Source organism: bacterium, assembly GCA_016708315.1.
GTDB lineage: Bacteria > Zixibacteria > MSB-5A5 > CAIYYT01 > CAIYYT01 > JADJGC01.
Window position 1 is genome coordinate 115,343 of sequence record JADJGC010000004.1, and the last position, 167,504, is coordinate 282,846.

The 167,504-nt window shown below is 51.2% G+C and carries 142 protein-coding genes, 1 tRNA gene and 2 pseudogenes (1 of these 145 cut by a window edge); 78 read left to right on the plus strand and 67 right to left on the minus strand.

Translation table 11 applies throughout. The features are described from left to right. Together IPH59_05805 and IPH59_05810 are read left to right on the plus strand one after the other, a co-directional pair. On the plus strand, nucleotides 1-234 hold the end of the coding sequence (locus IPH59_05805; protein MBK7091222.1) for a hypothetical protein. Its footprint begins 681 nt before the window's first position; only the last 234 of its 915 coding nucleotides appear in the window; its start codon lies off the left edge, out of view; it ends in the stop codon at nucleotides 232-234. Nucleotides 235-427: 193 nt separating this feature from the next. Further along, nucleotides 428-1,651: a hypothetical protein gene (locus IPH59_05810; protein ID MBK7091223.1), complete on the plus strand. Its 1,224-nt coding sequence runs from the start codon at nucleotides 428-430 to the stop codon at nucleotides 1,649-1,651. Between the two features lie 78 nt (nucleotides 1,652-1,729). On the opposite strand, the gene IPH59_05815 is transcribed toward IPH59_05810, so the two are convergent. The 9 genes and pseudogenes from IPH59_05815 to mnmG form a co-directional block, all read right to left on the minus strand. Continuing rightward, nucleotides 1,730-2,314, minus strand: coding sequence for a hypothetical protein (locus IPH59_05815; protein MBK7091224.1), 585 nt, complete (start codon nucleotides 2,312-2,314; stop codon nucleotides 1,730-1,732). A gap of 181 nt (nucleotides 2,315-2,495) precedes the next feature. Next, on the minus strand, nucleotides 2,496-3,503 hold the full coding sequence (locus IPH59_05820; protein MBK7091225.1) for a MoxR family ATPase: 1,008 nt from the start codon (nucleotides 3,501-3,503) through the stop codon (nucleotides 2,496-2,498). A 158-nt stretch (nucleotides 3,504-3,661) separates the two neighbouring features. Further along, nucleotides 3,662-4,366, minus strand: coding sequence for a hypothetical protein (locus IPH59_05825; GenBank protein ID MBK7091226.1), 705 nt, complete (start codon nucleotides 4,364-4,366; stop codon nucleotides 3,662-3,664). 167 nt (nucleotides 4,367-4,533) lie between these two features. Then, on the minus strand, nucleotides 4,534-4,914 hold the full coding sequence (locus IPH59_05830; protein MBK7091227.1) for a polymer-forming cytoskeletal protein: 381 nt from the start codon (nucleotides 4,912-4,914) through the stop codon (nucleotides 4,534-4,536). A 13-nt stretch (nucleotides 4,915-4,927) separates the two neighbouring features. After that, a complete protein-coding gene (locus IPH59_05835) occupies nucleotides 4,928-5,752 on the minus strand; it encodes a M23 family metallopeptidase (GenBank protein ID MBK7091228.1) in 825 nt (274 codons plus the stop codon). After that, nucleotides 5,753-6,637, minus strand: coding sequence for a ParB/RepB/Spo0J family partition protein (locus tag IPH59_05840; protein MBK7091229.1), 885 nt, complete (start codon nucleotides 6,635-6,637; stop codon nucleotides 5,753-5,755). Continuing rightward, nucleotides 6,634-7,392 (minus strand): ParA family protein, encoded by a 759-nt coding sequence (locus tag IPH59_05845; protein MBK7091230.1) that lies wholly within the window; start codon nucleotides 7,390-7,392, stop codon nucleotides 6,634-6,636. Before IPH59_05845 ends, IPH59_05840 begins: the two co-directional genes overlap by 4 nt. A 93-nt stretch (nucleotides 7,393-7,485) precedes the next feature. After that, a complete protein-coding gene (rsmG, locus tag IPH59_05850; GenBank protein MBK7091231.1) occupies nucleotides 7,486-8,106 on the minus strand; it encodes a 16S rRNA (guanine(527)-N(7))-methyltransferase RsmG in 621 nt (206 codons plus the stop codon). Beyond that, a pseudogene (gene mnmG / locus IPH59_05855) lies at nucleotides 8,106-9,966 on the minus strand (tRNA uridine-5-carboxymethylaminomethyl(34) synthesis enzyme MnmG). The gene rsmG and the pseudogene mnmG overlap by 1 nt, the downstream one beginning before the upstream one ends. 414 nt (nucleotides 9,967-10,380) lie before the next feature. Between mnmG and IPH59_05860 the strand changes: the two are divergent. After that, nucleotides 10,381-12,243, plus strand: a complete 1,863-nt coding sequence (locus tag IPH59_05860; GenBank protein ID MBK7091232.1) for a carboxypeptidase regulatory-like domain-containing protein — start codon at nucleotides 10,381-10,383, stop codon at nucleotides 12,241-12,243. Nucleotides 12,244-12,285: 42 nt separating this feature from the next. Here IPH59_05860 and mnmE read toward each other — a convergent pair whose 3' ends face one another. The 7 genes from mnmE to IPH59_05895 all read right to left on the minus strand — a co-directional run bounded on the left by mnmE (nucleotide 12,286) and on the right by IPH59_05895 (nucleotide 17,683). Further along, the gene (mnmE, locus tag IPH59_05865) at nucleotides 12,286-13,677 is read right to left on the minus strand and encodes a tRNA uridine-5-carboxymethylaminomethyl(34) synthesis GTPase MnmE (protein ID MBK7091233.1); all 1,392 of its coding nucleotides are present in this window, start codon (nucleotides 13,675-13,677) and stop codon (nucleotides 12,286-12,288) included. Next, complete coding sequence (yidC, locus tag IPH59_05870; protein ID MBK7091234.1) at nucleotides 13,674-15,335, minus strand: membrane protein insertase YidC; 1,662 nt, start codon at nucleotides 15,333-15,335, stop codon at nucleotides 13,674-13,676. Before yidC ends, mnmE begins: the two co-directional genes overlap by 4 nt. Nucleotides 15,336-15,342: 7 nt before the next feature. Next, on the minus strand, nucleotides 15,343-15,564 hold the full coding sequence (yidD, locus tag IPH59_05875) for a membrane protein insertion efficiency factor YidD (protein MBK7091235.1): 222 nt from the start codon (nucleotides 15,562-15,564) through the stop codon (nucleotides 15,343-15,345). Then, complete coding sequence (rnpA, locus tag IPH59_05880; protein ID MBK7091236.1) at nucleotides 15,557-15,850, minus strand: ribonuclease P protein component; 294 nt, start codon at nucleotides 15,848-15,850, stop codon at nucleotides 15,557-15,559. Before rnpA ends, yidD begins: the two co-directional genes overlap by 8 nt. Before the next feature lie 31 nt (nucleotides 15,851-15,881). Next, nucleotides 15,882-16,031, minus strand: coding sequence for a 50S ribosomal protein L34 (gene rpmH / locus IPH59_05885; protein MBK7091237.1), 150 nt, complete (start codon nucleotides 16,029-16,031; stop codon nucleotides 15,882-15,884). A gap of 236 nt (nucleotides 16,032-16,267) precedes the next feature. Continuing rightward, nucleotides 16,268-16,813: an NUDIX hydrolase gene (locus IPH59_05890; protein ID MBK7091238.1), complete on the minus strand. Its 546-nt coding sequence runs from the start codon at nucleotides 16,811-16,813 to the stop codon at nucleotides 16,268-16,270. Nucleotides 16,814-16,864: 51 nt separating this feature from the next. Beyond that, nucleotides 16,865-17,683, minus strand: a complete 819-nt coding sequence (locus tag IPH59_05895; GenBank protein MBK7091239.1) for a ZIP family metal transporter — start codon at nucleotides 17,681-17,683, stop codon at nucleotides 16,865-16,867. A 135-nt stretch (nucleotides 17,684-17,818) separates the two neighbouring features. Between IPH59_05895 and IPH59_05900 the strand changes: the two genes are divergently transcribed. After that, nucleotides 17,819-19,507, plus strand: a complete 1,689-nt coding sequence (locus IPH59_05900; protein MBK7091240.1) for a serine hydrolase — start codon at nucleotides 17,819-17,821, stop codon at nucleotides 19,505-19,507. 58 nt (nucleotides 19,508-19,565) lie between these two features. Here the strand turns inward: IPH59_05900 and IPH59_05905 are convergent, their stop codons facing one another. Both IPH59_05905 and IPH59_05910 read right to left on the minus strand, forming a co-directional pair. Beyond that, the gene (locus IPH59_05905) at nucleotides 19,566-20,348 is read right to left on the minus strand and encodes an enoyl-CoA hydratase/isomerase family protein (protein ID MBK7091241.1); all 783 of its coding nucleotides are present in this window, start codon (nucleotides 20,346-20,348) and stop codon (nucleotides 19,566-19,568) included. 9 nt (nucleotides 20,349-20,357) lie between these two features. Next, on the minus strand, nucleotides 20,358-21,215 hold the full coding sequence (locus tag IPH59_05910) for a 3-hydroxybutyryl-CoA dehydrogenase (GenBank protein ID MBK7091242.1): 858 nt from the start codon (nucleotides 21,213-21,215) through the stop codon (nucleotides 20,358-20,360). A 173-nt stretch (nucleotides 21,216-21,388) separates the two neighbouring features. On the opposite strand from IPH59_05910, the gene IPH59_05915 reads away from it, so the two are divergent. Together IPH59_05915 and IPH59_05920 are read left to right on the plus strand one after the other, a co-directional pair. After that, on the plus strand, nucleotides 21,389-22,357 hold the full coding sequence (locus IPH59_05915; GenBank protein ID MBK7091243.1) for a phosphate butyryltransferase: 969 nt from the start codon (nucleotides 21,389-21,391) through the stop codon (nucleotides 22,355-22,357). Beyond that, nucleotides 22,354-23,262, plus strand: a complete 909-nt coding sequence (locus IPH59_05920; protein ID MBK7091244.1) for a hypothetical protein — start codon at nucleotides 22,354-22,356, stop codon at nucleotides 23,260-23,262. The genes IPH59_05915 and IPH59_05920 overlap by 4 nt, the downstream gene beginning before the upstream one ends. A 12-nt stretch (nucleotides 23,263-23,274) precedes the next feature. Here IPH59_05920 and dnaN read toward each other — a convergent pair whose 3' ends face one another. The 5 genes from dnaN to IPH59_05945 all read right to left on the minus strand — a co-directional run bounded on the left by dnaN (nucleotide 23,275) and on the right by IPH59_05945 (nucleotide 29,194). After that, nucleotides 23,275-24,384, minus strand: coding sequence for a DNA polymerase III subunit beta (dnaN, locus tag IPH59_05925; protein ID MBK7091245.1), 1,110 nt, complete (start codon nucleotides 24,382-24,384; stop codon nucleotides 23,275-23,277). Between the two features lie 236 nt (nucleotides 24,385-24,620). Further along, nucleotides 24,621-26,000, minus strand: coding sequence for a chromosomal replication initiator protein DnaA (dnaA, locus tag IPH59_05930; GenBank protein ID MBK7091246.1), 1,380 nt, complete (start codon nucleotides 25,998-26,000; stop codon nucleotides 24,621-24,623). 573 nt (nucleotides 26,001-26,573) lie between these two features. Continuing rightward, nucleotides 26,574-27,161 carry a NifU family protein gene (locus IPH59_05935; GenBank protein ID MBK7091247.1) on the minus strand — a complete coding sequence of 196 codons (588 nt, stop codon included), beginning with the start codon at nucleotides 27,159-27,161 and terminating at the stop codon, nucleotides 26,574-26,576. 131 nt (nucleotides 27,162-27,292) lie between these two features. Next, nucleotides 27,293-28,435: a P-loop NTPase gene (locus tag IPH59_05940; protein ID MBK7091248.1), complete on the minus strand. Its 1,143-nt coding sequence runs from the start codon at nucleotides 28,433-28,435 to the stop codon at nucleotides 27,293-27,295. A gap of 105 nt (nucleotides 28,436-28,540) precedes the next feature. Beyond that, nucleotides 28,541-29,194, minus strand: a complete 654-nt coding sequence (locus IPH59_05945) for a hypothetical protein (GenBank protein MBK7091249.1) — start codon at nucleotides 29,192-29,194, stop codon at nucleotides 28,541-28,543. A 176-nt stretch (nucleotides 29,195-29,370) separates the two neighbouring features. On the opposite strand from IPH59_05945, the gene IPH59_05950 reads away from it, so the two are divergent. The 15 genes from IPH59_05950 to IPH59_06020 all read left to right on the plus strand — a co-directional run bounded on the left by IPH59_05950 (nucleotide 29,371) and on the right by IPH59_06020 (nucleotide 46,147). Then, the gene (locus IPH59_05950) at nucleotides 29,371-29,712 is read left to right on the plus strand and encodes an FHA domain-containing protein (protein MBK7091250.1); all 342 of its coding nucleotides are present in this window, start codon (nucleotides 29,371-29,373) and stop codon (nucleotides 29,710-29,712) included. A gap of 103 nt (nucleotides 29,713-29,815) precedes the next feature. Next, a complete protein-coding gene (locus IPH59_05955) occupies nucleotides 29,816-30,850 on the plus strand; it encodes a protein kinase (protein ID MBK7091251.1) in 1,035 nt (344 codons plus the stop codon). Between the two features lie 204 nt (nucleotides 30,851-31,054). Beyond that, nucleotides 31,055-32,476 (plus strand): ATP-dependent Clp protease ATP-binding subunit, encoded by a 1,422-nt coding sequence (locus IPH59_05960; GenBank protein MBK7091252.1) that lies wholly within the window; start codon nucleotides 31,055-31,057, stop codon nucleotides 32,474-32,476. A gap of 81 nt (nucleotides 32,477-32,557) precedes the next feature. After that, nucleotides 32,558-33,631 (plus strand): AAA family ATPase, encoded by a 1,074-nt coding sequence (locus IPH59_05965; GenBank protein MBK7091253.1) that lies wholly within the window; start codon nucleotides 32,558-32,560, stop codon nucleotides 33,629-33,631. 20 nt (nucleotides 33,632-33,651) lie between these two features. Next, on the plus strand, nucleotides 33,652-34,107 hold the full coding sequence (locus IPH59_05970) for a type VI secretion system contractile sheath small subunit (GenBank protein ID MBK7091254.1): 456 nt from the start codon (nucleotides 33,652-33,654) through the stop codon (nucleotides 34,105-34,107). A gap of 17 nt (nucleotides 34,108-34,124) precedes the next feature. Continuing rightward, nucleotides 34,125-35,531: a hypothetical protein gene (locus IPH59_05975; GenBank protein MBK7091255.1), complete on the plus strand. Its 1,407-nt coding sequence runs from the start codon at nucleotides 34,125-34,127 to the stop codon at nucleotides 35,529-35,531. 104 nt (nucleotides 35,532-35,635) lie between these two features. Beyond that, entirely contained in the window at nucleotides 35,636-36,049 is a 414-nt protein-coding gene (locus tag IPH59_05980) for a hypothetical protein (GenBank protein MBK7091256.1), read from the plus strand. A 161-nt stretch (nucleotides 36,050-36,210) separates the two neighbouring features. Next, nucleotides 36,211-37,980 (plus strand): hypothetical protein, encoded by a 1,770-nt coding sequence (locus IPH59_05985; GenBank protein MBK7091257.1) that lies wholly within the window; start codon nucleotides 36,211-36,213, stop codon nucleotides 37,978-37,980. A gap of 12 nt (nucleotides 37,981-37,992) precedes the next feature. After that, nucleotides 37,993-38,337, plus strand: coding sequence for a hypothetical protein (locus tag IPH59_05990; GenBank protein ID MBK7091258.1), 345 nt, complete (start codon nucleotides 37,993-37,995; stop codon nucleotides 38,335-38,337). Nucleotides 38,338-38,343: 6 nt separating this feature from the next. Further along, nucleotides 38,344-40,095 carry a hypothetical protein gene (locus IPH59_05995; GenBank protein MBK7091259.1) on the plus strand — a complete coding sequence of 584 codons (1,752 nt, stop codon included), beginning with the start codon at nucleotides 38,344-38,346 and terminating at the stop codon, nucleotides 40,093-40,095. Then, entirely contained in the window at nucleotides 40,095-41,012 is a 918-nt protein-coding gene (locus IPH59_06000) for a type VI secretion system baseplate subunit TssG (GenBank protein ID MBK7091260.1), read from the plus strand. The genes IPH59_05995 and IPH59_06000 overlap by 1 nt, the downstream gene beginning before the upstream one ends. Nucleotides 41,013-41,054: 42 nt before the next feature. After that, complete coding sequence (locus tag IPH59_06005) at nucleotides 41,055-42,527, plus strand: hypothetical protein (GenBank protein MBK7091261.1); 1,473 nt, start codon at nucleotides 41,055-41,057, stop codon at nucleotides 42,525-42,527. Between the two features lie 6 nt (nucleotides 42,528-42,533). Then, nucleotides 42,534-43,445 (plus strand): hypothetical protein, encoded by a 912-nt coding sequence (locus IPH59_06010; GenBank protein ID MBK7091262.1) that lies wholly within the window; start codon nucleotides 42,534-42,536, stop codon nucleotides 43,443-43,445. Further along, nucleotides 43,442-45,331: a GTPase domain-containing protein gene (locus IPH59_06015; protein MBK7091263.1), complete on the plus strand. Its 1,890-nt coding sequence runs from the start codon at nucleotides 43,442-43,444 to the stop codon at nucleotides 45,329-45,331. Before IPH59_06010 ends, IPH59_06015 begins: the two co-directional genes overlap by 4 nt. Continuing rightward, entirely contained in the window at nucleotides 45,332-46,147 is an 816-nt protein-coding gene (locus IPH59_06020; protein MBK7091264.1) for a hypothetical protein, read from the plus strand. A 73-nt stretch (nucleotides 46,148-46,220) separates the two neighbouring features. Here IPH59_06020 and IPH59_06025 read toward each other — a convergent pair whose 3' ends face one another. Then, on the minus strand, nucleotides 46,221-46,751 hold the full coding sequence (locus IPH59_06025) for a hypothetical protein (protein ID MBK7091265.1): 531 nt from the start codon (nucleotides 46,749-46,751) through the stop codon (nucleotides 46,221-46,223). Between the two features lie 173 nt (nucleotides 46,752-46,924). On the opposite strand from IPH59_06025, the gene ychF reads away from it, so the two are divergent. After that, nucleotides 46,925-48,010, plus strand: a complete 1,086-nt coding sequence (gene ychF / locus IPH59_06030; GenBank protein ID MBK7091266.1) for a redox-regulated ATPase YchF — start codon at nucleotides 46,925-46,927, stop codon at nucleotides 48,008-48,010. Continuing rightward, nucleotides 47,982-50,018, plus strand: a complete 2,037-nt coding sequence (locus IPH59_06035) for a tetratricopeptide repeat protein (GenBank protein MBK7091267.1) — start codon at nucleotides 47,982-47,984, stop codon at nucleotides 50,016-50,018. The genes ychF and IPH59_06035 overlap by 29 nt, the downstream gene beginning before the upstream one ends. A gap of 4 nt (nucleotides 50,019-50,022) precedes the next feature. Here the strand turns inward: IPH59_06035 and IPH59_06040 are convergent, their stop codons facing one another. Beyond that, nucleotides 50,023-52,062, minus strand: coding sequence for a GWxTD domain-containing protein (locus IPH59_06040; protein ID MBK7091268.1), 2,040 nt, complete (start codon nucleotides 52,060-52,062; stop codon nucleotides 50,023-50,025). A gap of 176 nt (nucleotides 52,063-52,238) precedes the next feature. Between IPH59_06040 and IPH59_06045 the strand changes: the two genes are divergently transcribed. The 4 genes from IPH59_06045 to IPH59_06060 all read left to right on the plus strand — a co-directional run bounded on the left by IPH59_06045 (nucleotide 52,239) and on the right by IPH59_06060 (nucleotide 58,483). After that, nucleotides 52,239-54,473 (plus strand): hypothetical protein, encoded by a 2,235-nt coding sequence (locus IPH59_06045; protein ID MBK7091269.1) that lies wholly within the window; start codon nucleotides 52,239-52,241, stop codon nucleotides 54,471-54,473. 199 nt (nucleotides 54,474-54,672) lie between these two features. Beyond that, the gene (locus IPH59_06050; protein ID MBK7091270.1) at nucleotides 54,673-55,446 is read left to right on the plus strand and encodes an ABC transporter ATP-binding protein; all 774 of its coding nucleotides are present in this window, start codon (nucleotides 54,673-54,675) and stop codon (nucleotides 55,444-55,446) included. Then, nucleotides 55,439-57,100, plus strand: coding sequence for a hypothetical protein (locus tag IPH59_06055; protein ID MBK7091271.1), 1,662 nt, complete (start codon nucleotides 55,439-55,441; stop codon nucleotides 57,098-57,100). Before IPH59_06050 ends, IPH59_06055 begins: the two co-directional genes overlap by 8 nt. 249 nt (nucleotides 57,101-57,349) lie before the next feature. Next, a complete protein-coding gene (locus IPH59_06060; protein ID MBK7091272.1) occupies nucleotides 57,350-58,483 on the plus strand; it encodes a hypothetical protein in 1,134 nt (377 codons plus the stop codon). A gap of 170 nt (nucleotides 58,484-58,653) precedes the next feature. On the opposite strand, the gene uvrA is transcribed toward IPH59_06060, so the two are convergent. Further along, nucleotides 58,654-61,521, minus strand: coding sequence for an excinuclease ABC subunit UvrA (uvrA, locus tag IPH59_06065; GenBank protein MBK7091273.1), 2,868 nt, complete (start codon nucleotides 61,519-61,521; stop codon nucleotides 58,654-58,656). A gap of 342 nt (nucleotides 61,522-61,863) precedes the next feature. Here uvrA and sufC point away from each other — a divergent pair, with 342 nt between their 5' ends. The 8 genes from sufC (at nucleotide 61,864) to IPH59_06105 (ending at nucleotide 78,442) form a co-directional block, all read left to right on the plus strand. Beyond that, nucleotides 61,864-62,643 (plus strand): Fe-S cluster assembly ATPase SufC, encoded by a 780-nt coding sequence (sufC, locus tag IPH59_06070; protein MBK7091274.1) that lies wholly within the window; start codon nucleotides 61,864-61,866, stop codon nucleotides 62,641-62,643. A gap of 1 nt (nucleotide 62,644) precedes the next feature. After that, a complete protein-coding gene (gene sufB / locus IPH59_06075) occupies nucleotides 62,645-64,060 on the plus strand; it encodes a Fe-S cluster assembly protein SufB (GenBank protein ID MBK7091275.1) in 1,416 nt (471 codons plus the stop codon). After that, the gene (locus tag IPH59_06080) at nucleotides 64,060-65,397 is read left to right on the plus strand and encodes a SufD family Fe-S cluster assembly protein (GenBank protein MBK7091276.1); all 1,338 of its coding nucleotides are present in this window, start codon (nucleotides 64,060-64,062) and stop codon (nucleotides 65,395-65,397) included. Before sufB ends, IPH59_06080 begins: the two co-directional genes overlap by 1 nt. 55 nt (nucleotides 65,398-65,452) lie before the next feature. Beyond that, complete coding sequence (locus tag IPH59_06085; GenBank protein ID MBK7091277.1) at nucleotides 65,453-66,694, plus strand: cysteine desulfurase; 1,242 nt, start codon at nucleotides 65,453-65,455, stop codon at nucleotides 66,692-66,694. Then, entirely contained in the window at nucleotides 66,681-67,112 is a 432-nt protein-coding gene (locus IPH59_06090; protein MBK7091278.1) for an SUF system NifU family Fe-S cluster assembly protein, read from the plus strand. The genes IPH59_06085 and IPH59_06090 overlap by 14 nt, the downstream gene beginning before the upstream one ends. A gap of 175 nt (nucleotides 67,113-67,287) precedes the next feature. Next, nucleotides 67,288-70,539, plus strand: coding sequence for a right-handed parallel beta-helix repeat-containing protein (locus IPH59_06095; GenBank protein MBK7091279.1), 3,252 nt, complete (start codon nucleotides 67,288-67,290; stop codon nucleotides 70,537-70,539). 250 nt (nucleotides 70,540-70,789) lie between these two features. Next, nucleotides 70,790-73,039: a right-handed parallel beta-helix repeat-containing protein gene (locus tag IPH59_06100; protein ID MBK7091280.1), complete on the plus strand. Its 2,250-nt coding sequence runs from the start codon at nucleotides 70,790-70,792 to the stop codon at nucleotides 73,037-73,039. Nucleotides 73,040-73,375: 336 nt separating this feature from the next. Then, the gene (locus IPH59_06105) at nucleotides 73,376-78,442 is read left to right on the plus strand and encodes an HYR domain-containing protein (GenBank protein ID MBK7091281.1); all 5,067 of its coding nucleotides are present in this window, start codon (nucleotides 73,376-73,378) and stop codon (nucleotides 78,440-78,442) included. 117 nt (nucleotides 78,443-78,559) lie between these two features. Here IPH59_06105 and IPH59_06110 read toward each other — a convergent pair whose 3' ends face one another. Next, the gene (locus IPH59_06110) at nucleotides 78,560-78,952 is read right to left on the minus strand and encodes a PilZ domain-containing protein (protein MBK7091282.1); all 393 of its coding nucleotides are present in this window, start codon (nucleotides 78,950-78,952) and stop codon (nucleotides 78,560-78,562) included. A 119-nt stretch (nucleotides 78,953-79,071) separates the two neighbouring features. Further along, nucleotides 79,072-79,401, minus strand: a complete 330-nt coding sequence (locus IPH59_06115) for a DHCW motif cupin fold protein (protein MBK7091283.1) — start codon at nucleotides 79,399-79,401, stop codon at nucleotides 79,072-79,074. Between the two features lie 145 nt (nucleotides 79,402-79,546). Between IPH59_06115 and gatC the strand changes: the two genes are divergently transcribed. The 8 genes and pseudogenes from gatC (at nucleotide 79,547) to IPH59_06155 (ending at nucleotide 85,592) form a co-directional block, all read left to right on the plus strand. Beyond that, nucleotides 79,547-79,834, plus strand: a complete 288-nt coding sequence (gene gatC / locus IPH59_06120; GenBank protein MBK7091284.1) for an Asp-tRNA(Asn)/Glu-tRNA(Gln) amidotransferase subunit GatC — start codon at nucleotides 79,547-79,549, stop codon at nucleotides 79,832-79,834. After that, nucleotides 79,831-80,562 carry a 3-deoxy-manno-octulosonate cytidylyltransferase gene (gene kdsB, locus IPH59_06125; GenBank protein MBK7091285.1) on the plus strand — a complete coding sequence of 244 codons (732 nt, stop codon included), beginning with the start codon at nucleotides 79,831-79,833 and terminating at the stop codon, nucleotides 80,560-80,562. The genes gatC and kdsB overlap by 4 nt, the downstream gene beginning before the upstream one ends. Then, entirely contained in the window at nucleotides 80,562-82,253 is a 1,692-nt protein-coding gene (locus tag IPH59_06130) for a CTP synthase (protein MBK7091286.1), read from the plus strand. Before kdsB ends, IPH59_06130 begins: the two co-directional genes overlap by 1 nt. Further along, complete coding sequence (kdsA, locus tag IPH59_06135; protein ID MBK7091287.1) at nucleotides 82,250-83,056, plus strand: 3-deoxy-8-phosphooctulonate synthase; 807 nt, start codon at nucleotides 82,250-82,252, stop codon at nucleotides 83,054-83,056. The genes IPH59_06130 and kdsA overlap by 4 nt, the downstream gene beginning before the upstream one ends. Further along, nucleotides 83,037-83,588, plus strand: a complete 552-nt coding sequence (locus IPH59_06140) for an HAD hydrolase family protein (GenBank protein MBK7091288.1) — start codon at nucleotides 83,037-83,039, stop codon at nucleotides 83,586-83,588. The genes kdsA and IPH59_06140 overlap by 20 nt, the downstream gene beginning before the upstream one ends. Further along, a pseudogene (locus tag IPH59_06145) lies at nucleotides 83,572-84,527 on the plus strand (KpsF/GutQ family sugar-phosphate isomerase). The gene IPH59_06140 and the pseudogene IPH59_06145 overlap by 17 nt, the downstream one beginning before the upstream one ends. Before the next feature lie 30 nt (nucleotides 84,528-84,557). Continuing rightward, nucleotides 84,558-85,154 carry a hypothetical protein gene (locus IPH59_06150; GenBank protein MBK7091289.1) on the plus strand — a complete coding sequence of 199 codons (597 nt, stop codon included), beginning with the start codon at nucleotides 84,558-84,560 and terminating at the stop codon, nucleotides 85,152-85,154. Between the two features lie 102 nt (nucleotides 85,155-85,256). Beyond that, entirely contained in the window at nucleotides 85,257-85,592 is a 336-nt protein-coding gene (locus tag IPH59_06155; GenBank protein ID MBK7091290.1) for an MGMT family protein, read from the plus strand. A 196-nt stretch (nucleotides 85,593-85,788) separates the two neighbouring features. Here the strand turns inward: IPH59_06155 and IPH59_06160 are convergent, their stop codons facing one another. The 4 genes from IPH59_06160 to IPH59_06175 form a co-directional block, all read right to left on the minus strand. Then, nucleotides 85,789-86,208, minus strand: a complete 420-nt coding sequence (locus IPH59_06160; GenBank protein ID MBK7091291.1) for a hypothetical protein — start codon at nucleotides 86,206-86,208, stop codon at nucleotides 85,789-85,791. Then, nucleotides 86,189-87,355, minus strand: coding sequence for a hypothetical protein (locus IPH59_06165; GenBank protein MBK7091292.1), 1,167 nt, complete (start codon nucleotides 87,353-87,355; stop codon nucleotides 86,189-86,191). Before IPH59_06165 ends, IPH59_06160 begins: the two co-directional genes overlap by 20 nt. Before the next feature lie 137 nt (nucleotides 87,356-87,492). Continuing rightward, nucleotides 87,493-88,599 (minus strand): hypothetical protein, encoded by a 1,107-nt coding sequence (locus IPH59_06170; protein ID MBK7091293.1) that lies wholly within the window; start codon nucleotides 88,597-88,599, stop codon nucleotides 87,493-87,495. A 73-nt stretch (nucleotides 88,600-88,672) separates the two neighbouring features. Beyond that, nucleotides 88,673-89,866, minus strand: a complete 1,194-nt coding sequence (locus IPH59_06175) for a pyridoxal phosphate-dependent aminotransferase family protein (protein ID MBK7091294.1) — start codon at nucleotides 89,864-89,866, stop codon at nucleotides 88,673-88,675. A gap of 74 nt (nucleotides 89,867-89,940) precedes the next feature. Between IPH59_06175 and IPH59_06180 the strand changes: the two genes are divergently transcribed. The 6 genes from IPH59_06180 to IPH59_06205 all read left to right on the plus strand — a co-directional run bounded on the left by IPH59_06180 (nucleotide 89,941) and on the right by IPH59_06205 (nucleotide 94,055). Continuing rightward, nucleotides 89,941-90,969, plus strand: coding sequence for an NAD(P)-dependent oxidoreductase (locus IPH59_06180; protein ID MBK7091295.1), 1,029 nt, complete (start codon nucleotides 89,941-89,943; stop codon nucleotides 90,967-90,969). A gap of 100 nt (nucleotides 90,970-91,069) precedes the next feature. Then, nucleotides 91,070-91,471, plus strand: coding sequence for a hypothetical protein (locus tag IPH59_06185; protein ID MBK7091296.1), 402 nt, complete (start codon nucleotides 91,070-91,072; stop codon nucleotides 91,469-91,471). 11 nt (nucleotides 91,472-91,482) lie between these two features. Next, nucleotides 91,483-92,373: an aminotransferase class V-fold PLP-dependent enzyme gene (locus IPH59_06190; GenBank protein MBK7091297.1), complete on the plus strand. Its 891-nt coding sequence runs from the start codon at nucleotides 91,483-91,485 to the stop codon at nucleotides 92,371-92,373. Between the two features lie 11 nt (nucleotides 92,374-92,384). Beyond that, nucleotides 92,385-92,651: a hypothetical protein gene (locus IPH59_06195; protein MBK7091298.1), complete on the plus strand. Its 267-nt coding sequence runs from the start codon at nucleotides 92,385-92,387 to the stop codon at nucleotides 92,649-92,651. A 38-nt stretch (nucleotides 92,652-92,689) separates the two neighbouring features. After that, a complete protein-coding gene (locus tag IPH59_06200; protein MBK7091299.1) occupies nucleotides 92,690-93,208 on the plus strand; it encodes an inorganic diphosphatase in 519 nt (172 codons plus the stop codon). A 226-nt stretch (nucleotides 93,209-93,434) separates the two neighbouring features. Further along, entirely contained in the window at nucleotides 93,435-94,055 is a 621-nt protein-coding gene (locus tag IPH59_06205; GenBank protein MBK7091300.1) for a hypothetical protein, read from the plus strand. Between the two features lie 2 nt (nucleotides 94,056-94,057). Here IPH59_06205 and IPH59_06210 read toward each other — a convergent pair whose 3' ends face one another. Together IPH59_06210 and IPH59_06215 are read right to left on the minus strand one after the other, a co-directional pair. Continuing rightward, nucleotides 94,058-94,921, minus strand: a complete 864-nt coding sequence (locus IPH59_06210) for a DMT family transporter (protein ID MBK7091301.1) — start codon at nucleotides 94,919-94,921, stop codon at nucleotides 94,058-94,060. Nucleotides 94,922-94,968: 47 nt separating this feature from the next. Continuing rightward, complete coding sequence (locus IPH59_06215) at nucleotides 94,969-95,730, minus strand: DUF1211 domain-containing protein (GenBank protein ID MBK7091302.1); 762 nt, start codon at nucleotides 95,728-95,730, stop codon at nucleotides 94,969-94,971. Between the two features lie 133 nt (nucleotides 95,731-95,863). On the opposite strand from IPH59_06215, the gene IPH59_06220 reads away from it, so the two are divergent. Then, the gene (locus tag IPH59_06220; GenBank protein MBK7091303.1) at nucleotides 95,864-96,781 is read left to right on the plus strand and encodes a TIGR01777 family protein; all 918 of its coding nucleotides are present in this window, start codon (nucleotides 95,864-95,866) and stop codon (nucleotides 96,779-96,781) included. A 30-nt stretch (nucleotides 96,782-96,811) separates the two neighbouring features. On the opposite strand, the gene IPH59_06225 is transcribed toward IPH59_06220, so the two are convergent. The 4 genes from IPH59_06225 to IPH59_06240 all read right to left on the minus strand — a co-directional run bounded on the left by IPH59_06225 (nucleotide 96,812) and on the right by IPH59_06240 (nucleotide 100,564). Then, a complete protein-coding gene (locus IPH59_06225; protein ID MBK7091304.1) occupies nucleotides 96,812-97,681 on the minus strand; it encodes a hypothetical protein in 870 nt (289 codons plus the stop codon). Between the two features lie 87 nt (nucleotides 97,682-97,768). Further along, nucleotides 97,769-98,902 carry a hypothetical protein gene (locus IPH59_06230; GenBank protein ID MBK7091305.1) on the minus strand — a complete coding sequence of 378 codons (1,134 nt, stop codon included), beginning with the start codon at nucleotides 98,900-98,902 and terminating at the stop codon, nucleotides 97,769-97,771. Nucleotides 98,903-98,914: 12 nt separating this feature from the next. Beyond that, a complete protein-coding gene (locus IPH59_06235) occupies nucleotides 98,915-99,988 on the minus strand; it encodes a DUF4097 family beta strand repeat protein (protein ID MBK7091306.1) in 1,074 nt (357 codons plus the stop codon). Nucleotides 99,989-99,997: 9 nt separating this feature from the next. Next, entirely contained in the window at nucleotides 99,998-100,564 is a 567-nt protein-coding gene (locus IPH59_06240; protein MBK7091307.1) for a sigma-70 family RNA polymerase sigma factor, read from the minus strand. 509 nt (nucleotides 100,565-101,073) lie between these two features. On the opposite strand from IPH59_06240, the gene IPH59_06245 reads away from it, so the two are divergent. The 3 genes from IPH59_06245 (at nucleotide 101,074) to IPH59_06255 (ending at nucleotide 103,364) form a co-directional block, all read left to right on the plus strand. Next, the gene (locus IPH59_06245; protein MBK7091308.1) at nucleotides 101,074-101,214 is read left to right on the plus strand and encodes a hypothetical protein; all 141 of its coding nucleotides are present in this window, start codon (nucleotides 101,074-101,076) and stop codon (nucleotides 101,212-101,214) included. A gap of 247 nt (nucleotides 101,215-101,461) precedes the next feature. Next, nucleotides 101,462-102,367 carry a M23 family metallopeptidase gene (locus IPH59_06250; protein MBK7091309.1) on the plus strand — a complete coding sequence of 302 codons (906 nt, stop codon included), beginning with the start codon at nucleotides 101,462-101,464 and terminating at the stop codon, nucleotides 102,365-102,367. Nucleotides 102,368-102,674: 307 nt separating this feature from the next. After that, on the plus strand, nucleotides 102,675-103,364 hold the full coding sequence (locus tag IPH59_06255; protein ID MBK7091310.1) for a sigma-70 family RNA polymerase sigma factor: 690 nt from the start codon (nucleotides 102,675-102,677) through the stop codon (nucleotides 103,362-103,364). Between the two features lie 75 nt (nucleotides 103,365-103,439). On the opposite strand, the gene IPH59_06260 is transcribed toward IPH59_06255, so the two are convergent. After that, the gene (locus IPH59_06260; GenBank protein ID MBK7091311.1) at nucleotides 103,440-104,051 is read right to left on the minus strand and encodes a TetR/AcrR family transcriptional regulator; all 612 of its coding nucleotides are present in this window, start codon (nucleotides 104,049-104,051) and stop codon (nucleotides 103,440-103,442) included. A gap of 238 nt (nucleotides 104,052-104,289) precedes the next feature. On the opposite strand from IPH59_06260, the gene IPH59_06265 reads away from it, so the two are divergent. The 6 genes from IPH59_06265 to IPH59_06290 all read left to right on the plus strand — a co-directional run bounded on the left by IPH59_06265 (nucleotide 104,290) and on the right by IPH59_06290 (nucleotide 112,078). Beyond that, on the plus strand, nucleotides 104,290-105,384 hold the full coding sequence (locus IPH59_06265) for a methyltransferase domain-containing protein (GenBank protein MBK7091312.1): 1,095 nt from the start codon (nucleotides 104,290-104,292) through the stop codon (nucleotides 105,382-105,384). 218 nt (nucleotides 105,385-105,602) lie between these two features. Then, nucleotides 105,603-106,559 carry a tetratricopeptide repeat protein gene (locus IPH59_06270; GenBank protein ID MBK7091313.1) on the plus strand — a complete coding sequence of 319 codons (957 nt, stop codon included), beginning with the start codon at nucleotides 105,603-105,605 and terminating at the stop codon, nucleotides 106,557-106,559. Between the two features lie 433 nt (nucleotides 106,560-106,992). Then, on the plus strand, nucleotides 106,993-108,591 hold the full coding sequence (locus tag IPH59_06275) for a hypothetical protein (protein ID MBK7091314.1): 1,599 nt from the start codon (nucleotides 106,993-106,995) through the stop codon (nucleotides 108,589-108,591). Between the two features lie 372 nt (nucleotides 108,592-108,963). After that, a complete protein-coding gene (locus IPH59_06280) occupies nucleotides 108,964-110,193 on the plus strand; it encodes a hypothetical protein (protein MBK7091315.1) in 1,230 nt (409 codons plus the stop codon). A gap of 587 nt (nucleotides 110,194-110,780) precedes the next feature. Next, entirely contained in the window at nucleotides 110,781-111,728 is a 948-nt protein-coding gene (locus IPH59_06285) for a hypothetical protein (protein MBK7091316.1), read from the plus strand. A 173-nt stretch (nucleotides 111,729-111,901) separates the two neighbouring features. Then, nucleotides 111,902-112,078 (plus strand): hypothetical protein, encoded by a 177-nt coding sequence (locus tag IPH59_06290; protein MBK7091317.1) that lies wholly within the window; start codon nucleotides 111,902-111,904, stop codon nucleotides 112,076-112,078. A 111-nt stretch (nucleotides 112,079-112,189) separates the two neighbouring features. On the opposite strand, the gene glmS is transcribed toward IPH59_06290, so the two are convergent. Then, the gene (gene glmS, locus IPH59_06295) at nucleotides 112,190-114,016 is read right to left on the minus strand and encodes a glutamine--fructose-6-phosphate transaminase (isomerizing) (GenBank protein MBK7091318.1); all 1,827 of its coding nucleotides are present in this window, start codon (nucleotides 114,014-114,016) and stop codon (nucleotides 112,190-112,192) included. A 339-nt stretch (nucleotides 114,017-114,355) separates the two neighbouring features. Between glmS and IPH59_06300 the strand changes: the two genes are divergently transcribed. The 5 genes from IPH59_06300 (at nucleotide 114,356) to IPH59_06320 (ending at nucleotide 120,719) form a co-directional block, all read left to right on the plus strand. Further along, complete coding sequence (locus IPH59_06300) at nucleotides 114,356-114,811, plus strand: hypothetical protein (protein MBK7091319.1); 456 nt, start codon at nucleotides 114,356-114,358, stop codon at nucleotides 114,809-114,811. A gap of 354 nt (nucleotides 114,812-115,165) precedes the next feature. After that, nucleotides 115,166-115,816 (plus strand): redox-sensing transcriptional repressor Rex, encoded by a 651-nt coding sequence (locus IPH59_06305; protein MBK7091320.1) that lies wholly within the window; start codon nucleotides 115,166-115,168, stop codon nucleotides 115,814-115,816. Between the two features lie 68 nt (nucleotides 115,817-115,884). Further along, nucleotides 115,885-116,304, plus strand: a complete 420-nt coding sequence (locus IPH59_06310; protein ID MBK7091321.1) for a hypothetical protein — start codon at nucleotides 115,885-115,887, stop codon at nucleotides 116,302-116,304. 133 nt (nucleotides 116,305-116,437) lie between these two features. Beyond that, nucleotides 116,438-120,139 carry a hypothetical protein gene (locus tag IPH59_06315; protein MBK7091322.1) on the plus strand — a complete coding sequence of 1,234 codons (3,702 nt, stop codon included), beginning with the start codon at nucleotides 116,438-116,440 and terminating at the stop codon, nucleotides 120,137-120,139. Between the two features lies 1 nt (nucleotide 120,140). Further along, entirely contained in the window at nucleotides 120,141-120,719 is a 579-nt protein-coding gene (locus IPH59_06320; protein MBK7091323.1) for a dockerin type I repeat-containing protein, read from the plus strand. Between the two features lie 82 nt (nucleotides 120,720-120,801). Here IPH59_06320 and IPH59_06325 read toward each other — a convergent pair whose 3' ends face one another. The 9 genes from IPH59_06325 to IPH59_06365 all read right to left on the minus strand — a co-directional run bounded on the left by IPH59_06325 (nucleotide 120,802) and on the right by IPH59_06365 (nucleotide 129,546). Further along, complete coding sequence (locus IPH59_06325; protein MBK7091324.1) at nucleotides 120,802-122,706, minus strand: redoxin domain-containing protein; 1,905 nt, start codon at nucleotides 122,704-122,706, stop codon at nucleotides 120,802-120,804. Between the two features lie 76 nt (nucleotides 122,707-122,782). After that, on the minus strand, nucleotides 122,783-124,084 hold the full coding sequence (locus IPH59_06330; GenBank protein ID MBK7091325.1) for an MATE family efflux transporter: 1,302 nt from the start codon (nucleotides 124,082-124,084) through the stop codon (nucleotides 122,783-122,785). A 171-nt stretch (nucleotides 124,085-124,255) separates the two neighbouring features. Next, entirely contained in the window at nucleotides 124,256-124,744 is a 489-nt protein-coding gene (locus IPH59_06335; protein ID MBK7091326.1) for an ABC transporter ATPase, read from the minus strand. A gap of 170 nt (nucleotides 124,745-124,914) precedes the next feature. After that, nucleotides 124,915-125,328 carry a BrxA/BrxB family bacilliredoxin gene (locus IPH59_06340; GenBank protein ID MBK7091327.1) on the minus strand — a complete coding sequence of 138 codons (414 nt, stop codon included), beginning with the start codon at nucleotides 125,326-125,328 and terminating at the stop codon, nucleotides 124,915-124,917. 327 nt (nucleotides 125,329-125,655) lie between these two features. After that, on the minus strand, nucleotides 125,656-125,871 hold the full coding sequence (locus tag IPH59_06345; protein MBK7091328.1) for a hypothetical protein: 216 nt from the start codon (nucleotides 125,869-125,871) through the stop codon (nucleotides 125,656-125,658). After that, nucleotides 125,864-126,037, minus strand: coding sequence for a hypothetical protein (locus IPH59_06350; protein ID MBK7091329.1), 174 nt, complete (start codon nucleotides 126,035-126,037; stop codon nucleotides 125,864-125,866). The genes IPH59_06345 and IPH59_06350 overlap by 8 nt, the downstream gene beginning before the upstream one ends. Nucleotides 126,038-126,122: 85 nt before the next feature. Then, nucleotides 126,123-126,896 carry a succinate dehydrogenase/fumarate reductase iron-sulfur subunit gene (locus tag IPH59_06355; protein MBK7091330.1) on the minus strand — a complete coding sequence of 258 codons (774 nt, stop codon included), beginning with the start codon at nucleotides 126,894-126,896 and terminating at the stop codon, nucleotides 126,123-126,125. Then, a complete protein-coding gene (locus tag IPH59_06360) occupies nucleotides 126,896-128,809 on the minus strand; it encodes a fumarate reductase/succinate dehydrogenase flavoprotein subunit (GenBank protein ID MBK7091331.1) in 1,914 nt (637 codons plus the stop codon). The genes IPH59_06355 and IPH59_06360 overlap by 1 nt, the downstream gene beginning before the upstream one ends. Beyond that, nucleotides 128,809-129,546, minus strand: coding sequence for a succinate dehydrogenase cytochrome b subunit (locus IPH59_06365; protein MBK7091332.1), 738 nt, complete (start codon nucleotides 129,544-129,546; stop codon nucleotides 128,809-128,811). Before IPH59_06365 ends, IPH59_06360 begins: the two co-directional genes overlap by 1 nt. A gap of 284 nt (nucleotides 129,547-129,830) precedes the next feature. Here IPH59_06365 and IPH59_06370 point away from each other — a divergent pair, with 284 nt between their 5' ends. From IPH59_06370 to IPH59_06380, 3 genes are all read left to right on the plus strand, one after another. After that, a complete protein-coding gene (locus tag IPH59_06370) occupies nucleotides 129,831-130,793 on the plus strand; it encodes a hypothetical protein (protein MBK7091333.1) in 963 nt (320 codons plus the stop codon). A gap of 426 nt (nucleotides 130,794-131,219) precedes the next feature. Continuing rightward, a tRNA-Asn gene (locus IPH59_06375) sits at nucleotides 131,220-131,292 on the plus strand. A gap of 256 nt (nucleotides 131,293-131,548) precedes the next feature. After that, the gene (locus IPH59_06380) at nucleotides 131,549-132,193 is read left to right on the plus strand and encodes a hypothetical protein (GenBank protein MBK7091334.1); all 645 of its coding nucleotides are present in this window, start codon (nucleotides 131,549-131,551) and stop codon (nucleotides 132,191-132,193) included. A gap of 710 nt (nucleotides 132,194-132,903) precedes the next feature. On the opposite strand, the gene IPH59_06385 is transcribed toward IPH59_06380, so the two are convergent. The 16 genes from IPH59_06385 to alr form a co-directional block, all read right to left on the minus strand. Beyond that, nucleotides 132,904-133,497, minus strand: a complete 594-nt coding sequence (locus tag IPH59_06385) for a DoxX family membrane protein (GenBank protein MBK7091335.1) — start codon at nucleotides 133,495-133,497, stop codon at nucleotides 132,904-132,906. A 2-nt stretch (nucleotides 133,498-133,499) separates the two neighbouring features. After that, nucleotides 133,500-134,021: a rhodanese-like domain-containing protein gene (locus IPH59_06390; protein MBK7091336.1), complete on the minus strand. Its 522-nt coding sequence runs from the start codon at nucleotides 134,019-134,021 to the stop codon at nucleotides 133,500-133,502. Between the two features lie 62 nt (nucleotides 134,022-134,083). Then, nucleotides 134,084-134,779: an FAD-binding oxidoreductase gene (locus IPH59_06395; GenBank protein ID MBK7091337.1), complete on the minus strand. Its 696-nt coding sequence runs from the start codon at nucleotides 134,777-134,779 to the stop codon at nucleotides 134,084-134,086. Nucleotides 134,780-134,836: 57 nt separating this feature from the next. Further along, a complete protein-coding gene (locus tag IPH59_06400) occupies nucleotides 134,837-135,262 on the minus strand; it encodes a hypothetical protein (protein MBK7091338.1) in 426 nt (141 codons plus the stop codon). A gap of 373 nt (nucleotides 135,263-135,635) precedes the next feature. Continuing rightward, complete coding sequence (locus IPH59_06405) at nucleotides 135,636-136,685, minus strand: NAD(P)H-hydrate dehydratase (GenBank protein ID MBK7091339.1); 1,050 nt, start codon at nucleotides 136,683-136,685, stop codon at nucleotides 135,636-135,638. Beyond that, nucleotides 136,682-137,266 (minus strand): hypothetical protein, encoded by a 585-nt coding sequence (locus IPH59_06410; protein MBK7091340.1) that lies wholly within the window; start codon nucleotides 137,264-137,266, stop codon nucleotides 136,682-136,684. The genes IPH59_06405 and IPH59_06410 overlap by 4 nt, the downstream gene beginning before the upstream one ends. A 217-nt stretch (nucleotides 137,267-137,483) precedes the next feature. Next, on the minus strand, nucleotides 137,484-139,853 hold the full coding sequence (lon, locus tag IPH59_06415) for an endopeptidase La (protein MBK7091341.1): 2,370 nt from the start codon (nucleotides 139,851-139,853) through the stop codon (nucleotides 137,484-137,486). Between the two features lie 229 nt (nucleotides 139,854-140,082). Beyond that, a complete protein-coding gene (locus IPH59_06420) occupies nucleotides 140,083-140,784 on the minus strand; it encodes a hypothetical protein (protein MBK7091342.1) in 702 nt (233 codons plus the stop codon). Beyond that, nucleotides 140,781-143,027: a PD40 domain-containing protein gene (locus IPH59_06425; GenBank protein MBK7091343.1), complete on the minus strand. Its 2,247-nt coding sequence runs from the start codon at nucleotides 143,025-143,027 to the stop codon at nucleotides 140,781-140,783. The genes IPH59_06420 and IPH59_06425 overlap by 4 nt, the downstream gene beginning before the upstream one ends. A gap of 356 nt (nucleotides 143,028-143,383) precedes the next feature. After that, entirely contained in the window at nucleotides 143,384-144,097 is a 714-nt protein-coding gene (locus IPH59_06430) for a hypothetical protein (protein MBK7091344.1), read from the minus strand. Between the two features lie 29 nt (nucleotides 144,098-144,126). Beyond that, a complete protein-coding gene (locus tag IPH59_06435) occupies nucleotides 144,127-144,417 on the minus strand; it encodes a hypothetical protein (GenBank protein ID MBK7091345.1) in 291 nt (96 codons plus the stop codon). 971 nt (nucleotides 144,418-145,388) lie between these two features. Continuing rightward, entirely contained in the window at nucleotides 145,389-146,585 is a 1,197-nt protein-coding gene (locus IPH59_06440) for a hypothetical protein (GenBank protein ID MBK7091346.1), read from the minus strand. Nucleotides 146,586-146,595: 10 nt separating this feature from the next. Beyond that, complete coding sequence (locus IPH59_06445) at nucleotides 146,596-146,835, minus strand: hypothetical protein (GenBank protein ID MBK7091347.1); 240 nt, start codon at nucleotides 146,833-146,835, stop codon at nucleotides 146,596-146,598. Beyond that, nucleotides 146,832-147,869 (minus strand): biotin--[acetyl-CoA-carboxylase] ligase, encoded by a 1,038-nt coding sequence (locus tag IPH59_06450; GenBank protein MBK7091348.1) that lies wholly within the window; start codon nucleotides 147,867-147,869, stop codon nucleotides 146,832-146,834. Before IPH59_06450 ends, IPH59_06445 begins: the two co-directional genes overlap by 4 nt. 34 nt (nucleotides 147,870-147,903) lie before the next feature. Further along, the gene (locus IPH59_06455) at nucleotides 147,904-148,680 is read right to left on the minus strand and encodes an alpha/beta hydrolase (GenBank protein ID MBK7091349.1); all 777 of its coding nucleotides are present in this window, start codon (nucleotides 148,678-148,680) and stop codon (nucleotides 147,904-147,906) included. A gap of 9 nt (nucleotides 148,681-148,689) precedes the next feature. Further along, a complete protein-coding gene (gene alr / locus IPH59_06460) occupies nucleotides 148,690-149,835 on the minus strand; it encodes an alanine racemase (GenBank protein MBK7091350.1) in 1,146 nt (381 codons plus the stop codon). A 118-nt stretch (nucleotides 149,836-149,953) separates the two neighbouring features. On the opposite strand from alr, the gene nadC reads away from it, so the two are divergent. Genes nadC through IPH59_06475 form a run of 3 tightly spaced genes read left to right on the plus strand, consistent with a single transcriptional unit; the run spans nucleotide 149,954 to nucleotide 151,755 of the window. After that, a complete protein-coding gene (nadC, locus tag IPH59_06465; GenBank protein MBK7091351.1) occupies nucleotides 149,954-150,811 on the plus strand; it encodes a carboxylating nicotinate-nucleotide diphosphorylase in 858 nt (285 codons plus the stop codon). Nucleotides 150,812-150,852: 41 nt separating this feature from the next. Continuing rightward, the gene (locus IPH59_06470) at nucleotides 150,853-151,374 is read left to right on the plus strand and encodes a DinB family protein (GenBank protein MBK7091352.1); all 522 of its coding nucleotides are present in this window, start codon (nucleotides 150,853-150,855) and stop codon (nucleotides 151,372-151,374) included. An 18-nt stretch (nucleotides 151,375-151,392) separates the two neighbouring features. Next, complete coding sequence (locus IPH59_06475) at nucleotides 151,393-151,755, plus strand: VOC family protein (protein MBK7091353.1); 363 nt, start codon at nucleotides 151,393-151,395, stop codon at nucleotides 151,753-151,755. A 2-nt stretch (nucleotides 151,756-151,757) separates the two neighbouring features. On the opposite strand, the gene IPH59_06480 is transcribed toward IPH59_06475, so the two are convergent. Continuing rightward, nucleotides 151,758-152,429: a class I SAM-dependent methyltransferase gene (locus IPH59_06480; GenBank protein ID MBK7091354.1), complete on the minus strand. Its 672-nt coding sequence runs from the start codon at nucleotides 152,427-152,429 to the stop codon at nucleotides 151,758-151,760. Nucleotides 152,430-152,627: 198 nt separating this feature from the next. Here IPH59_06480 and IPH59_06485 point away from each other — a divergent pair, with 198 nt between their 5' ends. Then, nucleotides 152,628-153,326 carry a PHP domain-containing protein gene (locus IPH59_06485; protein ID MBK7091355.1) on the plus strand — a complete coding sequence of 233 codons (699 nt, stop codon included), beginning with the start codon at nucleotides 152,628-152,630 and terminating at the stop codon, nucleotides 153,324-153,326. Here IPH59_06485 and IPH59_06490 read toward each other — a convergent pair. Then, nucleotides 153,307-153,711 carry a hypothetical protein gene (locus IPH59_06490; protein MBK7091356.1) on the minus strand — a complete coding sequence of 135 codons (405 nt, stop codon included), beginning with the start codon at nucleotides 153,709-153,711 and terminating at the stop codon, nucleotides 153,307-153,309. The genes IPH59_06485 and IPH59_06490 overlap by 20 nt on opposite strands. A gap of 302 nt (nucleotides 153,712-154,013) precedes the next feature. Between IPH59_06490 and IPH59_06495 the strand changes: the two genes are divergently transcribed. The 7 genes from IPH59_06495 to lon (IPH59_06525) form a co-directional block, all read left to right on the plus strand. Continuing rightward, nucleotides 154,014-154,226: a hypothetical protein gene (locus IPH59_06495; GenBank protein MBK7091357.1), complete on the plus strand. Its 213-nt coding sequence runs from the start codon at nucleotides 154,014-154,016 to the stop codon at nucleotides 154,224-154,226. A 36-nt stretch (nucleotides 154,227-154,262) separates the two neighbouring features. After that, nucleotides 154,263-154,502 (plus strand): hypothetical protein, encoded by a 240-nt coding sequence (locus IPH59_06500; protein ID MBK7091358.1) that lies wholly within the window; start codon nucleotides 154,263-154,265, stop codon nucleotides 154,500-154,502. Nucleotides 154,503-154,522: 20 nt separating this feature from the next. Beyond that, nucleotides 154,523-155,149, plus strand: coding sequence for a ribosome small subunit-dependent GTPase A (rsgA, locus tag IPH59_06505; GenBank protein ID MBK7091359.1), 627 nt, complete (start codon nucleotides 154,523-154,525; stop codon nucleotides 155,147-155,149). Nucleotides 155,150-155,304: 155 nt separating this feature from the next. Continuing rightward, a complete protein-coding gene (locus IPH59_06510; GenBank protein MBK7091360.1) occupies nucleotides 155,305-156,138 on the plus strand; it encodes a hypothetical protein in 834 nt (277 codons plus the stop codon). 178 nt (nucleotides 156,139-156,316) lie between these two features. Beyond that, the gene (locus IPH59_06515) at nucleotides 156,317-163,948 is read left to right on the plus strand and encodes a hypothetical protein (protein MBK7091361.1); all 7,632 of its coding nucleotides are present in this window, start codon (nucleotides 156,317-156,319) and stop codon (nucleotides 163,946-163,948) included. 91 nt (nucleotides 163,949-164,039) lie between these two features. Beyond that, a complete protein-coding gene (locus IPH59_06520) occupies nucleotides 164,040-164,942 on the plus strand; it encodes a PorV/PorQ family protein (GenBank protein MBK7091362.1) in 903 nt (300 codons plus the stop codon). Nucleotides 164,943-165,099: 157 nt separating this feature from the next. Further along, the coding region (gene lon / locus IPH59_06525; protein ID MBK7091363.1) for an endopeptidase La at nucleotides 165,100-167,504 on the plus strand (2,405 nt) is incomplete at its 3' end.

Sequence of the window (167,504 nt, forward strand, 5' to 3'; positions counted from 1 at the left end):
CTGAACTCTCGCGTTGGAATCTCGACTGCTACCGAGACTCTCTTGGGCAAAGAGGGACGTGTTGATCAATGGCTCATGGAGGGGCAGTACCAATCTTTGGTTGGCCTCCACCCGACTCTCGGAACAATCTTTTGTGCCCAAAACGGCAGCACCTTGGCGGCAGTGAGCGGCTATTCCGATTTAAAGAACGCCAAGTCTCTGGTGGAGCGTTTCTTCCAGAGCTTTACCGAATAATTACGCATGGCCGATATCCCGTGAGTAGGGATATCGGCCAGTACTTCCAATTGTAACAAATGCCGACGCGACCGTGCCAATGGTCGGCGCAATTCCCATTTGCTAATTCTTCGGCGTGAGGTTTTAATCGGTTGCTAAAAGCTGGCAATTGCTTAGATTACCTAAGACCCTACTGGCCGATAGGGAGAGACATTTGTTTTTTCGTACGTTGCTGTTGATCGCATCGGCGGTGGGGATTCTATCCCCTTCACTATTTGCGCGGGTGCTTCAAGTCCCCGCTACCTACCCGTCAATTCAGGGCGCAATTAATGTGTCCATTGCCGGTGATACTGTCATTGTGTCCCCGGGAATCTATTTCGAGAATATCGATTTTCGCGGCAAATCGATTATGGTCGCATCACAATTCCTGCTGACTGCCAACCCGGCAATCATTAATCAGACAATTATAGACGGCAGCCAACCCGGCGATTCTGACTCTGGTTCCGTCGTCAGATTCATATCCCAGGAAGATACGCTCGCGGCGCTGGTTGGATTCACTATTCGCAACGGTGTCGGTACACTGATTCCTGGCAGCTTTGCCGGCGGCGGCATACTTGTGAGCAATTCAAGCGGCCCAAAAATTCGATATAATATAATCCGAAACAACAGCGCTTTAGTGGGCGCTGGAATTGCCGTCAGAAGTTCATATCCGACAATTGAACACAATGCCTTTACTCAAAATGCATCACGTGATGGGGGCGGTCTGTGGCTTCAAGGCTCCTGGATCAGGGTCAATCACAATGTCATCCACGCCAATATTGCCGAGAGAAATGGCGGTGCGATTTGTATCCAAAATTCGTATGGGCTGTTTACAAACAATAGCATCACGAACAATTCGTCGCCGATCTGCGGCGGAATCTTCTGCAGCGGCGGTCTGTGGGAGATCAGCAACTCCAATTTCTACCAAAATCAAGTTGCGAACTTCATCGGGTGTGGTGATGCCACTCTCGGCGATAACAGCAAGTCACGCAACTACAACCTCGATTCTGCAGACATTTTCGATAACATCTTGGTCAATCCGCAATATGCCGACGCGGCTGCTTTTGACTTTCAGATTCGTTGTGACTCGCGTCTTGTCGATGCCGGTACTGATCTTCCCAAGACGTATCCGTTGGGCGGTTCAAGGGAAGACATCGGAATGTTTGAGTATCAGTATCGCGTTGGAGATCCAACCTTGGACGGCAAAGTTAACATCGCGGATGCCGCTGCCTTAGTTAATGCCATTTTCCTCGGTACGCCGCTTGAATGCCCGACGTACGTGTACGATTGCGATTGCAGCCGGCGTGTCAATGTCAGCGATTTGGTAGCTTTGATTAACTTCTGGGCGGGCTTCAGTTCAGTTCCATCTTGTCTGTTTACACCAGCACCAATAGACTAACCTAAAAAACAAATGCCCCCGGTGGCTCTCGCTCGACTGGGGGCTAAGTTGTTAGCGTCTTATCAATTACAAATTCAATTATCGACGCTGAAATAGTCCTGCCAACTGGTTGATCGTTCCACCCAAGACAACCATCCACTTGTCACCCGACTTGCGCGCTGAAACGACGTCAGTGGAAGCTTCCGCATCAGTGGCCTGCAACTTCATGTGAAACACATGGTGCCGCAATTCTTTACCCTCGTCAACCGACCCTACAAATTGTACTTCTGCACCGGCGATCATCATCGAAATCTGAGGAGCCAGGCTGGTAATCCAATTCATCGTGCTTGAGTAGAACTCCAGCGAGTCCTTTGAAGTAATTCCATCCCAATCGGTCGCACCAGCAAAGAACGGCAGAAGCGGATCCGCCGGATTGCCTGCGTTCTTGATGTTGGTAAGCAACGGCACCAGCGTACCCTTGAACTTGCCCAGCTCCGCCGGATGAACCGTGAGCCCACAGGCTTTCCAGTCGCCAGCACGAGCTGCGTCAAAGTACTGTTTCACGATTTGTTCGGAATTGTCGCTCGCCGTTTGACCGCAAGCGATGCCGGCGACCAATCCAAATACTAACAGTGCGCCGAGCAGTCTCTTACCCCAAGACCGATGAGCTTTGTTGAATGTCACGTTTACTCCTTATTTGATTGAATAGCATGCTTTAGGGGAGGGAATATATAAATTATTCTTGCCAGAGTAACTGAAATCTGCCCAAAACTGAATTTCCTGAGCCCACGTCCGATTGTCGAAGGCGCTGACGACTCAGGATTCCGGCAACTGGCACGCTCTTGGAATGGCTCGCGGTTAGTGGCTATTTCTCTTTTACGTCGACCAACAGCTTGTCAATAATCTGCAATGCATCGACGCCATCAGCCTCCGCATTGAACGACGTCACAATTCGGTGGCGCAGGACCGGTTTGGCAACGTATTGGACATCCTCAATTGACGGCGTGTATCGGCCGCTCAAAATGGCGTTGGTCTTGGCGCCCAAGATCAGGTACTGCGAAGCACGTGGGCCAGCACCCCAGGTTACCCAATTCGCGATGTAATCGCGGACTTGGCCTTCGGTGCGGCGTGTGGCACGAACTAACTTTATCGCATAATCAATGACATGATCCGATACCGGCACTTTGCGCACTAATTGCTGAAGTTGCTGAATTTCGCTCCCGCTCATGATCTTGCCGACATCCTGACGCATCACCGCAGTTGTCGATTTAACTATGGCGTGCTCTTCCTCGTACGAAGGATAGTCAACGTGGATATTGAACATGAAGCGGTCAAGCTGTGCTTCCGGCAGCGGATAAGTACCTTCTTGCTCGATCGGATTCTGCGTTGCCAACACAAAGAACGGCTCATCCAACTTAAATGTATGGCCCGATGCTGTCACTTCGTGCTCTTGCATTGCCTGAAGCAACGCCGCCTGTGTTTTGGGAGGCGTACGGTTTATCTCGTCAGCAAGAACGATGTTGGCGAAAACCGGCCCTTTCACAAACTTAAATTCGCGCTGACCGGTCGACTTGTTTTCTTCCAATATTTCAGTGCCGGTTATGTCGGATGGCATTAGGTCAGGCGTGAACTGGATACGCGAGAACTTCAGATCAAGCACGCGAGCAAGAGTTGAAATCAGGAGTGTTTTTGCCAGTCCCGGAACTCCCACTAAGAGGCAATGCCCGTTGGAAAGCAAGGCGATCAATAGCTCATCAACGACACGATCCTGTCCGATAATGACCTTGCCGATCTCCGCCTTGATTCTCGTCCGCGCGTCCTTGAGCTTTTCTACCGCCTGTAAATCTGCGGACTCTTTGATCTGATCTGCCATTTATTCCTCCGAACAATACCGTCTAATTGTGGGACTTGGAACGTTCTGTGGAATCCCGTTGGAGCAATGAAGAAGCTGGGGGAAACCAACTGCGCAAGTCGCAAGCGTCATAACCGCTTATACGGACAAATGACGCGCCTGACCAAATTTGTTTTCAGCTATTTAGAATAATTCACTGCCGTGGTTTTGTCAACCAGGCGCGATGTGAGAACTGCGTCGCGAGATATCTGCAACGAGTAACTGAAATTGCCGTCGGTGACGATCGGCTGAGAGAAGCGAAGATCCAGCATCCCGGGAAAGGTCGACCCGATAGCGTTCACCAGCCAGATGAACCCTGACTGTCCGCCGTTGAGTTCGTGATTTGGAAGTCTGGTCAGAGTCAAAACGGTATCGTCCGGCCCGTGGAGATAGTATATGCCATTCATTCGATAACAGTCCACCAATCCGAGTACCTGGCAGACCTTCTTCCAGCGAACGACTTCGACTCCAATAGCAATGCTGTCCGCTGTGAACGGCACCATTTCCGAGGTTTCCAGACTATTCTGATCGGTTGATTTTACCACCATGCGCGGCTGCTTGAATTCTTCATAGATGAATCCAATGTTTGCCATGGGAGGATTTTCGCCGAAAGGTGTGAAGCGACTGACTTCGGCGTTGAACCAATAGCAGCCCTGAGCTACAACTATCAAGAGAATTCCGGCGGCGGAGAGAATCCACGGTCGTGCTGAGCGCTTGCTGCGGAAGTAAACGGACGTGGTGATATTGTCTTTGAGTCGGCGAGCTATCGAAACAAACACAAATAGTAGGCATGCCAGCCCACTGAAGAACAAAACTGTCCCAGCTACAAGGAAGAATGTGCCCAAAGTGAGTCCGCCTTATTAAATACTAAACAATCTCAAATCAAGCTCTTGTGGATAACCCTTAAATCGTCCTGTTAAGTCCAGACTACATCACGTTGCTCATCAATGCGTTACGGCAATTTCCACATTGTTGTTTAAGTTATCCACAAAGGCGTACTGTTACAACTCGGTTAGAGCTGTGGCTTCTTATCTACCATTTTATTATCGGGTTTTTGTTCGAATTCTTTTAGGCCTTTCATCTGACAGGAGCCATGAAATATCGCGCCTTGCTCGATTACGATGCTTTTTGTCACTAAGTCGCCAACTACCTTGGCTTTAGCCTGCATTTCGGTTTTTTCTGATGAATGGATGTTTCCGACAACGGTACCGGCAACAACGACAACTTTGGCTTCAATGTCTGCCTCAACCTCGCCGGTGGCGCCAATCGAGACTGTTTCATCCGATACTACCTTGCCTTTTAACTTGCCATCGACGCGAAGTGTGCCCTTGACTTCCAATGTGCCTGTGAAAACACTATCTTTTCCGATGATGGTGCTCAGATTTTCTGCCATCGCATCTTCTCCTTTAATGAGATTGGGAATTATTGTTTTTACCATAATATTCTTCCGGATCCACCGGTAAACCGTCAACTCGCACTTCATAGTGGACGTGCGGCGCCGTGCTGACTCCAGTACTGCCCGACAATGCAATCGTCTGGCCGTATCGCACTTGTTGACCGGTTGCTACCAGTAATGTGTCGTTGTGTCCATACATTGTTTCGACACTATTTTGATGTTTCAATACTACCTTCCAGCCGAAAGCGTCGTCCCATCCGGCAAAAGCGACTTCGCCATCTGCAGTTGCCATTACGCGAGTTCCGCGTTTGACCGCTAAGTCAATACCGAGGTGTCGCGTCTTAGGATTGTCCGCCGTGGGCCGAAACGTACGCGAGACAAAACCCTGTACTGGCAATCCCTTCGGCGTGCCGACAGGTCCTTGGAAAGTATCTACTGGATCCGTAATCAGAGTCGGTTCCTGAACCATGGTGGTTGAATCAGTGATAATGGCCCCAACTTCCGGTGCCTCCATGCCATACTGTGCCAAATCGATTCCTGCCAAAGTCGCAACTTGCCCAAGCATATTGCGATAAACTTGCAGATTGCTTTCCAGCAAGACGATCTTTGAATTCAGCCGGCGCAATTCTTCATTCTCCCGCACCAGCTCCTCGCGTTCATTGGAATGGATGATCAGCCTCGCATAAGTAAACGTTCCTATTATCGAGACAACAACCAGCAATCCGACAACACCCAATACTATGTAATAGAGAAGTCGGGTAAACTTGATCGTTACCGGTTGTTTGCCGGTCTCGAATATCAACATCAATGTAATTTGTTGTCCAAGACTTGACATTTATAGTTCTACCCCTAACAACTCAAGAATGCGCGTTAAATCCGAATCTCCGTAAAATTGTATCGATATTTTTCCGCGCTTGAGCCCGCGCTGTATTGTCACCGCTGTTCCCAATCTCCGTTTAAGCGCAGTTTCAGCCTGCGAAATCTCAATGGGGCGCGTCTTAAGCTTCAAGCTTCTGCCGCGTTTCTTGCGCTGGCCGCCATAGATGATTTCCTCGATTGCGCGTACCGTGAGATCCTCTTCTATGATCTTACGAGCCAACTCCAGCTGCTCTTTTTCATCTTCCAGTGCCAGAATCGCTCGAGCGTGCCCTTCTTTCAACTGTCCTGCAGCAATCTTCTCTTTGACTTCAGGCGGCAGATTTAGAAGCCGCAGGGTATTGGCAACTGATGATCGGTCCTTACCGACGCGAGTTGACAACTCCGATTGCGTCAGGTTGAATTCATTGACCAGTCGTTGATAACCTTCCGCCAATTCCAGCGGATTCAAGTCATCTCGCTGGAGATTCTCTACGATCGAGATTTCCAGCATATCGCGGTCGCTCAATTCCTCAACAATGCGCGCCGGTACCTCGGCCAATCCCAGTCGTTCAGCAGCACGGAAGCGTCGCTCACCGGCAACGATCTGGTATTTTCCTCCGACCGGACGGACAAGAATCGGCTGGAGTACGCCTTTCTGCGCTATCGAATCTGCCAGCTGACTCAGCTTCTCTTCAGCAAAGAATTTTCGCGGCTGATTCGGATTTGCCACCAGCTGATCCAACGAAATCATCTGAAATCTATCGCCATGCTCCGGTTCAACTGCGACCGGGGTCGCGATTGGAACGGCCGGAGCCGTTGGGATCAGTGCCGACAGGCCTTTTCCCAGCGCCGGTTTTTTCATATCCGTAAGACCTCCTCCGTCAGCGAGATGTAGTTCTCTGCACCGGTCGAACCAATATCGTATAGGATAATCGGTTTTCCGAATGAAGGTGCCTCGCCCAGGCGGACATTGCGGTTAATTATCGTAGTAAAGACTTTGTCTTTGAAATGATTACGCGTTTCTTCCATCACTTGTCGAGCCAGGTTGAGGCGCGGATCGAACATCGTGATCAAGATTCCACCAATCGTCAGTTTCTGATTCAGGTTCTGCTGCACCAATCCGATTGTGTTGATCAACTGGCTCAGCCCCTCGAGTGCATAATACTCCGCCTGAATCGGAATCAACAAATGGTCGGCCGCCACCAATGCATTTAATGTTAGGAGTCCTAATGATGGTGGGCAGTCAATTACAATATAGTCGTAATAGTCCCTGATTGCGGATAGCTTGTCGCGCAGAATCGTCTCGCGATTGTTGCGCTCCACCATCTCCAGCTCTGCGGCCACCAGATTGATGTTCGCAGGGATGATGTCGAGATACTTGATGTTGGTCTTGAGCACGACCTCTTCAACACTCTTGTTGTCGCTAAGTAGATCATAGACTGAGACCGCCAGATTCTTCTTGTCGATACCCATTCCCGAAGTCGCATTGGATTGCGGGTCAAGATCGACAAGCAGAGTCGACTTTTCGGCAATGGCAATACAAGCAGAAAGATTGATGGCTGTGGTCGTTTTGCCCACTCCACCTTTTTGATTGACAACTGCGAAGATCTTGGCCAGAAATCCCTCCTGAGTACGCGAATCCGTTCGAAAGGCTAATCTATGATTCTACCGCAATTTCGCAATAGAAACTTCTGGATTTGATCGATTAAATCAGATTTTCTTGAGAGTGATGAGGTTTGAAATGCGCCCAGAAGACGAACTCTGATATTCCTGGGAGTTCTCGATTTTAAATCCAGCGTACTCGGAGCTTGCGGCTTCGCCCGCGATGCGAGGAAGGATGAGCTTACCTGAAGGCTTGATATGTGGCAATGCCAGCGCGCAGATCAGTTCCAGCGAGCCAAAGGCCTTGGCAATTGCAAAATCGCATCCAATTGGAGCTACCTCCTCAACCCGTTTCCAAAGGAACTGACAGTCAGTGAATCCGAGTCTGCGAGCGGCGCTCTTCTGGAATTCGATTTTTCGCTGGTTGGAATCAACAGTCACGATCCGTAGGTCGGGACGGACGATTTTGTGAATGATCCAAGGGAATCCGGCGCCTGAGCCGATGTCGAGCAACAATGCTCCTTCGGGATACTCGATCAGTGGCAGCATTGCCAGTGAATCATAGATGAGATCCCCAATGACGAACTCGGTCTTATTTCTGGAGACTAAATTGACGTGCTGGTTGACTTCGATGAGGTAGTCTCGGAAAATCACAATCTGCGACTCGACTGCCGCATTCCCGAGTGAGAGTAGCTTCAGAAGGTCAGAGTATGCGTGGCGGGGGCTCATCAATTTGTTTCACGTGAAACACTGCCGGCATAGTGACGCTTTAAGTGAATCATCAACACGGTGATATCGGAGAATGTAATGCCGTTTAAACGCGATGCCTGCCCCAAGTTTATTGGCCGATACTGCTTCAAAACTGCGATTGCCTCCTTTTTCAAGCCTGAAAGCGCCTCAAGATTGAAATCATCTGGAATCTTCCGCGATTCAAGCTGGCGGAAACGGTCAATCTCTCGCTGTTGTTTTTCCATGTAGCCGGCGTATTTTATGAATATCTCGAGCCGTTCTCCAAGTCGTACCGGAAACGCTCCGCACTCCTCATCAACTTTGGCGAGATCGGAATAATTCACATTCGGACGCTTCAGCAAAATCCCCATCGGCAGTTTGTCGCCGTTGGCGTCGGGATCTACAAGGGAAGCCGAAATCGACGTCTTGTGCAGCCGTTTGTGCTCCAGATCAAGCATGTCACGATCGCCAAGATAGCGCTCCATCATAGCGTCAGTGACCAAGCCAAAGCTCCGTCCAATTGAAATCAAACGGTCGTACGCATTGTCTTCCCGCAACGCCAACCTGTATTCAGCTCTTGAAGTGAACATCCGGTATGGTTCCATGGTACACTCTTGTAACCAGATCATCAATCATCACTCCAATATAGGCTTGCGCGCGATCTATAATGACCTGAGGATGGTTTCTCAACTTCGCAACAGAGTTGATTCCGGCAATTAGGCCCTGTGCTGCGGCCTCTTCATATCCCGAAGTCCCATTGATCTGGCCGCAGAAGTACAGATTCTCCAGCACCCGCGTTTCCAACGTTGGCTTTATTTGAAATGCCGGGAAGAAATCGTACTCGATAGCATAGCCCGGACGCTTCATAATCACATTCTCAAGGCCCGGAATCGAATGAAGTATCTCCAACTGGACATCTGCCGGCAGGGAGGTTGACAGCCCATTGATGTATATCTCTGAAGTGTCAAGTCCTTCCGGTTCAATAAACAACTGATGTCGATCCTTGTCTCGGAATCGATGAATCTTGTCCTCAATCGAAGGGCAGTATCTTGGTCCAATGCCCTGAATATTACCGGAAAACATCGCCGACCGATGGATATTGGCTTCCACGATCTTGTGAGTCTCTGCAGTTGTGTAGGTAATGTGGCATTTTACTCGGTTTTGTACCGCTCCTATAGTCCGCAACGAAAACGGCAAGAATTGGTCATCGCCCGGTTGTGGTTCCATCTTCGAGTAGTCGATCGTATTGCCTTCGAGTCGAGGGGGGGTGCCGGTCTTAAGCCGACCCGGTTTGAATCCCAAACTCTGCAGCGATTCTGACAGGTGGAGCGAAGGCGCCTCGTTGACTCGCCCGGCAGCGGTTTGCTCTTCGCCGATGTGGATGAGTCCGTTTAGGAATGTGCCGGAGGCAAGAACGCACGCGGTCCCGGAAATCTCTCTTCCGTCGTTTAATATTACATGACTGAACTTGTTGCCTTCATTGCCAATACCGACAACCATTCCGCCAACAAGAGTCAGATTCTCAATCTCTAAGAGCACTTCCTGGGCAAACTCACGATACAATTTCCTGTCGCATTGAGCCCGTGATGACCATACTGCTGGTCCCTTGCTCTTGTTGAGAGTTCGGAAATGAATCCCTGTTCGATCTGTGATATAGCCCATCAGTCCGCCAAGGGCGTCGATCTCGCGCACAAGTTGGCCCTTGCCGACTCCGCCGATTGCCGGATTGCACGACATCTCGCCGATTTTGGCCAGATCACCGCTGATCAGTGCCGTGGAAGCGCCCATTCGGGCTGCAGCTGCAGCAGCTTCAATTCCGGCGTGTCCGCCGCCAATAACTATGACTTCGAAATCCCTCATGGTAGTTGGAGATAATACGCGGTAAACACACCAAAATCAAGCGGGAACGTCGCAGGCAGTTTCACGTGAAACTACCAAGCTTCCGAGGTATCATATCAAATCTTCGCCACATCACAGAATTTGTCAATGCATACAACCATATAATTTGTCAGGACTTACGCGTCCAAGTCTTGTTTGCGGTCTTTTTCAAGAACGACATAAGTTGGAAGCTACTCCCATAATAGCGAGAGTCACCCACTGAATCTACTGGTATGCTTCCGGTCGAACTGTCGTTGCTAATTGACAAAAGAGGAGTTTCTGCTTATAATGGATATTCTACTACATTATCATTGGTGTCGACTGGTTTAGTTGCTCTGGTTTGCACGAAAACTGATCGCGCAAGCCACTGCAGAATAACAAATGGAGTTTCATACTGTGAAATACTCAAGACCGTTTGCATTGACCGTTGCGACTATAGTGAACTGCATAGTGATTTGCTCTGCATCTGCAATCGCCGGTATCTTTACTGGCCACGTCTATGATGCCGCCACCGGTTGGCCGATCCCTTGTGCCGAGTTAATCGTTGGAAACAACTTCATTTCAAATGCAATCACTGTTACTACTGATTCTGCAGGCTATTATGTAACACCAACCATCGCTGATCTGACCGACTACACCGTGCTCGCTTCGGCTCCAGGATATGAGTCTACAACTTTGCTGATGCAGACTCCACATGCCGGAACCAACGTCTTCTTGAACAGGCCTGATTCTGGATTTCTTGCGGAGACACTGAATCAAGGATTGGTGCACTACCAACTTAATGATGGCGCAAGTCACCGCGTTGGCAGTGATGTGACCGAATTTGATTTTCCCAACATTGACGCCGACAATGCGCTGATTGACTCACTGCTCGCTTCAATCGGCACCGATTCCGCGCCTACAGAAGTCGATTCCGTAATCTGGATGAAATGCTCGCTTGTCTGGGAGTGGTTACAGACGAATGCCCGATACATTAACTCCTACCCGGGCGATCCGGTGGTGCAAGCGGCATGGAATTACATGATGAGTTACGATGACGGCTATCCATCAATCGAAGCTATTGCCGCCACCTATATCGAGTACGGGTTCATCGTCTGGGGAACATGCATGAGTCGCGCCCACATTCTTACGACGATGCTCTACAAAGTCGGACTCTCGCGTGACCGCGTTGCTATCGCCGAAACTCGCTGGCAATTGCGCTACAGTCAACACATGTACTCAGTAGTTTGGCTGGCAAACCGGTGGCTTTATTTTGATCCTTCATCTATTGGAGCGACATTCCCGCCGTTCAGCGAGTTTCGTTCGGTCCCGACAGGAGCTTCCGGATACATGGACTACTGTCATCCCTATGAGTTGATGCTAATTCCCGGTTCAAGCATTTCGGCCGTTCCTGACATTATGAACCGCCAACACAACTCAGACAATGCGGTTATCGCCGCGCCTCCGCAAGGTACTCACGTGATTACCGAAAACGTGATTGTTACCGGCGTTTCCGGAAATCCTATTATCATAGAGGTCACTCTCAACGGAGCAGTTATACCCGTGACCGACGGTTCATTCACCGCTGTTGTCCCCCTGTCAATTGGTACTAATCTGGTTGTGGCCACGGTCAAGGATAACGGCGTTCCGTTTTCCGACACGATAATCGTTGTCAGGACGAAGCCTGATTGTGATAGTGATGGAACTGTCGATCTTGATGATAACTGCCCAACAATCGCAAACCCGGATCAGCCGGACGAAAACGGTGACGGTGTCGGCGATCACTGTGACGGCAAAATTCACTGCTATCAGAATGCTCCGCCAGCCGGTTACCGGGGTGTGCCATACTCTTACAAGATGACTTCGGTGGGTGGAACCCCACCATTAAGTTGGACTCACACAAGCGGCAATCTTCCACCCGGCTGCAAGTTTAATGGTGGCTCACTCGGAACAATCACCGGCATTCCCAGCCAATCCGGGGAGTACAGTTTCGCTATTGCAGTCTTCGATTCACACATTCCAGCCAAATCCGACACGGTAAGCCTGACCATTCAAATCAACAACCCGCCGTTTGTTTGCGGCGATGCCGATGGCTCAAGCATCGTCACCATTTCCGACGCAGTCTATTTGATCAGCTACATCTTTGCGGGTGGATCCGCTCCCGATCCACTGTTGTCGGGTGATGCAGATTGCAGCGATGCCATTACAATCTCAGATGCTGTGTACTTGATTAATTACATTTTCGGTGGTGGTACGGCGCCGTGTTCGGCGTGTCCATAGAATGGATAGTTATTCAGACGAAGAAACCAAGGATACTGGCGACTATTTTCCGATACAGAATCGACTGAAGATCTCTGATAGCAGGTCATCATTAGTGACCTTGCCGAGAATCTCTTCCAGTGCTTCCACTGACTGATGCAAATCAAAAGCCAGCAATTCGAAACTCTCTTCTTGTTCAAGCTTCTGCCGCACACTGCGAAGTGAGTCGATAGCGAGAAGGATCGCACGGTAATGCCGTTGATTTGTAATGATGTTGTCACCGCTTGTGATAGCAGACGATGAGGAAGCAATGACATCGCCTACTCTCTTCAAGAGAATATCGATGCCTTTCAGTTCTTTAGCAGAGACAACGATAGGGTCGGCACTGTCTAGTTCAGACTGCAGGTCAGCAATCTGAAATCCGGTCAAGAGATCGATCTTGTTGAGAACGAGAACGATTTGGCGCTCCGGAAGCTTGGAAAGAAATTCGCGAATTTCCGTGACTGTCGCCTTGGTGGCATCAAAGACGGCAACTACGATGCCCGCCGCTTCAATCTCCCGTTTTGACCGCTCAACTCCCGCCGCTTCAATGTGATCGTCAGTCTCGCGCATTCCTGCGGTATCAACAAAACGAACTACAATGCCATTGATGTCGATTTTCTCAGCAATTGTGTCGCGCGTCGTTCCGGGTGTCTCGGTTACTATTGCGCGTTCTTCGGCAAGTATGGCATTGAACAGCGACGACTTCCCGGCATTGGGCGGTCCGACAATCGGAACCTGCATTCCCGAACGTAAAACCTCGCCATGCTGGAAACTGTCCGCCAAGCGCGACAATTTTCCGGCAATGCCATCGATCTTGTTAAGCAATTCAGATTTCTCTTCGCGAGGAATATCTTCGTCTGGGAAGTCAGTGTAGGCTTCAAAAAGTGCGCCGATTTCGACCAGCTCATTGCGGAGATTGCCGATGTACTCCGAGAGCCTCCCCGAAAGTTGATAGACCGCAGCCTGCTGAAATGCCGTTCCCTCCGCTGCAATCAGATCCGCCACGGCTTCTGCCTGAAGCAAGTCTATCCGGCCAGTCTGGAATGCCCGCAGTGTAAACTCACCGGGCGTAGCCTGGCGCGCGCCGGCATTGACCGCCATCTCGACAATTTGCTTGAGGATTTGCGGGTTTCCGTGTGCTGAAATTTCGACGACGTTTTCACCCGTGTAGCTATTGGGCGCTATGAAGACTGCCAAAAGAACTTCGTCGGTGAAGGTCCGGCGGAGCGAGCCTTTGATGTAGCTGTGATGTATTGTATGTGACTTGACTTCGCGAAAATCACGCTGCTCGTTTACCAACTGATTGGCAATTTCGAACGCATGATTTCCCGAGATGCGAATGACTCCTATACCGCCATAGCCCGGAGGAGTCGAGATCGCGACGATTGTCTCGTCGCTGTCCGGGAGCCTCATTTTACCTGTGGATTAAGCGTCTGCAGGTCATTGCGCTTAATCAACAACTGCTCGCCGATCGAGAGTATCGAGTACATTGACCAGTACAATACCAATCCAACCGGAAGTCCCTTCATGAAGAAGAAGAACATCACCGGCATCAAGTACACCAGCATCTTCTGCTTGGGATCGGTGATCGACATCTTCTGTTGGAAGAACATCGCCAGAGTCATGATAATCGGCATGATATAGGGGAACGGATCCGGCTGTGATAGATCGGGCCACAGTCCGATGAAATACGCCTGACGGAATTCGATCGTCGAGCTAAAAACGGTATAAAAACCATAAAGCAGAGGCATCTGCGGCAAGAGCAGAAGGCATCCGCTGAACGGGTTCACGCCCTCTTCCTTGTAGAGCTTCATGATCGACTGATTTAGTTTCTGCGGATCACTCTTATACTTGGCCTTAAGCTCTTCCATCTTCGGCGCCAGATTCTTCATTGCCGCCATCGATTTCAGAGACTTGCGGGTCAGCGGGAATGTAACCAACTTGATAAGTATTGAGATGACGATAATCACGACACCATAGTTAGGAATGAACTTGTGCAGCTGAACCGTAAGCCAGAAGATTGCGTGCGAGAACGGCTTGATAATCTTCCATCCCCAGTTCATCAAGTCTTCGAGATTGGTATTGTAGTGCTTTAGCACATCGTATTCCAGCGGTCCAACGAACAACTTGAATTTGTTCTCGATACTGAGGTTCGCACCGGAAGGCATAATGATACCGGTTGAGATAACCCGTTCATTGTAACTGCCATCGACTCCCACTCTGGTTTTCTCGGTGCCGCGGAAGTAGGCGCCATTGCTGGTATGATTATCGGGGATTATTGCATAAGCAAAGTACTTCGAGCGGGAAGCAACCCACTCGGCATTGCCGGTGATATCGCGCACCATCTTGCCGTTTTCGAATGAATCATCGGTCTGCAGCTCGCCGGCCATATATGCCGCCGACTTGTAATTCGAGAAGTCATCGCTGATATTTTTCTCGGTGGCAGGAATTCCTGGCATCCAGCTCAACACATATTCCTTATCGAGGCCGAGTTGCTGCACACCATTGATTTTCAGTACCAAGTCAAAGTCGTATTTGTCCGCATAAAAAGTGAACTGCTTGACGATTTCGCCGCGATTTGGAATTTGCGCGGTAAACGTCACAATCTGGCTCCCGGTACCGCCGGCCAGATTGACATCTTGATCGTTGGAAGTAAACGAAATTGCGTGATCTGTGAATCCGCTGATAGCCGACATCACCGTAGGAACCGGCTGCGCGTCAACTGGAAGCATCTCCAAGAGTTTGCCGTCGGTGTATTTGTATTCCTTCAGGGTGAGCTTGCTTATACCTGCACCCTTGTTGGTCAAGACAGCTGAATAGTATTTCGTCTCGACGCTGATCAACTTTTCGGGAATCGAATCAAGCGAAACAACTGCGCTATCCATAACGGGCATCGATTCAGGCGCCGTCGCTGGTGCAACTGCTGAATTCTCGGGCATCGACTGCGCCAATGAATCGGCAGTGATCCCGGCAGGCTGAGGCGGTCTCGGTGCGGGCTGATTGAAAAATTGCCAACCGACAAAGATGAGAAATATCAGTACGATGGCGATGAGTGTATTGCGATCAAACATTTATCAATTACTCCACTGGGTCATACCCGCCTGGATGCAGCGGATGGCAACGGCCGATGCGCTTGAAGCTCAACATCGTGCCTTTTAGAAATCCGTAACGTTCAAGCGCCTCAAGCGAGTAAGCCGAACAGGACGGATAAAAACGACATACTTTGGGCAATAAGGGGGAAAGTACTATCTGATAGACTCGAACTAAGACCGCGACGATTTGCGCTAACAGCTTATTCATTTGTCAGCAACTGCTCCAACTGCGCGGATACCTGGTTAAACCCCAGATCAACAGCGGTCTGTTTTGCGGAAAGGACAATAGCGGAATCAACTGGCCACAGTTCCTTGTGTGTACGCACATACTCCCGCATCAGACGACGGACTCGATTGCGGGTTGGCGCATTACCAAGTCGCTTCGGAACACGAAAACACCAACGGCTTGATACCCCCGGTGTTGGAAAGCGATGCATTCCTATATGCTCGCCTTCGCGACGATCTCCTGAACGCAGTGCCTGTCGGATAAGCATGCCATCCGACAGACGACAGCTCTTGCCAAAACTATGATCTTTCGTCAGATACGGTAAGTTTATGTCTGCCTTTGCGGCGTCTTCTCGACAGAACGGCCCGGCCATCCTTGGTCTTCATTCTCTCACGAAAACCGTGATCGTTCTTCCGTTTCCGCTTCGAGGGCTGATATGTTCTCTTCATTTCTCTCCTAAGCTATTAACCCAATTAGCTGATTATTTTACATCTCCGGCAAGGCTATGTCAAGGGATTATTGCTTGCTTGGCTACCCGTTAGCCTCTGCCGGACTCTGATACCTGTGAATCCCCGCCTTTGCTTCCAAGGATACGGGAAATTCGGAAATCTTTGTATCTTTGAGCCAATAACAAATAAACTAAGCCGTTGATGTGAAATCGGTTACGGCTATGCATTTGCTCAGACTATTTGATTCTCTTTGGGGTCTTCCGCAACATCCGCAAGATCGATTCTTCCGATGTCCGCTCCAAAACCTCTGCCGCAGTTAGCCAACGCAGATCGTGCGATTCATCGCTGATTATCAGCGGGACCGTGTCGTCGGCTTCACAGATAAAACGGACATCATAATGAAAATGTTCCGGTACCCCTTTGTGCCCAGGAATTCGATGTATATCAAGATCATATATCTGATCTGACAGCGGTTCAACTCGATATATGCCCGATTCTTCCCGCGCCTCGCCAAGTGCGACCTCAAGGACACTCGGGTTGCCGTCGGCGTGACCGCCAAGCTGTAACCACAGCTCCAGCTTCTTGTGGAAGGTCAGAAGGAAACGATCGCGCGCGGGATTCACTATCCATGCTGATCCCGTGATGTGCCCAATTTCGAGAGAGCGTTCGAAGCAGTTCGGATTAGTCTTGATGAATTCTATGAATTGGTCGCGGCAGTTGCTATCGCGTGGATCGCGAGGAATGAAGTTTGCCAACTTATCCAAGATGTCTCGTCTGTGCATGATGGATTCTACACAGTCAAGGCGATCTATGCAAGAGCGATGCGCTTGGCGCTAACCCAAGGCTACGTCAAGAATCATCATAACTGTGAATCCAACCATGACCCCCATTGTTGCGACGTGAGAATGTCCCGAAGTCTGCGACTCCGGAACCAGTTCCTCAACGACCACGAATATCATCGCTCCCGCTGCAAACGAAAGTGCATACGGCAGAATCGGTTTGGCGGCAATTACCAGCGCCGCACCCAACATACCGGCAATCGGCTCGACGATTCCCGACAGTTGTCCGTACCAGAAGGCTTTGAATCGCGAAACTCCCACTCGCCGAAGTGGCATCGAGACTGCGAGCCCTTCCGGAAAATTCTGGATTCCGATGCCCAGCGCCAATGCGATCGCTCCCGCCAAGTTCGCCGACGGCAAGTCAGCCGCGACTGCGCCAAATGCCACTCCCACAGCCAGGCCCTCGGGGATGTTATGCAACGTAATCGCCAACACCAACAGCGTGCTTCGATGCCACGCGGTTCTGATACCTTCAGCGTGCAGTCCGCTTTCTGTCATATGTAAATGCGGAAGCACCAGGTCCAGACCGCGCAGAAAGGCAGCACCAAGGAGAAATCCGACTGCGGCAGGTACCCATGCCGGTACCGGACCGTTTTCCGACATGTCGATTGCCGGCGCCAACAGCGACCAGTAGCTGGCGGCTATCATCACTCCCGCTGCGAAGCCGAGCATCATGTCCAGCGCTCTTCGGCTGACCTCTTTGCTGAGGAAGACCCCGGCGGCACCGAGTGCCGTGAGCCCCCAGGTAAAGCAAGTCGCTAAGAGCGCCTGAATCACCGGGCTAAGATTGACAAACCACTCACCAAGAATCATAGGGCTGAATAGACATCAATGTAGATGTTAAGTGCAAGGCAAAACTATGGCGACAAAGACTTCGATTCTCACTTGACACCGGCGGGTACAATGTATCATCTAAGTCTGACAATTATTCGAGACTACCTGGAGGAAATGGTGATCAACAAATTGAAACTACGAAGCAGCCTGACATACGCATGTCTCTCATTAGCATTGATACTAATAGCAGCAAGTTCGTTAGCAAGCCCTGCTGGAACTGAGACACAGTATCGCCAATACCTAGAAGCGGCCGAAAAGGTTCAAAACTTCACCGGCGTCGCGATGGTCGCGCGCGAAGGCAACATCATCTGGGCGCAAGGTGTCGGACGGGCTGACTTTGAGTCGGACCGCGTCAATTTCGTAGATACCAAGCTCGCCATTGGTTCTGTCACCAAGCAGTTTACCGCAGCTGCAATCATGCGGCTCCATGAAGATGGGAAGCTCGGACTCGATGATCCGATCTCCAAGTACTTTCCCGACTATCCGGAAGAGGCCGCAAACAAGGTCACTATCCGGCACCTTTTGACGCACACTTCCGGCGTTGTCAATTTCACGAATCTGCCTGTCTATTTGCAGTGGAAAGAGAAGGATATTCCGCTGGATGTTCAGATCAATGCGATCTCCACACTGCCTCTCGAGTTCGAGCCCGGCACAAAATTCAGCTACAGCAATTCCGGATACAAGCTTCTTGAAGCAATCATTAACCAAGTGTCCGGCAAGCCGTGGCATGTTTATGTCGCAGAGAACATCCTTGCGCCTGCGGGTATGTCGAATTCTGGTTACGACCTGATGACTGTCGACGAGAAGGATCGCGCACTCGGCTACCTGTTCGACGACAACGGCAAACCCAAACGCACGGAGTTGCCGGTTGCAAGTACGCCGGGCGGCGCCGGCGCTCTCTACAGCACCGTCGGGGACCTAGCCAAGTGGGACGAAGCGCTGCGCGGCGAGAAGTTTCTCAAGCGCGCATCACTCGAGGCCATGTTCACTCCATTTGTCGATCACTATGGCTTCGGCTTCATGATCGACTCTGTGGCGGGATATCAACGCATTTGGCACGATGGCATGGTCGATGGTTTCCGCAGTATGTTCATTCGAATTCCGCATGAGAAGCTTTGTATTGCCGTACTCGCCAACAACCATACACTCGATGCCAGTCGGGTGGCAAATCACTTAATGGCAATAGCACTGGGACTGCCTTACGATGTGCCTGTTAATAAGACCCCAGCTCCTGTTGACACAGCCAGTTATCAGGATTATGTCGGCGCATACGATCTTGGCAACGGCCAGTATCGCATGATCACCTCCGAAAACGGCAAACTCTATTCACAACGATCTGGTGGAACGCAGTCTCAGATTTACCCCGAGTCTCCGGACAAGTTCTACTATGAACAAAACCACGCGACAACTGTCACGTTCGTTCGTGATGATGCCGGCAAGGTGGTCGCCCACTCAATCCATCAGGAAGGTACCGACTTGCGGCACGAAAAGATGACTGCGGGACAAACAGCAGCGATTCTTGCCAAAACCGCTGCCATCAAAGTTGACCCGGCAATCTTTGACCGATACGTCGGCGAGTATCAGTTATCGCCGGTTTTTTCCATTACGATCGAACGCAAAGAAGATCGCATCTTTGCGCAAGCCACGGGTCAGCAGCAATTCGAGATCTTCCCGAAATCAGAAACGCGGTACTTCCTCAAGGTTGTTGATGCTGATATTGAGTTTGTGATGGGTGCTGACGGCAAAGCGGAAAGCCTGATTCTTTTCCAGGCGGGCATGGAGCAAAAAGCGATCAAGAAGTAAAGAAAGAGCCCGTCGCACATTGTCGTGCGACGGGCTTCAATCTGCTATCCAAAGAGAATTACTTCCCTGTAAACTTCGCGTCGCGTTTTTCGAGAAACGCGCCAAGTCCTTCATTCTTATCGTCTGTCGCACACAGTGCGGCAAAAGCCTGAATTTCGAATGCATTCGCATTCGCAAGATCAACTTCGCCGCCGCGATTGATCAGCTCCTTGGCATACTGCACGCCAAGGGGGCTCTTCGACAGGATTGTATCAGCCAACTTGTTGGCCTCCGCAATCAGTTGGTCTGCAGGAAAGACGAACTCCACCAGCCCAATGCGCAATGCCTCGTCAGCTTTTATGATCCGTGCAGTGAATGTCAACTCCTTGGCGCGTCCCTTGCCAACCAAGCGAGTCAATCTCTGCGTCCCGCCGAATCCCGGTATGATACCGAGATTGACTTCCGGCTGACCCATCTTGGCAGTCTCTGAGGCAACACGAATATCGGTCGCCATGATGAACTCGCAGCCGCCGCCCAGCGCGAAGCCATTGACGGCACTGATCGAGACAATCTTGGAATTCTCGATTTGTGCGAAAACTGAATGACCGGTTTCGACAAACGTTTTGCCCGTTACGACATCGAGTGTCTTAAGCTCGCCAATGTCGGCGCCGGCAATAAACGCTTTCTCGCCCGCACCGGTGAAGATCACCACTCGGACCTCGCCGCCATTTTCCATTTCCGTGAACGCTTGCTTGACTTCCAGAAGCGTTTCGGTGTTTAGCGCGTTAAGCGCCTTGGGGCGATTGAGCGTAATTGTCGCTTTCGCACCTTGAACTTCAACAATGATATTATTGTAAGCCATCTTATCTCCTTACTTCTTTGCGTAATCGTAGAATCCGCGTCCCGATTTGCGGCCAAGATACCCCGCCTTGACCATACGCTTAAGCAGCGGCGGAGCGGCATAGTGCGGCTGGCGGAACTCTTCGAACATAATCTCGCCGATGTACATAATCGTATCCAACCCGATGAAGTCGGTCAACTCCAACGGTCCCATCGGATGCGCACAACCGAGCTTCATTGCGTTGTCAATTTCTTCTTTGGTCGCCAGTCCGTGTTCGTACCAGCGAATCGCATCGATCAGGTAGGGCACAAGCAGGAGATTGACGACGAATCCGCAAGAATCCTTGGCTCGGACGACGACTTTACCGACCGACTCAGCAAATGCAATAGCATCCTTGAATGTCGTCTCGTCCGTCATCACCGTGTGTACGACTTCGACCAGCTTCATCACCGGAACTGGATTGAAGAAGTGCAGTCCGACAAACTTGCTGCGTCTTGAAGTTTCAACCGCCATGTCGGTAATCGACAGGGACGACGTATTGGAAGCAAAGATCGTCTCCGGCTTGCAGGCTTTGTCCAGTGCCTTGAAGATCGGAATCTTCACTTCAAGATTCTCAGTAACCGCTTCGATTACCAAGTCACAGTCAGCCAGATCTTCCAACTTGGTTGTCGTCGAGATATTGCCAAGAATCTTCGCTTTGTCATCTGCCGTAGCTTTGCCTTTTTCGATGGCCTTATCGAGCAGCTTCTCGATTCCCTTCAGACCCTTCTGGAGCAGTTCTTCCTTTTCTTCGCGCGCAACGACCTTATAGCCGGCGGCAGCAGTAACCTGGGCAATGCCGGAGCCCATCTGCCCGAACCCCACGATTCCGATTTTCTTAAAACTCACGATTCCCTCCTGAACGGGATATATCAATTCTTAAATGCAAGTTAGCTCGATCCGACATTAAGTCGCCCGATGTATTCCAGAATAGATGACTACTTAATCCAAGTCAAGCCGCTCAAACGACATTTCCGGTCGATTTTGTGACTACCGCTTAGAAAAGTTGACTTGACAGCAGAATGTTGCTACATTCCCCCGCGATGACCTTAGACTATCAGGCAATCACATCGGCGGATGGAATCATCAATGCCGCCAAAGTCCTCGGATCAAAGTATGGCCCGTTCAAGGTCGCCGTTGCTGCTGCCGAGGACGACGATGTCCTCAAAGCTTGTGCCGAGGCTGCCGAGCTTGGATTCGCCTTCTTCACACTCTTTGGTTCTGAATCCAAACTGCGCGAAATCGGCGAGAAGCATAAGATTGACTTCTCCGGGTTCACGATAGTCAACACTAAGGACGCCAACGAGTCCGCCCATCTTGCCGCTGAGTCGGCTGACAAAGGCAAGGCTGATCTCATCCAGAAGGGCTTCCTTTCGACATCTGCGTTACTGAAGACTGTTTTGTCGCGCGACTTCTCATTGCGGGCGGCAGACACTCTGAATCATGTCGCTGTCTTGGGATTCCCCGGCTATCACAAGCTACTTGGACTTACCGATGGCGGTATGGTCGTGAAACCGACCTTTGATCAAAAAGTACAGATCATCAATAACTCGATAAAGCTGTTTCATTGTCTTGGATATGAAAAACCCAAAGTCGCCGTGTCGGCTGCGGTTGACTATATCCACCAGCGGTTGACAGCCACAACCGAGGCTGCCCAATTGACCGCAATGAATAAAGACGGCCTGATCCCCGACTGCGAAGTCTACGGACCGGTAACCTTCGATGCTGCCACATCGCGCTCAGTCGCGCTTAGCCGCGGCATTACTAACTACGTTGCCGGCGATGCTGATATCTTTTTGGTAGACTCGATCGAAGAATGCAACATCGTCTCCAAGACGCTGATCTTGCTTTCACCAGCGACTTTTGCGGGGGTTATCGTTGGTGCCCGGGTACCGGTCAGTCTGGTTTCGCGCACCGACACAGCTCGCAACAAACTGGCATCGATCTCCATCGCCTGCTTGTTCTCGCACTATCTCAAGGCGGCCAAGTGATGTTGAAGAATTTTGCCGAGATCGAAAAACAGGCTCGCGAGAAAGCGACCGATCCACTTCTTGTCGCGTTTGTCGAACCGCACGAACCAAAACTGATTCAAGCAATCGACCGGGCGATGAAGAACCGCCTCATCAAGCCCGTCATGATCGGCGATGAAGCTGCGATTGCCAAAGCCTCTAAGGAAATCGGTGTCGATACGCTCGGCTGGGAACTTGTGCGTTCGCCAGAGCCGAACTACTCAGCATATCAAGCGCTGGAGCTGATCCGCGACAACAAAGTCGGCGGTATCTGCAAAGGCGTTTTCGGCGTCAAAGATTTCCAGTCATTGTTGTTCGAACGCAAACTTGGGTTCCGGGTGTCGAAAAACCTCGCTTCCGGCCACCTTGTCTGCAAAAATGAACAGTTGGATCGATTGTTAATACTTTCCGATCCAATCGTGAATCCTGACCCGGAAATGATGGACCTGGTCGACATCCTCAACAATGCCGTCGCGCTGGCGCGCAAACTTGGCAATCCTCTGCCCAAGGTTGCCCTGCTTGCCGCGGTTGAAGTCATCTATCCGCAGATGCCGGTCACGATCGTCGAAGCCGTCATCTCCAAGATGGTCGACAAGGGCCAGATCAAAAACTGTCTCGTCGACGGTCCGCTCTCGATGGATGTTGCATTGATGGAAAGTGCTGCGAAAGAAAAAGGCGCCAAGGGTGAAGTTGCTGGTCACGCCGAGGTCCTCATCGGTCCCAGCCTTGCCACCAGCTACGGTGTTTACAAGGCTCTGACAATGTTCACGAAGAGCGAATCTGGCTTGATAATCACAGGCGGCAAAGTCCCGGCAGTGATCACATCCGGCAACGACACCGCCGACACGAAGTATAATTCGTTAGTTCTCGCCGTCGCGACGCGGTAGACGCGTTTCCCTCTAGTCCGCCAGCCTCAACGGCATCACCAGGCAAAGATAATCCGCGCCATCGTCAGCCGCAGTCACAACCGCGGCGGCTGTCGAAGACGACAACGCAAAACGTACTTCGTCGCCTTCAAGCTGCTTGAGGATGTCGAGAATATACTGTGCGTTGTAGCCGATCTCCAAATCATCGGAGTCGTACTGGCAAGGGATCTTCTCAATCGCTTCGCCGCCCAAATCGACATTTGTGGCAGAGAGCTCAAGCGTGTTCTTGGAGATGCTGAACTTCACTTGGCGCGTTAGTGAATTGGACAGGATCGAAACGCGGCGAAGTGTCTCGTTCAACAGCGTCTTGGGGACAATGAGATTCTTATCGTTATTCTTGGGGATCACTTGTTCCGTGTTCGGGTATGGACCTTCGATGATGCGAGTGCTGATTGTGTTGTTGCCGCAGATGAACACCAGCGTGCTGTCGCCAAATACGACACCGACTTCGCTGACACTTTCGCTCGCGAGTTTGCTGATCAAATTAAACGCTCTGGGCGGGACAATGACGTCGCCATGCAAACCTTGAAGCACAGTGTTGTCGGCTTCAGCGCGCGACAAACGGTGGCCATCAGTGGCGACCATGCGCATCCGTTCGCCATTGGTCTGCCAGAGAATTCCGTTAAGAGCCGGGCGAGTTTCATCGTTTGAAACTGAGAACGCTGTCTTGGCGATCAAGCTGCGAACAACATTGGCTGGAATGCGAATTTCTTTCTTGCTGTCGAACTCGGGAAGTTTCGGAAATTCATCGGCAGACATTCCGGAGATTTTGTAGTCACCGGTGCCAAAACGCATTTCGATGCGGTTGTTTGTGGATTCAATTTCAATTTCAGTTTGAGGAAGTGCGTTGATAATATCTGCGAAGGTCTTTGCCGGAATCGCAACTGAACCTTTTTTCGTAATCTTAGTTTCCAACGAAGTCGTAATCGAAATTTCGAGATCGGTTGCAGAGAGTTTTAGAAACTTGCCATCTGCTTCCATCAGGATGTTGCCAAGAATCGGCAATGTCGATTTGGTTGGAACTGCGCTCATCACAGCGCTCAATGCTGACTGAATCTTGTCAGTCGTCAGAGAGAATTTCATTTTCTTACTTCCTCAATATTCACAATTCGCACCGCACTCTTATTATAACTTAATTATAAATTTAAAAGTAATAGTCATAATAGTAGTGTGGAGAAGTCTCTTTGTAAAGTGATATTACTGTCGTTGAACAGCATACAGCCTTTAGTTACTGTGGACAAGTGCACTATTCCACATGGATAACTTTTCCGGATTGTGGATGAATTATTTTCCGTCAACTTTTCCACAGTACTTTGCACCTATTGATGACTACAAATCAGGTTGATGAGTTGATCAATCTGCAGCTTGAAATCCATCGAAGATTTCATATTGTCCTGCACCTGCTGACAAGCATGAATCACCGTAGAATGATCACGATTTCCGAAATTTATACCAATCAGTTTCAGTGATGAACTTGTCAATGTCCGACACAAATACATAGCCACTTGCCGAGCATTGACAATCTCCTGTGTCTTCTTCTTTGACTTCAGCATCTCTTCGGAAATCTTGAAATACGAAGCCACTTCCTTCTGTATCTGCTCGATGGTCACCGGCTTAGATTTTGAACGAATCGAGTCCTTAAGGACATCCTGCGCCAACGACATCGTCAGCTCTTTCTTGCGCAGCGAAGCATACGCCACAAGTCTCACTAATGCGCCTTCGAGTTCACGGACGTTCGACGTAATCGAGTCAGCGATATAGGTAAGAACATCGTTGGGTACTGTCACGCCATCACTTTCAGCTTTCTTCTGCAAGATCGCCACTCGCGTTTCGAGCGACGGCGGCTGGATATCGGCAACCAAACCCCAACTGAAGCGCGACAGAAGACGTTCTTCGAGTCCAAGAATGTCCTTTGGCGGGCGATCAGCGGTGAGGACAATCTGTTTCCCTTCTTGGTGAAGCGCATTAAACGTATGGAAGAACTGCTCCTGCGTTGATTCCTTGCCGGTGAAGAACTGAATGTCATCCAAGAGCAGAAGATCGGCAGTGCGATAGCGATTGGCGAATTCGTGGACCGATTTCGTTGACAGCGAGCGGATAAACTCGTTCGTGAAACTCTCGCTCGAAACATACATCACCCGCAGTTTGTTGTTTGACTGGCAAACTGCATTGCCGATCGCTTGCACCAAGTGAGTTTTACCCAGGCCGACGCCGCCGTAAATGAAGAGCGGATTGTAACGGTTCTCCCCCGGCGCTTCGGAGACAGCTTCGCAGGCAGCGTAGGCGAACTGATTGGAATCCCCAACAACGAAACTTTCAAAGAGATAGCGCGGGTTTAGCTTGGGAGCAGGATGCTCCTGATGTCCGTTGCCGTTTCCATTGCCATTGAGAACCGGCGTTGATCGGTCCTCCTCCGTGTCGGTCGAGAAAATCTCGACCTGCACCGGCATCTTTTGAACTTTGAAATCAAAATTCCACGGCTGTTCTGAAACTTCCGCAAGCGACTCGCTTATGGTGTGGCTGTATCGCTCGGAAATCCAATGCGCCGCAAAATTGTTTGGTACGAGTATGCTGAAACAGTTTCCTTCGACAAATTCAACTCGTGTAGGCTTGAACCACGTGAAAAATGAGGGCTTGTTCACGCGTTTGGACAGACTGGAGAGACATCTGTCCCAAAGTGCATTAACTTGTTCCTGCATGGTTACCCCGTAAATTGTGTAGTATAAGAAGCTTCACCAGTTTCGCGTCGAACGCGAAAATCCATAAGATTCTCAGTCATTTACTATTTTCCTTAATGTGAGATCAGAGTTACGCCCGAACACGCAAGCGACCCGACGACCACTACCCAGCCATTTCCTTTGCGGACATCGCTTGATTCGGTAACAGATTAGGAGCAAACTACGACGTGCTCCTACGCAATGGGAAGATGTCCTTTGTGTTTTCCACACGATGTTAACACCTTGTTAACATCTTATGAATCATTGACTTCCGGCTTTGAATATATCTTTTTGGCCGTCGGCAAGTCAAGGAATTCTTCAGAAAATTGCGGGAGTTGTAAACACATTGACAGACAGTAAGTTTAGAGTGGGCATCTATTCAAAACTGACTATATGATTCTTGGCTTTCAGAACCGCCTCTGTAAGGTCAAGTCAAATGCCGAGTTGCAAAAGACCATCTTTCAACATCGAGTTTCCTGGAAAAGAAACGGACAAACTTGCAGGTTTGTCCGTTATGGCTTCCACTTATTGGCGCGAAAAATAATCTCTACATGTTTAGTAGTACGGATTTACTCCAGCCGAATGATCTGTAACATCCACTACTTCACCAACTCCGGGAATGCGCTCACGAATTGAACGCTCGATTCCATATCTCAGAGTTTGTGATGAAGACGCGCAGCCCTGACAGCCGCCGGCGAGGCGAAGCATCACCTGGCCATCTTTGACCGCTACGCATTCGACGAATCCGCCGTGCGATGCGATCGCCGGATTGATTTCGTTTTCGAACATCTCATCAACAATCTTCTTGATCTCTTCATCAGAAGGCACCGGCTGCTTGAGATCTTCAGCCATCAAAGGTTTGCCCGAGTTAATCAACTCGCGGATGGTGCGGCCCACATCGCGCCCCAACACTTGCCACTCTTCGTCAGAGTCTTTGCTGATGGTAATGCTGTCGCCCGTGATGAAAATCTCCCGAATACCTTTGAGAGCAAAGAGGGCTTCCAGAAGCGGCGAACCGGTCGCTTGCTCAGCACTTTTACAATCGTACGCTCCGCCCGGAAACACCGGCCGATCGACTCGGAAGATACAGACATCCGGATCGGGAAATAGTTGTGCGGTGATTTTGATTTCTTGTTCAGCCATATATGAACATCCTTTCTATATCCAATATCCGAATCGCGCTTCTCTCAAGCCGCTTAGATTTATAACACAGCATTTTCTTCAGCGTGCCCAAATAATGAAGGCGAAGTCGTCTTGTATCGCCTTGACTTAGGTCAAACCTCGAAAGACCCGCTCGAATCAGCTTCTGGCAATGCCTGTAGCAGCTTAAATGCATACAGCCCAGTGCGATGACCATCGGAAAAGTGCAGTGCAACTGCGTAACGGCCAATCATCTCAAAGCTGTCTATCCTAATATCGAGCGGTATGCGCTTTGGATCAAGCGTTCTTCGCCCGGAATCTTCATCAATACAAGAAGCGCACGGGCAGTTTATCCGGAGCGAGTAGGCGTTGTAGTTGCTCACACGCGCATCGTGCCAAGTTACAACCAGATCGCCGTTCTTGCGCAGTTCGATTTGTTCCGGTTCATCTTCGCTGACAGTGGCGCTGACTCGCGCGACGATTGTCTGTAGATTCTTAGCGACACTTAGGAATGCCTTCGCCGCCGGGCTGTCAACGCCTGACTCAAGTACCGGGACTCCCGAATCGCCGCTCATCATAATCTCCGGATCAAGCGGAATTGCGCCAAGATACGGGACTTCCGTGTGTTTGGACAAAGCTTCACCACCACCGACCTTGAAGATGTCGGTCGTCTTGCCACAGTGTTTGCACACAAAACCGCTCATGTTCTCGATAACACCCAGAATCGGCACATTGACTTGCTCAAACATTTTCAGGCCCTTGGCAGCAACGCCGAGTGCTACTTGCTGAGGAGTCGTGACGATCACCGCACCCGTCAGCGATGCTTGTTGTGCCAGAGTCAACTGCACGTCGCCAGTGCCGGGAGGAAGGTCAATCAACAAATAGTCGAGCTTTCCCCATTCGACATTGCCGATGAACTGATGGATAATCTTCATTGCCATTGGCGCGCGCCAGATTACCGGTCCATCGTTGTCGATCAAGAGACCCATTGATACAAAACTGATTCCATATTTCTTCACCGGCTGAAGCATATCTCCGGCCACATCGGGTCGAGCTTCTCGCGCTCCCAACATTCCCGGTTGACTCGGACCGTAGATATCAGCGTCCATCAAACCGACTTTGGCGCCGGTCTGTGCAAGTGCTACCGCAAGATTGACAGAGAGTGTCGATTTACCCACGCCACCCTTCCCCGATGCAATTGCAATGATGTTCTTTACGCCGGAAAGACTCGCGTTCTGCGGCTGTGCGTGCTGATGCGGATGATTCGATTCTGGCATATCTCTCTTTCGATTGTGACTTCCCCGTAATTCGCCGCTTCTATGCGGTTTAGGATTATACGAAAGATAGCGGTCCCAGAAAAGCAGAATCAGTCGGGCAGTTGACTACACGTATGCGCGTCGTTTGCGGTCCATCCAATAATACAAGCCGACAAACAGCCATTGCGCGAGGCCGGCAACTGCAATCGTCTTTGTGTCTGGAGGCGGCGGACCGAAAACGCTGGCGAGGTATATCCCGACGAGAAGCAATGTGGTGCCCCACAAAAGGATGCTTCCCATTCGAAACCGAGAATGGGTAGAATTCCAGTAGATGAACAGACCGATGAAGAAAATCCCGAACTCCAGAATCAATGTTGCTGCCATAGAATCCCACAGCCCGAAACCGACATGGGCAGAGTCACTCGGGAGTAGCGGCAAATCAGGTCGATGTACTAAAACATCAAGCAGCCAATGACTTAGCACTAAGCCGCCAACTAATAGAGCCGCTCCCGTTGAACGTCTCCAGATGAAATAGATGACACCCAAGAGCAGCGCCCAGATGCCCACTGCAAGAAGGCTATGAGAAATAGGATAGTTCGTGAATTCCAACGGTACGACGAGGGTTATCCCAGGTTTTATCACGACCTCTTCTTTTCCTAAGAGAAGCAGAATCGGCCAGATCAAGTCAATCAACAGAGAAGCGAATACCAAGATTCCAAGTGATGTCTTGGGTGAGGCTTTCTTTGCGGCGAGGGCAAGTCCATAGTGTCCGAGAAACATACCGACCAAGGTAGTTTCAAAAACGCGTCACGCTAACAAAATAGCATCTGCCGTAATCAGCTCTTCGACAAAACGTTTCTCTCGACTACTTACCGTCGTTTCGAGATGTTGTCCGTATAAACCCTTGGAGAGAAATCGATTGATTTTGCCGTGGCAAACCAGTAATATCACATATTATGCCGTTGAAACCGCTTTTGGTAGTTGAAGAGGGTCCTGATAGAGGACGGCAGTTTTCGACCGACGCCGTCCAATTTCGAATTGGCAGGTCGAGTGAAAAGTGCGATTTCGTGCTGTCTGACGATGACTCGGCCATCAGCCGCGAGCATTTTGCTGTCATTCGCCGGGGAGACGCCTTTCTTTTCACGAATCTTTCGCGCAATGGCTCGACTATCAACGGTGTGAAAGCCGATCAGACTCTCCTTAAGAATAACGACTTGATTAAGGTCGGACTGCAGACTGTTATCCGTTTTGCTGTTATGGATAGCCGCGACATGGAAGCCAATCCCAGTTTCGGTTAGACTAAGTCGACAGTCACAATAATGAACCCAACCCGCGTCTTTGCCCCTGTGGGCAGATATGGGGTGTGGTGCAGCCAATTAAACTTGCTATCACAGGGGAGTGATGACGCACGATTATCATGGACGATATGCGGAGTTTGCGGTCATTGATGACCCTTCCCTGCCTGAGCGCTTCCAAAACTACAGCATCGACAAGAACAAGATCGGCGAAGGGCCGATCAGTCTTTGCTATCGCGCCCAGCGTATCGATACCAATGAAACCGTTCGTCTCAAAGTCTTCCGACGTCGATTATCCCAAAACCCGGAGATAGTTGAACTATTCCAGAAACAAAGTCGCCTTTATTCGGAATTCCGCGGCAGCCAGATCCAGTCATTTCGAGGTACAACAGCTCACAATGAGATGTTGATACTTGAGTATGGCTACGTCGACGGCGTGAGCCTGCGCAGTATCATCTCCGAGAATGCCCCGCTCCATCCCGATCTCGTTGGGCTAATCGCCCAAGGTATTTTGCAGGCGCTCAACCAGATCCATGGAGTCAGGCCATCGCCAGGTATGGGGAATCTGATCCCCTTACATAAGAATCTCAAACCCGAGAATGTCATTTTGACCACTGACGGCAGAATTATGCTGACCGATATTGATATGCTTCCCTTTTGCCACTTGGCTGACCGTCTGAAGTTGAGCCTGCCATACTCGCTCAATGTCTATGAGTCACCCGAGCAGCTACTCAAATCCGGTTATGCCGACCGCCGGTCGGACCTTTTCGCTCTTGGCTTGATGATGCTGGAGATGGCCACGGGTCGGTATCCCTATGGCGGTGCGAATGTCTTTGAAGTGAGGCAGAATATCAGGGAAGAATATCGCGAGAATGCGGACTCATTATATCCTTCATATAAGGAGCCGAGTGTACGTTCGCTCACCAAGTCGCTTTCACGCCTGATTGACAAGATGGTCGAGCACAATCCGGAAAAAAGAATGCAAACCCTGATGGACTTAGAGAGTAGTTTGGTCGACTATTTCAAAGACGCAAGCTATGACTACCCGCAAAAGACGCTAACCGACTTCCTGCGACTAAGGTCCTTTCAGACCGAACGTGCACGCAAGAAGGGATTTATTGATCGGTTGTTTGGCGGATGAACAAAACACTACGTTGGAGAGTAGAATCAGAGGATGATGGTAAAAGTCGGTCAATATTGCGGTCAAAGTTTGTAGACCCACTTATGCATATATCGCTTGCCTTGTTTAACATAAATCTTGACACTAAAAATGAGGGATTGTACCTTCAGTTTCTAAGCGCATTCAGACGCGAGACAATTTCGCACCCCTTACTGTGAAGAGGATATGGATTTAGGATCGTTTTCAGCGACCCTGCAGAACGGTATTCGCCGCGCGCAGGAATTGGCAAAAAGCTACTTTCATGCGGAAATCAAACCGCAACATCTGTTCCTGGTTCTGCTTCGCGATGAAGGCGGCGAGTTAGCCGCGCTTCTTAAACAGCTCGGCAAGAAACCTGACTATTTCGAAGCACTGCTGGCAGATGAACTCTCCAAGATGGGTAAATCAGCTTCCGATGAAGTCCGCCCGGTTGCTTCCCCTGCCCTGCAATCCTTGTTGGTTGCAGCCTCTAATAAAGCACAGCGCTTCTCAGAGTCGGAAACTCGGCCCGAACATATATTGATGGTCTTTGTTGGACCAGACTCGCCATTGAGTGAACAAGTTCGCCGTCGTCTTGACTTTGACGAAGGCAAGATCATTGACGCCAACGCCGAGATGAAAGTCGTCCAGTCAATCGCCGGCGGTCAAACCACGACCACTGATGGCGGTGAAGATGCCGTCGTCGGCGCCGAAGGAATCAAGTATTGCGTCGACATGTGCGAGAAGGCTCGCAAGGGCGACTATGACAAGTTCTTTGGACGTCAGGAAGACATCTTCAATATCTCCCGCGTCCTGATTCGCCGCCGCAAAAACAACCCAATCCTCGTTGGCCCTCCCGGTGTCGGCAAGTCCGCATTGGTCGAAGGTCTCGCCCTACAGATTATCAACAAGCAAACGACTCCGGAACTTTGGGATACAATACTGCTTCATCTCGACCTTGGCCAATTAGTCGCCGGAGCCAAGTACAAAGGCGAATTCGAAGAACGCTTCAATGCGTTGATTTCCCGACTTACCAAGGGCAAAGGCAATCTCGTGCTGTTCATGGATGAGATCCACACCCTCGTCGGTGCGGGTAATCCTTCCGGTGGAATGGATGCCGCCAACCTGATCAAGCCGGCGTTGGCACGCGGCGCATTCAAGGTCATCGGCGCGACAACTCTTGAAGAGTACCGCAAGTATATAGAGAAGGACAAGGCGCTGGATCGCCGCTTCCAGCGGGTCATGGTTGAAGAACCGACTTTCCAGGAATCGCAGGAAATCATGAGCGGTGTTCGCGATACTTATGGCAAACACCATAGTCTTGATATTCCCGATACCGTAGTGGATGAAGCAATCAAGCTATCACAGCGCTATATCGGCGACCGTTTCTTGCCGGATAAGGCAATTGACCTGCTCGACGAAGCTGCGGCATCATTCAGGCTCAATTGCACTCGCGCTAAGAACGGAATTGTTGACCTGCGCAAGGAAGCGGAAGAACTCAAGAAGACATTGGGCGTAAAATCTGCCGCTGACACTGATGAAGGTCTTGAAGATGAGACCCGCCAGAAATTGGAAGCATTTAATCAGAAGTTTGATGAGTTGTTTTCTCTCTGGACAGGACGAGTGTAACCTGGCACGTATTGGGTGTTAATAATGGATCAGGAGTTTGTAGCCTAGCCCCTTGTGGGCGTCAACTCTTTAAGGATGGAAATGAGCACAGAAAAAAGTCAAATAGCCCAGTTTCGCCAGAACCTCGAGAAGATCGACAAGCTCGAGAAATTCGTTACGGCTGAAAAGCAGACGTTGGGCGTCGAAGATGTCGCGTTTGTAATCTCTCGCTGGACGAAGATTCCAGTCAATCGGATGATGGAAGACGAGAAAGCTAAACTGCTTAATCTCGAAGCCCACCTTGGCGAACGAGTCGTCGATCAGGAAGACGCCATCAAGACTATCTGCGAAGCTGTTCGCCGCTCGCGCTCGGGCATCAAGCGTCATAACCGACCGATTGGCTCCTTCCTTTTCTTAGGCTCTACCGGAACCGGTAAGACGGAATTGGCAAAGACTCTCGCTGAATTCCTGTTCAATGATGAAAAGAACATGATTCGCTTCGACATGTCGGAATTTATGGAGAAGCACTCGGTTGCAAAACTGATCGGCGCTCCTCCCGGATATGTCGGCTACGAAGCCGGCGGTATGCTGACCGAAAAGGTCAAGCGCAACCCCTACTCCGTTGTGCTGTTTGACGAAGTCGAGAAAGCCGATCCTGATGTGTTCAACATCATGTTGCAATTGCTTGACGACGGCCGCCTCACGGACGGTCAGGGAAACACGATCGATTTCACTAACACAATCGTTATCCTGACTTCGAACTTTGGCTCGCACCATATCCTCGATTGCTACCGCGAGAAAAAACCGGTAGAACGCGACGATATGATGAATATCCTCAAGGCGAAGTTCCGTCCTGAGTTTCTGAATCGTCTGGAGTGGATTATCTTCCGCCCATTGACTGAGAAAGGCATTGGCGTCATCGTCGATATCCAACTCAAGGTCATCAACAAGATTCTTAAAGACCAGAAGATGACAATCGCCGTGACTCCAGAAGCCAAAAAAGCGCTGGCTGATCGCGGGTATAATTTTGAAATGGGTGCGCGTCCCCTTCAGAGAGTGTTGGAAAAGGAAGTCCTTAACCCACTCTCGATCGGGATTATCGATGGCCGGTTTCCGGAAGGATCGAAAGTCGAAGTGCGTTACAGTGGTGAAAATTTTGAAATCGCAAAAGTATAGATTCACAGTTAGGAGGTCGTATGGCGGACTCATTTAAGATTGCTGCCCCGCATATCGGCACAACAGAATACAAGGAGAAGAGCGATTCAATTCCTGTTGATCTGTTGCCGTCGAACAAGATGGTCTATTTGACCAAATTGAATTCCAAGGAAGAACAAGAGCCCGATTTGACCCGGTGCAAGAATCTCAAGGAAGTCTTCAGTACCTTCCGTCCCACCAACGAAGTCACGATCAACAAGCAGGACGGCTCCGAAGAATCCGTTGAACTCGAATTCAACGCGATGAAGGACTTTGGTTCGATGGAGATTATCCAGAAGAACGACTATCTGCAGGAGAAGTACAACGAGGTCGAGATTCTGCGCAATCTCAAGAACCTTCTGGAGAAACCCAACTCCAAACTCCGCAAGGATCTCGCTAATCCTCAGAAGAAGGAAGAGTTCCTCAACGTCCTTAAGTCCTATATCGCGAAACTGTAAACCGCCAAGAGGAAATCATGTCAGATCAGGAAAAAGATTTAGAACAGCAGGGTCAGGCTGAGACTAAAGTAAAAGAAAAGACTGACCTAAAAGACATCCTCGGTGCCGGTTTTGTCGGATACGAGGTTGTCAAGGACCACCTGTCGCATTTCAAGAGCCAGGACGGTCTCCATGTCGAGGGCGTCAAGTTCCTTGACCCCAAGAATGAGTCATTCAACAAATTCTTGAGTTCGGACGAGTTCAAAGATCGCCGCAAACAACTCAAGCAGAGATTGTCGATTTGGTCAAGCTTTATCGAAGGTAATGATCCTTCCGATGACGCTGCACTCGACAAGCTCGAAAACATGATCGCGGAAGCAGACAAGAATATCTCCGAGAACATGAAGAACATCCATGAGGCGATTCGCCCGCTGGAAACCGCTTACCGCGGCGTCGACCTGTTCTTCCAGAACGCCATGGCGCGTCCGGATGCCGAAGTCTATGTTTATTTTGCGAATGCGGGTATCAACGACCTCACCGATCCCAACGATCGCGAGAAGTTCGAGCATATCAATCGGCAGATTCACGATATCTACGGTCTTTATGACATCACCAACTGCTACTCGCTTTGCTGTATCCCCGGATACCTCGGCAGTGTGAAGGATATCGACACCATCGCCCGCGATATGGGCATGCCGAGCAAGTTGCAGATTTTCACCGATTTCAAGCACTTCAATACTTATGAAGAGCTTTCCGACGAGCTCGATGATCCGTCTTATGACGATCTGCGTGGCAACGCCGACTACAAGGCTTACGTCTCGGTCTTCGGCAACTATGTCAAAGCCGACAAGCCGGAGAGCCGTTTCGACAAGGATCCGCTTTGGATTCCGCCGTCGTCGCTGGTTGCCGGACTGGTCTACAAGAACGATAACGACATTGGTATTCAGGCACCGTCGGCCGGTAAGGTCAACGGTAAGCTAGCCGGTATTCAGTCAACGCGCATCAAATTGAACGAAGTGAAGAACACCAAGCTCAATGAGAAGGGCGTCAACTGCGTGATCAACTGGCAGGGTGATGTCGGTGATGTCGTCGCGATGGGTGCTGATACGCTCGCCAAAGACGCGCGCTTCCGCAACTACACGATCAAGCGCACCTATGACTACATCTATAAGGTCATGCGCAACTATCTGAATCAGCAGGTCTACAAAGGCTTCGACGATAAGCTCAAGAAGTCGATTGACGGCGATCTCAACAAGTTCCTGAGCCTGCTTCAGCGCAATAAGGTGATCAACGGATTCACCTGTAACGTTATCGCAACCAACGAAATGATTGAAAATCAGCAGATGTTGCTGGAAGTCGCCTTGAATACCAAGACGCCGATCAAGCAGTACGTCGTGAAGTTGGAAGCGATGGTTGACGATGCCGGGCAGGCGGCAGTAAAATAATTTCGAACCGCACTTGCCGCTTGGCGACAGTTAGGATGCAAGTGATTAGGTTTGAAAAAGAAATTAAAATAGAAACTAACTGAAGTAGTAGGAGGAAACACACAATGGCACAGGAAGTAGAACTGTTGATCGATGGCGAAAAGTTCGATAAGGTTCACTCAGTGAGCTACGAACTCTATACCCCGCACGATCAGGCAGACGGCAAGCCGAGTTCGGTCCCGACCGGTCTGAAGCTGAGAATCCGCCGCGAATCCGATGATAATGTCGGTATCGCCAAGTGGGCTTTCGATTCATCCCAGGTCAATCGTAAGACCGGCCAGATCACCTTCAAGGATCCGAATCTTAAGAAGGAACTCAAGGTTCTCAAGTGGGAAAATGGCTTCATCACCCACTATGAAGAGCACGTTCCTTCCACCGCCGCCAACCCGAACGAGCAGATGTACGAATATTTCGAAATCTCTGCCGAAATGGTTGATCTCAACGGCGCCGAATACAAGAAGGACTGGAAAGGCAAATGAGCCTGACCATATAAGGTCTATCGAGACGGGAAGGCGAGAATGTTCTCCCTTCCCGCTCTTTTAATAAGCTAACCAGAGTTTCGAGGATACGATGCCGATACAGATCGATGAAATAGACAATAGAGCCGGAAGACGACGGCGAAGATCAAATTCACGTCAGGATGACGACTGCGGTTGAACTCAAGATCGACGGCTCTACAGTAGATTGGAATATCGAAGACTTCGAACTCGACCAAATGGCTTTTGACCATCATGTACTAAAAATTACGCTTTCCAAGGATATAGCGACTGCCGATTTGGTAGAAAATCTCACAACTCTCAACTTCTTCCCGGCCAAAATGGGTGGAAGCTTGACGCTAATTTTCAAGCCCATCGAAACATACGCAGCTTCTATTAAGCCCAACGAGTTCTTTGGTGTTATTACTAATCTGCGGTTCTTTAATGACGGTATCCAGTCATCAAGAGTCACCATTGAAGCTAAGAGCCCGACTTGGAAGATGGATCAAGCGACGATGGTCAAGACCTTTGAAAAAATGACTCGCGACGAGATCGCAAATCAGATAATGGGAAACTACACCGTCGAACACTCTGTTTCAGGAGGCGGCGGTACCGAAGCCAAGCGAGACATGACGACGCAATGGATGCAATCCGACTGGGATTTTCTTATCACCACGGTTCTTGGTGAAACGGATCGCTGGGTTTACTACGACGGCAAGAAGCTCGTCGTCGACGCAGCAAGAAGCAAAGACACTATTTCGCTTGAGTTAACCAAGAATGTCGGTTCAGCCGAGGTGCGCCTCAACGCTGTCCAGACTCGGTATATCGAGAACGGTTGGTCTGAAAAAGAAAAACAAACAACGCAATCTGTTGTTGAATCCTCCCCGACCTCGTTCGGAGGAATGGCTAACGCGGCTTTTCGTGCCTCGCAGAGTCTGATTTCTTCAAAATCTATCGGTATCTCAGATCTCTCGACCGAAACCGCACAGGTTCGCTCGCGCGCCGACGCCATGCAAGGCAATGCTATCGGCAATCTTGTCGTATGCTACCTCCAGACCAACCAGCCATCAATCAAGGTCGGAAACACTATTGAATTGACCGGTATGGGACCCGTTTATAACGGAGTCTATTTTGTCAAGAGAGTCACTCACAACATGGACGGCAACGGTTATTACAACTTCGTGGAAGCACTTCCTCTTGAGAGCGCCAAACCGCCGATCATTGAATCAGACGCCCGTTCCTGGCGCGGTGACCCAATTTGCGCTTTAGTAATCGATAACAATGACCCTGAATCGCGCGGGAGAGTCAAAGTCAAGTTTCCATTCAATGGCTCAGACGGGAATCCGTGTGCATCCGACTGGATCCATGTGGCTGGACCGTATGCCGGCCGGGACCGCGGGTTCTATTTTCTCCCGGAAGTAGATGATGAAGTACTTGTTGGCTTTTTCCAGGGTGATATCGACCATCCCGTTGTTCTTGGATCGCTTTGGAACGGCACCGATAAACCTCCAAGTGGCGCGTTCAATGACAAAAACGATATTAAGATGATTTATACGCGGAGCGGACATCAACTGATTTTTGACGAAACAAGCGGCTCCGAGAAAATAAGCATCATTGATAAGACCGGAAGTAACTCAATTGTTATTGATTCGGCACAGAATACAATCACGGTTTCATCCGATAAGGATATTGTGTTCAAGGCGAGGGAAAATGTCACCTTCGATGTCGGCAAGGACTTCTCCGTTGAAGCCAAGGGCAAGGTCAGTTTGAAAGCGACAGGCGACCTTTCCGCCGAAGGAATGAATGCTACTATCAAAGCGCAGACCGCTGCGAAGATCGAGGGCACTGCCAGTCTCGATGCGAAGGGTGGTATGGTCAATGTAGAAGGATCGGGACCGACCACCGTCAAGGGCAATCCGATCATGCTGAATTAGTTATGATATAGAATGGCAAACGAAGCGCTTCGTGTACCAATAGAATTGCGGGACTGCCGGTTCGTGCGCTCGGGTGGAGCAATCGAATTCGCGCGGTTTCTGCTTGAAACCGAGTTAGGCAGTTATCGACCGGATCCGGAGTTCGGATGTCGGTCGCCGTATTTTGCGCCGGAGTTCTCGGAAGAACTCAAGGTCGAGGTCAGAAATCATGTCTTGCGCCAATTCCAGAAGTATATGGGGATTGTCGTCAATGTCATGATCTCGGAAAACGTAACGACTCCGACCGCAACTTTCGTTTGTCGGGTAACCGGCACAGCAGCCGGTAATCAGCGCTTCGATCTATCGTGGGAGATTTAGAGTTTAGTGGCCGAAAAATGGACCGATCGGGAAGAACGCGTCTATCAGGAAATGATAGACCGCCTTCGCTATTGGGGTTATCAAATCCCATCCGGCGAAAAACAAATGGACCCTGCCTTGCTGCTGATGCTCAAGGCTTTTGCGTTTCATACCACCAGCACCGAAGACAAGCTCAAGGACGCGGGCAATAACATCATCGACACATTTGTGTCGAACTTTTTCGTCACTGGTATTCGAAGACCTGTCCCGGCATTCACTATGATGTCGTGCCGCTGTCTCGACAAACGTGCGCGCATCGATAGCGATACGGAGTTTGTCTGTACTGTCGGCGGCGCTCAAACCCGCGACTACTCTTTCTACCCGCTGTATCCGCAAGAAATTCTCGATGTCTATGCCGACGTGACCTTGTTCACATCCGGCGAGTACCTGAGGGTTCTCAAAGCACTACCTGACGAAGCCGCCAAGTGGGAAGAGTCCCTTGACTCACCTTCCTACCGGAACATGAAGCGCAATCCGCCTCCGCCTTTGGGTGGTACTATCTGGATTGGGCTAAAAGTCGGACTGCCGCTCGAAGAAATTCCCGGAATCCCGATTTACACTGGTCCCGACTATGACAACGGCAAAATGCTCAACTGGATCGACTGGCAAGTTGTTTCCTCCGCAAAGACACCAACTTTCAAACCGGGACAATTTCAGGACCAGCTGGAGATTTTCGAACACCTTGACATTCGCGAGCTCGAGGTTGAGTCAAGTTTCCAAAGTCGTTTATACAGCTCGGACTTTCTGGTTTCCGGCAAACTCCTGTGGCACTTCAAGCACTACTTGGCGCCAGCGAAGAACTTCGTCCAAATTCCCGGCAAATACATAGAATCAGCCGAGAAGATGATTATTCCGCCCGCGGTCCAGAACAAGTTTTCGCATATGGACTTTGCAAAACTCACAACTCCGCGCGTGTGGCTCAAAGCTGAGCTCGCCAACGATGAGAAAGTCGGCGACTTGCGCAAGCTGGTCTTTTTTGATACCAACACGATGATACTGATTAACCGTCGCAAGACTCATCGCAACAAGTACACGATGGGCCAACCGGTTCTCGAAATCGACTTGTTCGAGTATAGCGGCGAAGCACAGAATGATCCCGCGAAGAAGCTGTTCTCAATCGAGCGCGTCTGGGATTCGCACGATCAGCAGTACGTCAGCCACCTCGACTTGACAGCATTCTCCAATCCGCATAAGTATATGATTGTTGAGGAAGATCAGGCGCTCAAGATTAAGTTCGATTTCAGCACTACCGCCAAAGAGCCGCCAGACTATGTCGTCGTCGAATTCTCACTCACCGAAGGCAGCGATGGCAACGGCATCGGCGCCGAAACGGAACTGCGTTTGGTTCGTGCTCATCCCCAACTGCATTCACCGCGAAATCTGGTTGCATCTACCGGCGGATCGGACGCCAAGACTGATGATGAAGTCAAGCGGATGACCGGTTTCTTCCTGCGCAACCACGGAGTTGCTCTTTCAGAGGGTGAAATCGAGTACCTTGCCAAGAATTTCGACAATCGCATTATCGAAGCCCACGCCAAACGCGGCGTTGCCCGCACTGCCGGTGGACTCGTGCCATCAGTTATGGTCGGCGTGAAGCTCAATCCCGATCTCAAAATCAGCGAAGAAGAACAGCGCTATTTGATCCAGCGACTCGGGCAATATCTGGATAGCTATACTCCGCTCAATCTACATCTCACTGCCAGCCTGGAGACGAATTGATGAAGACGGGATTCGTGACTGCCGAATACAAGGTTCGCGAACGCACCCGTTTAGCAGAATTCAGCTTGCTTCTAACCACATTGGGAATCGAGGCCTCGGAGTACTACTTCGTCAGCCTCGAGCAACAAGGCAACTTCTTCACCGATATCGAGACCATCCGGACTCTCACTTCTCGCGTCTCAAAACGCGATGAGCGTGTGATCTTTATCCACTTGCCGTCATTTAAGAACTACTTTCCACAAACTTACTTCGTTGAGCAACTGGAAGAATCAGACCACGACCCCGGCGTCATGGAAGACCGCTATCTCGAGTTTTGGAGCGCGTTTGACACCATCACTTATCGCCACTGGATTGCATTTTACATTCTGCGGCTCAAGATGCTATTTTGCATCGAAGACAACGAAACCGAGTTGCTTTTCTGGGATCGCACCGGCGGAGACTTGCCGACTGTCAGTCGGGAAGATCGCCGCTACCTGCTGCTGTTGCGGTTTTTTGCACCGTACTTTCGCGGTCGCCGTCTTCTCTATGAGAAGGTCCTGCCCGCATTTTTGAAGAAGCCGGTCTCGATCGATGAGAATGTACCGGGCGCCGAAGCAATTCCGGCCGAGTACCATATTGCCTTGGGCAAGAACAACAGCCTCCTTGGACGCGACTTCTATCCCGGGACAGAATTCGAAGAGAATTTCACGACTTTTCGCATCAACATAAACGGATTGGTCGCCGACGACATTTCCGAGTTTGCTCCTGAAGGCGCCAAGCGAGTTCTTATGAAAAACTTGCTCTACCTTTTTGCACCGGCGCATACGAAGAATGAAATTCGCTACAAATTCGAACCGGGTTTGCAGTTATTCTCTGTCGGGGACAATCCGAAGTCGGCATATCTTGGATTCTCAACTTACTTGCAAGAGACGTTTTAGCCTTTATATTGGGAACATTGATCAGTATGGGTATTGCATATTATGGATGATTTGAATGTCTGGGGAGTGAACTGGATCGATGGCATGCTGGTAACCAGCAAACATCTGAACCAGAGCGAAGACTTCGCACAAAACCTCAATCGCGCCTCGAATATGGCGCTTTCGCCCGGCTATGGACTGGCTAAGGCCGCTTCGGTCAAAGCCGAACCGCTTGAGCTGGGGCTGCGCCGCAGTGGCAACTCGCTGCTAATTACCGTACAAAAATGCACTGCCGTTCTTCCCAACGGAGGTCTGGTCAATGTTAACGAAGAATTTCTCAAGCATAAGGCCGTTGAGCTAAAGTACGATGTTTCCAAAGAGAAGCGTGAACGTATTCCGCTTTTCCTTTATGCGACGCCAAATGACAAGATTGCTTTTGGCGATCCGATTGCCGGCGAACAACTGAGCCGTCATCCCTATCAGGTAAACAAAATCGTCCTAAGTATCGGTCCCTCTTCTGACGTAAGTGCTACCGCCGGTCTTCAGATCGCCGAGATTAAACGCGACGGAGATGATTACAGCTTTGATGAAGCCTTCGTCCCCGCAATCATGTCTACGACTTGCGGCAAAGCCGCCGTGTCGCGCATGGAGCAGCTGCGCAAGCTGATGGACAATATCCACCGCGCCGCCGTCGCTGCTATCGCCGAAGTCCGCATGAAGACCAAAAGCAAGCCATCGGCTGCCGAAGAGGAAACCATCCGCGGTGTTTTCCTGCAGTCGGAAAACATGCTTCATAACATCGGCTTCAACTATAATCAGATCTTTGACAACCACGCAGGCGTTGACTCGCGCACTTTAATCAACTATTTCACCGGCCTAGTCGGCGGATTCCAGCAGGGATTCCTCATCTATCCGGAACTGCGCGAATATGTTCGCAATGCCCAGATACCGACCGACAAGGGCGAAGTCAATGGCGGCAACATTCTGCCGGAGCTGCGCGACTACCAGACTCGCTCCTATGGTTACGAAGACATGACGCAGTTCTTCGATGACAGCGGACGCATATTATCGTTCCTTGCGGCTATTCTTGGCTACTACGCCTCCGGCGCCGCCGGCAAGTCCGGCGATTCGATCGAACGCGATGGCCATCGCTTCCTTGTTCAACACCACGGAGCGGTCAAGTATTCCTATCGCAACAATCGCCACAATATCATCATCGACGGTGTCGACCCGCGCGGTACCGAGGATGTTATTATCAAACTGCACAAGAAAGTTCTGCCGATGCAGTACGCCGCAAATGTCATCATCTACCTTGGCGCGAACGAGGTTGATGATATTGCCGCCGCTTCAGTGGCACGCAAGCCGGTCGAGGATGTCGCCGATCCCGATTACTGGTTGATTCAGCCAAACGAATACTTCCCGCTTAAATCCAATCGACTTGACCGATTGAACATTATCATTGATGGTGATGTTGATCGCTCGGCGCTGGAAGCGGTTAAGATGAATCACGTGTCAATCTTCAGCAGGTCGCGATAGAGGATCATGTCGGAGAAACTCAAAGCTCTCATCAATTCGATCTTCGTTCAGCTTAATCGCTACGATCGTCAGCAGGAAGATTTCTCGTCCGATACGTTTCTGCGCGACTGCGAGTCCTATTTCACCGAACTCGACCGCCTCGACCTTTCCGGCGGCGACGGCATGGTCATCGACGAGCATCTCAAACAACGAATCAACACGGTCCCGCGCAATTCACAGCCGGTGACCTTGGTCATATCAAATCTGATGGCGCTCTACTTCTGGTATGTGCGTCGTCCTCCCCAGCAGTGTCAGAATGCCTTTTTAGCCGCGAAGAAACTACGCGGTATTACCGACGACAGCCAATTTGTCGAGCAGGCAATGGCACCGCTAATCTTTGGAGCGAAGATTCGCGGTTTCGGTAAGCGCGAGCGTGATTTCCGCACGATGCTGCTTCACCGCACGGCACAAATCGCCGCCAATTTCCGCGAGACTGATCAAGTCAGCGCTTCGGCGACTCGCATTGTTCGCACCGATACTTGGCAGAAGAAGATGCTCCATGTCGCATCGCTCAATCAAAAAGGCCGCAAGGAAGAGATCAAATCCTTTGCGCCTACCGATGAATTGCGCTCCATTTCGTCGCACAACGAGTTCGCCGCCTGGTATCTGCGCGTAAACGAAATCTACAAAGGTGAAAATGCTTTCCTGCGCTGGCTCAAAGGGTTCTTCGGAACACTCTTTGCCACGATCTTCTCAGTCTTCAACTGGCGCTTCGTGGTTCACATGTTCCGCGACCGCTGGCCGGTCTATATCGTCTATGTCGTGCTGTGTGTTGTCTTCATCTATGGTGCGCTGAACATTCGCAAACCGTGGGAGAAAGTACACAAGGCCCGTGCCGTCGAACTTCTTGGCGGTAAGACCGATGAGGTGAAGCCGTGAGCTTTAACCCACTCGGCATATTCAAGAAAGCCTTCGCGATTTTCAAGAAGCAATCCGCCGCAGCGACACCGGTCAAAGGCGCCGATGCTCCGTTTGAACATGATGACAATGTCGTTCTGGTCTTCGGCCATTCCAACGCCGGCAAGACTGTTTACTTCTCGGTGCTTTATGAATTGCTCAAAGGTAGTACCGATTACAAACTTTCACCGCTGAACAATGAAACTGCTGCTGCACTTATTGAGAATTTCAATCTCATGCGCGGCAAACAGCTTAAGATCAAAGACGGCCGCCAAGTCGAGGTCGAAGGTGAACGCAAGTTCCCGACGATGACTTCGGAGACGCGCATTCTCAAGTTTGCGCTCGACATGACTATGCGCAAAGGCATCAAGTTCTATACGGTCGACTACAAGGGCGAGACACTCTCGATTGCCGAGCCCGGTGGTTTGCGCAAGCAATTCGCCAAGTTCTTCCCCTTTGCGCGCGCCGCGTTGTTCTTTATCGATGCTTCCGTGCTCGATACAGATGTATTGTTGCGCGAGCAGATCGCCGCATTCCAGACCATCATCAACGACTTGCGCGACTGTGTTGACAAGAAGATCCCGATCGGCATCGTCATCACCAAAGCCGATTTCCTTGAGGGCTTCTCGCCGTCGAATCCCGTTGAGTTGATCCCGGCAAATGCCGCTATCCACAAGGGCAAAGGTCGAGATGCCTTCATCAAAGGACTCGCATCGATCAATGAACGCCGCTTCGGCGAGGTCTGGGCTAAGTCATGCGAAAAGGTCACTCGCACACTCGGAAATTTGATCGACTCGATGACTTCTTACAATGTCGATTTCCAGTTCTTCTTCGTGACCGCAACTGGTGGCCTCGAGAAAGTCCAGACTGGTGTTCAGCCGCCGCGCGAGATCACCCCTTCGGGCGTACCTGATCCGCTCATCTGGTCTTTCCAGCGCATCTTATTCAATAAGCGCAAGCAATTCTGGTGGCGCATGACTAAGTGGGTCATGGGACTTTCAATTCTTTGGATGGGATTGTTTAGTGCGGTGAATCTCTATCACTACGTCTTTGTCTATGACGGTAAATTGGCCCAGTGTGAAAAGAAGTACAACCAATACTTCTCCGCAGGTCCGTCGCCCATTGACCAAAAGACTGCCAACATCATCAACAGCAATTATGACGACTATCTCAAACTGTTCCCGGTTGCTGAATTCTTCGGCGCCAAACCGCTGATGGATTTCGCCCGTGAACGTCAGCGCTTTGTACGTACTCAAATTTCCGCCGATGTCGTCATCGCTGACGAGGCTGAAGTTCCGGAAGACTCTCCTTATAAAGAGGCCACCGAGGCCGCTCAGAAGGACTATACCAAACTCGCCGGCGATGTCGGCAAACTTCCTCCCGCAGAGCAGCAGGCGGCTTTCGACGCCAAGATGGCTGAGTTCTGGGCAAAGCATCCGGCAGAGACACTCGATCCCGCCTTCGTTAAGAAGCTTGAAGATGCGCAGGACAAATTCAAATCTGGCGGCGCCGAAGTTGCCGAACAAAAATTCGAACTGGAGTTGACAGTTCAGAACATTCGCGAAAAAGCGCAAGTCACAATCCAGATCGGAACCGATCCCGAAGTTGAATTCGGCAATCTTGGCGGCAGTTCTTCAACAGTTACTAACAAAGTCGATGGTACTGGCAATGCCTCAATTACATTCCGCTGGCTGGACTATTCCGACGCCAGTGCACCGCCTTTGGTACAAGTAGTAGAAAATCCAATCGAAGAGTTCTATCCAAAATTGAATTCGGGATTCAAAGTCGATTTCGGCAAAGACTATAACATCATCGTCAAACTCAAATCCGGGACACCGCCAAAACCTCCGTCCGTTCCACAACTGTAAATGAAATTCGAGCATCTCATTTACGGAACGTTTCCGGACCTGCCGGGATCGCAGCAAGTAGTCTATAAATCATCTGGAGTCACCCCCGAATTCGAGAGTTGGCTCATCCAGCAGTATGATCAGTTTGGAGACTGCAAAACCGAGGAGTTCCGCTCATCGCTTACACTGCAATGGTATCGGGAGAGCGAATCTCCTTTGGCCATTCTCACCAAAGTCACTCACGCTGGCCAGGATTTTTCGGGCCGCTGGGGTGCCTTGCTTCGCCACAGTGCGATTGTCACACTGGAACAATTCTTCGCGATGTTTGGTGATGTCGGTCCAATAGCCGAGAGATTAGTATCCAGTGGCACGTCTGAAGAACTATCGCAAAGCTCCGAGTTGGAAATCGAATCGATTCCAGACCAGAACGCGATTGTCGAGAGTATCTTGTCATTGAATCTCGCCCACTTTGAATCTAATATGAAACGAATCCTCACCGGAGAGCGGCTTGTCCTTTACGCTGACCTGAATACACCGCATCTGACCAACTATCTGCGCGGACTTCTGTCCCTATTACCGCTATCAATCCGTGCCAAGCTCAATTGGTCTGAGTTCATTTTCCATTCATTGCCGGAAATGGACTTGTCGGTTGTTCACTCATCGCGCTATTCAGCCCCCGACAGTGACATCATCGAATTTCAAAGTGACGGTGAAAACGGAATCGGTGGTACTTCAATGTCTGTGGAAACAGCTGAGGAGTTTATTTCGAATCTCTCGACTGCAATCGGGTCAAAAGACACGGAAAAGCTCGCCGCCCTACTTTTGCTGGAATCTTGAAAATAAAAAGCGCCTTCGAGTATTAACCCGAAAGCGCTCATTGCCAATTCTGATATGTCTGTTTACCTTGTAATTACTTCTGATACTTCAACGGCGTATCATCGGTCACAACCGGTTTCCACACGTTCTTGCCCTGTGGAAATTCGATATCGCCGCCCTTGATCAGCCAGCCGATCGGAAACAACACAATCGAGATGATTTTTTTGCCGGCGCCGCTCTTGCCCTTGAACTCTGCCATACCGCGAAGTGGAATCATCGTCTTGCCCGACGAATGCGTCGAATCGAACTTGATAGTCATGTGCCCGCCGCCGGCATAGGCGCCACCGCGACCGCGCTTGATCACCGAAGCGTACACCGTCTGACCCTTGTTGACCAGCTTCTTGTCGAATTTGACGATATTTTCGAGGATCTTCAGCTTGACTGTCTGACCAGATCGCGACGACTTCATCGCCTCGAAATCCTCGGCATCAACATAAACCGAAATCGAATCACCCTTATTTAGCAGTGATTCGCCAAGAGACTGCGAATACACCGGCTTCCAGGCCAGCGTGAGAATCGCCGTCACTACAGCTGCTATGATGAGCGTCTTCTTAACCAGCGCCATATGCGTATACCTCCTGTAATCACGAATTGACTTTCCGGCCATTTCTATGGCAGAGACTTGATTGAGTCGTAATACCTTAACATAAGTCCCGATTCGCGGATGGTCAACCACAAATCTCAGCCTGCGATGAGTCCTTGACCTTGGACCGCAAATAGCGTTATACTACAAGTCTTATGATAGTAGGACTAATCGGACTCGGGCTTTCGGGCAAAACCACCATCTTCAACGCCGTCACGCGCGGCAATGTTGAAGTTTCCAGCTTTCAATCCCAAAAAGGCGCTTTCAATCGCGGCCGCGTTTTGGTCCCCGATGAACGAATCGACTGGCTCACGGAACTGGAATCCTCCAAGAAGACTGTCTATGCTGAAGTCGAATATATTGACGTTGCCGGTCTGTCCGGTGACAAGGATTCGTCGGTTGAGAACGAGATTCCGGCCGTCTTGCGCGAATGCGATGCCCTTGCTCACGTTGTCCGCGGATTCGAAAACGACGAAGTGCTCCACCCCAAAGGCTCGATCAATATCAAACGCGACATTGAGACACTCGATGACGAACTGGTCTTCGCTGACTTGCTCTTGATTGAAAAGCGTATCGACCGCGTCGAGCGCCAGGCAAAGATGATCAAAGACGACAAGATCAAACACGAGTACGAGGTCTTGAAGAAAGTCAAGGATGCACTCGAAGCTAACCAGCCGCTGCGCACTGTCGAGATGACACCGGACGAGCTCAAAACGATTCGCGGTTTCCAGTTCCTGTCGCAAAAACCGATGTTAGTGATTATCAATGTTGGTGAGGACCAGATTGGCGATATCGACAAGATTACCGCCGAATTCGCCTACGTCCGCGAAAAAGCCCAAACCGATCTTGCCGTCGTGTGCGGTAAAATCGAAATGGAATTAGCGCAACTCTCCGATGACGACCGCAAGTCGTTCATGGGCGATCTCGGCATTACTCAGTCGGCGCTCGATCTTGTTATCAAGAAATCCTACGATCTACTCGGTTTGATCTCTTTCCTTACTGCCGGCGAAAAGGAAACGCGCGCCTGGACCGTCCGCAAAGGCTCGACTGCTCCCGTCGCTGCCGGAGTGATCCATGCCGACTTCGAGCGAGGTTTCATTCGTGCAGAAATCGTTGCCTATAACGATCTCAAGCGCCACGGCTCAAATGCAGAAGCGAAAAAACACGGATTGGTTCGCCTTGAAGGCAAGAGCTACATAATGCAGGATGGCGATGTTGTCATCTTCCGGTTCAATGTTTAGTCGTGGAAATCTCCCGTCAATTCTAATCACAGCCTTCTCAACTATCTATCTCCTCGCTGTCACACTGCCGGTCAGCAGTGTCTCGTCGTTGTGGGGAATGAATCTGTTGAGCTATTTCGATTGGTCGGTGCGCTTGCCAATTGCTTTGGCCTCGATTGCGGGCGCTTCAGCAGTAATTCTACTCGGTGCAAGGCTCAACTTGTATCCGCAACTAAAGAAGATTCTGCTCTACGTTGCGTTACCCTGCACACTCATCGCAATCTTCTATTTGTTAAGAGTGAAGACTCACTACCTCGGCGATGGGCTTCTCAGAGCAAAGGAACTTGAGGTTGGTATCTGGTGGCTGCCGACTGAACCGTTAGCACAATTTGCTAACTATATCGTCTTCAAAGTCACATCAGTCCTGTTCGGTTTCAGCGGCACTACTGCAATCGAAACAGTCTCCTATATCGGTGGACTGTTCTACTGCTTCGGATTGCTGTATTTCGTTCGGACTATTTGCCGTGACACTTCGGCACAACTTCTGACATTCGTCCTGCTCTACTTTTCAGGAATGACAGTTCTTTTCTGCGGGTATGCAGAAACCTATATGCTATTGCCCGGTCTAATGGCTATCTTCTTTGCAAGCGGCGTCAAAGCTGCCAACGGACAGTCCTCCCCGTTGGCGGCTTACACGCTGTTTCTGCTGATTGTTCTATTCCACTTCAAATCGCTCATGTTGGCGCCCTGTGTCGCTTACTTGGTTTATGCGGATTTCAGGGAAAATCGCAGTCGTTGGGCAGTGGCCGGAGTGATGACTATTATCGCTGCGATTGCATCAGCAGTCCTGATTCCAAGAATGTCAGATCTGCCAATACTTTCTGCCTCGGAATTCCTGCTGCCTTTCGCCGCCGGCGGCACCGAGTACACAATGTTCTCAAAGCAGCACCTGCTCGACATCTTGAGCCAGTTGCTTCTCATTTCTGCAGCACCGCTGATCGTTCTTGTGGCGAGTATTTTCTTTGTCGCTAAACCGCGAACAGACTTCGGACGGGCAACATACTTTGCCGCTTGGGCACTGCCGGGCGCTGTCTGCATGTTGCTTTTCTTGCACTCACGGCTCGGCTTTGCAGTCGACTGGGACCTCTTTTCGGCGGCAACACTGGCTATCAGCTTCTTCGCAATGACTTACGTCGCTCGCTTCGAACAAATCAAAGTTATGAATTCTGTCGCCGCCGTCGCACTCGCTTCAGTAGCGCTTGTCTCGTTCTTTGGATTCGCCGCGGTGAATTCACAGACTGATATCGCCATTAAACGACAGGTGGATACTCTGAATCTCTACGGCAAGGAGGGCGCCATCGGCTTTGAGTCGATGGGCAATCATCTTAATAGCATTGGCAGGCCTGAATTGGCCGAACAGATGTGGCGTAAGTCGCTCTTTCTGCGACCGCATGTGCGCCTTTATGCCAACCTTGCCCAGCTCAGTCTCAACGAGGGCCGCATCACCGACGCTAGATACTTCAGCGAAATGGGACTCGCACTTGACTCCACCAGCGCGCCGCTTTGGAACCATCGCGGCGTGGCGTTGTCACGAATGGGAGAATCTGAGGCGTCTGATAGCAGCTTCACCAAAGCGCTTCACTTCAATCCAAATGATGCCAACTATCATCACAATTATTCAATCCTGCTAACCCAGGCAGAGCGTTGGTCTGAGGCGGAAGCCCAGTCTCGCGAGGCGCTCCGATTGAAGCCGAATGACTTAACAATAATGATCGGTTTGGGGATTGCACTTACTAATGCAGGCAAGATCGCCGAAGCTGAAGATGTTCTCACCCAGATAACCATAAAGAATCCCGCTTACGGCGAGTCATACTTTCATTTGGGTAGAATCTATCTTGCGCAAGCGGATACCGCCAAACTCTTGCAAGTTCTTGGCGACTATGTTCGCCGCTACCCCGATAGTCCCACGACACCAAAGATCAAGCTCGTAGTCGAAGGCGTTCAATCAGCAGTTCGGGAAAACCAGTAGCGGACTATTCGAATAGAATCAAATCTGTGCGCCCCTCGATTTTTGCACCCAAGACAAGATCGTTAATCGCGATTGTCAAAACGTACCGTCCCGGGCGAAGCTCGCTTAAGTTTAACTCGACATCCCTAATTGCAGTGCGAGTCTTTCCCCCTTCGCGATAGGTGTAACTTACCGACTCCTTGCGTCCGGGGAAGATTTTGCCAAGCAGGCTCTTTATTCCTCTCTCAGAACCTTTTACGAACTGAAAAGTATATGTGACATCGAATCGTGTAAGCGATCTGATATCGGTCGGAAGGTTATAGATTTCATAGTACAGCCTTAGCGGCTGGGACGTCGAAAACTCCTGATCAATTGATGGGACGATCCTGACACTGTCGCCGCGCACAATTCCGGGACCATTGCGATCTCCACTGCGCGCACTGCCCAACACGATATCCGAAAGAGATGGTTTGCCGTTTCGATAGTCCGGAACAACCACCGAATCGACAATCACTCCAAATCGCTTCTCTTCAGGTTGCTCAAGCGCAATACCGACGCGGTAATTACCCGGTTTGATACTGAACATAGAACTCTTGCCAATCAGTGAATCGCGTCCGTCTGAAGCGTAGAGCGGCGCGAGTCCGCCTTGCTCCTGAGTTCTGTAGTTTCCTATTCCATTCTCTGCTTGAAGTACAATTCGCAGTTCTGCGCCATTTTCCTCATGTAGGTCAGCCGCCGGTGCAAATGTGATAATTTGGACTTCGGTCAATGAGTCACTGGATGCAAAAGTGTATGCTCCGGCAAAGAGATTCACCGGCAGTCGCTCTCGTCCGACCGTCGATTCCTGCGGAATCTGGCGATAGTTCAGATAGGCAATCTCTTTGCTCGAGTTTGCGCGCGAAGACCCGGTATTGTCGCTGTAGCTGAACGGGAATCTGAATGTGCCTGACAGCATGTGATCGACAAACGCAAGCGTACAAGGAAACTCAGTAGTGGTGTAATACCAGTACCACGCCGGCACGCCATTGGTACGGCCCGATTGAATCTTGGCGCGATATCGATCGTCCGGCAATCCCAGCCGAATCAACGTCTCACCCATGTCTGTCGTCCAGCCAATCACATCATAGCGAGGATCGGAGTATAACAGATTCGCCAACCACACACGCGCATAGTGCTCAACCCGTCGTTCGTTGACCGGAGTCGTTGGATCCAGATCGATTTCAAACCACAGCTCTTCCCTGAGAGAATCGCGTTTAGCCGGCACCTGCTGCATATACCTCGAAGCATTCTGCGGCGGAATCAAGAAAAGCACAGACTCATAGCCGGTAAGTTCAGTCGAATCCATCATGTTCAGTCCGCGCTCGAAATAACTCGCCGCCGACTCGAATTGACCGCGACGATAATCGGCATACCCCATTACCATATTGGCCTGTTTGGCAGTCGAATCGATCTCGAGTACCTTGGAAGCTGCCCATGTAGCGCTGTCGAACTGGTTGCGAACCGCGCAGAGTTCCGCCAGCAGCACAAGGCCTGAATCAGATACCGGTTTCGCGAGAAGTAGCTGTTCGAGAATGTAGCGCGTCGAATCACCGCGATCGCGATCGTCGTTTACAAAATACGGTCGCCGGTAGAGATGAGTCATCAGCAGGTATGCTTCATCAATTGTCGGATCAAGCTCTATCGCCCATGTCAGCTCGCTGCGCCCCTGCATTTCGAATGACTGGGCAATCAACGTCTTGGCAAGTTCAAGATGGTATTTCGCGTTCTTCGAGTTGATCTTGACAAGTTTTCGGAAAGCTCTCTCCGACTTGATTCGACCTTCAACGGTACCCAAATCACGATTGATGATCCCTTGGCGCCACAATATTATCGTGTCTTCCGGTTCTTGGCGCGCGAGATTATTGATCAGAAGCGCCGCACTGTCGAGATCGTCAAGCACAATCATCCGGTCGGCTTCGCTCACCATATAGTCGACCTCGAACCGGGTCATTCGGCGATTGCTGCTGCACGAATAGGCGGCCGCAATCGTTGCTACAATCAGGATAATTCGCAGTAAGTCTTTCATCTTCACAAATATACGGAATTTCGAGACGTGAGGAATCTCAATCTGCATATGAGACGCATAACGGTGAATTTATGCTGAATCCGAATTCCATTTAAGTTTCACCCGTTCCGGCGACCTATTCGACCTTGTAATTTTGACGATTTCGTTTATATTAATCTTCTACTTGCCGGAGAAGCATGATGAAGTCACTCGCTATAATCTTCTTGATTCTTTCACTCAGCACTGCCGCAATTGCCCAGCGCAAAACCTACGATTACAACAATCTCTCCAGCGATCAGATTGAAGAGATCAAAAATCAGTTGCTTGAGCTCCGCCGATACGAAAGCGCACGCAAGGAAGTAGGTATTAAGCGATTCCTACTGAATCAAGCGACTAAGATGAATGCCAATCAGGCGAACTTTGATGTCAACTATTATGGCGTTCACGTCAACATCGCCTTTCCGACACAGTCGATTATCGCTTCTATCGACTATCAAATCACTTCTCAGATTCCAGCACTCAATTCAGTCGACTTGGATTTGATTGACCAATTGATTGTCGATTCCGTCAAGGTCAATAGCCAGAATGCTGTCTTCAGCCATTTCAGCGGAATTCTCAACATCACGTTGCCGTCAGCCATTCCCAACGGCCAGAGTTTCCTGATGAATGTCTACTACCACGGACAACCGTATTCCGGCCTCGGATATACCGATGGCGGCATGGGGTTCCAGAACAACAACGGCAATCTCGTCTGTTGGACCGCTACCGAGCCGTTTGGCTCACGCAACTGGTGGCCCTGCAAAGACACTCCCGAAGACAAAGCCGACTCTGTCAAACTCTGGATAGAGTGTCCGTCAAACATGACCGCCGTAACTAACGGCGTTTTGCAGTCGAATACGCTGCTAAGTGGCAGCCGCAGGCTGTTCTACTGGAAGCACAATTATCCCATCACCACCTACCTCGTTGCTATCTCGGTTGCGACGTTTGATATGGTTCAGAAGACATGGAACTACGACGGCCATAGCATGCCGGTCTATAGCTACACATTCCCCAATGCCTTCGTTTACAAACAGGTATTCGATACCTTGACAATACCAATGCTCAACATCTATAGCGACGCATTCGGCATCTATCCCTTTGTCGGGGAAAAACTCGCCAACGTCAATTGCGGAATCTATGGCACGATGGAGCATCAGACTTGCTCATTCCACGACCCATTTTCGAGTTATGACCCGGTATACTTGCTGATTCACGAAAATGCCCACCAGTGGTGGGGCGATATGATCACCTGCAAGACATTCCATCACATCTGGCTCAATGAAGGCTTTGGCACCTATAGCGAATCTATCTTCTATGAAGGCGCATATGGTACTTCGCAGGCATACTTCAATCATATGCAAGCTTTGAAGTATCTTGGCGGCGGTACTATCTATGTTGAAGACCCGGCTACCCAAACCATCTTTGATGGCAGCCTTTCCTATAACAAAGGCGCTTGGGTTGTACACATGTTGCGTGGCGCGCTTGGCGATTCGACATTCTTCCGCGTCATCAAAGATTGGACGTCGTCATCATTCCGCTACGGATCGGCTACCACTCAAGACCTGGCATCATTTGTCTCCGACCGCGTCGGCTCCAACATGAACTGGTTTTTCAATCAGTGGATCTACGGCGATGGCCATCCCGACTACGAATACTCGTGGCAGTGTCGTCGCGATACGATCGACGGCGGCTTCAAGCTTGAATTGGCTATTGAACAAATTCAGGAAAGCGGCGTGCTGTTCACGATGCCGGTCCGTACCAGACTGATAACTACCGGCGGCAATCGCGACACGACTTTCTTCAATAATGCCTGGTCTCAGTTCTACTCAGTGAGTTTGCCTGACTCAGTAACGAATCTTCAATTCGACCCGCAGGAGTGGATCTTACGCACAGCAAGTCGCGTTCCGTTTTCAATGCATGTTGCTACCACCGCTTGCGTCGATGGTGCACTTGGGGAAGAGTATTATCAGAAATTTGAAGCAGTCGGAGGAGACGAGCCTTACTATTGGACCTTCAACGGCGGCGACCTTCCATTCGGACTGAATTTCGTCGGTGGTACTGCTGGGGAGATTACTGGAGTCCCGAGCTATGAGGCCACTTTCTTCTTCACACTGAAGGTGCAAGATTCCAGCATCCCGCCGCAAGAGCGACTCTACTCCTATTCAATCACGATCGGTCCTTCATCCGATATCTGCGGTGATGCCGACGGCAGTTCTGCGGTGACTGTTTCCGATGTCGTCTTTCTCATCAACTACATCTTCGGCGGCGGACCCGCACCGGCAGGCAGTAGCGGCGATCCTGATTGCAGCGGAAGTGTCACGGTTTCCGACGCGGTTCATCTGATCAACTTCATATTCTCCGGCGGTCCCGTTCCGTGTAGTGCCTGCAATTAGCTCCAATTGACAACGCTTCGCCCTTTGTAGCCTAGCCCCTTGTGGGCGTCATTTGAATTGATCAATGCGTCCGGTCTGCTCTGACTCACTCGCTACAGTACACGATTTCTAGCGTCTGTACCCCCAAATCAAAATACTCATTGCACCCCAAGCAGTCATCGACGATATTTTTGGACACATTTTTCAGCAGGGGTATGACGTGATAAAAGTTACAGAGTTGTCGAAATCCTTCGGCTCTCTTCGGGCAGTTGACCGGCTAAGCTTCAATATTCCTGATGGCGAAGTCTTCGGTCTGCTCGGTCCCAACGGCGCCGGCAAGAGCACTACTGTCAAAATGATGGTCGGTATGCTCACTCCCTCCGAAGGCGAAATTGAAATCAACGGCGCGAGTGTCAAAACAGAAATCAATAAAATCAAGACCGATCTCGGCTATGTTCCCGAGAACTGTGCACTCTATGAAAACCTCACCGGTCGCGAGCACTTGGAAATGGTCTGTAACTTGCACCACTTCCCGCTTGAGAAGATTGAACCGCAGGCGAAGAAGTTAATCGAATTGATGGAACTAGCCGATGCTGCCGACAAGCGCATCGCTGGCTATTCGAAAGGAATGAAACAACGGCTCTTACTCGCCGGAGCAATCATCCACAACCCCAGCGTCCTCATTCTCGATGAGCCCCTTTCCGGTCTCGATGCCAACGCTCAAAGTCTGATTCGCGAGTTAATCCGCGAATTCGCCCGCTCCGGCAAAACGGTTGTCTTCTGCTCGCATGTCCTCGAGGTCGTTGAGCGTCTCTGTGATCGGATGATCATCATCGATCGCGGCAAAAAACTCACCGAAGGCACACCTGCCGAGATCATGACCCAGGTAGGCGCGTCATCGTTGGGCGCCGCATTCAACCAACTCACCGGCGCCACCGATATTGACAACCAGGCCAAAGGCATTCTCCGTGCAATCGAGGACCAGAATGGCTGAAGCTGTTTCTCAATTCGATCACGACCGCGTCGACAAACGCCAGCTCAAGACCCTGCTCAAAATCGCATATCGAACCGACCTGCGCGGCTCCAATAATCCGTTTCGCGGTTACGGGCAGAAGCAAAGCAACTTCCCGCCGATTCTTGGTTTGATAGTGATGAAGCTCTTCCTCGGACTGCTCTTGAGCGCCATCATGTGGAAACTTGACAGCCCCTTCTTCGGTGCGATGACAGTCAACATTGCAGCATTGGTATTCATCTCACTGACTATCTTGCTCGAATTCTCGAATCTGATTATCAGCCCCGATGACTATCCCATCATTTCGCCGCATCCGGTCAACTCGAAAACATTCTTCTTCGCCAAAGCAATTCACTTCGTCGTCTATGTCACCATTCTCGCAACGGCGATCATAATAATCCCGTCTGTTGTTGCTGCGGTTCGGTTCCATACCTGGTGGCTGGCGCCGGTGATCTTCGTCTCGTCGTGGGGAATGGCAATGGCGGCGTCGCTCTTCTTCATCTTGTTCTATACAATCGTACTCAAAGTTATCAATCGCGACCGCATGCAGCGCCTGCTTGGCTACGCGCAACTGGTCTTCGTGACTGTGATATACGCCGGATACATTGTCCTTCCGCGCATGATTGAGAGAGTTACAACCATTGATGTTACCTCGGTTGATGTCCTGTGGATTTACTTCACGCCGCCCGCGTGGTTTGCAGCCTGGCCCGCCTTGTCGACCGGCGATACGCGCCTGGAAGTCATCATCGCCGCCATCACCGGAATCGTAGCTTTGGCGGTCATGGCAAGAATCAGCGTTTCGCGTCTTTCGATGGAGTATGCTGTGACGCTTAACAACACTGTCGAACAGATGGAAAAGTCACAAGTCGCCGCGCCCAAGAGCTTCTTCGCCCGACTGGTTGAATCAACCTCCAGCTCCGAGGATCGCGCCGTTTGGAAACTGATCCGCGCCCAATTCAAATATGACAACCGCTTCAAGATGACAGTCTTGTCGATTCTCCCGCTGACAATCTTCTATATCTTCATGGGACTGCAAGACGGTGGAAAATTGATCGATCCATTCATTGGCTCATTGGAGGATTCAAGCGGCAGCGGCAATTATCTGCTCTACATCGCTGTCGGTATGCTCCCCTTCATGATCATTATGGGTACCGCCTACAGCCCCTCAGCGGCAGCATCGTGGGTGTTCTTTGCTTCGCCCGCGAATAAGACCAATCTCGTTATGTCCGCCGCCCGTTTTACCGTGGTATATTTCTGCATTCCTTATCTGCTTTTGTTAACCGGAATTCTCGGCTACTTCTTCGGCAATTATCTTCACGGCTTCTTGCATTGCTTCATTCTTTTCTTGATGCTGCTCACGCTGGTCCGTGTCTTTGTCCTGCTCATGCCGAATCTCCCCTTTAGCATTCCTGTCCGCGCCGGTCAACGCGGAGTACTGATGATGCTGATGTTTCTGATACCCACGATCTTCATTGTGGTGCCGATGGTCATCATCACGAAACTAAGCTACGGCGGCGTCATCGGTTATTCGCTAATCGCCGCCGGTCTTGTATTAATCTGGATGCTGTTTGGATGGATAATGAAACGAAGCATTCCCAAGCGCGTCAACAAACTCGAATACGCCGAATCGACATAGGGACTTGTAGTTCAGGTTCGCAGTCCGCCGCGACGGACGTCGAAGCCGATACTTAGAGTAACTTTGATTATGCCAAATAGACTCTGTAGGATGTTGAAACTGGCATACTAAACCACGTTTCACCTTGACAAACCAAGAATTCCAGTTAGAATTAATGAGATTTCAAGAAATCAATAATCACCATTATGCCGAATCAAGCACTGGCGGATCTGATCCCAAAATGAAAAGAAATCAAAGGGAGAGAAACAAATGAGAATCATAATCTCTGTCTTACTATTCTGGTACTATCGCTACAGGTCTTCGCGAGAAGGTCACGATCTACCGGCCCCCCCCGAGCTTTGTTCACCAGCTAACGGTAGCGAAGTACAGACCTTACGCCCAGTACTATGCGTGAAAAACGCCAACCAGCTCCGGTGTGATTCTGTGTCAACAATCCCTACCGGGCGGTGGACAGACTTTGGCGGAACTTCGTGCACGCTTGATGGACAGCCAGTTCCAGTCGGATCACTTATTCAAGCATGGGATCCGCAAGGTGTTCTCTGTGGCGAACGCACTGTAACAACTCCCGGCGTCTATCTTGCTACAGCAGTTTATGGCGATGAGCCACTTACTCTCGAAGACGAAGGTTGCTTACCTGGTGACACAATTAGATTCACAATCAACTGCTTCCCGGCTACACCACTTGGGCCAGCGAGTCCAATTTGGGTTGGAGTCAGTCCCATACGGATATTGAACCTCTCGGCGATAAGTGATTCAACAATCTACCACTTCGAACTTTCAATGGATTCGTTGTTCTCAAGCGTGATGGAGTTTAGCGCACCGGAGCAGACGGGAACAACGACCAACATTTCTGTTCCGTTCGACCTCGCCGAGAATCAGCGCTTTTGGTGGCGAGTAAAGACTTCTAACGTCGAAGGAGAGTCGGGGTACTCGCTGGAGTGGTCGTTCTATGTTAACTCACAGAACTCCGCTCCGACAATGTTTAGTCTTTCAAGTCCACCAAACTCTCTTGCTACCCCGTTAGCAACTCGATTGCCCACGTTCGCATGGCAAAGCGGCTTTGATCCAGATCCGCTCGACACAATTCGATACACGTTCTTTTTGGCTTTTGATAGCTCCTCGAACTTTATGAACGTCATACCCGGTCTGCTTCCGACATCATACAGTTTTGGGGACGCACTCGCTTGGGGCGAGAGTTATCGTTGGAGCGTACAGGCAAACGATTACAAGGGAGGATTCTCCTGGTCAAACTCCGAATACCGATTTAGAATCATGATCCCGGGAGACGCAAACGCCAGCGAAGCGTCGAAATCACTGACGTCTGTGGTTTTGATCAACTTCATTTGCGGGTGGTTCTGCGCCGGTTCCGTTGGAGTCAGGTGATCTAAACTGCGACAACAAATTCAATATCGTCGATGTGGTGTATCTAGTGAACTACATCTTCGCTGGAGGCGCATCGCCTTGTGAACCATGATACTGCGACTCTTGGTAGTTTGTAGGTCGGGTTCGCAGCGAAGCGCCGAACCCGACATTGTATCGAGGAGACTTTCCCCCTACGCCACGCTCTTCGCCTTCTTCACCTTCTTCGGTGATTCTGCTTCTAGCCGCAGTTCTTCCTTCAAGAACTGTCCCGTATATGACGCCTTCACCTGCGCCACTTCCTCCGGCGTTCCGCTGGCAATAATCAACCCGCCTTCGTCACCACCCTCGGGACCAAGATCAACGATATAATCCGCCGTCTTGATGACATCAAGGTTATGCTCAATCACCACGACCGTATTTCCGCGATCAACCAACTCATTCAGTACGCCGAGCAGCATTTTGATATCTTCAAAATGCAATCCCGTAGTCGGCTCATCGAGAATGTACAACGTATTTCCCGTCGCCGTCTTTGACAATTCGGTCGCCAGCTTGATGCGCTGTGCTTCGCCGCCAGAAAGTGTCGTCGCCTGCTGTCCGAGATGAATATACCCCAGTCCCACCTGGTTCAATACTTCCAGCTTCTTGCGCAACTGCGGAATGCTGGCAAAGAAATGCAGCGCCTCGCTCACCGTCATGTCGAGCACTTCGGCTATCGACTTGCCTTTGTACTTCACTTCCAGCGTTTCGCGATTGTAGCGTTCCCCGCGGCACACTTCGCAAGGCACATACACATCCGGCAGGAAATGCATTTCGATCTTCAAGATTCCGTCGCCCTCGCACGCTTCACAGCGTCCGCCCTTGACATTGAAACTGAATCGTCCCGGAAGGTAGCCGCGAATCTTCGACTCAGGCATCTGTGCATACAAGTCGCGAATAAAAGTAAACAGCCCAGTATATGTCGCCGGATTCGAACGCGGCGTCCGGCCAATCGGCGACTGGTCGATATCGATCACCTTATCAAGATGTTCAAGTCCTGTGATGCTCTTGTAGGGAAGTGGCTCATGCTTGGCCTCCCAAAAATGCTTTGCCATGATCCTGTAAAGCGTCTCATTGATCAGCGTTGACTTGCCCGAACCTGATACCCCCGTCACGCAAGTGAACACACCAACCGGAATGTCGATGCCGACTTCCTTCAAGTTGTTTCCCAGCGCGCCGCGCAAGGAAATCAGCTTCCCGTTTCCGGCTCTGCGCCGATGCGGCACTGGAATCGTCTTCTTGCGGGAAAGATATTGCCCGGTGAGCGACTTCGGATTCTTCATGATCTGTTTCGGAGTTCCCGCCGCAACAATATGCCCGCCGTTGACTCCTGCGCCCGGTCCCAGGTCGATTACCCAGTCAGCGCGTTCAATCGTGTCGCGATCGTGTTCCACGACTAACACGGTATTGCCGAGATCGCGCAGTTCAAGCAGTGTATTCAGCAGTCGCGTGTTGTCGCGCTGATGTAGTCCAATTGACGGTTCATCGAGGATGTACAGTACACCGACCAACCGCGAACCGATCTGCGTCGCCAGCCTGATGCGTTGCGCTTCTCCGCCCGACAGCGTTGATGCCATGCGGTTGAGTGTGAGGTAGTCAAGCCCGACATTCATCAAGAATCCCAACCGCTCGCGGACTTCCTTAAGAATCTGCTTTGCTATCGTCGCCTGTTTGGTGGTGAGCTTTAAGCCATCGAAGAACTTCTGCGCCTGCTTAACCGACATCCCCGTTGTCGCGGCAATCGATTCTCCGCCGACCAGTACCGAGGTAGCCTCGCGCTTCAACCGCGATCCCTTACAAATCTGGCAGGGCGACATCGACATATATGTTTCAATCCACGAGCGAATTCCGGATGACTCCGTCTGTTTGTATCTGCGTTCCAAATTCGGGATCACACCCTCAAACTTGCCGCGATACTCACCCTTGTGCTTGCCTTCGCGCGACTCATAATGGAAGGTCAGTTCCTTCGTCGTTCCGTACAGGATGACTTGCTGTTGTTCTTTCGTCAGATCCTTCCACGGCATTGTAAACTTGAAACTGAACTTCTCAGCAAGACCGCGAAGCATCACGCGATACCAATTCGACATATCGGATCGCCATGGATGTATTGCTCCGTCGTTGATTGAGATATAATGATCCGGCACCACGCGATCAGGGTCGACCTCCATCTTGTGTCCCAGCCCAAGACATCCCGTGCAGGCGCCATACGGCGAATTGAACGAAAACATTCGCGGTGAGAGTTCTTCGAAAGAGATGTCGCAATTCGGACAGCCGTACTCGGTCGAGAAAATCCGCATCGCCTCGTTGCCTTGCACGATTCCGACAGTCCCGCCTGCAAGCTTGATCGCCGTCTCAATCGAATCGGCCAACCGACTGGCGATTCCTTCCTTCACGACAAGACGGTCGATAACAACTTCGATGTCGTGCTTCTTGTTCTTATCGAGCTTGAGTTCGGCGTCGACATCAACAGCTTCGCCGTTAACGCGAATGCGTGCAAATCCCTGCTTCTTGATTTCTTCCACCGCTTCGCGATGTTCACCCTTGCGGCTGCGGACCAATGGCGCCAAGATCTGGATTCGGCTGTTGGCGGGGTATTCCAAAACATGATCGACGATCTGGGAAACCGTCTGTTGCGAAATCTTCGCCCCGCAGACATAGCAGTGCGGCTCACCGACTCGGGCATACAAAAGTCGTAGATAGTCATATATCTCAGTTACTGTTCCCACTGTCGAGCGCGGATTCTTGCTCGCCGAGCGCTGTTCAATCGATATCGCCGGCGAAAGCCCGTCGATAAAATCGATATCCGGCTTTTCCATCAGCCCGAGAAACTGCCGGGCATAGGCCGACAGCGACTCGACATAGCGCCTTTGCCCCTCTGCATAAATCGTATCGAACGCAAGTGACGACTTGCCCGAACCCGACAAGCCGGTCACAACCACCAATTGGTCGCGCGGGATGTTGATATCAATGTTTTTGAGATTGTGCTCTCTGGCACCCTTGATTCTTATATATTCAGCAGACACCTAATAAGCCTCCGAAAAGTTAAACTCGTATTATACGGGCGATTTCCGCCAGCCGCAATCATATTTGGCCTTTGGGATAGCAGTTTTGACCCGTTTTTATGGCAATTCAGCCAATCAGCCGCGCAAAAATCCCTTGATGGCCCGCTTCTGCCCGACTATACTGCTCGCCTTTGATTTTTCAAGACGGGGTAGCCCCGGATTGTCGCTGATAATTACCAGTAATTGGACAAATAGGCAAATTTTCGCAAGCGTACCTATTCCGATGGCTTATTCTGACTAAGTTGGTCAGTATTGCCGATGACACTGATAAGAGTTTTATAATTTCTATATCGCGAGGAGATAATGACCAATAATCAACCGCTGCTTGAGATCAAGAACCTGAGTGTCTCGATCGAAAACAAGCAGATCGTCAAAGGTCTAAACCTGACTGTTAACCCCGGCGAGATTCACGCCATCATGGGTCCGAACGGTTCCGGCAAGTCCACCCTATGCTATGCACTTATGGGACATCCCGAATATACCGTCACCGGCGGCGAAGTCCTCATGAACGGCAAGAACGTACTTGAAATGGAAGTCGATGAACGCTCCAAAGCCGGAATGTTTCTCGCGTTTCAATACCCGGTCGAAGTTCCCGGCGTAACCCTGCAGAACTTCCTGCGTACCGCCTACAATTCCCACAAGGGCGAAAACGGTACTTCGAAAGTCAACGTCCTCAAGTTCTGGGGATTCCTGAAATCAAAACTACAGATGCTCGGCATCGACGAATCCTTCGCCAACCGCTATCTCAATGACGGTTTCTCCGGTGGCGAAAAGAAACGCGCCGAGATTTTGCAAATGGCCGTCCTTGAACCCAAGGTTGCCCTTCTCGATGAAACCGACTCGGGTCTCGATATCGACGCGCTTCGCGCCGTTGCCGAGGGTGTCAACAAACTGATGAACCCGACAATGGGTATCGTCATGATCACGCATTACCAGCGTCTGCTCGATTACATCAAGCCGCACTACGTCCACATCATGGCCAGCGGCAACATCATCAAAACCGGCGGTCCGGAACTGGCGCTGGAGCTCGAGGAAAAAGGCTACGGCTGGCTAACCGGCGACAAAGTCGCGGCAGAGGTATAACATGGCTGATGAAAAACCCACACCGGGTCTCAAAATAGACGACTACAAATACGGATTTCACGATCCGGAAAATTATCCGTTCAAGTCCGGCAAAGGCTTGAGCAAGGAAATCGTCACTACCATCTCGGAAATGAAAAACGAGCCGGGCTGGATGACTGATTTCCGACTCAAAGCACTCGAGCATTTCCATGCCCGCCCGATGCCTCAGTGGGGCGGCGGCGGCTTGCTGGAGACTATTGATTTCCAGAACATCCACTACTATGTAAAACCGTCTGACCGTGCCGAACGCAATTGGGAAGACGTTCCTGCCGACATCAAGAACACCTTCGATCGTCTTGGCATCCCCGAAGCCGAGAAGAAATTTCTTGCCGGCGTAGGTGCACAGTACGAATCAGAAGTCATCTATCACAACTTGCAGGAACAATGGGCGAAACTCGGCGTCGTCTTTCTCGATACCGATAGCGGTTTGCGCGAACACGAAGACATTTTCAAAAAATACTTCGGCAAGATCATTCCCTACAACGACAACAAGTTTGCTGCGCTAAATTCTGCTGTCTGGTCTGGTGGCTCATTCATTTACGTCCCCAAAGGCGTATCAGTCGATATCCCGCTTCAGGCTTACTTCCGCATTAACACGGAAAACATGGGCCAGTTTGAGCGCACGCTAATCGTCGTCGATGAAGGCGCCTGGGTGCACTACGTCGAAGGCTGTACCGCTCCGGTATATTCCTCCGATTCATTGCATTCCGCCGTCGTCGAAATCATCGTCCTGCGTAATGGCCGTTGCCGATATACGACTATCCAGAATTGGTCGAAAAATGTTTACAATCTCGTGACCAAACGCGCGCAGGCTTGGGAAGGCGCCACCATGGAGTGGGTCGATGGCAACATCGGTTCCAAACTCACGATGAAATACCCCGCCATCCAATTGATGGGTGAAGGCGCCAAGGGCGAAGTTCTTTCGGTAGCATTTGCCGGTGATGGCCAGCATCAGGATGCCGGCGCCAAAGTGAGCCACTTTGCTAAGAACACTTCGTCGTCGATTACCTCGAAGTCAATTTCCAAGGGCACCGGCCGCTCGACCTATCGCGGCCTTGTCAAAGTCGCCAAGGGTTGCACCGGCGTCAAATCCAACGTTGAATGCGATGCACTCCTGCTCGATGAACATTCGCGCACGGACACTTATCCGTATATGGAAATCGATGAAGAAGATGTTTCAATTAGTCACGAAGCGTCAGTCTCGAAAATCTCCGAGACCCAGTTGTTCTACCTGCAGACCCGCGGTCTCTCCGAAGAGCAGGCCTCGATGATGATTGTCAATGGATTCATCGAACCGATCGTCAAGCAACTGCCGATGGAATATGCTGTCGAACTCAATCGCCTGATTGAACTGGAAATGGAAGGGTCGGTAGGTTAATGACTGTCGTTCTCAAAGCGCGCGAAAAAGCCGATCTCTTCGCGCCATTCACTGAAGAATACTTCGCGCAGTTTGCCAAATCACTCAACGGCAGTGATGCGATCAATACTTGGCGTCGCACCAGCTTCGACAAGGCAATGCTCGCATCTGTACCGTCCAACCGCGACGAAGATTTCAAATATGTCAACTTCCGCGGCCTCAACTTCGATGGTCTCAAACCAGCGCAGCTGCAATGGCTGGAGCAGTCCAAGTCCAGTTCGATATTGGCTGCCGGTATTGACAAGATCGAAGACCTTCCGCAGGAATACACTGTCGATCAGGTCCAGACCGATCCGACACAGAATATCGTCTTCGGCTCATTTGCCGAGGCTCACACTGCCGAACCGCAGCGATTCGCTGAATTGCTCGATTTCTTTCACACGAAGTTTCTCGGCCGCAAGTTTGCTTTGCTGGCTCAGGCATTCTTGAGTCAGGGTGCATATCTTCACATCAAGAAGAACACCGCCGAATCCACGCCGCGCCAGGTGTTCACTCGATTTGCCGGCAGCAAAGTGATGAAGTCATTCTCGACCCTTGCACAGATCGATGAGAATTCGCGCGGCAGCCTTGTGTGGGACATCGATTCGCAGAAAGACGCTTCCGGTTTGCTCAATAGCACACTCGATGTCATTGTTAAGAGCGGCAGTCATTTGAATTTGCTTCTGACTCAGCATCTGACCGAACAGATCAACAGCGTTGCGACTGTGCGAGTTTATCTCGAGAAAGACGCGATGCTCGAAATGGCGACGATCACTTCCGGTGGAAACGTCAATCAGATGGAGATCGACATCAAATTTGCAGGCAGCGGTTCACACGCTCTTGTCAATGGTGTCTATCTTGGCCGCGAGAAAGAGAATTTCAATCTGCTGACGCATCAGGATCACCAGATTGGCCACACCACTTCCGACCTGTTCTATATCGGCACATTGTCGGGAGCATCATCGTCGAACTATCTCGGCAAGATCACCATCGCATCCGATGCCCAGCGCTCCGATGCCTATCAGAAGAATCGCAACTTGATTCTCAACAAGGGCTGCACCGTCAACAGCTCGCCGAAACTCGAAATCGGCGCCAACGACGTTCGCTGTACCCACGGCGCGACGACGGCAAAGGTTTCCGATCTGGAAACGTTTTACCTTCGCGCTCGCGGAATTGACTACCCGACAGCCAAGGTTCTGCTTGCTGACGGGTTCATCTCGCAAGTTACGCCGCGCATCAAATCACCGCTGCTCCAGGGCGGATTTGCGCGCCGACTTGAAGCCCTGCTCTATCAATGGGGCGGCAAGTCGCTCGAATAAGTTAATTCGCACGGAGGCTCGGTACTACGAGCCTCCGGTGCTTCAAGAAGGATTCATGCCGCTCGACATAGAGAAAATCAAGACCGACTTTCCGATCTTTCGGAACACCCACCGCAATAACAAGCCGCTTGTCTATCTCGATTCCGCTGCCACCGCGCACAAACCGCAATGTGTCATTGATGCCGAATCAAAATTCTACAGCGAAGACTACGGTACTGTTCGTCGCGGAATCTATTTCCTTTCCGCGATGGCGACGGAAAAATATGAATCTGTCCGCAAGCTAATTGCCGAGTTCATACAAGCGTCTTCACCGACAGAAATCGTCTACACCCGCGGCGCCACCGAGTCAATCAACCTTGTCGCCCGCTGTTACGGTGAAAGCCAACTTAAAGCCGGCGACGAAATCATCCTCTCCGAATTCGAGCACCACTCCAATATCGTCCCGTGGCTGATGTTGCGCGATCGCATCGGTGTCAAGCTGGTCTACGTCCGCTCCACCCGCGATTGGCGCTTCGACATGGATGATTATTCTGACAAACTTTCCGAACGCACGAAGATCGTCTCCATTACCGGCATGTCAAACGTCCTCGGCACGATGCCCGACCTCAAAGCCATTACCGCATTAGCGCATGCGAAAGGCGCCAAGGTCCACATCGACGGTGCCCAGTTGGTGCCGCACATGGGAATCAATGTCAAGTTCCTCGACTGTGACTTCCTGTCGTTTTCGTCACACAAGATGCTCGGTCCCACCGGTGTCGGCGTGCTATACATGAAACGCGAACTCGGTGAGATTATGTCCCCCTGGCAGGGTGGTGGCGATATGATCGAATATGTCCAGTTCGACGGCTTTACTACCAACGAGCTTCCTTACAAATTTGAAGCTGGCACTCCCAACATGGCGGGTGTCATCGGTTTCGGCAAAGCCATCGAATACATCAACTCCGTCGGTCTGATCAACATAATGATGCACGAACGCGAAACGACCGAGTATGTACTCCGTCGCATGCTCGAAACCGAGGGCATTCAACTATATGGTCCGACCACCGCCGAAAATCGCGGCTCGGTGTTCTCGTTCAACTACAAGGACTTGCATTCTCACGACATCGGCTCGATGCTCGACTTTAACAACATCGCTATCCGCGCCGGACACCATTGCGCTCAACCCTTGATGGGCAAGCTCGGTGTAATATCGACTGCGCGGGCCAGTTTTTACCTTTACAATTCCAAGGAAGATGTTAATATACTGATCGACGCACTGCAGCAATCGGAAAGGTTCTTGAAGAATGCAGTTAGATGACCTCTATCGCGAAGTGATTGTCGATCACTACAACCACCCGCGCAATTACGGCAAACCGGAAAAATGGGATATTCTCGTCGAAGGCAAGAACCCCGTCTGCGGCGATGAAATCACCGTCTACATATCGGTCAAGGATGATATTGTTTCCGATGTCCACTTTGAAGGCAAAGGCTGCTCCATCTCAATCGCCTCCGCATCAGTAATGACCGAGTCTCTCATCGGCAAAAATCTCGATGAGGCTAAACTCGCCCTATCTGATTTCAATCAGATGCTTCGCGGTGAAGCCTGCGAACGCTGCGAAGAACTATCCGATACGGCCGCCTTCCAGGGCGTCACCAAGTTTCCAGTCCGCATAAAATGCGCCCTTCTTCCATGGAAAACCATTGAAGGCGCCATCAACGGTAACGGCAAAAGCTAGGTCCTCTTTCCTGTCCAACCCGTCTTTTAACTCCATATTAACTTGACAATTTCGCTGCAAGTCGATAACTTATTCTTATCCAGTTAACTTTCGAACAAAGTCTCGCTTCTCAGGTGATTCTTCGAGGGTGTATGTCTCTATACTCGCCTAAAAATCCGCGAAAGGACAGGTCCTTATGATCCGTACCATTCTCATTTTGGTACTGGGGCTCTACTCGTTTGCGCTTTCCGCGACAATTCACGTTCCGGGTGATCAACCGACAATTCAATCGGGTGCCGACTTCGCGACTGAAGGCGACACAGTATTGGTGGCTCCCGGCATCTATTTTGAGAACATCATCATTGAATCCAAGGGCATTGCGCTGATATCGGAAGCTGGCCCCGCATCAACGACGATCATGCCCGCGGATTCCACTCAACGGACGCTTTACGTCCCGTCGAATCAAGGCCGCAATTTCATCTTGCGCGGATTTACCTTTAAAGGATCGAAAGCTTATGTCTGCGTGGAAATCTACAGCGGCATTGCCGGTGTTTACGACAACGTTTTCGAGAACAATTTGAGTCACGCCGGTGCGCTTCTCGTCGGTCACGGCGGCGGAACGATTCTTGGTAACGTCTTCCGAAACAACCACAGCACCGAGCATGGCGGTGCCATGCAGGTCGCCTCTTGGAAACCATTTTTGATTGCCGATAACATCGTGACCGGAAATACGGCGACCTTCGGTGCTGGAATTAACTTGCTCGGCTCACGCTTCGCTGTCGTCCGCAACAACCTGATCGTTGACAATCACGCCGCCCAGTATGGCGGCGGGATCTACCTCGCTAACGACGATGCTTATCGCAGCATCATCCATGACAACACAATCGTCAATTGCACGTCCGGAAACAATGGCGGCGGTGGAATCTGCTTTGGAGGTTGTTATGTCGACTCAGCCTTCAACAACATTATAGTGGATTGCGGTGGCTACGGCATCTGGGCTGCCAATAGCGTCGGTTGCTACTTCGACTACAATTGCCTCTCCAATAATACCCCCGACAATTACCAAGGCGTCGAGACTGGTCCAAATGAACTCCTCTCTGATCCGCAATTTGTCGGTGGCAGCCCATACGACTATGAGCTAAGCCCGACATCGCCTTGTCTCAACTCCGGAAATCCCGATTCTCGCTACTTCGATCTTGCCGGAGGGCGAAACGACATGGGCGCGACATTTGTCGGAATTCCGCATGTGCCGACAACAATTCGCGTTCCGCTCGACCAGCCGACCATCCAGGCCGCTGTTTATGCATCGCGAGTAGGTGACACAGTGCTGGTTGCTCCCGGAAGTTATGTCGAGAACGTCCACATTGTCGGCAGAGGTATCACCCTCATTTCCGAATCCGGCCCGGCTGTGACTTCACTTGCTCCGGCTGACCCTTCGCTCAGAACCCTGCACTTTGAAGACAATACCGGTTTGGAGACAATTCTGAGCGGATTTGAAATCACCGGCTCTCAGGCATTCTGTGCCGTCGAAATTTATCGAGGTACTGCACTTGTTAAGGACAATGTATTTTCGGGCAACCAAGTCGATGCCGGCGCGCTTGTCGCTGGTCACGGTGGCGGTGCTGTCGTCGGTAACATCTTCACGAACAATCAAGGCTCGTTCCATGGCGGCGGCATGCAGGTTGCCAGTTGGAATCCGATGTTAATCGCCGACAATACGGTCATCGGCAATTCTGCGACCTACGGTGCCGGGATCAATCTCCTTGGCGCTTCAAATGCGGTCGTCAAGAATAACTTCATTGTTGACAACCACTCCCTTTCCTATGGCGGCGGCATCTACTTAGCCAACTCCGATGCTGTCAACACTATCATCCATGATAATACCATCGTCAACTGCACATCGGGAAATGACGGCGGCGGCGGAATTTGCTTCGGCGGTTGTGCTGATGATACTGCTTACAACAATATCATCGTCGATTGCGGCGGAAATGGCATCTGGGCAGACAATTCCTTCAACTGCTTCTTTGATTACAATTGCCTGTTTGACAATCAACCGACCGACTATTTTGGCGTCCCAATGGGTGACAACGAATTGTATGCAAATCCGCAATTCGTCGGCGGTGATCCGTTTAGCTACGAACTCCAACAGTCTTCACCGTGCGTTGACAGGGGCAATCCCGATTCCCGCTTTAATGACACCAACTGTTCAAGAAACGACATCGGTGCCACATTTATCATCATTCCTGAGACTCACGACACAATCCGTGTTCCTCAAGACTATGCCACCATTCAGGCCGCGATTAACGCTGCCTCTGAGGGCGATGTCGTACTTGTCGCCCCTGGTGAGTATGTTGAAAACCTTGTCGCCAACGCCAAAGGCTTCTCGTTGATTTCCGAGGCTGGCGCAGAATTGACTACGATCCGTCCGCAGGATCCATCGCTAACGACTCTTCGTCTCTCAACCAACTTGAATCATGTATTCCTTCTTCAAGGCTTCACATTTACCGGTTCCGACGCTTATGTTTGCGTTGAAGTTTATCGCGGCACTGCCAACATCATCGAGAACATCTTTGATGACAATGATGTTGATGGCGGAGCATTGCTCGTCGGTCACGGTGGCGGAAGCATTGTCAATAACACATTCACTAATAACCGCGGATCGCACCACGGTGGCGGATTGCAGGTCGCAAGCTGGAGCCCGATGTTGATCGAGGGCAACACTGTAATCGGCAATACAGCAACGTACGGCGCCGGAATGAACCTTCTCGGTTGCCGTTATGCCATTGTGCGCAATAACCTGATAGTTGACAATCACGCGACGTCTTATGGCGGCGGTATCTATCTCGCCAATCCTGACGCTGTCCATTCTCTCGTACACGACAATACGATCGTCAACTGCAGCTCTGGAAATGATGGTGGAGGCGGAATCTGCTTCGGCGGCGTCAGTCTTGATACCGCCTATAACAACATCATAGTCGGTTGCACCGGCAACGGCATCTGGGCAGCAAATACTTCAGACTGCTTCTTTGACTATAATTGTCTCTTTAACAACTCGCCTGCTGACTACGAGGGTGTTCCAATCGGGTCGAACGAAATCTACGTTGATCCGATGTTTGTTGGCGGTAGTCCATTTAGCTATCAGCTTACAGCGAATTCACCTTGTGTCGATGCTGGCAATCCGGATGACCTTTTCGATGATCCGGATGGCTCTCGAAACGACATCGGAGCATTCCCGCCCGCGTCTGCACTACCTGGAGATGCCGACGGCAACGCTGTGATTTCCATATCCGATGCGGTTTATTTGCTTAATTTCATCTTCGCGAATGGTCCCGTCCCGGTCGCTCCGGGTACCGGAGACGCTAATTGCGACGGCAGATGTAACGTTTCGGACCCGGTCTATCTGATTAGTCACATATTCTTGGGTGGCCCGGCTCCCTGCCAGAAATAGAAAGGCATCGCTGCTTTTTCAGTTTGATGCGGGAAAAGGCAAACCTAAAGCCTTTTCCCGCTTCTATTGCTGCATTTCTGGGAACAAGATTTTTGCTGTCGTGCGCCAGTTTGGTATTGACAGAACATGGATATTCAATATTATCTTATAGGTATACTAAGCAACCGCCTGGTTCCAGTCCAGTAGTGGACTTGTGAGGGCAAATGCGTCTTTATTTGACAAGTAAATTTCCAGAAAGGACAGGCTACTTATGATCCGTACCATTCTTACTTTGGTGCTGGCCCTCACTTCGTTTGCGTTCGCCGCAACTATTCATGTTCCCGGCGATCAACCCACCATCCAGGCGGGTGTTGATGCCGCACTTGACAACGACACCGTATTTGTTGCTCCCGGCGACTATGCCGAAAACATCATCATCAATTCCAAAAGCATCTCCTTGATTTCCGATTCAGGAGCGACCATGACAATTATTCGCCCCTTCGACTCCGGCGAGAGAGCTCTGCATCTTCCTACCAATCTTAATCATGCATTCCTACTCAAGGGATTCACCTTCACCGGTTCCAATGGCCATGCTTGCGTTGAAATTTACCGCGGGGATGCCGGCGTTTATGACAATATCTTTGAAGATAACGATGTGGACGATGGTGCCATCTTCCTGTACTACTGCGGTGGAACCGTCATGAACAACGTCTTCCGAAACAACCGTGGTACATTGCACGGTGGCGGGATTCGCGTCGCCAGCTGGAGTCCGATGTTGATTGCCGGCAACACGATTACTGGCAACACTGCCACCTACGGTGCCGGTATCAACGCTCTTGGCGCCCGGTATGCCACGGTTCGCAACAACATCTTGGTTGACAACCATGCATTATCAGGCGGCGGCGGAATCTACTTGGCCAATCCCGACGCCTTCTCCAATCTGGTGCACGACAATACAATCGTCAACTGCAGTTCCGGTAACAATACCGGCGGCGGTATCTGCTTTGCCGCAGCGGATGGCGACACCGCTTATAACAATATCGTGGTTAGCTGCCAAGGAAACGGCTTGTGGGCTGCCACCAGTGTCAATTGCTATTTCGACTACAATTGCCTTTTCAATAACTCCCCGGGTGATTACAGTGGCGTTATCTATGGTCCTAACGCGGTCTATGCCGATCCGCAATTTGTCGGTGGTGATCCATTCAGTTATGAACTCATGCCCTCATCGCCCTGTATCGATGCCGGCAATCCGGAGACTCGGTTCAATGACCTCGACGGCTCCCGCAATGACATCGGCGCCGTTTTGGTGGAAACTCCAGCGGTTCCGAAAACGATTCGAGTCCCTGCAGACCAGCCGACCATTCAAGCTGCGGTCGATGTCGCTAATGATGGCGACACAATCTTGGTTGCACCGGGTGAATACTCGGAGAATGTCGTCATTGTTTTCAAGAGTATTGTCATGATCTCTGACTCCGGTGCCGCGGCGACCATTCTTCGCCCGCTCGACCCAAGCCAAAGAGCCCTGCATCTCCCCAATAACTCGGGATTTGAGTTCACGTTGAGGGGTTTCACTTTCACCGGCTCCAATGGCCACACCTGCGTTGAAATTTATCTCGGGAATGCGGTCGTGTCCGACAATGTCTTCGAAGATAACGATGTGGACGATGGCGCCATTTTCCTGTACTACTGCGGTGGAACGGTTAAAAACAACGCCTTCAGAAATAACCGCGGTACATCGCACGGCGGCGGCATACGCGTCGCCAGTTGGAGTCCGATGTTGATCGAAGCCAACACGATAACCGGAAACACTGCGAAATATGGCGCGGGAATAAACGCCCTTGGCGCTCGGTACGCTACCATTCGGAACAACTTAATTGTCGACAACCACGCTTCAATGGGCGGTGGCGGTCTTTACTTAGCCAACCCCGATGCCTACAACAACCTGGTTCACGACAACACCATTGTTGATTGCAGTTCTGGTGACAATACCGGCGGGGGAATCTGCTTTGCCGCAGCCGATGGAGACACTGCTTACAACAATATCGTCGTTAATTGCCAGGGAAACGGCATTTGGGCTGCAAGCAGCATCAACTGCTACTTCGATTACAATTGCCTGTTCAACAATGTACCCGGCGACTACAGCGGTGTTGTAACTGGCCCCAACGGCGTCTATGCCGATCCGATGTTTGTTGGCGGTAATCCCTTCAGTTTCGATCTGATGCCCTTTTCTCCCTGTATCGATAAAGGCAATCCCGATCCAATGTTCAATGATCTCGACGGTTCACGCAATGACATTGGCGCCTTTCCGGTAATTGCGTATGTGCTGGGAGATGCTGACGGGAATGGTACAGTTAACGTATCTGACGCAGTTTTTCTGCTCAATTACATCTTCGCGTTTGGGCCAGCCCCAATACCGCCGGCCGCCGGCGACCCAAATTGCGACGGCAATTGCAACATCTCAGACGTCGTATACATCATAAACTACATCTTCTCGGGTGGCCCGGCGCCTTGCCAGAAATAGGCAGAAATCCCATTTTGTTCGACTAATCCTGCGGGAAAAGGCAATCCTAAGGCTTTTTCCCGCAATCAATACCTGTTGTCTCCTAATTGCTTAAGGAGACCCTTTAACCGTAAGGATGTTAGCCCTTTCTGCACTTAAATTTAACAGCATACTAACGGCTTTTTCTATTGACACTACAGCATAAAACTCTATATTCGTTTTGATGGGAAATAGGGGGTGCTATACTTATTTTTACCAGTCGTCATTGCAGTCTTACAACCTGAAACTTTTATGGAAGTGAACCTTTCCTTTACTTTGAGAAAAAACCAAGACTCACTTAACTCTACAGGAGGCTCTATGTCGCCAAAGCGCCTGCTAACCCGAACTATGATGCTATTCATAGCTCTGGCAGCGTTTATTCTGTCGACGAGTGCGGCCTATGCACAGCCGCATGACTCGACAACGAACTATTTGCGTATCGAGTGTCCAACTAACGTACCGTTGGTTGCTGGAACAATCGTAAGCGTCCCGGTCTATATGGCAAATTCAAAAGACCTCGGCGCATTTACCTTTGGTTTCAAGTACGACACGTATCACATGGAGTTTACCTCCTTAGTAGGTGGACCGGATCTAAATGACCTTGGTGGTCAATTCCGCTCCACTCCCAGAGATACTGCACTCAATACGGTGCTGACGGGTTGGTTTACTTTCGACCCGACAATGCCAATTCCGGTGCATGCTCCAGGCGCAACCGAGGTGCTTGCTTTCACAATGCGCTTCACCGTCAAGGCTGGCGTAACCGATGGTTGTGCTGACCTGTTCAACGTCTTCGTTCCGCCAGCCGGCCCGGCTATTTTTGCCCCGATGGATGGTTCAGCGGATATCGTTCCCGTACTCAAAGATTGCGGAACCAAAGACATTATTTTTGGCACAGGATGCCCCGATCCCACGAATACCCCGCCAATCGCTGTTTGCCAGCCGATTTCCGTCGCTGCCGGTGCCAATTGCACCGCAGTAGCTGATATCAATAATGGCTCCAGCGATCCAGATGGCGACCAGATTACGATTACTCAGGTTCCGGCCGGTCCATATCCGCTCGGACAGACTGTAGTCTCCTTAATTGTCACCGACAACGGCACTCCGGTGCTCGCCGATACCGTAAGCTGTACTGTCACAGTTACCGACCAGACTAATCCAGTCGTAACTTGCCCGGCAAACATCACCGTCGGAAACGATGTTGGTGCATGCGGCGCGATTGTTAATTTCGCTGCCACAGCCACCGACAATTGTGACGCTGCTGTTGCCATAACCTACAGTCAGAATCCGGCGACGCTGTTCCCGGTTGGCGCCACCGTTGTTACCGCTACCGCTACTGATGATGCCGGTAACACCGCTCAGTGCCAATTCACAGTCACTGTCAACGATACTCAGAACCCGGTTGCTGTTTGCCCGGCTGACATCAGTGTCACCGCAAACCCGGGTGAGACAAGCGCTATCGTGAACTTCGTTGTTAGCGCCACCGATAACTGCGCAGGTTCTACCGCCGCTGCCGTTCCGGCTTCCGGTTCAGCCTTCCCGCTCGGCACTACGATTGTTACCGTAACCGCGACCGACGAAGCAGGCAACACTGGTCAGTGCCAGTTCAATGTTACCGTCAACGCCGGTAACGCTGCACCGGTTGTCTCCAACATTCCGGATCAGATTATTGATCAAGGCGGCACCTTTGCAACCATCGCGCTCGATGACTATGTCACCGACCCAGATGACATCGATGCCGATATCGTCTGGACTACTCAGTTGATGAAGTCCAAAGGCGATCTTACCGTTAGCATTGATCCGGGCACCCGCGTCGCAACTCTCGTTGCCACTCCGGACTTTACCGGTTCCGCGGTCTTTACTTTCCGCGCTACCGATCCAGACAATGCCTATGATGAAGATCAGGCCACTTTCACCGTCAATGCTATTGTGAACGATCCGCCGACTGTCTCCGACATCCCGGATCAGACAATCACCGAAGGTCAGTTGTTTACCACCATCAACCTTGATGACTTTGTCGTTGATCCTGATGACGCCGACAATCTCCTGACCTGGACCTTCTCAGGTAATACTGAATTAGTGGTGGCAATCAGCCCGTCCCGTGTAGCCACGATCTCCTATCCGAGTGGCTTCCTCGGCGCCGAGACGATTACCTTTACCGCAACCGACCCGGGCCTTCTGGCTGATAACGATGCCGCGACCTTCACGGTCAACGCAATTCCGAATCAGGCGCCGGTTGTTGCCGACATTCCTGATCAGACCATCCTTGATGGCCAGTCATTCGCAATTATCGATCTCGACGACTACGTCGCCGATCCGGACAACGCTGACAACGAACTTACCTGGACCTTCTCAGGCAATACCGAACTCATCGTCGTCATCGACACCGGTAATGTTACCATGATTACCTATCCGAGCGGCTTCACCGGTTCAGAGACAGTGACTTTCACTGCCACCGACCCGGGTCTTCTTGCCGACTCCGATGCGGCTACCTTCACGGTTAATGCCGACCTGAATCCGGACTTCACGATTGACGTTACTCCGGAGACCATTACTATTGAAGGCGGTCTTGCTTCACCGTTCGTATACAACATTGCCATCGGCTCAATCGATGGATTCTCCGATGCGGTTGACCTCGCTGTTAGCGGCGTAGGTATTAACTTCACCGGTGACTTCACTGTCGATCCAGTCGCTGCTCCGGGCCTTAGCACCTTCAATGGCGCAATTGACCCAAGCACGCCGACCGGTGTTTATGACCTCGTATTCACAGGCACCAGCGGCTCCGTTAAGGCTGACACTGTTCAGCTTGAAGTCGGCAGCTGCGTTGCCCCGCCTGTTGTAGTCACCAGCTTCGACACTTTGGTTGTCATTGCTGAAGAAGGCTCCAACCCGGCTGACGAGTCATTCTATGTTACTAATGGCGCAGTCTGCGGCACCCTTTATTGGGCAGTCAATTCAGACCAGCCGTGGGTAACTGCAAGTCCGGAAAGTGGCAACGTCGATGCCGGAGATACTCCCGGTGACCTGATTACGTTGTCGTTCAATACTGCCGGTCTTGCGGCTTCCGGAAGCCCGTATACTGCCCACGTGCAGGTTTCGCCGGTCACAGTCGGCAAGGATGTTAATGCCGACGAAAACGGCGTAATTGAAATTACGCTCTTCGTCACCGAGAAGCCGATTTCCGAAGACACCGTTTGGTTGTCGCACGAAATCGCTTATCCGGATGATGATGTCGCAGTCTACATGAACTTCTCGAACTATGAAGAACTTGCCGGTATGTCGGCTGGTTTGACTTGGAGCTCGTCAGACGTGATGCTTGATTCGGTGTCATTTGCCGGATCGCGCGTCGAATTTATCGAAAACAAGATCACCACAATTGACAACACCGCCCATACCTTGGCGCACGGTCTCTTCCGTCTTCCGCCGGAACCGCTCGTCGCGGCTGGTTCAGGTCTCTGGGCTACCCTGTGGTTCTCAGTTGATCCGTCAGCAATGGCGCAGGTTGTCACAATTGACACCCTGTTCATCGCCCCGGGAGTCGAACTGATGTTCTCCGATGAAATCGGAAACTCGATCTACCCGCAGTTCTTTGCCGGTTCGATCACCATCAATGAAGTAGCTGAAAACTGCATCAGCGGTTATATCAGCGATGTCAACGGTGGAGTCGAAGGCGCTACCGTCGAGCTGTTGGATGAGACTGGCGTTATTGCCACGACCACGACCAACAATGATGGTTACTACGAATTCTGCTTCATGATGCCTCCAGATGGCGGATACACAGTCCGTGCTTACAAAGACGGTTACTATCCTGAAACCACAGGCAACGTAAACCTTCCGGATACGGATGTTAACATCGTCCTTGAAGTCTTGGTAGCCGACGTCACCCCGACCTACGAATGGGTTGACCTCTATTGCCAGGGTGGAGCACTGTTCAACGGCGAGCCGGTTGCTGTCGGTTCCGTCATTGAAGCCTTCGATCCGGACGGCGTGCTCTGCGGCCGCTGGGTTGTCAGCACTCCGGGTACGTTCGGATTCATGCCGGTCTACGTCGATGATCCGTACACTCCGGGTGTCGATGAAGGCTGCGTCATTGGTGATGCGATTACCATTATGCTTGATGGCGCGTCGGTTGACCTTTCCGGTGACCCGTTGGTCTGGACCGGTAACGGCGATCGCTATGAAGCTTGCTTCACTGCACCGTCCGATCAAGATGTCACCAGATGCCTCTACTTGGCAGCTGGCTGGAATCTGATTTCACTCAATGTAGCTCTGTCAACCTCTGATCTCGAAACCCTGTTCGCTGACGTAATGGATAACACCGACGTCATCCTGAGCTTCGAATCAGTTGGTCTTACTTATGACCCGGATCTTCCGGAATTCTCGACCCTGTTTGAAGTCGACAACGCTCATGGTTACTGGTTCCGTATGGATGCAGCCGATTCAATCTGCTTCACCGGTCAGTTAATTGCAGCCTCGACTCCGATCTCAATCGAGAACAACTGGAACTTGGTTAGCTATCTGCCTGAAGCTCCGCTTTCGGTTCCGAACGCACTTGCTTCAATCTGGAGCAGCGTCGTTGTCGTACTCGGCTACGAAAATGGTGGTCTGAGCTATGACCCGGCACTTCCGGAACTTGCCACTCTTAACGAGATGAAGGCTGGCTTCGGCTACTGGATCAAGACGAACTCTGCCGGAACGCTTATCTATCCTGATGGCGAACCGACGTTCGTTTCCTCCGTACCGGATGTCACGCGCAACCTCAACAGCTTCGTGCCGCGCGTACAGTCCAGCAATACCTGGATCAACCTGTATGGCTCCGACGTTAAACTCGACGGTCAGAACATTCCGGCCGGAACAGTCATCGAAGCCTACAATGAAGCCGGTATTATGGTCGGTGAGTTTGCTGTCCGTCAGACGGGCAAGTTCGGGTTCATGCCGGTCTATGGTCCGGATAACTTCAGCTCAAACAATGATGTTGCCAACTCAGGCAAGATCAGCTTCAAGATCAACGGTGAACAGATCGAGCAGACAATCGACTGGACAGCCAATGGCGATCGCGTATTCGTCAACGAATTCACGACCCTTGGTAAGTCTGGTGGAGTATTGCCGGATCAGTTCAGCCTGGCTCAGAACTATCCGAATCCATTCAACCCCGAAACCTCGATCGAATACGTGGTTGCAAAGCCCGGCTTCGTCGAAGTCTCGATCTACAACGTAATGGGTGCCAAGGTTAAGACACTGGTCAGCGATTACCAGTCAGCCGGTACCTATAGCGTAAAGTGGTATGGAAATTCTGATTCCGGCGCGCAGGTTGCCTCAGGTGTCTACTTCTACAAGTTGACCTCGGGTGACTTCTCCGAAATCAAGAAGATGACTCTTCTGAAGTAATCTTCATAAGCCGAAACGAAATCAGTTTCGGTCCATAAATCCAAAAGCCCTTGAGAGTAATCTCAAGGGCTTTTGTTTTCTTGCCGGTTGCGAATGTTTGTCGTGCGACGATTCTGGCTAACGAATCGTCCTTCCCATCGGATCCGCTACTGCCGCCTTAGCCGCTTCCCGTGCTTCGTCCCACGGAACAATCAAGAATTTGAGAATCATTTTGTCGCTTTCAGTCAGGTCGCGAAACTCAAATCCCACTTCGAACATTCCGTCACCTTCATCAAGTACACACCACTTACTCTCAAGCCATAATGCGAGTTCAGTGATCTCAAGAATCGGCTCAGGTAGTGCCAAGCGGCACTGAAACAGCTTACCTGCAGCGACTGGTTCCCGACACAGAAGCTTACAGCCGCCGGAATTCAAGTCTTGAACCGATCCAAGCGGTTGATCTGTCTGCTTGTCGACCACATAGAGGTCGGAAGCTGGTGTTCGGCGCTGCGATTGACGTCGCTCGGGCATCGCCGCCCTCCTCTAAAATCAGGAAAGAATGGAAATGTGTCTTATATGCTGTTTCGACATAGGCTTAGAAAGACTTTAGCCCTTGGCAATGCCGAATCGGCGCTAATCCGCAACCGCTTTTAATCAACCATGAACATCTTCACGCCAGTTGCGGTCGATGACCTGTGCGGTTCCGCTCCATCTGCTACCTGATAGCTGGTTCCAGGAGTCAAAATGAATTCGCGCCCATCCTTCAATTTGGTCACCAAAGTGCCTTCCAGCACAAGCAGAATGTGTCCCTTTTCGCACCAATGGTCAGAAACGTATCCGGACGAATATTCGACCATTCTGACGCGAATATCACCGAACTGCACAGATCGCCTAACCGCCACACCGCTCTCACCTTCTTGCTCCGTCGTCGCAATCGTGCTCCAATCGACTACCGTAAATGGAATGTTAGAAATCTTCATACACATCTCCGTTCTTGAAGTCTTTCAACAATCTATGTCAAGCTAGCCGCCAACTTCAATTCTTTTCTATTCTTGTTGACATCGTTCCCCAATATCCGTAAGGTTAATCCCGTGTTTTTTACTACCCCTACGCGGGACCCCCAGTATGATTAGCCGAGATGAGCTGCTTAAACTCGCAGCATTGGCGCGTCTGCGTCTGGATGAATCCGAAATCGCCCAATTCCAAGACGACATCGCCAAGATGCTCGAATACGTCAAGAAACTCGATCAGGTCGATACATCAGGTGTCCAATCCCAATTGCAGGAGAACGTCACTGGAAACGTCTTGCGCGAAGACATTGTCACGCCGTCACTTGGCGTGGATGAAGCTCTCAAGAACGCGCCTGAGCGGGTAGACAACTACTTCAAAGTCCCGAAAGTGGTGGATAATTGAAGATAGTCGGAGTAATCCCGGCCCGGTTAGCCTCAAGCAGGTTTCCTCGGAAGGCACTGGCATTAATTGCAGGTCGTCCTATGATACTCCATGTCTGGGAACGAGTTAGAGCCTTCAGCCGCTTCGAGCGTTTGATCGTTGCCACCGACGACGAATCGATCAGCCAACTTATCATTCAAAACGGCGGCGAGGTTGTTCTCTCCAATGAGCCCTTCAAGAATGGCTCTGAGCGCTGTGCATCTGCAGTAGCAGATATCGACTGCGATGTCTGCATCGACATTCAGGGTGATGAGATATCGATTACGCCTGAGCAACTTGAACGGACAGTCCAAGTACTTGAAAACAATCCGGATCTCCATGTCGCCACAGCGGCATTTCCGGTCTTACAAAGCGAAGATCTCAGCGATCCCAATCTGGTCAAAGTTGCTGTAGATGCGTTGGGTCACGCAATTGAGTTCTCTCGTAAGCCGATAACTGTAGCAGGGCAGAAGATTACCAATTACGGTCATGCTGGAATTTACGTATATCGTAAGGACTTCCTGATCGAATATGCCCGTTTACCCCAGACTTCGCGTGAAATTGCCGAGTCCTTGGAACAGTTGCGAATTTTAGAGCATGGCCACAAAATCGGCGTGGCTATCATCAACAAGCCGTTATTATCTGTCAATACGCCGGAAGACCTGGCTTTAGCAAATAGATTGTTTTCGCAAGAGGGAGGAGTGATTTAGTGAAAGGCGCCAAATACATATTCGTCACCGGAGGTGTGGTCTCGTCCCTCGGCAAAGGGATAGCATCCGCCTCGATCGGTGTTCTACTACAGAAACGGGGACTTAAAGTTAATATCCAGAAAATGGACCCATACATTAACGTCGATCCCGGTACCATGAATCCGTTCCAGCATGGTGAGGTCTTCGTACTTGACGATGGCGCCGAAACCGATCTCGATCTCGGTCATTACGAACGCTTCACCGGACAATCACTCACCCGCGATAACAACGTCACTGCCGGTCAGGTCTATCAGTCGGTAATCAACCGCGAGCGCAAAGGCGACTATCTTGGCGCTACCGTTCAGGTCATCCCTCATATCACCAACGAAATCAAATCGCGCATTCGCAAATTGGCCCGTCGCGACGAGACCTTCGATGTCGTAATCACCGAATTCGGCGGTACCGTTGGTGATATTGAGTCGTTGCCGTTTCTCGAAGCCGCCCGCCAGATCGCTCTTGAAGAAGGCCCCGGCAACACACTCTTCGTGCATCTGACTCTCGTTCCTTACATTGAAACTGCCGGCGAAATCAAAACCAAACCGACTCAGCACTCGGTTCGCGATTTGCGTGAAATCGGAATCCAGCCGCAAGTATTGCTTTGCCGAACTTCTAAACCACTCTCTGACGCTATTCGCGAAAAGATCGGACTTTTCTGCAGTATCCCGTCAAAGAATGTCATTGAATCAATCGATGTCGATACCATCTATGAAGTTCCGCTGCTCTATCACGAGCAAGGGCTCGACAACTATATCGTCGACTACCTCGGACTCGATGCTCCCGACCCGGACCTTTCCGAGTGGGAAGAAATCGTTCGTAAGATCAAACGCCCCGACAAGCATATCCGAATCGGCATTTGCGGTAAGTATGTGCATCTCAAAGATGCTTACAAATCGATCATTGAATCGTTTATTCACGCCGGCGCTGAAAACAATGTCAAAGTTGATCTCGTCTGGATTGCTTCCGAGGACATCAAACTCAACGGCGCTGAACAATATCTCAAAGGCATCGACGGCCTGCTGATTCCCGGTGGATTTGGCGAGCGCGGTGTCGAAGGCAAAATCGAATCGATCCACTACGTGCGCGAACGCAATATTCCGTTCTTCGGAATCTGTCTCGGTATGCAATGTGCCGTCATTGAATTTGCTCGCAACGTAGCCGGTTTGGCTGATGCCCACTCGTACGAATTCTATCGCGATCTCAAGCATCCGGTGATTCATCTCATGGCCGATCAGCACGAAGTCACCGAAATGGGCGGAACGATGCGCCTTGGCGCGTTCCCCTGCGTTCTCGATGAAAACAGCAAATCGTATGAAGCCTATCAGGAACGCAATATCTCCGAGCGCCACCGCCACCGTTACGAATTCTACAACTACTACCGCGATCAACTAACATCGCGCGGATTAAAACTTTCCGGACTATCACCGGACAGCAAGCTCGTTGAAATCGTCGAAATCCCCAGCCACCGCTGGTTTGTTGGCGTGCAATTCCATCCGGAATTGAAAAGCCGCCTCGGCAAAGCGCATCCGCTGTTCCGCGAGTTCGTGCGTGCTGCTTCAGAATATCACGACAATCCGGCGCAGCCCGAGCTCGATCTGGAGAGCGAACCGGTCGTCAAATCTGAACTGCTCGACGAACTGAATCTGCGTCAATGATCTCAATCGGTAATCAGAAATTCGGCGATGGTAAGTTGTTTATCATCGCCGGCCCCTGCCTCATCGAATCCGAAGACATCGTCATGCGGACCGCGCACACCTTGGTGAATTTGTCGCGAGCGTTGGAACTGCCTCTCATATTCAAGGGTTCATTGCGCAAAGCCAATCGCCTCTCCGGGAAATCCTTCTCTGGAATCGGCGATCAAGAAGCGCTCAAACTTCTGCAAAAAGTGAAGTCCGAATTCAACGTGCCGGTGCTGACAGATATACACGAGACCCATGAAGTGGCCACCGTCGCGCAGGTTTGCGATGTCCTGCAGATTCCGGCGTTCCTCTGTCGACAGACAGACCTGATCATCACGGCAGCCAAATCGGGCAGGGCAGTTAATATCAAGAAGGGACAGTTCCTTGCCGCCGAGGACATGGCTCATCTCGCACAGAAGGCCGTTGATGCCGGCAACTCGCAAGTTATGCTCACCGAGCGCGGCACTACGTTTGGCTATCGCGACTTGATTGTCGACTACCGCTCGCTCATCAAGATGAAGCAGACCGGACACCTCGTCGTCTTTGATGCCACGCACTCCGTACAACAACCGGGCGGGCAGGGCGGATCATCCGGCGGTAATCGCGAGTTTGTGCTTCCGCTCACGAAGGCGGCAATCGCTGTCGGAATTGATGGACTATTCTTTGAAGCTCATCCCGATCCGGCATCCGCAAAATCCGACTCCGCCACACAACTTCCACTCGACTATGTGGAGACATTTCTCAAGGAGATAAAGCGTCTTGCTCAGACTACAGCGTAAACTTGAAATAAATCCTGCATCCATCCAGATGCTGATCTTTGATGTCGATGGCGTCATGACCGACAATCGTATGATCTTCCTCAAAGACAATCAAGAGGCAAAAGCCTTCTCGGCCGCCGACGGATTTGCCATCAAAACCGCGAGCGAACGCTATCTGAAATTCGGTATCATTACAGCCCGCGGTTCTGAGGTCACCGTCAAACGCTGCACAGAGCTTGGCGTAGGCGATATCGTCGTTGCGTGGGACAAAATCTCGGCCCTTCGCGAGCTGGCACGAAAGCACAATCTCGATCTGAGTCAGATCGGCTATGTCGGCAATGACATTCCCGATCTCGTCGCAATGGAGCAGGTCGGTTTCGCTGTCTGTGTCGCCGATACCGAGCCGGAGCTCTTTCCGGTTTCGCATTATCAAACTGAACGTCTCGGCGGTAAAGGCGCTTGCCGCGAAGTTATCAGCTTCGTGCTCGCCGCAAAAGGACTTGATCTCGTAAAGATTTATCGCGAAGATATTGCCAATGCTAAAACGCGCTAAAGAAGTCATCCTACACGAAGCCGAAGCTGTTCGCGGGCTCGTCGATAAACTCGATGACAACTTCGTCCGCGCTGTCAAAACCATTCTCGAATGCAAGGGCAAGGTCATCGTCACCGGTCTTGGCAAATCAGGATGGGTTGGTCGCAAGATTGTCGCAACCTTCAACTCCACCGGCACGCCGGCGCTATTCCTGCACCCGACCGAAGGTCTCCACGGCGACCTCGGATACTGCAAAAGGATGACCTTGTGCTCGCGATCTCCAAATCCGGCAACCTCGACGAACTCGAACGTTTCTATCCGGTCATCGAACGGCTCGGTGTTACTGTCATCTCGATTACCGGTAATCTCAAATCACCGTTATCATTACGCAGCGACATCCCGCTTGATGCCTCCGTGCCAAGCGAAGCCTGCATTCACAATCTCGCGCCAACCTCATCATCAACCGCCGCTATCGCTCTCGGCGATGCGCTCGCGCTCGTCGTACAAGAGCAACGCGGCTTCACTGCCGAGGACTTTTCACTGCTGCACCCCGGCGGCACACTCGGACGACGACTCACCATCCGTATCAAAGACCTCATGCACTCTGGCGATGATCTCCCGATTGTCAATCAAGCGACTCTCGCCAAGGAAATGCTCGTCGTTATCACCAACAAGCGTCTCGGCACGGCACTGATAGTTGATGATGACGGCAAACTCACCGGTATCTTCACCGACGGCGACCTGCGACGCGTTCTCAGCCGCAATGATAACTTCATGATGAAACCGGCATCCGCAATAATGTCGCCCCAACCAAAGCTGATCGGCCCCAACGAACTCGCCGAACGCGGCCTCAAAGTCATGGAAGATCACAAAATCACCGCGCTTGTCGTCGTCGATGACGACCATCGTCCGGTCGGCATCGTCCATATCCACGACATTCTCAGAAGTAAAGTTGTGTAACTCGGCCAAGTTGGATATATTGGGTCAGTTATGGCCAATATCCCTCCGCGCCAAGGCGCTTCAGAGCAATCCCCTCTAAATCACGACGACGCGATTGTTCACTATACAATCGATAGCGAAGACATCATTCGCTATGTCAGCCCTTCATGGGACAAATTCGCTATGAAAAATGCCGGTGAGAACGTTCTCTCTGCAGAGGTAGTCGGTCGAAGTGTTTGGGATTTCGTCATCAATATCGAGACACGCCACCTTTATCAGACCATCGTTGCGCGAATTCGTGCCGGTCGATCTCCAGCCAAGTTTCCGTTTCGTTGTGATTCTCCCGACCGACGCCGTTTTATGCAGATGGAAATGAAACCTGCCAATGAGAATGGTATTGAGTTCGTCAGTGAAATTCTTCGCGAAGAAGCTCGCGAACCGATAGCACTGTTGGATCAACACGTCCCGCGCTCCGACAAATTTTTGGTAATGTGCAGTTGGTGCAAGAAAGTCGAAACCGCAAGCGCCTGGATCGAAGTTGAAGAAGCAATTATCGCACTTCAGCTGTTCGGCGAGCAGGCTTCGCCGCAAATCTCTCACACCATGTGTGATTCATGTCTCGCACAGTACACGCAGGATCCTCTATAACTGTCTAGTTGAATAGTAAGAAGTGTGCCTTCGCTTTGTCCCCCACCGGAACGGTGAGACTTCCCCCTTGATCCCCGACTTCGCCATCCATATATTTCCAGCATGCCTCGCAAGAAACCTGACACCTCCCACCTGACACCTTTCCACCAGTGTGTGGTCGACATCATCCGCAAAATACCCCGCGGCAAAGTTGCAACTTACGGCCAGATCGCCGCACTCGCCGGGTCGCCGCGAGCGGCACGCCAGGTCGTGCGCATTCTCCACGCCTGTTCGGAAAAACTCGACCTTCCCTGGTATCGCGTCATCAACAAGCAGGGAATGATCTCGCTTCCTCGTAATGGCGGTTACGAATTGCAGAAATCGATGCTGAAAAAAGAAGGAGTCAAGTTCAATCGCGAAGATGTGGTGGACTTACAAAAATTCGGCTGGCAACAGTAGGGGCGCAGCTTGATAAGTGTCATTCCGGCGAATGCCGGAATCCAGGCAGAGTTGATCGAACCACATCCACCTAACAGCGAAGCCGTCAGGCTCCCTAACTGACGGCTCGCATGTGTCATCGATTAATGTGGGATTGACTTCTGTGGGTTCGACTTCAGCCGAACACTTCAATCCAACTCACGTCGCATATTGTCTCCTACTGCATGCAACCCAACTCCAGGTGTACGCCGGAATCGAAAACGTACCGAACCAATTGCACAACATCAGAAATGTTGATCTTGCAATCACCATTCACGTCCGCGCTATTTAAGTGCACCGGCGCAGCCCCGTGAAGAAACATGTAGTTGATCAGGTACACGACATCCGAGATAGTGACGTCTGCGGTGTTGTTAACGTCGCCTGCAATTGCGAAGAACATCCGCTGATACATTGACTGTGCCGCCGCAAGGTTGGCGTCGAGATCAGAAAAGTCCAACGTATTGTAGAACGGCTCCGGGTCGTATGGATCGAACAAATCCCAATTGTCGGTACCGGTGTGAAGATCCGCGCCAAGCACAACTGCTATACAGAATTGAACGCTGTCTCCCGGAGCAAGGTCACCGCCGCCAATCGACAACAGGAATCTCGTGTCGGATGTATAAGGGTTCCCGCAGGCAAAATGGAGGCTCGAAATAGGGTACGGTACTGAAATCGTACAATGACCACAGTTGATCAATGTCGATCTCAGGATTCGACATCATATAGTACTTGTTGCGATCGCCTTCCGGCGTACCGCTGGCATCGGTCCCAAATGGTCGGTCGTGAGTCTGCAACACCGGTCCCCAGTCATTACAAGGGTTACCATTGCTGATCCACCAATTAAATCCGCGATTCTGTCCGCTTGGTGGGTCAATTACTGCGGCCGAAAACACCGACCGCGCCGAGAATTCGTCCCATTCTCCTTCGGAGTTTGGGTCGCCGTCATCGTCGGCAACATACCCCACCAAAACACTGTCAGTGCCGTCAAAGTTCGGAACCCATCGACTGCCGGCAAAATCATCGGTGAAACCATTCGGTGTGTCGCGATGCCAAACATCCGAATCAAAGAAAGCCCCGATATGAACTCCCTGGAGATGCTTTGATCCGATGTTGGTTATCGTATAGCGAATCAGGATGTAGTCATCATCCGGTTGCTCGCCAAATGAATAGGAGTGCTGCCGAATCTTCAGACCGAGCGGAATGTGCGAACGACCTTCAAAAGGGTCAGGCATTACATAGGCGGGGTTGGTGAGCGTGTCATAGTAAACCGCGACAAACTCCTCATCGGCTACGGCTGAAGCATCAAAATCCGCATCACCGGGTCGATTGCTGAGTCGAAGTATTCCTTCCGCCCCAAAATCTGGATACAGCTCATGCACGTTCTGCCAACCGTCAGCGCCGGTGGAAACAATCGTGTCCTCGCCTGCCACAGCGCCGATCCATAGCGCCCCAAAGAAACTGTGGAGAATTCCCGATCCCTTCGGAAACTCGCAGCCCATCTGCATCGAATCGGGATTGGTGGAGTATGGCCACTGCCATTCACCCAACATCCCATAGTTGGTAACTGTAAAAACGACATTACCGCTCGAATGATCGCGCCCCATCGGATACTCCAACGATTCAAGCGCCTGACGCGAAACTCGCGGAGCAACCTCCGATTCAACTGAATATGCATGCAATGTTGTGGATGCAAAAAGTGCAGAGATAACGCAGACAAGGTTCCCGAGTAATTTCCAAGAGAACATACTCCCTCCGGATAAAACTAGCCTTTGGTTTTATAGCAGCTGCCGTGATGTCAATCTTGAGACGGGAGACTTTTGAATTTGTGTAATTGCTTTGTGCGAATAATAAGAGATGTCGTTTTTGAGAATCGAAACTGAACCTACCCCTGCGTCGCCCCATTCAGCATCAACGGTGTCTGATAAATCCGGTACGTCTTATAAGCCTTGCCGCCCAACGCTTCTGCCGCCTGTACCATTACGTGATTGTCTTCCAGAATCCACGACATCTCACCCGTCTGGTAACCGTTCTTCATCGCGTTGTGCCACAAGTCATAGAAGAACACACTGTCGATTCCCCGCTTTTGATACTTCTTGACGACACCCGCCGTCAACACCCGCGCCTCTTTGATTTTCTTGCGGACCTTCATGTCCCATAAGAGCCTGAATATTCCAAACGGCAATAACCGCCCGTTGAGTTTTTTCAGCACCACATTGATATCCGGCAACGCCAGCGCAAACCCTGCCGGCTCGCCATCAATCTCCGCAAACAGCGCCAAGTCCGGATCGAGAATCATCTTCATGTCTTTGGCAATGTGAATGAATTCATCCTCCGACAACGGCACAAATCCCCAGTTATGTTCCCAGGCATCATTGTAAACCTTGATCGCGCGACGAATCTCGTTATTGAAATCACGCATATTGATCTTGCGAATTGTCGCGCCCGATCGTTCGCGAATGCGCGTCATCAATTTTTGTATCCGTTCGTTGTCGACATCGTAGTGATCGATCCTAAACGCCAGCAAGTCTCTGATCTTCTTCAGACCAAACTTTTCCAGATGTGCCGCATAGTAGGGCGGATTGTAAGTCATCATCACCATCGGCGATGAATCATAGGCATTGAGCAGAAGCCCGACTTCGTGATTGGTCGAGAAATTGCACGGCCCGCGCATAACTTCCATCCCGGCCTTCTTGAGATAGATCATCGCCACTTTCAACAGGCGGTGAGAGACTTCGTAGTCGTCGATACACTCGAAGAACCCGAAAAATCCTACCTTCTCCTGATGGAACTCGTTATGCGAACGATTGATGCAGGTCGCAATGCGACCAACAGTTTTGCCGCTGCGATAAGCGACGAACAAGCGGGTTTCGGCGAAACGATAGAAGGGGTTCTTTTTCTTATTGAAGAAGTCTTTGCGATCAATGATCAAAGGCGGCACCCAATGCGGGTTGCCTTCATAGATTTTCCATGGGAATTTTATGAATTTCATCAACTCGGAAGGTGAAGTTACCTCCCTTACGTCGATCTCTTCGGCCATTATTACACTGTCACCTGATTAAGGGTCACACCATCGCCGATATCATGCCCATTTTTTTGCCGATGCTCTCGAATGTCGAAAGCACGCGGTCCAGTTGCGCATCTGTATGATTTGCCGTATAGCTTGTCCGTATCATCGATTGCCCCGGTGCCACTGCCGGTGGAATCACCGCATTCGCGAAAATCCCCGCCTCGGTCAGTGTCTTCCAGAACGTAAAGCACTCCATCATGTCGCCGATATGCACCGGCACAATCGGAGTTTGTGTCGTACCGATATTGAATCCCAGATCTTTCAATCCGGCATGCATCTTTTTCGTAATCTGCCACAACCGTTCACGGCGTTCCGGCTCGTCCTTCATTACCTGAAGTGCCGCTCTTACCGCCGCCGCCGAAGCCGGCGGAATCGAGGCCGAGAATATCATCGTCCGCGACAAGTGCTTGACATACTCCATCACTTGTGCATCGCCGACGACGAATCCGCCGATCGAAGCAAATGACTTGGAGAACGTTCCCATCGTAATATCAGTCTCTTTGGTCAATCCAAAATGCTCAGCTGTGCCGGCGCCGGTCGCTCCCAGCACACCAACCGAGTGAGCGTCATCAATCATCAGCCGTGCATTGTACTTCTTTGCCAATTCATACATTCGCGGAAGATTGACTATGTCGCCTTCCATCGAAAAAACACCGTCTGTAACGATTGCTTTCGGTGCATCGGCGCTGATACCCTGAAGTACCCGCTCCAGATCGTCCATATCATTATGATCATACTTGAGAATCTTGCCGAATGACAGTCTTGCACCATCAACGATGCAGGCGTGGTTCGAACGATCCATCAAAAGATAGTCGCCCTTGCCGATCAAACAGGAGATTGTGCCAAGGTTGGTTTGGAATCCAGTCGAATAGACCAAACAAGCGTCCTTCTTCATGAAGGCCGCAAGTTCGTTCTCCAATTGGACATGCAAGTCAAGAGTACCATTCAGGAAGCGCGAACCGGTACAACCGGAACCGTACTTCTTGGTGGCGGCAATCGCCGCTTCGATGACCTTGGGATGAGTCGTCAAGCCGAGGTAGTTATTCGAACCGATCATCAGCATCTTCTGACCGCCGATCATGACCTCGGTCTCGGATGCCGTCGTAATTTCGCGGAAATACGGGTATACACCCATCGCCTTTACTTCAGCGGAACGGGTGAATTTCCTGCACTTTTCAAAGATATCCATAAATGGCTTGCTTTCAACCTAATGCCTGATAGATTGGCTGAGTGCCGGTACTAACAAGTGGAAAATCATAAGGAATGACTACCTCAAAGTCAAGCCAATTTCTCCCGGTTTTCAGTTCCCGGCCGAAGGCGTTGATCACTGGCGGCAATGGTTTTGTCGGAAGTCACCTTGCCGACCGGCTCTCCGAGTTAGGTTTCGATCTCGTCCTTCTCCTTAGGGAAACCTCCAAGATTGATAACATCGCCGAACTCAAATACACGCCTGTCTACGGCGATCTCCGCGATACCGAATTCCTAAAAGAAACTATCTCCCAAGTCGACTATGTCTTTCATAGCGCCGGTCTCGTCAAAGCGCCATCGTCTCAGGTTTTCATGGACGTCAACGCGGTTGCCACCGAGAAACTGGTCAAACTCGCAGTCGAACACGGTAAGAACATCAAGCGCTTTGTCTATATCAGCACCCAGGCTGCTGCCGGTCCGTGCCATGACAAGACTCTCAAATCCGAGTCCGACACCCCAAATCCAGTCTCCGACTATGGCCGAAGCAAACTCGCAGGCGAGCAAGCCGTCCTCGCCATGAAAGACCGCCTCCCGGTAACAATCGTCCGCCCTCCGGCTGTCTTTGGACCACGCGATACCGAAGTACTTACCTTTTTCCAAATGGCAAAGGCTGGCTTGCTTCTCAAATTTGGCGGTAAAGAGAGCTTCGTCAGTATTGTCTATGTCAAAGACTTGGTCGAAGGCATCATCCGGGCCGCTCTATCCGACAAAGCAGTCGGGGAAACATTCTTCGTAAATACCCTCGATGAGCTTTCGCAATGGCAGGCACAATATATGATAGCTGATGTGATGAAGGTCGATATTCGTCCCCTTCGTATTCCGTTGTGGCTGTTGCGCATTGTCGCCCCGCTTGCCGAGAAGTTTGACCGCAATCAAGGCAACTCGCCTACAATATGCGCGGACAAGGTCAACGAACTTTCCTGCCAATTTTGGCTGTCGTCATCTCAAAAAGCTCGCGAACTTCTCGACTATGCACCCCTGTCACCTATCGAAGATTCTCTCCGCGAGACGTACCAATGGTATCAGGAGAAGCGATGGCTGTAGGACAATCTAAATTGCATCATTCGTTGGCGGGGCCCCCGGGGGGGTCAACCCGAAGGTTAATTGCACTCAAGGGCCGGGGGCGCGAAACTAGCACGTCTCCATGAACTCCCAAAAACTCATCCTCGCCGTCGCCGTTGCCGGAATCGCACTTCTTGTCCTGGAGTATTTCCGCCGGACCTTCGCCGGAATCTTGATCCGAAAATTCGACCTAAGTGAATCAGTAGAGGTCCAACTCCTGTCTTCATTCCTGATAAATTTCGTCCTCTGCGTAATGCTCCCGGCGGTCATCTATTCGGCATTGTACCCAATTCTGCCGTTCACCAGCCTGCGCTCCGGCTTCTTCATAGCGCTATTCGTCTTCGGCGTCGGTCAATTGCCCTTAACTATCAGGACCTACAACCAGTTTCGCCTGCCGTCCGCCTTTGTTGCATTTGAGCTGTTCTGGAATCTTCTCACATTGCTTGTCACGCTCGGCACGATTACGTATCTTTATCATTATTAGGAGGACCGATAATGATAGACCCCAATATTCGCAATGACTTCTACGGTCTTGATCAGAAGACTTTCTTCAATAACGCATCCTATGCACCCGTCCTGAAAGTTGTTAAACAGGCAATCGATGACTACATCGGCGGCGTGATGAATCTTAATGTCGGCGATGTCGAAGCCAAGACTCACTTAGCCAATATCCGCCGCGACGCCGCAGCAATAATCGGCGCACACTCCGATGAGATCGAGTTCGCCATCAATACATCTTCGGGACTCAATCTTGCCGTTCTCGGGCTCGATTGGGAAGCTGGCGACGAGGTACTCATTCCGGACAACGAGTTTCCTTCAGTTCCGTATCCATATCGGGCGCTTGAAGACCGCGGCGTCGTGATCAAGTATATCCCGACTCCCAATCGCAATTTCTCATTCGATGAAATGACCAGGTTGGTCACCAAACGGACTAAAGTGCTTTCTATCAGCTTCGTCCAATATTTCAACGGCTTCCGCAATGATCTCAAACGAATCGGCGAGTTCTGCAAAGAACGCGATATCTACTTCATCGTTGATGCCATTCAAGGTTTGGGTGCCTGCCCGCTTAATGTCAAAGACTGCCACATCGACTTGCTGGCAACTGGTGCTCAGAAATGGCTGCTTTCACCTCTTGGTTCGGGGTTCTTCTTTGTATCCAAACAAGCGAAGCGCCAACTGAAGTCTTACACGACCGGCTGGATGGGAGTCGATTGGAATCTCAACTACACCGACTTAACCCACTTCGATCGCGATGCGTTTGTCGATTGTCGTCGTTTCAATCTCGGATCCTATCCATACATTCAACTTTGGGGTATGGCGGCTGCATTGGCTTACATCTGCAGGCTTGGCGTAGATAATATCTTTGCGCACACAATCGGGCATTAATCGACCAGCTCTTGCACTATGTCGGCAACGATGACTACTTCCGTGTAAACGGCACTCTTGATCCGGCACATCTTTCGCAGATTGTCAGCATCAGCTCGCCGGCAAATGAACTACTGCAAAAGCACCTGTTGAAAAACAACTTCTTCCTCGTCTACCGCGAAGGCGGAGTCAGGGTAGCCGTGAATTTCTACAACACGCCGGCAGAAATTGACCGGTTGATTGAAGTGCTCCAACAATTCAAGAAACAGGAACTCTCGGTCGCGACACAGCCGCGTTAGTCCACTCCAGCAACAACTCTAAATGCAGATACAGTGATATGATAATCGAAGTAATGATAGAAATCCCCAAGGGCAGTCGTAACAAGTACGAGTACGACAAAGACCGCAAAGTCATCCGGTTCGATCGCATGCTCTTTTCCGCAATGCATTATCCCAGCGACTACGGCTTCATCCCCGACACCCTCGCCGAGGATGCCGATCCGCTCGATGCTCTGGTCCTGGTTTGGGAACCGACATTTCCCGGCTGTATGATCGCCGCCAAACCGGTCGGTTGCTTCAAGATGTTCGACGAAAAAGGTCCAGACGAAAAAATCCTCTGTGTTCCGGTCGCCGATCCGCTGTGGAATCATATCGAATCACTCAAGGATGTCCCGCCGCACTTGCTGAAAGAAATCGAACACTTCTTTTCAGTCTATAAAGACCTCGAAGAGAAGAAGGTCGGTATCGAAGGTTGGGAAGACCGCGACACTGCACTTCAAGTCATCCGTCAATCGCAGGAGCGCTTCAAAGCAAAACGTCGTCAAGGCTCCGACCTCGGCGGCTCCTTCTACGAATAACTCAATTCATGGCCGGTATTGACCTGCCGAAGTACCGTCATTCCCGCGAAAGCGGGAATCCAGCCTTGTAGGGTGGGTCTCCTTACCGAAAGACCTTTGTTCATAAAACAGAACTCCCCCGGAGACCCGCCAACCTTCATCGTCGCGTTGTCTCCCCCTTCAAGTTCTCCCCCCATTTTCCGACAATCAAACTATGACCATCACCGATCACATTCTCGGGTAGCACATGCACCCCGAATCCCTGCTCGTCGGCTTCGTCCTCGGAATTCTTGTAGCCATTGCTGTCTACTCAGCCCGTGGCCGCAGACCGTCAAATATCAATAAACCGGCCCGCGTCCCGATTGGTCGTTATCTCGGTGGCTTCCCTTTGGCAACCACACCGGTTGACTATGTCGACTGCCTCATAGATAGCTCCGCCTTTGTCTTTGTCTCCAAACACAACAAGGAATTTGGCCGCATTCCACGCACCGCCGTAGTCGATCTCTTCTGCGAGGAAAAACCGCTCCTGCTCCCGCGCCTCACCGCAACTAAGAACATCACCTTCCCAAATCTCGGTGTCGGCAAGAAACGCTCTCTGTCCGGTTACTGCCTCGTTGTTGATTGGCAAATCGGCGACACGCGCAACAATGCCATCTTCGAATTTGGCGGTGTTGCCGCTCGCGTCAACGCTCACGGCGTCGAGACTATTCTCAAGAGCAACTGCAAAGCCAGCGTTCCGCCTCTGCGATTTGATGAAAGAAATTGCCCCTTCTGTCGCGAAGTCGTCAAAAAAGAAGCCCTCGTTTGCAAGCACTGCCACGGCCGCATCACCGATCCGAGACCGGTCCGCGTCACTTTACCTGCCTGACGTCATTTAGATTTCAGATTCACCGTCGCCACCCCGGCAAGTACCAGCGCCGCTCCGACATAATCCTGTGTTGTCAACACCTCATCAAGTACTATATACCCCAAGACCATTGCGACAATCGGTGTAATCAAAGCCACCATCGACATAGTCAAAATCGGCAATCGCTTCAGTAGCCAATAGTAGCTGGTAAACGAAATCACCGATCCAAAAATCGCCAGGAATATCATCGCGCCAATCGATGCCTCAGTTACATGGAAAAGCGTGATATCCTCGACGAGAAACGCCGCAATCGTTAGCAGTGTGCAACCCAAAGTCATCTGGAGCGTCACCATCGGAAATACATCTTCGTCCTTTAAGTACGCCTTAATCGAAACGGTACCGATGGCCGCAGCCAATGGCGACAACAGCATCATCAACATCCCGAACGCTGCATGACTGCCGTAGTCGATTGGTTCGAGAAAGATCAACACCACGCCGGCAAATCCCAGCACCACTCCCAGCACAGCCTTCATCGTGACCTTCTCGCTCTTGAGCATCAGCGTCATCAGCAACATCACCATGAAAGGAAACACGGCAAACAGAATCGACGCCAGCGCCGAGCTGATATATTGACTGCCGAGATATGTAAATGAGTAGGATCCGAAATAGGTGAAGATTCCCGGCCAGGCAACCCGCCATTTGTTCCGCCAGCCCTGCGGATACTTCTGCCGTGTAACGAAATTGATTGTCACCAAGATCGCGATCGCCAGAAGAAACCTCAGCGCCGCGCTCCAAAATGGCGGCGCATCCGCCAGCCCGATCTTGATCGCCATCCAGGTTGATCCCCAGATGAGACAGAGCAATATGTAAACGAGGATGTTTGTCAAGTTAGCGTCCGGACCTCAAACGACTTCTTGCAGTATTAAATAGTCGTTCAGGCGGTAGTGTCAATCGCATTTGTGTTTTCAGCTTGTTTTTGCAATCGCTCAATCTTACGTCCCATCATAATTCCATTGATAGCTTGTGCTGGACAAAGCAATGCATAGCTCCACCCAGCCAATGCTGCCAAATAGATATTACCCGTGAGTGCCAAAGCTGCCGACAATATCGAGACTGCCACGTAGATCAAGTGCATCTGAACACTTGCCCGGGTGGCGACCTGTTCAATTTCATTTAATTCCAGTTGTTCACGAAGTCGGTAGGCGTGGAGATAGAGCAGTGAGAAGATCGCGAAAATTGCCAGGAACCCCAGCGAGTATACAAGCATTAGCTCTGGAACGTCGGCTCCTGCAATCATCGTACCGTGATCAATCCCGGCGTTGATTCCAAACATCCTTCCCAACAGGAAAGTGAAAAGGAATTTCAGCGGATAGATATAGAACAGAACCACGAATAACAGAACTGCATTGAGGATTGACGTGTAAGTATCCTCGAGCCCGTAACGTCTGAAGAAAATGTAATGCGCGTGCCAAATCATGAATAACAGCGTGAAACAAATCGCAAAGGCGAAAAAACCCCGCATCGTCTGCATCATTGCGTCGAACGAGGTCGGAACTTCCAGCGACACCACCAGAAGCGTAATTGCAAACGCGAAAACGGCATCGCTCAACCCCTCAACTCGGGACGGATCACCACCGCGCCATCTGAAATGTGGCTCGGCGCGAAGCCCTTTCTTGAGAAAATGCTGACGAAGCATTCACACCTTTCCTTGATATTTCATTCTTTCCTGTGGACCTGCAAATATGCGCTATCGAAGCGAGATTGCGCAAGTACTTTGGTCACCGGATTAATTGTGTATCTATCCTTTCGAACCGTATTATCTTCGAGTTATGAAAATTACTATCGCCGCAGCAAACGGCTTCATTGGATCATACTTGTCGGTGTACTTGACTGCGCAAGGGCACGACGTCTCTGTGTTAGTCCGCAGACCAACAGGTTCGCCACACCGTCACTTTCTCTGGAACCCCTTCACAGGTGAAATCGACCTTGCCGCCATTGATGGACAGGATGTCATTATCAACCTTGCGGGGAAGAACGTTGCTGAAGAACGCTGGAATGATCGGGTTAAACGTGAAATCGTCCAGAGCCGAAATCTCGCAACGGAGCTTATTGGCAAATCCATCGCCAAAGTCGCTTCCAAACCTCGTCTCCTGCTCAATGCTTCTGCTGTCGGTTACTATGGCAATCGCGTTGCAGATGAGTTGATTTCCGAGACCTCATCTGTCGGCACCGGCTTTATGGCCTCCGCTTGTGCGGGATGGGAGGATGCGACTCGATTTGCGCACGACGCCGGTACTCGCGTCGTTTGTCTTCGTATAGGAGTTGTGCTCGCCGGCAACGGCGGAGCACTTGACAAAATGCTGCCTTTCTTCCGCCTTGGTATTGGCGGCAAAATCGGCTCTGGAAATCAGATGATGAGTTGGATAGCGTTGGAAGAAATCGGCCACATCGTCGAACACATCATCGCCCACCAGTCGATTGCCGGTCCAGTAAACCTAACTACTCCGCATGCCGTCACCAATTCCGAGTTTACTCGCCTTTTGGGCAAAGCCCTTCATCGTCCGGCGATATTTCCTGTTCCTGCATTTGCCCTTAAGCTAATGTTCGGCCAAATGGCGGAAGAAGTCCTCCTCGGCGGTGCAAACATCTCTCCGAAGAAACTGCTGGATAGTGGATATCACTTCCGGCACACTGATCTACTTCAGACCTTTGAGAACATTTTTGCAAAAAAAGAGGGACACCGTTAGATGTGTCCCTGAGGTGAGTTCCATTTTTGGCTACCGGAAGCTAATATCTGCCGAGCCCATTCCAACATCAAGCACCAGTGTCAACCGGCCTTTGGCGGTCTTGAAATTGTCACTTTCCCAAACGTCGTCGTCTCCGCGCACTTTCGAAAATGACTTTTTCGGGAAATCAATCGAATTGAACCAGTGTTCTTCCGCCTCAATGCGTACTCCAATGTCTTCCGGAATGATTATGTCGATTGATCCCAAACCAACATCAATGCTTGCTTCAGCTTCGAAATCAAAATCGCCGGTGAAGTCCAGTGTAAAACTTCCCATCCCGCCGTCGAATGTCAAGAACTCGAATCTCGAATTACCGAGATTGCGCATTTCTAAATCGCAGGCACCCGCATCAATTTTCAGATCGCGCAATACAGTTCGATTCGGTGTTGAAAAATCTATAATGACCTCCGCCGCGCCGATATCCAACTGCATATCCGAAACCGTCAAATCGCCAAAATCGAATTCGGCATTCGCTGCGCCAACTTCGATATCAAATCGGCAATCGGCTTCGGGAGTGAACGAAAACTCCCACCGATTTTCGTCGCCCTCCAGCTTCGTCGGGCCTCGTTGATTTACCAGTTCCGATTCAAACACGAATGTGCCGCGTCTCCCCTGATGTTCAAATGTGTGGCTATATTCGTATTTACTCTCGTCGTAATCGCCTTCAAACTCCGCGATAACGCCCTTACTGCCTGTCAAATTGTTCAGTTCGAATTTGCCGACAGCCAGCCGTAACTGAACATCAACCTGTTCGACACCGTTAGCCTCGACTTGCTCTTCGATCTTCGTCAACCTCGCCGCAGTTGCAACTGCAAACACGAGTCCAACTAGGACCATCGATGATATTATCCACTTATTCATGATTACCTCCACGTATGGTTACGGCAAAACGGGCTCGGTGTTTCATTCGAAGGAGGAGACTTGGGGTTGCAAGTTTACTGCGTCGAACTATGGTTGTTCCGATGCAGTATCAGAAATGATGACGCTGACTCTCACCTTTTCATTTCGGTAGTCGCGTGTACCGAACCGCGTCAAGATCGCGCCGCCGAATCCGAGGGTCACTACCAGCAAAGTCAAAAGCAGCGCTACTATCCCGAATATGATCGAAACAGGTTCTGAGTCCATCGCCAATCCCAGGAAGAATCCGATGCTCGGTACCTGTCCGATTGCAAAACCGACAATCACTTTCTTGGCACGTCCCTCTTCGACTTCACCATTGTGCTGTTTTACGAAATCGGACAAGAACAGGGCAAATGCAGCGCCGCCGAGAAATGCCGCGGCCAGCATCCCCAGTGGTATTCCCAGCAGCGCGATCGGTATTCCGACAATCGTGATGCACAAGAGTAGAAAGACCGGCAGGACCAGAATCCAAGCCAGGGATCCCACCAGCAGTGTCTTCAGAATATTCTGAGTGTAAACAGCCTTGAGTCGATCAGTCGGCTTGCGAAATATCATCGCAATTGCAAACGTGAAGATGAAGAGCAGCGAGATGATGGTCACCCCAGCTACAGCTGCAGCCGAAGTATCCTCTCGGTCGCGTTCACGCCAAGTCTCACTCGGATCGGGGATTGATAAATTCTGTTCCGTTACATGCCCGAACACTTGAGAACCTTGCTCTTCAATGACCTCTTTCCCGAGGATGTTGCCCATCACAATCCCGCCTCGAGCCACTCGGACGGTCCCGGTCGCGGTTATCGAACCTTCAACCAATCCTCTAATTGTCGCGTTTCCTCCCACAGTGACAATCTCGCCGAGTACATGCTCGTCGGCCTCAACAATGACCGATTGGCCAATCTTGCGAATACTTGAAATCTTAACCGGGAAATCGGCAGTGTTAATTTCTGCGGCTGCCGGCGGAATTGGCGCGACCGGCGTAGGAATTCCATCCTCGTCTCGTCCGGTTCCCGCTGGTACCATAATCTCGTTTCCGGCCGAGTCGACGAGAATAATTCCGTCGTTGTCGATTCGAATCTCTGTATAGACCTTACCGCGATAGTCAGGCTGGCGATCCTGTGCAAGAATCCCTGTTGCGGCAAGGGCAACGAAACAGCAGCATAATATCGTGGTGTGTATCTTAAGCATAAATCCTGAATTCTAATATTCTTCGAGCGAAATATCGCCCGATGTCGAGGTCAGAAAGATTCCGGTGCCGCCGCCGCGAAGACGACCTTCAAGTCTGTTTCGATTGAATGATCGAACTTCAAGCGCCAGATTCGTGTCAATATTGCCTGAAATCGTTTCAAGTCGAACATCCCCCTTGGATTCAGCCGGTAACCTGACAACTATGTTGCCCGAAATTGTCTCGGCTTCAAATCGAGTACCGTTGTTGAATTCCGAATCGACTTGTATATCCCCCGACGATGTGGTCAGCGAAAAACCGCCTTCGCGCTGGTCAATCTCGATGTCGCCCGAAATGGTCTTTACATCGACTTCGCCGGTCAGTTTTCCGATGAGACAATTTCCCGAGGTCTTGGTTATGCGAATCGCGCCGGTAACCCAGTGAGCTTCCGTGTCGCCCGAAGTTGCCTGCAGATTGATATTGCCCTGAACATTGTCAAACAGCGCATCTGACGAGGTCGACATCACATCGATGTCCCCTGTTACATCCTTCATTCGAATGTCGCCGGAAGTGTTTTCAATGTCACAATTAGCCTTGGCAGTCCGAACAGTAATGTCAGACGAAGTAGCTGCAATGTGGATCTTGCCCTCTAACCCGTTCAGCTCAACTTCGCCGCTGGTTGATGCTATCGCGATATCGACTGAGGTTGGAATCTCGATTTGGTAGTTGACGGAACCATTGAATCCCGACTTAAGACCGAACAGGTCTCCCAGAAAACCGTTCATTCTTTTGCCGTCTGGTTGGCGGGTATCAATCTCGATCCGGTCGGCCCTGGCATCAATCGCCACTTCAATACGGTCTTCCATCTCTTCGGCGTCTTCTCGAGAAGAGGCGTCAATCTCTTTGGTCACCTTTACAATGACCTTATCTCCTTCGACTCGTGAGACAATTATCGCACCTGCCGAATTGTTGATCGTAAGCTTGAAGCCTGCCTCGACACTATATTCAAAGCTGTCTTCAAATCGAAACACTTTGGCATCGGCTGTTGCGGCCAATACCAAGCAAAGCACAACAGATATAATGATTGTGATGAATACGTCCTTAGTCACTTGACCCTCCTAACGAACACCCTTCAACTTCTTCTTGAGCAGCTCACGGGCTCGAAAAATTCGGGCCTTTACTGTTCCTACCGGGAGCTTAAGTATCTGAGCAATCTCCTCATATGATTGATCGTCCCGGTGACGATAAAGGATCACATCGCGATACTTGTCCGGCAACGACTCGATTGCTTCTTGAATCGATATCTGCCGCTGCTTCTCCCAAAGATTCTCTTCCGGGTTGAACGATGTGTCGGGAAGGTCAATCTCTACTGTGCCATCCTGGGTTTCGACCGGCTTGTCAAGGCTTAAGGCCTCAATCTTCTTCTTCCGAATCGAATCAATCGCACAGTTGGCAGCGATCTTATAGAGCCAGGTCGAGAACCTGAACTCGGACCGATAACTTGCCAGCGAATGAAAAGCCCTCATGAAAGTCTCTTGAACCAGGTCTTCGGTCTCATCCCGATTACGGACTATCTTCAGAATTATCTGATAAATTGCCCGTTGATGACGGTTCAACAGCCCTCGATAGGCCGCTTGGTCGCCGGCAAGTGCTTTGGAGATTAACAGTTCGTCCGGTTCCTGCACCTGTTCAACCTAACTCTTAGATACGCCTTGCCTAATTCCTTGTTTCACAGACGGGTAAGATACTGTCCGCCAATACCAAAACCAAAAACTTTTATCGAGAGCCATCCCCGGCGGGACGACACTACGACATTAGTAGCCGATTCTTTGTCTATTCCGCGCAGGCGCCCAATACTCCGTCCCGCTTCCTCTTAGACGTTTGAGTACTAATTGTGGCTAATATCCTCAATTCCAACAAGTCCTAACCCCGTTATGTGAACAATTGATGCACATATCCCGCAAAGTATGGGAACACTCCCAACAACTGAATGGCATCAAGTCAGCTCGACCTCCGGCTTGAATCACCTAACGTGTTGTAGTACAACATATTTCTTCAGGACAAGGCCACCTCTGCAGAATCTGCGCTTTCGGCACTTATTTTGCACAGCATTAGTCGGCTGGGTTGAGGTCACGAAGTAATGGTCGGGAAGCCGGAAACCACGCAACCATCGTCGAGCAAGATGGAGGATACCATGGCTAAGAAGCGCAAATCAGCGTACAAAATCCCCAAAAAGACCTGCTGGCATCTGTATTCGCTCCAGACCTTGAACAACGAAAAGTTCGTTAAGGTCGTTAACAAGATCCTCAAGCACGAGTGGCAGGTCATTAAATAGGCCTGCCCGCGGCACCTCTTACTATTTTTTTTTCACAAACAGGGCAAAAAACTGGCCCAAATCCTGCCTAAAGTTGTATCAATTCTAGTGTATTTATCTCTCAATTTTTTTGTTTCAATTCCGATCATCTTAATTGGAAGTTCAATTTGAAAAAAACTTGACATTGGTTTGCAGTCGGCCTATTTTCACCGAAACCTAAATGGGGCTCGACACTGGCTGGACGCGAACACTGGGGAAATCTTTAAGGATGAAGAAGAAGTTATCGGTCTTTATCGTTCCCGACTCCGGGGAAGTAAGACAATTTTCAATATCAAGAACGGTACTTATCACCGTTGTCAGCGCTATATTCACATACGCTATCGTAACAGTATTCCTTTCGTACGGGTTCTTCTCAAGCCGTATTGAGGCTCATAAGATCGACACCCTTACCAAGGAAAACCAATTCCTGACGGCCAAACTGGTCGATATCAGCGAGTCTATCGACTTCCTCCAGACAGAAATCGCCTCGCTGACCGAGAAGGAAAAGGCCATCCGTACCATATTTGAACTCCCTGAAATCGATCCGCAACAGCGTGAACTCGGAATCGGCGGCCCGAATATCCTCCCGCAAGAGGAATTGGCGCCAAGTCGTTCGTTTGCGTTTCAATCAGAAGCTGAGGTTGATCGCCTCGTAGCACTTACGAACTTCGAAAAAGAACAATTTAATAGTGTTTACGAAGCCCTCCTCCAGAAGAAAACTGATCTCGACCATACTCCCTCAATTATGCCGACCGTCGGCTATCTAATGAGAGGATATGGCATGAAGAGCGATCCGTTCACCGGTCAAGTCAAACTCCATTCTGGTCTCGATATCTCGAATTCGATCGGTACCCGTGTTGTCGCAACCGCTAACGGCACGGTCGAAAAAGTCGAAATCATGAGCGGCCTGGGCAAAACCGTAGTTATCGATCACGGTAACGGCTTCAAGACCGTCTATGGCCATCTCTCAGGCTACAAAGTTCGCCCCGGCGACAAGGTTGTCCGCGGACAACATATCGCTTTGATGGGAAACACCGGTTATTCGACAGGTCCGCATCTGCATTACGAAGTACTTAAAAACGGTGCTTCAGTCAATCCGATGCAGCACGTGATAACCTATTCCAACAACTTCTAATTCTATTTCTGGTTGGTCCTTTTTAGGGTAAGACTCCTCGTCCTATCTGAAAACTTATTGTGTTCCTGCGTAAGTTGTTGCCATTTAGCCACTTGAAGTAGAAATCCGCAATATTGTTGAATCTGACGCTTTTGCGCTTGCTATAATAGACCCAACTCGTACATTTAAGAAAAGCACAAATAAATCCAATCGTCCTGCGTAACGCAAAATCCGTTCAAACTTGGAACATTAGGGCGATAGTCGCGTTACAATCTTATGATAGCCATTTGGGGTCTATCTTTGAGATAAAAGAGTTAGTGAGGATAACGTGAGAATAAAGAAAACCAAGGACGTCGTTGCTGATCAGGACGATCTGGAACTGGACGATTCTACCGAATCGCTCGACCCGGCTGATCAAAGCGAAGCCGAGACTGTTGCGCTTATAAAGCGCATTCAGACCGGCGAACAGGCCGCCTTTGGCAGCCTGATGAAGAAGTACAAGAATCAAGTTGCCGGTATCGCCTATCGCATGGTCGGCGACTATGACGAAGCCAAAGACATTTCGCAGATGGTGTTTGTGAAGACCGCCCGCAACCTGGACCGGTTTGACACCACCAAGAAATTCTCAACCTGGCTTTATCGTATCACCGTCAACGCGGCGATCGATTACATCCGCAAACAGAAAAAGCATCGCCACGAAACGATCGAGAACTACACAGACTCTATCGAGACCCACAGCGATACACCCGATATGAGTCTCTACCGCAAGAACATCAAGGAATGCATCCTGCAAGCGGCCGATGCTCTCAATGACAAGCAGAAAGCGGCTTTTGTCCTGCGCGACATTGACGGCCACGAAATCGAGGAAGTTTCCGAGATTCTCGGTATGCCCGAAGCCACTGTACGTTGGTACCTCCATCGCGCCCGGCTCCGCCTCCGCAAGGAACTGCTTCGCAAGTATCCGTCATTTGTAGAAAAGATGGGTGTCGTCCTTGACGCCCCGACTCGAACATTTTAATAGCTTACAAGTACAACCTCCCGAGAAAATCGGCGCGTGACTTCGGTCGCGCGCCGATTTGTTTCCAGGGTCGGCTTATGAAGTGAACAACATCTCAACGTAATTCTGATACAGTCTCATTTGTCTCGCAGTCAAACCGCGGTCCTGAAAACTCCGTTCCAAAACGAACCCGCCTTCGATGATTACCGTGAACATATCCGCTACGTCGTCCAGATTGATCTCAAACCTCGGTTTCGCCGTCGCAGCAACTTCGTCAAGCAGCACTCGCATAGCCCGCCTTGTTTCCATCAGAGCGTCAGAAATAATCACACTGGTGCGTTCGTCGATAAGCGCGCTCTCATAGCAAAACGTCGCCAACAGGCAACCCTGTGTTGGAGAGTCAGTCTGTTCAAACATCTCGGCAAATAACCCGATCGTCAGAAGCAATCGGTGAAGGGGATCTCTCGCCAGCTTCGAAGCCCGCTCTATCATCGCATCAGTTGTTGATTTGTCGATCTGTGCAAATCGAGAAACCAGCGCGTGCGCCAAGTCGGTCTTTGTTTCAAAGTGATAGAAGAAGGCACCCTTGGTAATACCGGCTTTGCTGATAACCTTATCGATCGAAGTGGCGCCATAACCATTCTCCATTACCAGTGCCTCAGCGGCATTGAGTATCTTGTCCTTTGTCGAATCACCTGTACGCGACATGGTCCTCCTTGTCTGTCACCACTACTATAACGCTAATACTATACTAAATAGTTTCCTTCATTTCAATAAATTCTTGAAATCTGTCCTATTTCATAATCTATTGTATGTAATGATGTTAGTGTGATATACACGGAGAAACAGCCGCATTCGGCAAAAAAATGTGAAACAGTACGCAATCGGTGTCGTATGTAATACCATACCAACCAGTCGGTATTATAACTTAGAAAGGAAAACCGATATGTGCCAAATTCAAGTCTCGAAAAGACTCTTCGACCAAGAACGCGCCGAAGGATTCTCGCAGAAACTGCTCGACACCGTAAACGCCGGATCACTCAGCTTGATGATATCCATCGGCCACCGCACCGGCCTGTTCGACACTATGTCCAATCTCCCGCCCTCAACCTCGCCTGAGATCGCTGATGCAGCCGGACTTAATGAACGCTATGTTCGCGAATGGCTCGGCGCCATGGCGATAAGCGGAGTTGTCGAATATGACACCAGCACCCGTTGTTACTCGCTTCCGGCCGAACATGCTGCCTATCTCACTCGTGCCGCCGCTGAGAACAACATGGCGGTCTTCACCCAATACATCGCTGTCATGGGTCAGGTCGAAGATGACATTCTCGAGTGCTTCCGCAATGGCGGCGGTGTTCCGTATAGCCGCTTTCCTCGATTCCACGAGGTTATGGCTGAAGACTCCGGCCAGTCAGTTCTGTCGTCGTTGTTCGACCACATTCTTCCCTTGATTCCCAGAATCCAGGACCGTCTGGAGTCAGGAATCGATGTCCTTGATCTCGGTTGTGGTCGCGGCAAAGCCTTGATTGCCATGGCGGAGCGTTTTCCGCAAAGCCGCTTTGTCGGGTATGACTTGTCCGAGGAAGCCATTGCTTATGCGGATGCACAAGCACAGATGCGAAATCTGAGAAACATCCGCTTCGAAGTCCGCGACCTAAGCGACTATTCCCAGACCGCTGACATTCACTCATACGACTTCGTCACTACATTCGATGCCGTTCACGATCAAGCCAAACCGATGGAACTGCTCAAAGGTATCCGTCGGACTTTGCGTCCCGGCGGAACGTACATGATGCAGGACATCAGCGCGTCGAGCCATATCGAAAACAACATGAACCATCCGCTGGGAACCTTGCTTTATACGATCTCAACCATGCATTGCATGACTGTCTCGTTGGCGCAGGGCGGTGAAGGACTCGGTACTGTCTGGGGTCGTGAACTCGCACAGACTATGCTGCGTGAGGCCGGCTTCGGCCAGATCACAATTCACCAACTGGATCACGATGTTCAAAACGAATACTATGTCATGCCGGTCTAAACGGCATGACATACTCTAGCCGCAACCGCTCAAATGCTTCCCTCTCCCAATAATCGATCAACTGAGATCGAATCCGGGAGAGGGAAACAGGGCAAGGCTGTTGCGCAACATACTTGCCTGTCACACCAACATAGTCCAGCATCTTGCCCTTGCCGATTCTCCTTCTTATTTGTAGAATAGAGTATGAACAGCTTAACGTTTACTTCGGAGGGCAACCCGTGATCACTCGCACCCAATCAATCCTGACTCTGACATTGCTTACGACCGCGATTATCGTACTGACATTTCAACCGGCCAATGCACAACCATCCGCAACCTCCGACAGCCTATTCGCGCAAGCCAACGCTTTGCTCCAACAAGAGAAGTGGTCCGAAGCCGCCGCCGCCTTTGAACGCGTCACCAAGATTGACACCACCAACACGCAGGCAATCTTCCAGCTCGGCCAGTCATACTACTTGATGAACGAATTCAAGAAAGCCGCCGCTGCCTGGGAGCGCGCCGATGCCCGCAACTATCGCCCAGCCACCACGCGCTACAACATCGCGTCGTCTTATGCTCAACTCTACGACAAAGAGAATGCCTTCATCTGGCTGGCGCAGGCGCTCGAAGCCGGCTTCAACCGCACCGATATTCTCGGCAATGACAAAGTCCTCGACACCTTGCGCAGCGACGATCGTTTCGCCAAGGTTCTCGAAGTCGCTGACCAAAACGCTCGCCCTTGCGAATATGATCCGGTCTATCGCATCCTCGATTTCTGGCTCGGCGAGTGGGATGTCTTTGCCAACGAAAACCAGAAGATCGGCGTCAGCTTCATTCGCAAAATGGTCAACGGCTGCGCCATCCAGGAGAACTTCGAACAGCTCGATGGATTCGTCGGGCAAAATCTTTTCTACTTCAACAATGTCACAGGCGAATGGAAAATGATCTGGGTCACCGGTGCGGCAACCTCGCTTGGCGGCGTCAAAGAGAAAGTCATGAACGCGCGCGACGATTCCGGCACTGTCCGATTCCAAGGTACACTTCCCGACAACACCGCCGGACAACTGATTCTCGACCGCTCGACCTTTGCGCCGGTCTCCAAAGATCGCGTCAACATGACCATCCAGCAATCACGCGATGGCGGCGACAATTGGGTCACCACCTTCTCCGGGTACTACCAACGCCGCGAGAAGTAGGTCAGACATTCTGAGGCTGTTTCACAAGTCAAGACCAAGTTAGGTGCCCCACCGCTTGCGGTGGGATTGTTGCATCTCGACAACAACATATAGTGGTCGGCTGTCGCTGAACTGAACTTCCGGGACAGCCTCTCCTTGCCTGACATTGTTTGGCATACGAGTAGGCTAGAACCCTCGTCCTGAAGTTGAATGGCACTGGGAGCATCTCTCCAGAGGGTTCCGGCAACCACACGGAAGCTCTTTCCCTCTCCCTCCGGCCGACTAGGTCCCGCCTTGCGGGAGAGAGGGTAGGTCAACGATCCCGATTTATCGGGGGTGAAGGCCCTCATTCCAATTGACAACATGGAACCGAATCACTATATTCCTCCGTGCGCGGCAGTCGTCCACGCCTGCCGCGGCTGTACACTAAATTCTTCTCCGCTACGGGGGTAGCATGAAACACAAAAGTTGGCAAATCCTGATCCTCGGAACCATCCTCGCCTGCGCATTCGCCTGCACTGAAAACATCACCGAGGAAAAACACGTCGCCATCGGCAACCGCCTGACTTCAACTCCCGAGGTCCTTCGCGGTTTGACCTGGACGCGGCAATTCACAATCGACAATCCCGTTGCCGGCAGTCACTACTCGTGGCAGACAGTATTCACCAGCAAGGAACCAGCCGGAACCTTCGACATCGATTCGACCGGGTTGTTTCGCTTTGCCTCAGCTACAAGCGACTTCGACAATACCTTTGGATTTCGCGCCTTGTTGAGCGACGGCGCCGCAATTGTCGACAACTACGATTTCTCAATTCGCGTCAAATCCGATTCGCCGCTGTTGATAAGTATCGAAAAAACTCACAACACGTTTCAAGGTCTGTTCGAATTCGTTTCGATCACCAAGAAGCAGGGCAGTCATCCTTTCGGCAGTTTTGAATGCTCTGTTCTTTTCGATTCGCTGGCACTGCAATTGGTCGATGTCGAGAAAGGCACAGGCATCTCCGCCGCCGCCTGCAATTGGGAGCGCATTGATTACACTTTGTCGGAACTCGTTGGCAATACCACCGACCCCGTCAAGAGATTGAACCTTCATGCATACGCCGATGACCCGGCAATCACCGGAACGCCAACCTGTCTCACACTCCCTGATGATGCTGAAATCTTTCGCCTCAAATTCTCTGTTTCCAACGATTTCAAATACAATTGTGAAATGCTGCCGATTCGCTTCGTCTGGACCGGCTGTCAACAAAATGCCGCCTACTCGCCGACCGGCGACACAGTGTATCTGCCCGCCGAAGTCTTTGATTATTCCTGGGACGGTAATCTCAACAACCAAGCACATCGTTTAACCGGCTTCGACTGCGACTCCAGTTACAACTATTCACTCGGCGGCGAATGCGCCAAGTTCCTTCAGGACTGCGCGCCACTGACCGAGATTCGTAACATGGTTCTGTGGAACGGCGGTGTCGATCTGGTTTGTGCCGACTCGATTGACGACCCAGGGGATATTCGCTACTGCCCGTGGGACTACGGAGAAATGGGTTGGTGGGGAAGAAATTTATTCGTGATGCTGCCCTATATTCAGAATTACATTCTCGTTGGTGATAGCGCCCTTAATGGTCTCGCCCCCCACTGCATTTTCGAGACGGATGTCAATCAAGACGACGCCCGCCTCACAGTCGCCGACTTGGCTTTTGCCGTCCGCATCGTTGTCGGCGATGCAATCCCGTTTACGCGTCTCGCGCCATATCACGCCAGTGTGAATTTCGATTTCGAGTCCGGTACCGTAACATCATCCGCCGTCGACAGCCTCAGTGCGATAGCCCTGACGTTTGTTGCCGATTCGACGACGACCATCGCCAACAACTCCAATCTTGATATGCTGACCAACTACCGCGACGGGAGATTGCACGTCCTGCTTTACACCGGCTATGACGATATGATGAAATTCATCAATCCCGGTACCCATGATCTGGTCACACTAACCGGAGCGGCGACGTTGACCATCATCCAAGTCTCCGACTACAATGGCAATCTCCTCTTAGCGCGATAGAAAGACGCATTACGGCTGCCGCGTGCTCGTCTTAATTCCCTCCAACAGGGACTGTTGAGAAAGCCACTTTGAATAGGGAACAATCTCATCCATATCATTGTCCTTCCTGTAAGTCATTCCCGCGAAAGCGGGAATCCAGCTTGGTCTTTTGCCGGAAGTGGCATTGATTCGCAAACCGCGAGGATTTTCGACAATCCCAACAAGAGGGGTGGCTCCGAGCCGATCCGCCGCGGCGGATGAGGCTCGGAGACGGGGTGTGTTTCTTCCAAGTAGATCGGCGCTCCCCATAATGGAACTCCCACCCCACAATCATTGTACAATTCCCGCACCCCAAATTCTGATCGCCGCAATCCGGAGGGAGAGCTACTTCGTATGAATCTGCGCACTGTTCCGCTCGTTGCAATCTTGGTCATTCTGCTTGCCGCAACCGCCTCCGCCAACCGCATCGTCTCTACGTCACCCGACACCACCATCATCCAACCAAATGTAACCTGGACAAAGACATTTGAATTCTTCAGCACCGACTTTGAACCGCCATACAAGTGGTCAGTCCAGCCAGTCGGCGAAGCACCGGTTGGCCAATTCCAGGTTCTTGGACAATACAACGGCTCATTTCAATTCACGCCCTCTACCGAAGACACCGGCAAGCAGTACTTGTTCGCCGTAACCGCCACCGATAACAGTGAAATACAGGTGTCCTCGCAATTTGCTGTTCGGATCGATAGCCGTATCCCGACAGTCATCGAGATCGAGAAAGAGCACAATTCTCTTCAAGGGCAATGGGAATATGTATCGGTCTCGAAAACCTCCGGCGTTGTAACCGCAGGCTCTTTCAACTTCAAGATCTGTTACAACGGTGAGGGTCTCAAATTTGACACTCTGACACTCTCGGATACATTATCCAAGCTCGGTTGGACATGTACGTTGTCTCAAGCCCGGACCGGCAGTTTCGGTCCGCTTGGGTTGCAGGCTGCCAGCATTCAGGTTCAGGCGTCTTCAACAGCAGGGCGGGCGACTGCTGTGCCCGACGCCGCACTCTTCACGATCAAATTCTATATCACCAATGACCGAATGTATGAGTGCCAGTTCATTCCCATCCTCTTTGCTTGGTCGAGTATCTACGACAACTCTTTCACCAGCAATGAATCCGATTCGCTTTTCTCATGCCTTCAGGTCATCGACTATGAAGGCCGCGACATGACTGCGCCGTTCTCGTTTGCAGATTGCACCGACAGAAATTCCAATAACCTCGCTGGACCTTGTCGAAACGCACGTAATGTGCCCGGGACCGTGACCGATGTTCCCAATATCGTTTTCAGAAACGGCGGCATCGATATCGTCTGCGCTGGCCTAGACTATGAACCACCCGGCGACATGAATCTCAACGGTATAGCCTACGAAATCGCCGACTTCGAACTAATGTCCCGCTGGCTTGCCTTTGGTGATTCCGCTCTCGACAGAAACCCACAGTTTCGTGAAGCACAATTCGCTGCGTCCGACGCCAATCAGGATGGCACTGTCGGCTCCGTCGGCGACATGGTCTATCTCGCGCGCGTTGTCATTGGTGATGCACTTCCGTTTCCGAAGCTCTATCCATACTAAAAAGTCGCTTTGTGCGAGAGGCGCCACGACACCCTCTTCGTCGAATCCAACGATAGCATCGCCGGAATCGTGATCCTATTCAAAGCGGATGCAAAAACGTCATTCGAAAATCTCTCCAACATCGAAATGATCACCGGTCGCCGCGGCTCGCTGACAACACTACTATTCAAAGCCGCCGCTGAAAGACCTGCAGGGTCACATTCCCACCGGTCGCACGCCACTCGTCCGCATCCGTGGCAAATCCGAAATCCAATCAATTGAAGTCTCCGACTACAACGGCAGTACTGCCGTGGTAAGGCACAGCAAGCTATGAATGCGCCAAAATCTGGTAAAGTAGAAGGGCGAATCTAACCCGGTGCTTCGAGTATCAACACTTATCATTGTGGCGATGCTTTCTATGATCGTCACCGTTAGGTGCGCAACTATTATTACCGGCGTTCCAAATGACACCGTCGTTGTGCCGGCTGGGATTACCTGGCAACGTACTTTCGAGATTGAAAAGGTCGGCTTCGACTGGCCGTTGACGTGGTCTGTTCAATCTGTCGGCATTGAACCGATTGGGGAGTACGAGATTCTGACAGGCTATCGTGGCGGAATTTCATTTCACACCCAGTTGGGGCGATACAGGCAAGACGTTCCAATTTCAACTTACCGTCATCGATGAAGGTGGCGACTCGATCCGTGACCACTTCTTTTTGCTCGTGAGTTCCGTAGTTCCACCAGTAATTGAGATTGCGATGAACCACTCGTTCCTCCACTCGGGCATCGAGCGCGTGCCAGTTGTGAAATCGGGTGGTGAACTTAACACCTACTCGATGCAACTCGCGATTGCCTTTGGCGAAGGCGCCATTTACTTTGACTCCATCAACACAGCGCAATCCATGATTGATCAGGGTTGGAAATTTCTGACCTTCCCGATGCGGAGTGCTAGATTCGGTGAGTTGGGATTACCAGTAACTATCGTGAACATCCTTGGTACAAAGCTGTTGTCAGAATCGGCTTCGTTGCCCAACGGCAAACTGTTCGACCTCTGCTTCACCGCCTCCGGCGACCCCAGATACGATGGCTATACTGATCGCATTGTATTCGCATGGAGAAATTGTCGCGACAACACCATCCAGAGTCCAAACTACGATACCGCCTATCTGGCAAATGAAGTGGAGTCATTCGACCGATGGGGCAGTCGCAAGATCACGACATCGTCCGGCATTGGTAGTTGTGGCTCGAGTAACTCACTCGGATTAGGAGGCCCGTGCCCTGATTGCTTCAACGATTCCAGCCGCGATCAGCCAATACCGCAGATAATATTTCGCGGCGGCGGAATAGACAGAATGTGTTGTCAATATTTTGCAGTAAACTCCGGCGACATCAATCTTAATGGTATTCCCTATGAGATGGCGGATTTCGAACTCTTGGCAGACTGGCTGGCGTACTTTGACGTCGATTCAAGTCTGTCGAGCACGCAACTGGAGCAAGCAGACGCCAACCAGGACGGCGAAGTCGCTACCACCGCCGACATGGTCTACCTTGCATGAGTTGTAGTCGGCGATGCGCTCCCGTTTCCGAAGCTCGCTCCATACCAGAGGGTCGCCTTGTGCGAGAAAAGCCACGACAGTCTCTTTGTCGAATCCAATGATAGCCTCGCCGGAATTTTGATCCTATTCAAAGCCGACGAACAACCTCATTCGAAAATCTCACCAACATCGAAATGATCACCGGTCGTCGCGGTTCGCTGACTACGCTTCTCTTCAAACCACCGCTAAAAGAGTTGCAGGGTCACATTCCCACTGGTCGTTCGCCGCTCGTCCGCATCCGCGGCAAATCCGAAATCCAATCAATCGAAATCTCCGACTACAACGGCAACATCATGAACGTCCGCAAATAGCCGCGACAATCGTCTTTTTCCCTCTCCCAGCGGGAGAGGGCACGGGCGATGCCACAAAAAAACGGCCGCCACTTCTGACGACCGTCCACACTTTCGTGATGTTTTGAAAATCTACTCTACCGTCACCGACTTCGCCAAATTGCGCGGCTGGTCAACATCGCAATGACGCTTCACTGCAATATAATAAGCCAACAACTGCAGCGGTATCGCCGCAATAATCGGATTCAGAATATACGGCACCTTCGGAAGATAAATCACGTGATTCGCCAAACGCGCAATCTCCGTGTCGCCTTCGGTGGCCAGCGCAATGACTCTTCCCGCACGCGCCTTGACTTCCTGAATATTCGACAGCACCTTGTCATAGATCTGATCGTGTTGCGCCAACACCACAACCGGCATCTTTTCGTCAATCAACGCGATCGGTCCGTGCTTCATTTCCGCCGCCGGATAACCTTCTGCGTGGATGTACGAAATTTCCTTCAACTTCAATGCGCCCTCAAGCGCCACCGGGAAATTGATTCCGCGTCCGAGATACAGGAAATTATTCGTGCCGGCATATTCCTCAGCGATGTCTTTAATTCCCTGAACATTCTGAAGCAATTGTTCTACCTGATCCGGCAGGCGATCAAGCGCATCAATAATTTGTCTGCCTTTTTCCATCGACATGTTGCGCTGTCGCGCCAGAAGAATCGTCAACAGTGCCAGCACAGTTACCTGCGAGGTAAACGCCTTCGTCGATGCCACGCCGATTTCCGGTCCGGCATGCGTGTAAATACCGCCATCCGTCTCGCGGGCGATGGTCGATCCAACCACGTTACAGATTCCAAATACCGTCGCACCTTTGCGCTTTGCTTCGCGCAGTGCCGCCAGCGTATCCGCCGTCTCGCCCGACTGGCTGATCACAAACACCAGCGTGCCCTGATCAATGATCGGCGAGCGATAACGAAACTCCGAAGCGTACTCAACTTCCACCGGGATGCGCGCAAATTCTTCGATCATGTATTCGCCGCACAACGCCGCATGCCACGAGGTACCGCAAGCCGAGATAATGATGCGCTTTACATTGAGCAGCTCTTCATACTTGAGCTTAAGACCACTCAACCGCGCAGTCCCTTCTTCATAGTTGAGTCGCCCGCGCATCGAATTGCGAATCGTGATCGGTTGCTCGAAAATTTCCTTCAACATGAAATGGTCGAATCCACCCTTTTCGAGTAGATCCAAATCCCACTCGATATCGTGGAACTTCGTCGGTACCGGCATATTATCCAGAGTCGAAATCTGCACGCCATCGCGCGACACTGTCGCGACTTCGCCCTCGCCGAGATAAACTACCTTCTTCGTATGCTCGAGCATCGCCGACACATCCGAAGCAATCAGATTCTCCGATTCGCCAAGTCCGATACAAAGCGGCGAACCGTGACGCGCCGCAACGATCACATCTGGCGCCGCCAACGAAATCACGGCAATACCATAAGTGCCTTCTACCTGCTTGATCGCAAGCTGCACTGCCTTGGTTAGATTTCCGTCGTAATATTCTTCGATCAGATGTGCGATTACTTCCGTGTCGGTGTCGCTCTCAAAGTGATGCCCGCGACGCTCAAGAAATGCCCGCAACGTTTTGAAGTTCTCAATGATTCCATTGTGCACGACGGCAATCTTGCCGGTGCAATCAAGATGCGGATGTGCGTTGACGTCGTTCGGAACGCCGTGTGTCGCCCAGCGGGTATGTCCGATACCGGTTGTCGCTGTGAAGTTTTTGCCTTCGAGAATTTCCTCGAGTACCTTGATCTTGCCGGCAGCCTTTTCAAAGACGATCTGGCCATCCTCGATCAATGCCATGCCAGCGGAATCGTAGCCGCGATATTCCAAACGCTTGAGTCCATTGAGAAGGATCGGGCTGGCTACGCGTTCACCGATATAAGCAACAATTCCGCACATCTGATTGCCTCTTTAGAAGAAGTGTCTTTTTACTGAACCACATTGTCCAAATCGTCACGATTTGTATATCCCATTATACTCGTCTGGATAATTGTTGTACGTAACTTATTTGCAGTTTGTCGCCCGCAATTCCCAGCCTTCACATCTGAATCACCAGCTGTTTCACTCGCCCGATAATCCAGGTCACGCCTCCCAATCACCGCCAAGATTCACAATAATGTGAATCCTGATTCAATTCTGCAATTCTCTGCACCTTCGTCTGTTTCCGGAAGTGTATTCATTGCAATAAATTACGAGGAAGCGCCATTCGGCACGGCTTTTGAGTGTTCATGTATCCGTATGAAACACTATATCTCATCAAGAAAGCTGCTTTGGTTTGCACTGGCGCTGTTTATAGTCGCCGGTCTTGCCATCCCATCAGAACTTTCAGCCGGAAATTACCCAAAGAACGGCGTCTTCAAACGACTCCCGGATGCCAAAGACAATTGGTTCTATGTCGACAACAACAACTGGGAGATCAAAGCCCCTGACAAGTGGACCCACATGATGGGCTCCATGGGCTCAACCACCGTATTGAGCCGTTTCATGAACAAGTATGCCGCCGGCGCTCTCGTAATGACCTTTGGATTATTCAAAGAATACGATGATGCCTACCGCGAAGGCTGGTCCTACCGCGATATCATCGCCGACGCAGTTGGAATCACCGCGTCGCTAACTGCCAATGATCGATATCGCCTTCTTTGTGATTATGATAGCGAAAAAGTCATGCTCGTAGTCAGCATGACCATCCATTAGCTTGTAGCACAACGCTTTGAGAATATTGAGTTAGTGCCTGGGATTGTCATCCCGAGCCGCCACGCAGGCGAGGGATCTGTTCGTGAGCGTCCAAACATCACGAAACGCAAGCAACCTTTCAGAGGTTAGTGGGTGAGGCGGCTTTCGTTGCCGAGGCCGCCTCAAATTTTTAAGCTGCACTCTTGATTCTGGTATCGAAACAAGACAAAATGGCAGGATACTGTCATAATCTTGTCATAATTGACCAAAAGGTCAAACTTAAGAAAAATTTCACTTGACCAAGTTTTGAATTGAAGCTATTTTTTGTGAAACCTTTCACATTGCTTTCGGGCAAGCGACACTAAATGGGAGTCTATGAGAGAACGTAAAATTTCGGAATCGACAATTCATCGACTGTCGCATTACTATCGGGCGCTCAACACCCTCGAAAAAGAGCATTTCGAAACCATCTCCTCCAAGGAGTTAGCCAAACGCGAGAAGCTCACCCCCGCGCAAGTGCGAAAGGATCTCTCATTCTTCGGCTCCTTCGGCACCCGTGGCCTCGGCTATCCGGTCAAGGAACTCAAGGGCCGTATTGCCAAGATTCTCGGTATCGATCGCAGCTGGAATGTCGCACTAATCGGCGTCGGTAACATCGGCTCAGCGCTTGTCTCCTACAAAGAATTCCAGCGCCAGGGCTTCAATATCAAGGTGCTCTTCGACTCCGACCAGCGCAAGATCGGCTCCAACCACAAAGGCATCACAGTTCTCGATACTGAACATCTCGAAGAGGAGCTGCAGAAGCACAAGATCGAACTCGTTGTTCTGGCAGTTCCGGCTTCAGCTGCCCAGAATCTTGTCGATCACGTCGTGCATTGCGGCATCAAAGCCATCCTCAACTTTGCACCTATCAAACTCAAAGTCCCTGATGACGTTGAGATTCGCACCGAGAACATGGCGATGGAGCTGGAATACCTCTCGTTTACCCTTGTGAACAACAAGAAGGGTGAACGGAAAAAAACTTGACACATTCGCCAACTCCCCGTACATTTTAATGGTGCTATCTGCCTGCCAAGGTTGTAGCATATCATCAGATGAAGCGCAATTCGATTAAAATACTGCTGTTGCTCGTTGCAACCCTCTTTGCTGTCCAGACAGCTCAAGCCTATTTCTTTGCCAGCGTTTTCATGGTCACCGGCACAATCACCCTTCAAGGTCGCCCCGCAGAAAAGGACCAGGTCGTCGCGGCATTCATCGGCAGCGACAAAGTCGCCGAAGCCAAGACTCGCGACAACGGCGCCTTCGAATTGCAAATCCCCGAATACGATCCGACCAAGCCGGAAGTCAAAGGCTACCACTCCACCGACGATGTCATCCAGGTCAAGCTCGAAGGCAAAATCGCCAAACCGACTTTCAATCCCAACACCGACAATCTCAAGATCGACCTCCGCGTCGAAACCACTCTCGACGTCAAGCTCTCCACCTGGGGCAAAATCAAAGCGCTGTTTAAATAGCACTCCGTATTCTTAGTTCATTAATCCTCATCTGCTGCCTCTCAGCAGACCGATACGCCTAATTTCATTGACAAAAGGCGCGATGATGTTATCTTTGCAGCAGTAACATTTCTCTTCTTGCGAGGACAATATCATGGGCATTTCAAAGGTCATCCTGGGCATTCTGATCTTGAGCGCGTCGCTTACAGCAGCTACACTCAACGTTCCGGAAGATTACCAAACCATCCAGTCAGCAATCAACGCCAGCCAACACGGCGACATAGTACTTGTCGCTCCGGGAATCTATACCGAACGCCTTGACTATCTTGGAAAAGGTGTGAGTGTTCGATCTAGCGAAGGCAACACAGTTACTTATCTACGTTCGCCAAGCGGCGCTAACTATGGCGCGCCACTGGTTCTTTTCAAAAGTTCAGAACCGGCATCGGCCGAGTTGAGCGGATTCACCTTCGATATGGGTCGAGCCGAGGATTTCATCTTGATTTCAAACGGTGCAGCTCCACGGATTCGAAACAACGTATTCAGAGACCTCAATATCGACTTGCGAATAATTCACGTTGAGAATGCGGCATCAGTCATCGAACGCAACATCTTCGCGTCAAATCTAGTTGGCAACGCATGTGTGGGTGTATACAGCGGAAACGTGACAATTGTCAGCAACACATTCGATTCCAATACGCGGGGATTCTACTCGCTCTCGACGAATACTATCGCAATAAACAATATTGTTTCCAACTCGGCTGAGTATGGTGTTCACGGCAGTTTTGGCACCCTTAGTTACAATAATGTCTGGAACAATCACCCTGACTATCAATACGGTGCCGCGCCTACAAACAGCATATCTGGCGACCCGCATTTTGTCAATCGACCTGAATATGACTACCGTCTCCTCGCAAGTTCACCATGTGTCGACGCTGGCGATCCGGCGTTCCAATATCAAGATCCCGACGGTAGCCGTAATGATATCGGCGTCTTTCCGCTGGTGCTCGATTACCATGGAGTTAGTAACTTCGCCATCGATGGTTCACCTTTTCACCACATCACCAACCACGCACCGACATTCCTGTGGGGGTATAGTGACACCACGACCGAACCTCAATCGAGGTATCAAATTGAAATCGGCACCGACTTCGATTGGACCGTTGCGGAATTGTGGTCGACAGGCGAGGTCCTTAGCGCGACGGGGATGGCTACTTATGACGGACTGGAACTGATCGACGGCAATATCTACTTGGGTAGAATACGCGTTGGCAATACAACCGCCTGGAGTTCTTGGTATGGCTTTCTTCTAAGCATGAATTCCTTGCCGACAGTGCCGACACCTTTGGCTCCAACGGTCACCGACACCATGTCGTCAACAGCGGTTGAGCTTTCAGTCAATAATTCGAGCGACGCCGAGTCTGATCCGATCACCTATGATTTCGAAGTCTACTCCGATTCTGCGCGAGATTTTTTAGAATATCTGGAGTACTCTGTCCCCTCAGCACTCCCGGTCACCCGTTCGCAACGGATTACTGAACTCGCCCCCGATCAATACTATTGGTGGCGAACTCGATCAAATGACGGCTATGAACACTCGTCTTGGTCGGAGATGGTCCCCTTCTATGTCAGGTCAGGCAAGAGCTGGCGGGTCCCGTCCGAATACCCGACAATTCAGGCTGCAATCGACGCGTGTTCTGAACTGGACACCGTTCTGGTTGCCCCGGGCTTCTACCCCAACTTTATCAGAATTGCTGAAAAGAACGTCATGATTATCTCTGAAGCCGGCCCGTTGGTTACTTTTCTCCAAGGCCCCTCACTTGGCAACACGAGGGAGCAACCACTTCTAGTCTTCAATGGAGCAGCAATTTCCAATACGGAGCTTCGCGGTTTCACTCTCACAGGAAACAACGCGGACTACAATGTTGGAATCGAAAATGGTGCCTCACCAGTTATCCGGGGCAACATCTTTACAGGACTATCCGCCGGCATGGTGACGATTCGATGCTCCGGTACACATCCATTGATCACTCACAATATCTTCTTCGCCAATTCCGTTGGTTGGGCTTGTGTCGGCGCCGATGCAGGCGCCACAAGCATCATCAACAACACCTTCTATGGGAACTCCCGAGGATTCTATTCGAATTCTCATCAGACCATTGCCATGAATAATATCATCAGCAATTCCGTGCAGTACGGTGTTCACGGATATTTTGCTACATTTGATTACAACTGTCTCTGGCAGAATAACCCAAACTATGATTATCTTGAACCACTTTCAGCCCACAATTTGTTTGCTAATCCACTGCTCGCTGATCCTGCCAATGGGGATTTTCAACTACTGGAGGGATCACCTTGTACCAATAAAGGAAATCCCGATCCGCAGTATCGAGATCCTGACAGCTCGATCAGCGATATCGGAGCCGTCTATTACCGAATGGAACTGCCGATTGCGACCTCAGTGACCGTCGGCTCCGGTCACAACTTATGGGTCGTTGAAGATGACCCCAACATATATTGGAACTTCGTCGACGATCCGATGTTTTCACCCGGTGGTTACCACATCGAAATCGGATCAGATGACAATTGGGACTTGGCCGAGTGGTGGAATAGTGGAGAAGTTGTTAGCACCGACCAATTTGCTCGGTATCAAGGCGAAACCCTCGTTGACGGGCGGAGCTATACGGGGAGGATTCGACTCTTCAACGGTTCTTTCTGGGGTGAGTGGATTGACTTCATCTTTCGCTTGAATTCGCCGCCATCTGCACCAGTACTACTTCGACCTGGAGATATGGGTGAATCACCGGCTGCTATTACCAGATTGTTGGTGCAAAACTCCAACGACGCACAGCAAGACAGCCTCACTTACCGGTTTGAAGTGTACGCAGACGAGGGACTCACTCAACTAATAGATTTGCAGCCTTCTGTAATTGGCCAGGCTGATTCAACATTTTCTAAGATTGTCCAAGATCTAGAGTCGCTCCGCTACTATTGGTGGCGCGTCCGCGCTTCGGACAACCGCGAACTCTCGCCCTGGTCGGAAACAAGCTCCTTCTTCGCACGAAAGCCAGCGGTGCACTCGGTTCCATCTCAATTCAGCACCATAGCCGGCGCCATTTCCGTTGCCCAGGAAGGCGATTCCGTAGTCGTCGAGCCTGGTATCTACATCGAGTCACTCAATCTCCTCAAAAAACATATAATATTGACGACGTCTGCCGGGCCGCAGTTTACTTCACTGAAGAACACCGGAATTGTCGTCAATTCTCTGCCAGGAATACCGGCGATTATCAGTGGATTTACATTTGAAGGCACGAGCTTCATTTCGATTGTTGACGGTGCTGAACCAGTCATTCAAAACAATCTCTTCAAGAACACGATTTACGGTTACGAATACATTATCCGCAGCCAGAGTTCGCATCCAATAATCCGAGAAAACTTGTTTGTGAACAATCTCGCTCGCAATCAGTGCGTGTTTATCTTTAGCGGGCGGTGTGACATACTCGACAATACCTTCGTTAATAATCGTGGTGGAATACTTTCAGAAACCAAACTGACGAAGGCTTACAACAACATTGTGGTGAATTCGACCTCATTTGGTCTCAAGGGCAATTTTGGTCCGGCCGACTACAACTTGGTCTACAACTGCTCTCCAAACTTTGATGTCGTCGAGGGTCTGGGTGTCCACAACTTTTCCGTCGATCCGATGTTCATATCGATCGACTCTGCTCATTTCGAACTCTATCCCGAATCCCCCGGCGTCGATGCCGGCAACCCAAGTTCGGAATTCAACGATCCCGATGGATCGCGAAATGACATCGGTGCATTCCCGGCCGCAGACCTGACGCTCGAGAGCTTTTGATTTGATCCTCCCGGCAAACACGCCTGTGGTCGCACTCGACAGCCGCACACCAACGTTTGCGTGGGACTCAACCGACGATGGCTACCAGTACTCGGTAACTTCCTACTCGCTCTATTTGTCGGTAGATAGCCTGTTTGAATTCGTAAACATCAATGAGAGCCTCACTGAGAATAGCTTCACCCCGTCCAATCCGCTCGCGTGGGGAACGCGCTACTGGTGGAAAGTGCGTGCACAACATCAGTTCAACCGCGAACGCTGGTCCGAACAGGTCTTCAGCTTCCGCACCATGACGCTCGGCGATGCCAATGGCAACGCCCGCGTCGATGTCTCCGACATTGTCTTCATCGTCAGTTTCATTTTTGCGCACGGAGCAGCTCCGATGCCGTTGATCGCCGGCGATGTCAATTGCGACGCGAAGATCAATATTGGTGATGCTGTTTATCTGGTGAACTACGTGTTCATAAGCGGCCCGCCCCCTTGTGATGGCTTCACCACTATGGCACCGACAATTCAATTCTGGCCGGAAGACGGCACAAGGTACCAGGAAACGGATTCGGTATCTGAGTCGGATTCGCAATAACGCTCAAGATCAAATCGTCCAAAAAAGAAAACGGGCTTGCCAAATTCGGCAAGCCCGTCCCGTCTAAAGTCTATTGCAACGACTACATCCGCGGCATCGCACTCACCCTTACCCCGACTCCAAATCCGCTCGATCCCTTCTCCTCAAATGTCACCGGCACGACCGCGCGAATCATGTCGTAGTAAATCGTCGTCGCCCCTTCTTTCCGCATATTCAGAACGATGTCAATCGTCACGCTGGCAGAACCGACCGCTCCGCTCACCGGAATCTCAAACTCGCCGGTCGCCTGATTCAAAACAACTTCACTGGGCTTGGCGGTAAATGCAACCACCTTGGAATCGCTGGAACGGAAATCGACAAAGAACGCCTCGCGCTCCAGCATCCGATATCCATCCGGTATCATCAATGCGATACTGATCTTGCCCGCGCCGCTCTTCAATTTCGCCGGGGGTAATTTCATTTCCTTACCGGCGAAGTTGGCCCTCGTCTGCACCGCAATCTTGCCAAGATTTGTTAACTGCAAACTGCTGACTTTCTGTGTCGCTATGTCGACAATGCGAACTTGCTGATTATTGCAATCCGCAACGAACAGCTTCCCGCCAACAACTGCCAAACCTGTCGGCTCGAAGAAACTCGCTAACGCCGCTTCGCCATTGTTTGATCCTTTGCGCCCGCTGCCGACGAAATCGCTCACCGCCTTTGTCGCCAGGTTAACGACCTTTACCTTCTGATCGTAGCTGTCCGTCGCATACAGCATCCCGTCTCGATACTCAATACCTTGAGGATACCGCAGCCCAGTGGCAACTAATGTTTCCACTTGTCCGGTAGCTACATCAATAGAACGAATCGCACTGCCTTCGCTTTCGACAAAAAACAGCCTCGTCCCATCCGTCGTAATTCCACTCGGGCGCGACATTGTGGCTTCATTAAATGCTCCATCCGCACTTCCAAATTGTCCCGACCCGGCGAAGTGACTTGCACGACTGGATGCTAAATCAACCACCCAAATCTGATTGTTACCGGAAGCAGTGACATACAACTTGCCATCCAGCGCCACCAGATCGCGCGGGTACTTCATTCCAGCCGAAGCGTCGGCTACCGTCTTGACCTTCTTCGCCGTAAGATCAACCTCGCGGATCGCGTGATTCTCCGTGTCCGCAACATACAAGCGATCTCCAACCAATGCCAATCCCTGCGGATGATTGAATCGCGCTTCAGTCAATGCACCGTCCTGGTTGCCTTTCAAGCCGCTTCCGACAATGAACTCAATCTTACCGGCTGTCGTCATCGCCAGAATCCGATGATTGCCTGCATCACTCAAGTAAAGACGCGCACCACCGGAGTCGGCGACGAGGCCGGATGGATACTTGAGAAGCGACTGCTCCTTGCGATATAGTTCCGGGACGAAGCCAATCTTATGGCGGCCGATCAAAGAGTCAGCATCGAAGTAAGGAATTGCCTGCGCAATGATTCCGTCGAAAAGCTCGAATACGCCGGTCCCTTCATGAACGCCGATGACTCGTCCCGCCGTGTTGACCAGCACGAACGACGGACGCGACTTCATCCCATACTCATTCCACAACTGCGAGCCGCTGTCGTTGACAACGGGAATCGTGATTTCATTCCGCAGCAGGGCGTGCCTGATTGCGTCGCTGTCTTTTTCATATTCCGACCGCGGCGAGTGAATTCCGACAACGATCAGTTCTTCCTGATACTTCTGGCGCAACTGCTCCAGCTCCGGCACCACTGTTATGCAGTCCATTGAAGACATCGACCAGAAATAGACCAACACAATCTTGCCGTGAAATTGCTGCAATGTCATTGGTTGAAGCGAGTTCAGCCAATCCAATCCGACCGGAAACTCCGGTGCATAAATCCGTCCATCCAATTGATCCGTACTCATTGGCTCTTGTGCATAAATCGTTGCCGCAACAGACAGCAACAATGCCCCCATGATAAGAACAGCGACGCGTAGAAAAGTATTCACCGGGATCTATCCTCCGAATTCAAATTGACAATATCCATTATTCGATTACACGCATTCGCGCGGTCGTAGTTCCCGCTCAGGCGATCTTGCGATAGACGGCGCCCGGCGCATAAAGTGTCAAGGTCACTCCTCGCACCACCATGTAAGCAATCATTGCCAGCCACAGCGCGTGGTTGCCGATATGCGGTTCTGCCAGATAATACACTGGAAAATAGAACACGACCGTGGCAATCGCCATCGAGATCAGCATCGCCTTTGTCGCCGTGGCGCCGATGAATACGCCGTCCCACACAAAGCAGACTCCGTTCACCAGCGGGGCAATAATCGTCCAAATGAAAAACGTCATCGCCGTCGCGACTACAATCTCGTTGCTCGTGAACAACCGGACAATCAGCTCACCGAAGAAGAGATAGGCCAGAGTTACGATGCCGCCCAGCGCCACCGCCCACACGAATATCAGTTTCACTGCCTTCTTGAGATTCACCAAATCCTTCGCCCCGACAAACCTGCCGACCAGACTTTCCGCGGCATAGGCGAATCCGTCCACGCCGTAGGCCAATATCATCCACAATTGCATCAGAATCGTATTCGCCGCTAATACGTCATCGCCGTACTCCGCCGACTTCGCGGTGAAGAATGTATAGGTCGCTATCAACAGCATCGTCCGTAGAAATATATCGCGGTTGACTGAGAAGAACTTCTTCATCGCCGCCACATCGAGTATCTGTTTGCGCACGATCCCTGTCGCATATTCGCGATACTTGAAATAGAACAGCGCCGATGCCAGCACTACTCCGCAGTACTGTGCGATCAATGTCCCCAGCGCCACACCGGCGACCTTGAGATGAAGCACTTGTATAAAAAACACATCAAGAGCGATTGTCAGGCAGTTGATAAATATCGCAATGATCATCGGGTAACGCGCGTTTTGCATTCCCAAGAACCAGCCTTGGATCGCATAAATCAACAGCGCCGCCGGTGCGCTCCAGATGCGAATATCAAAGTAGATCGCCGCCTGCTTCTCAACATCATCACTCGCCGTCACCGATTGAAACGCCGTCCAATGAATCAGTGTCTGAAGCAGGATCAGCGCGACTCCCGCGATCAGTGCCACAATCACTGCCCGGCTCAGAATCAAACCGCATTCGCGTTGATTATTTTCGCCGTATGCTTGCGCCGTCAGCCCCGTCGTTCCCATCCGCAAAAATCCAAACGCCCAGAAAATGAAATTAAATATCATCGCCCCGATCGCCACGCCGCCGAGATAATACTGATGCTCCAGATGCCCCACCAAAGCCGTATCGACCGAGCTTAGCAGTGGCACCGAAACATTGGTAATGATACTGGGAATCGCGAGCTTGAGAATATCCTTGTTCATTTGGGAATGAATCAACGCCCGATTACCGTTTTTTCCAAACGGATTCTTGGGGTGTCTTTACCGCTCTCGTTAAATGACTTGTTAAATTCCCCTCTTGAGAGGGGTGGCTCCGAGCCGAAGAATGAGGCTCGGAGACGGGGTGTGTCTTTCCTGCCCTGGCGCTATCGCAACCTACGAAGCGCTAAACGCCTGCGCGTGCCAGCTCTGAGAAAGCGGCACTTCCCACTTGTCGGCGTGAAGATCGCCTATCGTCGTAATCGTGTTATTGAACACACTTGTGTCGGAGTTGATTTTGCCCGCATCGACCAGCCCCTGAAACTCACTGCGCGTCGTTGTCCGCACAACATCACCGTCGCGGTAGAAAACGAAACCGCGGTCGAGCGCATCAAGATTATGCTGCGCCTTCAACCACTTGAACACCGCCACGCTCGAATCAATCGAACACCCCGAAATCCCGTTGTCGCTTTCAGCGGCGATAAGCACAAACTGGTCGTGCACAATCTCAAACGCTCCGCGCACGTCGTGCTGATGCGACTTCCAATCATCGACAAAGTTCTTAAGCACGGTGTAGACCAAAGTTACTTCGCCGGCATCCAGCCTGCGCGAAAACGCATAGATCCACAACTTGGTCTCCGGCCTGTAATCTTCAAGTAGCTTCATATTCAACTATCTAAACCTCGCGATTGTGTCATTCCCGCGATTCGGATGTTGCGTCATTCGGCAATTAAGCGAGCTCCAGCGTTAAGTTTAAATTTCTAGAGAGGGGTGGCTGGATGCCCGAAGAATGAGGGCGGTCGAGACGGGGTGTGTCTTGTCCGCGCCTTGCGCCCCTACAAATTCGCGTCAAACGCCTTGGTCAAATTCTCCGCGATCTCATGCGGGGGATGCCCCTCGATCTGGTGCCGCTCCATCATATACACCAGCTTGCCGTCCTTGAACAGCGCCACCGAGGGCGATGACGGCGGATATCCGGTCGTATAGGCGCGCGCCTTGGCGACCGCATCGTTGTCCTGTCCGGCAAATACCGTCGCCAGCTTTTGCGGCAGCTTCTTATGCTTGAGCGCCATCTTGATTCCCGGGCGCGCATTTCCGGCGGCGCATCCGCACACCGAGTTGAACACAACCAGCACGCTGCCGGTCTTTTCGCCCAGCGCCTTTTCGACATCGGCGGCATTGCGCCACTCTTCGAATCCCACGCTGGTCAACTCTTTGCGCATCGGCGTCACTAATTCTTCTGGATACATATTTATCGATTCCTTTACTCTACAATTACTTGTTTGCTAAGGTATTACGCCGCCCAACAGCCATTTGCTTGACCGCGATTTTCAAGAATTAGTAACGCCGGCAAAGCCCATTCGTTCCCTGTAGAATCTGAGCCCTGAAGCCACAAACGGCTACGGCAAGACTCAGTAGGGGCTTGGTTTGCGAGCCCGGTTCTCTGACTTGTTGTTATTCCCCTTAACAAAGGGAGCAAGGGGTTGTATTCATGGTCTTGCAGATAAGTCGCCCACCCAGCGAACCGCCGAACCCGACCCTCGAACTCAACTAATTATATGTTCGCCGAATCGACCTCATTGATTGATACTGCCCGTATCGCGCAAGTTGATTCCGTCGTGAGGTACAAACACAGTAGCGAAGATGCTTAGATCAGACCACACCAAATAGACGTACAGCCACAGAGTCCCTTGCTCATCAACGAATGTAATACCTGCATGGTCAGGCGCAACAGTCTCAACTTGGAATGCTATTGGCGACACATTCTCTTTTCGTGCTAGTCTTTCATCCATTCGTTGTTGGGGACGGGATTTGATCACCGGTACGCAAGTAAATACTCGAGAGTTGAAGCGCGGAATCCTCGCCTCTCTTCCAGTAGCTGGTAACGGTCCCATCGACGTCTTCGATAACGTTTTCTGGTATATCGATTGTATAGCTCTTGGTTATCTCGATGCGCACTAATCATGCTCCAAAGTGCAATGTTTGAGAATTATCGGGTTCCGCGTTCCGCCGGGAACCCGACCTACAAATTGTACTTGCGGCCCTACCCCGCCCCTCCACTCGCACCAACTCTCGGCGGTCTCCGCAGCGCCCGCATATATTCGCGGTTCATCATCGCAATAAACTTCACCGAAATATTCTTCGGACACACCGCTTCGCATTCATAGTAATTCGTGCAATTTCCGAATCCGGCATCATCCATCGCGCCGACCATCGCCAGCACGCGCCGTTCGCGCTCTGCTTGTCCTTGCGGCAGCGAGGCAAACTGCCCCACCTTCGCCGAAACGAACAGCATCGCCGAGGCGTTCTTGCAGGCCGCCACGCACGCGCCGCAACCGATACAGGCCGCAGCATCCATCGCGGTCTCGGCCGCATCCTTGGGGATCGGCACCGCATTCGAATCGGGCGCACCACCGGTGTTGATCGAAACAAATCCGCCCGCCTGCATGATCTTGTCAAACGCCGAACGGTCGACAATCAAATCACGCACCACCGGAAATGCCGCCGCGCGCCACGGCTCGATATAAATCGTATCGCCGTCTTTGAAATGCCGCATATGCAACTGGCACGACGTCGTCCCGCGTTCCGGTCCGTGCGGAATCCCGTTGATGGTGAGCGAACACGTTCCGCAAATACCTTCGCGGCAATCGTGGTCAAACGCAATCGGATCGGTACCCGCCTTGACGAGACCCTCGTTGACCACATCGAGCATTTCCAAGAACGACATGTCGGGACTGATATCGTTGGCAGGGTAGGTTTCAATCCGGCCCTGGTCATTTCGACTTTTCTGCCGCCAAACTTTCAATGTCAGATTCATTATTTGTAACTCCTTTGTCCCGGCTGGACAAATTCGAAGTTCAACGGTTCTTTGTGAAGATTCGGTGCACTGCCGACTCCGGTGTACTCCCATGCCGAAACATAGGTGAACTTCTCGTCGTCGCGCTTGGCTTCGCCGTCCGGCGTCTGGCTTTCACTGCGGAAATGTCCGCCGCACGATTCGGTGCGCATCAAAGCGTCATTGCACATCAGTTCGCCAAACTCCAGGAAATCCGCCACGCGTCCGGCGCGTTCCAGCGATTGATTCAACTCTTCGCCGCCGCCGAGCACCGTCACGTTTTTCCAGAACTCATCACGAATTGTCGGAATCTCCGCCAGCGCCTTCTTGAGTCCGGCATCGTTGCGCGACATGCCGCAGTATTCCCAAATCACCTTGCCGAGATGCCGGTGCATTTCCAGCACCGTCTTCTTGCCCTTGATCGCGAGAAGTTTCTTCGTCTTCTCGGCAACTTCGGTTTCGACTTTCTTAAACTCCGGCCCGTCGCTCGGAATCTTCTTCGCGCCGGTGCGCGCGAAGTAATCACCGATCGTGTACGGCAGAATGAAGTACCCATCCGCCAGACCCTGCATCAGCGCCGAAGCTCCCAGTCGATTCGCGCCGTGATCCGAGAAGTTCGCTTCACCGATCACGAACAATCCCGGAATATTGCTCATCAGATTATAGTCTACCCAAAGCCCGCCCATCGTATAGTGCGGCGCCGGATAAATGCGCATCGGCGCCTTGTATGGATTCTCGCCGGTGATGCGCTCGTACATATCAAACAAGTTGCCATAGCGCTCGGCGATTGTCGCCTCGCCCAGTCGCGAAATTGATTCCGAAAAATCAAGATACACGCCCAGCCCGGTCTCGCCGATTCCGCGTCCTTCGTCGCAAACTTCCTTTGCCGCTCTCGAAGCTATATCGCGCGGCGCCAAATTGCCGTAGCTCGGATATTTGCGCTCAAGATAATAGTCGCGATCCGATTCCGGAATCGCACCTGGTGCGCGTTTGTCGCCCTTCGCCTTCGGCACCCAGATGCGGCCATCATTACGAAGTGACTCCGACATCAGCGTCAGCTTCGATTGGTGATCACCAGAAACGGGTATGCAGGTTGGATGAATCTGCGTATAGCACGGATTCGCAAACAGCGCACCGCGTTTGTAAGCGCGATACGTCGCCGTCACATTACAGCCGGTCGCATTGGTCGACAGGAAGAACACATTCGCGTATCCTCCGGTCGCGAGTACCACGGCATCAGCCGAATAGGAGCTGACCTTGCCGGTGACCAGATCGCGAACGACGATTCCCTTGGCGTGGCCGTCAACCAGCACCAGATCAAGCATCTCCGTACGCGGAAACATCTTGACCTTGCCGAGACCAATTTGCCGCGACAGTGCCGAATAACATCCCAACAATAGTTGCTGCCCGGTCTGCCCGCGCGCATAAAATGTTCGCGACACTTGCGCGCCGCCGAAAGATCGATTCGCCAGATGTCCGCCATATTCGCGTGCGAAAGGCACACCCTGCGCCACGCATTGGTCGATGATGTTCTGCGACACCTCGGAAAGCCGATACACGTTCGCTTCACGGGCACGGAAATCTCCGCCCTTGATCGTGTCGTAAAACAATCGATAAACAGAATCGCCGTCATTCTGATAATTCTTCGCGGCATTGATCCCGCCCTGCGCCGCAATACTGTGCGCTCGGCGCGGACTGTCCTGATAGCAGAACGCCAGGACATTGTATCCCAATTCGGCCATTGTCGCCGCCGCCGATCCGCCGGCAAGTCCGGTTCCAACCATGATGACCGTATACTTGCGCTTGTTCGCCGGGTTAACCAGCTTAAGATCGAATTTGTGCTTTTCCCACTTCTTCTCAAGTGGTCCGGTTGGGCATTTCGCGTCAAGAGTTATCATATTGTCATCCCTCCCGGTAGTTTCACCAGTCCGGCGAGAATCGCCACCGGTATCGAGATATAGCCGAGGAAAATAATCGTCGCGATTGCAATCGCGAGTTTGTTCAGCTTCGGTTCGTAGCGTTCATTGTTCAATCCCATTGTCTGGAACATGCTTTTGATCCCGTGGCTCAAATGGTAAGCCAGCAGGAACATCATCACGATATAGAATCCCGAAATCAACGGCTGCTTGAATCCATAGATGATCATGGAATAAACATCGTGAACTTCCTGCCCATTCAGCATCGCCGTCAGCGACTTGTATTCCGGGTTTGTTGCCAGAATCGTGAAATGCAGCAGGTGATAGGTGATGAAACTGAAAACCAGCAATCCGCTCCAAATCATCGTCCGTGATGCCAACCCCGCTTGCACCGTATTGCTGTAAGCGTAATTGACCGGCCGCGCTTTCCAGTTCTCCAACTTAAGTTTGACTGCAAACCAGATATGAAGAATCGCCATAACAATCAGGCCGACTCTGATGACCCATAACGCCGCACCCAAACCCTGCAAAGCATGAGCATATTTGTTGATTTGATCCTGTCCCATGAACACCTGCAAGTTGCCGACCATGTGTCCAAATGCAAATGCCAGCAGCGCGGCGCCGGATATGGCGACGAACAGCTTTTTGCCGATTGAACTCGATGTTAACCCTGTCGATAATCCGGGGGATTTTTGAGCTAATTCTGTTGAAGACATCCAATAAACCTCTCTTTCCGAAGCTTTTGGAAAATAGAGAATTATGCCCTCTAAAGTCAACCCCCAAAAGCGACACTTTAGATATTGATTGCTCCGACCAAATTGGTCGATGATACGCCGCGGCAATTGGTCTTTCCACGATTCAGTAACTCAGGAGCCCTGTGTTCCTGCCGAAGGCGCCACCTTCCCGTTGCGTCAGTTCTTGCGCCGAACCAATCCCTCTTGCTAAAATCGCCTCTCCACACTATATTATTGCCGAAACCACAAACCCCTGAAGAGGCAATATGAAAACGCCAAAACTACTCCTGTTAGCTGTGCTATTGCTGCTCGCACGACCCTCCTTCGCCCAAGTCGGAAGCTGCGGCGACTTTGACGCCGACGGCGCAACGTCTGTTGGCGACATGGTGGCGGCGTTCAAGTACCTATTCGAAGGCGACGTCCCTCCGGACGACTTCAATCGTGCCGATTTCGACCTGTGTCAGAAACTCACTTATCGCGATCAAGTCTTCATCATCAATTGTGTTTTCCCCTGTGATTGGTGGGACACCCAATGCCCGCCGACAAACCCGCCTTACAGCCCGGCGATGAGCGCCGTCGCGAAACTGCTCTATCCCGACGCCATTCCGCAGAACAAGTCAAGATACGAGATCGATCTGCACCTCTCGACACCAAACGGAGTCCAAGCTTACTGTTTTCCGCTGCGCTTGCGCATCGCCGGTGCCATCCCCGTGATCGATTCGATTCGCATACCAGCCGTAACACCGGCGACGCCCTCGCTCCTGAACAAGGCATACATCGACGCTGCGCAAGGGGAGTTAACTCTCATCGGCATGCGCTACGACAACAACCCGTCCGAAGAGCCAATCGCCAAGATTTTCGTCTCGACTCCCGTAGTCAACTCGGAACAGTCGATATCCCTGGCGTGGACCACCTCTACACCGTCGCAAGCCCCTGCCGGGCAGGAAGACGCAGTCTTTGCCTATGCTTTTGACCATACAACATTTGAGGAATTCTATCCGACACTGACACCGGATTGCTGCAACCTCCCGGGGGATACCAATAACGACGGCAGAGTCAATGTCTCGGATGTGATCAGATACATCTGCATTATCTTTGAGGGCTGTTGGCCAACCGAAATCTGCGTCGATGAGCTGGATGTCGATCAAAGCAGCGCCGTCTCCATTAGCGATGCGGTATTCCTGATCGCTTACATCTTTCTGGGGGGACCAGCGCCGACTTGTCGTTAGTCAGTGATTTTTGGCGAAAAGCAGGGCAGTGTTGTAGGGCAGGTCTCCTTAGAGACCTGCCTTCCTTTTCATTCACCTGTTGCTAAAAATGGACCTCGAGACTATATTATCAGTGAGAGGGATCAATCAACAAGCGGATCGGTATTGGACCGCTGATTCGTTTGCGTATTCCCCGTGACGATTTTTCCTTCTCAAGGCTTCTGTCGTCGGATTCATCAGGAAGAAACTGCGCGACCGAAGTTCCACCAACCGAACCTCACAAATCGGTACCTGCACTTGGAGCTCGGTGACTCACACCCGAGCTTCTTTTTTTGCATTTGCTTTATAGAGACCGCCTACAACGCAATTTCTGAACAGTCACCTAACCAGAATCCGCTTGGAGATTAAGTATATCTACCTATATTGTCGATTAACCATAAGACACATTGGGGTGTAGCTCAGCTGGCAGAGCGGCTCCCTGTTAAGGAGATGGTCGCAGGTTCGACCCCTGCCACCCCAGTATTATATCTACTCTGCCCAAATTGCAGTTTCATTTCCCATAACCTAACCCCTTGTGGACGTTAACCACATCGGTCGAGCCAAACCCCGTAGCCACCCCTCGTGGGCGTCCAAAACTATATCAAAGTTGCGTCAGGTCTTCTCCCGCGCCAAAATCCCGCCGTTCGACACTCATTTCCTTCGCGGGAGGCGACCTGACGCCATTACCTCACCACAAATTCGTTGCCATGCACCGGCAATTCCACTTCCTTTGCCAAATGCGAATATCGATTCCCATTCTGTTCTTCTTATTCCTAACCACTGTCACCGCCTTTGGCCAGACCAACCAACGCACGCTCACCTTTCACCCGCGACCACTTGAGATCACGAAGAATTTCCTCATCACCGAATTCGGCTACGACTATCGCATCACCCAATCCGGCTCATTCGACGATGCCGAAAACAACAACAAGAACTACCATCTCAATGTCGACATGGGCGCCATGCGCAACCTGTCACAAAAATGGGCGCTCGGAGCTACCGCATACTACAGCCTCGATGACTCCGGCTCGCGCCTCGCAATCAAACCGCGCCTTCGCCGTTGGCTGACATCGGACCAGAGTATCGACTTGTCCGCCGGGCCAATAATCGGAAACTTCGGTTCCTACTATGGAAAATCACCCGGCCTCGCCGGACACATCAGCTACAGCTATCGCGATTGGGTGATGTTGACTCTCGGCGTGGAAATCATCCCGATCAACACAGTCTTCGGCGTCGGTGGTTCAAATGAAGTTATTGTCTACAAAAGTACCGAATCGACGCTGTACGCGGGCATCCGTGTCGGCAGCTATGCCGGAACCGCTTGTGCAATCCTCACCCCGATCATTGCCCTGATCCATTTCTTCGCGACCTACGAGTCATAAGCCCGACGAAAAACCTGACATATTTCCGGGCGTATTGGAATAAAAGTCGTATACCTACTATGAAGATGATTGACCGAATAGTCCTGATAATCCTGGCTTTCCTGGACCTACGTCGCATCGGCCATTGCGCAGCCAGCAGGCGTCACTCTTCACCAAATTCCTTTGAACGGACAAAATCGTTTATGTTGACCGAGTTTGGCGTCGGCAAGCGTTTTGGTGACTACAAAATAGCCGGTGAAACGCGTTCGGAATCGGAGACGGTCTTTACTTGGGAGTTGGGCTACATGCGCAATGTCACAAAACGCTGGGCGATAGGATTCTCAGGTTTTCTCAATTCCGATGATTGGCGCAGTCAATTTGGAGTTAAGCCGCGTGTTCGCTACTGGCTTGGCAGGCAGTCAAGTATTGACCTTGCCGCGGGGCCGATTCTTAAGACTTTTGGCGAGGACGACCTCACTCACACCGGAGTATCGTCTCACCTTGGAGTGAATCCCACGAACTGTTGGGTCGATTTCGGTTTCGAATACGTTAGTTTCGATGGAACTATTTTTGCCCCCGGCGGCGAATCAAGAATACCGGTTGATGGTACTCGTGTGAGTTACTCGATCTCGACTAAACTGAGCGGTTTATCAGGTTCGATTGTGGTCTGCAACGCCGGCAGTAGTGTAATATACTTTATCTTATTCTGCACAACGATTCAGACTACTAAACTATCGTCTCGCGTACTGCCGTTCAATCGCCATCCAGCTCTTCCGCGCCCACAGCAATACGCCACAGCCGAGCAGCATCAAAGCATCTCTGAAGATCAAATCCTTGATTGGCCCTTTTGCTTTCGAAGTCGTCGAGAAACAACCACACTCGATATTGACACCCTTCATCAACGCAATCGACAGCGCAATAATGAACATCACCAGCATGCCGCCGATCACTACTACTGCCGCCTTTTCCCAATAGCCAACTATGACTAACACGCCGGTAATCAACTCAACCCAAGGCAAAAAGAGCGCAAAGATATTGATCAGCTGTCCCGGCGCCTGATGGTAGTTGTATATGATGCGGGCAAACTGATCCGGGTGAATGATCTTATCAACAGCGGCATAAACGAAGCTGATCCCAATGATCAGACGAAGTACAAAGTTGATTTGGCCTTTGCCAATTCCCGATAGTATCCAGAGTCCGAGAACCGTCATGCCAATCTTGACCGGAAGACTCGCCGTTACCGGAATCATCTCTGGCGCAAAAATGCTTACGATCGAAGACCCGGCAACGAGAATTCCAAGGACTATGCGCAATATCGATTCCATCGCTAATGCGCCCCCTCGTCATTGCCATACTTGCCCTCAATCGGTAACTGCTTCTTGCTCCACTGTGACCAGCCGCCAAAGAAAATTTCTACATTCTTGTAACCATATTCCTGAACCAGGAAGCGGGCCAAATACAGCGAAGCCTCACATTCGGAACCCGAACAGTAGGTGACAATTGAAGCATCCTTCGGAAGAGTCGGTAGGACCTTGTCTTTGTAATCATCGAAATAGTCATAGGGCAAACTAATTGCGCCCTCAATGTGACCCTCGGCATACTCTTCCGGTTCACGAGCGTCTATGAAGATGTACGACTTTGATGCCCATCGATCAAACGCCTCCGATAACCGCAAAGTTGGCGGATCGCCCTTTTCATACGACAACGAGGTCCAATTGGTGTCGGTGTCAGACATCTCCGACGGCCAATTGCCGATCCACGGTACTTTGTTGGGATTAACGAAATTGTTGATTCCGCCAAGAATGGCGGCGATGAAGAGTATGATGACGATTCGTAAGATCATTGACATTCTTGACTTATCCCGGTGTCCTCTTTTGGGAAACTAATGTATTTCTTATACTAAGGCAACCCCTAAGCGTTCCAACCTGATATCGCCGGAAACAGCCCTCTTGGATCAAGAGCCTTCTTTATCCGCAGAGCAATCTCGTTTCCGCGATTCTTCGGCGCCTGCACCTTCCCGATTTCTGTCAATATCGGCAGTCGAGGCGATACCGGGAGCATGTCTTTTCCAAAAGGACCTGAACCAATCGGGTAGAGCCTCAGCGATGCCGAAGTTATCACCCCCAGTGTTCCGAAACTGCCGCAGAACAATTTCGGTAAATCGTAACCAGCTACAGATTTGTAAGTTACAGCTCCCGTTGAGATAACGTTGCCATCCGCCATTGTCACCTTGAGCGCCAAAACCCAGCGGCTGATATTGAAACTACCGTTACTGCCGCTAATCTGACCCGAAGCGACCATCCCCCCGACTGTTCCGGAAGATTCACCATTCAGGAACGGAAAATGCAGGTTCATTTCATGGAGGATATAATGTAGCTGGGCGAGTCTCATTCCAGCCTGGCAAGTTATGTAGTAGTCTGCCGGCTCAAGACGTTCGACTCGGGCAACGTTCTGCATGTTCAGCACAGTTACCGGTCGATCAGTGTGCGGTGCAAGAAATCGGCTATTCGTCCCCCGTGCAACTACCAACGATTCGCCGCGTTCGGGATTCTTGAAAAAATCCGCGACTTCAGCTTCCGATCTTGGCGAAACGAGATTGACTACTATGGCTCAACTCCGGTTTGGATTTGGAATCCAATATACGAAGTTTAGTCCACAGGTCAATTATCTACAGCGAATCTCGTTGGCTCGAACTTCCATCTCGATCATGTCAGTTTGGGTAACTTGATTTTGCTGAACAAACACGCGAGTGTCTTCGCACGGCGGAGGAAGCCCCGGTTCGTTGATCTGAATACTCATGTAGAAGAATGTCGGTTCCATACTCTCGATAGTCACCGTCTTGGTCAAGTGATTGACCGCGGTCACGGCTTCTGATCGCACCAACACACTGTGCGCGGTATCAGCATACAAATTCACCAGCACCGGTATATTCGATGTATCCGGAAGCAGTCCGAACTGATCCGAAATCACGAAAAACACTTGCAGGTCTCCGACGCGTGCCGGCAACTCATCATCATCTTTGCGGCTGCAGCTTAATGCCGCCAATCCGACAAGCAAAACTATCAGTGGAATGTAAATCGATTTTCTCATCAGCATTTCCTGTCAACAAATTGAATAGTCGCAATGTACCGTGAGATAAGACGTGAGGCAAGTCGATTTGGTGCAATGCCGTTTCAGGTCGATTGCCGCTTTTGCGGTGCCTGACATTTCGCCCCTCAAAAGCGAAGAGAGGAGACCTTCACCTAATCTCCTCTCATCTTATTGCAACGTTATCTCCGAATTAAACTGCCCGGAGCAGCAGAATCTGTCACTCTGATTTGGATTTCTTTATCGGAACCGGAACCGGCCTCGGAAGGATTCCCAACCCGATCGCGATATCCACCAGTATGTCAATTAGCCGATTCATAATCTCTCATTCTCTCCACATATATATATGGTTTACAGGGCTGAAAGTTCCGCGAAATCAACTTTTTAGGACTTTTAGCGCCTTCGGAATCTGATTTGAAATGTCGCTCGCGCTCATTCCAAATGTCCCGACAACCCGCTGTGCCAAGTCTCCCGCCCAGCCGTGAATGAACGCCCCGCAAATTGCCGCCTCGTAAGCTCCCATCCTGAGAGCCAATAGCGCACCGATCAATCCAGACAAAACATCTCCTGAACCGCCGGTCGCCATTCCCGGGTTGCCGGTCGGATTAATATAGGAAGAGCCGTCCGGCGAAGCAATAATCGTCGGTGCTCCTTTTAGTAAGATGACTTTTCCGGTCGCAATTGCGAAATCAGAAGCCGCCTTAATTCTGTCCTGATTAATTTGCTCAATTGACAATCCGCTCAACCGCGAAAACTCTCCGACATGCGGCGTCAGTACTAGATCCGCCTTGCAAGCCTTAAGCAGTTCCGGTTGACCGGAGAATGGAAACAGACCATCAGCATCCAGTACTGCCGGTCGGTCAAGGCTGGCAATTAGTCGCTTGAATAGCTCTTTCGTGTCGTGATGTCGCCCCACTCCCGGTCCCAGGCACGCCGCATCTGCGTTGTGAATTCCCTGAAGGATATCCCCGAGTCCACGAAGTGCCAGACAACGCGTGCTTCTGACTTCAGGAAGTGGCCGCGTCATCGCTTCGGTCAGCTTGATCTCCAAAATGTCGTTCAGGCTCTTGGGGCATCCGACTGTCACCAGCCCGCAACCCGACTTGACGGCAGCCTGTGCCGCCAAAGTGGCAGCTCCAGTCATGCCGACTGATCCCGCCACAATAAACAGCTTACCAGCGTCACCCTTGTGAGCCGTCGGCTCCCGATCAGGTATCAGGTCGCGTACTTGCCAAGGTGTGGTCAGATTAACCGACAGATTCAGTCCTTCCAGTGCCTTCGCCGGAATCCCGATATCAATAACTTTCGTTAGTCCGCAATACGACTTACCGGGATAGAAGTAGTGTCCAATCTTTGGCAGTGCGAGTGTCGCAGTATAGGTAGCGCGAATGCACGAATTCGGTTGTTCGCCGGTATCACAATTCAACCCGAAGGCGTATCCACCGCCAGAACCGTCGCCCCAGAAGAATTGATCGCATCGATGACCTTACCAACCGCCGGATCCACCTCGCCGCTAAACCCTGTCCCGAATATGGCGTCAACCACCATATCATATGATGAAAAGCCATTCCTCCCCGATGTTGTCATTCCCGCGCCTTCAGGCGCCATCATTCCCGCTTCCCCTCGACCCGTCATTCCCGCGAAAGCGGGAATCCAATTCGGCTGTCCTTGTCGGGTCTGCCAAATTGTCATCCCCAGTTCCTGAATTCGCTGCAAATTCGTCAGCGCATCGCCCTTGATCTCCTCCGGAGACGCCAGCATGAACACTTGCGGAACTGCTCCCCACTGATGCAGATGCCTCGCAATGACATACCCGTCGCCGCCGTTGTTGCCTTTGCCGCAGACAATCGCGAAGCGCTTGCCCTTGACATTGTCGCGAAATATCTCGCGAATCCAGGCGGCAATCCCTTGACCGGCGTTCTCCATCAATTGCAATCCCGGTATCCCGAGTTCATTGATAGCGCGATGATCGATCATGCGCATCTGCGCGGATGTAACCAGCTTCATATCATTTTAGTATCGGGATTTCGCTCGCCGACAACAAGGAGAATTGCAGTCAGAGATTACTCAAGTCGATTCCCAAACCAGCGAGTCGAATCTCGAAATCACAGAGTGGTTGTGGATGATGCCCGCTTCGAACACGCAAAAAAAGCCGTCAGGCGAAGTCCCCCTTGGGGGAACACACTCCCGACGGCTTTTTGCTTAACGCTTGAAATCTACGCCCCTACTTCTTCTTCTTCTCCACTTTCTTCGGCGGAAACACAATCGCAAAAACTTCCTCGACATGATCAACCGGATGGAATTTGAAATGCGATTTCACTTCCTGCGGCAAATCGATCAAGTCTTTCTCGTTGTCGCGCGGAATGATGATCTCCTTGAAGCCATATCGAAGTGCGCCGAGGCACTTTTCTTTCAAGCCGCCGATCGGCAACACGACACCGCGCAATGTGATCTCGCCGGTCATGCTCACCTTCGGGCGAATCGGGCGATCAGTCAACAGACTTACCAGCGCCGTCGCAATCGTGATACCTGCCGATGGACCATCCTTCGGTACGGCGCCCGATGGCACATGCACATGTAAATCAATCTTCTCAAAAATCGTCGGGTCGATTCCCAATTCCTCTGCCGATGAACGCACACACGACAACGCGGTCTGCACCGATTCCTTCATCACATCACCGAGACTGCCGGTCAAGTTCAGATGACCCTTACCCGCCATCTTCGTAACCTCAATGTACAGAATGTCGCCGCCAACGGAAGTGTACGCCAATCCCGGCACGACGCCGACTTCGCCTTCGCGCGGGCTGCGGTCAGCAACGAATTTCTCAGGGCCGAGATATTCCGGCACGTCCGTGCCTTTGACGGTAGTTTTGCTGTCGTGGCCGGTCGCGACTTTCTTGGCAATCTTGCGGCAGACAGTGGCGATCTCGCGGTCAAGATTGCGCAAACCCGATTCGCGCGTGTAGTCGCGGATGATCTTCAGAATTGCATCATCGGTGAACTGCAGTTGCGCCTTCTTGAGTCCGTGATTCTCGATTTCGCGCGTGAGGAGATACTTCTTCGTGATTGCGAGTTTTTCTTTGTCGGTGTAACCCGGAATACGAATGACCTCCATACGGTCAAGCAGCACTGACGGAATCGTATCGAGAATATTCGCCGTGGTGATAAACATCACCTTCGACAAATCAAACGGCACATCGAGATAGTGATCAGAGAACGTATTGTTCTGCTCGGGGTCGAGAACTTCAAGCAATGCCGAAGCCGGATCACCGCGGAAGTCCTTGCCGATCTTGTCGATTTCGTCAAGCATCAACACCGGATTATTCGAATCGCATCTGCGAATCGCCTGTACGATGCGCCCCGGCAGTGAGCCGATGTAAGTACGGCGATGGCCGCGAATTTCGGCCTCGTCGTGCATACCGCCAAGAGCGATACGCTGGAACTTGCGTCCCATGGCGCGAGCAATTGAACGACCAAGCGAGGTTTTGCCAACTCCGGGAGGGCCGGAGAAGCACAGAATCGGTCCCTTCATCTCAGATTTGAGTTTTTGCACGGCGAGAAATTCGAGGATGCGTTCCTTCACCTTTTCGAGACCATGGTGGTCCTCATCAAGAATCTTCTCGGCTTTGATGATATCGAGATCGACTTCAGTAGAACGGTTCCACGGAAGAATCGTGAGCCAATCAATATACGTACGACTGACAATGTACTCCGCCGATGACGGGTTCATCTTGCTCAGACGATCAAGTTCCTTCTCGGCGGCTTCGCGCGCGAGCTTGGGGAGATCATTCTCATCGATCTTCTTGCGGAACTCTTCAATCTCAGTCGTGCGGTCATCGGCCTCGCCGAGTTCGCGGCGGATGGCTTTGAGTTGCTCGCGCAGGATATAGTCGCGCTGCATCTTGCCCATTTCGTGAGCGGCATCGCTCTGGATTTTCTGCGAGAGTTCGAGAACGCCGACTTCTTTATTGAGATGCTGCACTAACTTCTCGAGCCGCTGTTGGACATCGTAGGTTTCGAGCAATTCTTGTTTGCTAGCGATAGTGAGATTCAAATTTGATGCGACATAATCGGCGAGCTTGGAAGCGCTCTCTTGATTGATTGCCGTAATGTAAATTTCTTCCGAAAGGCTCGGAGCAAGATCAACCACCTTCTTAAGCAGTTCCATCACATTGCGCTTAAGCGCTTCGATTTTGACGCCGGCAGTGTCTTTGTCGTGGTGGATATCGACCTCAGCCTGAATAAACGGCTCGGTCTCGACAACCTTGGTAATTGAAATGCGATGCAGTCCCTGCACGAGAAACCGCACTGATCCGTCGGGAAAGCGCAACATCTTGAGCACCGTCGCGGCAGTGCCGACCTGATAGATGTCATCAGGTCCGGGATTTTCCGACTGAGAGTCCTTTTGAGTACACAGTCCGATTGTCCGTCCCGCCATCAGTGCCTCATCAACCAGCTTAGCCTGTTTTTGGTCGGTGATCATCAACGGCATGACGAGATATGGAAACACCACCATTCCGCGAATCGGCAGAACCGGCAGCGAGCTGTTAACAACTTGAATTGGTTCCGATTTGTTAATCACAGATGCTTGCAAAACTTCCTCCTATCGAAGCCGACCGGCGTTCGGGTCAGTTCCTTTGGCCCGCACAATGGACTAAGGGCTTATATGCATTGACTCCTTTTAGTTATCGTAAAAAAGTGGGGAAAGCTTCACCGTCGAGATGAGGCAAACATAGTGGGACAGACGACTTAAGTTCGCGTCCAGCCCCGCCTTGGCCGCAAATTTACAGATTACGATTGTAGTCTTAGCGACTGCAATCAGTCTATTTTAGCGACTTCATCAATTCCGCAACCGCCCGAACAAGCTGGGGATCGCGCCCTGCCTGCAAATCATCCGGCAGGTTCTCAATAAAGATATCGGGTTGACGCGGAACGAGGTCAGTGTCTTCCATTTCCAGAGTAAACGAACCCCAGGAGGGACGGCGAATGTGCGCGCCATCGATGAGATAATACTCGGCGGTTCCGATAACAGCACTGCCGGTTGGAGTGCCGACGATCGGACCTAGTTTGTGACGGCGGAATCCTTCGGCAAAAATCTCAGCATTGGAGCCCGAGTAGCCGTTGATCAAACACGCCTGCGGACGCTCAAACGCCTTGGAGCGATACTTGTTTTCAGACACAAGTGGAAAATCACGAAACCGGCGCAACAGCCACGGTGTGCGGTCAAGCATTCCCAGCAAGTGCACAGCAATTGAACCGCCGGCGTTTTCGCGGACATCGACAATCATCGCATCCTTGGACTCCGCGATCGAAACCAATTGTTCCTTGAATAACTGCAGCGCGGTCTGATTCATCGCGCGAACATGCAAATAGGCAATGCGTCCATTCGAGAGCGAATCGACAAGTTGACGCCGTGTTTCCACCCAGTTCTGATACCGCAGGTTCTGCATTTGAGTGTTGGCAATCGGTTTGACGTCAACATCACGGTCGGATGAATTTGCCGTCGCACCAAGAGAGAGAGTCACTCGTTTGCCAACTTGCCCGGCCAACAACTTTCAAAGTCTTCTGTTCGCGAAACCTTCTGTCCATTGATCGCATTGATGAATTCCCCGGCTTTGACTCCCGCCAATGCAGCGGGCGATTGCGGCATCACAGACGCAATGCGGAATGCGTTGTCGTATTCGACCGATCCAAAATCGAGTTCAATCCCGGTGTATCCTGAGTTGATTGTCTCAGCCGGTTTCGATTCTTCAAGAACATAATCCATGTGCGAACCGCGCAGTTCGCCCATCAGTTCGAGCATCAAATTGCGGAACTCTTCAGCGGTGCGAATATGTGCAAGAACCGGTTCATACTTGGCACGAGTAGCTTCCCAGCTGATGCCCCGGAACTTCGAATCGTAGAAGTAATTCTTCAGCATCCGCCAACTCTCGAAGAATTTCTGGCGGTAGTTGGCTAAGTCGTCGATCTCCATCGCAGCTTTGAATGAGACAGTTTCCGACTTGCCGTCAGAGATTGCGAAGTTCTTGAGCTTGCCGTCTTCAAGATAGTAGAGCCGTTTGCCTTCAGCATTCAGCGTCAAATGTGATTTTGCTTTCCCCGAAGTGGTGATCTGTTTCAGCTCGAGTTCACCTTCAGAATTGGCGGACCAGATTTCCGACTTGCCGAGAAGCGATGCAACGAAGTAAAACTTCTTGCCGTCGCTTGTTAGCACCGGCCAGCGATTTTCTCCGGTCAGGGTCAATGCGCGACTGCGGCGTTTCTCGATGGCATCAAAGTTGATTTGCACCGGCTCGCTCTTCTTGTCGGACTTGGAAGCTTTCGTCGTGTCCTTTGCGCTCTTTGGAACAAACAAGCTGTCGAGCGAAGATTCAAAAAACTCAAGCGGCTCATCAGTGAGGTTGATCTTAAACGTCTCCGTCTGGTCGTAGAGTGTACCAGTAAAATAAACCATCTTGCCGTCGGCGGAAAACAACGGCCGGAAATTGTAGCCCGCAAATCGCGAGATGTTTTCTTTGCGACCGTCGATTGAAGCAACCGAGATATCGGATTCATATGTCGGTCCCACCATTGTATACGCCAGCCATTTTGAATCATGTGACCAGGCGAATTCCATCGTCTCCTCAAGAGAGAAATCGTGTAGGCCGCCCTCGATCCAGACTTCTTCCTTGCCTGTCGCAATCTCGTAGCGGATGATCTTGTCAGGTCCGCGATAGAACGCGAGGTACTTTCCATCGGGTGAAGGCAGGGGCTTCATCTCCGCTTCAGTGGAGTTGGTCAGCCGTTTCTCGACACCGGTAGCTGCGTCGGCAGAATAGATAGCATAGTCGCCTTCGCGGTCAGAGCAGTAGAAGAGAGTCTTCGAATCGCTCCCCCAGGCAACATGATGCTCTCGTGCCGGCGTGGTGGTGATGCGCCGCGCATCGACTGCATCTTCGGCGGGAAGTACAAACACTTCGCCGTGCATCACAACAGCAATCTTCTTATTGTCAGGCGAAACACTATACCACTGAATCGGATTGTCGAGCACCTTGCGACTTGCAAGATTGCCGCGCTCGTCGGTAGTGATTGTGATCGGCACCTGCGCTGTTTTTCCAGTAACCGGGTCGAGAGTCCAGATTTTGAATCCTTGTTCGAAGACAAGCAACGAGCCGCTCGGCGTAGAGTTGAGCCACTGTACTCCGTCGTCGGTGAAATCGGTCAGCTTGGCCACGTCGCCGCCATTCATCGGAACCTTGTATACTTGCGCCCAGCTGTTGTCGTAGTTGGCGACGAAGTAGACTTCGTTGCGTGATTGATTCACCACCGGCGAGATTTCATGGTTCGGGTGGTCGGTCAGGCGAATCGAAGTGAACTGCTTGTTGCTGCGGTCCTGCAAATAGATGTCGGTGTTGGCGGCAGTGCGCAAATCGCGTCGCCACCATCGTGAAATCCCTGAACCGTTTGAGAAGAGCATGTAGCGGCCGTCAGCGGAGATCTTGCCGTCGTATTCGCGTTCGAGATGATCGGTCGTCAACTTGATGGCCGTGCCGCCGTTGACCGAAGTCTTGAAGATGTCGCTTCTGCCGTCGCGTTCGGAATAGAACAACACACTATCGCTGTTGGGAAACCAACCCGAACCGAAATCGTCGGCGGTATGGAAAGTAACTTGTCTTGCTTCGCCGCCTGTTGCCGGCATGATGAAGACATCATAGTTATCAAAGCGTCGCGAGTTAAACATGATCCAATTGCCGTCGGGTGAATAGTGAGGTTGAATATCTTCCCGCACTGTGAATAGTCAAACGAGTCGCCGCACCACCCGAAGCAGGTACTGACCAAATATCACCGTGATAGGTAAATGCAATGGTCTTGCTGTCTGGCGAGAGCGCCGGATAGCGGGCGTACAAAACCTCGGCGGCAGACGACGACGTGCCGTGATTAATAAAACGACAGCTACAATGGAAACTCCGACGATGGCAATTAGTCTCATAGCGTGATACCCGACCGGTTAATGATGAGCGAATCAATCTTGTTCGAACAAACAAAGTAAGGATTGGGCCGCATTCTATCAAGAACGAATCTTGCCAATAAAAAACCCGGCTGATGACAGCCGGGTTTCACGTAAATCAATTTTCGAGAGATAGTCTACTTAATGTAGGCCTTCATCGTGAACATCAATGAATTCGCCTCGTTCTCTTCGATGCGGACATTGTTGATCAATTCGCTGATCGTGTCGCGTCTGAGAACTACAGCCATTTCGATGTTGTCAACCGGCTCGTACGCCAGACCGGCGGTGAGGAAACGAGCGTCGCCATCATCCTGCGCCAGCGGCGAGGTTGCGTTCTTGTTCTTGTCGACTCGTTCGTACTTGCCGAATACCGAAACGCGCGAGAGCCATTTCTCGGAAGTAGCAACGTAGAGGCGACCAAACACCGTGAAGCCGTTGGCTTCCGGGATAACATCGTCATCGGTGTTGTTGACGGCATCAATGTCGTCTTCGGTCATGAAATACTCTGAGTACAACGTGAGCCACTTGCGATACTTGATAATGAAACCAAGCTGCGTACGATCCATCGAAGTGTTTTCTGAGAAGCCAGGTACGCCACCGGTCATGTTCGGATAACCCATGTAATACTGTCCGAGAACAGCGACTTCACTCCAGTCGGCACTCTTCGGGAACGGATGAAATTCGCCGTAAAGAGCGAAGTTCTTGTACTTGTTGAGTTCAGTTTGAGTGTATCCGGCACCATTAAGAACCTGAACCGCCAATACGCCGAATCCACCGGGGCAATTGCCGATAAGGCTGGCGCCGAAGTCGGCTCTTGGCGGTAGCCAAGTTTTGCAACGAGACTTCGTCAACGTAGCGCAATCCCCATACTGATTCGACCTTATCCATCCACAGAAGTCCGTGCATACCGAAACCGGACGTTGGAATACGGCAGAACTTCGTTGATCTGGAAATATGCCGAACGCAAATGCGTATCCCAGCTATTGCTGGCGGAATATCCGGAATTGTTCGCCTCGATGATCAAATTCGCTGAGTACTTATCGCTAAAGGTATGGTCAACCGTCAGCCAACCGCGATGAACATTGAAATAGTTGAAATTCTTTCCCAAGTCCTGATCGTTGAGATGAAGCATCCAGTGAGCATGAACCTCTGCCCCCGACAGTGGTTTCACCCGCAATAACCTTTGTTCCAGTGAAAGTAAGTAGGAAGGTTACTGCAAGCAGCCATTGGCAGATTCTTTTCATAAGCTTCTCCTTGTTTGTCAAAAACTCCCATTATCCACAGCCAAGAATCGCATTGCGCAGGTGATGATCGAGCGGCGCAACTCCGTTCGATTTTGCCAAAATCTAAGCGCCACGCTAACATAATCACCAGGGGATGTCAACAGAAATTTTCTGCACGCCCGCCTGTGGCGGTGCAAAGCAGATAGTGCCAATCAGTGCGTCATGTTCTTTGTAGACAAGAAGATCGAAGCCATCCAAATCGAGCCGAAACAAGGATAAAAAGATAGGTGTTTTGGGGCAAATCCCCAGCATACCGCGTCGGCAACACACATGAGCTGCAGTCGCCTTTTATGTGGCTGGCAGTCGTCCCGCCTGCCGTCTATGAATCACACTAACCGTAGGGCGTGGTCTGCACGCCCGAAGTTCAAGACCAACCGTAGGGGCGTGGTTCCCACGCCCGAAGTTCGGTACACCCCACGGGCCCCCCCATCCTTACACCCCCGCCCTCCAGGCTTCAGTCGCATAAAGCTCTAATCGGATAAAGCCCCTGCCCCCCCCCACAGCGCCAATCAAAGTCAGGGGGCGACGGCGACGGCCCGTCTGTAAAATCAGACATAAAGAGTCACTGCTAGAAATCGATACAGGAAGCTGCCTCAAACCGCCCGGAATCCCAGAATTTAAGTCAAACCCCCCCCCCGCAAGTCGTTGTCGGATTTATCACCAAGACAGCTGGAGCAACTCGGCTGGAGCAACAGGGGGCGGTCCAGGCGAGTCCAAGGGGGGCCCGCGATTCTGGGGCGGTAGCCGTCCTGAGCTGTCTCACAAGTCAGCCGAGTTAGGTGCCCCACCGCTTGCGGTAGGATAATTTCTGATATCGTGTTGATGACTGCGTGGGCGACAGCCATCCTCGTCTGCCCCACTACCGGATATGCTTCACCACCAACTCCACCAACTCCCCTGCAATCAACTCGTGGCCGGCAAGTGTCGGATGGCAATGATCAACGAAATACTCAATCTCAGGTAGACCCGCAAATAGCTGTTCGACATCCGCCAGCGGCAAACCATTATCCTGACAGAATTGGCGATAGAGTTCATTGTATGAGGATTTGATTCGCAGTGAGTAGTTATCAAGTTCTTTGGCGCGCTTCAGAAGCGCTTCAGCTTCGACAGGATTACGATGAAGAGCGGCAACTCCGGCATTGTACGCCGCGATTGCGCTCAAGCTATCCAGCGCCATCGCCAGCGCGAACATCGAATCGGCAACTTCACCCTGCTGCCACAGCGCAACACCGAGATTATTCCAGAGTCGCGCACTGCTGGGTGTGCGCTCCAAAAGGCGCCGGCATTCGGCTGCCGATTCAGCAGGTGAGCGGCGATCGCGATAACTCGATTCATACACATGCGCGGTCCATTGGTCGGTTTGTCCCGGCAGAAGCGTTGTATCGAAGCAAATTGCCCATTGATCAAGCAGTGTCCCCTGAAGTTCATCTGCCATAATCAAGCGTCCCTGACTGTCCATCCCGCCGGAGAAGACTTTGAATTGGATGCCGGGCGGCCAAAAATCGGGTGTCGCGACTGTGCAGACCATCAATGCACAACCGCTGCTGTCGCACCACTGCTTGATCGCCGCAATGTTGTCGCGCGCTTCATCAACAGTGACACGCGCCACTAACGGCGAGCTTGCCGCAGCCTTGCTCTTCATGCTCAGCACGACACCTTTGAGTAATTGATAAATATAGGAATGTGCAAGCAGACGATTTACTTCGCTGACAGACCGTGTCTGTTCATACAGCTTACGGTCGTTGAGATAACCATTTATTGAAGGATCATTGTTGCCGAAATAGGTCATCACCATATCGGGCTTGAGTCTCGTGCCGATCAGCTCCAACTGCTTGCGGCATTGCCAACTCGTATAGCCTGCGACCGAAGCATTGATCACGCTGATTGACTTCTCCGGCAGTCGCGTCTTTAGCAGCGCCTCGATCTGGCGAACAAAACTCTCCTCAGCATTGTCAAGACCAATGCCCAATGGCGTTGAATCCCCGAGGAAGAGAATTCTAAATTCACCCGGCTGCTTTTCCCCGACTTCCGCTCCTGCAAACCCGAGACTATCCACGGAGATGAACTCACTTTCTGTAGTTTGGCTTGAGCCGCCAGAACAATTCGGGGTCAGGTTCGTTCATCCCAAGGAACGAATCAAAGAGATGCATCTGCCAGAGCTTGTACTCGTGGTTGATGTTCTCTCGACGCGAAAGATAGTCAACCGATAGATTGATCCCGACGCGCAGAAGCAGTTCAAGAATCAGAATCAACAGCACTGTGGCAGTGATGCCGAATAGCCACGTTCTCTTTGAAGATGCGATCAAGATTTATAATTCTCCGTCAATGAAATTTCACCAGAGCCGAGAGCAAGAGTCTTGCCGTCGAACTCAACGACCAGCAAGCCGTTAGTATCAATATCCACTGCCTTGCCGGTTACGGCGTTGCCGTCATACCGAAAGGTTATACTCTTACCAAGCACAGATGAATAACTCCGTATCGGCTTGATCAACCGCTTGAATCCGCGCGACAGGTATTCCTGATAGTGCTCTTCGAGAAATGTAAGCAGCAGTTTCGTGAGCTTGATTCTATCAACTGCAGACTTCGACACAATCTTGAGTGAAGCAGCTTTATCGCGCAGCTCAACCGGGAAATCGCTTTCGTCGTGATTGGCATTGATGCCAATGCCCATGATGACATATCTGATTCGATCAATTTCGGCAGCGAGTTCAGTCAATACACCGGCAAGTTTGCGGCCATCGTACAGAACATCATTTGGCCACTTGATCGTAGCTTTAATCCCGGGATACTCCCGCAATGTCTTGGCAATGCTCAACGCGGCAATCAATGACAGCCCCGGCGCCAACGACGGCGCAATTTGCGGCCGCAGAATCATTGACAGATAGATTCCCCGCTTGGCAGGCGAGTGCCAGGTTCGCCCAAGTCTGCCCTTGCCGGCGGTTTGGCGCTCAGCAAGAATGACGGTACCTTCCGGCTCGTCCTTTTCAGCGTACTTGTGCGCGATGACATTGGTGGAGCCGACGCGATCGAAACTATAAATGTTGACCCCGAGAATCTTTGTGCCCAATCCGAAAGTAATCTCGTGAGGGAACAGCACGTCAGGCGATGAGCCGTAACGAATATCGCCTTCTTTATTGCGCAGAAGTTGATATCCCCAATTTTCAAGTTCCGCAATTGCGCGGTCAGATTTGTTCGTTGTCAGCTCGAACTTGTCGCACAGCTTCTTACGTGAGAAGTAAGATCGCGGGTGCTTGCGCAGGTAATCGAGAATGTCGATTTGAATTTGCGTGATGTCTTCGGGCATGGCGGGATTATAACGAAACTTGACGGACGAGTGCATCAATATTTAGATGCACCGTCAATTGTGTTGGATTCTAAAGACTCAGGAACGAAGCCAACTCGCGCTTGAAGATTTCCGGCTTCTCCATATGTATCATGTGTCCGCAATCGGGAATCTCATAGAGCGTGCCATTGGTCAGACGGGCATTTATCAATTTCGCTAACGGCAGAAAATCGAGATCCTCACGACCACATAATAGCAGTGTCGGCATCGTTACGTTGTCGAGCATCTTCATATCGCTTTCGTCCATGTATTTGAACGCGTCAGGGTCGGTCCAAACCTTGCCGGGGAAATCACTGATGCAGCTTTTGAAAACTTCCCAGTCCGGCGAGTTCTTATCGACGCGCTGGAAAAGTCGGAACGTCTCCCACTGAATCTTGGCCTGGTCGATATCAATCTGCTTGGCAGTGCGATAGACATTCGGCCAATCGGTGTAATCCTTGTATCCAACGACATGCGGCGCCGCCAATACCAGCGACTTGATATGTTGCGGATGCTGAAGCGCGTACTTGACAACGATTGCGCCGCCGAGCGAATGACCGATGAAGTGTGCCTTTTGATATCCCAAGTCGGTGATGAGCAAATTGAGGTCGTTGACATGTTCGCGATACGAGTAACCGGTTGCCGGTGCGAAACTCTGTCCGTGCCCGCGCAAGTCGTACGTTAAAACTGCATACTTTGACGAGAGCAGTTCAGGAACTTCCATCCAGTAGCGGCTGTCAACGCCGATGCCGTGAACGAGCACAACCAGATCGCCCTGGCCGATGATATTGTAGTAGAGCTTGCGATCATCTTTTTCGAAAAACGACATCGTGTATCCTTAGGTAATGACTTTCCGTTTGAGATGCATCCCCAGCCGGGCGAGCACTTCATAGTTGATGGTATTGGTCCAACCGGCAATATCTTCGGCGCGGATGGTTTCGTCTCCGGAGCGTCCAATCAGGACAACTTCGGATTCGAGGGTGACATTAGGTATATCGGTAATATCCACCATAAACATATCCATGCAGATTCGGCCGCGTACAGGCGCTCGCATCCCATTGACCAAAACATATCCGGTGTTGGAGATCTGTCGGTCATACCCGTCGAAATAACCGATTGGCAATACCGCGATCTTGAGATTGGCGGTCGCGCGATAGGTCGTGCCGTAACCGATGTATTCGCCTTTGCGGACATCCTTAATCTGGCCGATCAGCGTCTTCCATGACAGCACCGGCTGAAGCATGTGATTCTGCTTTCCGGCAAGGCGATACGATAGATAGGTCTCCTTCGAAGGCCAATGCCCGTACAGCGCAATGCCGACGCGTGCGAGATTGAAATGCGTGTGCGGAAACAGCAGCGATGCCGCCGATGAAGCCAGATGCGCGTACTTGATCACAAATCCCGCATCCTCGAGAATGCTCTTCAGTTCGACATATCGCTTGAACTGCATATCCGCATAGCTGTGGTCGGTAGTGTCTTCAATATTCGCAAAGTGAGTCGAAACTCCGACGAGCTTTAAGTGCGCTGTCGACTTGAAGCACTCAATAACCGCTGTAAGCTCCTCCCGATTCACTCCCTGCCGATTGGTACCGGTTTCGAGCTTGAGATGACACTTCGCCGGATACTTTGCCGTGGCGAACTCGGCGAGTTTGCGCAGTGTGTCAATATTGGCCACTACAAAATCGAAACCGGCTTCGACTGCGACTTTCAGATCAGCAATCGGGATATAGCCAAGAATCAAAATGTTGGTTGTGATGCCGCCGGCGCGCAGCAGCAATGCCTCCTCGAGGTTATGTACCGCGAGAAACGGAAACTGCTTTGGATCAAGCAGCCGCGCAATCTCGAGATAACCGTGGCCATAAGCGTTAGCTTTGATGACCGGAACCATCGAACAACCTTTGGCAAGATTGCTTTGAATGGCGGCAATATTGTGTTCGAGTGCGCGCGAATCGACTTCGATCCAGCTTAAAGCAGAAGCGTTCATTTGATGGAATGGTATCGAGGGGCGCTATCGAAGTCAACAATAAAGGGCTATCAGCAAGCGAACTGCCTCTTCCCTGCTTTTGGTTGACACCGCAAATTCAATTCAATACTCTCTCGGCATGGATATAGCCCCCGAGTACTTAATTGACATAGCTGATCGCGCACTACAAGAAGATTTAGAAACCGGCGATCTTACGACATTGGCAACTGTAAGCCCGATTGCCAAGGGTCGGGCTATGATTCGCGCCAAAGCCGATGGCATCATTTCCGGACTCGACGTTGCCGCGCTCGTGTTCTACCAACTCGATCAGGACGGCGAGTTTCTAACCGACCTTGTCGAAGGTTCCCCCATCAAACGCGGTCAAGAATTGATCATGTGCCAGGGCAAGCTCGCATCATTGCTGACCGGCGAGCGGACGGCGCTTAACTTTCTGATGCATCTGTCAGGGATAGCGACCTTAACAGCGAAATTCGTCGAGCAGGTTAAGCACACCAGCTGCCAAATCATCGATACACGCAAAACTACACCCGGATTGCGGTTATTAGAGAAGCGTGCCGTGTTCTCCGGCGGCGGCGCCAATCATCGAATGGGTTTGTTTGACATGATTCTTATCAAAGAGAACCACATTGCCGCGGCAGGCTCGCTGACTAAGGCAGTTGAAAAAGCCATTGAATACAATCAAACAACAGCCATCCAACGCGTAGCCATCGAAGTCGAAACCAGAAATTTGGACGAAGTCAGGGAGGCCGCGAGCCTCGATATTCAGCGTTTGATGCTGGACAACTTCGATGTCGAAACGGCACGCGCGGCAGTAAACTTCCTCCGCGCGGCAAATCCAGATCTTGAAATTGAAGCCTCCGGCAATATGTCGCTGGCGACTGTCAAGGAATACGCTGAAACCGGAGTCGACTTCATTTCGGCTGGCGCCTTAACACACTCGGCTCAGTGGCTCGATCTTTCTATGAAGATTGTCTGATTCCGCAACTACAATCTATTTTCTCGCGTATTTACATCATAATGATAACACAAACCAAGTGGATTGAACGCAAGTTCAGTTTTGACTTTCCGGTAGGAATGGCGCCAGTAATCGTCGAGCGCCTTCGCGGCGCACCGGCACGAATTGAGCTCTACGTGGCGGGCTTACCGCGGGAGATTCTGATTGCGAGGGTGTCGGAGAAATGGTCAATTCAGGAGCACGTCGGGCACTTGATCGACTTGGATGAACTGCACGATGACCGCATCGGTGACTTTCTTGCCGGGAAATTGGAATTGCGTGCCGCAGATATCACGAATGCCAGAACAAGCTCCGCCGGTCACAATGGCCGCGACATCCGAGAGTTAGCGACCGAGTTCCGCAAACAAAGGTCGAGATTCATTTCGCGCGTAGAAGATCTGAAGGAAAGCGACTTCGAGCGAATCTCTCTTCATCCCCGGCTCAAACTACCAATGCGGCTGGTTGATATGCTGTACTTCGTTGCGGAGCACGACGATCACCACTTTAGCGTGATGCGCAATAATCTGAAGCAACTTTCCCCATAGCAGATTTCGAGGTGAACTATGATTAGAGGCGGCAATGCCACGATATTTGTTTCGAGTATGGATCAATCCGTGCAATTCTACACGGAAGTGCTTGGACTAAAACTGGAGTATCGCGCTGGAGACCACTGGGCCTCAATCGATGCCGGCGACGGACTTAAGCTGGGTCTGCACCCTTCAAGTCCCAGCGCTGCTGCACCGGGCACCAAAGGCTCGATTCAAATCGGATTGATGGTAACGGAAACCTTGGAGAAGGTGATTGCAGCAGTTAGTGGTCGCGGTGGTATCTTCAAAGGCGAAATCCATGACGACGATGCTGTGCGAATAGCATTCATCGACGATCCCGACGGCAACGAACTATATCTCTGTGAACTCAAGAAATAGTATCAGAGCTTCTTTCCTACAAAGTCGACTATCCCGTGCCAATGAGGAGCGCCGTGCGTTGTGTCGTAGAAATCGAATTCGGCATAGTGTATCGGGCGCAGCCCCGATTTGAGTTCTGACTCGGCAATCTGCGCACAACACATCCGCATCAATTCGCCGTGTCCAAACAGCGAGTAGATATTTCCTGACGCATCGCGAAATGTCCCCGGGGCGATTTCTTTGGAGTTCTTCTTGTGAACTTTGTAGTGCGGGTCGTCAACTGTGAACGACTCGCAGAGAAACAAACCTCCGCGTTTCAACCCCTCTACAGCTTTACTGATAATCAACTGCGTGTCGGCCTTGGCGAGAAACTGAAACAGATTAATCGCCACTATCAGCGAATAGCGATTCTTGGCGATGCGAAACTCGCGGGCATCTTCAGAGACAGCTTTAATCGAAAGGCTCTTTTTGCGGGCAATGTTCTCGCATTTAGCAACACCGGATTTCGTGGATTCGACTCCCGTCACTGAAAATCCAAGCCCGGCAAGAAAGAGCGCATCGCGCCCTTCACCCATGCCCAGGTCCAGCGCGGAGCCAGTTGGAGCCATTTCGGCGAAGCGTTTGACCAGATCGGACGGCTTCGTGCCCCAATAAAGTTCAGACTTACTGTAGATTTCTTCGTAGTTCTTAGCCATGAGGGATAATCTAAGGCGCCGGCACACATCAAGCAATCACAGAATTCAACTCGAGCCTCGGATAATAGTTGACTTGTCGAACGTATTGCCGATGATTCAACAACGAGCGGATCGTATGTGTATTATAGACGAGTGGCGGAAGTGGATTCCTGCCGATACAAGAGATAAGCATTAAGCGGGGTAGGACAAGACGTCAGAATGCGCAAAAGGATATTGTTTCATTTTCATACAAACCACTCGGTGGATTCCAATCTGATGCCGCAGGAAATCGTTGAATTCGCGGTTCAGAATCAGATTCACGTGCTTGCCCCTACCGATCACAACACCATTCGCGGCTCGCGCGAAATTCGCGAGTTGGCAAACGAACACGGAATCGAAACGATAATTGGCGCCGAGTATTCTTCCGATCACGGCGACATCATCGGTTTGTTTTTGCAGGACGACGCCTATTCACGCAAAGCTTCGGAAATTGTCCAGGAAATCCACGGTCAAGGCGGTCTGACAATCCTTCCCCATCCCTATCGCTCGCATCACCTGACTGATGAATTCCTGCATTCCTTTGACGGCATCGAAGTTTTCAACGCTCGGTTACCGGAGCAACTTAATCGTTTGGCGTGGGAATTGTCCGTCATGTTAAAGAAGCCGGCATTCTTCGGTGTGGACGCGCATCTGAGCGATGAGTTAGGTCTGGTAGTTACTGAAATCGAAGTTAACAAGGGTGAGGACTTGAAAGACGCCGTGCGCAGAGGTTTCAACCCGATTGCACTTACTCAGACTACACCGGCGATGATCTATCGGAGCAAGATGATTGCTTCCGCCAAGCGGGGCACGCCAATTCGTTACCTGCAATCTATGGCGAAAATGCTGCGCGCGCGCATCAAAGGCGCCGCTCTCTAGCTCGTTTGCGAATTTGCATTAATCCCCCTGCCGACATTATTCCAAGAACACTTAATCCAATTAGCGCAGCCGTATACCACGCGGGATGTTCCGCCGTGCTTGTCAATCTCGTCATAAGGCCCATCACCACAGCCACCGCAGAAAGCGCAATTGTATGTTTGATTGGCGAACGCTTGGCGATGATACACGCGACAAATCCCCCGATCAATGCCGCAACAAATGCCCCAATTAAGATAGTCGCGATATGTCCGGTCCCCGGAAGTGTGCTGTCCTGATTCGAAGAAGCGGATGTTGACACCGCCAGTACGGTGAGAAAAGTCTTGGTCACAATATACATGGCGCCATAACCAGCGAGAATCGCCAGTATGCCGTCGAAGAGATTCATCTCCCTGTTTTCCATGCCGACAATCTATCCGGCAGGGCCGATTCGACAAGGAACAATAGCAGTCGATCGACTAAACTTTTTCGTTGACATGCCGTATTGTCCAGAGTAAGTTTAATTCAAGCGTAGCTCCCATGGGAGCATTCGGAAAGGAGAATGTGTGATGAGGGACATTGTCGTGAAAGAGAGGATCAGGGGCGAAGTGTAGCCTAAATGCGCATATTGGCGCGGAAAATCATCATGCTGATTTCTTTCCGCAGGCATTTAGGTGTCTGCGGTTTTTCATTTTTAGGGAGAATTTAGCCATGCCAGGCGAAATATCTAAACATCAATTAGCTGGAATAAAGAAGACACTTGGACACGACTATCTCGCTGAGAAAGAACGCAAAAAGCAAAAACGTCGCGAGCGTGCCGCACAGGTTAAGACTAAAGGAGAGAAACATAAATCGAGAAAACAGGAAATCGAAGAACTCGTCGAGTTGGAACTTGAACTTGAGGAAGGCGGCGGCGATGAATAGTCGCCGCTCAAACTCGCAAGACAACGGCCGGTCCATATGACCGGCCGTGTAATCCGCGCCTACGGAAAATCCTTCGTCGTATTAAGCGACGGGCGCGAGTACAGCTGCGCGGTAATGTCCAAAGCCAAACAAACGCAGAAGGAAACCCCTGTCGCTGTTGGCGATGTGGTGGAATTCAGTTTCTCAGGCGATGGTCCCGGATTCATTGAATCCGTGCAACCGCGCAAGACGAAATTTTCGCGCCCAAGGTCGGTGATGATTCGATCGAGCAGGTAATCGTCGCCAATGTCGATCAAATGGTGATCGTGGTCAGTGTTGCCCAGCCGATGTTCAAACAACACTTGATTGATCGTTTCACTGTATCAGCCTACAAAGGCGGGCTTCAGCCGGTGGTTGTGATTAACAAAGTTGATTTGAAACACAAGGTCGACATCGCTCGTATGAAAACAATCTATGACTCGATTGGAGTTCCACTAGTGGCGACCTCGTGCGAGCAGAATGTCGGCGCCGATGAATTGCGCGGACTGTTGTCGAATCACGAATCGATCTTCGTCGGACATTCGGGTACGGGCAAGAGTTCACTGGTGAATATGCTTCAACCGGGATTGCGATTACGCACCGGAGATGTCTCGCAAGCAACCGACAAGGGTACACACACGACGACAGCGGTCGAGGTTTACCCCCTTGATGGCGGCGGATTCGTGGCAGATACGCCGGGACTCAAGATTCTTGGTCTCTGGGACCTCGAGAAGGACGAATTAGGTTACCTATTCCCGGAATTTGAACGCTTTCGCATCGAATGTCGGTTTAGTCGCTGTACACATTTGCATGAGCCACAGTGTGCAGTGAGACAGGCAGTTAGCGAAGGTATCATTTTTCAAGAGCGGTTTGCGAGCTACGAGAAAATATATTCGACACTTTAGCAAAGAGAAATCTGCGTCAATAATCGATTAAAGCTAAAGCAGATATAAATTTCGCAAACTTTTCTAAAGTTTTTGTTGATTCAATTCGGCTCTACTCTGAAACTGCTTACGTCCGTTTCAACGGGCAGAATGCTTTTGGACTATTGCGGAGGAAAGTGAAAATCTACTATCGAGTTAGCCGTCTTCGGCTAGGCTGGGGGGGCATCCCCGGTTCGGCCTTTTTGCATTTTCGGCTAAACTATTCGGGATCGGCTTCCGATGAATGGGGCTGTAATCGCGAAGGATCCGCTATCTGCCCCAATAACAGTCTGAAAGTACTCGAGGAATCCGGGCAGCTGTCCAATTCAACATTTCCGGTCAACATTGGGAGAGTTTCAAAGCAACACGAAGATCGAATTGCTATTGATTCTGCCAACTTCATTCCCCGAGTTGAGAGCATTGGAAAATTGTTTCACTTGTTAAAGATTTCACGTTTGTTTGCTCCAAGCTGTAAAATTCTGAAACAGCTTGCCGATAGAATCAAGTACAATTTCGACGAAGATAACAGTCGCAAAGTCAAGCAAACTTTGAACACAAAATCAGAGTGTTTATCACGCGTCGAATTCGAGTTAAGTGAAAGTGAAGCAAAGTTTTTTCTTGACAGGATTAGTGGAACACGGAATATTGACCGCAAATTTTTTGGCGATTATTTCGAACGTGCAAAATTTCACTTGCAGGCGTTCGGAAATTTGCTTAATTGGCGGTCTTATGTTTTGGGCTGGGTAGGGGTGTCCCTGTACGCCCATAAGAGCGCATGGTTGAGAAAGGCAGTAAGCCCTAAACAAGGTCTATCGGTTTTAACGAATCACCAACACCAAGCCTCAGGGAAGAAGAGACTGTTGGGTTTTTTCCTATTCCCGGCTAACATGGAAGAAAGCGAACTTAAGTATGAATTGGAATCAGAAGAACGAGGGCGGAAAGGGGCATGGTCATATTGCGTGATCATTTAACGTTGGAATTAAAATTTAAGATAAACTGTGAGTTTTTTAAAGTAAGGAGTGTATTCATGGAAGATCTGAGCCTTTGTGGAACAGATTGGAAAGGAGGGTATTGGATCTAATGAGAATCAATGCCGAAAACGAACTGAAACGGAAAACAGATAAACAACGAGTAACAAGGGATTGTCGAATGAAGTCTATTCGAAACCTGGTATTACTGGCAGTTGTGATGATGTTGGCCTGGTCGGTCATGGGAGTCACGGCGTTTGGGCAATCGCTCACAATGGCGCCAATTCCTAAAGACACGATCAACAATGCGGCCACCAACGTCAGGTTGCTGCTGGGTACTTTCAGTGGTTTAGCTGCGGGTGACTCCCTGATTTCGGTCAAGCTTAAAAGCTGTACTCAAAAAGAGTTCGCGATAAGCCGAATCCAAATCAAGAAGAAGTCAGGCGCGACGGAAACCACTTTTGGAACCTATAACATCGGCGGTCGTTTCGATGAAAACTTCGAAGTGACTGTAACGGGGTCAGGTACTCCGTTCGCCAATGGTGACTCATTGTTGGTCATCTTTGACGCGTGGGAAGATTCAATTGGCACCGATACCACCTACCACGAAACGGGTCTCGAACTCGTCATTCCTGATTGGGGATTGAAGTGGCGTAATAATGGTGTTATCGACAGCTTGAATCTTGGTGCTCTTACTAACCCGGGCGCGTTCCGCGTTAGCTTTGATACGGATGCTTGCAATCCGAATCCTACGGGCCAATACACCCGTATTTTTGACCTTTATGCACCGGTCTATGATGTGAACATTGCGATTATCGATTCGTCGTGCGCCTCGTTCATCAACATCAACGACCAGTTGGTCATCACTGTCTCTGATCCAAACGAACAGATCAAGGACAGCGCGATCTTTGTGAACCTTTCGGCGTTTGGCTTGTCCTCAAACTATCGTTTGAGAACCGATACTGCCAACGGCCACTATTACAATCAAGGCACTGTTGACCCGACTGACGACATCTGGATCGATACGGTCAAAGTTGCCGCGGACAATATGGACGTAATCTCCGGCCACATTATTTATTTTACGGCCGAAGACAATGCCGGCAACGAAGGCACGGTACCGTTCCAGTTTAATCGTCCGATCGACACCATCGCTCCGCGTTTCGATTCGTTGAGATTCTTCATTTCGGAGAATAACACCGGCTCGGATACTTCGGCTGCGATTGGCGACCAGCTTTCAATTATTGCTTACATGACCTCGAATGGATTTTTCGAGATCGATTCTGTAGCAACGCTACAATATCTTGAAGGTTTTATGGGCGCGGCTAATTTCCGCACCGACACAACCTACTGGAACCTCGATGACGTCACCAACGGTAACGGCATCTGGCGCCTGGACTTCTATCTGACCGACGAAATGGCCAGAGATATTGCTTCCGGCACCGACATTGAGAAGTTCATTTACCTCACTGCCTGGGACAACGCCTGTAACGTGGCGCTTGACTCCATCAGCCTCCAGAACGCTTTGGACCTTGACCCGCCGCAATTCTCGGCGATCGAGTACCAGACCGTTCTCAATGCCGATTCGTCGGATTGCACCAACCTTGGTGATTCACTCCGCGTTGAAGCTGACCTGAGCGGCAGTTCCGATATCGCCACCGTCTATTCAAACTTCCTTGATGGTGGTTTGGGTGGCGCGACCCAGGAAGCACTCGGCTCCCTTGGTTCAGGCCTTTGGGCTCTGCGTTGGAAGATTGGCCAGTTGATGGATGCGGATTTCGATCCGATCTCCATTGATGCCAAAGACGCCAACAGCCCGGCCGTAGATGCCGACTACACAGTTTGGGTCTACGCTACTGACGATGCTGGTAACCTTGACAGCCTTCAGTCCTCACCGCTTCTCGGTGTGCTGGGTGGCAACGTCGATCTTGACACTCGTCGCCCGGTGGCAATTGATCAGGATGCAGTCAGCATCCATCAGCTTGCCGGCGGCAAGATTCGTCTTACCTGGCCGGTAACTGCCCAGGCTCAAGACGCCCAGTATTTCTATGTTTATGTTGATTCCACAGGTGATGGATTCGATTATGACAACGTCTTTGGTACCACCTTTACCGGTGAGTATCTGAACGCCGGTCCGGACTCAAATGCCTGGACTTCGGAAGTTCTCACGCACGCTGCCAACTACAAGTTCGTAGTTCGCACGGAAGACGATTGCGGTAACTTCGAATTCAATACCAATATCTTTGAAGGCACACCAGACGCTCAGGCTCCGATTGCCTGCGTTGTCTTCCCGGCCATGAATCTCAATTTCGGCCCGGGCAACCTTCTGATGATCACTGCGACCACTCCGGATGCCGACATCGCGTTGGCTGGTGCGGTTTGGCGCAAGCAGGATCGTGGCGACGGCACCCCTGGTCCGTGGCAGAACTACTCTGCACCGTCACCGGTCAGCTACATGTCCGACTTTGGTCAGACGTTCCGCGACACCATCAATCTCGGTACTGATCCGAGCACTGAAGGTACTTGGGAACTGCTGATTCTTACCCAGGATTCGATCGGCAACATGTCGACTTTGGCGGAAGCCGAAGCGGCTTGCGGCATGTTCGAATTCTTCTGGAATCCGAATGTTCCGGTCTGCGACTTCCTGACCATCAATGGCGCGTTTGCTCCTCAGACCGCTTGCGGTTTCGAAGTTGACAGAACGACGTTGAATACAGCGGTCGTTACTGCTGCCAACGCCGATTCCGGCCCGTACTACACGGTTGACACTTGGGTCATCTTCACCGATTCCGGTGAGAGAACCCGCGTTGACTTTATGGACGAAGCCGAACTTCCGTACGAATATCAGTTCTGGGTAGGCGATTGGCCGAAGACCATTGGTGGTCCTCTTCCGACCTACTTGATTACTGAAATCACTGACATCCGCAACGGTGCGACTTGCGTCGACTCCGTTAGACTGTGCTTGCCGGACGAAGTCGCCCCGAAGGCGTTCATCTCCGACCCAGTCGGTTATCAGTGCGTACAGCTTGCCAAGTCGTCGCTGAATTCGGTCGAAATCCGCGTTGATATCGATCCGACCGGCTACGATAACTCAAGCCCGATTCGTGCAGAGTTCTTCTATAGCCTTGATGGTTCGACCCCGGGCGTAAAGATCGGTGAGTCGGCCTTCCAGGAAGAGCTTGACAAAGTGGTTTCCGCTCCGACCTATCCGTATGCAGTCATTGACTGGGATAACTCGGAACTGGCCGAAGGTTATGTTTGGTTGTACGCCGTCGTCTATGACGATGTCAACAACGCTTACACGACCCCGTTTGTTAAGGTCTGTCTTGACGGCACCATGCCGGAGATGGTCCTGTCCATTAAGGACGGCGACATCTACGCTGGTTGCGATGACGAACCGAAGTGGAGAGTCGGCAGCGCGAATGACTACGAAGTCATGCTTTCTGCTGAACTTGTAAACTTCGTCGACATCGACATTGCCGAAGTCAAGTTCTTCTATCAGCCGGTCGGCGTTGATGATGTCATCGACGTTTACTACTGGTGGACGGAAATCGGCAACGGTATGCCGGCTAACAACACCGGTATCTGGACGATTAGTTTTGATTATGGTGATCTCGATTGCGGTTACGACTATCGCATTCGTGTTGCGGTGAAAGATAACGCCGGCAACTGGATGCTCGATATGGACGGCGACGGCTTCTTCGATGATTATACCTTCGACGATGCTCTCGCTGCCGGTTCCGGCATGATCATGTACTTTGATTGTGGTCCGGTCCAGCCGTCAATCAGCTCCTTCGCTACCGCTGGTGGCGCACAGGATATGAACTGGCTCAATCCGTCCCAGCTTCTGGGTGGTTCTGGTCAAGTCTTTGCCGAACCGAACGATGATCTCACGGTTCAGGCGATGACTCTTCCGGCCGCTGATTCTTGCGAAGTTGCCAAGGTAACTTGGTACTGCAATGAAACCGCTGTCGGTTCAAGCACCAATTCCGCCAACTGGTGGGAAGTAACCTTCAATGCGACTGAGCTTGGTCTCCTCCAGAGCGGCGAAGTCCATGATGGTTACATTGTCTGCACCTTGACTGCGGTCATGGAAGACATGCTTGGCCAGACCGATGATGATCAGATCGTCATCTACTTCCTCGACGTAATCCCGCCGAGCGCTCTGATACTGAGCCCGGGTGACGGCGAATACGTTTGCGGTGAAGTAGAACTTGCGCTCGCTCCGATTCATGCTGAACAACTCCAAAAGGTCGTCTGGTACTACTGGCCGGCAGCTGGTGGTCCGGCAGTCATGATCGACGAAGTTTTCGCGGGCGACGTTGAGAGCTTTGTAAGCGAGTACTTCTATTGGAACTCGACCTGGTCGACTCTCAATTCAGTTCCGGATGGTGACTACTATGTTGGCGCATCGCTCTGCGATTGGTCAAACAACTTCACCGATATGGAACAGACCAAGGTCATGGTCCATGTACGTAATGCTATTCCGACGGTGACCATCACCGAGCCGACCAGCGGATTCTTCTGCGGCGGCGAGTATTTCTGTGCCGAAGTTAACGTTAACGGCGGCGCCCCGATTGATAACGTCCAGTTCCAGTGGAAGAACGCCCTCGACGATAACGGCGAATGGCAGAACTTCGAAAATGGACCGGATCATGAATCACCGTGGTGCGCAACGTTCGAAGACGAAGACTTCTTTGATTATGCCGATGAAGGATTCTATCAGTTCCGTGCAGTCGTTACCAGCGAGTGCGAACGCTATTCATATAGCAATATCGTTACTCTCTTCTACGACGACACCGCCCCGCTCGCGCGTGCGGTCAGCGTAACTGATGGCACCACCATTTGGGATATCGAAAACGCTAACGACCCGACCCCGATGTTCAAGAAGGGTACCCAGAAACTTACCTGGACCTTCCGTGCTCAGGACAATCAGTCCCCGTGGGGTCCGTCTCCGATTTACAACTCAGGTCTTGGTACAATCTGTGCCGAAAACGTCTGCACCTCAATTGAGACTGACGCTAACGGATACTTCACAGTTGACTGGGATATGAGCGGAATGTCGGCTGATGAGTATAACTGGTCATTCTTTGTCAATGACGCTGTCGGATGCAATTCCGCAGAAGTCGTTGTCAACTTCGAAATCTACGAAGGTGAGCCGACGATCGGTCTCGTAGCCGGTTGCTGGAGAGGTGAACTCTTCGGTATCGCCGAATACGGCTCCGAAACGATGTTCCAGCAGCGCCAAAATGGCGGCTCATGGGTTGCCGTTGGCGGCACCAGTGCCTGGGACGATTCATATCTCCTCCAAGACGACTGGAGCTACACTCCGGAACGTTGGGGAGTCTACTCGACCCCGTGGTCACCGGCTAACGGTACCTACGAAGTCCGTCTCCTCTCGGATAACGGCTTCGGATGGGAAGAAGAACTTGCTCCGATCACCACGATCGTAGTGAGTGATGAAGGTTGCGCGGTAACCGGCGCTCCGGCCGACTTTGGTCCGGCGACGATTGAACGCAATCTCGAAAACGATTGCGATAATCTCGAAGGTCTTGCCACGATCAATTCTGAGCATGGCATGCCTTGGGGTCTCTCAGTCGCTTACAATGTAGCTACTGAAGACTGGAGCTTTGATATCATCTCTTTCACCGCGCTTAACCAGCAGGGTGGAATCGATAGATATTCCGGATCATTCGACTTCGACGCTTTGGTCGACGACGGATTCGGCGAAGGCCATGTCTTCTTTGTTGACTACGCCGGACTTGCGGCTTGGTCAATCAATAGAGATTACTCGACCTTCTGGGTCAGCCGCGACTTTGGTACCGGCGGTCCGGTAACGTTCGAAGATGTCACCGTTGACATTCCGGCAGCGTTCCTTGACTACGACGGCACCGACGGCCCGGCACTTGCCATTTGGAAATCCAAGATTGCTCGTGCGAGCGTCTGGCAGGATTGGTTGTTCACCCCGGTGGGCGACAATAATGGCATGATGACCTACTTGTCTGATCCGTCTTGTTCATATATCTGCAACGACGATGAGCAGTATGCTGTCGTAACGATGCAGTATAACAACACCGTCAATGTCCCGGCTGAGTCGCTTATGGTTGCTTGGTGGGATGGTGAAGGCAACTGGCGGACCGACAATGTCTACTTCCCGTCAACTGTTCGTGGCTTCTATGAACAAGGCGGCCAGAACTGGGTAGAGTTCGCCGTTACCTGCTTTGGTGACGACTCGCAATACTACGGTGGGGAAGATAGCAACTACTTCTACGAGACTACAGATGCGTGGTACTCAGTTGTGAAGCGTACCCAGTACGACGGCACAACGGCTATCCGCAGAACCGAACTGTATCCGTACTGCGGTATCTACACCGGTGGATATCCGGAGTTCACGTATCAGACCGTCGAAGCCTTCCAGAATACCATCGATTGGAGCACTCTTGAAGTGTACCTCAATGGTGTTCGCATTCAAGACAGAGACGGCTACTCAGCGCCTGATTCGCAGGCGAATGGCAAGCTCGTCACTGGCTCGAAGACGGCCTTAGATGAAGCTGACAACGTAGACATCTGGTACGACGAAGTATCAGGTCAGATCCACGTTTGGTTCTATGCGTACTATTACTACGACAATGACGACAACTATTACTCGTACTCACCGCTTCCATGCGGCCAGCACGAACTCTACGTCCGCGTAGAGGATAGCCAGAATCGTCCGCAGTCGATCCGTGATAACTTCATGGTTGACTGTGCCGATCCGGATGTCGACTTCGACAATTCGTATGTATCTAAGAATCCGACTCTGACCTTCACGATTGAAGACGCCCACTCCGGTGTCAACTGGAGCAGTGTCCACGTCGATATCTTCTTCGTAACGAAGGGTGATACCACGGCGGGCGGACCTGACGGCGGCAGTCCGAAGGAAAGAGCCGTATTCATGCAGACCTTCTTCCCGGCCCAAATCGAGGATTACCTCCAGGAGGACGGCAGAACGGTCATCATCCCGACCACTTACGATTTGGACGACGAACGTGGAGTGATTGCAGTTATCTACGATGGTAGCTATAGCAGCTTCTTCGACGACGAATACAATTACTACTATGGTGATCCGGGTGCATACGACAACTTCGACCGTTACTATAGTGTCAGCGGTGGTGTTCATGACTGCGTCGGCAACAGCACGACGCCGCATGTTCAGTACTTCACCGTTGATTACGATGGTGCCACGATCACGATGACTTCGAACCCGAACGCCTGCCCGTTGGTCTTCACGATCGACGAAGACGGCTCCGGAGTCGACAACATCGAAATTCGTGAAAACGGTGTGCTCCTTGGCGAAGCCCAGGGTTCCATCGGTGCCGTTGATGAAGAAGGCGAATGGTACTTTGCATCCTCCAGTAATGGCGGAACGCTGTACTATTGCCCGAGCAACGGTTCATCGTACGTCATCTCAGTGACCGACAATTCGGGTGGCACCAGCACGTTCGCAGGAACGAAGGGTGGTACACTCTCTGATGGTTCAGTCACTGGATGGGCCGGTCCGAATCCGTTCGACCCGGCTACCGACGACGCGTTCAATATCAACGTCGGTCTTGAACAAGCTGCCAATGTCGTGATTCGCATCTACGACTACTCCGGTAGCCTTGTAAAGACCATCAACGCTGGTAACCTTGGCGCTGGTGAATCTGCAATCGCATGGGATGGCAGAACCGACGGTGGCACAATGGTCGCCGACGGCGCTTACATGGCGCGTATCGAAGCTTCCGGTTCCGGAAGCTCGGCATCGGCTGTGATCTGGATCGCAGTTGTTGAGAAGTAAGAAGGAAGACACACAGAGGGGTCCCGCAGCAAGCGGGACTCCTTTGAATAACTTGAAACTAATGTTTAGTTATAGGAGGGGAGATCTCGACATGAGAAATCACCTGAAGAAATTTGTGGTCTTCGCCGGTTTACTTTCGACTCTCCTGTTAGGAGTGAGCGGATCCGCCATTGCCGATGACAATCATGCCTTCCCGATCTTTCGGACGGGTGTGAGTGCTCGCGCTCTGGCGATGGGCACTGCGTATACCGCAGTTGCCGATGACGCTTCCGCCGGATATTGGAATCCGGCCGGATTGACTGGCGTAGAGAAATTTAGCCTCACGACCATGATGTCGGACAATATGCGTTTCGACCGGCAGTATATGTATGCCGCCCTCGCATATAACTTCGGCACCGCCGGTTGGGGAGCCTTTTCCTGGGTAAACGCAGGAATTGACAACATCGAAGAAGCTGGTGTTAACGGTCCGACTGGAAACATGATTGATTTCGATCAGCATGGATTCCTGTTCAGCTACGGCAACAAGATGAATAACCTTCATGTTGGCGCCACGTTGAAGGTTGGATACCAGAAGACCGCCGACTACTCAGCGAGCGGTGTTGGCTTCGATGCCGGTATCAAGTACGCTGTTGGCGATAACGTCTTCCTTGGCGTCTCTGCCCGCGACCTTGGTACCAAGGTTGGTCGTACCTCCGTGCCGGTAACCTGGCGCGTTGGCATGGCTGCCATGGCGTTCGGTGGATTCACATTCGCCGGCGACATTCAGAAGATTCAGCATCGTGACAACGTCACGCTGTATCTCGGCAGCGAGTACGATTATGAATTCGCAGAAAACTACTTCGGCGCGATTCGCGGCGGCGTAGCGGACGGCGATTTCTCAATCGGTGCCGGCCTGACCGTAATGAAGAAGTATTCGATTGATTACGCATACGTGACCGAAACCGAGAGCTTCCTCGGCGAAAATCACCGCGTGTCGTTGTCGATTGCTTTCTAATCTAACGATTAGAAATTCATAAATCAGACGCCCTGGTTGTTTACTCAACCGGGGCGTTTTGATTTGCGTTTCAAATCTTCGTCCCCTTCTTTCCCCTTGCGTCATTGCGCGTATAATGATTATGCTTCGAACGTACATTCCAAGAGGGTATTAACGCATGAAAGAGTACCACGATATCGTAGGCGCGGAGATTCCGGAAGACTTGCCATTGTTGCCGCTGATTTCGGCGGCTGTGTTTCCTTCAGCGGTGGCTTCGATTCAGGTGCGCATTGCTCGCTCGTTGGCGCTGCTCGACAACGAAGTTGAAGAGAATGAGATCATTGCAACGGCAATCACCAAAAAGGGGATCACCGTCGCGGAGAAGCTCGAAGACATCCACAACATCGGCGTCGCAGTTCGCGTCATCTCCAAGGTCAGAATTCCGAACAATACATATCAATTAGTCATTCAGGGACTGCGCAGAATCAAGATTAACAAACTCACGCAGTTTGAGCCGTTTATCAGGGCGCAGATAACCACTTTGCCGGCAGACCCGCCCGGCATCGATGAGAAGCTGCTCTTGCAGCAACAAGAGGCACTGGGACTCTTCCAGCAGCTCACGATGCTCGACAATCGCTATCCGCGCGAGATGGTGCAGATCATGCGCGCCAACGCCGAAGAAGCCGGACGCTTTGCCGATCTGTTGTCGAGCTATCTCGCATTCGGATTGGGTGAGAAACAATACCTCGTGTCGGCAATCGATTTGAATGAACGTTACGACCGGCTCATCAAATTGATGACTGCGGAACTGCAGAAGATACAAGTCGCGGCGGATGTCGAAAAACAGGTCAAGGTCGACGTCGACCGCTCACAGCGCGAGTATTACCTACGCCAGCAGATGGTGGCAATCAAGAAAGCGCTCGGCGAAGATGGCGACGGCGATACACAGATTGTCGAACTCAAGAAGAAGATCGAAGCGGCAGGATTGCCGGAACACGCCAAGATCGTCGCCGATCGCGAAGTGAAGAGACTGTCAGAGGTATCGGCAATGTCGCCAGAGTACAATGTCATCCACAGCTACCTCGACTGGATTACCGAACTGCCCTGGAATCAGGCTTCGACGGATAATGTCAATATAATGGAAGCGCGCGCTATCCTCGAAGAGGACCACTATGGCCTCGAAAAGGTCAAGGAGCGCATTCTGGAATTCCTGGCGATTCGACACCGTCGCGAAAATCCGCACGGCCCGATTCTCTGTCTTGCGGGTCCTCCCGGAGTCGGCAAGACATCGTTGGGCAGGTCAATCGCCCGCGCGCTCGGTCGCAAGTTTGTTCGCATCTCGGTAGGCGGAATGCGCGACGAAGCCGAAATCCGCGGACACCGGCGCACCTACATTGGTGCAATGCCGGGCAAGATCATTCAGGAGATGCGCAACTGCGGCGTGAACAATCCGCTGTTTATGATCGATGAGATCGACAAGATGGGCAGTGATTTCCGCGGCGATCCGTCCTCGGCGATGCTCGAGGTCCTCGACCCCGAGCAGAACGATTCGTTCCGCGATCTCTATCTCGATCTGCCGTTCGATTTGAGCAAGGTGCTGTTCATCACGACAGCGAACTTGCTGGAGACGATTCCCGACCCTCTTAGAGACCGTATGGAGGTCATCGAGTTATCTGGCTATACGGTGATGGAGAAAATCCAGATCGCCAAGAAATACCTGATTCGCCGTCAGATGGAAGCGACCGGACTCAAGGACACCGAGTTTTCCATTACCGAAGATGCACTCCGGGCAATCATCACGGGATACACTTACGAAGCCGGCGTGCGCAATCTCGAGCGCAACATCGGCAGCATCTGCCGCAAGTGCGTGGTGCGAATTCTGGAGGGCGCCGCAACCAAGATCGTGGTTGATCCGGCAACAGTCGAAGCATTGCTTGGCCCTGCCAAGATAAGCTATGATGTCGCCAACCGTCAGCCGGAGGTCGGTGTCGTGACCGGTCTGGCGTGGACACCGTTTGGCGGGGACATTTTGTTCATCGAGACGATTCGCATGCGTGGCAACGGCAAGGTGCTGGTCACGGGTCGGCTTGGCGATGTGATGCAGGAATCGGTCGAGGCGGCATATTCGTTCGTGCGTTCGCGGGCGACGGAGCTGGGACTTGACCCGGTGATATTCGAGCAGACCGATGTGCATATTCACTTCCCCGAGGGCGCCATCGCCAAGGATGGTCCTTCGGCGGGCGTGGCGGTGACGGTGGCGTTGATTTCGCTGTTCACCGAGCAGCCGGTTTATCACACGGTCGCGATGACGGGCGAGGTGAGCTTGCAGGGCAAGGTGCTGCCGATCGGCGGTCTCAAAGAGAAGTCGCTGGCGGCGTTTCGCGCAGGAATCAAAAAGGTGCTCTTCCCGATCGGCAACACCAAGGACCTGATCGAGATTCCGCAAGAGGTTCGCAGTGGTCTGGAGTTCGTGCCGATCGAGACGATTGATGATGCACTCGACCAGTCGCTGGCGCGGATTATTCTGCCTTCGACGGATGCAGTGATTGCGATTGAGAATCTGAAGAATCAGCGCGGGCAGTA

Coding starts and splice junctions, on each gene's coding strand:
- IPH59_05820 (MBK7091225.1), bottom strand. CDS start 3,503: ATGGCAGATCAGATCAAAGAGTCCGCAGATTTACAGGCGGTAGAAAAG.
- IPH59_05830 (MBK7091227.1), bottom strand. CDS start 4,914: ATGGCAGAAAATCTGAGCACCATCATCGGAAAAGATAGTGTTTTCACA.
- IPH59_05835 (MBK7091228.1), bottom strand. CDS start 5,752: ATGTCAAGTCTTGGACAACAAATTACATTGATGTTGATATTCGAGACC.
- IPH59_05840 (MBK7091229.1), bottom strand. CDS start 6,637: ATGAAAAAACCGGCGCTGGGAAAAGGCCTGTCGGCACTGATCCCAACG.
- rsmG (MBK7091231.1), bottom strand. CDS start 8,106: ATGAGCCCCCGCCACGCATACTCTGACCTTCTGAAGCTACTCTCACTC.
- mnmE (MBK7091233.1), bottom strand. CDS start 13,677: ATGAGGCTCCCGGACAGCGACGAGACAATCGTCGCGATCTCGACTCCT.
- yidC (MBK7091234.1), bottom strand. CDS start 15,335: ATGTTTGATCGCAATACACTCATCGCCATCGTACTGATATTTCTCATC.
- yidD (MBK7091235.1), bottom strand. CDS start 15,564: ATGAATAAGCTGTTAGCGCAAATCGTCGCGGTCTTAGTTCGAGTCTAT.
- rnpA (MBK7091236.1), bottom strand. CDS start 15,850: ATGCTTATCCGACAGGCACTGCGTTCAGGAGATCGTCGCGAAGGCGAG.
- rpmH (MBK7091237.1), bottom strand. CDS start 16,031: ATGAAGAGAACATATCAGCCCTCGAAGCGGAAACGGAAGAACGATCAC.
- IPH59_05890 (MBK7091238.1), bottom strand. CDS start 16,813: ATGCACAGACGAGACATCTTGGATAAGTTGGCAAACTTCATTCCTCGC.
- IPH59_05895 (MBK7091239.1), bottom strand. CDS start 17,683: ATGATTCTTGGTGAGTGGTTTGTCAATCTTAGCCCGGTGATTCAGGCG.
- IPH59_05900 (MBK7091240.1), top strand. CDS start 17,819: ATGGTGATCAACAAATTGAAACTACGAAGCAGCCTGACATACGCATGT.
- IPH59_05905 (MBK7091241.1), bottom strand. CDS start 20,348: ATGGCTTACAATAATATCATTGTTGAAGTTCAAGGTGCGAAAGCGACA.
- IPH59_05915 (MBK7091243.1), top strand. CDS start 21,389: ATGTTGCTACATTCCCCCGCGATGACCTTAGACTATCAGGCAATCACA.
- dnaN (MBK7091245.1), bottom strand. CDS start 24,384: ATGAAATTCTCTCTGACGACTGACAAGATTCAGTCAGCATTGAGCGCT.
- dnaA (MBK7091246.1), bottom strand. CDS start 26,000: ATGCAGGAACAAGTTAATGCACTTTGGGACAGATGTCTCTCCAGTCTG.
- IPH59_05935 (MBK7091247.1), bottom strand. CDS start 27,161: ATGGCTGAACAAGAAATCAAAATCACCGCACAACTATTTCCCGATCCG.
- IPH59_05940 (MBK7091248.1), bottom strand. CDS start 28,435: ATGCCAGAATCGAATCATCCGCATCAGCACGCACAGCCGCAGAACGCG.
- IPH59_05945 (MBK7091249.1), bottom strand. CDS start 29,194: ATGTTTCTCGGACACTATGGACTTGCCCTCGCCGCAAAGAAAGCCTCA.
- IPH59_05950 (MBK7091250.1), top strand. CDS start 29,371: ATGCCGTTGAAACCGCTTTTGGTAGTTGAAGAGGGTCCTGATAGAGGA.
- IPH59_05955 (MBK7091251.1), top strand. CDS start 29,816: ATGACGCACGATTATCATGGACGATATGCGGAGTTTGCGGTCATTGAT.
- IPH59_05960 (MBK7091252.1), top strand. CDS start 31,055: ATGGATTTAGGATCGTTTTCAGCGACCCTGCAGAACGGTATTCGCCGC.
- IPH59_05965 (MBK7091253.1), top strand. CDS start 32,558: ATGAGCACAGAAAAAAGTCAAATAGCCCAGTTTCGCCAGAACCTCGAG.
- IPH59_05970 (MBK7091254.1), top strand. CDS start 33,652: ATGGCGGACTCATTTAAGATTGCTGCCCCGCATATCGGCACAACAGAA.
- IPH59_05975 (MBK7091255.1), top strand. CDS start 34,125: ATGTCAGATCAGGAAAAAGATTTAGAACAGCAGGGTCAGGCTGAGACT.
- IPH59_05980 (MBK7091256.1), top strand. CDS start 35,636: ATGGCACAGGAAGTAGAACTGTTGATCGATGGCGAAAAGTTCGATAAG.
- IPH59_05985 (MBK7091257.1), top strand. CDS start 36,211: ATGACGACTGCGGTTGAACTCAAGATCGACGGCTCTACAGTAGATTGG.
- IPH59_05990 (MBK7091258.1), top strand. CDS start 37,993: ATGGCAAACGAAGCGCTTCGTGTACCAATAGAATTGCGGGACTGCCGG.
- IPH59_06000 (MBK7091260.1), top strand. CDS start 40,095: ATGAAGACGGGATTCGTGACTGCCGAATACAAGGTTCGCGAACGCACC.
- IPH59_06005 (MBK7091261.1), top strand. CDS start 41,055: ATGGATGATTTGAATGTCTGGGGAGTGAACTGGATCGATGGCATGCTG.
- IPH59_06010 (MBK7091262.1), top strand. CDS start 42,534: ATGTCGGAGAAACTCAAAGCTCTCATCAATTCGATCTTCGTTCAGCTT.
- IPH59_06020 (MBK7091264.1), top strand. CDS start 45,332: ATGAAATTCGAGCATCTCATTTACGGAACGTTTCCGGACCTGCCGGGA.
- IPH59_06025 (MBK7091265.1), bottom strand. CDS start 46,751: ATGGCGCTGGTTAAGAAGACGCTCATCATAGCAGCTGTAGTGACGGCG.
- ychF (MBK7091266.1), top strand. CDS start 46,925: ATGATAGTAGGACTAATCGGACTCGGGCTTTCGGGCAAAACCACCATC.
- IPH59_06035 (MBK7091267.1), top strand. CDS start 47,982: ATGTTGTCATCTTCCGGTTCAATGTTTAGTCGTGGAAATCTCCCGTCA.
- IPH59_06040 (MBK7091268.1), bottom strand. CDS start 52,062: ATGAAAGACTTACTGCGAATTATCCTGATTGTAGCAACGATTGCGGCC.
- IPH59_06045 (MBK7091269.1), top strand. CDS start 52,239: ATGATGAAGTCACTCGCTATAATCTTCTTGATTCTTTCACTCAGCACT.
- IPH59_06055 (MBK7091271.1), top strand. CDS start 55,439: ATGGCTGAAGCTGTTTCTCAATTCGATCACGACCGCGTCGACAAACGC.
- IPH59_06060 (MBK7091272.1), top strand. CDS start 57,350: ATGAGAATCATAATCTCTGTCTTACTATTCTGGTACTATCGCTACAGG.
- sufC (MBK7091274.1), top strand. CDS start 61,864: ATGACCAATAATCAACCGCTGCTTGAGATCAAGAACCTGAGTGTCTCG.
- sufB (MBK7091275.1), top strand. CDS start 62,645: ATGGCTGATGAAAAACCCACACCGGGTCTCAAAATAGACGACTACAAA.
- IPH59_06080 (MBK7091276.1), top strand. CDS start 64,060: ATGACTGTCGTTCTCAAAGCGCGCGAAAAAGCCGATCTCTTCGCGCCA.
- IPH59_06085 (MBK7091277.1), top strand. CDS start 65,453: ATGCCGCTCGACATAGAGAAAATCAAGACCGACTTTCCGATCTTTCGG.
- IPH59_06090 (MBK7091278.1), top strand. CDS start 66,681: ATGCAGTTAGATGACCTCTATCGCGAAGTGATTGTCGATCACTACAAC.
- IPH59_06095 (MBK7091279.1), top strand. CDS start 67,288: ATGATCCGTACCATTCTCATTTTGGTACTGGGGCTCTACTCGTTTGCG.
- IPH59_06100 (MBK7091280.1), top strand. CDS start 70,790: ATGATCCGTACCATTCTTACTTTGGTGCTGGCCCTCACTTCGTTTGCG.
- IPH59_06105 (MBK7091281.1), top strand. CDS start 73,376: ATGTCGCCAAAGCGCCTGCTAACCCGAACTATGATGCTATTCATAGCT.
- IPH59_06110 (MBK7091282.1), bottom strand. CDS start 78,952: ATGCCCGAGCGACGTCAATCGCAGCGCCGAACACCAGCTTCCGACCTC.
- IPH59_06115 (MBK7091283.1), bottom strand. CDS start 79,401: ATGAAGATTTCTAACATTCCATTTACGGTAGTCGATTGGAGCACGATT.
- gatC (MBK7091284.1), top strand. CDS start 79,547: ATGATTAGCCGAGATGAGCTGCTTAAACTCGCAGCATTGGCGCGTCTG.
- kdsA (MBK7091287.1), top strand. CDS start 82,250: ATGATCTCAATCGGTAATCAGAAATTCGGCGATGGTAAGTTGTTTATC.
- IPH59_06150 (MBK7091289.1), top strand. CDS start 84,558: ATGGCCAATATCCCTCCGCGCCAAGGCGCTTCAGAGCAATCCCCTCTA.
- IPH59_06155 (MBK7091290.1), top strand. CDS start 85,257: ATGCCTCGCAAGAAACCTGACACCTCCCACCTGACACCTTTCCACCAG.
- IPH59_06165 (MBK7091292.1), bottom strand. CDS start 87,355: ATGTTCTCTTGGAAATTACTCGGGAACCTTGTCTGCGTTATCTCTGCA.
- IPH59_06170 (MBK7091293.1), bottom strand. CDS start 88,599: ATGAAATTCATAAAATTCCCATGGAAAATCTATGAAGGCAACCCGCAT.
- IPH59_06175 (MBK7091294.1), bottom strand. CDS start 89,866: ATGGATATCTTTGAAAAGTGCAGGAAATTCACCCGTTCCGCTGAAGTA.
- IPH59_06180 (MBK7091295.1), top strand. CDS start 89,941: ATGACTACCTCAAAGTCAAGCCAATTTCTCCCGGTTTTCAGTTCCCGG.
- IPH59_06185 (MBK7091296.1), top strand. CDS start 91,070: ATGAACTCCCAAAAACTCATCCTCGCCGTCGCCGTTGCCGGAATCGCA.
- IPH59_06190 (MBK7091297.1), top strand. CDS start 91,483: ATGATAGACCCCAATATTCGCAATGACTTCTACGGTCTTGATCAGAAG.
- IPH59_06200 (MBK7091299.1), top strand. CDS start 92,690: ATGATAATCGAAGTAATGATAGAAATCCCCAAGGGCAGTCGTAACAAG.
- IPH59_06205 (MBK7091300.1), top strand. CDS start 93,435: ATGCACCCCGAATCCCTGCTCGTCGGCTTCGTCCTCGGAATTCTTGTA.
- IPH59_06215 (MBK7091302.1), bottom strand. CDS start 95,730: ATGCTTCGTCAGCATTTTCTCAAGAAAGGGCTTCGCGCCGAGCCACAT.
- IPH59_06220 (MBK7091303.1), top strand. CDS start 95,864: ATGAAAATTACTATCGCCGCAGCAAACGGCTTCATTGGATCATACTTG.
- IPH59_06225 (MBK7091304.1), bottom strand. CDS start 97,681: ATGAATAAGTGGATAATATCATCGATGGTCCTAGTTGGACTCGTGTTT.
- IPH59_06230 (MBK7091305.1), bottom strand. CDS start 98,902: ATGCTTAAGATACACACCACGATATTATGCTGCTGTTTCGTTGCCCTT.
- IPH59_06245 (MBK7091308.1), top strand. CDS start 101,074: ATGGCTAAGAAGCGCAAATCAGCGTACAAAATCCCCAAAAAGACCTGC.
- IPH59_06250 (MBK7091309.1), top strand. CDS start 101,462: ATGAAGAAGAAGTTATCGGTCTTTATCGTTCCCGACTCCGGGGAAGTA.
- IPH59_06260 (MBK7091311.1), bottom strand. CDS start 104,051: ATGTCGCGTACAGGTGATTCGACAAAGGACAAGATACTCAATGCCGCT.
- IPH59_06265 (MBK7091312.1), top strand. CDS start 104,290: ATGTGCCAAATTCAAGTCTCGAAAAGACTCTTCGACCAAGAACGCGCC.
- IPH59_06275 (MBK7091314.1), top strand. CDS start 106,993: ATGAAACACAAAAGTTGGCAAATCCTGATCCTCGGAACCATCCTCGCC.
- IPH59_06280 (MBK7091315.1), top strand. CDS start 108,964: ATGAATCTGCGCACTGTTCCGCTCGTTGCAATCTTGGTCATTCTGCTT.
- IPH59_06290 (MBK7091317.1), top strand. CDS start 111,902: ATGATCACCGGTCGTCGCGGTTCGCTGACTACGCTTCTCTTCAAACCA.
- glmS (MBK7091318.1), bottom strand. CDS start 114,016: ATGTGCGGAATTGTTGCTTATATCGGTGAACGCGTAGCCAGCCCGATC.
- IPH59_06300 (MBK7091319.1), top strand. CDS start 114,356: ATGAAACACTATATCTCATCAAGAAAGCTGCTTTGGTTTGCACTGGCG.
- IPH59_06305 (MBK7091320.1), top strand. CDS start 115,166: ATGAGAGAACGTAAAATTTCGGAATCGACAATTCATCGACTGTCGCAT.
- IPH59_06310 (MBK7091321.1), top strand. CDS start 115,885: ATGAAGCGCAATTCGATTAAAATACTGCTGTTGCTCGTTGCAACCCTC.
- IPH59_06315 (MBK7091322.1), top strand. CDS start 116,438: ATGGGCATTTCAAAGGTCATCCTGGGCATTCTGATCTTGAGCGCGTCG.
- IPH59_06330 (MBK7091325.1), bottom strand. CDS start 124,084: ATGAACAAGGATATTCTCAAGCTCGCGATTCCCAGTATCATTACCAAT.
- IPH59_06335 (MBK7091326.1), bottom strand. CDS start 124,744: ATGAAGCTACTTGAAGATTACAGGCCGGAGACCAAGTTGTGGATCTAT.
- IPH59_06340 (MBK7091327.1), bottom strand. CDS start 125,328: ATGTATCCAGAAGAATTAGTGACGCCGATGCGCAAAGAGTTGACCAGC.
- IPH59_06345 (MBK7091328.1), bottom strand. CDS start 125,871: ATGGATGAAAGACTAGCACGAAAAGAGAATGTGTCGCCAATAGCATTC.
- IPH59_06355 (MBK7091330.1), bottom strand. CDS start 126,896: ATGAATCTGACATTGAAAGTTTGGCGGCAGAAAAGTCGAAATGACCAG.
- IPH59_06365 (MBK7091332.1), bottom strand. CDS start 129,546: ATGTCTTCAACAGAATTAGCTCAAAAATCCCCCGGATTATCGACAGGG.
- IPH59_06370 (MBK7091333.1), top strand. CDS start 129,831: ATGAAAACGCCAAAACTACTCCTGTTAGCTGTGCTATTGCTGCTCGCA.
- IPH59_06380 (MBK7091334.1), top strand. CDS start 131,549: ATGCGAATATCGATTCCCATTCTGTTCTTCTTATTCCTAACCACTGTC.
- IPH59_06385 (MBK7091335.1), bottom strand. CDS start 133,497: ATGGAATCGATATTGCGCATAGTCCTTGGAATTCTCGTTGCCGGGTCT.
- IPH59_06390 (MBK7091336.1), bottom strand. CDS start 134,021: ATGTCAATGATCTTACGAATCGTCATCATACTCTTCATCGCCGCCATT.
- IPH59_06400 (MBK7091338.1), bottom strand. CDS start 135,262: ATGAGAAAATCGATTTACATTCCACTGATAGTTTTGCTTGTCGGATTG.
- IPH59_06410 (MBK7091340.1), bottom strand. CDS start 137,266: ATGAAGCTGGTTACATCCGCGCAGATGCGCATGATCGATCATCGCGCT.
- IPH59_06450 (MBK7091348.1), bottom strand. CDS start 147,869: ATGCACTCGTCCGTCAAGTTTCGTTATAATCCCGCCATGCCCGAAGAC.
- IPH59_06455 (MBK7091349.1), bottom strand. CDS start 148,680: ATGTCGTTTTTCGAAAAAGATGATCGCAAGCTCTACTACAATATCATC.
- alr (MBK7091350.1), bottom strand. CDS start 149,835: ATGAACGCTTCTGCTTTAAGCTGGATCGAAGTCGATTCGCGCGCACTC.
- nadC (MBK7091351.1), top strand. CDS start 149,954: ATGGATATAGCCCCCGAGTACTTAATTGACATAGCTGATCGCGCACTA.
- IPH59_06470 (MBK7091352.1), top strand. CDS start 150,853: ATGATAACACAAACCAAGTGGATTGAACGCAAGTTCAGTTTTGACTTT.
- IPH59_06475 (MBK7091353.1), top strand. CDS start 151,393: ATGATTAGAGGCGGCAATGCCACGATATTTGTTTCGAGTATGGATCAA.
- IPH59_06480 (MBK7091354.1), bottom strand. CDS start 152,429: ATGGCTAAGAACTACGAAGAAATCTACAGTAAGTCTGAACTTTATTGG.
- IPH59_06485 (MBK7091355.1), top strand. CDS start 152,628: ATGCGCAAAAGGATATTGTTTCATTTTCATACAAACCACTCGGTGGAT.
- IPH59_06490 (MBK7091356.1), bottom strand. CDS start 153,711: ATGAATCTCTTCGACGGCATACTGGCGATTCTCGCTGGTTATGGCGCC.
- IPH59_06495 (MBK7091357.1), top strand. CDS start 154,014: ATGCCAGGCGAAATATCTAAACATCAATTAGCTGGAATAAAGAAGACA.
- IPH59_06500 (MBK7091358.1), top strand. CDS start 154,263: ATGACCGGCCGTGTAATCCGCGCCTACGGAAAATCCTTCGTCGTATTA.
- rsgA (MBK7091359.1), top strand. CDS start 154,523: ATGGTGATCGTGGTCAGTGTTGCCCAGCCGATGTTCAAACAACACTTG.
- IPH59_06515 (MBK7091361.1), top strand. CDS start 156,317: ATGAAGTCTATTCGAAACCTGGTATTACTGGCAGTTGTGATGATGTTG.
- IPH59_06520 (MBK7091362.1), top strand. CDS start 164,040: ATGAGAAATCACCTGAAGAAATTTGTGGTCTTCGCCGGTTTACTTTCG.